Raw genomic sequence first — 227,006 nt, 5'->3', positions numbered from 1 at the left:
GTCATGTCCGAGCTCGGCTGGGTCGGCCAGCTCCAGGCGGTCATCGTCCCGGGCATGGTCACCGCGTTCGGCGTGTTCTGGATGACCCAGTACCTCTCCGAGGCCCTGCCCTACGAGCTCGTCGAGGCCGCCCGCGTGGACGGGTGCTCGATGATCCGCACGTTCTGGCACGTGGCGATGCCCGCCGCCCGGCCCGCCGCGGCGATGCTCGCGCTGTTCACGTTCGTGGGCTCCTGGACGAACTTCTTCTGGCCGTTCATCGTCCTCGGCTCGACCAACCCCACCCTCACGGTGGCCGTGCAGCTGCTGCAGGCCTCCTACTTCAAGGACTACTCGCTCATCATGGCCGGGGTCGTGGCCGCCACGCTGCCCCTGGTCGTCGTCTTCGCCCTCGCCGGCCGCCACCTGGTCACCGGCATCATGCAAGGAGCTGTCAAGGGATGAACCCCACCGCCGCCACCACGGCCGAGGCCGCCACCACGGCCGAGGCCGCCACCACGGCCGAGGCCACCCGCCCTGCGGGCACCGGCCGGGCCATGCCCCCGGGGTTCGTCCTCGGCGCCGCCACGGCCGCCTTCCAGATCGAGGGCGCCGCCCATGAGGACGGGCGCACCGACTCCATCTGGGACACGTTCTGCCGGGTCCCGGGCGCCGTCGTCAACGGTGACGACGGCACGGTCGCCGTCGACCACTACCACCGCTACCGCGAGGACGTCGCCCTCATGGCCGACCTCGGCCTGGACGCCTACCGCTTCTCCACCTCGTGGGCGCGGGTGCGCCCCGACGGCGGCCCGGTCAACCCCGCGGGGCTGGACTTCTACTCCCGCCTCGTCGACGAGCTCCTCGGCGCCGGGATCACCCCCTGGCTCACGCTCTACCACTGGGACCTGCCGCAGGCGCTGCAGGACCGCGGCGGCTGGACCGACCGGGACACCGCCCACCGCTTCGCCGAGTACGCCGTCAGCGTCCACGAGGCGCTCGGCGACCGGGTCCGGCACATCACCACGCTCAACGAGCCCTGGTGCTCCTCGTTCCTGTCCTACGCCGCCGGGGAGCACGCCCCCGGCCACACCGACCCCGCCGAGGCGGTCGCTGCCGCGCACCACCTCCTCCTCGGGCACGGCCTCGCGGTGGGGGCCCTGCGCGAGCGCGACGCCGACCTGCGCCTCGGGATCACGCTCAACCTCACGGTCTCCGACCCCGCCGACCCGGCCGAGCCCGCCGACGTCGACGCCGCCCGGCGGGTGGACGGCGCGTTCAACCGGATCTTCCTCGACCCGGTGCTGCGCGGGGAGTACCCCGACGACGTGCGCCGCGACATGGCCGAGCACTGGCCGGACGGCCTCGTCCGCGACGGGGACCTCGCCAGGATCTCCGCGCCCCTGGACTTCCTCGGCGTCAACTACTACAACGGCGGCGCCACCACCGGCCTCGCCGCGGACGGGCGGCCGGCGGACGCGACGACGCCGCAGGCCACCCTCGGGGGGCGCCAGCGCCGCAGCCCGTTCGTCGGGTCCGAGCACCTGCGGGCGGTGCCCCGGGGCCTGCCGACGACCGCCATGGGCTGGGAGGTCCAGCCCGAGGGCCTCACCCGACTCCTCGTGCGGCTCCAGCAGGAGTACACCGGCCCGGCCGGCATCCCCGTGTACGTCACCGAGAACGGCGCCGCGTTCGACGACGTCCCCGACGCGCAGGGGTTCGTCGACGACGCCGAGCGCCGGGACTACGTCGCCGCCCACCTCGCCGCGGTCACCGACGCGGTGGCCGCCGGCGCGGACGTGCGCGGGTACTTCGTGTGGTCCCTGCTCGACAACTTTGAGTGGGCCTTCGGGTACGGCAAGCGGTTCGGCGTCGTCCGGGTCGACTACGACACCCTCGAGCGCACCCCCAAGACCAGCGCCCTGTGGTACGCCGACCTCACCCACAGCCGGTCCCTGCCGGGCGGCGAGGGCTAGGACCGCCCGGCCGGGGGCGGCGGCCGGGCGGCGCGGGACCCACCCGCCGGGCCCTGCGCGGCCCGGCGGGTGGCAGACTCCACCTGGGGCGACCACGCCCCGCACGGACGAACGGAACGGGGGCGACGATGACCAGGACCGGCTCACCGGCCCCCACCCTCGTCGAGGTCGCCCGGCTCGCAGGGGTCTCCCGGGCGACGGCGTCGCGAGCCGTGCGCGGCGGGGAGCGGGTCAGCCCGGAGGCCAGGGCGGCCGTCGAGGCCGCGGTGCGCGAGATCGGTTACCGCCCCAACCAGGCAGCCCGCAGCCTGGTGACCCGGCGCACCGACTCCATCGCCGTGGTCATCCCGGAGTCCGACTCGACCCTGTTCACCGACCCGTTCTTCGCGACCGTGCTCCACGGCGTGACCACGGCCCTGTCGAGCACCGACCTGCAGATCGTCCTGCTGGTGGGCCAGCCCGGCGAGCGCGCCGCCCGGATGGTCAACTACCTCCGGGCCGGGCACGCCGACGGCGCCATCGTCGTCTCCCACCACCGGATGGACAACGTCGTCGAGGCGCTCGCGGAGTCCGCCGTGCCCGCGGTGCTCATCGGCCGCCCCTGGGACGCGTCCCTGCCGTTGACCTGGGTTGACGTCGACAACGCCGGCGGGGGCCGGCTCGCCGCCGAGCACCTCCTCGCCCGCGGTGCGCGGCGCCCCGCCACGGTGGCCGGGCCCGCCGACATGGCCGCCGGCCGCGACCGTCTCGCCGGCTGGGCCGAGGTGGTCGCCGCGGCGGGCCTGGCCACCGACGCCGTCGAGCACACGGACTGGACCGCCGACGCGGCCGCGGCCGCCACCGGCCGGCTGCTCGACGACCACCCGGACGTCGACGGCCTGTTCGTCGCCTCCGACCTCATGGCCGAGGCCGCGATGGAGGTGCTGCGCGGCCGCGGGATCGCGGTGCCGGACCGGGTCCGGGTCGTCGGCTTCGACGACATGGGCCTCGCCGCCCGCACCCGCCCGCCGCTGACGACCGTCGTCAACCCCGCCCCGGCGATGTCCCGCCGCGCCGTCGAGATGCTCCTGGCCCAGCTCGAGGGCACCGGGGGCACCGAGTCCGTCCAGTTCCCCACGGCCCTGGTCGTTCGCGGCTCGTCCTGACCCGCCGGTCCGTCCGCCGCGGGGACGTGCGGGAGTGACGCTCCTCTCAAACCCCGCCGGGCGGTGCCCGGATGGTGAGACGACCCGGTCCCAGGTCGCCCGTGAGCGGGGTCAGCGGCGAGCCTGGAGACCGCGCCCCGGGCGCCGCCGCACCGGACCACCTCGTGCACCCGCCGACCAGAGAAGGACCACCATGACGCTCCGCCCCCGTCGCGCCGCCGCCCTCGCGGCCGGCGCCGCCCTCGCCCTGACCCTGGCCGCCTGCGGCGGCGGGGAGGCCACCTCGGCCGCCGGCGGCTCCGAGGACGACCCGGTCCGTATCGGCGTCGTCGGCGCCGCGAACCCGGAGTGGACGATCTTCGAGGACCTCGCCGCCGAGGAGGGCATCGCGGTCGAGATCGTCGACTTCAGCGACTACACCCAGCCCAACCCGGCCCTGACCGACGGCGACCTCGACCTCAACCAGTTCCAGCACATCCTCTACCTCGCCCAGTACAACGAGGCGGACGGGCAGGACCTCACCCCGATCGGCGCCACCGCGGTCTACCCGCTGGCCGTGTACTCCCAGGAGTACGACGACGTCGCCGACATCCCCGACGGCGCCGAGATCGCCATCCCCAACGACGTCACCAACCAGGCCCGGGCCCTGTTCGTCCTCGAGGAGGCGGGGCTGCTCACCCTCGCCGACGACGCCGGCACCGTGCCCACGCCGTCGGACATCGACGAGGCCGCCTCCACGGTCACCGTCACCCCCGTCGAGGCCAACCAGACCGTCGTCGCGCTGGACTCGGTGGCCGCCTCGGTCGTCAACAACGACTTCGTCGCCGACGCGGGCCTCACGCCCGAGGACGCGATCTTCGCCGACAGCGCCGAGAGCGAGGGCGCCCGGCCCTACATCAACATCTGGGTGGCCCGTGCCGAGGACGCCGACAACGAGACCTACGCCCGTCTCGTCGAGCTCTACCACGAGCAGGAGGTCCTCGACGCGGTCCAGGAGACCGCGGGCGGCACCGCATCCTTCGCCGACCAGGACGCCGCCGAGCTCCAGGAGATCCTCGCCGAGGTCCAGGCGGGCCTGACCGAGTGAGCGCGCACGTGCCCGGTGCCGCCGGGCGGCGCCGGGCACGGCCCGCGATGATGGCCCCATGAGCTCCCCGATCATCCGGCTCGACGGCGTGCACAAGGTCTTCGGCGACGGCCCGGGGGCGGTGCGCGCCGTCGAGGACGTCACCCTGGAGATCGCCCAGGGCGAGATCTTCGGTGTCATCGGCTACTCGGGCGCCGGGAAGTCCACGCTGGTCCGGCTGGTCAACGGCCTCGAACGGGCGACGGCGGGCACCGTCGTCGTCGACGGCCGGACGGTCTCGGCGATGACGGAGAAGCAGCTGCGGCCGGTCCGTGCCGACATCGGCATGATCTTCCAGCAGTTCAACCTCTTCTCCGCCAAGTCGGTCGCGGAGAACATCGCCTACCCGCTCCGGGTCGCCGGGTGGGACAAGGACCGGCGCCGCGAGCGCGTGGCCGAGCTCCTGCGCTTCGTCGGCCTGGCCGACAAGGCGGCGGCCCGGCCGGCCGAGCTCTCGGGCGGGCAGAAGCAGCGGGTCGGCATCGCCCGCGCGCTGGCCAGCAGCCCCAAGATCCTCCTCGCCGACGAGTCGACGTCGGCGCTGGACCCCGAGACCACCCGGGACGTGCTGTCCCTGCTCCGGCGGGTCAACGCCGAGCTCGGCGTCACCATCGTCGTCATCACCCACGAGATGGACGTCGTGAAGTACCTGTGCGACCGGGTCGCGGTCATGGAGGGCGGCCGCGTGGTCGAGCTGGGCAGCGTCTACGACGTCTTCTCCCACCCCACGCAGGAGGCCACCCGCCGGTTCGTGGGGACCTCGCTGCGCGACCGGCCCACCCCCGACGTCCTGGCCCGGCTCGCGGCGAGCCACCCCGGCACGCTGGTCACGGTGGGGGTGCAGGAGGACCACGGCTCGAGCGCACAGATCATGCGCACCCTCGCCGCGAACGCCGTCGACGGGGCCATCGTCTACGGCGGCATCACCGAGATCGGTGAGCGCCCATTCGGCTCCCTCACCCTGGCCCTGACCGGCGAGCCCGCCGCGATCGAGGCCGCGCTGGCGGAGCTGCGGCACTTCACCACCGTCCAGGAGTACCCCGAGCTGGAGGCCACACGATGAAGTTCGACTGGGCGGCCGACTGGGACCTCTTCCTCGAGGCGTTCTGGCAGACGCTGTACATCGTCGCCCTCGCGATGGGCATCGGCGGCGCGATCGGCCTCGTGCTCGGCCTGGTCCTCTACACCACCCGCCGCGGGGGGCTGCTCGCGAACCGGTACGTCTTCGCTGCGCTCAACGTGCTGGTCAACTTCGTCCGGCCGATCCCGTTCATCATCTTCCTCACGGCGGTCGGCCCGCTCACCCTGGCCCTGGTGGGCTCGCGCATCGGCACCGACGCCTTCATCGTGCCCGCGGCGATCATGGCGGCGTTCGCCACCTCCCGCCTCGTCGAGCAGAACCTCGTGGCCCTCGACCCCGGCGTCATCGAGGCGGCCCGGTCCATGGGCGCCTCTCCCCTGCGGATCATCCTCACGGTGATCATCCCGGAGGCGCTCGCCCCGCTGATCCTGGGCTACACCTTCCTCTTCGTGGCGGTCGTGGACATGTCCGCCCTGGCGGGCATCGTCGGCGGCGGCGGGCTGGGCAACTTCGCCCTCACCTACGGCTACCAGCGCTTCGACTGGGGCGTCACCTACATCACGGTGCTCGTCATCGTCGCCCTCGTCCAGGCGGTCCAGTTCCTGGGCAACCACCTCGCACGCAAGGTCCTGCGCCGATAGCCACGCACCGGCACGGCGAGGCCGCCCGCGAGGTCACCGGCCCGTCGTCCCCCGCACGGGGAGCGCGCACCCCTAGGCTTTCAGCACCAGGCCCCTCCCCCTGCCCCCGGGGCGGGTCGCCCGAGCACCTAGAGGAAGAAGTCGCTCCATGCGCCGTGCCGTGACCGGACTGTCCGCCCTTGCCGTCCTGACCCTCGCGACCGTCCCGGTCGCCCAGGCCGCCGGCCAGGACGTGGGCGTCAACGTCGTGCTGTCCACCGACATCACCCCCGCGATCCTCGCCGAGCTGTCCGCGTACGGCGCGGTCAACGAGCAGTACCCGGAGATCGACGCGCTGACGATGCGCGCACCCGCCTCCGCCGTCGCCAGGATCAGCCGGCTGCCCTACGTCGAGGCGGCGAACAAGGACGTCGAGGTGATCGGCAAGCCGGTGGAGTCCAGCCCGTTCACCTCCACCCTCGATTACGGCGTGGCCACCTGGCACACCGACCAGATCGACGTCCAGGACGTCGCCACCGGCGACCGGGAGGTCCCCGAGACGGGCGCCGGGGTCTACGTGGCCGTCCTCGACACCGGCCTGCACAGCTCGTGGCCGGCGTACTTCGGCGAGGAGCGCATCGCGGAGGAGCTCGGCGTCGCCATCGGCGGCGGCGGCGGGGAGCGGGGCTCGATCTCCTACCAGCCGAACAAGTGGTCCGTGGACCAGAACGGCCACGGCACGCACGTGACCAGCACCATCCTCGGCTACAACATGAACGGCACGGCCATCGCCGGTGTCGCGCCCGAGGCGACGGTCATCCCGGTGAAGGTCCTCAACCAGAACGGCTCCGGCTGGTCCTCCGTCACCGCCGCCGGCATCGACTACGTCACCGACCTCAAGGAGAGCGGCGTCCTCGGGGACGCGCCCGTCGTCATCAACATGTCCCTCGGCGGTCCCACGAACGACGCGCTGAGCATGGCCGCCATCGACCGCGCGATCGAGGCGGGCGTGCTCATCGTCGCCTCGGCCGGCAACTCCGGCGAGGCCGGCATGGGCTACCCCGGCGCGTACGAGCCGGTCATCTCGGTGGCCGCCAACGGCTGGACCGGCGAGTGGCTCGGCGGCCCCACCTGGTGGACGGGCTCGGACGTCACCGAGGGCGACGTGGCCGAGACCGCCTACATCGCCGAGTTCTCCTCCCGCGAGCTCGCCGGCCAGGACCTCGACGTCGCCGCCCCCGGCTCGTGGATCGTCGGGCCGTACCAGCTCAACGCCAAGCAGAGCTACTACTTCCTCGGCGGCACGTCCATGGCGTCACCCCACGTCGCCGGGGCGGTCGCGCTCATGGCCGAGCGCAACCCAGCGCTGACCCAGGCCGACGCCGAGCGCATCCTCGAGGCGACGGCGACCGCGCTGCCCGCCGGCGAGCGGGAGGTCTTCGACCCCAACCTCGGTGGCCTGCGCACCATCGCCTGGGGCGACGACGCGAGCGGGTCGGGCGTCGTCGACGTCCCCGCCGCGCTCGACGCCGCGTTCACGACGGCGACGACGGACACCGCGCCCGAGCCCGCCCGCGGCAAGGGCGGCCCGCGGAGGTAGCCCCACCACGGCCGGCGAGGCCCGCCCGGCCACCACGGCCGGGCGGGCCTCGCCGCACCAGCCTGAGGCGGTGATGACGCCCAGTCGGCGAACGTGGCCTCGCTCTGCGAGCGGCGTCACACCGTCGACGACGGAGCAGATCGGGCTCGCCCCGAAGGCGAGCAGCAGCAGGGTCGCCGCCGGTTCGGCGAGCGCGGTGCGCCCCCCCTGAGACCGACTCCGTCGAGGCCGCGGAGACCACCTGGCTGGGGTGGCCGCTGACGAGGACGTCGCCGCGGTGGTACCGGCTACGCCTTCACGGGTAGCCCACGAGCGAGGGGCCCGGCCCGCAGCGCGGGACGAGGAACCTTCGAGGAGTACACCGCCTGGGACTCGAACCCAGAACCCGCTGATTAAGAGTCAGCTGCTCTGCCAATTGAGCTAGCGGTGCGTGGCGCGGATGAGACATTACCGCACCCCTCGGGAAGCACCCAAGCCGGGGCGGCGTCCCGGTGGGTGAGATGGCGCACAGGTCCGCCATCGCGACGGCTCACCGGCGCCGGAGCCCGAGCACCTCGCTCACGCCGCGCCCGGCGAGGCCGGGAAGTGCCGCGCGGGTGGCGGCGTCGTCGGCGGGCTGCATGACATCCATCGCGAGCGCGGCGCGCATCTGCCGGCCGAGCACCGGTCTGGCCACGCCCACGGTCCGGGCAGCGACGTGCAGCACCGGGCGGGGCACCCGCCGGGGCCGGCCTGCGACACCGCCGCGGCGCATGACCGCCAGCGCGAGCTGGCCGAGGGTGAGCCGTTCGGGACCGCACACGTCGAGCGTGCGACCACGCAGCGAGCCGTCCAGCACGGCCGCCGTCACGACGTCGGCCACGTCCTCGACGTCGACCCAGGCCACCGGGTTGTCGGCCCGGCCGAACACGACCGGCCTGCCGTTCTTCGAGGTCTGCTCGAGCAGGGCGACCCACGCCTGGGTGAAGGCGTCCGAGCGCACGATCGTCCACCGCACCCCCGAGCGCCGGAGGTGCTCCTCAGCGGCCGCTTTGGCACGGCCCAGCTCCAACGGGCTTTCGGGCGAGGCGTTGACCAGGGAGACGAGGACGACATCCGCCCCGGCCGCCCGGGCCGCGTCGACGAGCGCGACGTTGCCGTCCCGGTCGGTGTTCGCAGGGGTGGCCCCGCCCCGGCCGACGAACCCCTGCACCGCAGAGACGACCACCGAGGCGCCGGCGAGGACCGGGGGCAGGCTCGCCGGGTCGCGCACGTCCGCCACGGCCACCTCCACGCGCGGGTCGAGCGCCGGGCGCGGGGTGAGCCCGCGGCTGAACACCCGCACCCGGTGACCGGCCTCGACCAGGCGCCCGGCCACCGCGGTCCCGAGCCGGCCGGTGCCACCGGCGATGACGACCAGCATGTCGCTGCCTCCGCACTCGCCCCCTCGTCCCAGTACAGGCGCCGAACCGACGCGGCGCGAGGGACGCAGGTCCGCCCGCCGCCGGACGGACCGACGGGAGGACCCGGCCGGGCGATGACAGGATGAGCGCATGAGCCGTCTCGAACCCGGAACGACCGCGCCCGACTTCACCCTGCCCGCCGCCGGTGGCGGTCAGGTCTCCCTCGCCGAGCTCCGCCGGAGCAGCGAACGCGGCGTGGTCGTCTACTTCTACCCCCGGGCCGCCACGCCCGGCTGCACCACCGAGGCGTGCGACTTCCGCGACAACCTCGCCGCCCTGCGCGGTGGCGGCTACTCCGTCGTCGGACTCTCGGCCGACCCGCTCGAGGACCTGGAGTCCTTCGCCGCGGCGGAACAGCTGACCTTTCCCCTCGCCTCCGACCGGGACCACGCCGTCGCCGAGGCCTACGGCACCTGGGGACCCGTGACCCGCAACGGCGTCACCCGCGAGGTGGTGCACCGCTCGACCTTCGTGGTCGAGCCCGACGGAACGCTGCGGCTGGCGCAGTACGACGTCGACCCGCACGGCCACGTCGCGGCGCTGCGCGCCGATCTCGGCCTCGACCGCTGACCCCACCCGGCCCTCACCCCACCCGCACAAGGAGCCACACCATGCCCCGTCTCGCCCCCGGCGACACCGCCCCGGACTTCCGCCTCCCCACGGCCGACGGCGGCGAGGTCGCCCTGGCAGAGCTCCGTGCCGGCGCCGAGCGCGGCGTCGTCGTCTACTTCTACCCGGCCGCGGCGACCCCGGGCTGCACCAAGGAGGCCTGCGACTTCCGGGACTCCCTCGCCGCGCTGCGGTCCGCCGGCTACGCGGTGGTGGGGATCTCCCCCGACGGCGTCGCCAAGCTGGCCCGGTTCGCCGAGGCGGAGTCGCTGCCCTTCCCGCTGGCGTCCGACCCCGACCACGAGGTGCTCGAGGCCTACGGCGCCTGGGGCGAGAAGTCGAGCTACGGGCGCACGTCGGTGGGCGTCATCCGGTCGACCGTCGTGGTCGGCCCGGACGGGACGGTCGCCCTCGCCCAGTACAACGTCAAGGCCACCGGCCACGTCGCGCGGCTGCGCAAGGAGCTCGGCGTCGGCTGAGCGTCCCGCCCGCGTAGGCTGTCCGCCGAGCGCGAGTGGCGTAACTGGCAGCCGCGCCAGGTTTAGGTCCTGGTGCCTTCGGGCGTAGGGGTTCGAGTCCCCTCTCGCGCACGGACGACCCTCGGTCGAGGAGTTCAGATGGGTGAATGGCCGGCGGCGCCGTGGTCGCTCACCGCGACCGCGGCGCTCTCGCTCCTCGCCGTCCCGCGGGCGACGGTGCCCCCGGCCGCCCGCCCGGTGACCCCGGCCGGCTGCCGACCGGTGGCCCTCGCTGGGAGGCTCCTCACCGGCGTCGCGCTGGTCCGGTACGGACCTCCCGGCGACCTGACCTACGACGAGCTCGTGGTCGCCGTCCTCGGCCGCTGCGGGCTGCGCCCCGTGGTCACGGTCACCCAGATCTGGGTGGACTCGCCGGCCTCCCGCGACGGCGCCCGCGCCCTGTGGGGCATCCCCAAGGAGCTCGCCGTGTTCAGCCGCGGGGCGCCTGCGGTGCCGGACGCTGCGATCGGGCCCGCGGGGGCCGCCGCCGAGAACGGGCCCGGGAGCGCGGTCGTCCGGGTCCGGACCCGGACGAGGCCCCGGACCCGGCGGTGGCTGCCCGGCCGGGTCCGCCTGACCTTCGCCACGGCGCAGCACCTCGACGGGGCGGACCACCGAGCCGCCCACCTGCTCTCGGCCCGGGTGGGCGGACTGCGCTCGGCGTGGGACTTCGCCCCGGCGGGGCCGCTGGGTCACCTCGCCCACCGCCGGCCGGTGCTGACGCTGCGGCTGGCCGGAACGCTCGTGTTCGGGGCGGTGAACGGCGAGGCGGCGTCGCGCGCGGGCGCCGGGCACGATACAAACGTGGGATGAGTGACATCGCGAGCGGGGACATGGGCCCGTGGCTCTCCCCCGAGGACCTGGACCTGGTGCGCCGGAAGGTGCCGATCCTCTACGTCGACGCGATCCCGGCGCGGGTCGACGCGCACGGGGACCTCGAGGCGGTCGGGCTGCTCCTGCGGGCGACAGACGAGGGGACGATCTCCCGGGCCCTGGTCTCCGGCCGGGTGCTCCTGCACGAGACCATCCGGGAGGCGCTGGAGCGTCACCTCGAGAAGGACCTCGGGCCGATGGCGCTGCCGCGGCTGCCGCTCTCCCTCCACCCGTTCGCGGTCGGGGAGTACTTCCCGACGCCCGGGAGCCCGTTCCACGACCCGCGCCAGCACGCCGTCTCCCTCGCCTACGTGGTCCCGGTCGCCGGCGACTGCCGGCCGAGCCACGACACGCTGGAGCTGACGTGGCTCACCGCCGCCGAGGCGCAGACGCCGGAGATCCTCGGTGACATGATCGAGGGGCATGCGACCCTGCTGCGGCAGGCGCTCGCCCATCTGGGGAGGTTGCGCTGATGGACACCGCACCGGAGCCGGTGGTCCCGGACCAGGTCCACCCCGCGTGGTGGTTCGGGATCGACGCCGCCGCGGTCCTGCTCTTCGCGCTCGTGGGCATGCTCAGCCACGGCTCGGACGGGTACCTCGGCATCGTGTGGCCGTTCCTCGTGGGCCTGGCCGTGGCGTGGTTCGTCCCCGCCGTGCGCGCGCTGCCGCTGCTCATCTGGCCCTCCGGGGTGATGATCTGGGTGTTCACCGCCGGCATCGGCCTGGCGCTGCGCGCCGTCTCGGGCGGCGGCATGTCCGGCGCGTTCCCGTGGGTGACCCTCGGCGTCCTGGGGCTCCTGCTCGTCGGCTGGCGCGTGGTCCCCGAGGTCGTCGAGCGGCGGCGGGAGCGCCGCGCGCGCTACCTCTGATCGCGCGGCCGGGGCCGCCGTCCGGCGTCGTGCGCTCAGCCCAGCAGCGGCACGAGGTGGGGCGCCAGGGCCCGGAAGGCCTTGCCGCGGTGACTGATGGCGTTCTTCTCGGCCGGGCTCAGCTCGGCCGAGGACCGGTCCTCCCCCGCCGGGCGCAGGATCGGGTCGTAGCCGAACCCGCCGGTGCCGCGGGGCGCGGTGAGCAGCGTGCCGGGCATCGTGCCCTCCTCGACCACCTCCAGGCCGCCGGGTGTGACGAGCGCGGCCGCGCACGCGAAGTGCGCCCCGCGGTGCGGCTCGGGCACGTCGGCGAGCTGGGCCAGGAGCAGCTCGAGGTTCGCGCGGTCGTCGCCGTGCCGGCCCGCCCACCGGGCCGAGAAGACCCCCGGCGCCCCGCCGAGGACGTCCACGCACAGGCCCGAGTCGTCCGCGACCGCGGGCAGGCCCGTGGCGGCGGCGAGCGCCCGGGCCTTGAGCAGCGCGTTCTCGGCGAACGTGACGCCGTCCTCGACGGGCGGGTCGGTGCCCACGTCGGCGGCGCCGACCACGTCGTCCTCGTCCAGACCGGGCAGCAGCGGCCGCAGGATCTCCCGGAGCTCGCCGACCTTGTGCGGGTTGTGCGTGGCCAGGACCAGGCGCGGACCGCTCACGCGCGACGCTCGAGGGGCCGCTCCAGCGCCTCGGCCTGGAGGTCGCGCAGCCGGGCCGTCCCCGCGACGGCCAGGTCGAGCAGGGTGTCGAGCTCGGCACGCCTGAAGGGCACGCCCTCGGCGGTGCCCTGGACCTCGACGAAGTCGCCGGAGCCGGTGACGACGACGTTCATGTCGGTCTCCGCGCGCACGTCCTCCACGTAGGGCAGGTCGAGCACCGGCAGGCCGTCGACGATCCCGACGGAGACCGCGGCCACGGAGTCGGTCAGGACCGGCGCGCCCGCCCGCGGACGGACGTGCCCCTCCCGGGTGCCCCACGCGATGGCGTCGGCGAGCGCGACGTACGCGCCGGTGACGGCGGCGGTGCGGGTGCCGCCGTCGGCCTGGAGGACGTCGCAGTCCAGCACCACCGAGTTCTCGCCGAGGGCGGAGAGGTCGACGACGGCGCGCAGCGAGCGGCCGATGAGCCGGGAGATCTCGTGGGTGCGCCCCCCGATCCTGCCCTTGACCGACTCCCGCTGGCTGCGGGTGGAGGTGGCCCGGGGCAGCATGGCGTACTCCGCCGTGACCCAGCCCAGGCCCGAGCCCTGCCGCCACCGCGGCACACCCTCGGTGAAGGAGGCCACGCACAGCACGCGGGTGCGGCCGAACTCCACCAGGACGCTGCCCTCGGCCTCGTCGAGCCAGCCCCGCGTGAGGCGGACCTCGCGCAGCTCGTCGGGGGCGCGGCCGTCGGCGCGCAGGGCGGTGCTGGGGGACGTCGTCATGCCCCCGAGGTTACCGGTGCGGGCCGGGGCGTCCGGACGGCGCCTCGACCCCGGGGCGCCCGGCGGGCGCCCCGGGCGCGGGCCCGGCCGGGGGTCAGCCCGTGTTCTGCAGTCCGGCGGCGACACCCTTGAGGGTGAGCAGCAGCAGGCGCCGCTGGTCGGCGGTCTCGTCCTCGCTCAGCTCGGCCGAGCCGTCCCGCAGCGCCCGCAGGGCCCTGAGCTGCAGGAGTGAGAGGGCGTCGACGTAGGGGTTGCGCAGCTGGACGGCGCGGCCGAGCACCCGGTGGCCCTCGAGCAGGCGGGTGTGCCCGGTGACGGCCAGCACCCACGACGTCGTGAGGTCCAGCTCGGTCATGACCATCTGGGCGAGGTCGTCCCGGTCCCCGAGCTCGAGGTAGCGCCTGGCGATGCGGTGGTCGGTCTTGGCCAGGGACATCTCGACGTTGTCGATCATCGTGGCGAGGAGGGGCCACTCGGCGTACGCCCGGCGCAGGAGGTCCAGGTCGCCGACGGCGTCCAGGGCGGTGCCCAGCCCGAACCAGCCGGTGAGGTTGATCCGCGCCTGGGTCCAGGCGAAGTTCCACGGGATGGCGCGCAGGTCCTCCAGGGACTCCACGCTCAGGCCACGGCGGGCGGGGCGCGAGCCGATGGCGAGCAGCCCGACCTCCTCCATGGGGGTGACCTCGGCGAACCAGGGCGCGAACCCCTCGGCGTGGATGAGGTCGTAGAACCGGGCGCGGGAGACCTCGTCGAGGCGCCCGGCCAGCTCGGCGTAGCGGCCGGCGGCCTCGGCGTTGCGCCGCTCGGTCGAGGGCGCCGACGCCATGAGCGTCGCGGCGGCGACCTGCTCGATGTGCCGCACCGCGATCTCACGGTTGCCGTAGCGCGCCTGGATGACCTCGCCCTGCTCGGTGACCTTGAACCGCAAATCCACCGAGTGGGGCGGCTGCGCCAGGACGGCCCGGTTGGCGGGGCCGCCGCCGCGCCCGAGGGCGCCGCCGCGGCCGTGGAACTGGGTGAGGGTGATGTCGTGCGTGCGGGCCCAGTCGGCGATGCGCTGCTGCGCCTCGTACAGGGCCAGCGTGGCCGAGACCGGTCCGACGTCCTTGGCGGAGTCGGAGTACCCCAGCATGACCTCGATCCGCCGCCCGGTGGCCTCGAGCCGCCGCTGCACGGCGGGGATGGCGAGCATCTCCTCGAGGACGTCGGGCGCGGCCCGCAGGTCGTCGAAGGTCTCGAAGAGCGGGATGACGTCGAGGACGGGTGCGGCCTCGGCGGAGCCCATCGCGGCCTCGGCGAGGGCGTAGACGTCGGCGAGGTTCTGCGCGGACTGGGTGAAGGAGACGATGTAGCGCCGGCACGCCTCGACGCCGTGGCGGGCCTGGACCGCCGCGATGGACCGGAAGGTGTCGAGCACCTCCTCCGGCGGGACCGCCGGTGCGGGCACGGCAGCCGGGTCCGCGAGCCACGCGAGGGTCTGGGCGTGGACCTTGGAGTGCTGGCGCACCTCGAGCTCGGCGAGGTGGAAGCCGAAGGTCCGCACCTGCCACACGAGGGTCTGCAGCTCGCCGTACGCGGCGCGGGCCGCGCCGGTGGCGACCAGGGAGGACTGGACGACGGCGAGGTCGGCCAGGAGCTCCTCGGGCCGGGCGTAGGCGAGGTCGGCGTCGCGCCGGCGGGTGGCGGCGATCCGCTCGGCGACCACCAGGAGGACCTGGCGGTGGGTCTCGCCCGGGGAGTTCTCCGCGGCCTGGCGGGTGACCTCCGGGGAGAGCTGGCGCTGACGCTGCCAGAGCGCGCCGAGCTCGGCGCTGGGCCGGGCGAACCGGTCGTCCAGGGTCAGGCCGAGGCCCACCCGACGGGTCACCTGCTCCAGGGCGGTGAGGATCCGGTCCGCCGACTGCGCGGCGGCCTGGCGCGTGATCGCCGCGGTGACGTTGGGGTTGCCGTCCCGGTCGCCGCCGATCCACGTGCCCAGGCGGACGAACGCCGGGGCGAGGGGCTCGGCCGCGCCGCGGCCCGAGCCGAGGAGCCAGTCGTCCAGGCGCCGGTAGACGGCCGGGAAGACGTCGAAGAGGGAGCTGTCGAAGACGGCGAGGGAGGTGCGCACCTCGTCCAGCGGGGACGGGTTGGCCGGGCGCAGCTGGGCGGTGCGCCAGAGGTTGTCGACCTCGGCGAGCATGCGCCGCTCGTTCTCGTCGCGCGCACCGGGCCCCAGGCGTGGGTCGTCGCGCTCGTCGAGGAGCTCGCCCAGGCGCCGCACGCTGCTCGCGACGGCGTTGCGGCGGGCCTCGGTGGGGTGGGCGGTGAGGACCGGGTGGAACCGGAGTGCCGCCAGCCGACGCCGGGCCTCGTCCTCGCCGACCTCGCCGGCGAGGTGGGCGTAGGCGGCGGCGACGGAATCGGAGGGGCGCTGCTCGGCGAGCGGCACCTCGCCGTCGCGCGCCCGCAGCGTCCGGACGCGGTGCTGCTCCTCGGCGAGGTTGCTCAGGTGGAAGTAGCAGGTGAAGGCCCGGGCCACCTCCTCGGCCCGGCCGGGCGCGAAGGAGGCCACGAGCTCCTCGGCGGCGGCGAGGTCGGCGCCGGGCTGCTCGACCGCGCCGATCGCGAGCTCGCGCAGGCGCTCGACGTCCTCGTAGAGGCCGGGCGAGCCGTACTCGGTCAGTACCCGGCCGAGCATCCCGCCCAGGAGCCGGACGTCGTCGCGCATGACCTCGGGCACCTCGTGGCGGGCCGCCCCGCGGGAGTGCTCGTCGCTGCGTGGGTTCATGGTCCTGAAGGCTACCGAGGGCCGCCGGTGCCGCGCCGTGACCGGAGCGTGAGGTTTCCCTCACCCCGACATGACCATTCCTTGAGACAGCGGCGGGAGCGGCTCGGCACCGCGCCGGGGGAGCCGGGGGTCAGAGCTCCCAGGTCGCCCCGGGCACGGCCACCTCGACCGGGCCGGCGAAGGTGGCCTCGGCCTCGGCCCGCACGACGGCGGGGTCGGTCCAGGGCTGGAGGTGGGTCAGGACCAGGCGGCGGGCGCCCCCCGCGGTGGCCGCGGCGCCCGCCCGGCAGCCGGTCATGTGGACCCCGCGGACGGTGTCCCGGCCCTCCTGGAACGCGGCCTCGGACAGCAGCAGGTCCACGCCCGTGGCCAGCTCGACCACCCCTCGGCACGAGTCGGTGTCACCGGTGTAGGCGACGGAGACCTCCGCGGGACCGTCCGGGACGCTGCCCGGACCGGTCACCCGGATGCCGTAGGCGGGGACGGGGTGCTCGACCGGGAAGGACTCCACCCGCAACGGCCCCACGCGCAGCGGCGTGGCGGGGTCGTGCTCGAGGAAGCGGAACTCCCCGGCGTAGGTCTCGCTCTCGGGGTCCCCGCCGACGCCGCGGACCCGCTCGAGGGCGCCCGAGGGGGCCAGGACGGGCACCGGGGCCAGGACGCCGTCGGGGTGCCAGCGGCGGTAGACCTGCATGCCGATGAGGTCGACCATGTGGTCGGCGTGCAGGTGGGTGATCGCCACGAGGTCGACCTCGGCGGGGTCGACGTGGTTGAGGAGCGCCCCCATCGCGCCGGGGCCGAGGTCGAGGACCACGGACCAGGTGCGGGCGGCGCCGTCGGGCCCGGGGCCGTCCGCCTGGACGAGGTAGCACGACGCCGGGGAGGCCGGTCCGGACATCGAGCCCGAGCTGCCGATGACCGTCAGCCTCACCGGGCACCCTCCAGCTCGGCGGCGCCCTCGACCGCCACGACCTCCGGGCCGAGGAAGCGCCGGGCGAGACGCTGGAAGGAGCCTGTGTCGCCGGTCGCGAGGAACCGGTGCTCGGGTGGGCCGGACGCGGGGTCGCGCTCGAGGTCGTGCGCGACGAGGGTGCGGTAGACGTCCTTGGCGGTCTCCTCGGCCGAGGAGACGAGCGTGACGTCCTCCCCCATGACGTAGGAGATGACGCCGGTGAGCAGCGGGTAGTGGGTGCAGCCCAGGACGAGGGTGTCCACCCCGGCGGCGCGCACGGGCGCGAGGTACTCCTCGGCGGCGGCGAGGACCTCCGGGCCGGAGGTGATGCCGCGCTCGACGAACTCCACGAACCGTGGGGCCGCGGCCATCGTCAGGTCCAGGTGCGGCGCGGCGGCGAAGGCGTCGCGGTAGGCGCCGGAGTCGATGGTCGCTTGCGTGCCGATCACCCCCACGCGCCCGCTGCGGGTGGCAGCGACGGCGCGGCGCACCGCGGGCTGGATGACCTCGACCACCGGCACGCCGGCGTCGACGGTGTAGCGCTCCCGCGCGTCGCGCAGGACGGCCGCCGAGGCGGAGTTGCACGCGATGACGAGCATCTTCACGCCCGAGACGACCAGGCGGTCCATGACGTCCAGGGCGAGCGCCCGGACCTGGGCGATGGGCTTGGGGCCGTACGGGGTGTTGGCGGTGTCGCCGATGTAGACGACGGACTCCCCCGGCAGCTGGTCGAGCACCGCGCGGGCGACGGTCAGTCCGCCCACCCCGGAGTCGAAGATGCCGATGGGTGCGTCGTCCATGGTGGGCGAGCCTACTTCGCGCGCCGGGCCCGCTCCATGGACTCGAGCAGTGACTCCTGCCACCACGTCAGGGCCGCGTACATCGTGGCCAGGGCGTCCGTCACCGGGTCGTGACCGTCGTCACCGTCGTCGCCGCCCGAGCGCGCGGACCGGGCACGGTCGTAGACCTCCTCGGCGTCGTCGTCGTCCTCGATCCCCAGGCGCGAGGCCAGCACGAGACGCACGTCGGTCAGGGCGGCCAGCCACGCCCCCTCCTGCCCCGTGCGCACGACGGCGGCGCCGCCGGGCCGGGCGGGCCCGCGCAGCTCGCGCCAGACCGTCTCGAGCCGGGAGACCTTGGCCGAGCGCAGGCCGCCCTCGGTCAGGGCACGCAGCTCCGCGGCGAGCTCGGGGTCGTCGTGGCTCATCGGCGGCAGCAGCCGGGCGAGGGCCGGGTCGGCGGGGGCGTCGGGGGCCAGGTGCCCGGCCGGGGTGAAGTCCAGGGCGGCGAGGACGGCGTCGTCGGGGGTGAGGCGCGTGCCGCCCGCGGCGGGCAGCTCGCCCGCGCCGGTGGACGTCCCGGCACCCGAGCCGGTCTCTGCCAGGCGGGTGCCGAGGAGCTCGGCGGTGTCGGCCACGAGGCGGGCCAGGACCGTGCGCTCGGTCTCGGCGAGCCTCGAGGCGTGCCCACCGGGCACGGGGACGAAGGCGTGCACTAGGCCTCCTGGTCCAGGGTCGCCCACAGCCCGTAGGAGTGCATGGCCTGCACGTCGACCTCCATCTGCTCGCGGTGGCCGGTGGAGACCACCGCCCGGCCCTGGGTGTGGACCTCCATCATCAGCCGGTGCGCGCGGGGCTCGTCGTAGCCGAAGTAGGTGCGGAAGACGTACGTCACGTAGCTCATGAGGTTGACCGGGTCGTCCCAGACGATGGTCCGCCAGGGCTGGTCGGCCTCGACCTCCTCGGCCTCGGCCGTCTCCTCGGCACGCTGCTCCACGGGCAGGGCGAGGGCCGGGACGGCGGGGGGTGGGCTCACACCCCCACTCTAGGCAGACCGGCGGGCCACTACCGTGTGGCCATGAGGACCACGGCGAGCACGGCGCTGCTCACGGACATGTACGAGCTGACCATGATCGAGGGAGCGGTGCGCTCGGGGACCGCCGAGCGGCACAGCGTCTTCGAGGTCTTCGCCCGACGGCTGCCGGCGGGACGCCGGTACGGCGTCGTCGCCGGGACCGCCCGCATCCTCGACGCGGTCGAGGCGTTCCGGTTCGGCCCGGCCGAGATCGACTACCTCGCGGCCGCGGGCGTCGTGAGCGAGGAGACCCTCGACCGGCTGGCGGGCTACCGCTTCGGCGGGGACATCACCGGCTACGCCGAGGGTGAGGTCTTCTTCCCCGGGTCACCGGTGCTGACGGTCGAGGGCACGTTCGCCGACGCCGTCGTGCTCGAGACGGTGATCCTGTCCATCCTCAACCACGACTGCGCCGTCGCGGCGGCCGCCTCCCGGATGACGGTGGCGGCGCACGGGCGACCCTGCCTGGAGATGGGTGCGCGGCGCACGCACGAGGCCGCCGCGGTGGCCGCCGCGCGCGCCGCCGTCGTGGGCGGGTTCGCGGGCACGTCGGTCCTCGAGGCGGGCCGCTCCTACGGCATCCGCACCATCGGGACGGCCGCTCACTCCTTCACCCTCCTCCACGACGACGAGGAGGCGGCCTTCGCCGCGCAGGTGGCGGCCCTCGGCCCGGGCACGACCCTGCTCGTGGACACCTACGACGTCCCGCGCGGCGTCGAGCGGGCGGTGGCGGCGGCGCGGGCGGGCGGCGGTGAGCTCGGCGCGGTGCGCCTGGACTCCGGGGACCTGGTGGCGCAGGCCTTCACCGTCCGCGAGCAGCTCGACGCGCTCGGGGCGACCTCGACGAGGATCACGGTGACCTCCGACCTGGACGAGCACGCCATCGCCGCCCTCGGTGCCGCACCGGTGGACTCCTACGGTGTGGGCACCAAGCTGGTCACCGGCTCCGGCCACCCGACGGCCGAGCTCGTGTACAAGATCGTCGCCCGGGAGGACGCCGACGGCCGGATGGAGGAGGTCGCCAAGGCGTCGGCCTCGAAGTCCTCGATGGGCGGGCACAAGGTGGCCGGCCGGGTGCTGGACGAGGCCGGCCGGGCCGTCGAGGAGCTCGTGGTCGCCACCTCCGACGTGGCCCGGGCGCGGACGGAGATCGAGCGTGCGGGGGCCCGGGCGCTGCAGGTACCGCTGGTGGTCGGCGGCGAGATCGTCGAGGAGCACCGTGGTCCCGGCGCCCTGGAGGCCGCCGCCCAGCGTCACCTCGACTCCCGGGCCGAGCTGCCGTACCAGGCCTGGCGCCTCAGCGAGGGCGAGCCGGCCATCCCCACCCGGCACGTGGACCTCGACCCGCGCGACGACGAGCGCCGCGCCCGCTGAGACCGCGCCGCGCGGCAGTCCTCGGGCTGCCGGGTCCGGCTCGCTGGATCGCGGCTCGCCGCCCGCTCGGATCGCCGACTCGCCGGTCACTCACCGCCCCGCGCGGGTTCACCAGACCGCAGCTCACCGGTCACCGGGCGCCCTCGCTGGTTCACCGGGGACGATCCGGCGGCTGTCAGCCGTCGGAAGTGACCCGACCCGCCGCATCCTCCCCGCTCGGCTGTCGGCGACGGCCACGCACGCGGCTCGGATCGCTGCGATCGGGAGTACCTCGGGTGCACTCGCTGCCCGACGCTGAGGTCCGCACGGCCCGGGGCGGCGAACCGGCGCCGACCGGTCGGCTGCGGCACGCGACCCGCGCCCGATGGCTCCGCCGGAGACGAGACCCGCGCCCGATGGCTCCGCCGGAGATGGCAGGAGGCCGCCCCCCAGTGGGGGGCGGCCTCCTGCGGGACCGGGCGCTGGGGCCCGGACCGGCTCAGACGCGCGACTTGCCGCGCGAGATCAGCGACATGATCAGCGAGACCACGACGATCGCGATGCCGATCCAGATGAGGATCTGGGCGGCCTCCACGGCGACACCCAGGATGAGCATGACGACGCCGACGATGATGAGAATGAGCCAGAGGGACATGGGGTTCCTCCCGTTTCTGTGAACGACTCCCGCCCCCGGGGTTCGGGGACGAGCCGTGCACCTTCGATGGTCACAGCGTGGCACCGCCGGGTCGGCCCCGCATCCCGAGACCGCACGTCAGCGCGGCGGGACGTCAGCTCCGGCCGACGAACCACTTCCGCAGGAGGGCGATCCGAGCCTCGATCTCCTCGGTGCGGGCGAGGGCCACCTCGGGCCCGCCGCACTTGTTTCGCAGCTCGGTGTGGACGACGCCGTGCGGGGTGCCCGACCGCCGCGACCACGCCGAGACGAGGCCGGAGAGCTCCTTGCGCGCGGCGGCCCGGCGGCGGTGGTCGTCGGCCCCGGCGTTGTGCCGACGGGTGGACTCGGCGGCCGACTGACGCTGCTGCGCCCGGACCTGCTCGGCCTGGCGGGCGCGCAGCAGCGTGGTCACCTGCTCGGGCTCGAGCAGGCCGGGGATCCCCAGGTACTCCTGCTCCTCGACCGAACCGACCTCGGCGCCGGTGCCGAACTCCCCGCCGTCGAAGAGCACCTTGTCGAAGGACGCCTGCGAGCCGAGGGCCTCGAAGCCGGGGAGCATGAGGGAGTCCGACGCCTGCTCGGCCTGGTTCGCCCGGGCGACGAGCGCGTCCTCGGGGTTGTAGAACGTGCCCTTCTCCTCGGCGGTGAGCACCCGGTCCAGGGCGTGGTCCCGCTCGACCTCGAGCTCGCCGGCCAGGCCGAGCAGGTGCGGGACCGAGGGCACGAACACCGACGCCGTCTCGCCCCGGCGCCGGGCGCGGACGAACCGGCCCACGGCCTGGGCGAAGAAGAGCGGCGTCGAGGTGGCGGTGGCGTAGACCCCCACCGCCAGGCGCGGGACGTCCACCCCCTCGGAGACCATCCGCACGGCGACCATCCACCGCTGCTCACCCTCGGAGAAGGCGTCGATGCGGGCCGAGGCCCCGTCGTCGTCGGACAGGACGGTCACCGCGGGCTCGCCCGTGATCTGCTCGAGCATCCGCGCGTAGGCGCGCGCCTTGGTCTGGTCGGTGGCGATGACGAGTCCGCCCGCGTCGGGCACCTGCCGGCGGACCTCGCTCAGCCGCTGGTCCGCCGCCGCGAGCACCGCGGGGACCCACTCCCCCGCCGGGTCCAGCGCCGTGCGCCACGCCTGGGCGGTGAAGTCCTTGGTCAGCGGCTCCCCCAGGGTGGCCGAGACCTCGTCGCCCGCTTTGGTCCGCCAGCGCATCTGCCCCGAGTAGGACAGGAAGATCACCGGCCGCACGACGCCGTCGCGGAGCGCGTCGCCGTAGCCGTAGGAGTAGTCCGGCCGGGAGCGGCGGATGCCGTCGGCGCCGCGCGCGTACTCCACGAACGGGATCGCCGCGGTGTCGGAGCGGAACGGGGTCCCTGTCAGCGCCAGGCGCCGCCGGGCCGGCTCGAACGCCTCGAGGGCGGCGTCGCCCCAGCTCAGCGCGTCGCCGCCGTGGTGGACCTCGTCGAGGATGACCAGCGTCGGCTCGGCGGTGGTGCGGGCCCGGTGCAGCGCGGGGTTGGCGGCCACCTGGGCGTAGGTCAGGGCCACGCCGTCGAAGGAGGCGCCGTGGCGGCCCTGGGCGTTGGTGAACGCGGGATCGAGGTGCACGCCGACCCGGGCCGCCGCGTCGGCCCACTGCGTCTTGAGGTGCTCGGTGGGGCAGACGACGGTCACCCGCCGCACGGTCCCGGCCGCGATGAGCTCGGTGGCGATCCGCAGGGCGAACGTCGTCTTGCCGGCCCCGGGCGTGGCGACGGCGAGGAAGTCCCGCGGCTGACGCTCGAGGTACTGGGCCAGGGCGTCCGCCTGCCAGGCGCGCAGGCGCGAGGCCGTGCCCCAGGCTGCCCGCGCAGGGTAGGCGGGCGAGAGGCTCTCGGCCGCCGCCGTGGAGACGGCGGTCGGTCCGGCGGGGTGGCTCGGCGTCGAGCGGCGCAGGTGCTCGGCGCTCACTCCCCGCTTCCCGAGGAGGCGCCGTCCTTGCGGCCGCGCCCGAAGGGCCAGCCGCGACCCTTGCCGCCCTCGTCGCCGCCGGGGTTCATGCCCTCGAAGATCGCCTTGCAGGTGGGGCACACCGGGTACTTGTTCGGATCGCGTCCCGGCGTCCAGACCTTCCCGCACAGGGCCACCACCGGCTGGCCGGTGACGGCCGCGGCGGTGATCTTGTCCTTGCGGACGTAGTGGGCGTAGCGCTCGTCGTCCCCGGGTGAGACCTGCTCGCGCACCTCCTCGCGCTCGAGCACGCTCGTGCCGCTCGCGGGGGCGCTGGAGGGGGGTGCCGGCTGCTGCGGACCGGTGGGCCGGTCGGGGGTGGAGCTCATGGCACCCAGTCTAAGCACCGCCGCGGGTGGCCCACCCGGGTGCCACACCCGGGTGTCGACGTCGCAAGGGACCCAGGTCCCGACGGCGTCAGAGTCCCTGCCAGGAGGGCTTGCCGGCGAAGACCTCGCGGTAGTAGCCGGCCAGCTGCAGGCGCGACGCCGCGGCGTCGTCGACGAGCACGGTGGCTCGCGGGTGGTGCTGCATGATCGTGGCCGGCCACATCGCGCTGACGGGACCCTCGACCAGGTGGTGCACGGCCTCGGCCTTGCCGGCGCCGGTGGCGACGAGGACGAGGTGTCGGGCGGACATGATCGTCGCCAGACCCTGCGTGAGGCAGTGCCGCGGGACGGCCTCGACGTCGCCGTCGAAGAAGCGGGCGTTGTCCCGCCGGGTCTGGGAGGTCAGGGTCTTGATCCGGGTGCGCGAGGCGAGGGAGGAACCCGGCTCGTTGAAGGCGATGTGGCCGTCGCTGCCGATGCCGAGGAGCTGGAGGTCGACCCCGCCCGCGGCGGCGATGGCCGCCTCGTAGGCGGCGCACGCGGCGGGCAGGTCCTCGGCGTTGCCGTCGGGCCCCTGGACCGCGCCGGCAGGAAGGTCGACCCGCCCGGCGAACTCGCGCTCGATGACGTTCCGGTACCGCTCCGGGTGGTCGTCCGGCAGCCCGACGTACTCGTCGAGCATGAAGGCCCGCACCCGGGCGAGGCTCAGGACGCCCGCCTCGTACCGGCGGACGAGCTCGTCGTACACGGCCAGCGGGCTCGAACCCGTGGCCAGGCCGAGCACCGCGTCGGGGCGGGCCGCGAGGAGGCTCTGGACCTCGTCGGCCACGAGCCGGGCGATGGCCGCCGCGTCGGGCTGGATGACGACTTCCACGTCACTCTCCTGGTGCTCGGGGCGCGGGGCGCCGGGGACGCGGGGCGTCGCCGCCGCGCCGGTGAAGACGAGACGGGCAGGACCGGTGTGGTCCTGCCCGTCCCTCGCGCGTCAGCGCAGGGTCACTTGGCAACGGCCTTCTTCAGGGCCGAGCCGGCGGAGATCTTGACGCCGTAGCCGGCGGGGATCTGGATCTCCTCGCCGGTGCGGGGGTTGCGACCGGTGCGGGCGGCGCGCTCGACGCGCTCCACGCTCAGCAGACCGGTGACCTTGACGGCCTCGCCCTTGCCGAGGGAGTCCACGAGGACGTCCTGCAGCGCGGACAGGGCGGCGTCGGCCTGGGTCTTGGAGAGCGAGGCGCGCTCGGCGACGGCGGCGACGAGCTCGGTGCGGTTGACGGACATAGAAACCCTCTCATCGTTCGGAACGGGCACCCGTATCGGGTGCCGCTGCGCCCGACACTACGCACAGCCGGGCGCCGATGTCGTCCGCACACGCCACTTTTCCGCGTGTCTGCGCCGATCTGGCCGTCTTGAGAGACCGTCGGTCCACCCCACCCGTCACATCTGTCACACAGGCCACACTGGGCGTCGTCTGCGCGCGCCGGGTGCCGCCGTGCCGCCCCGCTCAGCCGCGAGCGCCGCCGGGGCCCATCGCGGAGCGCCGCCACGCCTCCCGCTCGTCCCGCGCCGGTCGCGGGGAGTAGCCGCCCTCACCGCGGTCGGCGAGCTCGGGGTCGTCGCCCTGCTGCCCGCCCACCTCCTCGGTCGTGGTGCGCAGCAGGTTCATCGCCGCGTCGGCCCGCACGATCGACTCGAGCATCAGCTCGGCGCCCTCCACCATGCCAGGGGTCGGTGCGAACACACCACCGTGGAGGTGCGCCTCCACGCACGGCACCATCACCGTCTCCCGCACCGGATGCATCTGCAGGGCGCTGAGGACACCGCGCAGCGCCTCGGCGCCCCGGATACCGGCGGTCATCCCCGACCCGTACGAGACGATGCCGGCGGGCTTGAACGCCCACTCCTGCACGAGGAAGTCGAGGGCGTTCTTCAGCAGGGCCGGGTACCCGCGGTTGTACTCGGGCATGACGAAGACGAAGGCGTCCTGGCTCTCGACCCGCTCCGACCAGCGCAGGGTGTGCGGGTGCATGTAGCGCCGGTAGCGGGGCAGGAACGGCTCGTCGAACAGGGGCAGGGCGACCTGCTGGAGGTCGATCTCGTCCACGTCGAAGGCGCGGCAGTGCCGGGCCCGCTCCGCGACCCACGCGGCGATGGGGCTGCCCGTGCGGTTGGGGCTCGTGGACGCCGAGACGATGGCGAGTCGGATCACGGTTACTCCTCCGCCGTTGGGTCGAACCGGACGTTCCGGCACACTACCGGCGCCTCGCCGCGCCGCCCCGGGACCGGGGTCCCGCCCGCCGCTCCCGGGCGAGCGCTACCCGCCCCGGCCGGGGCCCCTCCGGCACCCGCTCCGCCGCGGCCCGGCACGCACGGGGCGGTGATCGGGGGCAGGATGGACGCCGGACAACGACGAGAGGGGAAGCGGACATGGAGGAACGGGTGCTGGGCGCGACGGGGCGCGAGGTCTCGGTGGTGGGCCTGGGGACATGGCAGCTGGGCGCGGACTGGGGTGAGGTGGACGAGTCCCAGGCGCGCGGTGTGCTCGAGGCGGCCGTCGACGCCGGGGTGACGTTCTTCGACACCGCCGACGTCTACGGCGACGGGCGCAGCGAGTCGATCATCGGTGCCTTCCTGCGCGCGCACGCCGGGCCGGCGGTCACCGTCGCGACGAAGATGGGCCGGCGGGTCGAGCAGGTGCCCGAGAACTACCACCTCGAGGCGTTCCGGGCCTGGACCGACCGGTCCCGGCAGAACCTCGGGGTCGAGCGGCTCGACCTGGTCCAGCTGCACTGCCCGCCCACCGTGGTCCACGGTGACGACGCCGTCTTCGAGGCGCTCGAGACCCTCGTGGACGAGGGCCGGATCGCGGCCTACGGCGTCAGCGTCGAGACCTGCGACGAGGCCCTCGCCGCCATGGAGCACCCGGGCCTGGCGAGCGTGCAGATCATCCTCAACGCCTTCCGCCGCAAGCCCCTCGAGCAGGTGCTGCCCACCGCCGCGGAGAAGGGCGTGGGGATCATCGCGCGGGTGCCGCTGGCCTCGGGGCTGCTGTCCGGGCGCTACACCCACGACACGGTCTTCGCCCCGCGCGACCACCGCACCTACAACCGTCACGGCGAGAGCTTCGACGTCGGGGAGACCTTCTCGGGGGTCGACTACGACACGGGCGTGGACGCCGCGAGGGAGTTCAGCGCCCTCGCCGCCGAGCTCGGGCCGGCGGGCGCCACCCCGGCGCAGGTGGCGCTGCGGTGGATCGTCCAGCAGCCGGGCGTGACCTCCGTGATCCCCGGGGCGCGCAACGCGGAGCAGGCGCGCGCCAACGCCGCCGCGGGTGAGCTGCCCGAGCTCTCCGAGGAGCTGCTCGCCGCGGTCGAGCGCCTCTACGACGAGCGGATCCGGGCGCAGGTCCACCACCGCTGGTAGCGCTCACAGCCACGCCAGCGAGGCGGAGCCGTACTCCTGCGGCGGGGGGTGGTCCCACAGCCGGCCCCCCACCCGCAGGGGGACGGGGACGTACGTGAGCGTGCCACGGTAGGTGACGGCGGTGCGCCGCTCCCCCGTCACCGCCGGATCGCCCGGCGGACCCTCCGGCGGGGCCGGGCTCGCGAGGAGCTCCCCCGCCGTGCGCGCGAGGCTGATCCGCACCCGGCCGCCGCGAGCAGGCGCATGGCGGCCGCGGCCGCCGGGTAGCCGGTGGCGTGGTCGAGGGCCTGGACGGGCAGGGCGCCGGGGCGCCACGCCCCGTCGGGCGCCGTCGTGCCGTACCGCTCGGCGATGCCGGTGGCGGCCTGCACGAGGCTGTCGAAGCCGCGCTCGTGCGCCCACGGCCCCCGGCCCCAGGCGGACAGCTCGACGACGACGAGCCGGGGGTGGCGCAGCGCCAGGGCTGCGCCGTCGAGACCGAGACGGCCCAGGGCTCCGGGCCGGTACCCCGCGACGACGGCGTGGGCGGTGCCCAGGAGCTCCTCGACGCGCGCCGCTGTGGCGTGGTCGCGCAGGTCGGCCACGGCCGAGCGCTTCGCGAAGCCGGTGTCGAGGTGCTGGTCGGGCAGCTCCGGCAGGTGTGGCGGGTCCACCCTGAGGACGTCCGCACCGAGGGCCCCGAGCACCCGGGTGGCCGTGGGACCGGCGATGACCCGGGTGAGGTCGAGGATCCGCACCCCGGCGAGCGGCGCCCCCGGGGGTGGCGTCGCGGGGAGGACCCTGGCCGGGCCGGCGGCGGTCATCGCGACGAGCGGCCCGCCGCCGTGGCCGAGGCCGCGCCACCGACGCTCGCTCCGCACGGCCGCCGCGGCCCCTCCGCGGGCCCGCACGCGCGCCTCGACCTCCGCGGCGGGCAGGCGGGCCACCGCGCGGGCCACCGGGTCCCGACGCTCGTCGCCGTCCGCCGCGCCGCCGTCGAGGTGCAGGGCGTCGAGGTGCAGGGCGTCGAGCAGGGCACGGCGGTGGTGGGGGTAGTTGGCGTGCAGGCGCACCCACCCGTCGGCAGCGGCGAAGAATCCGGACAGGGGCGCCCACGCCTGGAGCGGCCGGCCGTCGAGGCGCAGGTGGCCGAAGGAGTCGAAGGCCGCGGCGACGTCCTGGCTGTCGACGGAGACGGCCAGGTCGGTGCCCCGGGCTGCCGCGAGCTCTGCGGCGGCGCGCGCACACTCCCGCACGGACGCCACGGCGAGCCCCTCGACGTCGAGCGGACCCGCCCACAGGCGTCGAGGTCCGGTGACCGGCACGGGTCCGACGGTCGGCACGGGTCCGACGGTCGGCACGGGTCCGACGGTCGGCACGGGTCGGGTGACCACGTCCGTCACGGCCGGGACGTCGGACCCGTCGGCTGCACCCGGCAGCTCCGGCCAGCCGTGCTCCACCATGGACGGCACCCTAGAGACGCGGGCCCGACGCCGGAAGGTCCCAGGCGCGTCAACCCAGGTGCCGCGCCACCACGGTGACCAGGGCCTCGACGTCCTCCTCGGTGGAGTCGAACGAGGCGACCGCCCGCACGGTCCCCGCGTCCCAGGCGAGGACCGGAGCCTCGGCCACCAGCGCCGGCAGCACGCGCGGGTCGACCGCGAAGAACACGGCGTTGGCCTCGACGGGGTGGCGCAGCGCGACGCCGAGGTCGCCCAGGCGCGCGGCGAGGTGGTCGGCGACGGCGTTGGCGTGGCGGGCCCCGGTCAGCCACAGGTCGTCCGTGAGCAGGGCGAGGAGCTGGGCGGAGACGAATCGCATCTTCGAGGCCAGCTGGGTGGACGCCTTGCGCAGGCGGTCCACCGGCTCGGCGAGCGCGGGGTCCAGGACGAGGACGGCGTCGCCGAACATGGCGCCGTTCTTGGTGGCACCCAGGGAGACGACGTCCGCGCCGGCGCAGGCCTCGGCGAGACCGACGTCGTGGCGGGCGGCGGCGTTGGCCAGCCGCGCGCCGTCGACGTGGACCCGGGCCCCCCGGTCGCGGGCGAACGCGGTGACGGCGGCGAGCTCGGCGCCGGTGTAGACCGTGCCCAGCTCGGTGCTCTGGGCCAGGCTCACGGCCGCCGGCCGGGCGTGGTGGACGGTGCCGTCGTAGGCGTCGAACGCCGGCGCGAGGGTGGCCGGCGTCGCCTTGCCGCCGGCGTGCGCGACGGTGACGATCCGGGTCCCGCCGACCAGCTGTGGCGCCGTGGACTCGTCGGTGACCATGTGGGAGACCTCGGTGGCGACGGCGGCGTCCCACCGCTGGAGCATCGCCTGCAGGGCGACGACGTTCGCGCCGGTGCCGTTGAAGACCGGGAAGATCCGCGCGTCCGGGCCGAAGACCTCGCTCACCCTCTCGCCGAGCGCGGCGGTGGTCCGGTCCCCGCCGTACGAGGGTTCGTGGCCCTCGCCCGCCGCCGCGATGGCGGCCAGGACGGCCGGGTGGACGCCGGAGGCGTTGTCGGAGGTGAAGCCGCGGGAGGTCATGGACCGATTCTCCCGCGGGCGGCGTAACCCACCGGACATCTTCACCCCCTACGTTGCCCGCATGGCAGCGACGACGGCTCGCGGGCCCGTCCCTAGGGTTGGGCCATGAACGCACCGGTGGCCCCCGCACGGGTCGACCCCTTCATCGGCACCGAGGTCACCGACCTGCCCCACCGCACCGGGCTGGCGGCGCGCTGGTGGTCACCCAAGCCGCAGATCGGCAACACCCACCCGGGCGCGACCTACCCGCTCGGGATGGTCTCCGCCTGCGCCTACTCCGGGGCCTACCCCACCGGCTACGGGCGCTACGACCTCAGCACCGAGGGCGTGCCGGCCCCGATGCACGACCGTCAGCTCGCCTCGGGCGTGACCCACTTCCAGCAGTCGGGCACCGGAGCGATCCGCAAGTACTACAACTACTTCCGCGTCACCCCCATGGTCGAGCCCCTGGACGCCCTGGGCACCCTGTGGGAGATCGAGGACGAGGAGGCCGAGCCGGGCTGGTACAGCGCCACGCTGTCCACGGGGATCCGGTGCGAGGTGACGGTGGGGCCCAAGAGCGCCGTGCACCGGTACACGTTCCCGCGCCACCACGACGCCCGGCTCGTGGTCGACCTCTCCCTCGGCGGTCTGGCCATCCCCTTCGGCGCGACCGTGCCGCTGCGGGCGTACCTGCAGAGCGTGGGACCGGGGGTGGCGCAGGGCCAGATCGTCGTCGAGGGCGCGCCCCTGGCCGTGCACCTGGAGTGCGACACCGACTGGCGTCAGCTGCTGTGGTACGACCGGCGGCTCATGCCCGGCGGGACCCGGCTGGACTTCGACGCCATCCGCCCCACCACCCTGCGCTCCTTCGGGCTCATGTGGGCCGGGCCGGCCGAGGCCGGGCAGAGCGTGGAGCTGCGCATGGGCTTCTCGCTGCGGGGGCCCGAGCAGGCGAGGGAGAACCTCTACCTCGACTGCGGCCCGGCCCGCTCGAGCTTCGCCTCCCGCCGGGCGGCCACGGCGAGGACCTGGGCGGAGCACCTCGACCTCGTCGAGGTCGAGACCTCCTCCCCCGAGCGCCGGACCGTCTTCTCCACCGCCCTCTACCACTCTCTCGTCAAGCCCTCCTTCGCCCCGGCCGAGAGCCCCTTCTGGCCCGGGGACGGGCCGTTCGCCTTCGACATCTCCACGATGTGGGACATCTACCGCACCCAGCTGCCGCTGCTGACGACGCTGCTGCCCCGCCGCGCCGTCGAGCTCGCCCGGGCCCTGCTGACCATCTGCGAGGAGGAGGGCAACCTCCCCGTCGGCTACCGCATGGCCCGCGGGGCCGACCGGTTCTCGCGGCAGGGCAGCGCGCTCGCCCACACGTTCCTGGCGGACCTGTGCCAGGCCGGCCTGCCGCTGGACTGGGACTGGGCCCTGGTCCACATGCACAACGACCTTCGCCGCACCTACGGCGAGGAGTACCTCCTGCGCGGGGTGGCCCACCCCATCAGCCACACCCTCGACCTCGCGTTCGGGTACTGGTGCACCGCCAAGGTCGCCGCCCACGTCGGTGACCGGACGCTCGCCGCCCAGTTCGACCGCCTCGCCCGCGGGTGGGCCGCGGCCTACGACCCCGCGACCGGACTGCTGCGCGACTCCACCTTCTACGAGGGCGGACCGTGGAACTACTCCTTCCGACTGCTGCACGACATGGCCGCCCGGATCGACCTCGCCGGGGGCGACGAGGCGTTCGTCGGCATGCTCGACACCTTCTTCGGCTACGGCGCTGCCCCCGTGCGGCTGCCGGGCCTGGCCCCCACGACGGCGGAGCTCGCCGAGGGCTACGCGCTGGGCCGGTTCGAGGGCCTCAACAACGAGCCGGACATGGACGCCCCGTGGGCCTACCACTACGCCGGGCGCCCGGACCGCACCGCCGAGGTCGTCCACGCCGTGGTCAACCAGCAGTTCGGGACCGGCCGGGGCGGCCTGCCGGGCAACGACGACTCCGGCGGGCTGAGCTCGTGGTACGTCTGGGCCTCGCTCGGGCTCTTCCCCGTGGCGGGTCAGCACCTCTTCCTCGTCAACGCCCCGTCCTTCCCCCGCGCGCGCCTGGCGGTCGCCGGCGGGGCCTTCGAGATCACCACGACCGGGTTCGTCGAGCCGGAGCCCGGCGGTCGTGCACAATACGTCCGCGCCGCCACGCTGAACGGCGAGCCCCTGGAGCGCACCTGGCTCGGCGGCGACGAGGTCCACCACGGTGGCCACCTCGCCCTCGAGCTCGGTGACACCCCCACCGGGTGGGGCCACGACGGTCGACCGCCGTCGGCCTCCACCCACCCCATCCCCCGACCGGAGGTTCCATGACCGAGCGACCCGACCGCCGCCTGGTGATCGTCGTGCGCGCCGACCCGGTGATCTGCGGCCACTCCGGCGAGGCGCGCAACCTCGCCGAGGCGGCGCTGACCCGAGGCTTCGACGAGGTCCGGATCCTCACGTGGCCGCTGGAGCGGCTGGAGGCGACCGGCCTGCCCCTCAAGCCCCTCGACGGCGTCCTGCCCTACAGCCCCGGGATCGTCGTCGAGCGCCCGGCCCCGGTCGGGGACTACAAGGTCCCCGACGGGCGCTACCTCGCCGGCCTGACGGGCCGCCTGGTCGAGCTCTTCACCGACGGCGTGCCCACCGTGTGCCTGTCGCTGTACCTCAGCCCGCACACCGTGGCCGTCGCCGACGCCGTCCGGGTCGCCAGGGACACCGGCCTGCCGGTGGAGGTCACGACCATCGCCGAGGCGGTCGGCTCCGACGTCACCAACGTCGTGCGCGCCTGCGTGGCGGAGGACCGGTTCGGGGCCGCCGCCCACGTCCTGTCGTCCTACCTCGCCCAGGACCACTGCGTGGCCGTCTCGGCGTACACCCGCGACCTCATCATCGCCGAGGCCGCCGCGATCGACGCCCGCCACGGTACCGACTACGCGCGGCGGTGCCGCGAACGCATCGGGATCTCCTACCCGGCGATCGACACCAGGGCCTACCTCGACCTGGCGGACGCCGAGGTCGAGGCGGTCCTGGCCCGTCGGGGCCTGCGCGGGGACGGATACGTCCTCTTCCTCTCCCGGCTCAGCCGCGCCAAGGGCGTCGACGACCTCATCGCCGGGTTCGCCGCGAGCGAGGGCGCGACGGGGCTGCGCCTGGTCGTCGCCGGCCGCGGGCCGGAGGCGGAGGAGCTGCGGGCGGTCGCGGCGGCGTCGCCGGCGGCCGGGCGGATCGTCTTCCTCGACGACGTCGACGACGCCGAGAAGCCGGCCCTCATGGCCGGGTGCGCGGCGTACGTCCTGCCGAGCAAACCGCGGCCGGAGTTCGTGGAGACCTTCGGCATCGCCCTGGTGGAGAAGATGCTCGCCGGCGGCGGCCCGGTGGTCACGACGGAGACGGGCGGGATCGGCGAGGCCGTGGGCGACCACGCCCTCATCGTGCCGGTGGACGACCCGGGCGCCATCGCCGCGGCCCTGGACCGGGTGGCGGCGATGCCGGCGGAGGAGCGGGCCCGGCGCGAGCGCGAGGCCCGCGCCCACGCCCTGCAGTTCGACCGCGGCGCGGTCTTCGACGCGCTGTTCGCCCGGCTCGGCCCGCTCTCGGCCGCACCGGCCGCACCAGCCGCGGCGCCGGTGCCCTGACCGGGCCGGTCACCGCACGACGACGAGAGGCCGCCCCGGTGGGGCGGCCTCTCGTTGATGGGGTGATCAGCGACGGCTGCTCGGCAGCCACCGTGGGTGGAGATGGCGGGAATCGAACCCGCGTCCGACGGCGTGGAACCAGGGCTTCTCCGGGTGCAGTCTGCTGACGATTTTCTCGGCCCCAGCGATCTCGCAGACAAGTCGCTGACAGGCCCAGTCATCTCAGTGTTCCCGCAGCCCCGATGACGAGGACTACGAGCAGTGGCTCTCTAGATGACGCCAGGAACCGGGACGAGAGCTAGCCCGGGCTGACGGAGTCGCTACTCGCTCAGGCGGCGAGGGCGAACTCGGTGCGCTTGGAATCGGCACCTATTGGTTTGCAGAGATCGTTGACGAGATGACTCTGCATCCTCGACCCGCTTCTCCTGGAACGACGACCATCGTCGAAACCGATCATCCCCCTGTTGAGTTGTCACCGCCGCGGCCCTGACGGGTCGTGCCGGCGTTCTCCATGCTACGTGGTCAACCACCCGTGCTGCACGTTCATTCCCGGCGACCTGGCCGCCCCAGCTCGGCGTCGACGATCTGCTTGACCTCGCCGAGGAGCTCGACGGCGCGCAGGGACTGCGCCTGCGGGACGCCGGAGAGGTCCATCTGGAAGATCTGGCGGTCGTGACCCAGCGACCGGTGCAGCGTCAGGACGCGTTCGGCCACGCTCGGCGCGGACCCGACGAAGAACGCGCCGTGCCCGCTCGCCTGCGCCTCGTAGGAGATGCGGTTGGGGATGGCGAAGCCGCGCTCGTGGGCGATGGTGGTGGCCGTGCGCAGGTAGTACGGGTAGTAGAAGTCCAGCGCCTCGCGGTCGTCGTCGGCGAGGAAGCCGTGGACGGACACGGCCACGGAGCGGCGCTCCTCGGGGTGGCCGGCCTCGGCGTGCGCCTGGCGGTAGAGGTCGACCAGCGGGGCGAACCGGCGCGGCTCCCCGCCGATGATCGCGTAGTTGACCGGCAGTCCGAGCCGGCCGGTGCGCACCGAGGACGCCGGGGATCCCCCGGTTGCGACGGCGATGCGCAGGTGCTCGCCGAGGCCGGCCTTCGCCGTCGGGCGCGGGAGGATCTGCGCCTGCTGCAGCGGCGGGCGGAACCGGCCCGACCACGTCACCGGGTTGCCCGCGTCGAGGGCGAGAAGGAGGTCGAGCTTCTCGGCGAAGAGCTCGTCGTAGTCCTCCAGGTTCGCCCCGAACAGCGGGAAGGACTCGATGAACGATCCGCGCCCGGCGAGCAGCTCCACCCGGCCGCCCGAGTACTGGTCCATGGTCGCGAACTGCTGGTAGACCCGGACAGGGTCCTCGGTGGACAGCACGGTGACGGCGGAGCCGACGTGGATGCGCTCGGTCTGGGCCAGCGCGGCGGCGATGACGGTGGACGGCGCGGAGATGGCGTAGTCGGGCCGGTGGTGCTCACCGATACCGGCATAGTCCAGGCCGACCTGCTCGGCCAGGCGCACCCGCTCGAGGATGTCGCGCAGGCGCTGCCCGACCGGGGCGGCGTCAGGGCCGGTGCCGAGGTCGCCGAAGGTGTAGAGACCGAGTTCCATGTCCGTGCCAACACCGGGGGCGCCGCACTATTCCGTACCCCGGCGTGTGACGCGTCGATCCGTGGCACGTCCGCCGTTGCGTGGGGTGGGACCCGGGACCGGCGCCGCGCGGTCGTCCTAGTCGTGCCGGCGCAGGCTCATGGCCTTCTGCGCCTCACGCTCGTCCTGCTTCTCCCGCAGGGTCTGGCGCTTGTCCCACTCCTGCTTGCCGCGGGCGAGGGCGATCTCGACCTTGGCGCGGCCCTTGGTGAAGTACAGCTCGAGCGGGACGATCGTGTGCCCCTTCTCCCGGGACTTCACCGCAAGCTTCTCGATCTCCTCCTTGTGCAGGAGCAGCTTGCGCTTTCGCCGCGGACCGTGGTTGGTCCACGAGCCCTGGGCGTACTCGGGGATGTGCACCCCGTGCAGCCAGGCCTCGCCGCGGTCGATCTCGACCCAGCCGTCCACCAGGGACGCCCGGCCCATCCGCAGCGCCTTGACCTCGGTGCCGGTGAGGGACAGCCCCGCCTCGAAGGTGTCGTCGATGTGGTAGTCGTGGCGGGCCTTCTTGTTGCGCGCGACGACCTTCTTCGCGTCCGCGTCGGCCTTGGTCCGCTCCGCCTGGGTCGGCTTCCTCGGTGCCGGGGCCTTCGTGCCAGCCACTGGTCCTACCTCCGTCTGCTCCGGCCGCGGGGCGCGGCCCGGCACCTGGGCGGCGCCGACCTCCCAGCCTAGGTCAGCAGGGCGGGCACGCACGAACCCTTTCCGCCGTCGGCGGTGCGCGCAGGTCCCTCGGCGGGCGCAGGTCCGGACAGGGCCCGCGGTCCGCCGTCACCGAGGGGCGGTCAGAACCCGGGCAGCGACATCGGGTCGATGGTGGCGCCGTTGCGCCACACCTCGAAGTGGACGTGGCAGCCGGTGACGTTGCCGGTGGCACCGGTGCGGCCGATCGCCTGGCCCTGGCTCACCCGCTGGCCGGGGCTCACGGCGAAGGCGGAGAGGTGGTTGTACACCGTGACGTACGAGCTCCCGCCGATGATCCCATGGTTGATGATCACCTGGTTGCCGCTCGTGCCGGTCTGCCACGGCGGCTTGGTCGAGACGACCGTGCCGGCGGCGGCGGAGACCTGGACGTTGCCGCACGCCGAGCGCAGGTCGACGCCGTTGTGCATGAACCAGCCGCCGGTGATCGGGTAGACCCGGTATCCGTAGGGGGACGTGACGTACAGCGGCCGCACGGGCGGGACGAGGGCGGCCGACGGCGCGGCGGGAGCCGGGGCCGGCGCGGGCGCGGGGGCGGGGGCGGGCGCAGGGGCGGGGGCTGGCGCAGGGGCCGGCCGGCCGGCCTCGGTCGCGGCTCGGCGGGCCGCCTCGGCCTGGCGGGCGGCCTCCTGGGCGAGGCGCAGCTGCCGGGCCTCCTCGGCCTTGCGGACCTCCTCGGCCCGGCGCGCCTCCTCGGCCTTGCGGGCCTCCTCCGCCCTTCGGTTCTCCTCGTCGATGCGGGCGATCTCCCGGGCGAGCTCGGCGTTGGACTCCTCGAGCTCGGCGATCTGGCCGGTGTGCTCGACCTTCTTCTCCTCGAGCTGCTCGGCCAGGTCGGCCATCTCGGCCTGGATCTGCTCGATCTCGGCCTTGCGCTCCTCGGCTACCGCCCGGGCCTCGTCGGCGGCGACGACGGCCTCGTCCGCCTCGACCTTGAGCTCGGCGATGCGCTCGGTGACCGCGGCCTGGCGCTGGCGCTGGTTGCGGGTCACGGCGCTGGCCGTCTCGAGCTCGTCGAGGACCTGGGTCTGGGCGCGCACCGCCGTCTCCCGGACGGCGTAGCTCTGGAGGAAGTCCTCGGTGGAGGAGGCGTCGAGGACCACCTCGAGGGAGCTGACGGCGTGGTCGCCGCGGTAGGTGCTGCGAGCCAGCTCGCCCATGGCCGAGCGGGTCGAGTCGATCCGCTCCGCGCTGTCGGCGATCGCCGACTCGATCGTGACGATCTCGGCCTGCGCCAGCTCGAGCCGCCCGGCGACCTGCTCCTGCTTGCGCTCGGCGGCGGCCAGGGCCTCCTGGGCGGCTGCCAGCTCCTCCTGGGCCTCGGGAAGGCGGTTCTTGGCGTCCTCGAGCGCGAGGTAGGTCTCGGCGAGGTTGCTCTCGACGCCCTCGAGGGAGGACTCCAGACGCTCGCGCTCGGCCTCGTTCTGCTCCTGCTCGCGCACGAGGTCGTCGCGGCTGTCGGCCTGCGCGGCGGTGCCGCCGACGGCGAGCGCGACGACGGTCATGAGCGCGGCACCGAGCCGCACGGCCCGGCGGGCGCGCCCGGTTCCCCAGCTGTGCATGAGCCTCTTCCCCTCAGACCTTCGTGTACCGGCCGAGCGTGACGACCGAGCTGATGCCGGCGAGCGCGATCGCCGCCAGGACCAGCAGCGGCGCGATGGCCAGGACGTCCGCCGTGCCGACGAACTGCACCCACGGCGTCGAGCCGGCCAGCCAGTCCTCCACGAGGTAGCGCACACCGAGGAACAGCCCGCCGACGGCGAGGACGGCCCCGACCAGCGCGGCGATGGCGCCCTCGAGCATGAAGGGCAGCTGGATGAACAGGTTCGAGGCGCCGACCAGGCGCATGATGCCCGTCTCGCGCCGGCGGGACATCGCCGAGAGCCGGATCGTGGTGGTGATGAGCAGGACGGCGGTGACGATCATGACGCTCGCCAGGCCCACCGAGAGCAGCGTGGCGCGGTTGAGGACCAGGAAGAGCGGCTCGAGCTGCTCGCGCTGGTCCACCACGACCTCGACGCCGGCCCTGCCCTCGAGCTCGTCGGCGACGATCTGGTACTGCTCGGGGTCCACGAGCTTGACCCGGTAGCTGACCTGCATCTGCTCGACCGTGAGCGACTGCGCCCACACGGTGTCGGCCATCTGCTCCTGGAAGGCCTCGTACGCCTCGTCCTTGGTCTCGAGGTAGACCTCGTCGACGTAGGGGCTCAGCGCCTCCGACTCCAGCAGGGTGCCGATCTCGCCGATCTGGTCCTCGGTGGCCTCCCCCGCCGCGCAGCCCGGCTCCGGCGAGCCGGCCGGGCACATGAACGCCGAGACCTCGACCTTGTCGTACCAGTCGTTCTTGAGGTTGCCCACCTGGGTCTGCAGCAGCGCCGCGGCGCCGACGAACATGAGCGAGACGAACGTGACCAGGGCGACCGAGACGGTCATCGCGAGGTTCCGGGAGAGTCCCTGGAGGGTCTGGGACAGCACGAAGCGCAGTCTCACGGCCCTACCTCCCCGCCCCGTAGACGCCGCGGGACTGGTCGCGCACCATGACGCCGTCGGCGAGCTCGACCACGCGCTTGCGCATCTGGTCGACGATCTCGTCGTCGTGGGTGGCCATGACGATGGTGGTGCCGGTGCGGTTGATGCGGTCGAGCAGGCGCATGATGCCGATCGAGGTGGTGGGGTCGAGGTTGCCGGTGGGCTCGTCGGCGAGGAGCACCTGCGGACGGTTGACCATGGCGCGGGCGATGGCCACGCGCTGCTGCTCACCGCCGGAGAGCTCGTGCGGGAGCCGCTTCTCCTTGCCCGCCAGGCCGACGAGGTCGAGGGTCTCCGGCACGGTGGTGAGGATGTGGTGGCGCGGCTTGCCGATCACCTGCAGGGCGATCGCGACGTTGTCGAAGACGTTCTTGTTCGGCAGCAGGCGGAAGTCCTGGAAGACCGTGCCGATACGGCGGCGCAGGTGCGGGACCTTCCACCGTGAGACCTGGGAGAGGTCACGGCCGAGGGCGTGGATCTGCCCCGACGTCGGGCGCTCCTCGCGCAGGACCAGGCGCAGGAAGGTCGACTTGCCCGAGCCGGAGGACCCGACGAGGAAGACGAACTCACCGCGCTCGACCTCCATGGAGATCTGGTCCAGGGCAGGGCGGGCCCCACGCGCGTAGACCTTGGAGACGTTCTCGAATCTGATCACGACAGCTCGTCGGCCAGTCTCGACAGTGGGGAAGTACAACTCTGGCCGCTACCGAGAGTAGGCAGCGCGGCGCGGGCGCCCGGACCGACACGCCGCACGGGCCGCGCCGGAAAGCCGCCGACGCCTTGGCGGTCAGCCCTGCTCGGCCGCGTTCTGGGTGTTCTTGCGCCAGCGGATCCCGGCGTCGATGAAGTCGTCGATCTCGCCGTCGAAGACGGCGCCGGGGTTGCCCGACTCGTGCTCGGTCCGCAGGTCCTTGACCATCTGGTACGGCTGGAGGACGTAGGAGCGCATCTGGTCGCCCCACGAGGCCTTGACGTCGCCGGCCATGGCCTTCTTCGCGGCGCTCTCCTCCTCCTGGCGGCGCAGGAGCAGCCGGGACTGCAGCACGCGCAGCGCGGCCGCGCGGTTCTGGATCTGGGACTTCTCGTTCTGCATCGACACGACGATGCCGGTCGGGATGTGCGTCATGCGCACCGCGGAGTCCGTGGTGTTGACGGACTGCCCGCCGGGCCCGGAGGAGCGGAAGACGTCGACCTTGATCTCGTTCTCGGGGATCTCGACGCTGTCGGTCTGCTCGATGAGCGGGATGACCTCGACGGCGGCGAAGGAGGTCTGGCGCCGCCCCTGGTTGTCGAACGGGGAGATCCGCACGAGCCGGTGGGTGCCGGCCTCCACGGACAGGGTGCCGAACGCGTAGGGCGCCTTGACCTCGAAGGTGGCGGACTTCAGCCCCGCCTCCTCGGCGTAGGAGGTGTCGAGGACCTGGGTGGGGTAGCCGTGCCGCTCGGCCCAGCGCAGGTACATCCGCAGGAGCATCTCGGCGAAGTCGGCGGCGTCGACGCCGCCGGCGCCGGAGCGGATGGTCACGACTGCCTCGCGCTGGTCGTACTCGCCGGAGAGCAGGGTGCGTGCCTCGAGGTCGGCCAAGGACTTGCGGATGGCGGTGAGCTCGGCCTCGGCGTCCTCCATGAAGGCGTCGGCGTCGGCGCCGCTCTCCTCCTGGCCGAGCTGGACGAGGGCCTCGAGGTCGTCGATGCGCTCGCCCATCTTCTCCACCCGGTCGAGCTCGGCCTGGGTGTGGGAGAGCTGGGAGGTCACGGCCTGGCCGGCCTCGGGGTTGTCCCACAGGTCCGGCGCGGCGGCCTTCTCGGAGAGCTCGGCGATCGAGGCCCGCAAGGCCTCGGGGTCCGTCACGGCGGCGATGGACTCGTAGGTGCTGCGGAGCTGGTTGATCTCGGAGGAGAAGTCGGTGGCCACGATCTTGAAGGTTACGCGATGCCGGGCGCGCGCTCGCCGCGTGGTGACGAGCCCGCCGAGCCCGCGTCCTCGGCAACTCCGTGCCGACTCAGGGCCTTCCGGGTTCACCCAGCGGCTCAGGTGCCGCTGACTCGTCCCGGAACCTACGACCTCACCGTCGGGTGAACAGCACGACCTCGCCACCAGCCCGACACCGGCTCGCACACCGCCGTCGGGCGCACACGACCCCGACGACGACGGCCCCCGCTCCACCTGGCGCCGACGCTCCGACTCACTCAGTCGGCGAGGTGGCGGCGGAACCACGCGGCCGCCGCGGCGCCGGCCCGCTCGAGCGTGCCCGGCTCCTCGAAGAGGTGCGTCGCCCCGGGGACGACGACGAGCTCGCCGGGGCACCCCAGCTGCTCCAGCGCGGCCCGGCTGAGCTCGAGCACCTGGGTGTCGAGCCCGCCCACCACCAGCAGCGTGGGCACCTCGACCTCACCGAGCCGCGGGGCGGCGAGGTCCGGGCGTCCGCCACGGGAGACGACGGCGCGCAGCCGGGCGGGGTGGTCGGCGGCCGCCCACAGGGCCGCGCCGGCGCCGGTGCTCGCGCCGAAGTAGCCCAGCGGCAGGTCGCGCAGGGACATCAGGCCGGCGGTCCAGTCCGTCGCCGTCCGCAGCCGCCCGGCGAGGAACGGGATGTCGAACACGAGCGAGCGGTCCCGGCCCTCCTCCTCGGTGAGCAGGTCCATGAGCACGGTGCTGAGCCCCACCTCGTGGAGCATGGCCGCCACCGCGCGGTTGCGGGGGCTGAGCCGGCTGCTGCCCGAGCCGTGCGCGAACAGGACCACGCCGGCGGCGTCGTCGGCGAGGGTGACGGTGGCGGGCAGCGGACCGGCCTCGGTGGGCACGAGGACCTCGCGCTCCCTGGCCCGGCGGGCCCGCGAGGCCACGAGCAGGGCGCGGACGTCCTCGTCGGGCACCGGCGAGAAGTCCTCGTACCAGGCGCCCACGGCGTGGAGGTCGGCGGGTTCGTTGAGGGCGACGAGGTCGTCGACGGCGCCGCGCAGCTCGGCGGCGACGTCCCGGGCCACCACGGGCACGGCCAGGGCGATGCGGGTGGCGCCGCGTCCGCGCAGCACCGCGACGGCGGCCCGGACGGTGGCGCCGGTGGCGATCCCGTCGTCCACGACGACGACCGTGCGCCCGGCGACCTCGTGCCCGGCGCCGACGCCGCGCCAGGCCCGCACGCGGCGGTCGAGCTCGAGCTGCTCCCGGCGGGTGACCGCGGCGAGGTCGGCCGGGTCGACCCGCGCGGCGACGGCGGGGTTGAGCACGCGCACGCCCTCCTCGCCGATCGCCCCCATGGCCAGCTCGGGCTGCCAGGGCACGCCCAGCTTGCGCACGACGACGACGTCCAGCGGGGCGTCCAGCGCCCGGGCGACCTCGGCCGCCACGGGGACCCCGCCGCGCGGGAGGCCCACGACGAGCGGAGGCCGGTGTCGCGCGCCCCGGACGACGTCGGGCGAGGGCGCCGGTGCCGGGGTGAGGTCGTCGGCCGTGCGCGCCCCCGCGAGTCCGCCCACGGCCGCGAGCCGCTCCCCGAGGAGCTGCCCGGCCTCGATGCGGTCGCGGAAGATGTCCGAGTGCCCGAACCACCCCATGCTCCAGCGTCCCCCGAACCGGTGCCGGGGGGAAGGGACGTTCGGCTGCGACCTTCGCCCCTTCCCTCCGCGCCGGCGGCGTCGCACCCTGGAGGTGGGCGCCGGTCCGCCCGTGTCCTGCGCCCGGAGGGAGGGACCACGATGAGCGTCGACCCCACGAAGGACGCCGAGACCACCACGGACGTCGAGCCCACCAAGGAACCGGAGCAGCGCCCCGCGGGCGCGGTCGGCCCGCTCCACCGCTCCCCGCGCGAGCTGGCGGAGCAGCTCTGGGAGTCCTGGCCGTTCGGGGACTTCCCCTGGCCGTTCCGTGAGACCGGTCGTCCGGCCGGCGTGCCGATCCGCGTCGAGGAGCACCGCGACGGCGACCAGGTGGTCGTCCGCGCGGAGCTGCCGGGCGTCGACCCGGAGAAGGACATCGACGTCACGGTCGAGGACGGGATCCTCACGATCAGCGCCGAGCGCCGCGAGTCCACGGAGAAGAAGGAGGACAAGAGCTACCGCAGCGAGTTCCGGTACGGCAGCTTCGTCCGGCGTCTGCCCGTACCGCGAGGAGTGCGGACCGAGGACGTCTCGGCGAGCTACCGCGACGGTGTCCTCGAGGTGCGGCTGCCTTCTCCGCCGACCGAGGAGGCGCCGCCGAGGAAGGTCCAGGTGCAGCGCGGCTGAGCCGTCCGGTACGCGGCGACCGCGGCGCCCAAGGGCGTGCGGCACCCGCGCTCCCGCGCCGCTCGGCGACGAGGTGATCGTTCGGTCACCCACCGATCCCTCGGTCGCCGAGTGATCCCGGCACACCGCTCTCGCTCGGCGACGAGGTGATCCTTCGCGCAGCCGGGGCCGACGTGTCCGGCGACTACGCGGGCTCGCCCGCGGGGGTCTCGCCGCCCCGGCGGTAGGCCGGGGTGGCCACCACGAGGACGACGAACGCGGCGGCGACAGCACCGAGGATGACGGTGGCCATCGCGACGGCGTCGCCGCCGAGCACGCCCACCATCGGGCTGACGACGCCCGCAACCCCGGCCTGCATCGCCCCGATGAGCGCGGCGGCGGTGCCGGCCCGCTCCCCGTGCCGGGTGAGCGCCAGCGCGGAGGCGTTGGGCGGGACGAGCGCGTTGACGGCGAGCATGAACCACAGCGGGGTCATGAGGGCGACGAGGCCGCCCGCCCCGGTCGCCGCCACCACCACGAGCACCGCCGCGAGGAGCATCGCCAGCGGGATCGCCACCCGGATGATCTTGAGCGGCTCGAAGCGGCGCACGAGCGAGGCGTTGACCTGCGAGCCGAGCACGAGACCGGCGCCGTTGATCGCGAACAGCAGCGCAAAGGCGTTCTCGGAGAGTCCGTAGCCCTCGCGCAGGACGAACGGCGAGCCCGCCACGTAGCTGATGAGCGCCCCGAGCCCGAGGCCCGGGAGGAGGGCGAGAGCCATGAACTGCCGGTCGGCGAGGAGGACGCCGTAGCTGCGGGCCGTCCCGGCGAGGCCCCGGGCCACGCGCCGCTCGGGTGGGTGGGTCTCGGGCAGGGCGCGGGCGACGACGAGCAGGAGGATCAGCCCGAGGATGGCCAGGACGGTGAAGTTGGCCCGCCAGCCCCACAGGTGCGCGATGAGCCCACCCACGGTGGGCGCGAAGAGCGGCGCGACCCCGACCACGAGCATGAGCCGCGACAGGATGACCGACGCCCCGGCACCGGAGTAGCGGTCCCGGATGACCGCCATGGCCGAGACCATCGCGGCGGAGTTGCCCACGCCCTGGATCACCCGCAGGGCCAGCAGCGGGATGATCGAGGGCGCGATCGCGGCCAGCAGCGAGGCGACGATGTGCACCGAGATGCCGATGAGAACGGGAGCGCGTCGGCCGAACCGGTCCGACAGCGGACCGATGAGGATCTGCCCCACAGCACCACCGATGAGGACGCCGGTGATCGTCGCCTGGACGAGTGCCGCCGAGGTCTCCAGGTCGCGGGCGACGTCGGGCAGGGACGGCAGGTACAGGTCGGTCGTGACCGCGGGGAGAGCGGCCATCGCCCCGAGGAGCAGCACGAACGACGCCGGCGGCCGGACGGCGGCGGGGAATGTCACTGCCTCATGCTGGCACGCGCCGGGCCTCCCGCCACCCCCGCGCCGGGCATCGTGACAGGACTCACGCCGCACCGGGTCACAGCGCCTCGAGGGCGCCGGCCACCTGGACCATCTGCTCGAGGACGGCGAGCGTGGCGGCCCGCGGCTCGGTCCGGGTGAGGCGGTGGCGCACGAACAGCCGCCTCGTGCCCAGCCCCGGCAGCGCGACCCACTGCACGTTCTCCGGGAGGTGGCGGCGCAGGGCGAGCGAGGGCAGCAGCGCGATCCCGAGGCCCGCGCCGACCATGGCGAGGCCCACGTCGAAGTCGAGGTAGCGGTGCCGGGTGCGCGGGTCGAACGACAGCTCGGCGGCCAGGCGGTGCAGCGCGCGCTCGGCGGCGCCGCCCGGCTCGGGCCCGAGCCAGGTGCGCTCGGCCAGGTCCATGAGGGTGGCCGGGACCGGCTCCCCCGCGGGCAGCGCCACCACCCACGGCTCGTCGAGGAAGGGGACGTCGCGCGCCCCCTGCGGGGCCGGGCTCGGCGCCGAGACGTCGTGCTCGATGACGAGCAGATCGAGCTCGCCCCGGCGCAGCGCTCGGCGGCCGTGCTCCTCGGGCACCTCGTTGACCACGAGCTGGACGCCGGGGAGGGTCTGCTCGAGCTCGGTGACGAGCGGGACGAGGACGGCGCGGATCGCCGTCTGGAACGCCCCGACGACGACCACGCCGGAGATGTCGCCCTCGAGGGTGAGGAGGGATCGGCGGGCCTCCCCCACCTCGGACTCGATGCGCTCGGCCGTCTCGGCAAGGATCCGCCCGGCCCGCGTGAGGGTGGCGCCGGTGGGCTGGCGGTCGAGCACCCGGACCCCGGTCTCGGCCTCGAGGCGGGCGATCTGCTGGGAGACGGCGGAGGGGCTGACACGCAGCACGTCGGCGGCGGCGAGGACTCCTCCGTACCTGTTGACGGCCAAGAGGAATCCAAGTCTTCGTGGGTCGATCTCCATGAAGCAGAACTGTATGCTCGATGCTCGATCGTTCGATTGATCTTCACCACGCGGGTCGCCACGATGGGCATCATGAACGACTTCGCCGCGCTCGCCGTCTCCATCGTCGGATGGGTGGGCGCCGCCGCGTCCCTGGGGGCCTACGCGATGGTGACCCAGCGCCGGATCGAGCCCGACTCGCTGCTGTTCCAGGGCCTGAACATCGGCGGCGCCACCGCGCTCGCGGTGAGCGCGTCGGTGAACGCGGCGTGGCCCTCGGCCGTGGCGAACGTCGTCTGGGTCGCTATCGGGGTGCAGGGCCTGCTCTCGGTCAAGCGGGCCGTCATCACCCGGCGGGCCCGGGCGGCCGCCTCCCGGCTCGCACGCGACCTGCGCCACCCGGTCGGGCTGCACCGCCCCGTGCGGCGGCCCGCCGGTCCCGAGGGGCCGGCCGCCTCGCGCCGACCTGCCGCCGCACCGCGTTCCGGTCGTTCACGCCGACCGGGCGGCCGCACCACCGTCGGGACGCGCGAGGTGCGCGCCACCGAGACCGGACTGCGGGCCGCGGGCACTCCCGGGCTGACGGAGAAGCTCGTCCGGGTCTGAGTTCCCGCTGCCGAGAGCCGTACGGCTCGTGCAGCGTCGCCCGCCGTGCGAAGGTCAGGCACCAGGCCCGGTCGCGCGTCGTCGACATCACTCCCAGGACGCCGCCGGTGGCAACCGCAGACGATGGCGTCGGAACGGCCGCCCGAGCGTGCCGCCACGTCATGCGGTCAACCAGCGCGGGCGGTGGAGGTCGCCCGCAGGACGATGCCCTCGCTCCATGGCGCGAGCACCCACGGCACGAGCGGCGGACGCACGATCGCGCCGAGGGTGACCTCAGCGGTGACGCCGTCGGGCGACCCCGTCGGCGCGAGCACGCGCAGTCCGGAGAACTCCCCCACGACCGCGGGCGGCGCCGACGCCAGATAGCCGTCGACCGCGGCACGCACCGTCGCGTCCGAGAGCGGCACAGTCGTCGGACCACCCGCGTGCGTCTTGCCCGCCGGGGCGCCGGCTAGGTAGTAGGCGTCGAGGTCGACCGCGTCGGCTGCGTCGGCAGCGACGGAGTCCGCCAGCGCCAGGAGCCGCTTGCGCTCGATGTGGACCGCCGAGGCGCTGACCACGACGAGGACCAGGGCCAGGAGCAGCACCGCGAAGCCGAGGGTCAGCAGCATGATGTGCCCCTCCTCGCCGGTTCGTGCCCCAGCGTTCCTACTGCGCCTCATGGGGCGTCCCGGAAGTCGCCCACCACCGCCAGGTGCGTGGCGCTGACCGGCACCTCGGCCGGCACCACGGAAGTCACCAGATCGGGGAGGAGGGGCAGCTCGACCACCGTGGCGACCTCCACCAGCACCCGTGCGCCGGGCGCCCTGCACCCGCCTGCCTCGCACGAGAAGCTCAACGCCTCGGCGCCGGAGACGTCGAACCCCTGGTCCTCGAACACCAGCTCCACCGCTCCCATGGCGACGACGGGTTCCCCACCCTGAGCCAGGATGCGCCCCGCCTCGCGCGCCGCGCCCTCGGCCGCGAACGCCGCCGCCTGCACCCGCGAGAGCGTCAGGACGAGGTAGACGATCGGGACCAGAAGCAGCACGCTGACGCCGAGGAACTCGACCACCGCGCTGCCCCGGTCGCCGCCGAGTCGTCTCAGGCGCGCCCTCACAGGGGTCGCTCCAGCACCGCGTGCCCGCTGACCTCCACCACACCCGACGGACCGAGCAGGCCGAGCACCGGGAGCGGGGCGCTGACGTCGACCCGCACGAGGGTGGTCCCGGCCCGCTGCACGGTTCCCGCCGAGACCCGGTCGGCGTACCGGGATGACAACGACATCGCGATCAGGCTCCGGGCGCGCTCTGCTCCGGCCGCGGGGCTGGAGCCGACGAGCGCGCCGTGACGGGCGCCCTCCGAGGCGGCGTCGATGAGGGTGTTGCGCACGTGCAGACCCAGGGTGAGCTGGACGACGGCGAGCACGACCGCCACGACCAGCACCGAGACGAGCACGAAGTCGACCACCGCGGACCCGCGCTCCGGGCCGTACGGGCGCCTCGGTCCGCGGTGTCCCGCGTCGTCCCCGGGGCTGTGTCTCCCGCGCCGGGACGTCAGAACGCGAGCACGCGGTTCATCGCCGTCTGGAAGACGTTGCCCAGCGCCGGACCGGCGAGCGCCCAGATCGCCAGGACGAGTCCCGCCGTCATGAGGGTCACGAGCACCCAGCCCGGCACGTCGCCGCGTTCGCGGTCCTCTTGCGGTGGCCACGCGAGGTGCTTCGAGGCGAGCGTGAGCAGGGTGATCCACATGGCGGTCTCCTTCGGGAGGGGTCGGTCCTGCGAACGGGGTCCGGTGCGCCCGGCCGGGCGGCGCCGGACGGGAGGCGGCGGTCACAGCCCCACCTCCAGCACGGCAAGGCCGGGGAAGATCGCGAAGAGGACGGTGACGGGCAGGACCAGGAAGACGACCGGCACCATCATGGCCAGCTCCTTCTTCCCGCCCGTCTCCATGAGCTCGCGGCGCGAGGTCTCCCGGGCGTCCTGCGCCTGGGCGCGGAGCACCTCGGCCAGCGGCGAGCCCCGCTCGAGCGCCACCGCGACGCCGTCGGCGAAGCGCGCGACCGCAGGTACGTCGGTACGTCCGGCCATGCGTTCGAGAGCCTGGCCCAGCGGGACGCCGGAACGCGCCTCGGCGAGGGTGCGGTCGATCTCCCTCGTGAGCTCGCCCCGGGTGGCACGAGCGAGGCGTTCCAGCGCTGCCACGGCTCCCTCGCCCGCACCGACGGCGAGCGCGAGGAGCTCGGCGACGTCGGGCAGCTCGGCGCGCATCCGGTCCTGCCGACGCCGCACCTGCCAGGTGAGCAGCTGGTCGCGTGCGACGGCGGCGCCCACCGCGCTGAGGGTGACCCCGAGGAGCAGCGGCACGACGGCCGCCCCGCGGACCAGGCCCACGGTCAGGGCCAGGAGGAGCCCACCTGCCAGCCCCAGGGCACCCCACAGCAGCTGCTCCATGCGGAACTGGTCGTGGGTGACGGGTGAGCCGGCCAGGACGAGGCGGCGCCGGATGCTCACCGAGGACGAGCCGAGTCGCTCGAGGAGGCGGGCGGCGTCGTGCAGCCCGGGCGCCAGCAGTCGCTCGAGGGTCGGGAAGGGGGTGTGGAGCTGGCTCTCGGCCAGCAGGCGCGAGGTGCGGGGCCGCTCCCGGAGGTAGGGGGCCAGGCGCTGGGCGAGCGTGACTCGACGCGAGCCCAGCCGCCACAGCACGAGGGCGAGCCCGGTCCCGCCGAGCAACCCGGCGAGCGCGCCGGTGAGGGCGGTGCTCATCGCATCACCCGCTGTTCCTCGGGCAGCCGTCCGATGCGCATCATCAGCCAGTAGGCAAGCGCGGAGCTCGCTGCTCCCACCGCGAGCACCACCACCCCGATGGGGCTGTCGTAGGCCTGCGCGGCCTCCGGTCTGGTGGCGAGCAGCAGCAGCACCAACCACGGTGCGGCGACGGCCATGCGCGCCCCGTTGACCGTCCACGTCTGTCGCGCCTCGAGCTCGCCGCGCGTCCGCAGGTCTTCACGGAGCATCTGCGCGAGGGTGCGCAGCAGCCGCCCGAGCTCGGTGCCACCGACCTCGCTGGTCAGGCGCAGCGCCTCGACGATCCGGTCGGCGACCGGGTCGGCCAGGCGCGCCTTGAGGATCTCGAGCGCGTCGTCGAACCGCCCCGTGGCCCGGTAGTCCTCGGCGAAGCGCCGGAACTCCTCCCGCACCTCCTCCGGCCCACGCTCGCCGAGCGAGATGAGCGCCTCCGGCAGGGACCGGCCGGCGCGGATGCCGGACACCAGGTCGTCGACCACCTCTGGCCAGACCGTGCGCAGCTCCGTCCGCCGCCGACGAGCACGCGAGTGCACGAGCGCCCAGGGTGCGCCCGAGGCGATCGCCGCGAAGCACGCCGCGATGGGCGGCGCGGACGTCAGTGCCACGCCGAGGACGAAGACCGTCACCCCGAGCCCGGCGGCGGTGAGGATCAGGGAGGTGGGTGAGACCGACGGGGCACCCGCCTGGACGAGGAGGTCCTGGGTGCGTCGGGACCAGCCGCGGGGAGTGGCGCGGGCCGCCGGTCGCTCGAAGAACGAGAACCAGATGCTGAGCAGACCGGTCCCGAGGAGCAGTCCCGAGATCGCACCCAAGGCCCGCTACCCCCGGTCGCCGGCCGTGAGCAGTGCGGCCAGGTCGTAGCCGGCCTGGGCGAACCGCTCCGGGTGGCTGGGGTACCCGCCGGAGCGTTCGAGCCGGTCGTCGTGCAGGGCGAACAGCTCCGCGGTCTCCACGACACCGTCCTCGACCCGGCCCGTCACCGCGACGATCTCGCGGACCCTCCGGCGCCCGTCCCGGCCGAGCTCCAGGTGCACGACGACGTCGACGGCGCTCGCGACGGTCGGCACCACGAACGACGCCGTGACGTTCTCGCCCGCGAGCAGCGGGAGGGTGCACAGCTTCGTCACCGCCTCCCGGGCGGAGTTCGCGTGGAGGGTGCACATCCCGGGGATCCCGGCATTGAGCGCCACGAGCATGTCGAACGCCTCCGCCTCACGGACCTCGCCGATGATGATCCGGTCGGGGCGCATGCGCAGCGCCTCCTTCACCAGGCGCCGCAGCGGCACCTCCCCGACACCCTCGAGGTTGGGCTGGCGCGTCTGCATGGCGACGGCGTCACGGTTGGCGAGCCGGAGCTCGAAGACCTCCTCGCAGGTGATGATCCGCTGACCGGCGGGGATGGCCCCTGCCAAGGCGGTGACGAGCGTGGTCTTGCCGGCCTGCGTCGCGCCGGACACCAGCACGTTGAGTCCCGCCACCACGGCCGCGTCGAGGAACGCCGCAGCCTGGGGCGTGAGCGACCCGACGGCGACGAGGTCGCTCAGACGCCGCGCCCGGGTGATGAACTTGCGGATGTTCACGGCCCAGGCGGAGCGGGTGATGTCCGGGATGACGACGTGGATGCGCTCGCCGGTGAGCAGCGAGGCGTCGACGAAGGGGGTGGAGAGGTCGAGCCGGCGACCGGATGCCCGCAGCATCCGCTCGACGAGGTCACGGACCTGCTGGTGGGTGAGCATCGTGGTCGTCAGCTCCGACCGACCGGCTCGCGCCACGAAGACCTTGCCCGGCTCGTTGATCCACACCTCCTCGACCTCGGGGTCGTCGAGGTAGCGCTGGAGCGGACCGAGGCCGGCGACGGCGTCGACGACCTCCTTGGCGGCCGCACCGGGGTCCGCGAGGGGCGGGACCAGCCCGGCCAGCGACCGCTCGTCGTAGTCGGCCACGACGGCAGCGACGAGAGAGCGCACACCGTCGGTGTCGCGGGCGGGATCCAGGCCCCGGCGGCGGACCAGCTCGCGCACCTCGGACTCGAGCAGCGCCACACCGTCCTCCACGCCGCACCTCCGCCGCCACCGCTGGAGCGTCCTACCAGGTCAGAGCGCGAACATATTGGACGGACGAGGGTCGTGGGGAGGTTTTCGCGCCCCTGTGGACAGAACTTCCCGCCCCTCACGGTCAAGACGCGTGGCCCCAGCGGTGGTGGCACCGCCGCACCGGCGGCACCTCACCCGGCGCGTGCACCGCGCGACGGCCCCCGGGGCCGCCTACCGTGTTGCCGTGGTCCGATCCGCCCTCGCCCTCGCCGCCCTCGCCACCACGGCCGTCCCCGGCCTGGACGTGGTGGCGACCCGACCACCCCAGCGGGTGACCACCGACTTCCAGACCACCGGCGTCCTGGACGGCGGAGGGCGCAGCTGGGTGGTCGTCGCGCCGCTGCACGCCGCCGCCGGCGCCGCCCTGGAGGGCGAGGTCGCGGTCCTGGCCAACCTCGCCCAGGCCGTCGACGACGGCCGGCTGCCCTTCGACGTCCCGCGCCCCGCCGGCTTCGCCGCCCTGCCCGAGGGCGGGCGCGCGATGGTCCACCGCCAGCTCGTCGGCCGCCCGCTCGACGTCACCAGGCTCGCCGCGGGCCCGGGGCTCTCCGCCGAGGTGGGCCGCGCGATCGCCGCCTTCCACGAGCTCGACGCCGACGTCGTCGCCGAGGCGGGCCTGCCGGTCTACGACGCCGACGCCTACCGCCGCCGCTGCCTCGCCGAGGTCGACGAGGCCGCCCGCACCGGGCACGTGCCGGCGGTCCTGCTCAACCGGTGGGAGCACGCCCTCGAGGACGTCGCGCTGTGGCGGTTCCGGGCGGTGCCGGTGCACGGCGACCTCGCCCCCGACCACGTCCTGGTCCACGAGGGCCGCGTCAGCGCCGTGCTCGCCCTGTCCGAGGCCCACGTCGGGGACCCCGCGGAGGATCTCGCCTGGCTGACGGCGTCCGCGCCGGAGGAGTCCCTCGACGCGATCGAGGAGGCGTACTCCCTCGCCCGCACCGAGAGCACGGACAAGCACCTGCTCGACCGCGCCCTGCTCGTCTCCGAGCTCGCGCTGGCGCGGTGGCTGCTCCACGGCACCCGCACGGGTGAGCAGGCGGTGGTCGACGACGCGGCCGCGATGCTGCGCGAGCTCGCCTCCGACGTCGAGGACGCCCCGCCCATCGGCTCTCGCGAGCCCGTGGTCCTGCCCGACCGTGGCTGGGACGAGGGCGACGACAGCCTCGCCCGTACGGGCGGCGACCAGACGCTCGAGCCCGCCGACGACGAGTCGGAGCCCCGCGACCGGCTCACGCCGGCGGACGACGTCGATGTCGAGGTCGAGGTCGAGGTCGAGGTCGAGGTCGACGACACCCGTGCACACGAGCTCGACCAGCTCGGCGCCGAGGGTCAGGACGACGACGAGCCTGACCCGGTGGACGCGTCCCGCCCCGACCCCGCACGGCGGCAGGACCACGCCGCGGTCACCGAGGAGCTCCACCTCGGCCGCGACCTGCCCGACTTCCTGCGCGAGGACCGCCCGAACGGCTGACCCCGCCGTCCGCGGTCAGCTCACCGGGACCGCCAGCGCTGCGGTGATGCGGTCGACGATCTCGTCCTCGGTGAGGTCGCCGGCCCGGACGGTGGTGTCGGCGCCGACGTAGTAGAACGCCGCTCCCACCCGCTCGAGGGGGGTGCCGGTCGCCCGGGACCAGGCGAGCCGGTACAGCGCGAGCTGCATCTCGCGGCTCTCGAGGTCCTCGGCGTCACGCGGCGGGCGTCCGGTCTTCCAGTCGACCACCTCGACGTCGCCGCCGTCGGCGAAGACGGCGTCGATGCGGCAGCGCACCATCGTCCCGGCGACGGGGGTCTCGAGGTCGACCTCCACCGCGGCGGGCACCCGCGCCGCCCAGGGTGAGGCGGTGAAGGTCCGCTGCAGCGCGGCGAGGTCGCCGTCGGCGAGCGGGCCGGCGCCCTCGTCGCCGCTGCCGGGGACGTCGTCGACGTCGAGCAGGGCGGCGCGGCCGTAGAACCGCTCGACCCACTCGTGGAAGCGGGTGCCGCGCCGTGAGACGACGGTCGGCTCGGCCGGGACCGGGCGGCGCCGGTCCCGGGCGAAGGTCTGGGGGTCGGAGACGAGCTTGACGACGGCCGAGGCGGACAGGTGCCCGGTCAGGTGCACGGTGGCGTCGGGGCTCGCCGCCGCGTCGCGCTCGGCCAGGAGCAGCTCGGCGTCGCGCGCCCAGCCGCGCACCAGGTCGTCCTCGCTCGTGGCGAGCCGGCGCAGGACCGGGAGGTCCTCGTGCCCCGCGGCGGCGGCGAGCCGGCCGGCGGCGTCGAGGACCGCGGCGGCTGCGGCCTCGCGGGCGGGGCGGCGCGACCCGAGGGGATCGGTCGGCCAGGAGCGCTCCAACGCCTGGGCGAGCGCCGGGTTCTCGGTCCCGGCCGCGGGAGCAGGGGCGAAGCCGTCCTCGAGGGCGGTCACGTGCCCGGCGTCGCGCGGCTCGGTGAGGAACCGCGAGGGCGGCAGCGCCGTCTTGCCGGTGCGGAACCAGGACCCGGAGAGCAGGAGGGTGGAGCGGGCCCGGGTGACGGCGACGTACGCCAGGCGCCGCTCCTCGGCCACGCGGTGGGCGCCGGCGTCGACCCGGAAGGTGTCGAGGGCGTCGGCGACGTCACGGTGGGTGGCCGTGCCGGCGAGGGGCAGTCGCGGAAGCGACTCGGAGTCGCCGCGCAGCGGGTACGGCAGCTCGCCCACCGCCGTCAGCCAGGCACCCGCGGTGACGCGCCCGTCGTCCCGCGGCGCGCAGTCGTACCCCGGGAACTGGGTCTCCACCATGCCGGGGACGGCGACGACGTCCCACTCCAGGCCCTTGGCTGCGTGGACGGTGAGGACCTGCACCACCGCGGTGTCCGGCTCCTCCTCCGCCGTGCCGCCGCCGTCGAGCCCGCGCTCGCGCTCCTCCGCGGCGTCGAGCCAGGACAGGAACGCGCCGAGGCTCGGCCGGTCGCTGTCGGCGGCGAACCCGGCGGCGACCTCGACGAAGGCGTCCAGGGCCGACCGGGCGGCCCCGGCACCACCGGCCCCCGCCCGGGTCGCGACCTCGATGTCGAGCTCGAGGAGCTGTTCGGTGGCCACGACGAGCTCGGGCAGGGAGAGGTAGGACAGCGAGCGGACCTGCCGCAGGACGTCGCCGAGGCGCCCCACCCGCGCCGCGGCGGCGTCGGTGAAGACGTGCCCTCGGGGGCTGCACCAGCCGGCCGCGGGCGGCTGCTCGACCGCCTCGACGATGCTGGACTCCTCGCGGGGGTCGAGGCGGCGCCCGGCGTCGTCGGTCGCCGCCGTGGACGCCCGGCGGGCGAGCTCGCGGGCCCAGTCCTGCAGGGCGTGCAGGTCCGCGATGCCCAGGCGCAGGTTGGTGAGCAGCCGCATCATCGCGTCGCCCCGGCCGGCGTCGTGGGCGACCTCGAGCGCGGCGCGCAGGTCCACGACCTCCGGGGTGCTCAGCAGCCCGCCGAGACCCAGGACCCGCACGGGCAGCCCCCGGTCCCGCAGGGCGGCGGCGACGTCGGGGAACTGGCTGCGCTTGCGGCACAGCACCGCCGCGGTCCGGGGGGACTCCGGGGTCCAGCGGTCCGCGACGAACGCCGCGACCTGGCGTGACTCCTCCTCCTGGGTCGGGGCGTACAGGCCCAGCACCTCGCCCGGTCCGGCACCCGGCCGGGCCCGCAGGACGGGGACGTCGACGACGGCGCCCGGTTCGCGCAGCGGGGCGGAGACGGTGTTGGCGGCGTCGAGGACCGCGCGGTCGTTGCGCCAGGAGGTGCTCAGCGCCAGGGTGCGGGTCGCGGGACCGTCGGCGGAGCGGAACATGGCGGGGAAGGTCGCGAGCGACGCCGCGGAGGCTCCCCGCCACCCGTAGATGGCCTGGTTGGGGTCCCCGACCGCGGTGACGGCGTGGCCCGCGCCGAAGAGCGCCGAGAGCAGGCGCAGCTGCGCCACGGAGGTGTCCTGGTACTCGTCCAGGAGCACGACGCGGTACTGGGCCCGCAGCTGGTGGCCCACCTCGGGGACCTCGGCGGCGATCCGGGCGGCGAGGGCGACCTGGTCGCCGAAGTCGATGAGGCCCCGTTCCCGCTTGAGCCGGGTGTAGGCCTCGACGACGTCGAGGAGCGCGATGCGCTCGCCGAGCGTGGCCGCGACCTTCGCGACGGGCGCCAGCGGTCCCTTGGCCCGCGGTCCGGCGGCCTTGTCGACGAGGTCCGCCCGGAGGTCGGCGAGGAGCTCCCGGGCGTCGACCGGGTCGAGGAGGTGCTCGGACAGCGCCCCGGACAGGCTGAGGACGGCCTCGGTCACCGCGCCGGGCGAACGGTCGGTGGCGAGCTCCTCCGCCCAGCCCTGGACGAGGTCGTCGGCGAGCTGCCAGGCGGCGGCCTCGGTGATGAGCCGCGCATCGGGGTCGGCGCCGACGCGAAGGGCGTGGTCCCTGGCGATATTGCCGGCGAAGGAGTTGTAGGTGGCGATGGTGGGCCGGTCCACGTCCAGGACGGCGGCGCCGTCGGCGGGGTCGGCCGCGGTGGTGAGCAGGCCCGCCCCGCGCAGGGCGCGCAGACGCTTGCGGACCCGGTGGCCCAGCTCCGCCGCGGCCTTGCGCGTGAAGGTCAGGCCCAGCACCTCCTCGGCACGCACCATCTCGTTGGCCACGAGGTAGACGACCCGGGCGGACATCGTCTCGGTCTTGCCCGACCCGGCGCCGGCGACGACCAGCAGGGGCGCGAGGGGCGCCTCGATGACCTCCGTCTGCTCCCGCGTGGGCGGGGGCTGGCGCAGCGCGTCGGCGATCTCCGCGGCGGAGTGGTGGGGCGGTGCTGGCGGCGCGGGGTGACGGGCCGGGGCGGCGGCCGCCGTGGGAGGCAGGGCGCTCATCGGGTGACCCGCTCTCCGTCGTCCTGGACCGGGCAGGAACGGCGCACCGGGCAGTGCCGGCAGTGGTCGTTGAGCCGGGCGACGAAACCGGCGCCGGCCATGACCTCGGCGGCCTCGCCGACGAGCGTGGCCGCCCACGCCGGGTCGGCGGCGTCCGCGAGCGCCGGCTGGGGCCGCAGGGTGGCGCCCTTCGCCCCGGCCCCGAGGTAGACCAGCCGCGCGCCCGCCGGCCGCACGGGCCCGAACGCGCCCGCCTCGACGGCCGCCTGGTAGGAGCCGAGCTGCGCGTGCTCGGCGGCCTTGTCCTTGGCCAGCGGGTTGGCGGAGGTCTTGAGGTCGACCACGCGCGCGGCGCCGTCGTCGAGGTGCTCGACCCGGTCCATGCGCCCGGTGAGGTGGGCCCGGCCGACGTCGGCGGTGAAGGCGCGCTCGACGTCCACCTCGCCCGGCACGCCGGCGACGTACGCCGCCAGCCGGTCGACCATGGCCTCGGCGAGGACGCGCTGGCGCCGCCCCACCCACGACTCACCCAGCCCGAGCTCGTGCCAGCGTGCGGCCAGGGCGGTGCGCAGGTCCTCGGCGGTGCCGTGCGGGTGCTCCGCGGCGATCTCGTGGATGAGGGAGCCGACGCTCTGGTCCGCCGACCGCTCCCCGCGCCCGCCGGCCTGCTCCAGGGCCCAGCGGAGCCCGCAGGTGGTGGCGAGCTCGACGCCGGAGGGGCTGACGGGTACCTGCGCCTCGGCCGGTCGCAGGGGGACCTCGGTGCTCGGTGCGGCGAGGCCGGACCAGGTGGTGGGGTCGGCCCCGGCGACCCCGCGGGCGGCGAGGTCGGCGAGGAGATCAGCGGCGGCTCCCGTCCGGTCGGTGCGGTGCTCGACGGCGCCGCGGAGCTCGGCGACGAGGCCGCGCAGGTCAAGCGGGGGCGGCGCGCTGCGGGCGTCGGTCGGGTCGAGGTCGGGTGCGAGGAGGTCGAGGAAGGTCGAGGGCCGCTCGTCCTCGTCGAGGACCGCTGTCACGAGGAGGCGTCGCGCGGCCCGGGACACCGCCACCGCGAGCATCCGGAGCTCGTCGTCGAGGACCTGCCGCCGGGCCGGGCCGTAGGCGCGGCGGCCGTCGGGCGACCGGCCGGACTCGACGTCGGTGAGGGCGCCCGCCCCGAGGAGCGAGTCGCGCAGGCGCAGGTCGGGCCAGACGTCCTCCTGGAGCCCGGCCACGACGACCACCTGCCACTCCTCCCCTGCCGCGGCGGCGGGGGTGAGGACCTGGACGGTCTCCGTGCGCTGGCCCTGGGCCGCGAGGGTGTCCGCGGGCAGGTCCTGGGCACGGACGTGCTCGAGGAACCCGGCGGGGCCGCCGCCGACGGTGCGGTCGGTGTACTGCTCGGCCGCGCGGAACAGGGCCATGACGGCGTCGAGGTCGGCGTCGGCGCGGTCGGACCCCGGACCGCCCGCGAGCGCGCGGCGGCGCCAGGGATCGGCGAGCCCGGCTGCGTCCCACAGGGCCCACAGCACGGTCTCGGCCGTGGCGGCGGACCGCTCCAGGGCGGCCCGGCCCGCGGCGAGGACCGCGGCGACGCGCGCCGGGCCGCGGCGGGCACCGGCCGGCAGGTCCGCAGCGTCGGCGGGGTCGTCGACCGCGGCGACGAGGAGCTCGTCCACGGTGCGTGTGCCCTCGCGGGCCCGCTCCCGCGCCCGCAGCGCCCGACGCAGGGTACGCAGGGCCACGGCGTCCAGGCCGCCGACCGGGGAGGTGAGCAGCTCCACGGCCTGCTCGGCGGTCGTGGTGCCGGCGAGGACGGCGGCGAGCGCGACGAGGAGCGGCCGGACCGCCGGCTCCTCCCGGAGGACACCGGGCCCGGAGCCGCCGGCGACCGGGACCCGCCAGGCCCGCAGCGCCCGCTGCAGGGCGGCGACCTGCCCCGCCGAGCGGGTGACCACGGCCATCTCGGACCACGGGGTGCCGTGGTGCAGACGTTCCGCACGCAGCGACCGGGCGATGAGGGCGCCCTCCTGGGCCCGGGAGCGCAGCACCGTCACGGTCGTGCCGGACGGTGGCCCGCCCGGGCCGCCGGCACCCGCGCCCGGGGCGGCGTCGGGGACGCGGGCGGACCGGTGACGCACGGCGCCCGCGGTCGACACGGCGCCGGTGACCGCCGCCGTCGCCCGGCGCAGCTCCGCGTCGCCCCGGTGGACGGTCTCGAGGACGATGCGCCGCGCCCCGAACCCGCCGATGGCGGCGTGGGTCTCGGCCAGGCCGACCAGGGCCGGGGTACCACCGCGGAACCCCTGGACGCCCGTGTCGGGGTCGCCCAGCAGCACGAGCTGTGAGCCGTCGTCGGCCAGTGCCCGCAGCAGCCGGGCGGCGGCGAGGGTGGAGTCCTGGTGGTCGTCCACGACGACCGTGGACCACCGGGGACGCGGGTGGTCGGGGACCTCGCGCTCCCACGCGCGCAGGGCCGCGGTCGCCTCGTCGACGATCCGCGCGGCGTCCAGGCGGGCCCCGCGATCCGGCGTCATCTCCCCCAGCGCCGTGACCTCCTGGTACTCGCCCAGGAGGACGGCGGCGGCGCCCCACTCCGGTCGGCCGTGGCGCTCGCCCCGCTCGGCGAGGTCCTCGGGGGCCAGGCCGAGCTCGGCGGCACGCATGAACAGGTCGCGCAGCTCGTCCCGGAACGCCGGCAGGGCCAGGGTCTCGGCCGTCACCGACGCGGGCCAGCGCACCGCCGCGCCCAGGCCGAGGCGGTGCCCCTCGAGCAGCTCGCCGAGGATCTGGTCCTGCTCGGGTCCGGTGACCAGGGTGGGGGCCGGCTGGTGCAGGAGCGCGGCGCGCAGCCGCAGGACGGAGTAGGCGAAGGAGGCGGGGGTCCGGACGAGGACCTGCCCGGTGGTGCGCCCCAGCCGGGCCGCGACGGCGTCGCGCACCCGCGCCGCGCCGCGCCGGGTGGGGACGAGCAGCAGCGGCCCCTGCGCACCGGCGACCGTGGCGCCCGCCGGCGGGGCCCCGGCGCGCGCCCGAGCGAGGAACACCTCGAGCGCCGTCGTCGTCTTGCCGGTCCCGGGGGCGCCGACGACCAGGAGGTTGCCCGCGCCGGCGCCCCACCCGACGACCTCGGCCTGGCGGGCGTCGAGGGCCGGCGGGGCGGGTGCCGGTGCGGGCAGCGCGAGCCGCGGGCCGGTGCTGCGGGTCGCCGTCTCCATGCCCACGATGCCATCACACCCCACCGACATCGGCGCGCACCGACGTGGCGCGTCCGACCTCACCCGGCCAGGGCGTCCCAGCCGTTGGGCAGGCAGCCGCCGAGGTCGATGCTCTGCTGGACCATCACCGGCGCGACGGTGCCCGGCGCGGGGCAGGTGACGTGCGGGCGGCCCAGGAGGTGGCCGACCTCGTGGTTGACGAGGTACTCGCGGTAGTCGGTGAGGTCCGCGCCCGCGGCGAGGAAGGACTCCGCCCCGGAGGACCACCGCTCGGCGTTGAGGACGGCTCGTCCGTTGCGCCCGCAGGAGTACTCCCCCATGGTCCGCAGCGGGACGCAGAGCTGGTCGGTGGTGGCCCCGGAGGCGAGGACGACCGAGATCTCCGCCTCGCCGTCGGTGCGGGCGAAGGCGACCGAGCCGTCGTGGCCCCAGCCCCGCTCGTCGTTGAGGACGTCCATGACGAGCTGGGCGAACGCCGTCCCGTCCACCGGGAGGCCCTCCTCGAACTGCACCCGGACCGTGCGGACCCCTTGCGCCGGCCGCGGGGCCTCGGCGGAGCCCGGGACGGTGACGAGGTTCCCGGAGGCGGCCGCGGGGACCTCGTCCGCGGTGAGGCCGGCCCGGGCCCGCTCCGAGCGCTCGGTGCCGGCGGGCGGCCAGGCGGAGATGTCGGGGTCGGGCGTGCGGGCCGAGGCGCTCACGAGAACCGCGGTGGCCACCGGACCCGCCGCCGTGGCCGGCGCGAGGGCGGCGGCCGGCGCGACCAGGCCCGCGAGGGCGAGCAGGGTGGCGACGGTGGCGGGGGCGGGACGCACGGACCCATCCTCTCACCGCCGTGGCGGCCGACGGCTCCGCCGCCGGGTGGCCGGCGCGTGACACGGGCCACGCCAGGTCGTGGCCCGGACCGCCTCCTCCGGCCCGGGCGGGCGCCGTCGGTCTCACCACCTACGATGGGCGACAGCATCGACCCCGCATGAAGGAGGAGCACCGTGGAGATCACCATCGGCGTCCGGAACGTCGCACGCGAGATCAGCCTGGAGTCCACGCAGAGCCCGGACGAGGTGCTCGCGGCCGTGCGGACGTCGCTCAAGGACGCCGCACCCCTGGTCCTGGAGGACGAGAAGGGCCGGCACGTCGTCGTCCCCGCCGAGGCCCTGGGCTTCGTCGAGCTCGGCCCGACCGAGCAGCGCCGAGTGGGCTTCGGCCTCGTCTGAGGTCGGGGACGGGGGCCACGCCGCCCCGGGTGACCACCCTCACGCCGCCCGGTCAGCACGACCGGGCGGCTTCGCGCTACCCTGGGGAAGTAAACGGTTGCCCGGTCGTCTCGTAGAAACCTGAGCCTGAAGCCGCCGACGCGGCACGACATGATCACGATCGGCTGCCACGACATGGTGGAGCCAGCACCCCGGCAGAGCCGGTGCGGTGCCGGCCGTCCGCCTCGAGCGACAAGGCGACAGCTGAACATGACCGAAACCAACGCCTCCGGCGTCCTCGACGTCGTCGAGACCCCCGTGCTGCCCGTGACCGACGAGATCACGCCCGACATCACCGACGACGGGACCGCCACCGCCCACCTCGAGGAGAAGTCCTTCGCGGACTTCGGGGTGAGCGAGCCGATCGTCGGGGCGCTGCGCGACGTCGGCATCACCCACCCGTTCCCCATCCAGGCGCTGACCCTGCCCGTGGCCCTGAGCGGCCACGACATCATCGGCCAGGCCAAGACCGGCACCGGCAAGACCCTCGGGTTCGGCATCCCGCTCCTCGAGCGCGTCTTCGCCCCGGGCGAGGACGGCTGGGACGACCTCGAGGGTGCCGGCGCCCCGCAGGGCCTCGTCATCGTCCCCACCCGCGAGCTGGCCAAGCAGGTCGCCGACGACCTCACCGCCGCCTCGCGCCGGCGCAGCGTCCGGATCGTCCAGGTCTACGGCGGTCGCGCCTACGAGCCGCAGATCGAGGCCCTCGGCCGTGGCGCCGAGGTCGTCGTCGGCACGCCGGGCCGCCTCATCGACCTGCTCAAGCAGCGCATCCTCGACCTCTCCCGGGTGCGGACCGTGGTCCTCGACGAGGCCGACGAGATGCTCGACCTGGGCTTCCTGCCCGACGTCGAGACGCTCCTGTCCAAGACCCCGCCCACGCGGCACACGATGCTCTTCTCCGCGACCATGCCCGGCGCGGTCGTGGCCATGGCCCGGCGGTACATGTCGCGGCCCACGCACATCCGCGCCCAGGACCCCGACGACCAGGGCGCCACGGTGAAGAACACCCGTCAGGTGGTCTACCGCGCGCACGCCCTCAACAAGGTCGAGGTGCTCTCCCGCATCCTCCAGGCCGACGGGCGGGGCCTGACGATCGTCTTCACCCGGACCAAGCGGACCGCGGCCAAGGTGGCCGACGACCTCGCCGAGCGCGGGTTCGCCTCCGCGGCCATCCACGGCGACCTCGGCCAGGGGGCCCGCGAGCAGGCCCTGCGCGCGTTCCGCGCCGGGAAGGTCGACGTGCTGGTCGCGACCGACGTCGCCGCCCGCGGCATCGACGTCGACGACGTCACGCACGTCGTGAACTACCAGTGCCCCGAGGACGAGAAGATCTACCTCCACCGCATCGGCCGGACCGGCCGCGCGGGCAACACCGGCACAGCCGTGACGTTCGTCGACTGGGACGACATGCCGCGCTGGTCGCTCATCAACAAGGCGCTGGGCCTGGGTGCGGCGGAGCCGATCGAGACCTACCACACCTCGCCCCACCTCTACGCCGACCTGTCGATCCCCGAGGCAACGACGGGGCGCCTGCCCCGGTCGGCCCGCACGCGCGCCGGGCTCGCGGCGGAGGAGATCGAGGACCTCGGCGAGACGGGCAAGCGCCACGGCGGCGGCCGCACCGGCGGGGGACGCGGGCGCGAGGGCGACCGGGGCCGCGAGGGCGACCGTGGACGCGACGGCGGACGCGGTCACGACGGCGGCCGGGGCCGGGGCTCGCACGCCGAGCGCCCCGCCGAGAGCGACCCCGAGCGTCCGCGCCGGTCCAGGTCGCGCCGTCGTACGCGCGGCGGCCAGCCGGCCGAGGACACCCAGGGCTGAGGCAAGACGGCGCGCCCCGCCGAGGGGCGCGCCGTGCGGGAACCATTGACCCCTCGGGCCGACCCTCGCGGCTAGCCCCGGGCGTCGAGGAAGGCGAACACCGCGTCGGCCATGAGCTGGACGGCGATCGCCGCCAGCAGGAGACCGGCGAGGCGCGTGACCAGCGTCGTGCCGCCCTCGCCGAGGACCCGGTGGATCACCACCGCGAAGCGCATCGCCAGCCAGAGCACCACGTGGATGGCGACCAGCGCGAGACCGATCGCCACCCGGTCGCCGGTCGAGCCGTCCGACTGCTCGACCGCCAGCATCGCCGCGACGATCGCGCCGGGCCCGGCGAGCAGCGGGGTGCCCAGCGGCACGAGGGCGACGTTGACCCCCGAGGCCGACGGGGTCGGCTCCTCCGCCTGACCCGTCAGCAGCTCCATCGCGACCAGGAGCAGCAGCAGCCCGCCGGAGAGCTGCAGCGCCGGCACGGAGATGTGCAGGAAGCCGAGGATGTACTGGCCGAAGAGGGTGAACGTCAGGATCACGCCGAAGGCCACCAGCGTGGCCTGCCGTGCCGCCGCGCGGCGCTGGGCGCCCGTCATCCGTGAGGTGAGAGCCAGGAAGACGGGCACGGTCCCGGGCGGGTCCATGATGACGAAGAGGGTGAAGAAGGTCGTCGACATCAACGTCAGGTCGATGTAGTCGCTCACGGGCGCACCACCGGCAGGAACCCCTCGCTCTCGATCATCGACAGGACGGCCGGCGCCGTCGTGCGCTCCCCCAGGCGGTTGGGCTTGCCGGCACCGTGGTAGTCGCTCGAGCCGGTCCGGGCCAGGCCCAGCCGTGACGCGAGGGCCTCGAGGTGCTCGACGTCGGCGGCGGTGTGGTCACGGTGGTCGATCTCGAGGGCCGCGAGCCCGGCAGCGGCCATCGCCGCCACGACGGCGTCGGTCACGACCCGCCCGCGGGCAGCGGCACGCGGGTGCGCCATGACCGGCACGCCCCCGGCGGCCCGGACCATCTCGACCGCCTCGACGGTGTCGGGCGCGTGGTAGGGCACGTAGTAGCGCCCCCGTACCGACAGGATGGTCTCGAAGCAGCTGGACCGGTCCGGCGCCAGGCCGGCGGCGACCAGGGCGTCCGCGATGTGCGGCCGGCCCACCGTCGCCCCGTCGCCGACCTGCGCCTCGACGTCGGCCCAGGTGATCGGGTAGTCCCGCGATATCCGCTCGACCATGTCGCGGGCCCGCTCGTCCCGCGAGTGCCGGGCGCGCAGCATCTCCGCCGCGAGCTCGGCGTCGTCGGGGTCGTGGAGATAGCTGAGCAGGTGCACCGAGATCCCGCGGGACTGCGTGGAGAGCTCGGTGCCGCGCACGAGCGCGACCCCCGTGGCGGCGACGGCGTCCTGCGCCTCGACCCAGCCGCCGACGGTGTCGTGGTCGGTCAGGCCGAGTACGTCGATCCCGGCCGCGGCGGCGGCATGCATGAGCTCGGTGGGCGACTCCGTGCCGTCGGAGGTGGCGGTGTGCGCATGGAGGTCGATGCGCATCCCGGACACACGGGCAAGGGTACTGGTGCGGCACCGGTGCCCCGTGCGGCGGCGGAGGCACGCGCGCCCCGGTGCGCACCGTGTCGGCCGCCGGTGCGATCATGGCGCCATGACCGACGAACGACGCGACTCCGCCGCCCCGGACCGGGGCCAGGACGCCCCCGCACCCACCACGGGCCCGGAGGCCCAGCCCCTGTCCGAGCGCGGTGACAACCGTTCCCAGCGGCCCACGAGCCAGGCCTTCCGCGAGTTCATCGCCGACGGCTGGGGTCCGCGGCCGGACCTCCTGCCCGAGCGCTCCGCCGCGGCCGACCACGCCGCCGCCCGCCGCGCCGCCGTCGGCCGTCTCTTCCCGGGTGAGCGGCTCGTCGTGCCCGCCGGCGGTCTCGTCACCCGCAACAACGACAACGACTACCGCTTCCGGCCGCACTCGGCCTTCGCCCACCTCACCGGGCTGGGCACCGACGAGGAGCCGGACGCCGTCCTCGTCCTGCACCCCCTGGACGAGCCGGCCGACGGCGAGCCGGCCGACGGTCAGCCGGCCGACGGCGACGCACCCACCCACGAGGCCGTCCTGTACTTCCGTCCCCGCGCGGGCCGCGACACCGAGGAGTTCTACGCGGACTCCCGCTACGGCGAGCTGTGGGTCGGGGTGCGGCCCTCCCTGGCGGAGGTCTCCGCCCGCACGGGACTGCGCGCCGAGCACATCGACAGCCTGCGCGACGCGCTGGCCAAGGACGCCGGCGCCGGCCAGGTCCAGCTGCGGGTGGTCCCGCAGGCCGACGCCGCCGTCGAGGCCGTCGTGGCCGAGGTCCGCGCCCAGGCCGGGCAGAGCGTCACCGAGGGGACCGACGCCGACCTCGCCGTCGCCCTGTCCGAGCTGCGCCTGCGCAAGGACCCGTACGAGGTCGACCAGCTCCGTGAGGCGGTGGCCGCCACCGCGGAGGGCTTCGACGACATCGTCCGCGCCCTGCCGCGGGCGGTGGCGCACCACCGGGGCGAGCGGGTCATCGAGGGCACCTTCGCCGCCCGCGCCCGCGAGAACGGCAACGGCGTCGGGTACGAGACGATCGCCGCCGCGGGCAACCACGCCAACACACTGCACTGGATCGGCAACGACGGGCCCGTGCGCGCGGGGCAGCTCGTCCTCGTCGACGCCGGCGTGGAGGTCGACTCCCTCTACACCGCGGACATCACCCGCACCCTCCCGGTGGACGGGATCTACACCCCGGCCCAGCGCAAGGTCTACGAGGCGGTCCTCGAGGCGGCCGACGCCTCGTTCGCCCGGGCCGGGCGGCCCGGCGCCCGCTTCCGCGACCTGCACGCCGCCGCGATGGAGGTCCTGGCCGCCCGCCTCGCCGAGTGGGGCATGCTGCCCGGCACGGCCGAGGAGTCGCTGGCGCCGGAGGGCCAGTACCACCGGCGCTGGATGGTGCACGGCACGAGCCACCACCTCGGGCTCGACGTCCACGACTGCGCCCAGGCCCGGCGCGAGATGTACCTCGACGCCGAGCTCGCCCCGGGCATGGTCTTCACCATCGAGCCGGGCCTGTACTTCCGGGAGGACGACCTCAAGGTGCCCGAGGAGCTGCGCGGCATCGCCGTGCGGATCGAGGACGACGTGCTCGTCCGCGAGGACGGCACGGTGGAGAACCTCTCCGCCGCCATCCCCCGCGAGCCCGGGCAGATCGAGGCGTGGATGGCCTCGCTCCGCGGCTGAGCCTCCCTACCCCTCCTCGGGGACCTCGACGAGCGCGGCGACCCGCCGGCTCTCGCCGGTGGCGAGGTGCTCGCGCCCGAAGGCGAGAGACTCCGCCAGGGCCGCCCTGCGGTCCTCCGGCGACATCTTGCGCGTGTTGACCTCCACCACGACGCTGCCGTCGAAGCCCTGGGAGCCGAGCATGTGCAGCACCTCCGCGCAGGGCTGCTCGCCGTGGCCGGGCACGAGGTGCTGGTCCATGAACGTGGGCGTGCCGTCGGCGAGGTGGAGGTGCGCCAGCCTCGGCCCGAGCTCGTCGGCCATGGCGAGGGAGGCGTCGGCGTCCATGCCCGCGGTCGCGGTGTGCGACAGGTCGAGGGTGACGTGGGTGTAGTCGTGCTCGAGGGGGTCCCAGCCCGGCAGGTACGCCTGCATCACCCGCTCGCGCTTCTTGGTCCGCGCCCGCCAGGGGAACATGTTCTCCACCGCCAGGCGCATGTCGTCCAGGCGCTCCCGCTCGGCGATCGCACCGACGAAGTGCTCGGCGTAGGCGCGCTGCCACCGGAACGGCGGGTGGAGGACGACGACGTGGGCGCCGACGTCGTGGGCGAGCTCGGTGGACCGGTCGACCTTGTCCCACGGGTCCTTGCCGTAGACCCCCTGGGTGAGCAGGAGGGTCGGGGCGTGGATGGAGAGGATGGGCAGCTCGTAGGTGTCCATGAGCTCACGGAGCTTGACCTCGTCCTGGCTGTGGGGGTCGCGCAGGACCATGACCTCCACGCCGTCGTAACCGAGCTCCTTGGCCAGGGCGAAGGTCTCGGTGACACCCGCGGGGTAGACCGAGGACGTCGACAGCCCGACGGGGATCCCCATGCTCACTCCCTCCGCTCGCCGCCGGCCTCGTCGCGGTCGGGCCGGGTCTCGGGGTCGCCGGCGCCCTCGAGGTCCTCCAGGCGCAGACCGTAGCGCGGACGCTCGGTCCTCGCGGTCCTGCCGGCGCCGGCGCCGGCCGTCGCGCCGGCGTCGGCCGTCGGGGCGGTGCCCTCGGCGGGCACCGCCGCGGTCCGCTCCGGTGCCGGAGCCGTCGGTCGCTCCGGAGCCGCTCCGCCGGAGCGCCACGGCGTCCCGGGGGCGGCGTAGGGGTTGTCGTGGCTGTCGGGTGCCGGCCGACCGGCGTCCGCCCCGCCCTGACCGGGCGCACCGCCCTGCCCGGGCGCACCCCCCTGCCCGGGCGCACCGCCCTGCCCGAGCACCGGCGCACGCGACCCCGGCGAGGCCGCGACGGAGCGCAGGAGCTGACGGGCCTGCCCCGCGCTCTCGGCCGCGCACAGGATGGAGTACCGCCCGGCCACGACCTGGCTGGCGGAGGTGAAGTCCCGCTTCCCCCCCGTGAACGCGTAGGACACCACCGCGAACAGGATGCCGAACGCCACACCGATGAGGACGCCCGCCACCACGGGAAAGGTGCCCTCGGGGGTGAAGACCCAGTACACCAGCGCGATCATGAGACCGAACCAGGCCCCGCTCATCGCCCCCGCGCCGGCGACGCGGGCGTAGGTGAGGCGCCCGGTGATCCGCTCGACCATGCGCAGATCGGTTCCCACGATCGTCACCGCCCGCACGTCGAAGGCCTCGTCGGAGAGGCGGTCGACGGCCTGCTGGGCCTCGAGATAGCTCGTGAAGGAGGCCACCTCCACGCCGGTGGGCAGCGTGGGGAGCCTGGGGTCGGTCTGCTTGCGCGTGGACGGCATGGGTCGATCTTCCACCCCTGGCGCGGGCGTCGCCACGCGTTCCACCTTCCGGGCCGCCCGCCGGCCGACTCCGACGACGAAGGGCCCGCCCCGAAACGGGACGGACCCTTCTGTCCGGTCGGAGCGCCGGCGAGGTCAGGCGGCGGCGGGGACGGACCGCACAGCCGTCCTGGCACGGGCGACGACCACCAGGGCGGCGAGGACGCCGAGCGCGATCGCGCCGAGGCCCACGACCGGCGAGAGCTGGAGGCCGAGCACGGCGTCGAGGGAGTACGCGCCGGGGCCGGTCAGGGCGACGGTGGCGCCCACGACGGCGAGGACGAGAGGCAGCTCGTAGCCGCCGCCGGTGTTCCACAGGCCGCTGGCGGCGTGGGTGGAGGCGGCGACGACCATCGTGCCGACGATCGCGGCCGAGGCCAGCGGGGTGAGCAGGCCGAGCACGAGCAGGAGGCCGCCGACGAGCTCGGACAGGCCGGCGACGACGGCCATCGCCCGGCCGGGCCGGAAGCCGATGGACTCGAACCAGCCCCCGGTGCCGGCGACGCCGTAGCCACCGAAGGAGCCGAAGAGCTTCTGGGCGCCGTGACCGACGAGGAGGGCGCCGACGACGACGCGGACGAGGAGGAGGCCGATTTCCATGGTGAGCCTTTCGAGCAGAGGTCAGGGGTACGAAGGAGTCAAGTTAGATGAGCCTTCAACCATTCCGCCGTCGAGCGTCGCGTACGTCACACGCCCTCCGCCGCAGTCAGTGACTCCGTCGGCCGTCCCCCTGCCCCACCACCACCCGGTCCGCTCGCCCGACCACCGACCGGGCGCCACGACTAGGCTGACCGGCGTGAGCACGCCCCCCGCCCGCCCGAACCCGCCGAGCCGCGTCTACGTCGCGCGGCTGGCCGGCACGGCCGTCTTCGACCCCCTGGGCGACCAGGTGGGGCGGGTCCACGACGTCGTCGTCCTCATCCGCCTCAAGGGTGCCCCGCGCGCCGTCGGCCTCGTCGTCGAGGTGGCCAGCAAGCGGCGCGTGTTCGTGCCGCTGACCCGGGTGACCAGCATCGACGCCGGGGCCGTCATCACCACCGGCCTGGTCAACATCCGCCGGTTCCAGCGCCGCGCCACCGAGACCCTCGTCGTCGCCGAGCTCCTCGACCGCACCGTGACCCTGCGCGACGGCTCGGGCACCGCCGTCATCGAGGACGTGGCGCTGGAGCAGCGCCGCACCGGTGACTGGATGATCACCAAGCTCTTCGTCCGCCGCCACACGGGCCGCACGGGGCTGCTGCGCCGGGGCGAGGCGTTCGTCGTCGACGTCGAGGAGGTCACCGGCCTCGCCGGCGGCCGGGCCCAGGGCGCGACCGCCCTGCTCGCCACCCTCGAGGGCCTCAAGCCGGCCGACATCGCCGACGTCCTGCGCGACCTGCCCGACGTCCGGCGCCTCGAGGTGGCCAGCGAGCTCGACGACGAGCGGCTCGCCGACGTCCTGGAGGAGCTCGGCGAGGAGGACCGCGTGGCGATCGTCTCGGCCCTCGACGTCGAGCGGGCGGCCGACGTCCTCGACGCGATGGAGCCCGACGACGCCGCCGACCTCGTCTCCGAGCTCCCCTCGGACAAGGCGCGCGACCTCCTGGAGCGGATGGAGCCCGAGGAGGCCGAGGACGTCCGCCGGCTCCTGGCCTACGACGAGCACACCGCCGGTGGCCTCATGACCACCGAGCCGCTGGTCCTGCCGCCCGAGGCCAGCGTGGCCAACGCCCTCGCCCACGCCCGCCGCACCGACGTCACCCCGGCGCTGGCGGCGATGATCTTCGTCGTGCGGCCCCCGCTGGAGACCCCCACGGGCAAGCTGCTCGGCGTCGTGCACCTGCAGCGGGCGCTGCGCGAGCCGCCACACACCATGCTCGGGACGATGCTGGACAAGGACGTCGAGGCGGTGCTCCCCGAGGACCCCATCGGCAAGCTCACCCGGCTGCTCGCCACGTACAACCTCACGGCCCTGCCTGTCGTGGACGCCGGCGGCCGGCTCCTCGGCGCCGTCTCCGTCGACGACGTCCTGGACCACCTGCTCCCCGACGACTGGCGCGACGCGGAGGACGAGGTCACCGACGAGGCGATGACGAGGACCGCCCATGGCTGAGCGCCTCGACACCCCCCTCGAGGCACGCCGGCGGTGGCGCCCGCGCGTGGACCCCGAGTTCTTCGGGCGCACCTCGGAGTCGATCGCCCGGTTCATGGGCACCCCGCGGTTCCTCGTCTACCTCAGCGCGTTCGTCGCGATCTGGCTCGCGTGGAACACCTGGGGACCGGTGCCGCTGCAGTTCGACTCCGCCGCCCTGGGCTTCACCGCCCTGACCCTCATGCTGTCGCTGCAGGCGTCCTACGCCGCCCCGCTGATCCTCCTCGCCCAGAACCGCCAGGACGACCGCGACCGGGTCGCGGCCGAGCAGGACCGGCAGCGCGCCGAGCGCAACCTCGCCGACACCGAGTACCTCGCCCGCGAGATGGCGGCCCTGCGGCTGGCGATGAACGAGGTCGCCACCCGCGACTTCGTGCGCTCGGAGCTGCGGGGGCTGCTCGAGGACATCGTCGAGGAGCGCGAGCTGCGCATCCGCGAGCTCGAGCAGGAGCTCTCCGACATGGAGCGCACCGTCGAGCGCGCGGGCGCCCGCCCGAAGGGCAAGGGCGGCAAGGGCAAGGGCCCCCGCCCGTCGGCCTCGTCCCCGGACGCACCCGGGCCCGGCGCCGCCGGGCCGGCCGGCGTCGGGCCGGGCGGCGACTGAGACCGTCGGCGGGGGCGACCGAGGGCCGACGAGGGTGGGGTCCCGGGCGGCCTACGATGGAGGGCATGAGTGCACCCACCGTCGAGGCCGTTCAGGCCGAGCTCGGGAACGTCCTGGACCCCGAGATCCGCCGCCCGATCACCGAGCTGAACATGGTCCGCTCCGTGGAGGTCGAACCCGGCGGTCTCGTCGTCGTCGGGGTCGACCTCACCACGGCCGGCTGCCCGCTGAAGGACACCATCACCCGCGACGTCACCAACGTCGTCGGCGCCATGGACGGTGTGAGCGCGGTACGCGTCGAGATGGGGGTCATGACCGAGGAGCAGCGCAAGGCCCTGCGCTCCCAGCTCCGCGGCGGTGAGGCCGAGCCGGTCATCCCGTTCGCCCAGCCCGGTTCCCTCACGCGCGTGTACGCCGTCACCTCCGGCAAGGGCGGGGTGGGCAAGTCCTCGGTGACGGCCAACCTCGCGGCGGCGATGGCGGCGGACGGCCTCAAGGTCGGCGTGGTCGACGCCGACATCTACGGCTTCTCGATCCCGCGCATGCTCGGTGTGACGTACCCGCCGACGAAGGTCGACGACATGATCCTGCCGCCGGTCGCGCACGACGTGAAAGTCATCTCCATCGGGATGTTCACCCAGAACGGCCGGCCGGTGGTGTGGCGCGGGCCCATGCTCCACCGCGCGCTGCAGCAGTTCCTGGCCGACGTCTTCTGGGGCGACCTGGACGTGCTGCTCCTCGACCTGCCGCCCGGGACCGGCGACATCGCCATCTCCGTCGCGCAGATGCTCCCGAGCTCCGAGGTGCTCGTGGTCACGACACCGCAGGTGGCCGCCGCGGAGGTGGCCCAGCGTGCCGGGATCATCGCCGAGCAGACGCACCAGCACGTCGTCGGGGTCGTGGAGAACATGTCGTGGCTGGAGCAGCCCGACGGCTCCCGCCTGGAGATCTTCGGCTCCGGCGGCGGCGAGCGCGTCTCGTCCGAGCTCGGCACGGCACTGGGCTACCCGGTCCCGCTGCTCGCGCAGGTCCCGCTCGACCAGGAGCTGCGCGAGGCCGGCGACGACGGTCTGCCCCTGGTCCTGCGTGACGGCACCAGCCCCGCGGCCGAGGCGCTGCGCGGTCTCGCGCGGTCGCTGTCGCACCGCGCCCGCGGCCTGGCGGGCCGCTCGCTGGGGATCAGCCCGCTGGGTCGCTGAGCCCGGCGCGGCGTCGCCGGACCTGGCTCAGGTGGCCTCGTCGTCGAACGGGACGACGTAGGCCGCCGGGTCGGCCCCCTCAGGCACCGCCCCGACGCCGTCGCCGGTCGCCGGACCTTCCGCCGACCCGCTCGCCGGACCGTCCGGGGGCTGGGGCCGGGTGCCCGCCGGCGGGACGACACCGGCCCCGGGTCCCGCGACCGCCCCGGCGCCTGCCCCGACGGCTGCCGCGGCGCCCATCGCACCGGCGACGGCGCCCGCTGCGGCGGTGCCGGTGGAGGGTGTCACGGTCCGGGGGGCGGGCCGACGTCGCGCGGCGGGCGGGCGGGCCGGACGCACCGCCGCAGGCGGTTCGTCCTCCATGAGGGCCTCGCGCACGATCCGGCGCGGGTCGTACTGGCGGGGGTCGAAGACGGCGAGGTCGTCCATCTCGGGACCGAGCTCCTCGCGCACCTTCTCCTTGGCCCCGGTGGCGAGGTGCTTGAGCTCGCGGGTGAGCCGGCCGAGCTGCTGGGCGACCTCGGGCAGCCGCTCGGGCCCGATGAGCAGGAAGGCGAGCACGATGAGGACGATCCACTCGCCTCCGTTGATACCCACGGCGTCAGGATACGGGGCGGGCACCGCCCCGGCGGGCGCCGTCGGTCACGGCCCCTCCCCCAGGACGACGTCGACCTCCCGCTCGTCCGCACCGCGCCTGACCAGGAGCGTCACCGTCTCGCCCGGGGCGCGGGACCGGATGGCCACGATGAGCTCGTCGGGATCGGTGACCGGGCGACCGTCGATGGCGAGGATGACGTCGCCCGGCTCGATACCGGCCACGGCGCCGGGCCCGCCGGAGGTGACGGCCTCGGTGTCGCCGTCGTCGTCGGTCATCACCTGCACGCCCTCACCGGAGTACCGGGTGTCGAGCGCGACGCCGATGATCGGGTAGGTGGCCCGCCCGGTGGCGATGAGCTGCTCGGCGGTGCGCCGGACCTGGTTGGCGGGGATCGCGAAGCCGAGGCCGATGCTCCCGGTGGCCTGCGAAGCCCCCGGGGTCTGGGCAATGGCGCTGTTGATGCCGATGACCTGGCCGGCGGCGTCGACGAGCGGCCCGCCCGAGTTGCCGGGGTTGATGGCGGCGTCGGTCTGGATGGCGTTGATGAAGGTCTGCGCGGTGCTCCCCGCGCGGACGGGCCTGTTGAGCGCGCTGACGATGCCGGTGGTGACCGTGCCCTCCAGGCCGAGGGGCGCGCCGACCGCGATGACGGGGTCCCCCACGGCGATCGAGTCCGAGTCCGCCAGGACCAGCGGGATGAGGCCCGTGCGCTCCACCCGCAGGACGGCGAGGTCGTAGTCGGAGGTTCGACCGACGATCTCGGCCGCCTCCTGCGCCCCGTCGGGGAAGACGACGACGACGCTGCCGCCGTCCGCCGCGACCTCGATGACGTGGTTGTTGGTGACGAGGTAGCCGTCCTCGCGTAGCACCATGCCCGTGCCGGAGCTCGCCTGCCCTCCGCCCTGCGCCTCGATGTAGACGGTCGAGGGCAGGACCTGCTCGGCGATGCCGGCGACCGACTCCGGCGCCCGGTCCGCCCCGGCACCGGAGGAGACGGGCAGCGTGGCGGACGCGCCGGCGGTCCCGACGTCGAGGAAGGACCGGGCCCCCAGCGCGCCGAGCAGCATCCCGGTGACGAGTGCCAGCAGGACGAGGAGCACGACGACCCCGCGGGCGACGCCGCGGCGCTGCCGCTCCGGCTCGGGCTCGGCGGGTCCGTACCGGGCCCAGCCCGCGGCCTCCGGCGATGGCGCGAAGATCGTGGCGACGCCGTCCTGGGGCGGGGCCGCACCGGGCCCGCCGGGCTCGGCCGAGCCAGGTCGTCGCCAGGGACCGGCGTCCTGCGTCGCGGCGGGGCCGCTCGTCCACGGCACGCCCCGGCTCGTGGCCGGCTCACCCTCCGGGCGCCCCCACGGTCCGGCCGGACCGGCGGTGGTGGCGGCGTGCCGGGCCACGTCCAGCGAGGCGCCGCCGCGGCCGGGTGTCTCGTCCAGCGGGCCGCCGGGGTGGCCGAGGGTCCAGCCAGACGTCTCGGCCGGCCGGGTGCCCGGTCCGGCGGCCGGCGCCGGGCCGAACGCCCGGGGCGGCGGGTAGGACGGGGGGCGAACCGGTCCGGCGTCCGACGGCGGCGGGGCGGGCCAGGAGGTGGGCGCGGCGCGGCGCGGCGATCCGTCCTCGCCCGCGTGGGCGCTCGTCCGGCGTCGCCGCCAGCGGGCCCCGAACCGCCGTCCGGCGGCGTCGTCCCGGTCGAGCGCGGGCCCGCCCGGCGCCGCGTCACCGTGGCCCACCCGGTGGTAGGGCTCGGGGCGCGGCGCCGGGGTGGCCTCGTAGTCGTACGGCGACGCGCCCGCGGGTGCCCCGGTATCCCGGCCCGGGGGTTCCTCGTCCATGGGAGTTCCTTCCGTCCCGGCGGGCGGGGTCACGGCGCGTCGACCAGGAGGTCCGTCCAGGCGACGATCGTATGCCAGCCGCGACCGAGTCGGTCCCCCATCCCGGCGCCGGGCTCGGTGGCGGGGAAGGCGGCGGCGACGGCGCGGGCGAGGGCAGGGTCGTCGGGGGCGGAGACCAGGACGGTGACGTCGCCGCTCTGGAGCACCAGGCGGGTACCGGACCCGGGCAGCTCGAAGACGTTCTCGCCGTCGACCACGCTGAGGCCAGTGAGCGAGTCCGGGTCGAGCACCGCCTGCTGCTGCAGCACGTCCACCGGGTGGCCGTCGAGCACGACGCTCAGCTCCAGGACCTCCTCGCCGCTGCGGCCCTCCACGGCGGTGACGGAGGTGATCCTGGCGTCCTCGGGGAGCGCCACGGGCGGCGCCCAGCCGTGCTCGCCGAGCCAGGTCAGCGCCGCCGCGGTGGTGCCGCCGGCGCTGGCGGTGAGGGTGTCGGCGGAGACGACCAGCTCGGTCTCGTGCCGCTCCGGCCCGGCGAAGCGGGCGAGCATCGCGGCCGGGTCCCCCGTGCGCTCGGCGAGCGTCCCCACCACGACGAGGGCGCCGGCGGCCCCCGCGAGGACCGCGGTGGACCGCAGCGCCAGCCGGCGGCGGGTCCGCCCGCTGGCCAGCGGTGCCCACGCCCGGCCGGCGGCGGCCCGCACGCCCTGGGGCGCCTCCGGGACGTCCCGGGCCAGGGCCATGAGCCGGTCGGTGAGCTCGGGGCTGGGGCGCACGTCGCAGGCGGAGGACAGGTGCCGCCGGGAGGCCCGTTCGACGGCGACCTGGGCCGCGCACAGCTCGCAGTTGACGAGGTGGGCCAGGGCCGCCTCGGCACGCTCGTGGGGGAGCTGGCCGTCGACCAGTGCGCTCACGTCGTCACCGAGGTGCGCCATCACGCCCTTCCCGCGCTCACGGGCTGCGGTGCCGTCGCCCCGGCCGGGCGGCGGTGCTCGAGCTGCTCGCGCAGCATGGCGCGGGCACGGTGGATGCGTGAGCGCACGGTCCCCATCTTGATGTCCAGGGTCGCCGCGATCTCCTCGTAGGACAAGCCCTCGATGTCGCACAGCACGACGGCGGCCCGGTACCGCGGCGGCAGCGCGTCCAGGGCGGCCTGGACGTCCAGGTCGAGGTGCGCGTGCTCGAAGCCCCGCTCGGGCTCGTCGGTGTCCCGGGCGGCGGGCAGCCGCTCGGTGGCCTCACCGATCGGGTCCAGGCGCAGCCGCGAGCGCCGACGGGCCTGGTCGAGGAAGAGGTTGGTGGTGATGCGGTGCAGCCAGCCGTCGAAGTTGCCGGGCTGGTAGCTGTGCAGGGACCGGAACACCCGCACGAAGGTCTCCTGGGTGAGGTCCTCGGCGTCGGCGCGGTTGCCCGTGAGGCGGTAGGCGAGCCGGTACACGCGCGGGGAGTGCTCGGTGACGATCTGCTCCCAGCTCGGCGGCGCCCACACCGGCAGCTCGTCAGTGGTGGTGGCACGGTCGTCCGCCCCTGGGTCGCCGGGGCCGGTCACACCGGTGGGCCGGGGCTGCGGCTGACCTGCGGTCAGGCCGGCGTCGGGCATCTCGTCCTCGTCTCGCGTCTGCGTGAACGTCCATGCTAGGGACCGAACCTGGAAGCCGCCTGGGAAGGGCGCGGACGGCGGGACCGCCGAGCTCCCACCTGCGGCGGCGCCGCACCGGTAGCATCGGCACGTCCCACCCGCGGCCACCGGCCGCCGAGCTCCCTGGAGGCCATCATCACCGCCGACAAGGCCCTGTCCTGGGCGTACACCGAGGAGTTCGTGCCCGAGGACGAGCCGGCACGTGAGGCCCGGATGCGCGCCGAGGAGCTCGGCGTCACGCCCGTCCACGCCGGCACCGGTGCGGCGCTGCGGCTGCTGGCCGCGGCCTGCCAGGCCCGCTCGGTCGCCGAGGTGGGCACCGGCACCGGCGTCTCGGGCCTGTGGCTGCTGGCGGGGATGAGCGACGACGGCGTCCTGACGACGATCGACCGGGAGACCGAGCACCAGCGCGCCGCCCGGGAGGCCTTCGCCGCCGCGGGCCACCGGCCCGCCCGCACCCGGCTCATCGCCGGCCGGGCGCTGGAAGTCCTCCCCCGGCTCGCCGACGGCGCCTACGACATGGTCGTCCTCGACGGCGACCCGGCCGAGGCCGCCGAGGACGTCGAGCAGGCCGTCCGGCTCCTGCGGCGCGGCGGGGTGCTCGCCGTCAACGCCGCCCTGTGGCACGACCGGGTCGCCGACCCCGCCCGCCGCGACGAGGCGACCGTCGCCGTGCGCGAGCTCGGCCGCAGGGTGCGCGAGGACGAGCGTCTCGTCCCGGCCCTGCTACCGAGCGGGGACGGGCTGCTCGTCGCCGTGCGCCGCTGAGCCGACCGCCCGCAGGTACTCCACCAGCAGGCGCGCGCCGTACCCGGTGGGCCCGTTGGCCGGGACCTCGCCCTGCTTGCTGCCCGCACGGCCGGCCCCGGCGATGTCCAGGTGCGCCCAGGGCACGTCGGCGGCGAACCGCTGGAGGAACAGGGCCGCGGTGATGGACCCCCCACCCACGTGCGGGTCACGCACCGCGTGGGCGACGTCCGCGACGTCGGAGTCCAGCGCCGGGCGGTAGTCCGCCACGAGCGGCATCCGCCACGCGGGCTCGCCGGCCCGGCCGCCGGCGGCCAGCAGGTCCGCCGCGAGGCCGTCGTCGGTGGCGTAGAGGGCGGCGTGGCCGCGGCCCAGACCCTGGCTGGCGGCACCGGTGAGCGTCGCGACGTCGACGACGACGTCGGGCGCCAGCTGCTCGACGGCCCACGCGAGGGCGTCGGCCAGGACCATCCGGCCCTCGGCGTCGGTGTTGGAGATCTCCACCGTGGTGCCGTCGTAGGTGCGCACGACGTCCCCGGGGCGGTAGGCCGCCCCGCCGACGGCGTTCTCCGCGAGCGGCAGGACCGCGGTCGCCCGCACGGGCAGCGCCAGGCGTGCGGCGCCGAGGACGGCCGCCAGGACCGCAGCCGCGCCGGCCATGTCGGTCTTCATGGGCACCATGGCCTCGCGGGGCTTGATCGAGATGCCGCCGGTGTCGAAGGTGATGCCCTTGCCCACCAGCGCGACGACGGGGGCGTCGTCGGCGGCGGGCTCCCACGTCAGGGTGACCAGCCGCGGCGGGGTGACGGAGGCGGCGCCGACGGCCAGGACGGCGCCGAACCCGTGCCGCTCCAGCCAGTCCTCGTCGCGGACCTGCGCGCTCAGCGTGCCCGTGCCGGCAGGGACCTCGGCGGAGACCGCCGAGGCGAGCTCGAGGACCTGGTCGGCGAGCCAGCCGGGGTTCTTCGTCGACGACGGCGTGGCTGCCAGCACGCGGGTGAGGAGCGTGGCCTCGACCCCCGTGCGCGCACGGGCCAGCGCGTCCGCCGTGGCGCCACCGCGGGTGAGCAGGACCAGCCGGCGCGCGGGTGGCTTGCCGTCGGGCTCGCGCGCGGTGCGGGGCATGCGGAACGAGGCGAGGAGGAAGCCCTCCGCGAGGGCCTGGAGCCGGTCCTCGCCCGCCCCCGGTGGGAGCACGAGCACGACGGTGTCCCGGCCGGTCGCGGCCCGGCCCAGCGCCAACCCCGCCCGCCGGGCGTCGTCGGCGCCGCCGTCGCCCTCGCCGAGCAGGACGACCCGGCCCGGGAGACCCTCCCACGGCGCGGCGCCGCCACCACGCAGGTGGAGAAGGGTCACCACGGCGCTCGCGCCGCCGTCGCCCTCGAGGGAGTCGGCGTCCCTGGCGAGGTCGACCCCGTACAGGTCTGCGGCGTCGTCGACCGTCCCGGAGGTGTCCCGGACGACACCGAGCACCTCTGCGCCCAGGGCACGCCAGGACGCGGCGGGGTCGGAGAGCGACTCGTCCAGGACGACGATCTCGGGCAGGACCGGCTGGATCACGGGGACGTCCTTTCATGGGTGGGCGTGGGTACCGGCGGGATCAGGCCGAGGGACGAGCCTTCGGCCGGGGGTGCAGGGCGGCGGCCCGGGGGTGCAGGGAGGCGGCCGGGGCTGCAGGGGGACGGCCGGGGGTGCAGGGGGGGACGACGACGGCCGGCCAGCAGGGCTGGCCGGCCGTCGCCGGTGCTGCGGTTCTCGGTGCTCAGCCGGCGACGGCGCTCAGCGCCTCGCTCAGCTCGCCCGCCTCGGCCGGGGTGAGCTCGACGACAAGGCGACCTCCACCCTCGAGCGGCACGCGCATGACGATGCCGCGTCCCTCCTTGGTCACCTCGAGCGGGCCGTCTCCGGTCCTCGGCTTCATCGCGGCCATGTGGTGCACCCCTCATTCTCGGTGGATCCTCGACCACCCGGACCGCTCGCGTCGCGCGCAGCGGCCGATGATCGCCGGGGCCCAGTCTAGATCACTCGGCCGCCCAACCTGCCTCGGACGCGGCCGCAGCCTGCGACTGCTGCTCCCTGACCAGCAGCTCGACACCGGACAGCACCGCCTCCACCGCCTCCTCGGCCGTGTCGACGACGGGCAGGAGCTCGAGGTCGGGCGGCGCGATGGTGCCGCGCGTGACCATCGTCGTGCGGATCCAGTCCACGAGGCCACCCCAGTACTCGCGCCCCACCAGGACGATGGGGAACGAGGACACCTTCTGCGTCTGGACGAGGGTGAGGGCCTCGAAGAGCTCGTCCATGGTGCCGAACCCGCCCGGCAGGACGATGAAGCCGTGGGAGTACTTGAGGAACATGGTCTTGCGGGCGAAGAAGTACCGGAAGTTGACCCCCAGGTCGACCCACCGGTTCATGCCCTGCTCGAAGGGCAGCTCGATGCCCAGGCCCACCGAGACCCCGCCGGCCTCGCACGCGCCCTTGTTCGCGGCCTCCATGACGCCCGGGCCGCCGCCGGTGATGACCGCGAAGCCCGCGGCGACGAGCCGCTGACCCACCTCCTCGGCGAGGGCGTACTCGGCCTCGTCGTGCCGGATCCGCGCGGACCCGAAGACGGAGATGGCCGGTCCGAGGTCGGCGAGGGCGCCGAAGCCCTCCACGAACTCGGACTGGATCCGCAGCACCCGCCAGGGGTCGAGGTGGAGCCAGCTGACGTCCTGGTCGGGCTTGAGGAGGCGGGCGTCGGTGGTCTCGCCCGGGATCTGGCCGCCGCGCAGCAGCACCGGGCCCCGGCGGTAGCCGTTGCCTCCGTTCGTGGTCTCGCCCCGCTGGGTGGCGCCACCGGTGGGGGCACCGGTGTCGTCCCCGCCGCGGGCGTGGTGGTTGTGCACCTCTCGCGTCATGTCCCCATTGTCCCGCCGTCGGTGGCCCCCGCGAGCCAGGAGCCCAGGGCGCGCGCGCACGTGCGGATCTGGCCGACCGGGCACCGCTCGTCGTCGGCGTGGGCGAGCATCGGGTCACCGGGGCCGAAGTTCACGGCCGGGACGCCGAGCTCGGCGAACCTCGCCACGTCCGTCCACCCGTACTTGGGCCCGGGCGCACCACCGGTCACGGCGGTGACCGCGGCGACGAACCCGGCCACCAGGGGGTCGTCCAGCCCGGGCCGGGCACCGCGGGCCAGATCGGTGACCTCCACGTCGAAGCCGTCGAACACCTCGCGCACGTGGGCCTCCGCCTCGGCCGGGGTGCGGGATGGCGCGAAGCGGTAGTTGACGGTGACGACGCACTCGTCGGGGATCATGTTCGTCGCAATGCCGCCGCGGATGCCCACCGCGGACAGGCCCTCGCGGTAGACGAGCCCGTCGACCGGGACCTCGGCCGGGGTGTACCGGTTCAGCCGGGCCAGGACCTCCCCGGCGGCGTGGACGGCGTTGACGCCCCGCCAGGCGCGCGCCGAGTGGGCGGTGCGGCCGTGGGTGCGGACCTCCGCGCGGAGGGTGCCGTTGCACCCGCCCTCGATGCCCCCCGCGGTGGGCTCGCCGAGGACCGCGAGGTCGCCGCTGACACAGTCGGGCCGGGTGCGCACGAGCCGTCCCAGACCGTTGAGGTCGGCCTCGACCTCCTCGTGGTCGTAGAAGACCCACGTGACGTCCCAGAGCGGCTCGGTGACGGTCGCCGCGAGGTGGAGGGCGACGGCGACGCCGCCCTTCATGTCGGTCGTGCCCCGGCCCCACAGCTCCTCCTCGCCGTCGTCGCCCCGGCGGCGGCCGGTGGGCAAGTTCTCCTTGACCGGAACGGTGTCGATGTGGCCGGCGACCACCACCCGGCGGTCGCGTCCGAGCCGGGTGCGCGCGACGACCGCGTCGCCGTCGCGCAGCACCTCGAGGTGGGGCCGGTCTCGGAGCGCGGTCTCGATGGCGTCCGCGAGGGCGGTCTCCTCGCCGGAGACCGAGGCGATGTCGCACACCGCGGCGGTGAGGTCGACGACGTCGGTGCTCGCGAGGTCCGGCAGGGTGGGGCGCCCCGCGGGCGAGGCGGCCGGGGCGGTCGCGGCGGTGCCGGGCGGGGCGGGGGTCGGCGAGGCGGACATGGACCGACCCTAACCGCCGTCCGCCGCCGGGGCGTCGGGCGCAGCGGCACGAACGATCCCTCTGTCGCCGAACGATCCCCGCAGACCGCTCTCACTCGACAACAACGCGATCGCTCGGCAACAAGGGGATCGCTCGGCGTCCGGGCCGGACCCGCGCGTCCTCGTCAGGCCCGGTGGAGGGTCCGGGCCGCCTCGGCGATGGAGCCCGTGAGCGAGGGGTAGATCGTGAAGACGTTGGCGAGCTGGTCGACGGTCAGCCGCTCGGTGACGGCGATGGTGATCGGGTAGACCAGCTCCGCCGCGCGCGGGGCGACGACCACGCCGCCGAGCACCGTGCCGGTCGACCGGTCGGAGAACAGCTTGATGAACCCCTCCTTGATGCCGAGCATCTTCGCCCGCGGGTTGCGCGAGAGGGGCAGGCGGGTCACGTCTCCGTCCACCTCGCCGTCCTCGATCTGCTTCTGGGTCACGCCGATGGTGGCGATCTCGGGTGCGGTGAAGATGTTCGCCGCGACGACGCCGAGGTCGAGCGGGGAGACGGCGTCACCGAGGGCGTGCCACATGGCGATCCGGCCCTGCATCGCTGCCACCGACGCCAGCGGCAGGACCCCGGTGCAGTCGCCGGCGGCGTAGACGCGCAGTGCCCGCGTACGCGAGACACGGTCCACCTGGACGTGCCCGGAGGGGCTGAGCTCGACCCCCGCCTCCTCGAGCCCCATGCCTGCGGTCGCCGGCACGCCGCCCACCGCGACCAGGCAGTGCGAGCCCTCGACCACCCGGCCGTCGGTCAGCTCGACCGCGACGCCGTCACCGGTGCGGGTGACCCCGGCCGCCCGCGAGCGCGAGAGCACGGTCATGCCGCGGCGCCGGAACACGGCCTCGATGAGCTCGGCGGCGTTCTCGTCCTCGCCCGGCAGCACCCGCTCCCGGCTCGAGACCAGGGTGACCTGGGCCCCGAGGGCGTTGTAGGCACCGGCGAACTCCGCCCCGGTCACGCCCGAGCCGATGACCACCAGGTGCTCGGGGATCTCGGTGAGGTTGTACATCTGCGCCCAGGTGAGGATCCGCTCGCCGTCGGGCTCGGCGGTCGGCAGGATGCGGGGGGTGGCGCCGGTGGCGACGAGGACGATCTCGGCCTCGTCCCGCAGCTCCTCGCCCTCGCTGGTCGTGATGAGGACGTCCCGCGTCCCCGCAGGGCTGAGGCCGGGCGCGAGCCGGCCGGTGCCGAGGGTGATCTGGACACCCTCGCGCTCGAGGCGGCCGCGGATGTCGCGCGACTGCTTCTGGGCGAGCCGGACCACGCGCCGGTCGACGACGTCCATGTCGGCCCGCAGCGCACCCCCGGCGCCGTCGTCCTCGGCGCCGATGCCCAGCTCGCCCGCCTGCTCGGTGACGGTCATCCACTCGGCGGTGGCGATGAGGGTCTTGGAGGGGACGACGTCGGTGAGGACGGCTGACCCGCCCATCCCCTGCCGCTCGACGACGTGGACGCGCGCGCCGAGCTGGCTCGCGACGAGGGCCGCCTCGTACCCGCCCGGTCCGCCGCCGATGATGACGACGCGCGAGCCCTGGCGCACCGGGGACGCCCCCGCGTGGTGCTCGGCGGCCGGAGCGGCGTGCTCGGCCTGGTCGGGCGGCGGGACGGGTCCGGGTGCGGTGCTCACCCGAGGCATTGTGCCCCCGCCCCACCCCGGGGCGCCCCCGGGGAGACTCGGAGCGGTGCGGGTTCGCGATAACGTCTGGCCCATGAGCGTGCCCGTGCCCGACCTCGACGACCCCCGTACCGACCCGCAGGACGTGGCCCGTGCCGCCGCCGCGCGCCTGGCCGAGGTCACCGGCGTCGAGCGCCACGACGTCGCGCTCGTGCTGGGCTCGGGCTGGGGCGGCGCCGCCGACCTGCTCGGCGACGTCGTCGCCGAGGTGCCGGCGGACGAGGTCCCCGGCTTCACCGCCTCCGCGGTCGTCGGCCACGCCGGCACCCTCTCCTCCGTCCGGGTCGCCGGCACGGACCGCTACGCGCTCGTGCTGGGCGCGCGGACCCACTACTACGAGGGCCGGGGCGTGCGGCGGGTCGCGCACGGCGTCCGCGTCGCCGCGGCGGCGGGCGCGCGGACGCTCATCCTGACGAACGGCTGCGGGGGGCTGGAGCCGGGATGGGCGCCGGGCACCCCGGTGCTCATCAGCGACCACATCAACCTCACGGGCACCTCCCCGCTGGAGGGCGCGACCTTCGTCGACCTCACCGACCTGTACTCGGCGCGCCTGCGGGCCCTCGCCCGGTCGGTGGACCCCGAGCTCCCCGAGGGCGTCTACGTCCAGTTCCGCGGCCCCCACTACGAGACGCCGGCGGAGGTCCAGATGGCCCGCCGCCTGGGCGGGCACCTCGTGGGGATGTCCACGGCGCTCGAGGCCATCGCCGCCCGGCACGTGGGCCTGGAGGTGCTCGGCATCTCGCTGGTGACCAACCCCGCCGCCGGGATCTCCCCCACGCCCCTGTCCCACACCGAGGTCCTGGAGGCCGGCCGGGCTGCGGGTCCGCGGATCTCCCGCCTGCTGGCCGAGATCGTCCGCGCCATCTGAGCAGCCGCGCGGGGCGTGCCCGCGCGCACGAGAGGAGCACCAGCGTGAACGTCACCCCCGAGCAGGTCCGAGCGTGGGTCGAGGCCGACCCGGACCCGGCGACCCGGCGCGAGCTCACGGACCTGCTCGAGCGCGCCACGGGCGGCTCGGCCGAGGCCGCGGCCGACCTGGACGACCGGTTCTCCGGACCGCTGGAGTTCGGCACGGCCGGGCTGCGCGGTGAGATCGGCGCCGGTCCGCACCGGATGAACCGCGCCGTCGTCAGCCGCGCCGCGGCGGGGCTCAGCGCCTACCTGGCCGAGCAGGTCGGCGCAGGCTTCCGGGTGGTCGTGGGCTACGACGCCCGCCACGGCTCGGCCGAGTTCGCCGTCGACACCGCCGCGGTGGTCACCGCCGCCGGGGGCACCGCCCTGCTCCTGCCCGGGCCGCTACCCACGCCGGTGCTCGCGTTCGCGGTGCGCCACCTCGGCACCGACGCCGGGGTCATGGTCACCGCCTCCCACAACCCGCCGCGCGACAACGGCTACAAGGTCTACCTCGGGGGCCGCGCCGCCACCGGTGCCGGGCAGGGCGTCCAGATCGTCCCGCCCGCCGACGGCCAGATCGCCGCCCGCATCGCCGCGGCGCCGCCGGCCCTGGAGGTGCCCCGGGCCGAGAGCGGCTGGGAGGTGCTCGGCCCACAGGTGCACGAGGCCTACCTCGCCCGGGCCGCCTCGCTCGTCCCCGCCGGGCACACCCGCGGCCTGCGCATCGTCCTGACCTCGATGCACGGGGTCGGCTCGCGCACCACCCTCGAGGCGCTCGCCCGCGCCGGGTTCACCGACGTCCACCCCGTACCCGAGCAGGCCGAGCCCGACCCGGACTTCCCCACCGTCGCCTTCCCCAACCCCGAGGAGCCCGGCGCCCTCGACCTCGCCGTCGCCCTGGCCGGGCGGGTCGGGGCCGACGTCGTCCTGGCCACCGACCCCGACGCCGACCGGTGCACGATGGCGGTGCCCGACGACTCGGTCGCGGGCGGGTGGCGCCAGCTCACCGGCGACGAGATCGGCTCCCTCCTGGGCGAGCAGAGCGCGGCGGTCGCCGCGCTGGGCGGTCACGGCGTGCTCGCCAGCTCCGTGGTCTCCTCCCGCCAGCTGGCCCGCATCGCGGCCGCGCACGGCCTCGAGCACCGCACGACCCTGACAGGGTTCAAGTGGATCGCCCGCACCGAAGGCCTGGTGTTCGGCTACGAGGAGGCGATCGGCTTCTGCGTGGACCCGGCCGCCGTGCGCGACAAGGACGGCATCACCGCCGCCGTGCGCCTGGCCTACCTCGTCGCCCAGCTGCGCGACCACGGCGAGGACGTGCCGGGTGCTCTGGACGACCTGGCGCGCCGGCACGGTCTGCACCTGAGCGACCAGCTCTCCTTCCGCGTGGCCGACCTCGGCCTCATCGCCGGCGCCATGGCGAGGCTGCGGGCCGGGGCCCCCGCCGCGCTCGCGGGCTCGCCGGTCGTGACCGCCACCGACCTGGCGGAGGGCTCGGCCGAGCTGCCCGCGACGGACGCGCTGCTCTACCTCACCGCCGCCGGGGACCGGGTGATCGTCCGCCCGTCCGGGACGGAGCCGAAGCTCAAGTGCTACCTCGAGGTGGTGAGCGAGGTGCGCGCCGGGACCGACGTCGTGCTCGCGCGCCGGGACGCGCGGGAGCGGATGGCCCTCCTGCGGGCCGACGTGGCGGCCGCGGTCGGCCTCTGACTCACGGTCGGCCCAGGAGGTACTCGACGGCGCGGGCCGCGCTCCACCCGGACGGCTCGGCCGCGACGAGCGCGGCCGCCCCGTCGAGGTCGGTACCCAGGGTCACCAGGGAGTCCTCCTGGTAGCCGTCGCGGCGGGTCTGGCCGAGGCCGACGTCGGCGAGGAGCGCGTTGCACAGGCACTTGCGCCCGACCGTGTCCTCCGCCGAGCCGCCCTTGCCGACGTAGAGGTCCACCGGCTCGGCCGGGCAGCGGTAGCCGAGGGAGCCGGGCTCGCGCTCGTAGGGCACCCGGAGGTGGCTCACGTCGCACAGACGCGGCCGGGCCTCGTAGACCGTCGGCTCGGACAGCGTGCCGGGCAGCGAGACGACCTTGAACGGGAAGCTCGTGGGCGAGGCGTGCGGGTCGGTACGCACCTCGAGCCGGTCCTCGGCGAGGGCCGCGAGCATCTCCTCGCGGAGCGCGGGCCGCAGCCCGGACTCCGCCGAGAGCGCGAAGATCGAGCCGACCTGGACCCCCGCGGCGCCGGCGGCCCTGGCCCGGGCCACGAGCTCGGGCGAGCTGTAACCCCCGGCGAGCCAGAACGGCAGTCCCACGGCGGCGATCCTGGCCAGGTCCGCATCGTCGCGGGGCCCGAAGACCGGCTGTCCGTCGTCGTCGAGCACGAGCCGCCCCCGCGGCGGGGCGTTGTGGCCGCCCGCACGCGGCCCCTCGACGACGAAGCCGTCGGGTCGCGTCGCGTCCTCCCGCGCCAGGTGGGTGGCGAGCACGTGCGCGGAGATGATCGCCAGGAAACGCGGTCGCCGCAGCGGCTCCAGCCCGCCCCCGGTCAGCGCCTGGGGGTCCAGGCCGACGGAGTACCGCCGGCTGGCGCCCTCGACGTGCAGGGCGATCGACGCGGGCTCGTGCCGCGCCAGGGCATCGAGCAGGCGAGGGATCTCGGTGGGGATCCCCGCCCCCATGAGCACGTAGTCCACGCCCGCGAGCATCGCCCCGTACGCGGCACTCGGCGTGGCCATCCGGATCTTCTCGAGGAAGTTGATGCCGACGACGCCGTCGTGGCCCTCCTTCGCGAGCCACACCTCGGCGAAGTTGGCCGCCACCGACAGCTCGAGGGCACTCGTGCTCGGTCGGGCGCTGACCTTCGGCACCGGGACGTAGGGCCGTCCCGGGGCACGGCCGCCGGGCCGGTAGTGCCTGGCGAGGACCCGCTCGGCGACGTCCGGCACCGGGAGGTGCGCCAGAGCCCGGCGCAGGTGGCCGCCGTCGTCGCCGTCCTGCAGCCGGCGGGCGACCACCACGTCGAGGGCGGTGCCCGAGACCACACCCAGCTGGCCGGTGCGCGAGACCGCGCGGGCCAGCCGCCAGGAGGACACCGCCACCCCCATGCCGCCCTGGATGATCGTGGGCAGGGTGGGGCGGGGCCCATGCGGGGCAGCGCCGTCGTCCGGTTGCACGACCATGAGGGACTCTCCGAAACCTACGGCACCGTAACTTCTGTCCCGGTCAGTGTGCGGGGCGGGAGGTCACCGGCCCCCGGGACCTTGGTCCGGGCAGGAGGAGAACCCCAGGTCAGCGGCGAGGCGTCAGACGCCCATGGCGTGCACGCCGCCGTCGACGTGGACGATCTCCCCCGTGGTCGCCGGGAACCAGTCGGAGAGCAGGGCCGCGACGGCGCGGGCCGTCGGCTCGGCGTCGGCGACGTCCCAGCCCAGCGGGGCGCGCGCGTCCCAGCCGCCCTCGAGGGTCTCGAAGCCGGGGATCGACGTCGCGGCCTTGGTGCGCACGGGCCCGGCGGAGACCAGGTTGACGCGGATGCCGGCCGGGCCGAGGTCCCGGGCGAGGTAGCGGGCGGTGGACTCCAGGGCCGCCTTGGCCACGCCCATCCAGTCGTAGACGGGCCAGGCGACCGTCGCGTCGAGGGTCAGCCCGACGATCGACGAGCCCCGCCCGAGCAGCGGCTGCGCGGCGGCGGCCAGCGCCTTGAGCGAGAAGGCCGAGACCTGGAGCGCCGTCGCCACGTCCGGCCACTGCGCCGCGAGGAAGTTGCCGCCGAGCACCGACTGCGGCGCGAAGCCGATGGAGTGCACGACGCCGTCCAGGTGGTCGGTGTGCTCCCCCGTCCGGGCGGCGAGCGCTGCGAGGTCGGCGTCGGAGGTGACGTCGAGCTCGACCACCGGGGCGGCGGCCGGCAGTCGCCGGGCGATCGCCTGGGTGAGCCGGAGCTGGCGTCCGAAGGACGTCAGGACGACGTCGGCGCCCTGCTCCTGCGCGAGCCGCGCCACGTGGAAGGCGATCGAGCCCTCCGTGAGCACTCCGGTGACGAGCAGGGTCTTGCCGTCCAGCAGGGCCAAGGCAGTTCCGTCCTGTCGGCGCCGAGCCGTCGGCTCGTCGTGGTCCGGGGTGGTCGGGGAGCCGGGCGGGCTCAGTCGGGGAGCCCGTCGAGGACGGCACCGGTCCCGGACAGGCCCAGCCGCGTCGCCCCCGCGGCGATCATCTCCAGCGCCGCCTCGGTGGTGCGGATGCCCCCGGAGGCCTTGACACCCAGGCGTCCGCCCACCGTGCGGGCCATGAGCGCCACCGCGTGCGCGCTGGCGCCGCCGGCGGGGTGGAACCCGGTGGAGGTCTTGACGAAGTCGGCGCCGGCGGCCTCCGCCGCCTCGCACACCGCGACGACCTGGTCGTCGCCCAGCGCCGCGGACTCGATGATGACCTTGAGGACGACCGGAGCGGGCGCGGCGGCACGGACGGCGGCGATCTCGCCGCGCACGTCGTCGTAGCGGCCCGTCGTGGCCAGGGAGAGGTTGACGACCATGTCGATCTCGTCGGCGCCGTCGGCGACCGAGCGGGCGGCCTCCGCGGCCTTGACGTCGGCGTGGTGGGCGCCGGAGGGGAAGCCGCACACGGTCGCGACCTTGACCTCCCCGGTGCCGGTGAGCGGCAGCATGCTGGGCGAGACGCACACCGAGTAGACCCCGAGCTCGCGGGCCTGCGCCACGAGCGCGGCGACGTCCTGCTCCGTGGCCTCGGGCTTGAGCAGGGTGTGGTCGACCATGCGGGCGACCTCGGTGCGGGTGGGGCTCATCGTCTCTCCTTCGGTGCGGGCGCGTGCCCGGTGCTGGCCGGGCCGCCCTCGACTGGCGGCCCGGCGGACCAGCCTAGTCCGGTCAGTACTCGGCGGTCTCCGCGGCGTCGCTCTCCTCGTCCTCATGGACGGGCACCTCGATGAGCTGCTCCGCCACGTCGGCGGGCTCCGCCTCCCGGGTCGGCTCGTCGACCTCGACCTCCGGGGCGTACTCCTCCGGGGCGCGGGCCGGGTCGGTGTCGACGACGTGCTCCTGGCCGTCGATGTCCGGGTCGTGCTCGACGTCGTCGGCGCGCTCGGTGCTCATGACTCCTCCTCGGCTCGGTGGGATCCTGCACGTCCACCCTGGCCCGCGGTGTCGGCGGGCGCAAGGTCGGCGGACCCACCCGCCGCCGCGGCGCCGTCCGTGGTCGGGAGCACCACCCACGAGACGTGCGTCCAGCCGCCGAGGGCACGCGAGGGCTCGGTGCGGCCGAGGAGCTCGGCGACGAGGACCCGGTAGACGCGCGCGCTGGAGGGCTCGTAGAGGTGCAGGACGGGGCGGCCGTGCTCGTCGTGCCCGCGGCCGGGCCCGGGCGGGGGCGGGACGGCCAGGACGACGTGGCGCGGCACCGCGGTCGCCGGCCCGCCGCCCAGGTCTCCCCCGGTGTACAGCGGGACGGGGATCCCGGCCACGGTCGCGGCGTGCGCACGGGCGAGCAGCACGGCCGCCCGCGCCGAGGTGTCGTCCAGGGGGCGGCCGCGGTACCGCACGCCGGGGAAGCGGGCCTCGCGCGCGGCGGTCCACGGCGGTGTGCCGTAGGAGGCGGGCCAGGACAGCTTGCCGAGCGCCCGGGCCGAGGTCCGCTCCTTGATCCGCACCTGGGCGGCGCCGACCCGGCGCGCCGCGGCGCCGGGGCCCAGCGGTCCGGTGAGCAGGGCGGGCGGGATCTCCGGCGGCACCCGGTGCGGGGCGAGCCCGTCCGGCAGCCGGCCGTCCTCGAGCCACGTCGCCAGGGCGGGGTCCCCGGTGGCGGCGAGCATGAGCAGGACGGCCGAGCCGCAGGTCGTCGGGTCGACCTGCCGGACGGGCGCACCGCCGAGGGTGACGGGCACGCCGTCACGGGCCGCCGAGCCGACCGGCGAGCCGGTCGGGCCGGACCCGCCACCGGACCGGGCCGTCGGGCCGGCGGCGCCGAGCCGCGTGGCGGCGCTGATCGCCGTGGCGGCGCCGACGGCCGTGGCGACGCCGGGCGCGCCCACGCCCGTGTCCGCGTCGCCGAACGCCGTCAGCCGCGCCAGGACGGTGCCGAGGGAGAGCCGTCGCCAGCCGGCCGGCATCAGCCGGCCACCCGCCCCAGGACGATGCCGTGCGGGCGCGGGGTCTCCTGGGCGGAGACGGTGACCCCACCCTCGAGCGCCTCCTGCGCGCGGGCGAAGCGCTCGGGGGTGTCGGTGTGCAGCGTCATGAGCGGCTGCCCGGCGCGGACCCGGTCACCGGGCTTGGCGTGCAGCTCGATGCCCGCGCCGGCCTGGACCGGGTCCTCCTTGCGGGCGCGTCCGGCGCCGAGCCGCCACGAGGCGACGCCGACGGCGTACGCGTCGAGCACGGTGACCACGCCGTCGCGGTCGGCGAGGACCTGCTCGGTGTGCCGGGCGACCGGCAGGGCGGCGTCCGGGTCGCCGTCCTGGGCGGCGATCATGCGGCGCCACACGTCCATCGCCCGGCCGTCGGCCAGGGCCGCGGCGGGGTCGGCGTCGCGGCGCCCGGCGGCGTCGAGCATCTCCCGGGCGAGGGCGACGGTGAGCTCGACGACGTCGGCCGGGCCGCCGCCGGCGAGCACCTCCACCGACTCGCGGACCTCGAGGGCGTTGCCGACCGTGAGCCCGAGGGGGGTCGACATGTCGGTGAGCAGAGCGACGGTGCGGACCCCCGCGTCGGTGCCGAGCTCGACCATGGTCTGGGCGAGCTCACCGGCGCGGTGACGGTCCTTCATGAACGCCCCGGTGCCGACCTTGACGTCCAGGACCAGCGAGCCCGTCCCCTCGGCGATCTTCTTGCTCATGATCGACGAGGCGATCAGCGGGATCGACTCGACGGTGGCGCTGGTGTCGCGCAGGGCGTAGAGCTTCTTGTCGGCGGGCGCCAGGCCGGAGCCGGCGGCGCAGATGACCGCGCCGACGTCGCCGAGCTGAGCGAGGATCTCCTCGTTGCTCAGACCCGCGCGCCAGCCGGGGATCGCCTCGAGCTTGTCCAGGGTGCCGCCGGTGTGGCCCAGCCCGCGCCCGGACAGCTGGGGCACCGCGACGCCGAAGACGGCCACGAGCGGTGCCAGCGGCAGGGTGATCTTGTCCCCGACGCCACCGGTGGAGTGCTTGTCCGCGGTGGGGCGGTCGAGGCCGGAGAAGTCCATCCGCTCGCCCGAGCGGATCATCGCCTCGGTCCAGCGGGAGATCTCGGCGCGTTCCATGCCGTTGAGGAAGATGGCCATGGCGAGGGCGCTCATCTGCTCGTCGGCCACGACCCCGCGGGTGTAGGCGTCGACGACCCAGTCGATCTGGGCGGGGCTGAGGCGGGCGCCGTCACGCTTGGCGCGGATGACGTCGACGGCGTCGAAGGCTTCGGTCATGCGTCTCTCCTCGGTCGGGCGCTGGCGGTCGGGGTGGGCACCGCGGGGCGGTGCCTTCGCTCATGGTGCGCGCAGGTCATCGGGGCCGAAGGCCTCGGGCAGCACCTCGGACATCGGCCGGATCCCGCCCGGCAGCTCGACGAGGAGGTCGGGGCCGCCGTGCTCCCAGAGGAGCTGGCGGCACCGCCCGCACGGCGCGAGGGGGCGGCCCTGCGCGCCGACGCACGTGAAGGCCACGAGCCGGCCCCCGCCCGTGCGGACGAGGTCGGAGACGAGCCCGCACTCGGCGCACAGGGTGACCCCGTACCCCGCGTTCTCCACGTTGCAGCCCGAGACGGTCCGGCCGTCGTCGACGAGCGCCGCGGCGCCGACCGGGAAGCCGGAGTAGGGCGCGTAGGCACGGTCCATGGCCTCGCGCGCCAGCTCACGCAGCGACTCCCAGGTCCCCTCGTCCACGCCCATGCCTGCCCCGCTCACTTGATGTAGGGGATGTTCTCGGCGGCCGGTGCGCGCACGCGTCCCACGAGGCCGGCGACGGCGAAGATCGTCACGGCGTAGGGCAGCATGAGGAGGAACTCCGACGGCACGTTCGAGCCGATCGTGGACAGCACGTTCCCCAGGTTCTTGGAGAAGCCGAAGAGCAGCGCCGCGGCCACCGCACCGACGGGGTTCCAGCGGCCCAGGATCATCGCGGCGAGGGCGATGAAGCCCTGGCCGGCGGACATCTCCTTGCCGAAGGCCAGGCCGGAGCCGACCGTGAAGAAGGCGCCGCCGAGACCGGCGATGGCGCCGCCGAGGATCGTGTTGACCACGCGGGTGCGGTTGACCTTGATCCCGACGGTGTCGGCGGCCTTGGGGTGCTCGCCCACCGAGCGCATCCGCAGGCCCCACCGGCTGCGGAAGATGAAGACCTGGAGGACGATCACCGCGGCGTACATGAGGTAGACCAGCAGGGTCTGGCGGAAGAGCACCGGTCCGATGACCGGGATCTCGCTGAGCAGCGGGACGGGCAAGGTGGGCAGGCGCTGCGCGGCGTTCCAGGTGGCCTTGTTCTCGGTGAGCACCGTGGAGAACAGGAAGCTCGTCAGGCCGATGACGAGGACGTTGAGGACCACACCGACGATGATCTGGTCCACCCAGTACTTCACCGCGAAGAACGCCAGGATCGCCCCGACGGCGGCGCCCGCCAGCGGCGCCGCCACGAGGCCGAGGTAGGCGCTGGCGGTGAGCGAGGCGACGACGGCGCCGAGGAAGGCACCGGCGAGGAGCTGTCCCTCGATGGCGATGTTGACGATGCCCGAGCGCTCGCACACCACCCCCGAGAGGGCACCGAAGACCAGCGGGACCGACAGCGCCAGCGCCCCGGAGAGCAGGGTGGTGACGGGGATGACCGTCGCCCGTCCCGCGCCCACCCAGGTGAGGAACGCCAGGACGAACGCGATCCCGAAGACGATCGGCACCCAGGTGGGGATCCTGTGCCGGCCGGCCGTCGCCCGGACCGCGTAGGCGGTCAGCGCGAGCATGACGACGGACAGGACGATGTTCGTGGCCGTGAGCGGGACCGTGAAGTTGGGGATCGTCCACAGGTCTCCCCCGCGGGAGATCTGGTAGTTGGTCTCCCGGCCACCCTCGGGCAGCAGGGTGAAGAAGACCAGGGCGACCAGGGCGAGGACGCCGTAGATCAGCGGCCAGCGCCAGCTGATCGGGGCCAGGACGGTGCGCTGCTGCGCGCCGGCCGGCGCGGTGGCGACGGCGGTCATGCTGCGGCCTCCTTCACGGCCGCCGGGGCGGGCCGGCGGCGGGGGCGGGCGCCCGGTGCGGGCAGGCGGAAGATCGCGCGCACCAGCGGCGGGGCCGCGATGAGCAGGACGATGACGGACTGGACGACGAGGATGATGTCGATCGGCGTCGCGGTGGTCGACTGCATGAGGAAGCCGCCGGCCTTGAGCGCCCCGAACAGCAGCCCGGCGACGAAGGTCCCCACCGGGCGGGAGCGGCCCAGCAGCGCCACGGTGATGGCGTCGAAGCCGTAGCTCGCCGCCACCCCGGCGGTCAGCGCCTTCTCCGTGCCGAGCACGATCGAGGAGCCCGCGAGGCCGGCGAGGACGCCGGAGATGACCATCGTGGTGACGATGACGCGGTTGACCGAGATGCCCGCGGTCCGGGCCGCGGACGGGTTGGCCCCCGCGGCGCGGATCTCGAAGCCGAGCGTGGAGCGCTCGAGGAGCCACCAGACGAAGGCGGTCGCCGCGATCGCCAGCAGGAAGCCGGCGTGGAGGCGGAACGAGGGCCCCAGCAGCAGCGGGAAGGTCGCCGAGTCCGTGGGGATGGGCGGGGACTTCGGGAACGGCGAGCCGGGCAGCTGGAACGCCGTGGTGGTGAGCAGGTACGCGACGAGGTAGACCGCGATGTTGTTGAGCATGATCGTCACGATGACCTCGTTGGCCCCGGTCCGGGCCTTGAGGACGCCGGCGATCGCCGCCCACAGCCCGCCGCCGAGGGCGGCGCCGACGACGGCGAGGGTCACGTGGAGCACGGGGGGCAGGTCGAAGGTGAAGCCGATGAACGATCCGAAGATGGCGCCGAGGATGATCTGACCCTGGGCACCGATGTTGAACAGGCCGGCCCGGAAGCCCACCGCCAGGCCGAGCCCGGCGAGGATGAGCGGGATCGAGAAGACGAGCGTCTCGGTGATGGGCCGGAACATCCGCGCCGCCGTGGTGGCCTCGAAGTCGAAGATCGCCCCGCGGAACATGGCCCGGTAGGCGCCGTAGACGGCGTCCCACGCCGCGCCGATGAAGTCGCCGGGACGGGCGAAGAGGTAGCCGGCGGTCTCCTGGACGCGCGGGTCGGCCAGGGCGATCAGCACCCCACCGATGACGAGGGCGGCTACGACCGCCAGGAGCGAGACGAGCCAGGACCCCGAGAGCAGGTCCTTGACGAAGCTCTGCGTGCGGGTCCGCCCGGCGGCCGGCGCCCCCTCGGGCGCCGGCTTCTGCTCACCCTGGGCGACGACGTCGCCGGGCTGGGCCGGCGGCTGGGGGTGGTCGTGGACCGGGTCGCTCACAGCGTTCCCTCCTGGGTGGTGGCGGCGTCGGCCCCGCCCGTGGTCGTGTGGTGCTCGGCCGCCTGGGCCCGGGCCTCCTCGAGCGGGACCCCGGCCATCATCAGGCCCAGGACGTCCCGGTCGGTGTCGCCGTCGACGATGCCGACGACCCGGCCGCGGTACATCACGGCGATCCGGTCCGCCAGGACGAGGACCTCGTCGAGCTCGGTGGAGACGATGATCACCGGGGTGCCGTTGTCGCGCTCGGTGACGATGCGCTTGTGCATGAACTCGATGGAGCCGACGTCCAGCCCGCGGGTGGGCTGGGAGGCGACGAGCAGCCGCAGGGGCCGGGACATCTCACGGGCGATGACGACCTTCTGCTGGTTCCCGCCGGACAGCGTCGAGATGGGGTCGTCGACGGAGGTCAGCCGGATGTCGAACTCCTGGGAGCGCTGCTCCGCGCTGCTGCGCACACGTGCGGGGTTCATCGCCAGGCCCTTCGCGAAGGGCTCGGTGTCGTAGAGGTCGAGGACGAGGTTCTCCGCCACCGAGAAGCTGGCGATGATGCCGTCGGTGGAGCGGTCCTCGGGGACGAAGCCGATACCGGCGCGCAGACGCTCCTTGACGCCGTCGCCGGCGAGGTCCTGCCCGTCGAGGCTGATGGTCCCGGCGACCGAGGGGTTCAGGCCGAGGATGGTCTCGGTGAGCTCGGTCTGGCCGTTCCCCTGCACGCCGGCGACGGCGAGGATCTCGCCACGGCGCACCCCGAAGGAGATGTCGTCGACCGCGGGCTTGCCCGCCGCGTCGAGCACGGTGAGGCCCTCGACGACGAAGGACTCCTCGCCGGGCGCGGCCACGGCCTTGTCGACGCCGAGGTTGACCGAGCGGCCGACCATCATCGACGCCAGCTCGGTCTCGGTGGAGGTGGGGCTCGCCTCGCCGACGACCTTGCCGCGGCGGATGACGGTGATGCGGTCCGCGACGGCGCGGACCTCGCGGAGCTTGTGGGTGATGAAGACGATCGAGGTGCCGTTCTCCTTGAGCTGGCGCATGATCGCGATGAGCTCGTCGGTCTCCTGCGGGGTGAGCACGGCGGTGGGCTCGTCGAGGATGAGGACCTTGGCGTCGCGCGAGAGCGCCTTGATGATCTCCACGCGCTGCTGGGCGCCGACGGGGAGGTCCTCGATCGTCGCGTCGGGGTCGACGTCGAACCCGAAGCGGTCGGAGATCTCCTTGACGCGGCGGCGCGCCTCGGCGGCGTTGATGAGGCCGGCGGCACCGGTGGGCTCGTACCCGAGCACGACGGACTCAGCGACGGTGAAGACCGGGACGAGCATGAAGTGCTGGTGGACCATGCCGATGCCCGCGGCGACGGCGTCACCCGGTCCGGCGAAGGTCACGGGGGCGTCGTCGAGGAGGATCTGGCCGTCGTCGGGGGTGTACAGGCCGTAGAGCACGTTCATGAGCGTGCTCTTCCCGGCGCCGTTCTCGCCGAGGAGGGCGTGGATCTCCCCGGGCTGGACCACGAGGTCGATGTGGTCGTTGGCCACGAGGGGGCCGAAGACCTTGGTGATGCCGCGGAGCTCAAGCTTCACGTCGGAGGACTCCATCCGTCACGGTGCGCGGGAGGGGACGCGCGATGGGGGGTGCGGCCGGGAGGGACACGCTACCCGCTGGTGACGACTGACGGCCCGGCCCCCGAGGGCCGGGCCGTCAGTCGTCCATCAGGTCACGGGGCGTTGGGCGTCTCCACCGTGAGCTCACCGGAGATGATCTGCTCCTGCAGGGCCGTCACGGCGTCCTTGAGCTCCTGCGGGACCTCGGCGTCGAAGTCGTGGAACGGGGCCAGGCCCACGCCCTCGTTCTCCAGGGTGCCGACGTAGGGCTCGGCCGAGAAGCCGCCGGTCGAGGACTGCTCGACCGTGTCGTAGACGGCCTGACCGATCTGCTTGACGACCGAGGTCAGGGTGATGGCGCCGTACTCGGTCGACTCGTACCAGTCGGAGTCCACACCGACGATCTTCACGCCGTCCGCCGCCTCGGCGGCCGCGGCGGCACCCAGGCCGACCGGGCCGGCGACGGGCATGATGATGTCCGCACCCTGGGCGATGAACTGCTCGGTGAGGGTCTGGCCGGCGGCCTGGTTCTCGAAGTCGCCGGAGAAGGAGCCGGTCTGGCCTTCCTTGTCCCAGCCGAGGAGCTGGACGTCGGTGCCGTTGTCCTCGTTGTACTTCGCGACGCCGTCGGCGAAGCCGTCCATGAAGATCGCGACGGACGGGATCTGCATGCCGCCGAAGGTGGCGACGGTGCCGGTCTCGGTGACGCCGGCCGCGACGTAGCCGGCGAGGTAGGACGCCTCGGCGGTGTTGAAGAGGATCGGCTTGGCGTTCTCGAGCTCGACGGGGGCGAAGTCCGGGCCGGAGAAGGCGGAGTCGATGAGCGCGAAGTTCGCGTCGGGGTTCGCCTCGGCGGCCGCCTGGACCGGGTCCTCGAGGAGGAAGCCGACACCGATGGTGAGGTCGCAGCCCTGCTGGACCATGGAGTCGACGTTCGGGCCGTAGTCGCTGTCGGACTGCGACTCGGCGTCGGCCATCTCGATGCCGAGCTCCTCGACGGCCATCTCCATGCCCTCGAAGGCGGACTGGTTGAAGGACTGGTCGTCCCAGCCACCCTGGTCGGAGACCAGGCAGGCGAGGTAGTCCTCGGCGGCGGCACCCTCGGTGGCCTCGGCGGTCTCCTCGCCGCCCGTGGTCTCGGACCCGGCGGGGGTCTCCTCCTCGGGGGCAGCGCCGCAGGCGGCGAGCGCCAGGGCGGCCGTGGTGGCCAGCGCCGTCGCGTAGATGCTCTTCTTCACGCGTCTTCTCCTGCTGTGAGATGCCGCGGACCTGCTGGGCGGGTGCCGCTGGAGGGTCGGCGTGCCCAGCCAGATCCGTTCTCGGCGGGTATCGCCCCCGAGACTAGCCGCCGGGAGGGGGTGTCCCACGCCACATCGTGAGATGTGCGGCGAAACGTTACCGATCTGTGCTGCGCCGGTAACGCCGGGCACACAGGGCGGTGCCGCCCGGGCCGGTCCGGTTCAGAGCTGCCCGTGCACCCGCGACGGGAGCCCATCCGGCTCGTCCACGGCGGTGGCGCCGGCGAGGACCGCCGCACGGGCCAGGACCTGGGCGCCGAGGCCGAGCGCACGTTCGTCGAAGACGATGTCGCCCCGGTGGAGGTCGAAGGACGGTCCACCGGGGGTGCGGGTGCCCAGCCGCACGAGCGCACCGGGGATGCGGGTGAGGTACCAGGCGAAGTCCTCACCGCCGAGGGACTGCTCCGCGAGCACCACGGCGTCCGGGCCGAGGACGTCCTTGGCGGCCGCGTCGACGGTCCGCACCGCCCGCTCCTCGTTCACCACGGGCGGGATGCCGCGCACGTAGTTGACGTCGACCTCGACGCCGTAGGGTCCCAGGATCTGCGGGATCGCGTCCTGGATGACCTTGGCGGCCCGCTGCCACGCCCGGCCGTCGAGGCAGCGCAGCGTCCCGGTGATCGTGCCGCTGGCCGGGATCGCGTTGGACGCCCGGCCGGCGTGGACGGCGCCCCACGTGAGGTTGACCCCGGCCCGCGGGTCCATCCGCCGGCCGAGGACCGCCGGCAGGGAGGTGATGAGCTCGCCCAGCGCGAAGACGACGTCCCCGGTCAGGTGCGGGCGGGAGGTGTGCCCGCCCTCGGCCTGGACGGTGACGGTGACGGTGTCCGACGCCGCGGTGATGGGACCGATCCGCGAGCCGACGAGGCCGACGTCGAGCTTGGGGTCGCAGTGCAGGGCGTAGATCTGCTCCACCCCGTCGAGCACCCCCTCCCCCATGGCCCGCTCGGCGCCGCCGGGCTGGACCTCCTCCGCCGGCTGGAAGATGCAGCGCACCCCCACCGGCAGCTCGCCGGCGTCGTCGAGCGCCTTGAGCGTCAGCGCCGCACCGAGGAGGGCGACGGTGTGGAGGTCGTGGCCGCAGGCGTGGGCGAAGCCGTCCTTCTCCGACGCGAAGGGCAGCCCGGTGGTCTCCTGCAGCGGCAGGGCGTCGAGGTCGGCCCGCAGTGCGATGCGGCGCCGGCCCCGCCCCCGCGGGTCGGCCCCGATGTTGACCATGAGGCCGGTGCCCTCGAACAGGCGCGGCACCAGCCCGGCTGCGCGGAGGCGCTCGGCCACCAGCGCGGTCGTCTCGTGCTCCATCCACGCCGGCTCGGGGTGGGCGTGGACGCGGCGGCGCAGCGCGACGAGCTCGTCCTCGAGCCCGGCCACGACGGCGGTGATGCGTCGGGCGGTCTCGGAGCGGGCGGTCGCGGTGTGCACGCTCCGACCCTATCGCCGCGTCGGCGCACGGCCTCAGAGGAGCTCGGTGCGGCCCTGCGCGGTGAGCCGGTCGACGACGCCCTTGACCCGTTGGGCGTGCTCCCTGGTGGTGACCAGCAACGCGTCCGGGGTGTCCACCACGACCGCGCCGGGGATGCCGAGGACAGCCACGGTCCGCCCGGCGGGGACCACGAGGGCGCCGTCCGAGGCCTCGGTGATGACCAGCCCGGCGTCACCGAGCACCGCGCCGTCGCCCGCGAGGATCGACGCGAGGGAGGCGAAGTCACCGACGTCGTCCCAGCCCATCGCGGCCGGGACGACGGCGACGCCGCCGCGGGCGGCGACCGGCTCGGCGATGGCGTGGTCGATCGCGATCTTCTCCAGCCCCGGCCAGACCCGCCCGAGGACCTCGGCCCGGGCCGGGCCGTCCCACGCGTCGGCGATCTCGGCCAGACCGGCGGCCAGCTCGGGGCGCTGCTCGGCGAGGTGGTCGAGCAGGACCTGGGCCCGCACGACGAACATGCCCGCGTTCCACCGGTACTCCCCCGTGGCGAGGTAGCGCTCGGCGGTGGCGGCGTCGGGCTTCTCGGTGAAGCCGCGCACCACCCGCGCGGTCGGCGCCGGCGCGCCGCCGAGGTCGACGGGGTCCCCGGCGCGGACGTAGCCGAACGCCGTGGAGGGGTGGTCCGCCTCGATCCCGATGGTGACGAGGTAGCCGGCGCGGGCCACCTCGGCCGCCTCCCGCACGGCCCGCTCGAAGGCGGTCCCGTCCGCGATGACGTGGTCGGCAGCGAACGAGCCCACGACGACGTCGCCGTGCCGGCGCTGCAGGACCGCCGCGGCCAGGCCGATGGCCGCCATGGAGTCGCGGGGGGCCGGCTCGGCCAGGAGGTCGGCCTCGCCCAGGTCGGGCAGCTGGCGGTGGACCTCCTCGGCGTGCACCGCACCGGTGACGACGACGGTGCCGCCCGGGCCGGTGAGCGGGGCGAGGCGGTCGAGGGTCTGCTGGAGCAGGGTGCGGCCGGCGCCGGTGAGGTCCAGAAGGAACTTCGGCGCCGCGCGCCGGGACAGGGGCCACAGCCGGGTACCGGCGCCGCCGGCCGGCACGATCGCGTGGAGGACGGGCTCGGTCATAGCAGGCACCCTAGCGGCGCCAGCGCGTGGTCAGCCGACCCGGTCCGCGGTGGCCGCGTGGACCGACGTGCCCGTCAGCGGCAGCCGCGCGACGGTGCGCCACACCCCGTCCTCGCCGTGCTCGTACAGCCGCATGCTGCCCTGGGCGTAGGTGGCCTCGAAGTCCTCCACGAGCAGGTGCGCCCGGTCGAGGGTGTCCTCGTCGAGGTCGTGGGCCACCGTGACGTGGGGGTGGTAGGGGAAGCGCAGCTCCTGGGCGAGCGGCCCGCTGCGGACGAGGGACTCCAGCGCGGCGCACCGCTCGGCACCGCGGCTCACCTTGACGAAGACCACCGGGCTGACGGGCCGGAAGGTGCCGGCGCCCTCGAGGGCGACGACGAACGGGGCTTCCGCCGCCGCGATCGCGGCGAGGTGGGCGACGACGTCGGGCAGGTGGTCCCGCTCGACCACGGTCGGCGGCAGCAGCGTGATGTGCGGGGGGATGGCGTGGGCGAGGGGGTCGCCCACGCGGGCCCGGACCGCCTGCACGAGGGTGCCGTAGGGGGCCGGGACCTGCAGGGCGACGCCGATGCGCACCTGGTCGCCGGACCGCTCGGGAAGGTGCACGCCTACCGGCTCCCGGGGTGGCGGCCGTGGGCTGCGCGGGACGAGGTGGGCACGTCCCCATCCTGGCACCTCCCCGGACCGCCCGGGAACACGCAGGCCCGATCTGTTCGGCCGTGTTCGTTCGTGTTCGGTCAGGGTATGCTCGCTGTCATGGAACGTGAGGGAACCGCCCCCCTCTTCGCGCGGCAGCGCCAGGAGTTCATCCTCGAGCAGGTCGCCCGGCACGGGGCCGTCCGGGTGGCGGAGGTCGTCGAGGCGCTCGGCGTCTCGGAGATGACCGTGCGCCGCGACATCACCGAGCTCGTCTCGCGCGGCCTGGTCGACCGGGTCCACGGCGGCGCGGTGGCCACGGCGGGCGCCGCGGAGGAGCCGCTCTTCGGCACCAAGGTGGGTCAGCACCCCGGGGAGAAGGCGGCCATCGGGCGCCGCGCCGCCTCGCTGGTCCGCCCGGGCGACTCCGTCGCCCTGACCGGCGGCACGACCACCCTCGCCGTGGCGCAGGCCCTGGCCGCCCTGCCGCACGTGGGGACCCTCACGGTGGTGACGAACTCCCTGCCCGCCGCACAGGTCCTCCACGACGAGGCAGAGCGCGCCCGCGCCGACTCCCGCCCCGCACCCACGGTGCTGCTCACCGGCGGTGAGCGCACCCGCTCCGACGCCCTGGTCGGTCCGCTCGCGGTCGACACGCTGCGACGGATGCGGGTGGAGTGGGCGTTCCTCGGGGCGCACGGGTTCGACCCCGCCACAGGCCTCATGACCCCCAACCTCGCCGAGGGCGCCACCAACGAGGCGATGGTGGGCGCCGCCCGGACCCCCGTCGCCGTGGTCGACGCCTCGAAGTGGGGCGTGATCGGCCTGCGCACCTTCTGCTCCGTGCACGAGCTGGCGGTGCTCGTCACCGACGAGCCCCCCGGGCCCGCGACCGTCACGGCCGCGGAGGAGCACGGCATCGTCCTCGAGATCACCCAGGAGTGAGACCCATGACCGCACCAGACCGCGCCACGGTCCGCCGCACCAGCACCCGCCTGGCCGACGGACGAGAGCTCATCTACTTCGACGACTCCGAGCCCTACGTCTCCGGCGGCGCCACCCGCCGCCTGGACGACCCCCGACCGCTGTCGGACCGGTTCGCGCCGGTCACGGGTGAGGACGGGGTGCCGCGGCCGGTGACCGGACCGGAGATGCGCTACGACGTCCTCACCGGCGAGTGGGTGCCGATGGCGGCGCACCGGATGAACCGCACGCACCTGCCCCCCGCCGACGCCAACCCCCTCGCCCCGGCCCGTCCCGGCGCGGCCTACTCCGACGGGGAGATCCCGGACACCGACTACGACGTCGTCGTGTTCGAGAACCGCTTCCCCTCCCTCATGGCCGTCCCCGGGGTCGAGGACGTCGTCGACCACGTCGACGGCGAGGAGCTGTGGCCCACCCGCCCGGCGGCGGGCCGGTGCGAGGTCATCTGCTTCTCGCCCGACTCCACCGCCTCCCTCGCCGGCGTCGGTCGTCGTCGGATGCGCACGGTCATCGAGGCGTGGGCGGACCGCACCGCGGAGCTCTCCGCCCTGCCCGGGATCGAGCAGGTGTTCTGCTTCGAGAACCGCGGCCGGGAGATCGGCGTGACGCTGCACCACCCCCACGGCCAGATCTACGCCTACCCCTACCTCACCCCGCGCACCGCGACGATGCTGCGCCAGGCCCGGGCCCACCGCGAGCGCACCGGGCGCAACCTCCTGCGCGACGTCCTCGACGCCGAGCTCCACTCCGGACGGCGCGTGGTGGCCGAGTCCGAGCACTGGGCGGCCTACGTCCCCGCGGCGGCGCGCTGGCCCGTCGAGGTCCACCTCGCCCCCCGGCGCGACGTGCCGGACCTGCCGGCCCTCACCGACGCCGAGTGTGACGACCTCGCCGAGATCTACCTGCGCCTGCTCCAGGGCGGGGACCGGTTCTTCGTGGTCCCGCCCGGCGAGGAGGACTCCGGCGGACCCATCCACCTGCCCTACATCGCGGCGTGGCACCAGGCACCGGTCCGCGAGGGCCGCGACGACCTGCGCCTGCACCTGCAGCTCTTCTCGGTCCTGCGCGCCCCCGGCAAGCTCAAGTACCTCGCCGGCTCGGAGTCGGGCATGGGCGCGTGGATCTCCGACACCACCCCCGAGCGCATCGCCGACCGGCTGCGCGAGGTCGTCCCGGCCGGGGCGGGGCCGGCGTGAGCGCGCTGCTGCCGGCGTGGACCGACGCCGAGGGGGCAGCGCGGGTGCGTGCGCTCTTCGCCGACGCGCTCGGCGGGGAGCCGGACGGGGTGTGGGCGGCCCCGGGCCGGGTCAACCTCATCGGGGAGCACACCGACTACAACGACGGGCTGTGCCTGCCGCTCGCGCTGCCGCACCGCACCTTCGTCGCGCTGCGCGCCCGGCCGGACCGCACCGCCCGGCTCGTCAGCGCCCAGGAGGGCGCGGCGTCGGGCGCCGCAGGGGGACGGCGAGCCGTGCGCGAGGTCGACCTCGACGGCGTCGCGCCGGCCGGGTCCGCGGGCGCCGTCGACGGCTGGCCCGCCTACCCCGCCGGGGTGGCCTGGGCCCTGGCGGGCGACGGGCACCCCGTCCCCGGGTTCGACGTCGCCGTCGACTCGTGCGTGCCCTACGGCGCCGGTCTGAGCTCCTCCGCCGCGATCGAGTGCGCCGTCGCGGTCGCGCTGGACGGGGTCGGCGGACTCGGTCTCGCCGGGCCGGACGACGACGCCGGACGGGCCCGGCTCGCCGCGGCCTGCGTCCGCGCGGAGAACGAGGTCGCGGGCGCCCCCACCGGCGGCATGGACCAGGCGGCGTCGCTGCGCTGCCGGTCCGGGCACGCCCTGCTCCTGGACACCTCCGACGGCTCCGTCACACAGATCCCGTTCGACCTGGCGGCGGCCGGGCTCGCCCTGCTCGTGGTGGACACCCGGGCCGAGCACCGGCTCGTGGACGGCCAGTACGCCCGCCGCCGGGAGGTCTGCGAGAGCGCCGCGGCGGCCCTGGGGGTCGCCTCGCTGCGGGTGGTGGCCGACGCGCTGGCGGCGGGCACGACGACCCTGACGGAGGTCCTCGACCGGCTCGCCGACGACGAGCAGCGCCGGCGCGTGCGGCACGTGGTCACCGAGATCGAGCGGGTCCGCGCGCTGGTCGACGTGCTCTCGGCGGCGCCGGGGGCCGCCCTGACGGGGACGGCCCTGGCGGAGGCCGGGGCCCTCCTCGACGGCTCCCACGCCTCCCTGGCCGAGGACTACGAGGTCTCCTGCGACGAGCTCGACCTGGCCGTGACGGCCGCCCGGGCCGCCGGCGCGCACGGGGCCCGGATGACCGGCGGGGGTTTCGGCGGCTCGGCCATCGCCCTGGTGGACGCGGCCTCCGCCGCCGAGGTGGCCGACGCCGTCGAGCGTGCCTTCGCCGCCGCCGGGTTCGCCCGGCCGGAGTTCCTCGTCGCCGAGCCGGCCGGCGCGGCCGCACCCGTGGGCTAGCGCGTGTCGGGGCAGGACGAGGCACGCGAGCGGCTGACGGCGCTGCGGGCGGCGACCACCGCCCGTCTCGCCGCGCTGGACCGGTCCTTCGCCGACGTCGTGGCCGCTGCCGAGGGAGCGAACACCGACGACGAGCACGACCCGGAGGGCACCACCATCGGGTACGAGCGGGCCCAGGTGGTGGCCCTCACCGGGAGCGCGCGGCACACGCTCGGCGAGGTCGACGCCGCGCTGGACCGGCTCGAACACGGCACGTACGGCATCTGCGAGCGCTGCGGGAACCCGGTCGAGCCGGGCCGCCTGGAGGCACGGCCGACGGCGACGCACTGCGTCTCCTGCGCCCGGTCCGCCGCCCGCTGAGGCGCCGGGGCCCGGCGCGGAGGACGGGAACCTCGTGGTGGAGACCTCCACCCCCAGGGCGTCCCCGGCCGTGACCGGTCCGACGACGGGCCGGGCTGCGACCGCAGCCCGCTGGGCGCGCGGCCCTCGACGACGTACGTCCCTCCTGGCTGAGTGCGGCTAGAGGTCGTAGGTGGCGACCACGGGTGCGTGGTCCGAGAACCGCTGGTCGTAGGAGGCGGCCCGGTCGACGCCGGCGTCGACCGCCCGCTCCGCGAGCCCGTGGGTGGCGAGCTGGTAGTCGATGCGCCAGCCTGCGTCGTTGTCGAACGCCTTGCCCCGCCAGGACCACCACGTGTAGGGCCCGGGCACGTCCCCCGCGATCCGTCGCGCGACGTCGACGAGCCCGAGCTCGCCGGTCCACCGGTCGAGGTAGGCGATCTCGGCGTCGAGGGCGCCTGAGGTCTTGTTGTGGTTGCCCTTCCAGTTCTTGATGTCCCGCTCGCCGTGGGCGATGTTGACGTCGCCGGCGACGAGAAGGTCCCGCTCCCCCGCCGCGGCCTGGCCGGAGAGCTCGACGAGGCGGTGGGTCACCTTGTCCAGGTGGGCGAACTTGAGGTCCATCTTCTCCGTGCCGGCGGTGCCGGAGTGGATGTAGGCCGAGACGACGGTGAGGGGCCGCTCGCCGACCTCGAGGTCCATCTCCACCCAGCGGCCGGTGTCGACCTCGGGCTCGGGGGTGCCGTTGCCCAGCCCCACCCGCACCGCGGTGGCCGGGACGCGCGAGGCGACGGCGACCCCGGCCCGGCCCTTGGCGTCGCTCGCCTGGTGCGCGACGTGCCAGCCCTCACCGAGGTGCTCGGCGAGGGTCTGGTCGTCGGCCCGGACCTCCTGGAGGAGCAGGACGTCCGGGTTGCGGGCGGCGAGCCAGGCGGCCATGCCGCGACGGAAGGCGGCGCGGACGCCGTTGACGTTGACGGAGGCGACGGTGAGCACCGGGACATCCTCCCCGATCCCACCGACACCGCCGGACGCCGTCCGCCTCGCGGCGGCCCGACCACGGCCGGGCCGCCCCGGGGCGGCGCTCCGTCGTGCGCGCACGCCGCGCGGGGCTCAGCCCGCGAGTCGCTCCGCGGTGTCGACCACGTTGGCCAGGAGCATCGCCCGGGTCATCGGTCCCACCCCGCCGGGGTTGGGCGAGAGCCAGGCCGCGACGTCGGCGACGGCGGGGTCGACGTCACCGCGCAGGGTCGCCTTCCCGGTGGCCGGGTCCACCACGCGGGAGACCCCGACGTCCAGGACGACCGCGCCGGGCCGGACCATGTCGGCGGTGATGATCCCGGGCTGCCCCGCCGCCGCGACGACGACGTCCGCGGCGCGCACGTGCTGGGCGAGGTCCGCCGTCCCGGTGTGGGTGAGCGTGACGGTCGCGTTGACGTCCTTGCGGGTCAGGAGCAGGCCGATGGACCGGCCCACGGTGGTCCCGCGACCGACCACACACACGTCCTTCCCGGCCAGGTCGATGCCGTGGCGCGCGAGGAGCTCGAGCACCGCCCGCGGGGTGCAGGGCAGCGGGGACGTCACCGGCTCCTTGACCCGCAGCACCAGCCGGCCCAGGTTGGTCGGGTGCAGGCCGTCGGCGTCCTTGCCCGGGTCGATGAGCTCGAGGACGGCGTTGGTGTCCACCGCGGCCGGCAGCGGCAGCTGGACGATGTACCCGGTGCAGGCGGGGTCGGCGTTGAGCCGCGCGACGGCGGCCTCGACGTCGGCCTGGCTCGCCGTCGCCGGCAGGTCCACCCGGATCGAGGCGATCCCGACCTCGGCGCAGTCGCGGTGCTTGCCCGACACGTACGCCCGGGAGCCGGGGTCCTCCCCCACCAGGACGGTGCCGAGCCCGGGGGTGCGCCCGCGGGCGGACAGCGCGGCGACACGCTCGGCGAGCTCGGCCTTGATCGTGGCGGCGGTGGCCCGCCCGTCCAGGACGCGGGCCGTCACTGCTGCAGCCCCGGGTAGAGGGGGAAGGCCTCGGTCAGCGCCCGCACCCGGGCCCGCATCGCCTCGACGTCGGTGCCGGCGCCGCCGACGAGCGTCGTGGCGATGATGTCGGCCACCTCGGTGAACTCCGCCGCGCCGAAGCCGCGGCTGGCGAGCGCCGGGGTGCCGATGCGCAGCCCGGACGTCACCCGCGGCGGACGCGGGTCGAACGGCACGGCGTTGCGGTTGACGGTGATCCCGGCGCCGTGGAGGAGGTCCTCGGCCTGCTGCCCGTCGAGGGCGGAGCTGCGCAGGTCCACCAGGACGAGGTGGACGTCGGTGCCGCCGGTGACGAGGGAGACGCCGGAGTCGCGCACGTCCTGCTGGGTCAGGCGCTCGGCGATGATCCGCGCGCCCTCGAGGGTGCGCTCCTGCCGCTCGCGGAACTCCTCGCCGGCGGCGACCTTGAACGCCACCGCCTTGGCGGCCACGACGTGCATGAGGGGCCCGCCCTGCTGACCCGGGAAGACGGCCGAGTCCAGCTTCTTGCCGAAGGCCTCCTTGTCCCGCGCGAGCAGGAAGCCCGAGCGCGGGCCGCCGAGAGTCTTGTGGACCGTGGAGGAGACGACGTCCGAGTGCGGCACCGGGGAGGGGTGCAGGCCCGCGGCGACCAGCCCGGCGAAGTGCGCCATGTCGGTCCACAGGTAGGCGCCCACCTCGTCGGCGATCTCCCGGAACGCGGCGAAGTCGAGCTGACGGGGGTAGGCCGACCAGCCGGCGATGATGACCTTGGGGCGGGACTCGAGCGCCTTCGCACGCACCGTCTCCATCTCGATGCGGTGGCTCTGCTCGTCGACGCCGTAGGCCGCGACCTTGTAGAGCTTGCCCGAGAAGTTGATCTTCATGCCGTGGGTGAGGTGCCCGCCGTGGGCGAGCGAGAGGCCCAGGATGGTCTCGCCCGGGGTGGCGAGCGCGTGCAGGACGGCTGCGTTCGCCTGGGCGCCGGAGTGCGGCTGGACGTTGGCGTACTCCGCGCCGAAGAGGGCGGTCGCCCGCTCGATGGCGAGGTTCTCGGCGATGTCGACCTGCTCGCAGCCGCCGTAGTACCGGCGCCCGGGGTAGCCCTCGGCGTACTTGTTCGTCAGGACCGACCCCTGGGCCTGGAGGACGGCGCGCGGGACGAAGTTCTCCGACGCGATCATCTCCAGCGTCTCGCGCTGGCGGACGAGCTCACCGTCGAGGACGGCGGCGATCTCGGGGTCGAGCTCGGCGAGGCTCTGGTCGGCCACGGACGTGGCGTCTTGCTGGGTCATCGTTCCTCCGGGGTTCGGTCACGCACACCCGGTGCGCGAGCACTGAAGGTGGTGACCCTCGGCCCAGGCGGACGACCTCGGAGTCGGTGGTGCCGTCGCTCCCCGGTGGTGGACCACCTGTGGCGCCAGTCGCGACGGGGACAGGCTACCAACTCCTCGCCGCTCAGCCGGCGACGGTCTCCTCCTCGTCCTCGTCCCCCCCCTCGCCGAGGATCCGGCGCAGGTAGGCGTAGGTGAGATCGCCGGTGTGCTGGTCGTACTGGTGCTCGTAGCCGTGCTTGGCGTACATGGAGATGTTCTGCTTGGAGTCCTGCCCGGTGAAGACCCAGACCTCCTTGGTCTGCTCGGGCAGGTACTGCAGCACCGCCATGAGCAGCTGCGTGCCGATGCCCTGCCCCTGGAGGTCGGGGACGACGGCGAGGCGGCCCAGCGTGGCTCGCTCGGCCTCCAGCTCGACGCGGATCGAGCCGATGAGCCGGTGCCCCGACCAGGCACCGAGGGTGACGACGTCGGGGCGCTCGATGTCGGCGGCGAGCTCGGTGAGCGACTGCGTCAGCGCGGGGAGGTTGGGGTCGCCGTAGAGCTGGGCCTCGGTGACGAAGGCCGCCCGCCGCACGGTGAGCAGCTCCCCGGCCTCGTCGACGGTGATGAGGTCGATCCTGACGTCGTCCATGGCCACAGTGTGGCATCACCTCGTGCCCGGCCGGGTCCTCATCCACGGACGCCCGGGCCGTGCGGGTGCGCCGGCGGCTACCCTCGCCTCTCGTGACCACCGCCGAGCCGTCCGCGACCGCGAGCGCCGAGCACCTCGTCCTCGCCCTGTCCTGCCCCGACCAGCCCGGGATCGTCCACGCCGTCTCGGGCGCGCTGGCCGAGCACGGGGGGAACATCACCGAGTCGCAGCAGTTCGGCGACCCCTCCACGGGCCTGTTCTTCATGCGGGTGCAGGTGGAGACCGCGGCGCCGCGCGCCGACCTCGAGGCCGCCCTGAGCGCCGTCGCGCGCCGGTTCGGCATGACGTGGAAGCTCGACCGGGTCGGCCGCCCGGTCCGGACCCTCATCATGGCGTCCAAGGACCCCCACTGCCTCGTGGACCTGCTGTTCCGGCAGCGGTTCCAGGGACTGCCGATCGAGGTGGTGGGCGTCGTGGCCAACCACCCCGACCTCGAGCCCATCGCGAGGTCCTACGACGCGCCGTTCCACCACATCCCGGTCACCCGGGAGACCAAGCCCGACGCCGAGCGTGCCCTCCTGGACATCGTCCACGCCGGCGACGTCGAGCTGGTGGTCCTCGCCCGGTACATGCAGATCCTCTCCGACGAGGTGTGCACCGAGCTGGCGGGCAACGTCATCAACATCCACCACTCGTTCCTGCCCAGCTTCAAGGGCGCCCGCCCGTACGCCCAGGCCCACGGGCGGGGCGTGAAGCTCATCGGGGCGACGGCGCACTACGTGACCGCGGACCTCGACGAGGGGCCGATCATCGAGCAGGACGTCGAGCGGGTCACGCACTCCGACGACGTCGGCGAGATGGTCGCCCGCGGCCAGGACGTCGAGCGCCGGGTCCTCGCCCGCGCCGTACGGTGGCACGCCGAGCACCGCGTGCTCGTGGACGGGCGCCGCACGGTCGTCTTCTCGTAGCAGCGGCGGGGCGCGCCGGCGCGGTAGGACGAGGGACCGTCGACGCCGGCGCCGACGGCTGCGACCATGGAGATCCCGACGAGGGAGGAACCATGAGCTCCGAGCAGCCCCGGCCGCGGTCCGACGGTGACCAGCCCCAGCAGGGCGGTCCGCCCTGGCGCGGCGAGCCGCAGCACGGTGAGCAGCCGTCCGCCCAGCCGCAGGACGGCCAGCAGTACCAGCAGCCGTGGCACGGCGGGCAGCAGTACGGACAGCCTGGCCAGCAGTACGGCGGACAGCAGTACGGACAGCCTGGCCAGCAGTACGGCGGGCAGCAGTACGGACAGCCTGGCCAGCAGTACGGCGGGCAGCAGTACGGACAGCCTGGCCAGCAGTACGGCGGGCAGCAGTACGGACAGCCTGGCCAGCAGTACGACCAGACGCAGTACGACCAGACGCAGTACGACCAGACGCAGTACGCCGGGCAGCAGCCGTACGCGCAGAGCCAGTACGGGCAGCAGCCGTACGCGCAGTACGGGCAGCAGCCGTACGGGAAGCAGTACGGCGGCTACGGTCCCCGGAACGGCCTGGGCGTCGGGGCGCTCGTCGTGGGCATCCTCGCCCTGCTCATCGCCTGGGTGCCGTTCGTCGGGCTGCTGGGCGCGCTCGGTGGTCTGGTCGCCGTCATCATGGGGGCGGTCGCCCTCCAGCGCGTAGGACGGCGTGAGGCGACGAACCGCGGCACCTCGGTCGCGGGGATGGCCGTCGGGGTGCTCGCGATCCTGCTCGGCATCGCCTCGACCGTCTTCGGCGCGGCCCTGTTCGCCCGCCTGGGTCCGGACTTCGAGCAGTGCGTCGAGGTCTACCAGGACGACCCGGCCGGACTCCAGCGGTGCCTGGAGGACATCGCCCGCGGCTGACCCGTCGCCGCGACGGCGGCACCGACGAAGGAGGGGCGCCCCGTGCGGGGCGCCCCTCCTTCGCCGTCCGGGCTAGAGCTGCGGTCCGCGGCCGGGCCTGTCGGCCGGCGGCCCGACCGGGGTCTCGGCGGGCTTGCCCGGACCGGTCGGCCGGTCACCGGGCCGGCCGGTGCCCGGGCCGTCGGCCGCGTCCACCAGGACGGCGACCGTACGGGCAGGGACCGTCACCGTGCCGGTGGCGGCGTCCCACGTGGTGGCCCGCACGACGGCGTCGGCCCCGTTCTCCTGGATCCGGGATAGTGCGTACTCGCGCCCGGCGAGCTCGGGCAGGACCTGGGTGACCGGCTCGGGCGAGGCGTTGAACACCGTCAGGACGCCGTCGAGCTTCTTGTCCACGTCCTCACCGACGAGGTCGTCGACGTGCATGACAAGGACGCCCGGCGCCGCGTCCGGGCCGGAGGCCGGGAAGGTCACCTTCTCCTGGATCAGGTCGGCGGAGCCGAGCCGGAACAGGTCGGTGGAGTGGCGCAGCCGCAGCAGGTCCTGCGCCTGGGCGGACGACGCCGCGATGTCCTCCGGCGCCGGACGGAGGTCCGGGTTCGCCAGCAGCGGGGCCATGACGTCCCACTTGTCGCCGTTGTCCGGCTCCGGGGGCAGACCCACACCGAAGTTGTTGGTCTGCATGGTCAGGTCGAGCAGGTTGAAGTGGTCTCCGGAGTTGTAGCTGTTGCGGTCCAGGGACTTGCTGCGCAGCAGCTCCGTGCCCGCGTGCCAGAAGCTGGGTGTCTGGGCCAGGGCCGTGGTGGCGAGCGAGAGCGTGTTCATGCGCACCCGGTCGTCCATCGACGTCTCCACCGGCAGCTTGAGGACGAGGTTGTCGAACAGCGTCTCGTTGTCGTGCGCGTCGACGTAGGTGATGACCTCCTCCGGGGAGGTCGCGTACCCCGCAGGTTGGCCGTTGTAGTCCAGCTCCGCGCCCGACTGCTCCGTCCCCGCCGAGGTGAGGAAGGTGTAGTCGCGCAGGTTCCCGGCCAGCCCGAGGCGGACGAGGTCGGTGGCGTGCGCCAGGCGTGCGGCCTGCTCCTCCGGCGTCCCGGCGGCCACGGCGTTGGGGTCGGTGGCCAGGCCCGAGCCGAAGCCCTGGTGGGTGCGCTGGTCCTCGTCGAACGGACCACCGCCGCGGACGGCGTCGCGCAGCCGGTCGGAGAAGGTGCCGATGCCCGTGCCGTCGAGCTGGCCCTGGGTGGCCTGGTGGAACCGGGCGTTGTTCGCGACCTCGCCGAAGTTCCAGCCCTCGCCGTAGAGGTAGACCTCCTCGCCGTCGATGCCGTGCTCCTCCACGGTCAGGGCGTCCAGGGCCTCCCGGACCGCCACCATGCTGTCCCGGCTGTGGTGGCCCATGAGGTCGAAGCGGAAGCCGTCGACGTGGTAGTCCGCGGCCCAGGTGACGACGGAGTCGACCATGAGCTTCTCGGCCATCTTGTGCTCGGTGGCGACGTTCTGGCAGCAGGTGGACGTCTCGATCGAGCCGGTGCCGCTGAGCCGGTGGTAGTACCCGGGGACGACCCGGTCGAGGACCGACGTCTCCGCCTGCCCGGCGGCTGCGGTGTGGTTGAAGACCTGGTCGAGGACGACCTGCAGCCCGGCGTCGTGCAGCCCACCCACCATCGAGCGGAACTCGGCGACGCGCGCGCCGCCGGTCTGGTTGCCGACCGAGGCGTAGGACCCCTCCGGGGTGGAGAAGTGCAGCGGGTCGTAGCCCCAGTTGAAGCCGTCCGCGTCGCGCACAGCCATGACCGCGGCCTGCTGCTCGGTGGAGTCCGGGGCCGCGCCCTCGGGGATCTCGGGCACCGCCTGTGCGGCGCGCTCCTCCTCGATCGTCGCGATGTCGAACGTCGGCAGCAGGTGGACGGTGTTCATGCCCGCATCGGCGAGCTCGCGCAGGTGGGTCATCCCGTCAGTGCCGTCGAGGGTGAACGCGGCGTACGTGCCGCGCAGCTCCTCCGGGACGGTGCTGTCCGCGATGGAGAAGTCACGGACGTTCAGCTCGTAGATCGTCCGGTCGACCGGGTTGTCGATCTCCGGCGCGGGGGTCTGCGCCCACAGGGCGGGCGCCCACACGTCGTCGTCGAGGTCGACGAGCACCGAGCGGGTCGAGTTCAGGGTCAGGCCGAACGAGTACGGGTCGGTGACGACGTTCGTCTCGACCGCTCCGGTGGTCTGGACGTAGACCTCGACCTCGAAGAGGTACGCGCGGTCCTCCCAGTCCGCCTCGCCCTGGACGGTCCAGGAGCCGTCGGCCTGGCGCTCCATGGCCACGCGCTCCGGCTCACCGGTGCCGGCCGCGTCGGCGTAGAGCAGGAGCTCGACGTCCTTGGCGGTCGGCGCCCACAGGGCCAGGGCGGGGGCGCCGCCGGAGAAGTCGGCGCCGAGGACCCGCTCGGCCGCGGCGTCGGAGTAGAGGTCGTCGAGGACCCCCGGGACCTGGACGCCGGTGAACGCGATGGGTCCGTCGGGGCCGGTGAGGAGGACGGCGAGCTGGCCGGTGAGCAGGGCCTCGACCTGCCCGCGGTCCAGGCCCTCGACGTCGAGGGCGACGTAGCCGGCCAGGTGCGGGAACCTCTCGGCGAGGCCCTCGTCCAGGCCCGTGCCGGCGTAGGTCAGTGCGGTGCTCGTACCGCCGGTGACGGCACCGTCGGTGAGGGCGAGACCGCCCTCCCCCGCGTGGTGGAGGCTCCAGGTGAGGTCGGCCGGGCCGGTGCCGCCGAGCAGGTCGGCGGGCCAGGCGAGGGTGTCGGCGTCGAGCCAGTGGGCGAGCTGCTGTCCCGTCCCGGCCAGCGGCGGGTCGGTCGCCTCGATCGTGAGCAGATGCGTCGCGATGTCGTACGAGAAGGTCACGGCCTTGCCGTCACCGGGGGCCGAGAATGTGTAGTTGGCGCCGCCGGGGGCGCCGCCCGCCCCGTAGTTCTCGTCCCACGAGCGGTTGTGCGCGACCTTGACCTCGTAGCTCCCGGCGGGGATGTCACCGGTGGTGAAGGTGTAGGTGCCGTCGCGCTCGGGGTCGACCATCAGCGAGACCAGGCACTGGGGCTGCCAGTCGTCCGAGCAGCCGAGCTCGCTCTGGAAGCTGCCCGGCAGGGTGACGAACGGACCCTCGGCTGAGCTGGTGACGACGTGGGTGACCGGGTCGTAGACGAACGTGACCGGCCCACCGGTGTGGGTGTAGGCGATGTTGTCACCGCCGGGCACGCCGCCGGCGCCGTAGTTGACGTCCCAGGTGCCGCCGACGGCGACCTTGTACTCGTAGCTGCCGGCGGGCAGGTCGAACGTGCCGACATACCTGCCGGACGCCTCGTCGAGCGTCAGGACCGCGGCGGCGCAGTCCGGCTGCCAGTCGCCGGGGCAGCCCATCTCGGAGTTGTGGCCCCCCGGCACGGTGACGAAGAGCTCCTCGTCCGGCTGCGCGGGCGGGGCTCCGGTGACGTCCACGCCGACGGACCCGACGGTCGAGGCCGCCGCGGTGTTCCCCGCGGCGTCGACCGTGACGGCCCGGTACTCCACGAGCGTGCCGGCGGCGAGGCCGTCCACGTCGTGGAAGACACGGGGGGTGTCGTCCTCGGCGGTGCCGAGGGTCGTCCACGTGGTCTCACCGACGGTGCGGTAGGAGAACGTGGTCTCGGACCAGACGTCGTCCGCGACGTCGGCCGTGATCGGGGCCAGGCCCTCGAGCTTGGCCCCGTGGGCGGGGGTGAGGGTGATCGGCGCCGCCTCGGCCGGGGCGCCGACCGTGGCGTCCGCGACGAGCACGACGGCGGACAGCGCGGGGACGGTGAGCGTCACCGAGCCGCTCGCGTCGGCCGTCACCGCGGTGGTGGTGCCGTGCAGGGGGGTGTAGGTGGCGCCCGGGGTGAGGGTGGTGAAGGTGGCGCTCTGCTCGGTGCCGGTGCTGTTCGTCGCGACGAGGTGCTCGACCTTCTCGTCCCGGTCGACCCGGGCGAAGGCGTAGACGCCGTCGGTGGCGTGCAGCTCGATCTGCGCGCCGCGGTCGAGGGCCGGGCGGGCGTCGCGCAGGGCGGCGAGCCCGGCGATGTGGGTGTACAGCGGCGCGGTGGTGTCGTAGTGGTCCCCGGTGCCGTACGTCCCGTCGAGGGTGGGCTGGCCGAGGTACTCCGCGGTGGCGGAGGCGAACATGTCCTGCCGGGCCGACTTGTCGTTGCCGGCACCGACGAAGCCCTGCTCGTCGCCGTAGTAGACCACCGGCTGGCCGCGGGTGAGGTACATGAGCGAGTGCGCCAGCTCGGAGCGCTCGAGCTCGGAGCCGCTGCCCTGGAGGAGGTAGCCCACCCGGCCCATGTCGTGGTTGCCGAGGAAGGTCGGCAGCGCGTCGGCGCTGGAGTCCGGGGTCGTGTAGTAGTCGTCGGTGGCGAAGAAGCTCGACAGGCCGGCGGGGCCGGCGCCCTTGGCGTAGGAGAGTGCGGCGGACTGGAACGCGAAGTCCAGGACCGAGGACATCTCGGTCTTGCGCACGTACGGAGAGGTCAGGCGCGCGTCGGCGTCGAAGACCTCGCCGAAGGTGAAGAAGTCGGGGTTGACCTCCGCGGCGTAGGCGTCGATGGCCGCGGTCCACTCCTCCCAGAACTCGAAGTTCACGTGCTTGGCGGTGTCGATCCGGAACCCGTCGATGCCCATGTCCATCCACGCGCGGTAGATGTCGATCATCTCGGACACGACCGCGGGGTTCTCGGTCATGAGGTCGTCGAGCCCGATGAAGTCGCCGTAGGTGACGGACTCCCCGGTCCACGTCGAGTCGCCGCGGTTGTGGTAGAGCGTGACGTCGTTCAGCGCGGCGGGGGTGACGTCGCCGCCCGTGCGGACGGGGGTGTAGGGGAAGGACGTGGTGTCCATGGCCGGGAAGTCGCCCGTGCCGGCGTGGTCGGCGGGGTCGAACGGCCGGTCTGCCGTGTCGAGGTAGGGGCTCGCCGACTTCTCGACGTAGTCGTACACGCCCTCCTCGTAGTCGATGAGGTCGGCGGTGTGGTTGGTGATGATGTCGAAGAAGACGTCGATCCCGCGGCCGTGGGCCTCGTCGACGAACGCCTCGAGCTCGGCGTTGGTGCCCAGGTGCGGGTCGATCTGGGTGAAGTCGGTGATCCAGTACCCGTGGTACCCGGCGGACGCGTCCGCGCCCTCGCCCTGGACGGGGTTGTTCTTGAAGGACGGCGTGAGCCAGATCGCGGTGGTGCCGAGGCCCTCGATGTAGTCCAGCTGCTCGCTGAGGCCGGCGATGTCGCCGCCGTGGTAGAAGCCCTTGTCGGCCGGGTCGAAACCGTGGTCGAGCCGGTCGCCGGCGATGCCGCCGGTGTCGTTGGTGGTGTCGCCGTTGGCGAAGCGGTCGGTGAGGACGAAGTAGAAGCTCTCCCCCGCACCCTCGGTGCGCACCGGCGCCGCGACGAGGGCGTCGTCGGCGGCGGTGTAGCCGCCGGCCAGGTCGAGGACCTCAAGGGAGACCTGCTTCGTGGCCTCGTCGAAGGTGAACCGCACCGTGGCCGGCCCGGCGAGGACGAGCGGGCGGTCGGCCGCCGGGTAGGACTCGGCCCACGCGCCGTCGAGAGCGACCTTGTACGCGTAGCTGCCGCCCGGCACCTCGAGCTCGGCGGCGTAGACGCCCTCGGTGGCGGTCGGGGCGAGCACGGTCTCGGGACAGTCCGGCGCCCAGTCGGCGGCGCAGCCGAGCTCGTCCTGGAGGTCCCCGACGAGGGTGACCAGGCGGTCGGCGGCCTGGGCGGGAGGGGCCGCGGCCAGGGCGGCGAGCCCCGTCAGGGCGAGGGTGGCGGTGCTCAGCGACGCGATGGCGGCGCGCAGACGGCGTGGCATGCGGTGGGACTCCTTCGTCGGCTGCGCGCCCTCGCGCAGGTCTCGACGGAGGCTAGCCGCCCTGCAAGCATTTCAGCAAGCCTTGCAACGGCTCGCATGGCGAGACGCGCGAAACGGGGCGAACCCGGTCGAACGTGACCCGTCATCCACGCGACGAGAGCGACGGCTGCCCCAGGGCCAGGTGGCGACCGGCTCACCGTGGGGCGAGAGACGCCGCCGGGCGGCGGCGTGACGCGCGAGAGCGGCGCCCCGGCCGTAGGGCCGGGGCGCCGAGGTTCAGGCTTGGCTCACACGAGGCCGAGCTGCTGGACCGCGTCGCGCTCCTCGACGAGCTCGGCCACCGAGGCGTCGATCTTCGCGCGGGAGAAGTCGTTGACCTCCAGCCCCTGGACGATCTCCCAGCGACCGTCGCGGGCACGGACCGGGAAGGAGGAGATGAGGCCCTCGGGCACGCCGTACGAGCCGTCCGAGACGATGGCGGCGGAGGTCCAGCCCTCCCCCTGGGTGCCCGTGACCCAGTCGTGGACGTGGTCGATCGCCGCGTTGGCGGCGGACGCCGCCGAGGACAGCCCGCGGGCCTCGATGATGGCGGCACCGCGCTTGGCGACCGTGGGGATGAACTCGCTCTCGAGCCAGGCCTCGTCGACGACGTCGGTGGCGGCGCGCCCGCCCACCCGCGCGTGGAAGATGTCCGGGTACTGGGTGGCGGAGTGGTTGCCCCAGATCGTCAGCCGCTCGACCTCGTTCACCGCGACGCCCGCCTTCGTGGCGAGCTGGTGGAGGGCGCGGTTGTGGTCCAGGCGCGTCATGGCGGTGAAGCGCTCGGCGGGGACGTCGGGGGCGTGGCGCTGGGCGATGAGGGCGTTGGTGTTGGCCGGGTTGCCCACGACGAGGACCTTGACGTCGTCCGCGGCGCCGGCGTTGATCGCCTCGCCCTGCGGGCCGAAGATGCCGCCGTTGGCCTCGAGGAGGTCCCCACGCTCCATGCCCTTGCTGCGCGGCCGCGCGCCGACGAGGAGGGCGACGTTGGCGCCGTCGAACCCCTGACGGGCGTCGTCGAAGATGTCGATGCCCGCCAGGAGCGGGAACGCGCAGTCGTCGAGCTCCATCGCGGTGCCCTCGGCCGCCTTGACGCCCTGGGGGATCTCGAGCAGGCGCAGGGAGACCGGGGTGTCCGGACCGAGCAGCTGGCCCGAGGCGATGCGGAAGAGCAGCGCGTAGCCGATCTGTCCGGCCGCTCCGGTCACGGTGACGTTCACCGGGGTCGTGGTCATCGGGGCACTCCTTCGTGTGGGCTCGAAAAGTATCTCGGCATCAAGATTACCCCGGTGGCCAGGGTCACACCCGGGGAGTCCGGGTGGCGGGCACCTCACGCGACGCCGGCCACCGGGCGCGCCGACGCCCGGCCGCCCCGCGGGGGGCGGCCGGGCGTCGGGGCGGTGCTCAGGCCAGTCGGGCCGAGAGGTTCTCGTCCAGGGTGGCGAGGAAGTCCTGGGTGGTCTGCCACTCCTGGTCCTTGCCGACCAGCAGCGCGAGGTCCTTGGTCATCCTGCCCGACTCGACGGTCTTGATGACGACGTCCTCGAGGGTCTCGGCGAAGCCGGTGACCTCGGGGGTGCCGTCGATCTTGCCGCGGTGCTTGAGGCCACCGGTCCAGGCGAAGATCGAGGCGATGGGGTTGGTCGAGGTGGGCTTGCCCTGCTGGTGCTGGCGGTAGTGCCGGGTCACCGTGCCGTGGGCGGCCTCGGCCTCGACCGTCCTGCCGTCCGGGGTCATGAGGACGGAGGTCATGAGCCCGAGCGAGCCGAAGCCCTGGGCGACGGTGTCGGACTGGACGTCGCCGTCGTAGTTCTTGGCCGCCCAGACGTACCCGCCCTCCCACTTCATGGCCGCGGCGACCATGTCGTCGATGAGGCGGTGCTCGTAGATCAGGCCGGCGGCGTCGAACTGCGCCTTGTACTCGGTCTCGAAGACCTCGGCGAAGATGTCCTTGAACGCGCCGTCGTAGGCCTTGAGGATCGTGTTCTTCGTGGACAGGTACACCGGGTACCCGCGCTGGAGGCCGTACGCGAAGGACGCGCGGGCGAAGTCCCGGATGGAGTTGTTGTAGTTGTACATGCCCATCGCCACGCCGCCGTCGTCGCCGTAGTTCGCGACGACGTGCTGGACCGGCTCCGACCCGTCGGTGGGGGTGAAGGTCATCGTCAGCTGCCCGGCGCCCGGCACCTTGAAGTTGGTCGCCTTGTACTGGTCGCCGTGGGCGTGGCGGCCGATGATGATCGGCTTCGTCCAGCCCGGGACCAGGCGCGGGACGTTGGAGATGATGATCGGCTCGCGGAAGACGACGCCGCCGAGGATGTTGCGGATCGTGCCGTTGGGCGAGACCCACATCTTCTTGAGGCCGAACTCCTCGACGCGCGCCTCGTCGGGGGTGATCGTGGCGCACTTGACGCCGACGTTGTGCTCCTTGATCGCGTTCGCGGCGTCGATGGTGACCTGGTCGTCCGTGGCGTCGCGGTTCTGGATGGACAGGTCGTAGTAACGCAGGTCGACGTCGAGGTACGGGTGGATGAGACGGTCCTTGATGAACTGCCAGATGATCCTCGTCATCTCGTCGCCGTCGAGCTCGACGACGGGGCCCGCCACCTTGATCTTCGCCATGTGCCGCTACTCTCCTGACCGCCCGGAGGGCGCTCGACTCCGCGCCGGGGCACCGGCGCCTGGAACAGATTACTCGACGTCAAGATACCGTGCCCGGCCGCCACCCGCTCAGCCCGTGCGGCGGGCGTCGAGGCGGTCGACCCGCCGCCCGTCCATCGCGGTGACGGTCAGGACGAGGTCGTCCCAGGTGACGGTGTCGCCCGGGGCGGGCACGTGGCCCAGCCGCGCCATGACGAAACCGCCGAGGGTGTCGAAGGGCCCCCCGGGCAGCTCCCGCCCGAGCACCTTGGCGACGTCGGCCCGGCCGAGCCGGCCGGCGACGGACTCGGTGGCGCCGGTCGCCACGACCTCCGGGACCTCCCGGTCGTACTCGTCCTGGATCTGCCCGACGAACTCCTCCACGACGTCCTCGAGCGTGGGGATGCCGTCGGTGCCGCCGTACTCGTCGACGACGATCGCGAGGTGCGCGTGGCTGCCCCGCATCTCGGTGAGCGCGGTCAGCACGCGGGTGCCCGTGGGGAAGAACATGACCCGGCGCACGAGGTCGCCGACGGTGCGCACGTGCTCCTCCGGGTGGATGAGGTCCCGGATGTGGATGAACCCCAGGACGTCGTCGGTGTCCTCGCCCCGCACGGGGTAGCGGGAGTGCTCGAGCCCGCGCACGAGCGCCTGGGCGTGCCCGATGGGCAGGGCGGCGTCGAGGAACTCGACCTCGGTGCGCGGGGTCATGACCTCCTGGACGGTGCGGTCGCCGACCGAGAGCAGGTCGACGACCATGTCGCGCTCCTGCGCGCCGAGCGCCCCGTGGCGCGCGACGAGGGAGCGCAGCTCCTCGGTGCCCATCTCCTCGCGGGGGGCGGACGGGTCGCGTCCGAGCAGCCGCATGACGACGTCGACGGAGGCACCCAGCAGCCAGATCACCGGGCGCATGGCCGCGGCGACCCAGTTCAGGGGTGTGGCGACGACGAGCGAGAACCGTTCGGCGCTCTGCATGGCCAGCCGCTTGGGGACCAGCTCGCCCAGGACGAGGGAGAGGTAGGAGACGAGCACGGTCGTCCCGACGAAGGCCAGGCCGTAGGCGGTCCCCTCCGCCAGGCCCCAGCCGCGCAGCAGCGGGGCGATCTGCGGCGCGATCTGGGCGGCCCCGAAGGAGGCGGAGAAGAACCCCGTGAGGGTGACGCCGATCTGGACGGCGGAGAGGAAGCGGTTGGGGTCGGCGGTGAGGCGTGCGACGCGGGCGCCGGCCCCGCCCCGCTCCGCCAGGGACTGGACCTGGCTCTCCCGCAACGAGACCAGGGCCATCTCCGAGGCGGCGAAGATGCCGCCGAGCACGATGAACAGCAGGACGAGGACGATGTCGGGGACGAGGTCGCTCACACGACCATCCTGGCGCACGGCGTCGGCGGCGGCGCCGGCCGGGGGCGTCAGGGCAGCGCGAGCGTCGCGTTGCCCCAGGGGGCGAGGTAGACCAGGGCCCCGGCGAGGGCGAGCAGGAGGACGACGTCGACGGGGCGCGAGCGCGACCCCGGCACGAGCGCCTCGGGCAGGACAACCCGTGCGACCGCGACGGCGGCGAGGAGCCCGGCGAGGACGAGGGCCGCCGTGCGGGCGTCGGACCACACCGCCACGAGCGCCACGAGGGCCACGGCGAGGACGAGGACCGCCAGGAGGGTCAGCCGGGGGCCGCGTGCGGGGGACATGATGCCCGCGAGACTACCGTGGGGCGGGTGCCCGTCCCGATCGTGCCCGCGTCCGCGCCCACCCGCGGCCGGGTCGTCCTGCCGCGCTCGGTCCTCGTGGTCGGCGCCGGGCTGGCCGGGCTGCGGACCGCGGCCGAGCTGCGGGCGCAGGGCTTCGCCGGCCACCTCACCGTCGTGGGCGCCGAGGACCGGGCACCGTACGACCGGCCGCCCCTGTCCAAGGAGCTGTTCACCCGCACCGAGCCGCTCTGGCTCACCGCCGAGGGCTACGGCGACCTCGGCGAGCTCGCCGACCGGGTGCTGCTGGGTCGGCGCGCGCGCCGCCTGGAGGCGGACGGCCCCGGGGCCCGGGTGACCCTGGCGCCGGCCGTCCCGGGGGCGGGCACCGAGGAGACCCTCGAGGCCGACGTCGTCGTGCTCGCCGTCGGGGCCGCCGCCGCCCGGCCGGCCTCCTGGGACCACGCCCTGACCCTCCACGGCGCCGACGACGCGGAGCGGCTCCGCGGCCGGCTCGTCCCGGGCGCCCGCCTCGTCGTCGTGGGCGCCGGTTGGATCGGCGCCGAGGTCGCGGGGCAGGCGGCCCGGCACGGGTGCGAGGTCACGGTCGTCGAGGCCGCCCCCACACCGCTGCACCGACAGGTCGGCGCCGCCGCCGGGGCGCTGACCGTGCCCTGGTACGCGGCGGCGGGCGTGGACCTGCGGTGCGGCCGCGCGGTGACGGCCGTGCGCCCGGACGCGGTCGTCCTCGCGGGGACCGCCCGGGAGCCGGCCGAGGAGGTGACCGCCGACGTCGTCCTGGCGGCCACGGGCGTGCGCCCCGCGACGGCGTGGCTGGCGGGGGCGGTCCCGCTCACCGCGCACGGCGCCCTCCCCGTCGACGCCGCCGGCCGGGTGCGGGGCGGTCCGCCCAGCGTCCGGGCCGTCGGCGACTGCGCCGAGATGACGACGCCGGACTTCGGCGCCGTGCCGGGCGGGCACTGGGACGCGGCCCTGAGCCACCCGGCGGCCCTCGCCGCAGGCCTCCTCGGCCGGCCCGCACCCCCGACGCCCGTTCCCTACGTCTTCTCCACCCAGCTCGGCCACGACCTCACGCTCGTCGGGCAGCCTCCCGCGGACGACGACGTCGAGGTCGTGGTGCGCGGCGACGTCGCCGCCGGGTTCACCGTCCTCTACCTCCGGGCCGGTCACCGCCTCGCGGCGGGCCTGACCGCGGACCGGCCCCGGGACGTCGCCGCACTTCGTCGCCTCCTCGCCGCGGGGTCGCACCCCGCGCTGGACGTCGGGCGGGCGAGCGACCCCGAGGTGCCGCTGCGCCGAGCCGTGCTCTGACACCGACCGGACGCCGGGCGTCCGGCCCGGGCGTCCGGCCCGGGCCGGACACCCGCCCGGGACCTCGTCAGTGGGCGAAGTGGCGCGTCCCGGTGAGGTACATCGTCACCCCGGCGGCCCGGGCGGCCTCGACGACCTCGGCGTCCCGGACGGAGCCGCCGGGGTGGACGACCGCGCGGACCCCGGCGTCGATGAGGACCTGCAGACCGTCGGCGAACGGGAAGAACGCGTCGGAGGCGGCCACCGCGCCCCGGGAGCGCTCGGGGGCACCGGCGCTCGACGTGCTCGGAGCCCCACCCGCACCCACGACGTCGCTGCTGACGCCGACCCCCAGGGTGTTCGCCCGTTCGACGGCCAGGCGGCACGAGTCCACCCGGTTGACCTGGCCCATGCCCACGCCCACCGAGGCCCCGTCGCGGGCGAGGAGGATCGCGTTGGACCGCGCCGCACGGACCGAGCGCCAGGCGAAGACGAGGTCGGCGAGGGTGGCGTCGTCGGCCGGCTCGCCGGCGGCGAGGGTCCACCCGGCCGGGTCGTCGCCGGGGGCGTCGACCCGGTCCACGGACTGCACGAGGAGCCCGCCGCTGACGGGCCGGGTCTCCACACCCGCCGCGGGGGCGCCGTCGACGCGCAGGAGCCGGATGTTCTTCTTCCGGGCGAGGATCTCCACGGCCTCGGGCTCGAAGCCCGGCGCGAGCACGACCTCGGTGAAGACCTCGGCCACCTGCCGGGCCATCTCGGCGGTCACCGGCCGGTTGGCCGCGATGACGCCGCCGTAGGCGGAGACGGGGTCGCAGGCGTGGGCACGGCGGTGCGCCTCGGCGACGTCCCCGCCGACCGCGATCCCGCAGGGGTTGTTGTGCTTGATGATCGCCACGGCCGGCTGGTCGTGGTCGTGCGCGGCGCGCCAGGCGGCGTCGCCGTCGACGTAGTTGTTGTAGCTCATCGCCTTGCCGTGCAGCTGCTCGGCCTGCGCGAGCCCCACGGGGCCGTGAGCGTCGGTGTAGAGCGCGGCCCGCTGGTGGGGGTTCTCGCCGTAGCGCAGCACCGCCCGGCGGTCCCACGTGGCTCCGATCCACCCGGCGAATCCGGTGGCCGTCCCGTCGACCTCGTCGTCGGCGGTGAGGACGTTGCCCATCCACGAGGCGACGGCGACGTCGTAGGTGGCGGTGTGGCGGAAGGCCGCGGCCGCGAGCGCCCGGCGCTCGGCCAGGGTGAACCCGCCCTCCGCGGCGGCGCGGGCGACCTCGCCGTAGCGGGCCGGGTCCACCACGACGGCGACCGAGGGGTGGTTCTTGGCGGCGGCGCGCACCATGGTGGGACCGCCGATGTCGATCTGCTCGACGCACTCGTCGGGACCGCCGCCCGAGGCCACGGTGGCGGTGAACGGGTAGAGGTTGACCACCACGAGGTCGAAGGGGGCGACACCGAGGGCGTCGAGCTGCTCCCGGTGCCCGGCCTTGCGCCGGTCGGCGAGGATCCCGGCGTGGACGCGCGGGTGCAGCGTCTTGACCCGCCCGTCCAGGCACTCCGGGAAGCCGGTGACCTCCTCGACACCGGTGACGGGCACGCCGGCGGCGGCGATGCGGGCGGCCGTGGAGCCGGTGGAGACGATCTCCACCCCCGCGGCGTGCAGGGCGCCGGCGAGGTCCTCCAGACCGGACTTGTCGTAGACCGAGACGAGGGCGCGGCGCAGGGGCACACGGTCGGTCTGGGCGGCGGGCTGCGTGGTCATGGTCACTCCTGGGTCGACGGCGCGAACAGGGTGCACGGGGCACCCGACCCAGGCACCCAGGCGCGCGGTGCTCCAGCAGGGGACTGCGGCCGCTCCCCGGTGGTGGTCTCCACCTGGCTCGCCAGTCACGGCCGGGACCATCCTACCGTGGCCCGCTCGGGGCCGGCGGGCCACCACCGGCCGATCAGCGACCAGGCCGGACCTTGCGGCCCTCGATGTGCCAGCCCTCGCGGGCGAGCCGGCCGACCTGCTCGACGAGCTGCGCCCGTTCGGCGACCTTGATCCTCTCGGTGAGGGTCTCGACGTCGTCGTCGTCGAGGACCGGCACGGCCACCTGCGCCACGATGACCCCGGTGTCCACGCCCTCGTCGACGAAGAACAGCGTCGCGCCGGCGATGCGCACGCCGTACTCGAGGGCGTCGCGCGGTCCGTGGATGCCGGGGAAGGCGGGCAGGAGGGAGTTGTGGGTGTTGACGTAGCGCCCGGCGAAGGCCGCCATGAACCGGGGGCCGCAGAGCTTGAGGAAGCCCGCGGAGATGACGAGGTCGGGCTCGTGCTCGGCCACGGCAGCGGTCAGCGCCGCGTCCCACCGTCCCCGGTCGGCGTGGTCACCCACCCGGCAGACGAAGGTGGCGATGCCGGCCTCGCGCGCCATCGCGACGCCACCGGTGCCGTCACGGTCCGCGCCGACGGCGACGACGGACGCCCCGTACGAGGGGTCGGCGGCGGCGTCGAGCAGGGCGGCGAGGTTCGAGCCGCCGCCGGAGACGAGGACGACCAGCCGGGCCGGCCGTCCGGCGGGCTCGGTGACGTGGGGGGCGCTCACCTGCGCGAGCGTAGTGCCCTCCTGGGCGATGATGGGCGCATGGCCGCCGCACGCCCGCCCGAGCAGACCGACGCGGACCGGGCGCGCGCCATGGGGTGGGTCCGCGCGTTCGGCGCGACCCTGCTCCTCGGTGTCGGCCTGGGGGTGGTCGCCCTCCCCTGGCCCTACCCGTTGCTCTCGGGTGTCATCTGCCTCGCCGCGCTGGTCCTCGGCGTGGTCGCGCTGGCGCGGCTGAGGCGCGCCCGCGCCGGTCGCGCCCTGCGGCCCGCGCTCGTGGCGGCTCTCGTCCTCGCCGGGGTCCTGAGCGCCACCTCGCTCACGCAGGCCGTGTTCTGGGACGAGTACGACCGGTACGGGCGGTGCGTGCGGTCGGCCCTGACCGAGCAGGCGCAGGACCGCTGCCGCGCTCAGCTCGAGAACGCGCTGGGCGACCGGCTCGGTGTGGGGTAGCAGCCGCCCAGGGGAGCTACGGCGTGGCCGACCACTGGCTCAGCCGCGGGCCGGACCAGCGACCGCCGTCCGGGGCCTGCGGCTCCGCTCCGGCGTCGGTCGGGGCCGGGGGCGTGTCGAGCCGGGCCCACACCGGCGGCCGCGGCGCCCCACCGTCCGGACCCGCCGCCGCCTTGACCGACGGGTCGGGGGCCGGCCGGCCGGGGACCGTCGGGCCGTCGTCGGCGCGGCGCGGACCGGCCGGGGCGCGGCTCGGGCCGTCGTCGGCGCGGCGCGGGCCGTCGGGGGTGCGGCTCGGACCGGCGACGGCGGGCACCGCCTCCCGCCGGTCGGTGCGGGCCGCCCGGTGCTCCTCGACCCGCTGCCACGCCGCGCTCCCGCCCGCGCCGAGCGCGGCACGGGTGCGCGGGTGCGCCGCCAGGACCATGAGGAGGGCGGCGCCACCGACCTCGGCGAGGACGGTGGCCGCGAGGAGAACGGGGTCCGGCCCGACCGTGGCCAGCCGTCCCGGGCCCACCGAGCCGGACGCGGCCGCCGCGAGCAGGAGCACCACCGCGGCGGTGCCGGCGCCGGCCAGCAGGGCCGCGGCGGCGGCGTCGCGCAGACCGCGCTCCCGCTCCCTGCGCAGCAGCCACACCCCGGCCGCCAGGCCCACGACGACCGGCAGGACCGCCACCCAGCCCTGGCCGGGCGAGCCGGGTGAGGGCAGGGCCCCCAGGAGCGGGACCGCCGGGAGCGGGGCCGTCTGGACGGAGGCCGCAGCGAAGTGGGTGCCCGCCCCGACGGCGAAGCCGGGCCCGGCGATCCACGCCAGCGCCCAGACGAGCGCGGTGGGCACGTAGACGAGCTGGGCGCCCACGAGCACCACGGTGCTGACGACGTCGGTGCCGTAGGACTGCTGGATCATGACGATCCGGTCCCAGCCCGCCACGACGGCGACGGCCCCCAGGACGACGGACGCCGCGGCCAGCGCGGCGAGGGACCACAGCGCTGCGAGGAGACCGTCGCGCACGGCGCCGTCGACCCGGCCTGAGGCCGGGAGCACGAGGTCGTCGCGGGCGGCCGCGGCGGCGGCCCCGGTGACCGCCACGAGAGCGGCGCCGGCCAGGGCGCCGGCCCGTCCGGCGGGGACCGCGGCGGCGAGGGAGAGCAGCGCGGTCGCCCCGACGTAGCCGACCGGCACGAGGGCGGCGGCGGCCACCGAGGTCAGCCGCATCCGGCGGGTCGAGACGTGCACGAGGGCGAGGGAGAGCAGCGCGACACCGAGCGGCACCAGCGAGACGACCGTCCCGCCGCCGACGTCGAGCCGCCCGCCGTGGCCCAGGAGCCACAGCGAGGTGCCGGTGCGGGCGGCCCCCTGCCAGGACGCCTCCCCCAGCGCGGGGGCGGCCGCGGTGGCGATGTAGGTCGCGACCGCGGGCACGACCACGGTGAGCCAGCTGAGCACGGCGGCCTCGCCGCCGGCGACGAGGCCGCGCAGCCAGCCCTCCGGCAGGGCGCGGACGCGCTGGGGCCCGGGCACGTCGATGACGACCGGCGGGCGTGTGTCGGTGGTGGTCACCTTCCCTATCGTCCGGCCTGCGCGGCACGGGACGGTGGTGCGCGCCCGGCGTGTCGGAACTCGCGGCGGACGGCGGCCGCCCGGAGGGGCGACCGCCGTCGCGGGGGGGCGGGCCTCAGGCGCCGAGCAGCTCACGGGCCAGGCGCGCGGTCTCGGACGGCGTCTTGCCGACCTTGACCCCGGCCGCCTCGAGGGCGACCTTCTTGGCCTCGGCGGTGCCGGAGGATCCCGAGACGATGGCGCCGGCGTGGCCCATCGTCTTGCCCTCCGGTGCCGTGAAGCCGGCGACGTAGCCCACCACCGGCTTGGTCACGTGCTCCTTGATGTAGGCGGCCGCGCGCTCCTCGGCGTCGCCGCCGATCTCGCCGATCATGACGATGAGCTCGGTCTCCGGGTCCGCCTCGAACGCCTCGAGGGCGTCGATGTGGGTGGTGCCGATGATCGGGTCGCCACCGATGCCGATGCACGTGGTGAACCCGATGTCGGAGAGCTCGTACATCATCTGGTAGGTCAGGGTGCCGGACTTCGAGACGAGCCCGATCCGCCCCGGACCGGTGATGTTGGCCGGGGTGATGCCCACGTTCGACTGGCCGGGGGTGATGATGCCCGGGCAGTTCGGGCCGATGAGGCGCACACCCTTGGTGCGGGCGTAGGTGAAGAACTCGGCGGTGTCCTTGACGGGCACGCCCTCGGTGATGATGACCACCAGCGGCACGCCGGCGTCGACGGCCTCGATGACGGCGGCCTTGGTGTGGGCCGGCGGGACGAAGATGACCGAGACGTCGGCGCCGGTGGCCTCGCGGGCCTCGGCGACCGAGCCGAAGACCGGGACCGAGACGGTGCCGGCCTGCCGGGTCTCCGCGCCGGGACCGGTGGGTTGGACGTCGAAGTCGACGGCGGTGCCCGCCTTGCGCGGGTTGACCCCGCCGACGATCCGGGTTCCGGCGTCGAGCATGCGGCTGGTGTGGATCTGGCCCATCGCGCCCGTCATACCCTGGACGAGGACCTTGGAGGAGGAGCTGAGGAGGATCGACATGGGGGTTCCTTACTTCGCGGCGGCGAGCTCGGCGGCCTTGGCCGCGGCGTCGTCCATGGTGGCGACCAGCGTGACGAGGGGGTGGGCGGCGTCGGCGAGGATCTTGCGGCCGGCCTCCACGTTGTTCCCGTCCAGGCGCACCACGAGGGGCTTGTTCTCCTTGTCGCCGAGGATCTCCAGAGCCTTGACGATGCCCGTCGCGACCTCGTCGCACGCGGTGATCCCGCCGAAGACGTTGACGAACACCGACTTCACCTGGGGGTCGCCGAGGATGACGTCGAGGCCGTTGGCCATCACCTGGGCGTTGGCGCCGCCGCCGATGTCGAGGAAGTTGGCGGGCTTGACCCCGTGGGCCTCGCCGGCGTAGGCGACGACGTCGAGGGTGGACATCACCAGCCCGGCGCCGTTGCCGATGATGCCGACCTCGCCGTCGAGCTTGACGTAGTTGAGGTCGAGCTCCTTGGCCCGGGCCTCGAGGGGGTCGGTGGCCGCCCGGTCGACGAGGTCGGCGTGGTCGGGGTGCCGGAACGCCGCGTTCTCGTCCAGGGTGACCTTGCCGTCGAGCGCGATGACCGCGCCGTCCTCGGTGCGTACGAGCGGGTTGACCTCGACGAGGGTGGCGTCCTCCTCGGTGTAGACCGTCCAGAGCTTCTGGAAGACGGCGGCGACCTCGTCGGCGAGCTCGGGCGCGAACCCGGCCTGCGCCGCGATCTCCGCGGCCTTGGCCGCGTCGATCCCCACCGTCGGGTCGACCGCGACGCGCGCGAGCGCCTCCGGGCGCTCGACGGCGAGCTGCTCGATCTCCACGCCGCCCTCGACCGAGGCCATGGCGAGGTAGCGCCGCTCGCTGCGGTCCAGCAGCACGGAGAAGTAGTACTCCTCCGCGATCCGGGCGCCCTCGGCGATCATCACACGGTGGACGGTGTGGCCCTTGATGTCCATGCCGAGGATCTCGGCCGCCCGGGCCTGCGCCTCCTCGGGGCTGTGGGCGAGCTTGACGCCGCCGGCCTTGCCGCGCCCGCCCGTCTTGACCTGCGCCTTGACGACAACCGTGCCGCCGCCCAGCTGCTCCGCCGCGGCGCGCGCCTCGGCCGGTGTCGTCGCGACGACCCCGCGCAGCACGGGGACCCCGTGCTTCTCGAAAACGTCCCGAGCCTGGTACTCGAAGAGATCCACCCGACTGCGTCCTTCCGTTGACATGGCGAGATGCCTCGACGTCAAGACATCTCGGGGAAGACTACCGCGCCGTGGCGCGGGTCTCACCCCGGCGGGGCCACCGTCTCGCCGCCGGCCGCATCGACGGCCTCCGACCCCGGGCTCACGGAGGCCTCCTCCGCAGGGTCGCCCGTCGGCTGCACCGCGGGGGCGTCGCCGGGCTCGCCCGCCAGGGTCACGGGCACGCCGGTGAGCCGCTCGGACAGCTCGGCGAAGGCCTTCTCGACGACCGAGGCGTACAGGTGCGCCCCCTCGATCCCGGGGTGGGTCGCATCGGACTGGAGGAGCTCGGGCCGGGCGGAGATGGCCGCGTGCCAGTCGGCCACGACCGCGTTGGGGTAGCCGGCCACGATCCGGGCGAGGGTGGCGTTCGCCTCCGGCACCCAGGCGCTGCCGCCGTACAGGTTCACCACGACGATCATCCGGTCGGGACCGAGGGAGTCCAGCACACGCCGCACCAGGGCCTCGTCGGTGACACCGGCGTTCGTGCCGTAGTCGAGGAAGACCGCCCGGCGCACCGTCCCCTCGGCGAGGCGGGCCCGCACGGCCCGCTCGCCGTCGGGCCACTGCAGGATCGAGCGCGCGTCCAGCATGATCCCGGGGAAGCGGTGCTCCAGCCCGTCCTTGCTGGTGACCACGATCGAGTCGCCGAACCCGGTGATCTCCTCCCCGGTCGGCATCGAGCGGTCGGCCTCGACCACCTCGACCACCTCGGCCTCCTCCGCCGAGGCGTCCACCTCCGCCTGTGCCGCCTCGATCGCGGCCTGGGTCTGCGAGCGCTCGGGAGCCACGGCGACGGCGGCACCCGAGGCGAGGACGAGGGCCACGCCGGCGCCGGCGCCGGCCCGGGCCAGGACGCGCCGTCCCCGCAGCGGACTCCGCAGGGCGGCGGCCGCGCGGCGCAGGCTGTGGCGGAACCCGTGCTGGCGGACCGGCCCCTCGAGCCACCGGAACGAGGCCGCGGCCAGGACGAGGGTCACGGCGAGGGACAGCCCCCGCACGCCCCAGTGCGCGGCCGAGTCGTGCGCGGTGGGGATCGCCTGGGCCAGGACGAGGATGACCGGCCAGTGCCACAGGTAGATGCCGTAGGAGCGCTGCCCCAGCCACTCCAGCGGCCGGAGCCGCATGAGCCAGCGGTACGGTCCGGTCGGCGCCAGCAGCCCCGCGACGAGGACGGCGGTCAGCAGGCTCGCGAGGAGGATCCCGCCGCGGAAGGTCAGCGGTCCGGACTGGCGCAGGGTCAGCATGAGCGCCACGAGCCCCGCCAGGGCGACCAGGACGGCCGGTCCCGCCCACCGCCGGGCAGCGGCCGGCAACGGGCCGCCGGAGAGGGCGAAGGCGAGGGCCGCGCCGATCATGAGGCCGAACGCGTGGGTGTCGGTGCCGTAGTAGACGCGGGTCGCGTCCGCCCCGGGGGTGTGCAGCAGGGCCATCGCCAGGGCGGACGCCCCCGCCGCGCCGAGGGCGATCCGGGCCCGGGTCCGCGCGGTGGACGTGGCGGCGACGACGAGAGCGAGCAGCAGGGGCCACAGGAGGTAGAACTGCTCCTCCACCGCCAGCGACCAGAAGTTGACGAAGAGCTGCGGCGCGGTGGCCGTGAAGTAGGACGAGCCGGCCGCGATCTCGAGCCAGTTGCTCGAGAAGGTCAGCGCCCCCAGCGCCTGCCGGCCGATCCCGACGAGCAGGTCCGTCCCGGCCAGCCACGCGGCGGGGATGGTCACCACGACGACCGCGACGAGCGCGGGCAGCAGCCGGCGGGCGCGCCGCACCCAGAACCGCGGCAGGTCGATGCGGCCCCGGTCGTCGAGCTCACGCAGCAGCAGGGTGGTGATGAGGAAGCCGGACACGACGAAGAACACGTCGACGCCCAGGTAGCCGCCCGGGAGGGACTCCGGCCGCAGGTGGTAGAGCAGGACCGCCGCGATCGCCAGCGCCCGCAGCCCGTCGAGCCCCTCGATGCGCCCGGCGCCACGGCGGAGCGCACGGTCGGCGGCCCCGGTCGGGCGCGGGCGTCGCTCCTGGACCTGCGTGGCCATGCGCGCCTCCCCGGACTGCCCGACGGGTCCCAGGCTAGGGTCGGCCGTCCGCCCGGCCCGGCAGGCGCGCGGGTGTCGCGCACGAGGCCGGGCGCGCCGCGGCCCGCGCGCTGCTGCCGCCGCCGGCGACGGCGCCGGCGACGTCCCGGTCGGACGGTGACCCGGACCGGGGTCCCGGCGAGAGATCCGCCGGGTAGGCCATGATGGTCCGGTCGCAACGCCGGAGGGGGACCAGTGGACGTCAGCTCGCGCCTGGGCGTGCTCACCAGCGGGGGTGACGCCCAGGGCATGAATGCCGCCGTGCGCGCAGTGGTGCGCACCGGCCTGCACCTCGGGGCGGAGGTCTTCGCCGTCGACGACGGGTGGCAGGGCGCCGTCGACGGTCACATCCGCGCCCTGGCGTGGGACGACGTCGGCAGCATCCTCAACCGCGGCGGCACCGTCATCGGCACCGCCCGCTCGGCGGACTTCCGCACCCGGCCCGGCAGGCTCCGCGCCGCCCGCAACCTCCTCGAGCGCGGCATCGACCGTCTCGTCGTGGTGGGCGGGGACGGCAGCCTCACGGGCACCGAGCTCTTCCGCACCGAGTGGCCCGGCCTGCTCGAGGAGCTGGTGGCCACCGGCGGGCTCGACGCCGCCACCGCGGCCGCGCACCCCGAGCTCTTCGTCGCCGGGCTCGTCGGCTCGATCGACAACGACATGGTCGGCACCGAGATGACCATCGGCGCCGACTCGGCGCTGCACCGCATCGTCGAGGCCCTCGACGCCATCGCCAGCACCGCCGCGAGCCACCAGCGCACCTTCGTCGTGGAGGTGATGGGCCGGCACTGCGGGTACCTCGCGCTCATGGCGGCCGTCGCGGGCGGGAGCGACTACGTCCTCATCCCCGAGTCCCCGCCCGCGCCGGGCTGGGAGGAGGAGATGGTGGACAAGCTCCGGGAGTCCCGCGCCGCCGGACGCCGCGAGTCGATGGTCCTCGTGGCCGAGGGGGCCCGGGACCGGGCGGGCGCGCCCATCACCGCCGCCTACGTGCGCGGGGTCCTGCAGGACCGGCTCTCCGAGGACGCCCGGGTGACGATCCTCGGACACGTCCAGCGCGGCGGGGCGCCCTCCGCGTACGACCGGTGGATGAGCACACTGCTCGGCTACGCCGCCGCGCAGGAGGTCCTCTCCGCCGAGCCGGGCGGGGAGCCCCACGTGGTCGGGGTGCGGCACAACCGCATCACCCTGCTCCCGCTCGTCGAGGCCGTCAGCGCGACCCGCGCCGTCGCCACCGCGGTGGACGCGGGCGACTACGCGGGGGCGATGGCCGCGCGCGGGTCGAGCTTCACGGAGATGGTGCGCACCTACGCCACGATGTCGCGCCCCCCGGTCGCCACGGCGCCGGGCCCGCGCCGGCGGGTGGCGGTCCTGCACGCCGGGGGCCTGGCCCCGGGCATGAACACCGCGGCCCGGGCCGCGGTGCGCCTCGGGCTCGACCGCGGCATGACGGTCCTGGGCGTCAACGGCGGTTTCCCCGGGCTCATCGACGGTGACGTCGTCGAGCTCGCCTGGCACGACGTCGAGGGCTGGGTCGGCGAGGGAGGTGCCGGTCTGGGCACCCGCCGGGCGGTCCCCGAGGTCGAGCAGCTCTACGCCCTCGGCCGCGCCATCGAGCGGCTCGAGCTCGACGGCCTGCTCATCATCGGCGGCTTCAACGCCTATCTCGCGGCCCACCGCATGGTCACCGAACGGGACCGCTACCCCGCGTTCGCGCTGCCGATCGTGTGCGTGCCGGCGAGCATCGACAACAACCTGCCCGGCTCGGAGCTGTCCATCGGGGCCGACACGGCGCTGAACAACATCGTCGAGGCCCTGGACAAGATCAAGCAGTCCGCGAGCGCGGCCAAGCGGTGCTTCGTGGTGGAGACGATGGGGCGGCGCTGCGGCTACCTCGCGCTCATGGCCGGGCTGGCCGCCGGCGCCGAACGGGTCTACCTGCCCGAGGAGGGCATGAGCCTGGCCGAGCTCGCCACGGACACCGAGCGCATGGTGGCCAGCTTCCGGGCCGGGCGCCGGCTGTTCCTGGCCATCCGCAACGAGACCGCGTCCGACCTGTACACCACCGACGTCCTCGCCCGGATCTTCCAAGAGGAGGGGCACGGCCTGTACGACGTGCGCCAGGCGGTGCTCGGGCACCTCCAGCAGGGCGGGAACCCCTCGCCGTTCGACCGCATCCTCGCGACCCGGCTGGTCTCCCACGCCATCGCGGACCTCGCCGGCCAGCTCGAGGCCGGCACCGCCGAGGGCCGCTACCTCGGCCTGGTGGGCAGCGACGTCGTCGCCCACCCGCTGGTGCACATGGACGAGGAGGTCGACCTGTCCGCCCGCCGGCCGCGGCACCAGTGGTGGCTCGGCCTGCGTCCCGCGATCGAGGCGGTCTCGCGCCAGGGCACCCCGGCCGGTGAGGCCCTGCCGGTGCTCCGGGCCTGAGCCGACCGGCCGCGGCTACAGCTTCGTCACCGGCGAGTAGCGCAGGAGCAGACGCTTGACCTGTCCGCCGCCGAAGTCGATCTTCGCCACCGCCGAGCTGCCGGCCCCCTCGAGGCCGACGACGGTCCCGACGCCGTAGCTGTCGTGGGTCACCTTGTCCCCCAGGTCCAGGCCCGGCACGTCTGCGCGGGGGGTGGCGGAGCCGAGCCGCGCGCCCGTCGACTCGAGCTTGCCCGTGCGCACCGGTCCGGACCGCGCCGGGGCCCGCCGGCCGTCGGGCCTGCCCTCGCCGGAGCGGTAGCCCGTCCCGGCCGCGCGGAACCCCGACCCCGCCCGGCCGCGCAGGGTGTCCATCGAGGACTCGGCCCGCCGCCAGTCCAGCAGCGAGCCGGGGATGTCGTCGAGGAACCGGGACGCGGGCAGCTCCTGGGGCATCCCCCAGGCGGTGCGGACCGCGGCCCGGGAGAGGTAGAGCCGCTGCCGGGCGCGGGTGAGCGCGACGTACGCCAGCCGGCGCTCCTCGGAGAGCTGGTCCTCCTCCGTGAGCGAGCGCTGGTGCGGGAAGGTGCCGTCCTCCATCCCGGTGACGAAGACGACCGGGAACTCCAGCCCCTTGGCAGTGTGCACGGTCATGAGCGTGACCTGACCCGCCTCCTGGCCCGCCGCGTCGGGGATCTGGTCGCTGTCGGCCACGAGCGAAACCCGCTCGAGGAAGTCCCCGAGCCCGCCTTCGGCGTCCTGCTCGGAGAACTCCGCGGCGACGGCGTGGAGCTCGGCGAGGTTCTCCACACGGGTCGCGTCCTGCGGGTCTTCGCTCGCCCGCAGCTCGGCGAGGTAGCCCGAGCGGTCCAGCGCGGCGTCGAGGACCTCCGCCGGGCGCGCGCCGGCCGCGTCCATGGCGCGCAGGTCCTCCATGAGCTGGTGGAAGGCGCGGACCTGGGTGCGGGCGCGGGTGGCCAGGCCGAGGACCTCGGGCACGGGCCGGCCCTCGCGGGTGGCGCCAGGCTCGGCCGCGGCGTCGGCGATCGCGGCACCGAAGGAGACCCGCTCCCGCTCGGCGTGGGCGGCGATCATCGCCTCGGCCCGGTCGCCCAGCCCGCGCTTGGGGACGTTGAGGATGCGCCGCAGGTTGACGGCGTCGTCGGGGTTGGCGACGGCACGCAGGTACGCGACGGCGTCCTTGATCTCCTTTCGCTCGTAGAAGCGGGTCCCGCCGACCACCTTGTACGGGATGCCGGTCCGGACCATCACCTCCTCCAGCGCCCGCGACTGGGCGTTGGTGCGGTAGAAGACGGCGACGTCACCCGGCCTGGTGCCGTCCGCCGCGGCGAGGCGGTCGATCTCCTCGGCGATGAACCTGGCCTCCTCGTGCTCGGAGTCGGCGACGTAGCCGACGACGAGCGGCCCCTCGCCCGAGTCGGTCCACAGGTTCTTCGCGCGCCGGCCAGGGTTGCGCGAGATGACGGCGTTGGCCGCGGAGAGGATGTTCTGGGTGGAGCGGTAGTTCTGCTCGAGCAGGATCGTCGTCGCGCTCGGGTAGTCCTCCTCGAACTCGAGGATGTTGCGGATGGTGGCCCCGCGGAAGGCGTAGATGGACTGGTCGGCGTCGCCGACCACCGTCAGCTCAGCCGGTGGCAGGCCGTCACGGTCGCCGGCGCCGTCGGCGTCCCGGTCGACCCCGGCGAGCTCACGAACGAGCACGTACTGGGCGTGGTTGGTGTCCTGGTACTCGTCGACGAGGACGTGACGGAACCGTCGGCGGTAGTGCTCGGCGACCGCGGGGAAGGCCTGGAGCATGTTGACGGTGACCATGATGAGGTCGTCGAAGTCGAGCGCGTGGGCCTGGCGCAGGCGCTGGTTGTACAGGGTGTAGGCCTGGGCGAGGGCGGAGTCGAAGGAGTTGGCCGAGCTGACCGTGGCGGCGTAGTCCTCGGGGTCGACGAGCTCGTTCTTGAGGTCGGAGACCTTCCGCGAGAACGTCTTGGGCGGGTACTTCTTGGGGTCGAGGTCGAGCTGGCGGCACACCAGGGTCATGAGCCGCTGGGAGTCGGCGGCGTCGTAGATGGAGAAGCTCGAGCGCAGCCCGAGGGTGGCGTGCTCCTTGCGCAGGATGCGCACGCACGCGGAGTGGAAGGTCGAGACCCACATCCGCCGGGCGTCCGGGCCGACGAGGTGCTCGACCCGCTCACGCATCTCGGCGGCGGCCTTGTTGGTGAAGGTGATCGCGAGGATCTCCCCCGGCCGCGCCCGGCCGGTGGCGAGCAGGTGCGCGATGCGGTTCGTCAGGACCCGGGTCTTGCCCGAGCCGGCGCCGGCGACGATGAGCAGCGGGCCGCCGGTGTGGACGACGGCCGCGCGCTGCTGGGGGTTGAGCCCCTCGAGCAGGGCTGCCTCGTCCGGCCGGCCACTGCCGCCGGCGGACAGCCCGGCGCGCCGGCGGGCCCGCTCCACGGGGTCCGTGACGTCGTCCCGGGCGGTCCCGAGCGGGTCACCTGCGGGGCGCCCGGTGGACAGGTCGTCGCGCGGAGGGACGGCGGAGGGTAGCCGGTCGGTGGTGGACAGGCCGGGCAGCGGGAGGTTGTCGAACAAGGTGTTCATCTCACCCCAAGGGTAAGCGGCTGCACCGACACCGCTGCACGCGGCCCACAGGCTCAGGTGAGCAGCAGCCCCACGACCCACGCCCCGGTGGCGACCAGGGCACCGGCGAGCTCGATGAGGATGGTCAGGCCGGTCGCCTTCATGGCCGCGACGGTCGAGCGCCACGCGTCGGCGTGGTTGCGTCGCCGGCCGGTCTCGGCGAGGTAGACGCCGAGGACGAACCCCAGCGGCAGGCCCACCACGGGCACGACGAAGAACCCGACGACGCCGAGCGCGGCACCCACGACCATGGTGCGGCCCGGGACGCCCGCCCCGGTGAGGTAGCGACCCGCGAGCAGGTACTTCGCGACCCCGGCGAGCACCACGGCGAGCGTGGCGACGACGACGACGGTCCAGCCCACCGCCCCGCCGGTGACGACGCCCCAGACCGCGACCGCAGCGAGGACGATGATGCTGCCGGGGTAGAGCTGGATGATCGCGCCGACGATGCCGATCGCGACGGCGACACCGACGAGCAGCTCACCGAACGGGTCCATGCGGGCCTCCTGGGGGACGGGTCGGGTGGACGCTCAGCGCCAGAGGACCGCGACGGCGATGTTGAGGACCGTCAGCCCTGCGACGGAGCCGACGAGGGCGGCGGTGGCCTTCTCCTCGCGGCGGGCGCCGTAGATCGCGAGCGCGGTGACGGCCAGGGCGACCACGAGCTTGACGGCGATCTTGACGTTGTCGACGTCCCGGTCCCCCATCTCCGCCACGCCCACGAGGAGGATCCCCGCCACGAGGGCGGTGAGCGCGCCGTGCGTGACGCCCTTGACGATCCGCGGCGGGCGCAGGTTGGTCACGGTGGCGCCGAGCACGATGGCCCAGCCGATCATGTGGACGACGAGGAGGACGCCGGAGAGGGTTGACATGCTCGTCACCCTAAGGGGCGTCGCCGACGCCCCGGCGCCACGCCGGCGCCGGCCGGGCGGAGAGGCTCCTCACAGCGCACGCCTCACAGGAGCCGGCGGGCCGCGGCCCACCGGGTGAGCTCGTGGCGCGAGGACAGCTGGAGCTTGCGCAGCACCGCCGAGACGTGGGTCTCGACCGTCTTGACCGAGATGAACAGCTCGGCGGCGACCTCCTTGTAGGTGTAGCCGCGGGCGATGAGGCGCATGACCTCCTGCTCCCGGGCCGAGAGCCGGTCGAGCTCGTCGTCGTGCACGGCGACGTCCGCGGCCCCGGTGCCGAAAGCGTCGAGGACGAACCCGGCGAGACGGGGGCTGAAGGCGGCGTCGCCGGCGGCCACGCGCCGGATCGCCTCGGCCAGCTCGGTGGCGGTGATCGCCTTGGTGACGTAGCCGCGTGCGCCGGCGCGGATGACGGCGACGACGTCCTCCGAGGCGTCCGAGACCGACAGGGCGAGGAACCGCGTGGTGGCGAGGCGGTCGGCGCACCGGGTGACCACCTCGGCCCCGCCGCCGCCCTGCCCGCCGGGGAGGTGGACGTCGAGCAGGACCACCTCCGGTGCGAGGGCGTGCACGGCCGCGACGGCACCCTCGACGTCCTCGGCCTCGCCGACGACGTCGACGTCCGGGGCGTGGCGGCCCAGCTCGGCCCGGACACCGGTACGCACCAGCGCGTGGTCGTCGACGATGAGGACGCGGATCCCCGGCTGCTCGCTCATGACTGTTCCTTCCTCGGCATGACCAGGTGGACCTCGGTGCCCGTCGCGCGTGACCGGACCACGGCCCGGCCCCCGTGCCGGGCCATCCGACCGACGATGGACTCGCGCACGCCGTGCCGGTCGGCGGGGACGGCCGACGGGTCGAAGCCGTCGCCCCGGTCGCGCACGAAGACCTCGACCGCCTCGGGACCCACCTCGACGTAGAGGCTGACCGGCGGCCGGCCGTGGGCCACCGCGTTCGCGAGGGCCTCCCGCGCGGCGGCGGCGAGGACGGCCGTCTCCGGGCCCGGCTCGGCGTCACCGGCGGTGACCACCTCGATCGGCACCCCGCGCAGGTCCTCGACCTCGGCGGCCACCTGGCGCACCACGGCCGCGGTGGAGGTCCCAGGTTCGGGCCGGTCGGTGTAGAGCCAGTCGCGCAGCTCGCGCTCCTGGGCGCGGGCCAGGCGCGCCACCTCCTCGTTGTCCCCGGCGCGCGCACGGATCATCGACAGGGTCTGGAGCACCGAGTCGTGCAGGTGCGCGGCGATGTCGGCCCGCTCGGCCTCCCGGGCGCGGGCGACCCGTTCGGCGCCCAGCTCCCGGACCAGGCGCAGGAGCAGGGGGGCGAGGACGACGGCGACGCCGAAGACGATGGCCAGCCCCGCGGCGGCGCCGCTGAGCAGGACCCAGGGGTTCTCGCCCCGGCCGACGAGCAGCAACGCGCCCACGACGGCGAGCGCCACGCCGGCACCGACCCGCGCCACCACCGCGCCCCGGCGGGTCGGGCTCGCGCCGGCCCGGGCGACCTCGGCCAGCTGGCTCCAGGCGAGCGCCGCACCGGCAGCGACGACCAGCGCGGGCACCACCCACGAGGCGCTGGGCGCGAGGTCGGCGCGCCACAGGAGCAGCATGCCGGCGGTGGCGAGGAGCACCACCGCGATGGCGACGTCCCGTGCGGGGCCGGAGAGCGTCCCGAGGCGCAGCCTCGGGGCGAGGCGCTGCCCGGCTGCCCCGGAGCCGTCGGTGGCCGGCACGGTCACCCACAGCCACAGGTACATCGCGACCCCGGCGCCCGCGACGAAGGAGGCGAGGACGAAGATCCAGCGCGTCGTCGTCACCGGCAGTCCGAGGTGGGCGGCCACCCCCGCGCACACGCCCGCCACCGCGCGGCCGTCGCGCGGACGGCGCAGCGGCACACGGACGGACGGGACGGCGGCGCTCACGTCCTCATCCTCACACGCTCTCCCTGACGGCGAGGCCCGCCCGGGGTGGATCCAGGGTCGCCTCGCCCGAGGATCAGGGTCCGACCAGGGTGGTCCCCGATGGTCCCGGGACCACCCGGCGCGGTTGGCTGGGAGCATGAACACGAACGCACCCCGCACCGGCCCCACCGCCGGCCCCTCGCCGGACGAGGGATTCCCGTCCGCACACCGGACGCCACCTGTCGACCCGCCCTGGGCCGGCCACCAGAACCCGCCCGCCGGCGCGGCGGAGTCGTCCTTCTTCACCTCCCTGCGCCGGACAGGTGTCTGGCGCGGCCAGGACCGCTGGATCGGCGGTGTCGCCGCAGGGGTCGCCCGGCGGCTGGACATCGACCCACTGCTCGTCCGCGGGGTCCTCGTGGTCCTCACGCTCTTCGGGGGCCTCGGCATGCTCCTGTACGGCCTCGCCTGGGCGTTGCTCCCGGAGGAGTCGGACGGCCGGATCCACCTGCAGGAGGCGCTGCGCGGCAACGTCGACGCCGCCCTGGCCGGCGCGCTGGCCTTCGTCATCCTCGGCCTTGCCCGGCCCGGCGCATGGTGGGCCGGCTGGGACGAGCGCGGCGGTGTGTTCTGGCCGCTGTTCGGTCTGGGGCTCCTCGCCCTCATCGTCCTGGGCGTCGTGGCCCTCGCCCGCCGCGGCTCCCGCCGCCCGGCCGTGGGCACACCCGGCGGTGCGGCGGCTCCGCCGCCCTACGCGGCAGGCGGCGCACCTGCGGCCTCCGCGTACCCGGGCACCTCGGGCGTGCCGTACCCGGCCCCGGGCGCATCCCGGCCGGGCAGCCCCACAGCCTGGCAGTCCACCACCGTCGGAGCCCCAGGTCGTCCGGGACCGGCGTCACCCGAGCACCCCGGCGGACGCCCCGGGCCGGCCTGGGGACCGCCGCCGCCCGCCGCCACGACGGCGTACGCGGCCGCCTCCTACGGCCAGGTCCCACCGGGGTCCTCCGGCCAGGTCGCACCCGCGCCCTACCGTCCGCCGGCGCCGCCGGTGCCGCCGCGACCTCGGACCCCCGGTCCGGGCTCCGGCCTCGTGGCCGTCGTCATCGCGCTCGCGCTCCTGGCCTCCGCAGGGCTGCTCCTGGTCGACCGGATGGAGCCCGTGGGCTGGCTCCTGCCCCTCGTCCTCGGCGGCATCGTGCTCGCCCTTCTCGGCCTGGGCGCCCTGCTTGCCGGTGTCACCGGCCGACGCGGCGGGGCGCTGTCGATCCTCGGCGTCCTGCTCGCGCTGCTGGTCGTCCCGGCCACGCTCGCGGTCTCGGCCTCTCCCGTCGCGCTCAACCTGGAGTCCTCGGCGACGTTCGGCGACCTCGACGCCGCCCCCGTCTCGGTGGACGAGGCACGGCAGGGCTACGACCTCGGCGCCGGTGACCTCCGTCTCGACCTCACCGGCCTGGACCTGAGCGGGGCCGACCCCACCGACGCCACCGTGACAGTGCCCGTCAACGTCGGCGCCGGTGACGTCACCGTCGTCCTGCCCGAGGCCTCGGCCACGGTGGTCCGGGTCGACGTCGGAGCGGGCAACCTCGCCAGCATCACCGGCCCCGGGTGGACCGACGACGACGGCGTGAGCCCCTTCGCCGAGTCCGCCGACGAGTCCGAGCGCCGCCGCACCACCTGGGCGTCGGGCGTGAACATCTCCCACGAGCTGATCTCGCCCGCCGCGGGCGAGGACGGCGCGGACCTCGTCGTCGTCATCACCGCCGGCGCGTCCGACATCCTGATCGAGGAGCAACGATGAGCGACACCACCCGCCCGGGCGACGACACCACCACGGACGTCCCCCGGACCACCACCCCCGACGGCGCGACCACCCGCCCCGTCACCACCACCCCCGACGGCGCGACCACCCGCCCCGTCACCACCACCCCCGACGGCGCGACCACCCGCCCCGTCACCACCACCCCCGACGGCGGGCAGCCGACCGGTCCGGCCGACACACCGTGGACACCGATGCCGACCGGCCAGGTGTGGTCCGCGGCGACCGCACCGCCGGAGGTGCGACCCGGCGGGGCGCGCACCGGCACGGTCGTGCTCGGGCTCGTGCTCGCGATCTGCGGCGCCACCGCGGTCGCGGTCGGCCTCGGCTACACCATCGACCTGCAGCTGGCCTTCATCGGGCTGCTGGTGGTGGCGGCCCTGGCGCTGCTGCTCGTGCCCGTCCTCCAGCGCAACCGGCGCCGGCGGGACGGGGCCGGCTGACCCCGGGCGCACAGGAGGGCGGGTGCCGAGATCACGGCACCCGCCCTCCTCGTCGCGGGGTCAGGCGTTGACGCGCCGGTCCGTGGCGGAGGCCGGGACGGTGGACCTGCCGAGGGAGGTCAGCGCCCACGCGACGAGGACCCACAGCACGCCGAGGCCGACGACCAGGGCGGCGACGCCGTAGGAGACGACCGAGGTGAACAGGGACGCCCTCAGGAACGAGGCGTTCGTGACCGTCGTGCGCTGGCCCTGGAGCTCCTCCGCCAGCGCGGTGTCACCGGCCTCCTCGGCGGCGCGGACCTCGCCACCGAGCTCGGCGTAGGTCTTGCCGCCGGTGGCGTCGAGGGCGTGCTCGTTGATGATCTGAGCCTCGGCGAACGCCGAGAAGGGCCCGTTGACGTCGTCACCGGCCAGCATGGGCGAGTCGTCGGCGACCGTGATGTTCTGGTCGGCGAGGTTGGACGTGATGAGCGCCCACGTCGCCGCTCCGGCGACGATGAAGACGATCCCGGCGATGATCGAGATGATCCCGGCGATCCTGGCGGCGGAACTCCTCATGGCTGTGTCCTTTCCGGACGGTTCTGTGCCGCCTCACCGCGAGCCGGCCAGCTCCTGCGGTCCGGGTGTGGACCCCGTCCCGCTCTCGGGACCGACGTAGGCCGGGCACAACAGGTGCAAATGAGACAAACATCCTGATGGCAGGCATCGCGGCACACTCCGCGCAGAACGTCACGGATCGCCGGCGACCGCCCCGTCGGACGCCTGCGCGTAGGCCGCCTCGCAGGCGGCCAGCACGTCGGCCCAGTCCGCTGCCGGGGCCGTCGCGCGGTTGTGGGCGAGGATCCCACCGAGCAGCCCGGGCTCGGCCGCGAGACGGACCAGGGCGCCGGCGAGCGCGGCGTCCGCGGCCTCGTCGTCGAGCCCGTCGGAGCGGTCGGGGGCGAGCAGACCGTCCACGCCGTCGGTGACGAACTCCCCGACGCCCGTCCCCCGGCCCGCGACCACCGCGAGCCCGGCGGCGCGGGCCTCGAGGGCGGCGATGCCGAACGCCTCCAGGCGCGCCGGTGCGACGAAGACGTGCTCGCCGGCGTACCGCTCGCGCAGGCTCGGGCGCGGCACCCGGCCCACCAGCTCGACGGTCCCGGCCAGGTCGAGGCGGGCGATCTCCGCGCGCACGGCCTGCTCCGCGGGACCGGAGCCGATGAGGTTCAGGTGCACGCGCGGGCCGACGGCCTCTCGCACCCGCGCCATGATGCGCACCAGAGGGACGGCCCGCTTGCGCGGGGCGAGGCGCTGGGTGGCCACGACCCGCAGCGGTCCCTCGGGTGGCAGCGCCGGGGGGCCACCCACCGGCGCCCAGGCCGCGACGTCGAGGCCGTTGGGCACGACCGCGACCGGCCGGCCACCGACCACCTCGGCGACCCTGGCGCCGGCGACGGCGGAGACCGCGGTGAAGGCGGCCGCCGCCTCGTCCCACCCGGTCAGGCGTGCACCGACCCGGTACGCGGGCACGGCGCCGTCGAGCATGCAGTGCCAGGTGATGACGAGCGGCAGACCCAGGGCGCGGGCCGCACGGGCGCCGTCGTAGGCGAAGGGCGAGACGACCCCGGCGTGGACGTGCACGACGTCGGGCCGCAGGTCGGCCAGGGCGCGCCGCAGGAGCGGACGCTCGAGGGGGTGGACGGGGACCCCGAGGGCCAGCCGGGTCGCGATGCGGTGGACACGGGGCTCGGCGCGACCCTCCGTGCCGGCGTCCCGGCCGGGACCGGGTCGCTCGCCGGGCCCGGGCTCCTCGCCGGGCGTGGCGGTGAGGACGTGGACGTCGTCGCCGGCCGCCGCCTGCCGGTGGGCCAGGTCGCGGACCTGGGTCTCGATGCCCCCGACCCGCGGCGGGTAGCAGTCGGAGACGTGGACGACGCGGCGCATCACTCCCACTCGATGGTGCCCGGCGGCTTGCTCGTGACGTCCAGCACGACCCGGTTCACCTCCGGGACGGAGTTGGTGATCCGCGTGGAGATGCGGGCCAGGACGTCGTAGGGCACCCGCGACCAGTCCGCGGTCATGGCGTCCTCGGAGGAGACCGGCCGCAGGACCACGGGGTGGCCGTACGTGCGCCCGTCACCCTGCACGCCGACGGAGCGGACGTCGGCGAGGAGCACCACCGGGCACTGCCAGATCTCCCGGTCGAGCCCGGCCGCACTCAGCTCCTCGCGGGCGATGGCGTCGGCGGCGCGCAGGATCTCCAGCCGCTCGCCGGTGACCTCACCGATGATGCGGATGCCCAGGCCGGGGCCGGGGAAGGGCTGGCGCCACACGATCGCCTCGGGCACGCCGAGCTCGAGACCGACGGCGCGCACCTCGTCCTTGAACAGGGTCCGCAGGGGCTCGACGAGCTCGAAGCGCATGTCCTCGGGCAGCCCGCCGACGTTGTGGTGGGACTTGATGTTGGCCGCCCCCTCGCCCCCGCCGGACTCCACGACGTCGGGGTAGAGGGTGCCCTGGACGAGGAACCTGACCTCCTCGCCGTGTGCACCGGCCTCGGCGACGACGTCGCGGGCGGCCTGCTCGAAGACGCGGATGAACTCGCGGCCGATGATCTTGCGCTTCGTCTCGGGGTCCGTCACCCCGGCGAGGGCGTCGAGGAACCGCTGGGCGGCGTCGACGACGACGAGCCGGATCCCGGTCGCGGCGACGAAGTCCTGCTCGACCTGCTCGGCCTCGCCGGCGCGCAGCAGCCCGTGGTCGACGAAGACGCAGGTGAGCTGGTCCCCCACCGCCTCCTGGACGAGCGCGGCGGCCACGGAGGAGTCCACGCCGCCGGACAGGCCGCAGATGACCCGGGCGTCGCCGACCTGGGCGCGGATGGCCTGGACCTGCTCGGCGATGACGTTGCCGGGGGTCCAGGTGGGCTCCAGCCCGGCGCCGTCGTAGAGGAACCGCTCCAGCGCCTCCTGGCCGAGGACCGAGTGCTTGACCTCGGGGTGCCACTGCATGCCGTACAGGTGCCGCTCGCGGTCCTCGAACGCCGCGACGGGCGAGCCGTCGGAGGTGGCGAGCACGTCGAACCCGGCCGGGGCGGCGTGGACGGCGTCGCCGTGGGACATCCACACCGTCTGCTGGACCGGGGAGCCGGCGAGGAGCTCGCCGGTGCCGGCGACGCGGACCACGGTGGAGCCGTACTCGCGGGCGCCGGTGTTGGCGACCGTCCCACCCAGGGCCCGGGCCATGGACTGGAAGCCGTAGCAGATGCCCAGCACGGGGACCCCCGCGTCGAAGAGCGCGGGGTCGGTCGCCGGGGCGTCCTCGGCGTAGACCGAGGCGGGGCCGCCGGAGAGGATGATAGCGGCGGGCTCCTTCGCGAGCATGTCCGCCACCGCCATGGTGTGCGGGACGATCTCGGAGTACACGTTGGCCTCGCGCACCCGCCGGGCGATCAGCTGGGCGTACTGGGCGCCGTAGTCGACGACGAGGACGGGCCGCGGGGTCGAGGCGGTGGGCGTCGGGGCGGGGGCCGACCCGCCCTGCGCGAGGTGCTCGGGTGTGCTCACCGCGTCAGGATAGACGGCGGTGCAGCGGGTCAGCGGGCCCGGTCCGCCGTGCGGGCGAGGAGGGCGGGCAGGTCGGCCTCGAACCATCCGTGGGCCCGGCGCTCCATGACGAAGGACAGGACCGGGACGACGCCGCCGGCCACGAGGGCGACGATGCGGCCGAAGTCCCACCGCATGAGCGACCACAGGTTGAAGACGGTGACGATGTAGACGACGTAGATCCAGCCGTGCACGATCGCGACCCAGGTGCCGATCACCGGCGTGCCGCCGTTGAAGACGTACTTCAGCACCATCTCCAGGGTGAGGACGAGGAGCATCGCGCCGGTGACGAACGCCATGGCGCGGTAGTAGGCGAAGGCGGAGCGGGCCTTGCGCCCGGCCTGGGCGACCGGCTCGACGGCGCGGGACGTGGACATGACAGCCTCTCGACGGGGGGACGGGGCCAGTCTCTCACCGCACGCGGCGGGTCCACGGCACCCTCGTGCGGTGCGGCCGCTCACCCACGGCAGGCCCGCGTGGCCCACGGCTTCACCTGCCGGCCGTGCGCCGCCCCGCACCGCGCCCCGCGCCGGAAATGACGTGGAGAGGCGGGCCCGCAGGGCCGTAACCTCAGCAGGTGCTCCGTTCCCCCCAGGGTCATCCTGGACACCCCCCGCTGACCTCGCCGCTGGCGCTGCTCGGCTGGATCGCCGGCCGTCAGCGCGGCGTCCTCACCGGCGCCGTCGTGCTCGCCACCGTCAACGCCCTCGCCTACGCCGCGATCCCCTTCGTCCTCGGTGCCGCCCTCGACGCCGGCCTCGAGGGCGGTCTGACCCGCGGCCTGGTCACCGCGTGCGTGCTGCTCCTGGCCATCGGCGTGGTCCAGGCGCTCGCCGACGCGCTCGGCCACATCGGGGAGATCTGGGGGTGGCTCGGCAGCGCCTTCCGCGTCTCGCGCCTGGTCGGGCACCACGTCACCCGCACCGGCAGCGCCGTCGCGTCGGACATGCCCACGGGCGAGGTGGTCTCCACGGTCGCCTCCGACGCCTTCCACGTCGGCAACACCGCCGAGCTCCTCCCCCGGTTCGTCGGGTCGGTGATCGCCTTCCTCGCGGTCGCGGTCGTCCTCCTGCAGTACTCGGCGACCCTGGGGCTCGCCGTCCTCGTCGGGCTACCGGTGACGATGGCCGTCCTCGCCCTCCTCGTGAAGCCCCTGCACGCCCGCCAGGCCGCCCACCGGGAGGCCACGGGGCGGCTCACGACCCTGGGCTCCGACACCGTCTCCGGCCTGCGCGTCCTGCGCGGCATCGGCGGCGAGGACGTCTTCGCCGCCCGGTACGCCGCCCAGTCCCAGGTGGTGCGCGCGGCCGGGGTCCGGGTCGCCGCGGTCTCCTCCCTGCTCGAGGCGCTCCAGATCCTGCTGCCCGGGCTCTTCGTCGCCGGCGTCGTCTGGCTCGGTGCCCGCCTCGCCCTGACCGGTGAGGTCACCGCCGGTCAGCTGGTGGCCTTCTACGGCGCCACCGCCCTGCTCGCCCAGCCCCTGCGCGCCGCCACGCAGTTCATCACCATGTTCACCCGCGCCCGGGTGGGGGCCCGGAAGATCGTCAAGGTCCTCGCCGTCGCCCCGGCGGCGGGCACCCTGGCCGAGTCCGAGGCCGCCGACGCCGGCGCGACGCCCGCGGTGCCGGTCGGCGACGGCCTGCTCGTGGACACCACCAGCGGCGTCCGGGTCCGCCCCGGCCGGCTCACGGCCCTGGTCTCCGCCCGCCCGGACGAGGCCGCCGAGCTGGCCCGCCGGCTCGGGCGTCTCGACGACGCCGCACCGGAGGTCACGGTGGACGGCGTGCCCCTGCGCGACCTGCCGGTCGCGCGGGTGCGCGAGCGGATCGTCGTCGCCGACGCCACGCCCCAGCTCTTCACCGGCACCCTGCGCGAGGAGCTGGACGTGCGCGACCGCGGCGACGAGGACGCCCTGTACGAGGCCCTCGCCGTGGCGGACGCCGCCGACGTGCTCGACTCCATGCCCGAGCGCCTCGACGGGGAGATCACCGAGAAGGGCCGCTCCCTCTCGGGCGGCCAGCGCCAGCGGGTCGCCCTCGCGCGGGCGCTGCTCACCGGCGCCGAGACGCTGGTCCTCGTCGAGCCCACCAGCGCGGTCGACGCCCACACCGAGGCCCGCATCGCCGCCAGGCTCCGGGCGGCCCGGCACGGCCGCACGACCGTGGTCGTCACCGCCTCGCCGCTCGTCCTCGAGCACGCCGACGACGTCGTGCTGCTCGTCGGCGGCGCCGAGCGCACCCGCGGCCGTCACCGTGACCTGCTCGCCCGGGCCGCCGCCGGCGACCCGGACGCGCGGGCCTACCGCGACGTCGTCGCCCGCGCCGGCGGTGACGGCGAGAACCCCGCCGAGCTCGTCCACGCCGAGGAGGCCCGCTGATGCAGCTGCCCGTCGCGGACGCACGCACCGTCCGCTCCCTGTCGATGGCGCTGCTGCGCCGCTACCGCCGACGGCTCGTGGTCGTCGTCACCCTCCAGGCCCTCGCCGCCGTCGCGGCGCTGGCCGTGCCGTGGCTGCTCGGCGACCTCGTCGACGCCGTCGCGCAGGGCACGACCCTCGCCCACGTCAACTCGGTCGGCCTGACGATCGTCGGGGTCGTCGTCGTCCAGGCGGTCATCACCCGCTTCGCCCAGCGCGGGGCCATGATCCTCGGTGAGGAGGTCTTCGCGCGCCTGCGTGAGGACTTCCTCCTGGCCGTGACGCACCTGCCGCTGTCCACCGTCGAGCGCGCCGGCACCGGCGACCTCCTGGGCCGCACCACCAACGACATCGACCGCGTGCAGTGGACCGTGCGGTTCGGCGTGCCCCGGCTGCTCGTGACGACGGCGACGATCCTGCTGACCCTGGCGGCCGCCGTGATCGCCTCACCGCTGGTGGCGCTGGCCCTGCTGGTCGCGGTGCCCCTCATCACGGTCGCCACCCGCCGCTACCTGCGCACCGCCACCCCGGCGTACCTGGTCAACTCCGAGGCCTACGCCCGGCTCAACGGGGTGCTCACCGAGTCCGTCGAGCAGGCCGCCACGGTCGACGCCCTCGGTCTGGGCCGGCGCCGGCGTGCCCGGACCGATGCCGCCGTCGCGCGCGCCTGGGACACCGAGGTGGTCACCCTGCGGATGCGGGTCGTCCTCTTCTTCTGGCTGGGCCTGTCCTTCACGCTGCCGATCGTCGCGACCCTGCTGTGGGGCGCCTGGCTCCTCGACGCCGGACTCGTCACCCTCGGCGCGGTCACCACCGTGGCGCTGTACGCCATGCAGGTCCGCAGCCCCGTCGACGAGCTGCTCTTCTGGATCGACGAGCTCCAGGTCGCCAACGCCAGCCTCGCCCGGCTCTTCGGCGTCACCCTCGTCGAACCGGACCGCCGCCCCTCGGGCGCCGTCCCGGCCGACGACCACGTGGTCGCCACCGGGGTGCGCTACGCCTACCGGGAGGGCCAGGACGTCCTGCACGGGGTCGACCTGGACCTCGTGCCCGGCGAGCGGCTCGCGGTGGTGGGGCCCTCGGGCGCGGGCAAGTCCACGCTGGGTCGCATGCTCGCCGGGATCCACCCGCCCGGCGGCGGCAGCGTCACGGTCGGCGGGGTGCCCCTGGTGGACCTGCCCGAGGAGGAGCTGCGCTCCCACGTCGCCCTCGTCACCCAGGAGCACCACGTCTTCGTCGGGACGGTCGAGGACAACCTGCGCCTGGCCCGGGCGGCGGCGAGCGAGGAGGAGATGCGCGCCGCGCTGGCCGCCGTCGACGCCCTCGAGTGGGTGGACCGGCTGCCCGAGGGGTCGCGCACCGAGGTCGGCTCCGGCGGGACCGACCTGACCCCGGCCCAGGCCCAGCAGCTGGCCCTGGCCCGTCTGGTCCTGCTCGACCCGCACACCCTGGTGCTGGACGAGGCGACCTCCCTGCTCGACCCGCGGGCGGCCCGGCACCTCGAGCGCTCCCTCTCGGCCGTCCTCTCCGGGCGCACGGTCGTCGCGATCGCCCACCGGCTGCACACCGCGCACGACGCCGACCGGGTCGCCGTCGTCGAGGGCGGCCGGATCGTGGAGCTGGGCAGCCACGACGAGCTCGTCTCCCGGGGCGGGGAGTACGCCGCCCTGTGGCACTCCTGGCAGCAGGAGTGAGACGGGGCGCGCGGTCCCGCGAGTCAGGACCGTTCGGGCCGGCTCGGCACCGCGCGGGATGAGGTCGGACCCCCGGAGGTGCTGAGCCGGCGCGGAGCCGCTGACTCGTCGAGCGGGGTGTCGGGCGCGTCGGGCGCCTCGTCGAGCGGGGCGTCCCGACCGTCGCGCCGACCGGCGTCCTCCCGGCGGGCCACGGCGTCCTCGCGGCGGTAGACCACCTCGTCGCGGACCATGCGGCCCCACAGGAACAGGGCGAACCCGCCGAAGATCACCCACTCGACGGCGTAGGCGAGGTTCTGCAGGTTCAGCCCGGTCTCCTGCGCCATCGACGGCGGCGGGGCGTGGGCCAGGCCCTCAGCCGAGACGCCCGCCCGCCCGCCGCCCGCCTCCTCGGTGAGCTGGACGAGGTAGCCGCCGTAGGTGGGCCCGCCCCAGAGCCCGGCGAGCTCGGCCGAGCTGACGGCGGCGACCATGCCCGCGGGCAGGTCGGCGCTCACCCCTGCCTCCGAGCCGCCGAGGTACCCGGTCACCCGCTGCTCACCGGCCGGGACGGCGAGCGCCGCCGCGACCGAGGCGTCGCGGGGCCGCCAGCCGTCGTCGCCGACGACGACGTCACCGGCCGGCACCCACCCGCGCAGGACGGGGATCATCGCCCCGGTGTCCGGTCCCTGCGTCACCCGCAGGGCGGTGACGACGAGGACGGCGTCCTGCCCGGCCACCGACCGCCCCGGGACGAGCACCTGGTGGTCGTCCTCGAGCTCGCCCGTGACGGCCACCGGCCGGGCGAGGTGCTCGGCGGTGAAGCTGGTCTGGGCGCGCAGCACCTCCTCGAGCGGCACGGGGTCGGCGGCCAGGACCGCGGCGTGCGCGGCCTCGGCCTCCGCGGCGCCGCGCACCGACGCACGGTCGAGCTGCCAGGCACCCAGACGGACGGACACGACGGCGGCGGCGAGGAGCAGGACGAATATCCCGATCATCCGGGGTGTCAGCGCGGCGGCGCGGTAGTCGCGCCAGGTCCACGAGACCGCCGGCCGCCCCGCGCCGACGTCCGGCGTGGCGCTCACCACAGCGCGGGAGGGGGCGGTTGGGTCCACGGACCTAGGCTACGTCGCCGGCGGTGTGCCCCCGGTCTGTGTTCTCGGGCACACCGCACCTCCCGGGCACGAACCCGGCCGCGACACCAGCGGCGCCGGAGGGGGGAAACGGGCAGACTGGGCGTGTCCGAACCTCGACCGGTCCGCGGTCCGCCCCTCGCGGCCACCGGGCGCGCCCTTCTCACCGAGGAGTCCCAGGATGACCACCACCCCCGCCGCCCCCGCCGCGTGGCAGCGCCGCTCGGACGCGACGACCGCCCCCCTGGACGCCGAGACCCTGGAGCGGGTCGACGCCTGGTGGCGGGCGGCGAACTACCTCTCCGTCGGTCAGATCTACCTCCACGACAACCCCCTGCTGCGCGAGCCGCTCGACCGCGACCACGTCAAGCCGCGCCTGCTCGGCCACTGGGGCACGACGCCGGGGCTGAACTTCCTCTACGCGCACATGAACCGGGCCATCGCCGAGCGCGACCTCTCCGCCATGTACGTCACCGGCCCCGGGCACGGCGGGCCGGGCCTGGTGGCGAACACCTACCTCGAGGGCACCTACAGCGAGACCTACCCGGACATCACCCAGGACGCCGAGGGCCTGCGCCGTCTCTTCCGTCAGTTCTCCTTCCCCGGCGGCATCCCCTCCCACGTGGCCCCCGAGACCCCCGGCTCGATCCACGAGGGCGGCGAGCTCGGCTACGCCCTCTCCCACGCCTACGGCGCCGCGTTCGACAACCCCGACCTGCTCGTCCTCGCCGTCGTCGGTGACGGCGAGGCCGAGACCGGCCCCCTGGCCACGTCCTGGCACTCCAACAAGTTCGTCAACCCGGCCAAGGACGGTGTCGTCCTGCCGGTGCTGCACCTCAACGGCTACAAGATCGCCAACCCCACCGTCCTCGCCCGGATCCCCGAGGAGGAGCTGGCCGACCTCATGCGGGGCTACGGCCACAAGCCCCACTTCTTCACCGGCGGCTTCGACGGCGAGGACCCCGCCGCGGTCCACCGCCGCTTCGCCGAGCTCCTCGACGTCGTCCTGGACGAGATCGCCGAGATCAAGGCCCGCGCCGTCGACGAGCCGGACATGGACCGGCCGGCGTGGCCGATGATCGTCTTCCGCAGCCCCAAGGGCTGGACCGGTCCGAAGGAGATCGACGGCAAGCGCACCGAGGACTCCTGGCGCTCGCACCAGGTGCCGCTGGCCAGCGCCCGGGACACCGACGAGCACCTCGCCGACCTCGAGGCCTGGCTGCGCAGCTACCGCGCGGAGGAGCTCTTCGACGACGAGGGCCGGCTCGACCCGGCCGTCGCCTCGCTCGCCCCCGCGGGGCACCTGCGGATGAGCGCCAACCCGCACACCAACGGCGGCCTGGTCCTGCGGGACCTGCGCCTGCCCGACTGGCGCGACTTCGGCGTCGAGGTCGACGTCCCCGGTGCACCGATGACCGAGGCCACCCGGGTGCTGGGGAAGTTCCTCACCGAGGTGGTGCGCCTCAACCCCGACAACTTCCGGATCTTCGGTCCGGACGAGACCGCCTCGAACCGGCTCCAGGACGTCTACGACGTCACCGACAAGCAGTGGAACGCCGGCTACCTGCCCACCGACGCCGACGACCACCTCGCCCGCGCCGGGCGGGTCATGGAGGTGCTCTCGGAGCACCAGTGCCAGGGCTGGCTCGAGGGGTACCTGCTCACCGGCCGGCACGGGATGATGAGCTCCTACGAGGCGTTCATCCACATCGTCGACTCGATGTTCAACCAGCACGCGAAGTGGCTCAAGGTCACCAACCACATCCCGTGGCGCCGGCCCATCGCCTCGCTCAACTACCTGCTGTCCTCCCACGTGTGGCGCCAGGACCACAACGGCTTCTCCCACCAGGACCCGGGCTTCATCGACCACGTGGTCAACAAGAAGGCCGACATCATCCGGGTGTACCTGCCGCCGGACACCAACACCCTGCTGTCGACGTACGCGCACGTGCTGGGCTCCAAGCAGTACGTCAACGTCGTCGTCGCCGGCAAGCAGCCCGCGCCGAACTTCCTCGGCGTCGACGACGCCGACCGGCACTGCGCACGCGGCCTGGGCATCTGGGAGTGGGCGGGCACCGAGGTCGAGGGCACGCCGCCCGACGTCGTCCTCGGCTGCGCCGGGGATGTGCCTACCCTCGAGACCCTCGCCGCGGCGGACATCCTCCGCCGGAACATCCCCGACCTGAAGGTGCGGGTCGTCAACGTCGTCGACCTCATGCGCCTGCAGGACGAGAAGGAGCACCCGCACGGGCTGAGCGACCGCGCCTTCGACACGATCTTCACCACCGACCGGCCGATCGTGTTCGCGTACCACGGCTACCCGTGGCTCATCCACCGGCTGACCTACCGCCGGACCGGGCACAAGAACCTCCACGTGCGCGGGTTCAAGGAGGAGGGCACGACGACGACGCCGTTCGACATGGTCATGCTCAACGACCTCGACCGGTACCACCTCGTCATGGACGTCATCGACCGCGTGCCCGGCCTCGCCGCCCGGCACGGCCTCCTGCGCCAGCGGATGATCGACGCCCGGCACGAGGCCCGGGCCTACACCCGGGAGCACGGCGAGGACATCCCGGCCGTGGCGGACTGGGTGTGGCCCGACGTCGGCGACACCGGGACCGAGCGCGGCGGGCCGACGGCGTCGTCCGCCACGGGCGGGGACAACGAGTAGTGGCACCGACGAGGAAGGACGGCCCGATGGCGCGCTCCAGCATCTACATCGCCTCACCGGAGGGGTACACGGGCAAGTCCATCGTGGCCCTGGGCCTGCTGGACCTCATGGCCCGGCGGGTGGGCCGGGTCGGGATCTTCCGGCCGGTGACCCGCTCGGCCAGCGGGGACGACGTCATCGTCAACCTCCTCCTCGAGCACGACGGCGTCGACCTCTCCTACGACGACGTCGTGGGCGTGACCTACGACGCCGTCCACGCCGACCCCGAGGCGGCCCTGGCCACGGTGGTCGACCGCTACCAGCGCGTGGCGCGCCAGTGCGAGGCCGTCCTCATCGTCGGCTCGGACTACACCGACGTCGCCGGCCCGACCGAGCTGGCCTTCAACGCCCGGGTGGCGGCCAACCTCGGCGCCCCGGTGCTGCTGGTCGTCTCGGCGCTGGACCGCTCCCCCGAGGACATCCACAGCCTCGTCGAGATCGCCGTCGGGGAGATCGACCAGGCCCACGCCGCGACCGTCGGTGTCGTGGCCAACCGCTGCGGCGCGGACCAGCTCGACGTCGTCCGTGACCGGCTCGCCGACCTCGGCGTGCCGGTGTGGGCGCTGCCGGAGATCCCGCTGCTGTCCGCCCCCATCGTGCGCGACGTCATGACCGCCCTGGAGGGCGAGCTCATCCTGGGCGACGCCGAGCTCCTCGGCCGCGAGGCCGAGCACATGCTCATCTCCGGCATGAACACCGAGCACGTCCTGGAGCGGCTGCGCGAGGGCCAGCTGTGCATCGCGGCCAGCGACCGGCCCGAGGTCCTCATCACCCTCGCCACGGCGCACGCCGCCGAGGGCTTCCCGTCCCTGGCCGGCGTCGTCCTCAACGGTGGCTACGCCCCCTCCGCCCAGGTGCTGCGCCTGGTCGAGGGCCTCGGGAACCGGCTCCCCGTGATCGTCACCCGCCACGACACGTTCGAGGCGGCGCGGATCGTGGCCGGGACCCGCGGGCTCCTCGCGCGCGGGACCCAGCGCAAGATCGACTCCGCCCTGGGCGTCTTCGAGCAGAACATCGAGCCCGAGTCGCTCATGCGGGTCCTGGACGTGCCGCGCAGCGAGGTCGTCACGCCGCTGATGTTCGAGTCCGCGCTCCTGGAGCGGGCGCGGTCGGACCGCCAGCACATCGTGCTGCCCGAGGGCGGGGACGACCGGATCCTGCGCGCCGCCTCGACCCTGCTGTCCCGCCAGGTCGCGGACCTGACGATCCTCGGGGACGAGTCGCGGGTCCGGGCCCGCGCGGCCGAGCTCGGCCTGGACATCGAGGCCGCCACGGTCCTGGACCCGGCCTGCTCGCCGCTGCTGCAGGACTTCGCCGAGGAGTACACCCGGCTGCGCGCCCACAAGGGCATGACGATCGACCGGGCCCGCGAGATCGTCCGGGGCGTGTCGTACTTCGGCACGATGATGGTCCACCTCGGCCTCGCCGACGGGATGGTCTCCGGCGCCGCGCACACCACGGCGCACACGATCAAGCCGTCCTTCGAGATCATCAAGACCAAGCCGGGCACCTCGATCGTGTCGTCGGTGTTCTTCATGTGCCTGGCCGACCGGGTCCTCGTCTACGGCGACTGCGCGGTCAACCCCGACCCGACCTCCGAGGAGCTCGCGGACATCGCCATCTCGTCCTCCGCGACCGCAGCCCAGTTCGGTGTGGACCCGCGGGTCGCGATGCTCTCGTACTCCACCGGCGAGTCCGGCTCGGGCGCCGACGTGGAGAAGGTCCGCACGGCCACCGAGATCGTCCGGGAGCGCCGTCCCGACCTCTTCGTCGAGGGCCCGATCCAGTACGACGCCGCGGTGGACGCCTCCGTTGCGCGGTCGAAGCTGCCCGACTCCGACGTCGCGGGTCGCGCGACGGTCTTCATCTTCCCGGACCTCAACACCGGCAACAACACCTACAAGGCGGTCCAGCGCTCGGCCGGCGCCGTCGCCGTCGGGCCGGTCCTGCAGGGCCTCAACAAGCCCGTCAACGACCTCTCCCGCGGCGCCCTGGTCCAGGACATCGTCAACACGGTCGCGATCACGGCCGTCCAGGCCCAGGCCGAGAAGGCCGCCGCCGCGGCCGCCGCCGACGCCGCACCCGACACCACCACCCCCGTACCCGCCCCCCAGGAGGCCTCCGCATGACCGACACCGTCCTCGTCATCAACTCGGGGTCGTCCTCGATCAAGTACCAGCTGGTCGACCCCGCGGCCGGGACGGCGCTCGCCTCGGGCCTGGTCGAGCGCATCGGCGAACCGGCGGGCCGGGTCGTGCACAAGCAGGGCGCGCAGACCACCGAGCGCGAGACGGCCGTGGCCGACCACGGCGAGGGCCTGCGCATCGTCACGAGCCTCTTCGACGAGGTCGGTCCCTCCCTCGCCGAGGCGAACGTCGTCGCCGTCGGCCACCGGGTGGTCATGGGCGGGCGGTACTACGACGGTCCCGTGCGCGTCGACGAGGACGTGCTCGCCACGATCGAGCGGCTCTCGCCGCTCGCCCCGCTGCACAACCCCGCGAACCTCACCGGCATCCGGGTGGCGCGCGAGCTCTTCCCCGACGTCCCGCACGTCGCCGTGTTCGACACCGCCTTCTTCCGCAACCTGCCCGACGACGCCGCCACGTACGCCCTCGACCGTGAGGTCGCCGAGCAGTACTCGGTGCGCCGGTACGGCGCCCACGGCACCTCTCACCAGTATGTCTCGACCCGGGCGGCGGAGATCCTCGGCCGCGACCTGGCCGAGCTGCGCACCGTCGTCCTGCACCTGGGCAACGGGGCGTCGGCGTCGGCGGTCAAGGGCGGGCACGCCGTGGACACCTCCATGGGGCTGACGCCGCTCGAGGGGCTGGTCATGGGCACCCGGACCGGGGACATCGACCCCGCCGTGGTGTTCCACCTCGCACGCAACGCGGGCATGAGCATCGACGAGATCGACGACCTGTTCAACAAGCGGTCCGGCCTCAAGGGCCTCACCGGCGTCAACGACCTGCGCGAGCTCCACGACCTCGTCGCCGCCGGTGACAGCGCCGCGCGGGTGGGCCTGGACGTCTACACCCACCGGCTGCGCAAGTACATCGGCGCCTACGCCGCCGTCATGGGTGGCCTGGACGTCCTGGCCTTCACCGCGGGGGTCGGGGAGAACGACGACGTCGTGCGCGCCGACGCCGTGCGCGGCCTGGAGTTCCTCGGCGTGCAGATCGACCCCGAGCTCAACGCCGGCCGCATGAAGGAGGCCAAGGTCATCTCCCCCGCCGGCGCCCGCGTCGCCGTCCTCGTGGTGCCCACCAACGAGGAGCTGGCCATCGCCCGGCAGGCGCTCGCCCAGCTCTGATATGGAGGCCGGTGCCGGGGGACGCCCGGCACCGGCTCACTCGGCAGGGACGCGACGACTCAGCAGGTCGCGGCCACGCCCGCGCCCGCCAGCCCCGACTCACTCAGCAGGAACGCGACGACTCAGCAGGGTTGCGGCCGAGTCGGCATGAAAGTTCATGCTAACTCGGCGCGAACCGGCTGAGTCGGCGTCGCCGACCTCCGCCGCAGACCGCCAGCCGGGTCCGCGCCGCCCCGCGGCCCCGCCGGCGCAGGACCAGCGGGGCTCAGGCCTGGCGCGGCGCGGTCATGGACCGGACGTCGAGCGCCTCGTCGAGCTGCGCGGGGGTGATCTCACCGCGCTCGACGTAGCCGAGGTCCTCCACCGCCGCGCGGACGGTGATCCCCTTCTTCACGGAGTGCTTCGCGATCCTCGCGGCCGCCTCGTACCCGATCACCCGGTTGAGCGGGGTGACGATCGACGGCGAGGACTCCGCCAGCTCCAGGCAGCGCTCGACGTTCGCGACGAGCCCGTCGACGGTCTTGGTCGCCAGGACCCGCGAGACGTTGCCGACCAGGGTGATGGACTCGAGCAGGTTGCGTGCCATGACCGGCAGCATGACCAGCAGGTCGAAGTTGCCCTGGGCGCCGGCGAAGGCGATGGCGGCGTCGTTGCCGATGACCTGCGCGGCGACCATGACGGTCGCCTCGGGGACGACCGGGTTGACCTTGCCGGGCATGATCGACGAGCCCGGCTGCAGGTCGGGCAGGGCGAGCTCGCCCAGGCCCGTCCGGGGCCCGGAGCCCATCCACCGCAGGTCGTTCGCGATCTTGGTCAGTGACACCGCGATGGTCCGCAGCGCCCCCGAGGTCTCCACGAGGGAGTCCTGGGCGGCCTGGGCCTCGAAGTGGTTCCGGGCCTCCACGAGCGGCAGACCCGTGTTCTCGGCGATGAGCTCGATGACGCGCGCGGAGAAGCCGGGCGGGGTGTTGATGCCGGTGCCGACGGCGGTGCCGCCGAGCGGGAGCTCGGCGAGACGCGGCAGGGTCGCCTCGACCCGGGCGATGCCGTACCGGATCTGGGTGGCGTAGCCGGAGAACTCCTGGCCGAGCGTGATCGGTGTGGCGTCCATGAGGTGCGTGCGCCCGGACTTCACGACGTCGGCGAACTCCTCCGCCTTGCGCTCGAGGGACGCCGCGAGGACCTCCAGCCCCGGCAGCAGCTCCTCCGTGACCGCCTGCATCGCCGCGATGTGGATCGAGGAGGGGAAGACGTCGTTGGAGGACTGGGAGGCGTTGACGTGGTCGTTGGGGTGGACGGGTCGGCCCAGGATCGTGCCGGCGAGGTTGGCGACCACCTCGTTGGCGTTCATGTTCGATGACGTCCCGGAGCCGGTCTGGAAGACGTCGATCGGGAAGTGGCGGTCGTGCATGCCGGCGATGACCTCGTCGGCGGCCGTGGCGACGGCCTGGGCGACGTCCTCGGGCAGGACCCCCAGCTCGGCGTTGGCCAGCGCCGCGGCGCGCTTGACCTGCCCGAGCGCCGCGATGTGGTGCGCGGACAGGCCCCGCCCGGAGATCGGGAAGTTCTCGACCGCGCGCTGGGTCTGGGCGGAGTAGAGCGCGTCCCGCGGGACCTTCACCTCCCCCATCGTGTCGTGCTCGATGCGGAAGTCGTGGTCGCTGTGCGTCACTGCTGCTCCATCCCTGGTTCGCGACGGCGCGCCCGCGCGCCGTTGTCGCTGCCATCCTGGCCCATCGGTCGCGCCCGGTTCCACCTCGTGCGCGGGCTCGTCCACCCCGGGGCGGGCCCCGGGTCGGCGTCCGCGCAGCTCGCACCGACGCGGTGCCGCGAGGTCAGCCGCTGTACGGGGACACGACAACCTCGACCCGCTGGAACTCCTTGATGTCGGAGTACCCGGTGGTCGCCATGGTCCGGCGCAGCGCGCCGATGAGGTTGACCGTCCCGTCCGCCTGCGTCGAGGGACCGTGGAGGATCTCCGCGAGGGAGCCCACCGTGCCCACGTGCACACGCTCGCCGCGGGGCAGGACGGGGTGGTGCGCCTCGGACCCCCAGTGCCACCCGCGCCCGGGCGCCTCGCTCGCTCGCGCCAGGGCAGCACCCAGCATGACGGCGTCCGCACCGCAGGCGATGGCCTTGACGAGGTCCCCGGAACGGCCCACGCTGCCGTCGGCGATGACGTGGACGTAGCGGCCCCCCGACTCGTCGAGGTAGTCCCGCCGGGCGGCGGCCACGTCCGCCACCGCCGTCGCCATGGGGACGTGGATGCCCAGTGAGCGCCGCGTGGTGTGCGCCGCCCCGCCGCCGAAGCCGACGAGGACCCCCGCGGCGCCGGTGCGCATGAGGTGCAGGGCCGCGGTGTAGGTGGCCGCACCGCCGACGACGACGGGCACGTCCAGCTCGTAGATGAACCGCTTGAGGTTCAGCGGTTCGGCGCGGGAGGAGACGTGCTCGGCCGAGACGGTCGTGCCGCGGATGACGAACAGGTCGACGCCAGCCTCGACGACCGTGCGCCAGTGCTCCTGGGTGCGCTGCGGCGACAAGGACCCTGCCACCGTGACGCCGCCGGCGCGGACCTGCTTGAGGCGGGCCGTGATGAGCTCGGGCTTGACCGGCTCGGCGTAGAGCTCCTGCATCCGCACCACCGAGCGCTCCTCGGAGAGCTCGGCGATCTCGGCGAGGATGGGCTCGGGGTCCTCGTACCGGGTCCACAGACCCTCGAGGTCCAGGACGCCGATGCCGCCGAGCCGGCCGAGCTCGATCGCGGTGGCCGGGCTCATGACGGAGTCCATCGGCGCGGCGAGGACCGGCAGGTCCACGTGGTACGCGTCGATCTGCCAGCTCACCGAGACGTCCTCGGGGTCGCGGGTGCGCCGGGAGGGGACGACGGCGACGTCGTCGAAGCTGTACGCGCGTCGTGCGCGCTTGGCCCGGCCGATCTCGATCTCGTTGCTCACGCCCCGAGGCTACCGCTGCGGCGCGCGCTCACCACGTGGCGTCCGCGGGCGGGACGGCGAGGCCGCGGGCGGCGTCGTAGCCGAAGACCACCTCACGGGAGGTGTCCCAGGGGAGCGTCCAGCCGAGCTCGGCGAAGAGGTGGTCGAGGAGGTTGCCGGTGAAGCCCCACACCCAGCCGCTCCTCGTGCGGAAGCCGGCGCTGCGGAAGACGGCGCCCGAGGGGGCGGCGATCCGCACCGTCGCCCGGGCTGCCGGGTCGAGGAGGTCGCCCACCGGGACCCGCAGGGTGTGGAGCACCTCCCCCGGCTCGACGACGGTGACGACGTCGGTGTGCTCCGTCCAGCCCAGCACCGGGGTGACGGCGTACCGGCTCACCGGGACCAGGACCGGGGGGAGCGGACCGAGAACCTCGACCCGCCCCGGGTCCAGGCCGGTCTCCTCCTGCGTCTCGCGCAGGGCCGCCCCCACCTCCCCCGCGTCGTCCGGCTCCACCCGCCCGCCGGGCAGAGCGATCTGGCCGGGGTGGTGGCGCAGGTGGTCGGCACGGCGGACGAGGAAGACCTCGGTGCCGGCCACGGTCGGGGTGAACAGCGCGAGGACGGCAGCGGCGCGGTAGTCGACGGCGGTGGCGGCGTCGTAGGTGTGCAGGCCGCCCAGGGGCGTCATGGTCCCGGTCCGCCCGCGCTCGGCCAGCGCCGCCAGGTCCGCCCGCGCGCGCCCGGGCGTGGCGCCGGCTGCGGGGTGGCTGTCCACCGGCCCAGCGTAGGTCCGGTGGGTCCCCGCGGGGTTACCCCTGCGTGGGTGGTCGGTGCCAGGGTGGGGGCAGTGAAGGAGACCACCATGACCAGCTGGCCGGACGGGCCGTTCCTCGGGTTCGACACCGAGACCACCGGCGTCGACGTCGACCGCGACCGGATCGTGACGGCCGCCCTGGTGCGCCGCGACGCCACGGGGACGTCGGTGCGCACGTGGATGATCGACCCCGGCGTGGAGATCCCGGCGCCCGCTGCCGCCATCCACGGCGTGAGCACGGGGCGGGCCCGGGCCGAGGGCGCCCCACCCGCCCGCGCCCTGGAGGAGATCGCCGAGGAGATCACGCGGGCCCAGCGCGAGGGCGTGCCGCTCGTCGCCTACAACGCCGCGTTCGACCTCGCGCTCCTCGAGCGGGAGCTGCGCCGCCACGGCCTGGTCCCGCTCGCCGAGCGGCTGGGCCGCGACTGCATGCCGGTCATCGACCCGCTGGTCCTGGACCGCGCGCTCGACCCCGAGCGGCAGGGGCGGCGCACACTGGGCGACCTCTGCCTGCACTACGCGGTGGCCGACGGGGCCGACCTGCACACCGCCGAGGTCGACGTCGTCGCCACTCTCGACGTCCTCGGGCGCATCGCCGCCCGGTACCCCGACCTCGCGGGCCGCACCCTCGCCGAGCTGCACGACTGGCAGGTGGTGCGCCACCGCAGCTGGGCCGAGGGCGTGCGCACGGCGAGGGCGGAGCGTGGTGCGAGCGGTCCCGGACCCGACACCGGATGGCCGATGCCTGTCGGGCCGGCGGCCCCGGGCCGGCCCGTGGTCGCCGGGTGGTCCCGGCTCCGCGGGTGGCTCCGGCGCGCCGGGTGGTTCCGGCTCCCCGGGCGGCTCCGGCGCCGGTGACCTCGCTCAGCGCCCGCCGGCGTAGTTGGGGGCCTCCACGGTCATCTGGATGTCGTGGGGGTGGGACTCCTTCAGTCCCGCCGAGGTGATCCGCACGAACCGACCTCGCTGCTGCAGCTCGGGGATCGTGCGCGCGCCGACGTAGAACATCGACTGGTGCAGCCCGCCGGTGAGCTGGTACGCCACGGCGGAGAGCGGGCCCCGGTAGGGCACGCGACCCTCGACGCCCTCCGGGACGATCTTGTCGTCGGTGTCGACGTCGGCCTGGAAGTAGCGGTCCTTGGAGTACGAGACCCGTCCCCGCGAGGCCATCGCCCCGAGGGAGCCCATCCCGCGGTAGTGCTTGTACTGCTTGCCGTTGACGAAGATGAGCTCACCGGGCGACTCCTCGCACCCGGCGAGCAGCGAGCCGAGCATGACCGTGTCCGCCCCGGCGACGAGCGCCTTGGCGATGTCGCCGGAGTACTGCAGCCCGCCGTCGGCGATGACCGGCACGCCGGCCGGCTTGGCCGCCTGGGCGGCGAGGTGGACCGCCGTGACCTGCGGGACGCCGACGCCGGCGACGACCCGGGTGGTGCAGATCGACCCGGGGCCCACCCCGACCTTGACGGCGTCGACCCCGGCGTCCACGAGCGCCTGCGCCCCCTCGCGGGTGGCGACGTTGCCGCCGATGATCTGCAGCGACGCGAAGGCCTTGTCCTTCTTCATCCGGGCGATCATCTCCAGCAGGAGCCGCGCCTCGCCGTTGGCGGTGTCGGCGACGAGGACGTCGGCGCCGGCCTCGGCCAGGGCCGCGGCCCGGTCCCACGCGTCGCCCCAGTAGCCGATGGCGGCGCCGACCATGAGCCGGCCGTCGTCGTCCTTCGTGGCACGGGGGTACTGCTCGGACTTGACGAAGTCCTTGACCGTGATGAGCCCGCGCAGGCGCCCGGCGTCGTCGACGAGGGGCAGCTTCTCGATCTTGTGCTTCGCCAGCAGCGCGGCGGCGTCGGCCGACGCGATGCCGACCGGCGCGGTCACGAGCGGCATGGGGGTCATCGCGGATCGGACGGCGCGGGTGGCGAACTCCGCCGGCGGGATGAACCGCAGGTCGCGGTTGGTGATGATGCCCAGCAGCACGCCCTCGCGGTCGACGACCGGCAACCCGGAGACGCGGTACCGCCCGCAGAGGGCGTCGAGCTCGGCCAGGGTGGCGTCCGGCCGGATGGTCACCGGGTCGCTCACCATGCCCGACTCGGAGCGCTTGACCACGCGCACCTGCTGGGCCTGCTCCTCGATGGAGAGGTTGCGGTGCAGGATGCCCAGGCCGCCCTGCCGGGCCATCGCGATGGCCATCCGGGCCTCGGTGACGGTGTCCATCGCCGCGGACACGAGCGGGACCCGCAGGGTGATCCCGCGGGTCAGCCGGCTCGAGGTGTCGACCTCGGAGGGGATGACGTCGGTCGCCCCGGGCAGGAGGAGGACGTCGTCGTAGGTCAGCCCCACGAGGCCGAACGGGTCTGCGGGTGCGGTCGTCTCGCTCACCCCGTGATAGTACGTGCGCGCAGCGCGCGCCCGCCGTGGCGTCCCGCTCCGCGCGGGGCCCGGGTGCTCAGTCCTCCAGGATCCCGGCGATCTCCTCGACCGCCGCGGAGGGCGTGCGCACCCGCCGGACGCGGGGCAGCCAGACGTCGGGCGGGTGCTCGCCGAGGAGGAACACCTCGATGTCCCCTCGCTCGGCCACCGCGCGGACGAGCTCCTCGGCCCCCGGCGGGTGGCCCAGGACGGCCAGGACCCGCGCGCCGCGGCTGTCCAGGGCGGCGAGGAGGTCGGCGGCACCGCCGGCGTTCTCGGCGCGCAGCACCCGCGCGCTCACGCCGCGCTCGGCCAGGGCACCGCCGATGACGTGGGCGCGCAGCCGGTGGTCGTGCCCGGCGCACAGCAGGACCGTGCGCCGGGGCTCGGCGCCGGTCCGGGCGTGGTGGCCGCGTTCCGCCTGTGCGGTGACGTGGCGCACCGCGGTGAGCACCGCGGCCTGGACCATCTCCTCGGGGTCCACGCCGGGACGGTCCGAGCGGTCGCGCTTGCCGAGCATCGACAGCGCGGGCCGGGCCAGCGACGTCCACGCGCGCACGATGCCCTTCTCACGGACCTCCTGGGCGAGCATGCGCTGCACGCGCGGCTGGTCGGGCTCCATCGCGGCGGCGGCCAGGGAGAGCGGGTCCACGAGCAGCGGCTCGTGCGGGACGGACGGCCCGGGCGCGCCGTCGAGGGACGGGGCCTGCTGGAGGTCCTCGGGGTCGGCGCTCATCGCCGCGCGGGCGGCGTCGGCGGGGGCGACGCCCTGGAGGGTGAAGTGGCGCATCCGCTCGAGCCGGGCCACGTCGTCGGGCGAGTAGCGCCGGTGCGCGCCGGCCTCGTGCGCCGTGGGGCCGAGGCCGTAGCGCCGGTCCCAGGTGCGCAGGGTGGACGCCGCCACGCCTAGGCGGGCCGCCACCGCAGCCACGGTCAGGGGGACGCCCTCCTGGGCCTGGATGGCGCTGTCGTCTCGGCCGTCGCCGGCGTCGGGGGTCGCCGTCATCGCCTCGGCTCCACCCTCTGCGACATGGTCATGAAGCGATCTTGACGCGATCCATGCCCGCGTGCCACTCGACCCGGTCGCACCGCCGACGAAACGTTTCGTGAATCAGTTCCGAAAGGGGCTTGAACAAGTTGCGCATCGGTTGGTAGGTTGAGCGCGGCAACATCGATTCGCCGAGTGGTCGGCGTGACGGAAGGACGAACGACATGGCTGAGCTGTCAAGGCTTCCCGGCCCGGTGATGGACCTCTGGGAGTGGCAGTACGAGGGCGCGTGCCGCGATGCCGACCCGGACCTGTTCTTCCACCCGGAGGGTGAGCGTGGGGGTACCCGCCGCCGGCGCGACGAGGCAGCGAAGGCCGTCTGCGCCACCTGCCCGGTGATCAACGAGTGCCGGGAGCACGCGCTCAAGGTCCGTGAGCCGTACGGCGTCTGGGGCGGCCTCAGCGAGGACGACCGCCTGTCCATCCTCTCCGGCACCACCGAGCGCCGCGCCTCCTGACCGCTGCGGGCGGCCTGGGCCTGCAGGGGAGCCCCGGCGGCTCGGCGCCGACACTCCGCACGCCCGGCGCGTGACCACTCGACCAGCACGACGAGGCCCCGGTCTCCTTCGGGAGGCCGGGGCCTCGTCGCGCTGTCAGCCGCTTCGTCGCGCCGTCAGGCGCGGTTCACGTCTCGTCCACCGTGACCGCGCTCGCCCCGGGCCTGGTGACCACTCGAGATGACGAAGCCCCGGTCTGCTCCAAGAGACGAGGCCCCGGTCTGCCCCAGTTGACGAAGCCCCGGTCTCCACCAGGAGGCCGGGGCTTCGTCGCGCTGTCAGGCGCGGGTCACTTCTCGACGATCGCGAGGATGTCGCGCGCGGAGAGGATGAGGTAGTCCTCGCCGGCGTACTTCACCTCGGTGCCGCCGTACTTGCTGTAGATGACGACGTCGCCGACGGCGACGTCGAGCGGGACGCGGTTGCCGTTGTCGTCGACACGGCCCGGACCGACAGCCAGGACGGTGCCTTCCTGGGGCTTCTCCTTGGCGGTGTCCGGGATGACCAGACCGGACGCCGTGGTCTGCTCGGCCTCGAGGGTCTGGACGACGATACGGTCCTCGAGCGGCTTGATGGAGACCGACACTGCGGACCTCCCCTTCGCATGTGATTGGACGGATCAGGGATGACGCCACCATCACCGTGGACGCCCGCCGTCGCGGGGGTCGGGCGCGTCAGGTTCCGGAGGCGCTGCCGCGGCCAGCGGCCGCGTCTGGTGCCAATCTAGGCGTGAGTTAGCACTCGGTCAAGGTGAGTGCCAACGTGTCCCCGCCGGCCGGTCGGTGGCACGATCGACGGGTGGACCCCTCCGCCGTCGCCGCACTGCTCAGCCCCGAGGGCCGGGCCCTCCTGGAGGGTCTGCCCCCTTACGCCGAGGTGGACGCGCTGCGTCTGGGCACGGCCCTGCGCGCGCGGGGGACGGACCCTGCCATCGTGGCAGCGGCCCTGACCCAGGCCCGGCTGCGCCAGCGCGCCCGGGCGAAGTTCGGCGACGCCGCGGCGACGATGTACCTCACCCCGGCCGGCCTGGAGCAGGCCACCCGCCGGGAGGTGGCGGCGCACCACGCCCGGCGCTACGCCGCCGCGGGCGCCGGCCTGGTCGCGGACCTCGGCTGCGGCCTGGGCGGGGACGCCATGGCCCTCGCCAACGCCGGCGTCCGCGTCCTGGCCGTCGAGGCCGACGCGGCGACGGCGGCCCTGGCCGCCGCCAACCTCGCTCGCTTCCCCGGGGTGGAGGTCCGCCACGGCGACGCCCTGGCGGTCTCCCTCGACGGGGTCGACGCCGTCTTCGCCGACCCGGCCCGCCGCACCGGCGGTGGCCGGCGCGTCTTCGACCCGGCGGCGTACTCCCCGCCGCTGGGGGCCCTGCTGGACCTGCGGACCCGGGTGCCGGACCTCGGCCTCAAGGTCGCGCCCGGCATCCCCCACGCCGCCCTGCCCGCCGACGCGCACGCGCAGTGGGTCAGCGTCGACGGTGACGTCGTCGAGGCGGGCCTGTGGTTCGCCGGCCTCGCCCCCGAGGGCCCGGGCCGCTCGGCCCTCGTCCTCGGGCCGCGCGGCACGGCCGTGCTCGCCGAGCCCGCCCCCGTCCCGGCGGACGCACCGGTGCGCGCCGGGCAGGTACGCCCGCTGGCGGCGTTCCTCCACGAGCCCGACGGTGCGGTCATCCGCGCGGGTCTCGTGGCCCGGCTGGCCGAGGACATCGGCGCCGGACTGGTGAACGAGGACATCGCCTACCTCACCGGTGACGCCCCGGCCGCGAGCCCGTTCGCCACCTCCTACCGGGTGCTCGACCTGTTCGACTTCGGTCTCAAGCGGCTGCGCGAGTACCTCCGGACCCGGGACGTGGGCGCCCTGACCATCAAGAAGCGGGGCACCGCCGTCGAGCCGGAGCAGCTCCGTCGGCGGCTGGGACTCGCCGGGCGGGCGAGCGCGACGGTGGTCCTGACCCGCCTCGCCGGACGCCAGGTCGTGATCGTCGTCGAGCCGGTGTGACAGCGCCCGGGCCGGCCAAGGCCACGGCGCGCCGCACGCGCGAGGGCGCGCCGCGGAGCACTCCGCGGCGCGCCTGGGCGGATCAGCCAGAGATGACCACCTTGAGCGCCTTCGTCTCGGCGGCGCGGCCGAAGGTGTCGTAGGCCTCGAGCATCTGGTCGAAGGTGAAGCGGTGGGTCGCGAACTTCTCGGCCGGCAGCTTCTTCTGGGCGACGAGCTTGAGGAGCATCGACGTCGTCGACGTGCTCACCAGGCCCATGGTGATCGCGATGTCCTGGATCCACAGGTCCTGCAGCGGGAGCTCGACGGCCTTGCCGTGGACGCCGACGTTGGCGACCGAGCCACCGGGCCGGACGAGCTTGAGGCACGTGTCGAAGGTCGCCGGGATGCCGACGGCCTCGATCGCGACGTCGACACCGAGACCGTCCGTCATGGCCTTGACCGTCTCGACGAAGTCCGGCGACCCGCTGTTGACGCCGTCGGTGGCGCCGAAGGCCTTGGCCATCTCGAGCCGGTTGTCGTCGAGGTCGATGGCGATGACGCGCGCCGCGCCGTAGAGGCCCGCGGTCATGATGGCGGCCAGACCGACCGGCCCGGCACCCACGACGGCGACGACGTCGCCCGGCTCCACCTTGCCGTACCGCACGCCGATCTCGAACCCGGTGGGCAGGATGTCGGAGAGCATGACGGCGGCGTCGTCGGAGACGCCCTCGGGCACCTTGTACAGGGAGTTGTCGGCGAAGGGCACGCGGACGTACTCCGCCTGGGTGCCGTCGATGAGGTGGCCGAAGATCCAGCCGATCCCGCTCGCACCCTCGTCCGCGAGGCAGTGCGCGTACAGGCCCTGGTGGCAGTACGAGCAGGAGCCGCACGCGCTGATGCACGAGATGATGACCCGGTCACCGACCTTGAGGGTGGTCACCGCGGCGCCGACCTCGGTGATCGTGCCGACACCCTCGTGGCCGAGGATGCGTCCGTCGGTGACGGCGGGGACGTCGCCCTTGAGGATGTGCAGGTCGGTCCCGCAGATGGTGGTGGTCTCCACCTTCACGACGACGTCGGTGGGGTCGATGATCGTGGGGTCCGGGACGTCCTCCCAGGCCTTGTTGCCGGGTCCGTGGTAGACGAGTGCCTTCATGGTTCCTCCGAGCCGGTGCCCTGCAGCATCGGTCGGTGCTGTGACACAGGACACGCTCGTCCCAGCGTCCTCGTCCCGCTATGTCCGGGAACGGGCCCTTGGTCCCGAGCACGGTCCGGCCGCCCGCGCTCGTGGGCCACCCCGGCCCGGGCGTGCTTCGCGGCCGGGCGCCACGCACGGCACACTGGCCCCGTGGACCTGCCCTTCGCCCCCTCGCGGCGCTCGACGGTCGGTCTGGAGTGGGAGCTCCAGCTCGTCGACGCCGACTCTGGCGACCTGCGCCAGGCCGCCACCGCCGTCCTCGACGGCGTCGCCCTCCCCGGCGGCCGCGGTCACCCCAACGTCCACCCCGAGCTGCTGCTCAACACCGTCGAGGTCGTCTCCGGCGTCAGCGAGAGCGTCGGCCAGGCGGGCGCCGACCTCGCGCGCGCGGTGACGGACCTGCGCGCGGTGACCGACCCGCTGCGCATCGAGCTGGTCGGCGCCGGCACGCACCCGTTCGCGCGGCCGGCCTTCCAGAAGGTCACCAACCAGGACCGCTACGCCACCCTCATGGACCGGACCCGCTGGTGGGGCCGGCAGATGCTGCTCTACGGCGTGCACGTCCACGTCGGCATCGAGGACCGCGCCAAGGTGCTGCCGATCATCGGCGCGCTGCTCACCCGGTTCGCCCACCTGCAGGCGCTCGCCTCGTCCTCGCCCTTCTGGGCCGGTGAGGACACCGGCTACGCCTCGAACCGGGCGATGATGTTCCAGCAGCTGCCGACGGCCGGCATCCCGTACCAGTTCGGGCGCTGGGCGGATCTCGAGCACTTCGTCGGGGACATGACCCGCACGGGCGTGATCGACTCCTTCGACGAGCTGCGCTGGGACATCCGTCCGTCGCCGCGGCTGGGCACGATCGAGGTGCGGGTCTGCGACGCCTCACCCACCCTGCGCGAGACGGTGGCGCTCTCCGCGCTGACCCACTGCCTGGTCGAGCACTACTCGACGATGCTCGACCGCGGGCTGGAGCTGCCCACCGTCCCACGGTGGTTCGCGGTGGAGAACAAGTGGCGCGCCGCCCGGTACGGGATGGAGGCCATCCTCATCCTCGACGACGCGGGCGAGGAGGAGCTGGTCGGCGAGACGGTCAGCCGCATGCTCACCGAGCTCGCGCCCGTCGCCGAGCGCCTCGGCTGCGTCGAGGAGCTCGCGGACGTCGCCGCGATCGTCGACGGCGGAGCCTCGTACCAGCGCCAGCTCGCCGTCGCGGGAGGGTCTGGTCTCGACGGGGTCGTGGAGTCCCTGGTCCGGGAGATGCGCGCGGGCCACCCGCTCTGAGTCCCGGCGCGCTCGTGGCCGCTCCTCCGCATCGACAGGTACTTGTCATCACCCAGTAGTCGGCGATACCGTCGCAGCGTGGCCCCTGCTCCCCCGCGCGACCCCCAGCTGCTCAAGGGCGTCCTGCCGATGCTCGTCCTGGCGGTCCTGCGCCAGCGCGACTCCTACGGCTACGACCTCGTCGTGCGCCTGCAGGAGACGGGGCTGACCGACATCTCCGCCGGGTCGGTCTACCCGGTGCTGGCACGTCTCGAGCGCGAGGGCCACCTGCGCTCCTACCTCGTGCCGTCCGCGTCCGGGCCCGCCCGCAAGTACTACGCGCCCACCGCGGCCGGCCTGACCCACCTGGCCGAGCAGCGCCGTGCCTGGCAGCAGCTGGGCAACGTCGTCCGCATGGCCCTGACCCCGCCGCCACGAACCGAGGAGTCCCCATGACCACACCGCCCGCCGCGAGGCCTACCTCGCCGGCCTGGCCCTGTGGATGGACGAGCACCCCGGTCACGAGCGACGGGCGGTGCGGGCCCAGCTGCGCACCCACCTCGACGAGGCCGCCGCCCACTCCTCGATGCGTGAGGCCGTGGCCTCGCTCGGCAGTGCCCGGGCCCTCGCCCAGGAGTACATCGCCGCACTGCCCCCGGGCCGGGTCCGGTGGGCCCTCGGCCTGAGCTGGGCGACCGGCTGGCTCCTCCTGTGCCTCGTCGCACTGGCCGTCTTCGCCTCCGCGCTGGCACAGGTCGCGCCCGACCTGCCCGGCGGCGCGAGCGCCCGGCTGCTGTGGACGGAGGTCACGGTCGTCCGCTCCGCGGACGCGGCCTCCCTCGAGGTGACGAGCACGGTCCCGTGGGGCCTCGTCGGGGCGGCCGCGCTCTTCGTGACGACGTCGCGGCTGTGGCGGGTCCTGCCCGGACGGCGCCGGGAACCGGTGGGGGCCTGACCGCTCGATGCCTGACGGGACGCCGCCGGGACCGGTCGACGCCCGACGCGACGGCGGCTGACGGGAGCGCGGGCGGGCGCCGGTGGAACCCGCGGGCACCACCGGGAGCCTCAGACCCGGATGGTCTCCAGCGGCATGCCCGAGTCGGTGGGTAGCTCCAGCGACGAGGGTGCGGCCCCGGCCCGGACGAGCGCCGCGCCGAGCGCCGCGATCATCGCCCCGTTGTCGGTGCAGTACCGGATGGGCGGGATCCGCAGGGTGATGCCGCGCTCGGCCGCCCGCTCGGCCGCGAGCTCGCGCAGGCGCGAGTTGGCCGAGAAGCCGCCGCCGATGACCAGGGTGTCGATCCCGTCCACGGCGCACGCGTCGAGCGCCTTGCGGGTGAGGACGTCGGCCACCGCCTCCGAGAAGCCCGCGGCGACGTCGGCCGCGGGGACCTCCTCGCCGCGGTCCTGACAGCCCTCGACGTACCGGGCCACGGCCGTCTTGAGGCCGGAGAAGGAGAAGTCGTAGGCGTGGCGCACCTTGTCCTTGCCGGCCGAGAGTCCGCGGGGGAAGCGGATCGCCTCCGGGTCGCCGGTGCGGGCGAGCCGGTCGACGTGCGGGCCGCCCGGGTAGGGCAGCCCCAGGAGGCGGCCAACCTTGTCGAAGGCCTCCCCGGCCGCGTCGTCGAGGGTCTGCCCGAGCTCGACGACGTCGGTGGCGATGTCACCGACGCGCAGGAGCGAGGTGTGGCCGCCGGAGACCACGAGCGCGATGAAGCGCTCGGGGAAGGGGCCGTGGACGAGCTCGTCGACCGCGGCGTGACCGATGACGTGGTTGACCCCGTACAGGGGCTTGCCGGTGGCCAGCGCCAGCGCCTTGGCCCCGGCCGACCCGACCGTGAGCGAGCCGACGAGGCCGGGCCCGGCGGTCACCGCGACCACGTCGACGTCGGCCAGGTCCAGCGAGGCCGCGGCGAGTGCGGCGTCGACCGTGGGGAGGAACGCCTCGAGGTGGGCGCGGGAGGCGACCTCGGGGACGATGCCGCCGAACCGGGCGTGCTCGTCCATGGAGGAGGCGGTGACGTCGGCCAACAGCTCGCGCCCGCGCACCAGTGCCACGCCGGTCTCGTCGCAGGAGGTCTCGATGCCGAGGACGATGGGATCGCTCACCGGACCAGGGTAGTCGCCCGGGCGGGGCCCCGTCGGCGCATATCGACGGTCGGCTGCGTGACCGGTCAGGCTGGGGCCGGGCCGGTCACGGGAGCGGTCCCGGTGACAGCCGCGGAACGGCGGCGAGGAGCCGCTGCGTGTACGGCTGGCGTGGCCGGTCGAGAACCTCACGTGTGGCCCCGCGCTCGACGAGACGGCCGTCCTTGAGCACGACGATGCGCTCGCACAGGGCCGCGACGGCGCTGACGTCGTGCGAGACCATCACCACGGTCAGGCCCTTCTCCTGCTTGAGGCGTTCGAGGAGGGCGATGACGCCCAGGCGCGTGCTCAGGTCCAGCGCGCTGACCGGTTCGTCGGCCAGCAGCACCGACGGCCCGGTGACGAGGGCCCGCGCGATGGCGATCCGCTGTCGTTGACCACCGGAGAACTCGTGCGGGTAGCGGCGGGCGGCGTCACCGTCGAGGTCGACGTCGGCGAGGGCCTTCGCAACCGCTGACCGCAGCGCCACGCGTCCGCGGCTCAGCCCGAGCGAGACCAGCGGCTCCGACACGATCCGGTCCACGCGCTGGCGCGGGTCCAGCGAGGAGTACGGGTCCTGGTAGACCACCTGCACCCGGCGGCGGAACTCGCGGCGCCGTCGACGGTCCGCGAGGTTCAGGGCCTCGCCGTCGACGACGACGCGACCCGCCGTCGGGCGCACCAGCCCGAGCAGCAGCGACAGCGCGGTGGACTTTCCCGAGCCCGACTCCCCCACGATCCCCAGGCTGACGCCGCGCTCGACCGTCAGGGTCACACCATCGAGGGCGTCCGCCGTGGCACCGCGGTACCGGTAGGAGACGCCCTCGAGCCCGAGGAGCGGCGTCATGGCGTCGCCCCCGCCGTCGTCCCCCCGGCGGCGGGCGCGCGGCCGGCCAGCGCCGCGTCGAGGGCCCGGGCGCTGTCGACCAGACGTCTCGTGTAGGGGTGCCTGGGTGTGGCGATGACGTCGGCGACGTCGCCCTCCTCCACGACGGCACCATCGCGCATCACGACCACGCGCTCGGTCACCTCCGAGATGACGGCCATGTCGTGCGAGACGAACACCAGCGCGGTGCCGTGCTCGCGCACCACCCGCAGGAGCAGCTCGAGGATCTCCGCCTGCACGGTCACGTCCAGGGCGGTCGTGGGTTCGTCCGCGATCAGCACGGCCGGCTCGCACGCCAAGGCCATCGCGATCGCGACCCGCTGACGCTGCCCGCCGGACATCTCGTGCGGGAAGGACCGCACCAGCCGCTCCGGGTCGGGCAGGGCGACCTCGCGCATGAGACGGAGCACCCCCTCGTGCAGCTCGGCCCCGCGCAGGCCACGGTGCCGGCGCAGCGGCCCGGCAACCTGCCGGCCCACCCGCATCAGGGGGTCGAGCGCCGTCAAGGGTTCCTGGAACACCAGGGACACCACCGAGCCACGAACCCGGTTCAGGGTCGCCTCGTTCGCGCCGATCACCTCCGTGCCCGCCAGGCGCACCGACCCCGCCGCGCTGAGCCCCGGACCCAGGAGGCCGGCGACGGCGAGCGCGGTGAGGGACTTGCCGGAACCCGACTCACCGATCACGCCCAGCCGCTGCCCGCTCCGCACGGTGAAGGACACGCCGTCGACGAGCCGGCGTCCGCCGTCGGCCAGGACCGTGAGCCGGTCCACGGCGAGCTCCGGCACCCCCGGATCGGCCGGAGCGCTCATCGGCTCCTCCCACGGGTCGGGTCGAAACGGTCGCGGAGCCCGTCGGCGAGGAAGTTGGCGCCGAGCACCATGGCCACGATGACGAGTCCGGGCGCCACGGCGGCCCACGGGGCGGTCACCACGGTGCCCTGCGCCTCCTGCAGCAGCCGGCCGAGCGAGGCGTTGGGCGGGGGCACGCCCAGGCCGAGGTACGACAGGCTCGCCTCTGCCAGCACCGCCACCCCGAACAGCACCGCGACGTTGACCACCAGGCTCGGCCAGATGTTCGGCAGCACGTGCCGGACGACGATCCCCGGCACCCCGGTGCCGGACGTGCGGGCGGCGGTGACGTACTGCTGCGAGAGCACGCGCCGGCTCAGGATGCGGGTGAAGCGTGCCACGACGGCCGAGGCGCCGACGCCGATAGCCAGCAGGACGGTCCACAGGCTCGAGCCCTGCGCCGCCACGATGAGCATGGCGAGCAGCAGCGTCGGGAAGGCGATGAGGATGTCCAGGGCCGAGGCGACGGTGTCGTCGAGCCAGGGCGGGGTCAGGGCGGCGAGGATGCCGACGACCACCCCGGCGACGACGGCCACCGCCGTCGCGCCCAGCCCCACCGTCAGCGCGATGCGGGTGCCGACCATGGTCTGGCTGAGGAGGTCGCGCCCGAGCGTGTCGGTGCCCAGCCAGTGGTCGGGGCCGGGAGGCTCGAGCCGGCCGCCGGAGGTGTCGGAGAGCTCGTAGGGCAGCCACACCAGGGACAACGCCGCCACCGCCGCAACGACAGCGAGCAGCACGACGCCCACCACCAGGGTCGGCGAGGGCCGGCGACGCCGGGCGCGCGGCGCGACCGGGACGTCGACGGGCTCGAGACCGGGCGTCGTCGTCATGCGGCCGTCCCCGTGGTCCTGCGGCGCAGCCGCGGGTCGACGACGCGCTGGAGCAGGTCGGCAGCGAAGCCGATCACCAGCACGAGGAAGGTGGTGACGAGCAGGACCCCTTGGATGCTCGGGTAGTCGTGCTGGGCGATGGCCCGCACGAGCATGCTGCCCAGCCCCGGCAGGGAGAACACGCTCTCGACGACGACGGCGCCCAGCAGGGTCGTGGCCAGCTCCACGCCCAGGATCGCGATCACCGGCACGGATGCGTTGCGCAGGCCGTGCCGCCAGAACGCGTGCGGCAGGCTGGACCCGAGGGAGCGGGCGGTGCGCAGGTAGTCGCTGCCCAGCACGTCCTGGGTGGCGGAGCGCACGTAGCGCGCGAGCGAGGCGGTCATGACGGTCACGACGGTCGCCACCGGAAGCGTCAGGTAGCGCAGCGCCTCCGCGGGCTCGGCCCACCCCGCGCGGGGGTAACCTCCGGACGGGAACAGGCCCAGGTCGAGCGCGAGGATCCACACCAGCACCATGCCCACCCAGAAGACCGGCACCGCGATGCCGAGCTGCGCCAGCCCGGACAGGACGACGCCGTACCAGCGGTTCGCGCGGTACGCGGCGACGAACCCGACCACGCTCGCCAGCGACGCGGCGAGGACGAACGCGAACAGCGTCAGTGGGATGGTCACCCCGAGGCGGTCGACGACGTCCGGCAGCACCTCGCGACCGCTGACGAACGACGTGCCCAGGTCACCGGCGAGCACCTGCCCGACCCAGGTGGTGAGCTGGGCGAGAACGGGCTCGTCGGCGCCCACCTGTTCCCGTGCCGCCGCGATCTGCTCGGGCGTCGCGTTGACCGAGAGCAGGGCGTTCGCCGGGTCCCCGGGGAGCAACCTGAGCAGCGCGAAGATCACCACCATCGCGACGGCGAGCGACAGGAGAAGGAACAGCGTCCGTCGCGCGACGTAGCGTGCCACGGCGTTCATCCTCCTCTCGTGCGCGCGACGGCGCCCTCCGGCCGGGTCTCGGGGGTGCGGGGTGCTCACCCGGGCCGGATCCCCGCCCGGCCGGGCGGGGATCCGGTGCCCGGCTGCGGTCCGCGTCAGCCCTTGGTGATGTCGTAGACGAAGAACTGCGAGTTCAGGCCGTTGACCGGGTAGCCGGAGACGTCGCTCGAGGAGACCACGATCTGCGGGTGGAGGTACAGCCAGGCGCTGGCCGCGTCCTCCGCGATCTGTCGGTTCACCAGGCGCAGCTTCTCCGTCTGCTCCTCCGGGGTGGCGGCCTGCTCCGCCTCCTGGACCCAGGCGGTGACCTGGGGGTTGTCGTAGCCCCAGTAGAAGTCGGGGTCGCCGTACCAGACGACGTCGCGGTCGTTGACGTGCTCCTGGAGCGTGGCCTCGAAGTCTCGCTCCTGGAAAACCTTGGTGTACCACTCGTCGGCGGAGATCGGGTTGATCTCCACCGTCACGCCCACCTTGGCCAGCTCGCTCTGCACGAACTCGGCCACGGTCGGGTGCGGGTCGTAGGTCGGCGTGTCCAGCGTGAACGAGAACCCGTCCGGGAGCCCGGCCTCGGCGAGGAGCTCCTCCGCGAGCGCGGGGTCGTAGGGGTTGACGTCCGTGAGGTCCTCGTACCAGGGGTCGGTCGGCGGGACCATCGAGCCGATGAGCGTCCCGTAGTCGCCCCAGATCGAGCTCAGCAGCTTCTCCCGGTCGATGGCCGAGTAGACCGCCTTGCGGACCTGGACGTCGTCGAAGGGCGCCATCTGGTCGTTGAACGCGAGGAGCTCCTTGGTGGTCGAGGTGCCCTCCGCGATCGTGTAGTCGGGGTTGCCCTCGAACTGCGCCAGGGCGTCGGGGCTCTGGACCGAGGTGAGGATGTCCACCTCGTTGGTCAGCAGGGCGTTGCCCATGGCGCTGGCGTCCGTGAAGTACTGGAAGACCACCTCGGCGTTGGCCGCCGGCTCGCCCCAGTACTCGTCCCACCGGGCCAGCGACAGGCTGGACCCGCGGGTCCAGTCGCCCACGGTGTAGGGCCCGGTCCCGTCCTCCTCCGTCTTGAGGTCCCCGGCGTCGGTGTTGACGATCCACACGTAGGAGAGGTTGTAGGGGAAGGAGATCGACGGAGTCGCGAGCGTGAAGACCACCGTCCGCTCGTCCGGCGTCTCGATGGAGGCCAGCGGCTCGAACGAGGACTTCCGCGCCGACTGCGAGGACTCCGCCGTGACCCGCTCGACGCTGCTCCTCACGTCCTCGGACGTCACCGGCTTGCCGGAGTGGAACGCGACACCCTCGCGCAGCGTGACGGTGTACGTCAGGCCGTCGGGGCTGACCGAGTAGTCCTCGGCGAGGAGGTTCTCGAGCTCGCCGTCGTCCGTCAGCTTGAACAGGCTCTCGTAGACGTTACCGTTCAGCGCCTCCGTCACGCCCTGGCCGCCGCCGTCGACGTTGCTGAGGTTCTGCGGCTCGTAGAGGGAGCCGACGTGGATGACCGCGGCCTCCTCGTTGCCGGCGGCTCGTTCGTCGTCGCCGGACGACCCGCACCCGGCGACCACGGCGACGGAGAGGATCAGACCGACAGCGGCTCGGACGGTGTGGAATCTTGTCATGAACGGGAACTCTCATCTCTGGACCGAGGCGGACCCCCCGCCCTCCCTCAACCTAGCTCCGGCGGCCGGGCGGTGCCCCGCGGAACGCCGAAGGACCAGGGACCGAGACGGCGAGGCCTCCGGTGCCGGTACGGGACGGCCCCGGGCGTCGTCGCACGCGTCTCAGCGGCCGGCGCGCATCGCCATGCCGAGGTCGGCGTTGAGGGTGCCGATGACGTCGAGCGGGATCTCCTTGGGGCACACGGCGGCGCACTCACCGATGTTCGTGCACCCACCGAAGCCCTCGGCGTCGTGCTGGTGGAGCATGCTGACCACCCGCGCCTCCCGCTCGGGCTGGCCCTGGGGCAGCAGGCCGAGGTGCGTGACCTTGGCCGCGGTGAAGAGCATCGCCGAGGCGTTGGGGCAGGCCGCCACGCAGGCGCCGCACCCGATGCAGGCGGCCGCCTCGAAGGCCCGGTCGGCGGCGGCCTTGGGCACCGGGACCGCGTGGGCGTCCGGCGCCGCGCCGGTGTTGACCGAGATGTAGCCGCCGGCCTGGACGATCCGGTCGAAGGCGGTGCGGTCCACGACGAGGTCCTTGATCACCGGGAACGCGCTGGCGCGCCACGGCTCCAGGGTGATGGAGTCGCCGTCCTTGAACGAGCGCATGTGGAGCTGGCACGTGGTGGTCCGCTCGGGCCCGTGGGCGACGCCGTTGATGACGATGCCGCACATGCCGCAGATGCCCTCGCGGCAGTCGGAGTCGAACGCCACGGGGTCCTCGCCGCGCTGGGTGAGCTCCTCGTTGAGGACGTCGAGCATCTCGAGGAAAGACATGTCCTCGGAGATCCCCACGAGCTCGTAGGCGACCAGGCGGGGCTCGGCGGCCGCGGAGGCCTGGCGCATGACGTTGAGGGTGATCTTCACTTGTAGCTCCGCTGCTTCATCTCGACGTACTCGTAGTTGAGGTCTTCCTTGTGCAGGACCGGGACGCCGTCGCCGCCCCACTCCCACGCGGCGACGTAGGCGAAGTGCTCGTCGTCGCGCAGCGCCTCCCCGTCCGGGGTCTGCGACTCCGCCCGGAAGTGCCCGCCGCAGGACTCGCGCCGGTGGAGCGCGTCGATGCACATGAGCTCGCCGAGGTCGATGAAGTCGGCCACCCGGTTGGCCCGCTCGAGCGCCTGGTTGAGCTCCTCGTTGGTGCCCAGCACGCGCACGTCGCGCCAGAACTCCTCGCGCAGCTCACGGATGCGCCCGATGGCCAGGCGCAGGCCCTCCTCGGTGCGTTCCATCCCGCAGTACTCCCACATGATGTGGCCGAGCTCCTTGTGGAAGGAGTCGACGGACCGTGTGCCGCGGGCGCCGAGGAGGCGCGCGATGCGCGACCGGACGGACTCGACGGCCTCGACGACGGCGGGGTGGTCGGCGGGGACCTTCTCGAAGGGGCCGTCCGCGAGGTAGTCGTTGATGGTGTTCGGCAGGACGAAGTACCCGTCCGACAGGCCCTGCATGAGCGCGGAGGCGCCCAGGCGGTTGGCGCCGTGGTCGGAGAAGTTCGCCTCGCCGGCGACGAAGAGCCCCGGCACGGAGGACTGGAGGTCGTAGTCCACCCAGAGCCCGCCCATCGTGTAGTGCACGGCCGGGTAGATGCGCATGGGGACCTCGTAGGGGTCCTCGCCCGTGATGCGCTGGTACATGTCGAAGAGGTTGCCGTACTTCGCCGCGACGGACGCCTTGCCCAGGCGGGCGATGGCGTCGGCGAAGTCGAGGTAGACCCCGCGCCGGACGCCGCCGACCTCCGGTCCCACCCCGCGCCCCTCGTCGCAGACGTACTTCGCCGCGCGTGAGGCGATGTCGCGGGGCACGAGGTTGCCGAAGGCGGGGTAGATCCGCTCGAGGTAGTAGTCCCGCTCGGCCTCGGGGATCTCCCGCGGGTCGCGGGTGTCGTCCGGCGCCTTGGGCACCCAGATGCGCCCGTCGTTGCGCAGCGACTCGCTCATGAGGGTGAGCTTGGACTGGTAGTCGCCCGACACCGGGATGCACGTGGGGTGGATCTGGGTGTAGCAGGGGTTGGCGAAGTGGGCGCCCTTGCGGTGCGCGCGCCAGGTCGCGGTGACGTTGGAGCCCATCGCGTTGGTGGAGAGGTAGAAGACGTTGCCGTAGCCGCCCGTGGCCAGGACGACGACGTCGGCCAGGTGGGTCTCGATGGCACCGGTGACCATGTCGCGCACGATGATGCCGCGTGCGCGCCCGTCGACGACGACGAGCTCGAGCATCTCGTGCCGGGAGAACGTGGTCACGGTGCCGGCCGCCACCTGGCGCTCGAGCGCCTGGTAGGCGCCGATGAGCAGCTGCTGGCCGGTCTGCCCACGGGCGTAGAAGGTGCGCGAGACCTGCACGCCGCCGAACGAGCGGTTGTCCAGCAGGCCGCCGTACTCACGGGCGAACGGCACGCCCTGGGCCACGGCCTGGTCGATGATGCTCGCGCTGACCTCGGCGAGGCGGTACACGTTGGACTCCCGCGCCCGGAAGTCCCCGCCCTTGACCGTGTCGTAGAACAGCCGGTAGACGGAGTCGTTGTCGTTCTTGTAGTTCTTCGCGGCGTTGATCCCACCCTGGGCGGCGATGGAGTGCGCGCGCCGCGGGGAGTCCTGGTAGAAGAACGAGCTGACCTGGTAGCCGGCCTCGCCGAGCGTGGCGGCGGCGGACGCCCCGGCCAGGCCCGTGCCGACGATGATCACGTGGAGCTTGCGGCGGTTGGCGGGGTTGACCAGGCGGGCGGAGAACTTGCGCGTGGACCACCGCTCGGCGAGCGGGCCGGCGGGCTCCTTGCTGTCGACGAGCGCCTCGCCCTCGCTGTACAGGCCGGCGACGAGCGTGTCAGTCGTTGTCATCTTCTCGTTCCTCAGTTGACGAAGTCGAGCAGGACGGCGGTCGGGGGGGCCATGAACCCGACCAGCAGCGCCGCGGCGACGAGGTAGGCGGTGGCGTTGATCGCGCCCTGGCGACGGCGGTTGGACGCACCGAGGGTCTGCAGCGCGCTCCACACCCCGTGCCGCACGTGCATGGTCAGCATGACGATCGCGACGAGGTAGACGAGGTAGAGCCACCAGTGTTCGAAGGCGGCGACGAACCGCTCGTACGGGCTGTCGAAGGTGCCGCCGACGTTGATGGTCAGCGTCGTGAACTGCAGGATGTGGAAGACGATGAACGCGAGCAGGATCAGCCCGCCCCACCGCACCGTGCGCGCCGAGTACGTCTGGGCGAGGCGCTTGTGCATCACGTAGCGGTCCCGGCGCGCCTCGCGCGCCCGGCGCCAGAGCGTCACGGCGGCGACGACGTGCACCGCGAGCGCCACGAGCAGGCCGATGCGCTGGATCCACAGGAAGCCCATGCGCGGCAGGTACGGGTAGAGCAGGTCCCGCAGCGACTCGGCGTAGGAGTCGAACGCCTCCTGGCCCGAGAACATCTTGAGGTTGCCGTACATATGGAGCAGGACGAACAGGACGAAGACGATTCCCGAGACCGCCATCGCCCACTTCAGGGCGACGGTGGTGCCGTTGGCGCGTCGCGGCTTCGTCGGCGCAGTGGCAGTGACCATGGTCCTGCATGGTAGCGAGTTCTCTGTCACATCCGGGACCACGCCCATCCCGTGAGCGCACGACTGTGCGCCTGGCGGACCAATCTTGCGGGTAATCGTCGCGCAGCGACAGAGGAGGCGGTTGCCAGCGCACGGCGGTGTGCCTGCTGGTCACTCCCGGTGCCGGGGTTCAGGCGCCGGTGACGACGTCGCGCGCCGGGTCCGACGACCACTGGGAGAACGAGCCCGGGTAGAGCGTCGCGGGCACACCGAGGCTCGTCAGGGCGGCGATCTCGTGGGCCGCGGTCACTCCCGAGCCGCAGTACACGGCCACCGCGGCGCCGGTGGCGCCGCCGGCCCCGAGGGCCCCGAGGGCCTCGAAGCGGGCCCGCAGGTCCGTCGCGGGCAGGAAGGTGCCGGCGGCGGTGAGGTTCGCCGTCGTCGGGGCGCTGACGGCGCCGGGGATGTGGCCGGCCCGGGGGTCCACGGGCTCGTGCTCGCCGCGGTAGCGCTCCCCCGCACGGGCGTCGAGCAGCGTCCCGTCCGAGACGGCGACGCCGTCGGCGTCGGTGGTCGGCATCGCGGCCGGGCCGCCGGCGGCGAGCGGCAGGGCGACGTCGCCCGGGTCGGGCACGACCTCCCCGGTCTCCAGCGACCCGCCGGCGGCGAGCCATGCGCCGAGGCCGCCGTCGAGGAGGCGCACGTCGCCCAGCCCGGCCCAGCGCAGCAGCCACCAGACGCGGGCGGCGGAGGTCGCCCCGACGGCGTCGTAGGCGACCACGCCGCGGTCGCGGCGCAGGCCCCAGCGGCGGGCGGCGGCCTGCAGGTCGGCCGGCGAGGGCAGGGGGTGGCGGCCGGCGGTCGGGCTCGGCGGGGCGGCGAGCTCGCGCTCGAGGTCGACGAAGACCGCCCCTGGCAGGTGCCCGGCCCGGTGCGCGGGCCGCCCGTCCGGCTCGGCGAGGGACCACCGCACGTCGAGCAGGACCGGTGGCCGAGGGCCGGCGAGCTCGGCGGCCAGCTCCCCGGCGGTGACGAGGACCTGCTCGCGCGGGCCGCTCACGGCTCGCTCCCCACCGGGCCGGGCGAGGCCGTGAGCCGGGCACGCATGACCACGGCGTCCTCGCCCTCGGCCGCGTAGTAGCCGCGTCGCAGCCCGATGCGGGTGAAGCCCGCTCCCTCGTACAGCCGCTGCGCGCCGGCGTCCGAGGCGCGCACCTCCAGCACGACGGTGCGCGAGCCGGCCGCGCGGGCGGCGGACAGGAGCGCCTCGAGGAGCTGGCGGGCGATGCCACGACGGCGGTAGGGCGCGGCGACGCCCACGGTCATCACCTGCGCCTCCTCCCCGGCCGCGAGGCCGGCGTAGCCGACGACGGTCCCGTCGACCACGGCTGCGAGGTAGGTCCGCCCGGGGGTCGCGAGCTCGTCGAGGTAGACCCCGCGGCTCCAGGCGCCGGGGCCGAAGAGCTCCTCCTCGAGCTCGACGACGCGGCCGAGGTCGGCGTTCACGAGCGGGCGGAGGCGGGCCGGGGAGGTCACGGCGCGGGGGCGGTCGCCCGCTTGGGAGTGCCGGCCGGGTGGACGTCGGGGCGCCGGAGGTACAGCGGCTCCGTCCCGAGCTCGACCTCCGCGCCGGCGACCCGCCGGGCGAGGCGGGCCCGCACGACGCGGGCGAGCACCGCCGGGTCGACGCTCGCGGGGGTGCCGGGCGCGGCGACGAGCAGCTCGGGGTAGCGGGCGGCGCCCGGGCCCAGGACGGTGGCCCCGGCGGGGTCGAGGGTGGCAGGGGCGGCGACCGCCGGCCCCGCGAGCCGCCGGACGTCGTCGGGGCCGTCCGCGACGTACCGGCCCCAGTAGACCTCCTTGCGCCGCGCGTCGGTGACGACGAGGACCTCCTCGCCGGCCGGCAGACCGTCCAGGCCCTGGCGCGCCAGGACGTCGAGGGTGGAGACGCCGTGGACGGGCACCCCCCGGCCGCGGGCGAGAACCTGGGCGGTGACGAGGCCGACCCGCAGACCGGTGAAGGGGGCGGGCCCGGTGCCCACGGCGACAGCGTCGAACGTCCCGCCGCCGAGGACCTCGGCCACGAGCGGGCTCAGGCTCTCCGCGTGGCGTCGGGGGTCCTCGCCCGACGCTGCCGACAGCACGGTCGTGCCGCCCTCCTCGGGGACGTCCACGAGCGCCACGGCGCTCCCGCCGGAGGTGTCGATGCACAGGATCCGCACGGGCCCCAGGGTAGTGCGCGAGCCGGTCACCGGCGCACCCGCGGGTCGCGGGGGTGCCGGGCCGGGTCCGGGGCGGGCTCGCCGGCGGCGGGGTCGGGGCGGCGCAGCCAGACGACGAGGGCCGCCCACGCCAGGACGAGGACGAGGACCGCGGCGACGACGGCCACCGGTCCCCACCCGCCGCCCTCCACCGGCGGCGCGTGGTCCTGGGCGGGGTCGTCCCCCGCCGCGTACCGCTCGGCCAGGAACGGCTGGTAGGTCTCCAGGGCGACCGCCCCGGCGAGCACCTCGCCGGCGGCCTCGCCCACGGGCCGGACGACGGCGTCGCTGACCGCGAACCAGGCGTCGAGGGGCGCGTCGTACACCAGCGAGGCCGCCGGGTCGAGCTCCGCGAGGGCCGCGGCGAGGTCGGCCGCGGCGTCGATGTGGTCCAGGACCGGGCCGGCGCCGTCGGGGTCGGCCGCGACGAAGAGGCTACCCACCGGCTCCTCGCCCAGCAGGAGCGGCGCGACCCACTGCCGGGTCGCGAGCGCGGGCGGCTCGAGGTCGGTGCCGTCGAGCACGCCAGGGGCCCAGCCCATCACCGGCCGGACGGTGCCGGGGACCACCCGGCCGCGCTCCTCGGCGGTGAGCTCGTCGAGCTCGCCGGCACCCTCCGTGGCCAGGACCGGGCCGGTCTGCGTGGTGAACCACTCCACGACGTCGGCCGGCACGCCGTCGTCCACGGCCACCGGCGTGGGCGACGGCGAGGCCGTGCCCTCCGGTGCGCGGGTCGCGCCCGCGAGGGGGGCGAGCGCCGCGGCGAGGATGAGCACGACGAGCGTGAGGGCCAGCGCGACCGCCGCGGTGACGTGCGCGGAGCGCGGGCCGGCGGGGGTGCGGCCGGGGGTGGTGCGGCCGACCGGGCCGCGGCTCACCCGGCCTCCGCGAGCGCGGCGAGGTCCACCCCGGCCCACCGCTCGCCGACCCCGCGCAGGACCACCTCGCGCGGCGCCGGGGCGGCGAGGTCGTCCATGGACGTGGCGGCACCCCCGCGGGGGCGGCGGACCTCCACCTCGAGCCGGTCCGCCGCGAGCGCCTCGACCTTGCCCTCGCCCCACTCCACGACCGTGACCGAGTCCTCGAGGGAGGTGTCGAGGTCGAGGGCGTCGACCTCGTCGAGGGAGCTGAGCCGGTAGGCGTCGACGTGGACGAGGTCGGGCCCGCCGGAGAGGGCGGGGTGGACGCGGGCGATGATGAAGGTCGGCGAGGCCACCTGGCCGCGCACGTCCAGACCGGTGCCGATCCCCTGGGTCAGGGTCGTCTTCCCGGCCCCGAGGCCGCCGGAGAGGAGGACGAGGTCCCCTGCCCGGAGCAGCCCGGCGAGGCGCCGCCCGAGCTCGCGGGTGGCCTCGGCGTCGGCGACGTGGACGGTGGTGGTCATGCGTGCTCCCCGGGGAGGTAGTGCCGGGGCACGCGGGCCCCGAGCCTGGTGACGATCTCGTAGCTGATGGTGCCGCAGACCCGCGCCCAGTCGTCCGCGGTGGGCTCCCCCGCCCGGCCGTCGCCGAACAGCACGGCCACGTCCCCCTCGGCCCCGCCGTCCGGGCCGAGGTCGAGGACCACCTGGTCCATGCACACCCGGCCGGTCACGCGCAGGCGGCGGCCGGCCACCTGGACCGGGCCGACGGACGAGGCCGCCCGGGGGATCCCGTCGCCGTAACCGAGCGGGACGACGCCGAGGTGGGTGTCGGCGCTGGTGCTCTCGGTGTGGCCGTAGGACACCGGGGTGCCCGCCGGGGCCGGCTTGACCAGGGTCAGGCGCGCCTCGAGCCGCATCGCCGGGCGCAGCCCGAGGGCCTCGGCGCCGGCGACCTCCGGGGCCGGGCTCAGGCCGTAGACCGCGATCCCCGGGCGCACCAGGTCGAAGTGCGTGGCGGGATGGAACAGCGTCCCGGACGACGCGGCGAGGTGGCGGACCTGCGGCCGCAGCCCGGCGGCCTCCGCGGTGGCCACGGCGGCGGCGAAGACCTCGGTCTGCGCGGCGGTGACGGGGCTGTCCACCTCGTCGGCGCACGCCAGGTGCGACCAGATGCCGACCACCTCGACGGTGCCCTCGGCCTCGGCGCGGCGCGCCGCGTCGACGAGGTCACCGAACGCCTCGGGCCGGGCGCCGCCGCGACCCATGCCGGTGTCGACCTTGAGGTGCACCCGGGCCGTCCGCCCGGTGGCGCGGGCGGCGGCCGCCACCTCGCCCACCGCCCAGGGCGCCGACGCGGAGAGGTCGAGGTCGGCCGTGAGCGCCAGGTGCAGCGGCGCGCCGGGGGCGTAGAGCCACGTGAGGATGCGCGGGCCGGGCAGGCCCGCCCGCAGGACCAGCGCCTCGTCGAGCTGCGCGACGCCGAGCCAGGTCGCGCCGGCCGCGACCGCCGTGCGGGCGACCGGGAGGAGCCCGTGGCCGTACGCGTCGGCCTTGACCACCGCCATGACCTCCGCGGTCGGGGCCGCACCGCGGAGCGCGGCCACGTTGCCCGCGACGGCACCGAGGTCGACGACGGCCCGGGCGGGGTGGGCGGGGGCGCCGTCGTGCTCGCCGTCCGGGGTGCTCACGGCGCCCAGTCTCCCACCCATCGCGGCTCAGCCCAGCAGCGCACGCAGCGCGGCCGGGACCGCGGCGGCGACGTCCATGGCGGTGACGGGCGCCCCGGCACCGCCGGCGGTGGCCTCGCCGGTCAGGCCCGCGGCGGTCCGGGCGGCGCGGCCGTGCACCAGGGCGGCGGCCGCGGCCAGCCGCGCGGGCAGGCCCGCACCGTCGGAGGGCAGGGCGCCGTGCAGCTCACCGGAGAGGAGGTCGCCGTAGCCCGCCAGCAGCGCCCCGACCATCCCCGCCAGGACGTCCCCGGCACCGGCGGTGGCGAGCCAGCCGGTGGCCTCGGCCTGGGCGTAGAGCGGGCCGTCCGGGGCGGCCACCACCGTGGTGGCGCCCTTGAGCAGGACGGTCGCGCCGGTGATCTCGGCCGCGAGGCGGGCGTGACGGGCGGGCGCGTCCTCGACGTCCTCGCGGCTGGTCTCCTCCCCGCGCGCGGTGAGCAGCGCGGCGAGCTCGCCGGCGTGCGGGGTCAGCACGACGGTGGCGGGCAGGTCGGTGAAGGTCTCGCCCAGCAGGGCGAGCGCCCCGGCGTCGAGCACCACCGGCCGGTGCGCCGCCAGGGCGGCGGCGAGGGCCTCGCCGACCTCCTCCGACCGCACCGAGGGCTCCGGCCCCACCCCGGGGCCGAGCACCCAGGCCTGCACCCGGCCGGGGACGGCGACCACCTCGGGGAAGCGCTGGTGGACCAGCGCGGTGGGGACCTCCGGGCCGAGGTAGCGAACCATGCCCAGGCCCGTGCGCAGGGCCCCGGCGGCGGCCAGGACGGCTGCGCCGGGATAGGTCTGGGAGCCGGCCACGAGCCCCAGGACCCCGCGGGTGTACTTGTGGTCGCCGGGGCCGGGCACGGGCCACAGCGCGGTGACGTCGTCGCCGGTGAGACGGCACACGGCCGGGACGGCGTCGTCGAGCGCGTCGAGCCCGACGTCGGCGACCTCCACCCGGCCGGCGAGGTCGGCGGCGGGCGGCAGGAGCAGGCCGGGCTTGGGCGCCCCCATGGTGACGGTGACGTCGGCCGGGAGCACGGGCCCGGGCAGGGTGCCGTCGTCGACCCCGATGCCGGAGGGGACGTCGACGGCGACGACGATCGCGCCGCCGGGGTTCTCGGCCCGCTCCTCGGCGAGCGCCTCGACCACCCTCGCCAGCGGCTCGCGCAGGGCCCCGCGCGCGCCGATGCCGACGAGGGCGTCGACCCACACCCCGGACCAGCCCGCGAGCTCCAGGACGGCGCCGGCGGGGTCGTCGTCCTCGGTGAGGTCGTGCACCTGGACCCCGGCGGCCGTGGCCGCGGCCAGGCCGCCCGCGTGGGCCCGGCCGAGCAGCGCGGCGTGGACGAGGCAGCCGCGGCGCGCCAGGTGCGCCCCGGCGAACAGGGCGTCGCCGCCGTTGTTGCCGCCGCCGACCAGGAGCAGCACGATCGAACCGCTCACCCGGTAGCCCTCGCGCCGCAGCGCGGCGGCGACGCGGGTGGCCAGGGCGAAGGCGGCGGTGGCCATGAGGGGGCGGCGGGCGGCCAGGAGGGGCTCTTCCGCCGCGCGGACCGCGGCGGCGCTGTGGGCGCTGATCATGCCCCCATCGTGCCCCGCCGGGCGCCGCCGCACCGGCCGACGGGCCGGGCGCTCAGGACTCGGCGACGACCATCGCCGAGGCGATGCCCGCGTCGTGGGAGATCGACAGGTGCCAACGGGTGATGCCGAGCTCGGCGGCCCGGGCGGCCACCGTGCCGCGGATCTCCACCACGGGCGGGCCGCCGACGACGCGGTGCACCGTGCAGTCGTGCCAGCGCATGCCCGCCGGCGCGCCCAGGGCCTTGGCGATCGCCTCCTTGGCCGCGAAGCGGGCGGCGAGGGAGGCGTCGGGCAGGTCCCGCTCGTCGGGGGTGAAGATCTTCTCCCGCAGGCGCGGGACGCGCTCGACCTCGGCCACGAAGCGGGCGACGTCGACGACGTCGATGCCCACCGAGACGATCACGGTCTCCCCCCGCCGGCCGGCCGGCTCACTCCACGGTCACGGACTTGGCGAGGTTGCGGGGCTGGTCGACGTCCAGGCCCTTGGCGGTGGCGAGCTCGGCGGCGAAGATCTGCAGCGGGACCACCGTGACCAGCGGCATCATGAGGGTCGGGGTGCGCGGGACCCGGAAGACGACGTCGGCGTAGGGCGTGACCGCCTCGTCCCCCTCCTCCGCGATGACCAGGGTCCGGGCGCCACGGGCACGGATCTCCTGGATGTTGGACACGACCTTGCTGTGCAGGGTGGGCCGGCGCGGGGTCGGGACGACGACGAAGACGGGCTGCCCCTCCTCGATGAGGGCGATGGGGCCGTGCTTGAGCTCCCCGGCGGCGAAGCCCTCGGCGTGGATGTAGGCGAGCTCCTTGAGCTTGAGCGCGCCCTCCAGGGCCACGGGGAAGCCGACGTGGCGCCCGAGGAAGAGCACCGAGGTGGTGTCCTTCATGGCGCGGGCCACCTCGCGCACCTCCTCCGCGTGGTCGAGGACCTCCTGGATCTTCGCCGGCAGCAGGGCGAGCTCGGCGAGGTAGCCGGCCACCTCGTCGGCGTACTTCGTGCCGCGCAGCTGGGCGAGGTAGAGGCCCAGGAGGTAGGTGGCGGTGATCTGGGCGAGGAAGGCCTTGGTGGAGGCCACCGCGACCTCCGGGCCGGCGTGGGTGTACAGCACGGCGTCGGCCTCGCGGGCGATGGTCGAGCCGTGGGTGTTGACCACGGCGAGGACCTTCGAGCCCTGCTCACGGGCGTGGCGCAGCGCCATGAGGGTGTCCATGGTCTCCCCGGACTGGGAGACCGCGACGACGAGGGTCTTCTCGTTGACGACCGGGTCGCGGTAGCGGAACTCGTGGGCGAGCTCGACCTCGACGGGGATGCGCACCCAGTGCTCGATGGCGTACTTGGCCACGTGCCCGGCGTAGGCGGCGGTCCCGCAGGCGATGACGATGATCTTGTCGACGCTGCGCAGGACGGCCTCGTCGATGCGCAGCTCGTCCAGGATGAGGTTGCCCACCTCGTCCGTGCGTCCCAGGAGCGTGTCAGCCACCGCCTTGGGCTGGTCGTGGATCTCCTTGTCCATGAACGTGGCGAAGCCGCCCTTGACGGCGGCGTCGGCGTCCCAGTCCACGGTGTACCGGCGGCCCTCGGCCGGGTTGCCGTCGCCGTCGACGACCGTGACGGAGTCGGCGGTGATGGTCACGACCTGGTCCTGGCCCAGCTCGAGGGCCTCCTTGGTGTGGGCGATGAACGCCGAGACGTCCGAGCCGAGGAAGTTCTCCCCCTCGCCCAGGCCGACGACGAGGGGGGAGTTCAGGCGGGCGCCGACGACGGTGCCGGGCTCGTCGGCGTGCACGGCGAGGAGGGTGAACGCGCCCTCGAGACGCCGGGTGACGGCGAGCATGGCGGCGGTGAGGTCGCGGGCCTCGTCGTAGGCGCGGGCGAGCAGGTGGGCGACGACCTCGGTGTCGGTCTCGGAGGCGAAGGTCACCCCCGCCTGGCGCAGCTCGGTGCGCAGGGGCGCGAAGTTCTCGATGATGCCGTTGTGGATGACGGCGAGCCGGCCGTCCTCGCTCAGGTGCGGGTGGGCGTTGGCGTCCGTGGGGGCGCCGTGGGTGGCCCACCGGGTGTGCCCGATCGCGGCGGTGGCGTCGGGCAGCGGGTTCGCGGCCAGGGCCTCGCGCAGGTTGGCGAGCCGGCCGGCCTTCTTCGCCGCGGCGAGGCCGTCCGGCGTGACGAGGGCCACGCCGGCGGAGTCGTACCCCCGGTACTCCAGCCGTGCCAGGCCGCCGAGGGCGACCTCGAGGGGACGGGAGCTGGGCTGGGCGGGGCCCACGTAGCCGACGATTCCACACATGCGGGCCAGGATATCCGGCGTCGCCGGCCCGGCCCGACCGGCGGGCCGCGCCCGGCGCGGCCCGCACCGCCCGCCGGTAGGACACACTGGGGCCCGTGTCCCTCTCGCGACCGGCGTCCAAGGAGCCCGCCTCCCCGTTCGTGGAGTTCGACCGGGCCGCGTGGAGCCGCCTGGCGGCCTCGACCCCGCTGCCCCTGACCGCGCAGGACGTGGTCAACCTCCGCGGCCTGGGCGACCCCCTCGACCTGGCCGAGGTCGACGCCGTCTACCGGCCGCTGTCGGGGCTGCTGCAGCTCTACGCCGCCGCCACCCGGGCCCTGCACCAGGCGACCTCGACGTTCCTCGGTGAGCGGTCCACCCGCACCCCCTACGTCATCGGGGTGGCCGGCTCCGTGGCGGTCGGCAAGTCCTCCACGGCCCGTCTGCTGCGCGAGCTGCTGCGCCGCTGGCCCCAGACGCCCCGGGTCGAGCTCGTCACCACCGACGGGTTCCTCTACCCCAACGCCGAGCTGCGCCGGCGGGGCCTGCTCGAGCGCAAGGGTTTCCCCGAGTCCTACGACCGGCGCGCGCTGCTGCGCTTCGTCGCCGACGTCAAGGGTGGGGCGCCGGAGGTCTCCGCGCCCCTGTACGACCACGTCACCTACGACATCGTCCCCGGGCGCAGGCAGGTGGTGCACTCCCCCGACGTGCTCGTCGTCGAGGGCCTCAACGTGCTCCAGCCCGCCCGGGCGACGGCGAACGGCACGTCGTCCCTGGCGGTGAGCGACTTCTTCGACTTCTCCATCTACGTCGACGCCCGCTCCGCCGACGTGCGGCGGTGGTACGTCGAGCGCTTCCTCAAGCTCCGGCGGACGGCGTTCTCCCAGCCGGACTCCTACTTCCGGGTCTACGCCGACCTCGACGACGCCGCGGCCACCGCCCGCGCCGAGGAGATCTGGGAGACGATCAACGCCCCGAACCTCGCCGAGAACATCCTCCCTACCCGCGGCCGGGCGACCCTGGTGCTCACCAAGACCGCGGACCACCGGATGCACCGCATGCGCCTGCGCAAGCTCTGAGCCCCTCAGTCCGGGGCGGGGCCCTCACCCTCGAGCATCTCCCCCGTCGTCGGCAGGCCGGGCAGGAGCCGGGCGTGGACCCAGGTGAGGAGCCGGTCCACCACCACGCCCAGGACCACCCCGCCGACGACGCCGACGGCGACCGCCGCGAGCGGGTGGTCCTGCAGGAACACCCCCGCCCCGACCCCCAGGGCGGTGGTGTACCCGGCCCACACGATCGCGGCGATCGCGGCGATGAGGACGAACCGGCGGCGGGGGAAGTCCACCGCACCGGCGCTCATGTTCACCGCGACCCGCCCGATGGGGACGAACCGGGCCGAGAGGATGAGCACGGTCCCCCGGGTGGCGAGGATGTACCGGGCCCGGTCGAAGGTGCGCCGGGCCCGCCGGCCCTGCATCACGCGCAGCCGTTCGACCGGCACCAGCCGGCCGATGGTGTAGGCCACGAGGTCGCCGCAGAACGCGCCGACCGCTGCCGCGAGCACGAGCGGCGCCAGCGGCGGGCCCCCCTCGGCGGCCGTCAGGGCGGCGACGGCGATGACCACGGACTCGCTCGGCACCGGCGGGAAGAACCCGTCGACGGTGACCAGGACGACGACGACGAGGAGGAGCCACGGCGAGCCGGCGAGCGACAGGACGAGGTCCTCGACCGCCCTCGCCGTCTCGAGCACGCCGGCCTACAGGGCCAGACGCTCGGCGACGACGTCGGCGAGGCCGTAGGCGACCACCTCGGCCTGGTCCTCGGTGGCCGCCTCGACCATCACCCGCACGAGCGGCTCGGTCCCCGAGGGGCGCAGGAGCACCCGGCCGGTCTCGCCGAGGCTGGCCTCGGCGGCCCGGACCGCCTCCGCGACGCCCTCGTCGGTCGCCGCGCGGGCCTTGTCGACGTCCTTGACGTTGACCAGCCGCTGCGGGAGCCGGGTGACGACGGCCGCGAGGTCGGCCAGGCTCCGGCCGGAGGAGACCACCCGGGAGGCGAGGAGGAGGGAGGTGAGGATGCCGTCGCCGGTGGTGGCGTGGTGGGAGTTGATGATGTGCCCGGACTGCTCCCCGCCCAGGGTGAAGCCGCCGGCGCGCATGGCCTCCAGGACGTACCGGTCCCCCACCCCGGTCTGGACGGTCTCGATCCCGGCCTCGCGCATGGCGAGGATGAGGCCGAGGTTGCTCATGACGGTGACCACCAGGGTGTCCCGGGCGAGGGTGCCGTCCTCCTTCATCGCGGTCGCGAGGAGGCCCATGATCTGGTCGCCGTCGATGAGCGCCCCGGTGTGGTCCACCGCCAGGCACCGGTCGGCGTCGCCGTCGTAGGCCACGCCGAACGCCGCCTGGGCCGCGACGGTCACGGCCTGGAGCTGCTCGGGGTGGGTCGAGCCGCAGTTGCGGTTGATGTTGCGCCCGTCCGGGGAGGCGTTGACGACGACGACGTCGGCGCCGGCCTCCCGCAGCGCCAGCGGCGCGACGTCGCTGGCCGCGCCGTTGGCGCAGTCCACGGCGATCCGCAGACCCTTCAACGGCGCGGCGGCGGCGACGAGGTGGTCGATGTAGCTGCGGTCCGCCAGCGCGGTCTCGGTGGAGATCGAGCCGACGCCGTCGCCGGTGGGCCGGGCCCAGGCCTGGCCGAGCCTGGCCTCGATGGCGTCCTCGACGACGTCGTCGAGCTTGTACCCGCCGCGGGCGAAGAACTTGATGCCGTTGTCGGGCATCGCGTTGTGGGACGCCGAGACGACGACGCCGAGGTCGACGTCGGTGCTGGCGGTGAGGTGCGCCACCCCGGGGGTGGGCAGCACGCCGACGTCGGTGACGTCCACCCCGGCGCTGGCCAGCCCGGCACCGAGCGCGGAGGAGAGGAACTCCCCGGAGATGCGGGTGTCCCGGCCGATGACCGCCCGGGGACGGCGCTCGGCGAAGTCGCCCGAGGCGGTCAGGACCTGGGCGGCGGCGGCCCCGAGGCCCAGCGCGAGCTCAGCGGTGACGTCGCGGTTGGCGAGCCCCCGTACGCCGTCGGTGCCGAAGAGCCGTGCCATGTGCTACCTCCGTGAGCGTTCGCTGGCGCGCACGCCCGGGCGCCGCGCCGCGGGCCGGGCGTGCGCCGGTACCGCGGACCATGGTGCCACGGGCGGGGGCCGCCCGGACGCGCCGCGGCCCCGCACCGTCGACGGTGCGGGGCCGCGGGCCAGGCGCTGGGATCAGCGCTTGGAGTACTGCGGGGCCTTGCGGGCCTTCTTCAGACCGGCCTTCTTGCGCTCGACCGTGCGGTCGTCGCGCGTGAGGAAGCCGGCCTTCTTCAGCGATGCGCGGTTGGAGTCGCGGTCGATCTCGTTCAGCGCGCGGGCGATGCCCATGCGCAGGGCGCCGGCCTGGCCGGAGATCCCGCCGCCGTGGATGCGGGCCACGACGTCGAACCGGCCCTCGATGTCCAGCAGCGTGAACGGCGAGCGGACGAGCTGCTGGTGCAGCTTGTTGGGGAAGTAGTCCTCGAGCGAGCGCCCGTTGATCTTCCACTCCCCGGTGCCCGGGATGAGGCGCACGCGGGCGACGGCCTCCTTGCGGCGCCCGAGCGCCTGGCCCGGCGCGGTCAGGGACTGGCCCTGCCCGGCCTGACCGGCCTCGCTCTCGGTGGTGTAGCTGGCGGGGACGTTCTCGTCCTCCAGCTCGTACTCGGCGGTGGTCTCAGCCACAGTTCTCCTCGGTCCTTGTCTCTGCGGTGCCGCGAGCGCTCACGCGCTTACTGGGCGACCTGGGTGATCTGGAAGGTCTGCGGCTGCTGCGCGGCGTGCGGGTGCTCCGCACCGGCGTAGACCTTCAGCTTGCCGATCTGGGCCCGGCCCAGGCTGTTCTTCGGGAGCATGCCGCGGACGGCCTTCTCCACGGCGCGGTCGGGCCGCTTCTCGAGCAGCTCGGCGTAGGTGGTGGCCTTCAGCCCGCCCGGGTAGCCGGAGTGGCGGTAGGCAAGCTTCTTCTCGCGCTTGCTCCCGGTCAGGGCGACCTTGTCAGCGTTGATGACGATGACGAAGTCGCCGTTGTCCACGTGCGGGGCGAAGGTCGGCTTGTGCTTCCCACGGAGCAGAGCGGCGACCTGGGTCGCCAGACGGCCGAGGACGACGTCGGTAGCGTCGATGACGTACCAGTTCTTCGTGACGTCGCCGGGCTTCGGTGTGTACGTGCGCACGGGCGTAGCCTTCGTTTCTTCAGCGTTCTCTCGATCGGGTGCGGCTATGGCGTGGCCGCGACCCATGGACATGGTGCTCGCTGCGCGCATCCGCGCCGCTGCCGGCGAGTGGGAGACACCGGAGAGCGCATGGGGATGCACAACGACATCCCAGACTACCGCCCCGCGCCCGGGAGGGTCAAAACCACCGGCTCCGGTGACCACGGTGAGACGCGACACGTGACGCACCGGCCCGCTCGGCTCAGCGCACCCGAACGCCGTCGTCGTCCCACACCGGCACCGGGGTCTCCTCGACGCTGCCGTCGGCGCCGACGTGGAGGAAGCGGTCGAAGCCGCGGGTGAACCACCGGTCGTGGGTCACCGCGACCACGGTCCCCTCGAACGCGGCGAGACCCGCCTCGAGCGCCTCGGCCGAGTGCAGGTCGAGGTTGTCGGTCGGTTCGTCCAGCAGCAGGAGGGTGGCTCCGGACAGCTCGAGGAGGAGGATCTGGAACCGGGCGGCCTGGCCGCCCGAGAGGGTCTCGACGCGCTGCTCGGCGGCGCGGGCGAGCTCGTACCGGTCCAGGACGCGAGCGGCGTGCTCGCGTGCCATGCCCCCGCGGTCGCCCTCGCCGCGGCCGAGGACCTCGAGGAGGGTCCGGCCGCGCAGGTCTGCCCGCACGTGGCCCTGCGCGAACCAGCCGGGCCGCACGCGCGCGCCCAGCCGGGCGACCCCGGTGTGCGCGACCGGCTCGACCGCCCGGCCGTCGGCGGGGCTGTGCTCGGGGCCGGGGTCCGTGCCGCCCGCGGCGAGCAGGCGCAGCAGGTGGGACTTGCCCGTGCCGTTGGCGCCGAGGACCGCGAGGCGTTCGCCGTACCAGACCTCGAGGTCGAACCGCTCGGTGAGCCCGGCCAGGGCCAGGCCCTCGCACACCACCGCCCGCTTGCCCGTGCGGCCGCCCCGCAGCCGCATGGTCACCCGCTGCTCGCCCGCGACCACCTCGGGCGGGCCGGCCTCCTCGAAGCGGGCGAGCCGGGTGCGGGCGGCCTGGAGCCGGGAGGCCATGTCCGCGTTGTAGGCGGCCTTCTGCTTGTACATGACCACGAGCTCGCGGAGCTTGGCGTGCTCCTCGTCCCAGCGCCGGCGCAGCTCCTCGAGCCGGCTCATCCGCTCGGCCCGGGCGGCGGGGAAGGTGGCGAAGGAGCCGCCGTGGACCCAGAGCCCCGCGCCCGCGGGCCCCGGCTCGAGCGCCGCGACGTGGGTGGCCGTGCGGGCGAGGAGCTCCCGGTCGTGGCTGACGAAGAGCACCCCCTTGGCGCTGGCGCGCAGCTGCTCCTCCAGCCACCGCTTGGTGGGGACGTCGAGGGAGTTGTCGGGCTCGTCCAGGACGAGCAGGTCGGCGGGCCCGCGCAGCAGCGCGGTGAGCACGAGCCGCTTGGCCTCCCCGCCGGAGAGCGTGCCGACGGAGCGCCACTGGGCCCGGTCGAACGGCTGCGCGAGGACCTCGGCGGTGATCTCGTCCCACTCGGCCTCCGCGGCGTAGCCGCCCGCGTCGGCCCAGTCCACGAGCGCCTGGGCGTAGGCGAGCTGGGCGGGCTCGTCGTCGACCGTCATCATGGCCAGCTCGGCGTCCGCCAGGGCCCGGGCGGCGTCGCGCAGCCGCGGCGGCGCGTGCTCGGCGAGGAGGTCGCGGACGGTCCTGCCGTCGTCGTCGATCCCGATGAGCTGGCCCATGACGGCCAGCGAGCCGGACCGCGAGACGGTGCCGCGGTGCGGGTCGGTGGCGCCGGTCGCGATGCGCACGAGGGTCGTCTTGCCCGCACCGTTGGGGCCGACGAGCGCCACCCGCTCACCCGCGCCGACCCGCAGGGAGACGTCGGCGAGGAGCCCGCGCCCGTCGGGCAGGTCGTAGCCGATGCCGGCGAGGTCGAGGTGGGCCACGGTCTCAAGCATCCCCCGTGGACCGCGCCGCGGTCCACGTCATATCCGGTGCCGGCGGCGCGCTGGACCTGCGCCGCCCGCGGATCCGTGCCGGCGCCACCGGGCAAGTGACCAAAGGTCGCTGTGCTCCGCCGCGGGCGGTGGCACGCTGGGGGCATGAGCATCCCACTGGGCACCCCCGGGCGGGACCAGTTCCTCGACGACGAGTCCTGGCAGCCCGACAAGGAGGACGGCCTGCTGCAGACCGACAGCGAGGACGTCCTCGACGAGGGCCTCACCGCCCCCGACGACGACCCGCTCGCCGGGCTGGACCTCAGTCCCCGCGGGCAGGTCGAGGGCGAGGCCCTGCGCGACCGGCTCGCCCGCGAGGAGCCCGACCGGTGGGACGACGACGGCGACGAGGACCCGGCCGTCGAGGAGGAGGACGACCCCGACCTCGCCGACGACGAGGCCGACCCCCCGGTGGGGCGCCTGGTCGCCCTGCCCGACGACGACGACGACACCGACGAGCCGGGCGAGTGGCAGGACGTCCTCGCCGAGGACGTCGGCGTCGGCGACCTCACCGCCGAGGAGGCGGCCATGCACCTCGTCCGCGACGGCGACGGCGGCCTGACCGACGCGCCGGACCCGTGGGGCCCCGTCTGGGACGAGCGCCGCTGAGTCCCGGCGTGCGCACCCCGCGGGGCCGGTGGCACGCTGGCGGCATGAGCACACCCAGCCTTCCCACCGGCAGCCCCGGTGACGACCAGTTCCTCTCCGACGAGTCCTGGCAGCCCGGCGAGGAGGACATGCTCCTCGACAGCCCCTCGGGCGACGTCCTCGACGAGGGCCTCACCGCACCCGACGACGACCCCCTCGCGGGCCTGGACCTCACCGAGTCCGGCCAGCGCGAGGGTGAGGACCTCGACGACCGCCTCGCGCGCGAGGAGCCCGAGGTCTGGGAGGACCAGCCCGGGGCCGACGCCTCCCCCCTGGCGGGACCCGGGCTGAGCGGTGAGACGGCTCCCGACGGAGCCACCGACACCACCGTGGGACGCCTCGTCGCCGAGCCGGACGACGACGGCCCCGAGGACCTGCCCGGGGAGACCCAGGACGTCCTGGCCGAGGACGTCGGTGTCGACGGCGCCCGCTTCATGCCCGAGGAGGCCGCCATGCACCTGGAGGACGAGGGCGCCGTCGACGAGGGCGGGACGATCGACCCCGACCGGCCGTGAGCCGCCGCGGGAGCCGTGAACGGCCCTGACCGCCGCCGAGCCGCCCCGTGCGCGTCAGCGGGGCAGCATCAGGCGGCGCACGTTCCGCGCCTCCGCCACCCGGGCCGCCAGCCCGGCGTCGGGCGGGTAGGCGACCTCCTCCAGCGTGAGGCCGTGCGCGGCGGCGACGGTGACGCCGGGGTCGCGGCGACCGGCCGCGAGGACCTCGGCCGGCCAGCCCGGGTCGCGCCGTCCCTCCCCCACCGCCAGGCACGCCCCCACGAGGGCGCGCACCATCGAGTGGCAGAACGCGTCGGCGCGCACGGTGGCGACGACGAGGTCCTCGTCCGGCCCGCCCCCCTCGCGCACCCGGCCCTCGGCGCCCCCGGCGCCGACCCGGTGGAACCCGAACGCCTGCAGGGTGCGGATGGTCGTCGCCCCCTCCCGGGGCCGGCAGTACGCCGCGAAGTCGTGCTCGCCGACCAGCCGGCCGGCGGCCTCGTCCATCGCCGCTGCGTCGAGCGGGCGGGGGTGCCAGAGCACCTCGGCCCGCCGCAGGGGGTCCCGGCCCGCCACGCCGTCCGCGATGCGGTAGGCGTAGCGGCGCCAGAGCGCACCGAAGCGGGCGTCGAACCCGGCGGGGGCGAGGCTCGCGCGGCGCACGACGACGTCGGCGGCGCCGCGCGGCGTCCCGCCGCGCCCGAGGACGCCCGCGAGGCGCGCCACGAGGGCCTCGCCCGGCGGGCGGTCACCCCGGCCGGGCAGTGCCTGCCAGGCCGCCGGCGGGACGTCGACGTGGGCCACCTGCCCCCGGGCGTGCACCCCGGCGTCGGTGCGGCCGGCAACGGTGAGCCGCGCCGGGCGGTCCAGACGCAGGACGGTGGTGAGGGCCTCCTCGAGCACGCCCTGGACGGTCCGCAGGCCCGGCTGGGTGGCCCAGCCCGCGAAGGCCGTGCCGTCGTAGGCGAGGTCGAGACGCACCCGGACGGTGCCCCCCTCCCGGGCGGCTCGCTCGCCGTCGCCCCGCTCCCCGACGTCGGCCCTGGCGGGCTCCGGGCCCGGCTCTCCATCCACGGCCCGAGGTTACCGACCCGCGCCCGGCCCGCTAGCCTCCACGCAGGACCGTCGGAGGGAGCAGCGTGCGGGTGACGAGGCTGCACCCCGTCGAGCGGCTGGGCGCGGACGGCTCGCGCCGGCGCCGCGCGGACACGGTGGCCGGCGAGGAGCCGCTGGAGATCCGGGTGGGCGGCTCGCCGTACGCGGTGACGATGCGCACGCCCGGTGCGGACTTCGACCTGGTCGCGGGCTTCCTCGTCTCCGAGGGGGTGGTCGGGCGCCGGGAGGACCTCGCCTCGATCGCCTACGGTCCCGGCGTGGACGCCGACGGCCGGGCGAGCTACAACGTCGTCGACGTGACCCTGGCCGCCGGGGTCACGGCGCCCGACCCCTCCCTCGAGCGGCACGTGTACACCTCGAGCTCGTGCGGGATCTGCGGCACGTCGTCGATCGAGGCGGTCTCGCGCACGTCGCGGTTCGACGTCGCCGCCGACGGCCTGCGGGTCGGCCTCGCCGAGCTGCTCGCCCTGCCCGACCGGCTGCGCGAGGGGCAGCGGGTCTTCGCCCGTACCGGTGGCGTCCACGCGGCGGGCCTCTTCGTCCTCGGGTCCGACGGCGTCGCCCGGCTGGTCTGCCTGCGCGAGGACGTGGGCCGCCACAACGCCGTGGACAAGGTCCTCGGCTGGGCCCTGCGGGAGGGTCGGCTGCCGCTCACCGGGCACCTGCTGCAGGTCTCCGGCCGCGCCTCGTTCGAGCTGGTGCAGAAGGCGTGCATGGCGGGGGTGCCGCTCCTGGCCGCGGTGAGCGCGCCGTCCACGCTGGCCGTCGAGCTCGCGGTGGAGGCCGGGCTGACCCTCGTCGCCTTCAGCCGCGGGGACAGCGCCAACGTCTACGCCCGCGGCGACCGGGTCGCGGCCTGAGCCAGGCGCCGCCGCTGCGGGACGACGGTGTAGCGCGGGTCGCGGGCCGAGGCCAGGCCCGCCTCGACGACGCCGAAACGGGTGCACGCCGACCCGGCCAGGAGAGCCGCACCCGCGAGCGCGGCGACCGGCCGGCGGCGGCCGGCGAGGAGGGTCAGGGCGGCGCCGGCCGCCGTGAGCAGCTTGGCGGCCCGCATGAGGCGACCTGCCCCGCCCTGGTGCAGCGGCTCGGCGGTCATCCCCATGGAACGCTCCATCCGTGCCTCCGCGAGCAGCTCGGCGAGGGCTCCGCCGACCGCCAGCCGCCGCGCGGGCCCGGCCTGGGCCGCCGGGACGGCGAGCAGCGCGGCCCCGCCCGCGGCGGCGGCGGCGGAGGAGACGAAGACGAACGGGAGCTCACGGTAGGCCTCGTGCCAGGACGGCGTGGCGGTGTCCGAGAGCAGAACCGCCGTGTACGCGGCGACCGGCGGGGCCAGCAGCCCGGCGGCGAGCCCGGCCGGGCGGCCGAGCGCTCCCAGGACACGGCCGAGCCGGCGGGGCACGCCGGGCACGCCGGCGAGCTCGGCGACGGCGGCCAGGCCGGCGGGCGGGCCGTACAGGGCGAGGATCCACGTGCCCACAGACATCGGCGACGTGAGCTTGACGGTGCGCATCATGTTGAGGAACCGGGACGGGCGGCCGAGGTCGTGCACGAGGGCCGCCGCGCTGAAGCCGAGGGCGGCCAGGGCGGTGACCCGGCCGCTGCGGCGCAGCGCGGGCCGGCTTGTGAGGTCGGCCCCGGCGGCGAGGAGGGAGGACCCGGCCGCGAGACCACCGGCGAACATGTAGGCGGGGATGTCCGCCGCCCACGGCGCCGGCTTGACCACCGGCCGGCCGTAGTAGGACGTGAACTCGGCGTCGGGGACCACGGCGGGCTCACCGCCGCCGCGCGGGCTCACCGGCGCCCCAGGAAGGACAGCGCCGCCCCGGCGAGGAGGGCGACGGCCGCGGCGGAGGCGCGGTTGAACATGTGTGGCAGGTCCTTGGTGGTCACCACCGGGTCCGGGGGCAGGCCGTACACCTCGGGCTCGTCCAGGAGGAGGAAGAAGGCTCCCGTCCCGCCGACGCCGTCGTCGGGCTCTGCGCCGTAGAGCCGGGCCTCGTCCTGCCCGGCGGCCCGCAGCACGTCGAGGCGGGCCGCGGCGCGCTCGCGCAGCTCCTCCACGTCGCCGAACTGGATGGAGTCGGTCGGGCAGGCCTTGGCGCACGCCGGCTCGGCGCCCGAGCGCAGCCGGTCGTAGCAGAGCGTGCACTTCTGGGCGATGCCCGCCAGGGGGTCCCCTGCCGGTCCGGGACGCCGTTCGATGACGCCGTACGGGCAGGCCGGCACGCAGTAGCCGCAGCCGTTGCACACGTCGGGCTGGACGACGACGGTGCCGAACTCGGTGCGGAAGAGCGAGCCGGTCGGGCACACGTCCAGGCACGCCGCGTGGGTGCAGTGCTTGCACACGTCGGAGGACATGAGCCAGCGGAAGTCCGGCCGCTCCGCCGGCGCAGCGCTCACCGGCGGCTCGCTCCCCGGTGGTGCGCCCGCCACCGCTCCCGCACCCGGTGCGGGAGCGGCGGGTGCGGGAGCGGGCGGCCCCAGGCCGGGCATCCCCAGGTCCACGCTCGCCCGTCCGCCCTGCTCGACGAACGCGACGTGCCGCCAGGTGGTGGACCCGAGCGCGCCGGTGTTGTCGTAGGAGGAGCCGAGCAGCTCGAAGCCGTCGTCGGGCAGGAGGTTCCACTCCTTGCAGGCGACCTCGCAGGCCTTGCAGCCGATGCACACGCTCGTGTCGGTGAAGAAGCCCTTGCGCGGCGGCGGGTCCACCCAGCCGGCGTCGGCCGCCGGGTCGATCGGCCCGAACAAGGAGTGCCTACCGGCCATCGTCGCCTCCGTCGGTGTCGTCCGGCTCGCCGGTCCCGCCCACCCCGTGCGACCGCGTCACCGCGGACGGGGACGCGGTGACGATCGGCCGGTCGACGTCGGTACCGGCGCGTCGCCGGTAGTCGTCCACGAGCTGGAGGAGGGCGCGCCCGCGGGGACGCCGGCCCGCCCGGACGTCGCACGTGCCGGCCTTGGTCTCCTGGATGAGCACGTTGGGGTCCAGGGTGATGCCGAAGAGGTCGTTCGCCGCGTCCCCCGTCACCAGCCCCCCGCTGCCCCAGTGGTAGGGCAGCCAGACCTGGTGCACGGTCCTGCCCTCGATGCGCAGCGGGCGCAGCCGCTCGGTGACGAGCACCCTGCCCTCCACGGCGGCGCGGGCGGTGACCACGTGGCACCACCCCAGGTGCGCGAGGCCGCGCTCGGCGGCCAGCTGCGGCGAGACCTCGACGAACATCTCCGGCTGGAGCTCGGAGAGGTACTCCAGGAACCGGCTCATCCCGCCGGCGGTGTGGTGCTCGGTGAGCCGGCTCGTGGTGAACACGTACGGGAAGACGGCGTCGTCCAGCGGGTGCATGGGGTTGTCCGGGCGCCGGTACTGCACCCGTGTGGGGTTGGACTGCTGGCCGTACAGCGCGTTGCGGACGACGGACTCCACCGGCTCGTAGTGCGTGGGCAGCGGGCCGTCGACGAGACCGGACGGGACGAAGAGCGCGCCCTTGCCGTCGCCCTGCATGATGAACGCGTCGTCGCCGGCGATGGCCTCGACGCCGGTGGCGCCCGGCGGCGGGCGGTAGCCCGGCGGCTTGGCCGCCTCGAAGTCGGGCACGTCGTGCCCGGTCCACCGCCCGGCGTCCTCGTCCCACCACACGTACGCCTTGCGCTCGCTCCACGGCCGGCCCTGCGGGTCGGCGGAGGCGCGGTTGTACAGGATCCGGCGGTTCGCCGGCCAGGCCCAGCCCCACTCCGGCGCGACCCAGGACTGCTCCGAGCCGGGCCGGCGGCGGGCGGCCTGGTTGACGCCGTCGGCGAGGACGCCGGTGTAGATCCAGCACCCGCCCACGGTCGTGCCGTCGTCGCGCAGCTCGGTGAACGTCGACAGGGGCCGTCCGGTGGCGACCTCGTACCCGTTGATCTCCCGGAGCACCGCCTCGGCGGAGGGCTCGTCGCCGTGGGTGGGGTAGTCCCAGGCGAGGTCGAGCACGGGTCGGTCGCGGTCCTCGGTGGAGCCTGCCAGCCGCTCGCGGACGAGCCGGCCGAGGTGGTAGAAGAACCACAGCTCGGAGCGCCGGTCCCCCTCCGGGTCGACCGCCTTCTCCCGCCACTGCAGCAGGCGCTGGGTCTGGGTGAAGGTGCCCTCCTTCTCCACGTGCGAGGCGGCGGGCATGAGGAAGACCTCGGTGCGGCACTGCTCGGGGACGATCTCCCCGGTCTCGATCTCCGGGGAGTCGCGCCAGAACGTCGCGCTCTCGATCTCGTAGAGGTCGCGCACCACGAGCCAGTCGAGGTTGGCCATGCCCAGGCGCTGGGCCTTGCCGTGCGCGGAGCCGACGGCGGGGTTCTGCCCGAGCAGGAAGTAGCCCTTGACCTTGCCGTCGATCATGTCCAGGACCGTGCGGTAGGTCCCGTGGTCGCCCGTCAGGCGTGGCAGGTAGTCGTAGGCGAAGTCGTTCTCCGCGGTCGCGGCCGGACCCCAGTACGCCTTGAGGAGACTGATCGCGTAGGCGCGGGACATGCTCCAGAAGCCCTTGGCGGTGGCGGGCCGCATCTCGCCCACCCAGGACTGGAGGTCGGGGTGGTCCTGCGCGCGCGGCATCGGCAGGTAGCCCGGGAGGAGGTTGAACAAGGTCGGGATGTCGGTCGAGCCCTGGATGGAGGCGTGCCCGCGCAGCGCGAGGATGCCGCCGCCGGGCCGGCCCATGTTCCCCAGGAGCAGCTGGAGGATGGCCCCGGTGCGGATGTACTGCGCGCCCACGCTGTGCTGGGTCCACCCGACGCTGTAGACCAGCGCGGTGGTGCGCTCGCGGCCCGAGCTCGCCGCCCACGCGTTCGCGACGTCGAGGAACTGCTCGCGGGAGATGCCGCAGACCTCCTCGACGACCTCGGGGGTGTACCGGGCGAAGTGCCGCCGGAGGATCTGGTAGACGGTCCGCGGGTGCTGGAGGGTCTCGTCGCGCTGGACCTCGGCGGGGACCTGCATCCCGTGGGTCTCGTGCTCCATGCCCCGGGCGGTGGCCCGGTCACGGGCCTCCTCGCCCTCCCCGTCGCCGGCCCCCTCGCTCCCGGCGTACTGCCAGCTCGCGGAGTCGTACGTGCGGGTGTCCGGGTCGAACCCGGAGAACAGCCCGTCGAGGTCCTCGGTGTCGAGGTAGTCCTCGGAGACGATCGTCGCGGCGTTGGTGTAGGCCAGGACGTACTCGCGGAAGTCCAGCCCGTTGCTCAGCACGTGGTTGACGATCGCGCCGAGGAAGACGATGTCCGAGCCCACCCGGATGGGCACGTACGTGTCGGCGAGCGCGCTCGTGCGCGTGAACCGGGGGTCGACGTGGATGACGCGAGCGCCGCGGGCCTTCGCCTCGACCACCCACTGGAAGCCCACCGGGTGGGCCTCGGCCATGTTCGAGCCCTGGATGATGATGCAGTCCGCGTTGACCAGGTCCTGCTGGAAGCCGGTGGCGCCGCCGCGACCGAAGCTGGTCCCCAGACCGGGGACCGTCGCGGAGTGTCAAATACGGGCCTGGTTCTCGATCTGCAGGGCGCCGAGCGCCGTGAACAGCTTCTTGATGAGGTAGTTCTCCTCGTTGTCCAGGGTGGCCCCGCCCAGGCTCGCGATCCCCAGGGTCCGGTGGACGTACCGGCCCTCCTCGTCGCGGTCCTGCCACGTCCGGCGTCGCGCGTCGACCACCCGGTCGGCGATCATGCCCATCGCGACGTCGAGGTCGAGGTCCTCCCACTGGGTGCCGTAGGGCCGGCGGTAGCGGACCTTGGTCAGCCGCAGCGGCGAGGTGACGAGGTTCTTGCTGGCCGAGCCCTTGGGGCACAGCCGGCCGCGGGAGATGGGGCTGTCGGGGTCGCCCTCGATCTGCACGACCTTGTCGTCCTTGACGTAGACCCGCTGCCCGCACCCCACCGCGCAGTAGGGGCACACGCTGCGGGCCACGCGGTCGGCGGTCTCGGTGCGGGCGGTGAGGCGCTCGGTCCGGGCGGACCGGACGGCCGGGCCGCGGCCGAGCGGGTCGGTGCCGGTCAGCTGGCGCAGCACGGGCCAGGACAGGAACACCTTGCTGGTCTCCATCGGCCCGCCTCCTCCCGTCCTCACCGTAGCGAAACCCTCGGCGTCGCGCGCCCCGTCAGCGCACCGTGATGGCGTGCTCGCCCGCCGCCACGAGCTCACCGACGACCGGGTGGCCCGGGACCTCCCCGGCCACGAGGAGCCCCCCGGAGGTCTGCGCGTCGGCGAGGAGGAGCAGCTCGTCGTCGTCGACGTCCGACGTCAGGTACGGACGCACCCAGGTGAGGTTGCGGCGCGAGCCGCCCGGGACGAACCCCTCGGCCAGGGACCGCCGCGCGCCGTCGAGGTAGGGCACGGCCGAGGCGTCGACGACGGCGGAGACCCCGCTGGCGCGCACGAGCTTGAGGAGGTGGCCGAGCAGGCCGAACCCGGTGACGTCGGTCGCGCACCGGGCGCCCCCGGCCAGCGCGGCGTGGGCGGCGTCACGGTTGAGGGTGGTCATGACCGACACCGCCTCGTCGAACCGCTCCCCGGTGGCCTTGTGGCGGTTGTTGAGCACTCCCAGGCCGAGGGGCTTGGTGAGGGTCAGCGGCGTGCCGGCGAGCCCGGCGTCGTTGCGCAGGAGCTTGTCGGCGTCGGCCAGACCGGTGACGGCCTGGCCGTACTTCGGCTCGGGGTCGTCGATGCTGTGCCCCCCGCCGAGGTAGGTGCCGGCGGCGGCGCACACGTCGGAGCCGCCCCGCAGGACCTCGGCGGCGACCTCGAGGGGGATCCTGCCGCGTGGCCAGGAGAGCAGGTTCACCGCCACCAGGGGTGTCCCGCCCATGGCGTAGACGTCGGACAGCGCGTTCGTCGCGGCGATGCGGCCCCAGTCGTACGGGTCGTCGACGACGGGGGTGAAGAAGTCGGCCGTGGCGATGATCGCCCGTCCGCCCTCGATGCGGACCACGGCGGCGTCGTCACCGTGCTCCGGTCCCACCATGAGCTCGGGCAGTGCGCCGTCCGGGCCGGCGGCGCCGCGGCGGCCCTGACCGTTGACGAGTCCGCCGAGGAGTGCCTCGAGCTCGCCCGGGGGCACCTTGCACGCGCACCCGCCCCCGGCGGCGTGCTGCGTCAGACGCAGCGGGGCTCCGGCGCTCACCCGTCGGACTCTAGGCACACCCGGGCCCGGTGTCCACGGCACCGCCGCCGCCACGGCTGGCGATGGCACAGCACTCTCGGACTAGGGTGTGCCGCGGAGGCGTACCTCGTCTGGTGACGGGCGCGGTCCTCAAAACCGTAGTGACCGGGGATCCCGGTCAGGCGGGTTCGATTCCCGTCCGCCTCCGCCGGACGATGGAGGTGCGCGTGAGTGACCCACGGCGCGCCGTGCCGCGCACCGACGCCGTGCTCGCCGACCCGCGCCTGGCCCGCGCCGGGGCGGAGCTCGGCCGCACCACGGTCAAGGAGGTGGTGACCGACACCCTGGAGCGGTGCCGGCGCGGCGAGCTGGCCCCCGGTGACGTCGTCGACGCCGTCGTCGACGCCCTGCCCGTGGCGGCCACGTCGCTGCGGCCGGTCATCAACGCGACCGGGGTCCTGGTCCACACCAACCTCGGCCGTGCACCGCTGTCCGCCGCCGCGGTCCGGGCGCTGGCCGTCGCGGCCGGGCCCACCGACGTCGAGCTGGACCTGGCCACGGGCCGGCGCGGACCGCGCGGCCGCGGCGCCCTGACCGCGCTCGCCGCCGCGGTGCCCGACGCCGGCGGGGTGCACGTCGTCAACAACGGCGCGGCGGCCCTGGCCCTGGTCGCGCTCGCCCTGGCGGCCGGGCGCACCGTGGTCGTGGCCCGGGGGGAGATGGTCGAGATCGGCGACGGCTTCCGCATCCCCGAGCTGCTCGAGTCCGTCGGGGCGCAGCTGCGCGAGGTGGGCACCACCAACCGGGTGCGCACGCAGGACTACGCCGACGCCGTCGACGACCGGACCGCCTTCGTCCTGAAGGTCCACCCGTCCAACTTCGTCGTGTCGGGCTTCACCTCCTCGGTCGCCGTGGCCGACCTCGCGGGCCTGCCCGTCCCGGTGGTCGCCGACATCGGTTCGGGGCTCCTGTCCCCCCACCCCCGGCTGCCGGCCGAGCCGGACGCCGCCACGGCCCTGCGCGCGGGCGCCGCCGTGGTCACGGCGTCGGGGGACAAGCTGCTCGGCGGCCCGCAGTGCGGCCTGCTCCTGGGCCGCGCCGACCTCGTCCACCGCCTGCGCCGGCACCCCTTCGCCCGCGCGGTGCGGGCCGACAAGCTCACCCTCGCCGCGCTGGAGGCGACCCTGACCGGCCCGCCGCCCCCGGTGGCGCTCGCCCTGGCCGCCGACGCGGACGCGCTGCTCGCCCGGGCCCGGTCGGTGGCCGCGGCCCTCGCCGGCGTCGTCGCGGCCACGGCGGCCCGCTCGGTCGCGGCGGTCGGCGGCGGGGGCGCGCCCGGGGTGGAGCTGGCCAGCGCGGCCGTCACGCTGCCCGTGGCGCTCGCCGGGCCGCTGCGCGCGGGGGTGCGCCCCGTCGTCGGGCACGTCGAGCGCGGCGCCCTGCTCCTGGACCTCCTCGCCGTCCCGCCGGAGGACGACCCCGCCCTCGTCGAGGCGGTGCGGGCGGCGGCGGGGGGCCGCTGATGCACGTCGTCGCCACCGCCGGGCACGTCGACCATGGCAAGTCCGCGCTCGTCCGGGCGCTGACCGGGACCGACCCGGACCGGCTCGCGGAGGAGCGGCGCCGCGGCCTGACCATCGAGCTCGGGCACGCGTGGACCACCCTCCCGGGGGCCGGGGAGGTCGCGTTCGTCGACGTGCCCGGCCACGAGCGGTTCCTCACGACGACGCTCGCCGGGGTCGGCCCCGTCCCGGCGGTGCTCCTCGTGGTGGCCGCAGACGACCCGTGGATGCCCCAGGCGGCCGAGCACCTCGCCGCCCTCGACGCCCTGGGCGTGCGCCACGGCGTCGTGGCGGTCACCCGCGCGGACCTGGCCGACCCGGCCCCGGCGCGGCAACGCGCCCTGACGGCCCTCGCGCGCACCGGCCTCGCCGGCGCGCCCGCCGTGGCGGTGAGCTCGCGCACCGGTGCCGGTCTGGATGTGCTGCGGGCCGCGCTCGCCGCGGTGCTCGCAGACCTGCCCGTGCCCGACGCCGACGCCGACGTCCGGCTGTGGGTCGACCGTCGCTTCACGGTCGCGGGCGCGGGCACCGTCGTCACCGGGACCCTGCCGGCCGGGACGGTCCGGGTCGGGCAGACCCTCACCACCGGTGCGGACGTGAGCCTGCGCGTACGTGCGCTGCAGTCGCTGGGCCGCGCCGTCGAGGCCGTCCCCGGCACCGCCCGCGTGGCGCTCAACCTCGCCGGGGGTCCGGTCCCGGGCCGCGGCGGGGTGCTCCTCACGCCCGGCGCGTTCCACCACACCACGGTCGTCGACGTCCGTCTCACGGCCGCCGCCGGCACTCGCGAGCGCCCGCCCGAGCGTCCCGTCCTGCACGTGGGGGCGGCGGACCTCGCCGTCCACCACCGCCCCCTCGGCGCGGGCCTCGCCCGGCTCACCCTCGACCGCGCCCTGCCGCTGCGGGTCGGCGACCGGGCCGTCCTGCGCGACCCCGGCAGCCGCGAGCTGTGGGGCGTCGTGGTCCTCGACCCGGCCCCGCCCGCCCTCGCGCGGCGCGGCGACGCCGGCCGGCGGGCCGAGACCCTCGCCGCGGCGACCGGGCGCCCCGACGCCACGGCCGAGGTCCGACGCCGCGGGCTGGTGGAGCGTGAGCTCCTCCGCCGCATCGGGGTTCCCGGCGAGGCGGGCGTCCCGGCGGACGGGTGGCTGATGTCCGCCGAGCGGGCGGCCGCGGCGGGCTCGGCGGCCAGGTCCGTGGTCGCCGAGCACGACCGGGCCCACCCGCTCGACCCCGGGATGGCGCTGCCCGCCCTCGCGGAGCGGCTCGGGCTGCCCTCGCCCGAGGTGGCCCGCGCCGTGGTCGGGCCGCCGCTCGTCCTCGCCGCCGGCCGGGTCACCCTCGGCGCGGGGCTGCCCGCCGCGGTCGCGGAGGCGGTCGGCCGGGTCCGGGAGGACCTGCGGGTCGAGCCGTTCGCGGCGCCCACCGCCGACCGGCTGAGGGAGCTCGGCCTGGACGACCGGGCCCTCGCCGCGGCTGCCCGCGCCGGCCTCCTCCTGCGGCCCGCGCCGGGCCTCGTCCTGCTCCCCGACGCGGCGGCCACCGCCGCGGGGCGGCTGGCAAGCCTGCCCCAGCCGTTCACCGCGGCGCAGGCGCGGGAGGCGCTGGGCACGACCCGCCGCGTCGCACTCCCCCTGCTCGAGCACCTGGACCGGCTCGGCATCACCCGGCGGCTCCCCGACGACCGGCGCGAGGTCCGCTCCGGTACGGTCACCTCGTGGAGCCCTCTCTGACCACCCTGGCGGTGGACTGCGGCGGCGGCGGCATCAAGGCCTCCGTCCTGGACGCCGCGGGGACCATGCACGCCCAGCCCGTCCGGGCGAGCACGCCGTACCCGTTGCCGCCCTCCCGTCTGGTCTCGGTCATCTCCTCCCTCGCCGAGCAGCTGCCGGCCGCCGACAGGGTGACCGTGGGGATGCCCGGGATGCTGCGCCACGGCGTCGTGGTGGCGACGCCGCACTACGTCACCAAGGCGGGGCCGCGCACACGGGTGCTGCCCGAGCTCGTCCTCCACTGGTCCGGGTTCGACATGCGCTCGGCCGTGGAGGAGGCACTCGGGCTGCCGACGCTCGTCCTCAACGACGCCGAGGTCCACGGGGCGGGGGTCGTGGCCGGCGCCGGTCTGGAGATGATCCTCACGCTGGGCACCGGGCTCGGGAACGCCGTCTTCGACGGGGGCGCGCTGGCCCCCCACGTCGAGCTCAGCCAGGGCCCGGTGAAGTGGGGCCTGACCTACGACGACTACATCGGCGAGCACGAGCGCCTGCGGCTCGGCGACGCGATGTGGTCGCGGCGGGTCCGCAACGTCATCGAGGCGCTCCGCCCGATGTACCTGTGGGACCGGCTCTACGTCGGCGGGGGCAACTCCCGGCGCATCTCCGCCGCCGTGCTGGGCCGGCTCGGCGACGACGTCGTCGTCGTGCCCAACAGCGCCGGGATCGTCGGCGGGGTGCGCGCGTGGGAGCTCCAGCTCCCCCGTGCCGGCGCCCCCCGCCCCCTCGAGGGCTAGCGGGTCGCCTCGCTGCCCGCCCGGGCGTCGGCGACGGCCGCGGCCTCGAGGAGCACCCGGGTGAACGGCACGGGGTCGGTGAGGGCGACCAGGTGGGTGGCACCGGGGACGTGCACGAGCCGGCCGTCGCGGCACGCGCGCAGGTAGCGCCGCTCGTGGAGCCGGAAGTGGTCGAGGCGTCCGTTGACGATCCACACCGGTGCGGTGATCGCGGCGAGCTCGGCGAGCGGGTCCAGCCCGGCGACCCCGGCCAGGGCGGCGTCCATGACCTCCAGGGCGATCCCGCCCGCGCCGACGTCCGTCACGGCCTCCGGCGGCAGGAACCGTCGGGCCATCGCGTCGCCGAGGCCCGCCCCGCGGTCCGGCAGCCGGGCCACGAGACGGGCCAGGGCCCGGTACCCCGTGAGGCCCGGCCCGCGCGGCACGGTGCTGCACGATGCCGCGACGACCCCGTCCGGGGGTCGCTCCGCCGTCGCCGCCCAGTGGATCGCGAGGTAGCCCCCGAGGGACAGGCCCGCCACCACGAGCGGGCCGGGGACCTGCGCCGCGGCGGTGAGGGTCGCCATCGCGCCGGCGACGGTGAACTCCTCCTCCCGGCGCGTGCCGTGTCCGGGCAGGTCGGGGGCCAGCGCCTGCACCCCGGCCGCCTCGAGGGCGCCCACCTGACGCCGCCACATCGTCGCGGACGTGCGGATGCCGTGGACGAGGAGGACGGTCGTCATCGTCCCAGCCTGCCACGCACGAAGGCCCGGCCCCCGAGGGGACCGGACCTTCGTCGATGGTGCGTCGTGCGTCAGGCGCGCGGGTCGGCCGAGCCCTCGGCCGCGCCGGCCTGGGCGTCGGTGGCCTCGTCCGTGGCCTGGGCGGCCGCGGTCTCGGCGCCGGCCTGCTCGGCCTCGACGGTGGTCGAGCCCTCGACGCCCTCGGTGGCGGAGCCCTGCTCGCCGGGTGCCTCGGCCTCGACGGCGGCCGCGGTGGTCTCCTCGACCTCGGCGGTCTCGGGAGCCGGGGCGGCGGCCGCGCGGGCGGTGGCCTTCTCGGCCTCGCGGACCGTGGCCTGCTTGGGGCTCACGGGCTCGAGGACGAGCTCGATCACGGCCATGGGGGCGTTGTCGCCCTTGCGGGGCGCCACCTGCGTGATGCGGGTGTAGCCGCCGTTGCGCTCGGCGAACTTCGGGGCGGTAGTCTCGAAGAGCTCGGCCACGATGTCCTTGCGGCGCACGGTGGTCATGACCTTGCGGCGGGCGTGGAGGTCACCGCGCTTGGCCAGCGTGATGAGCTTCTCCGCCACGGGCTGCAGACGCTTGGCCCGGTGCGCCGTGGTCGTGATCTTCTTGTGCTCGAACAGCGCGGTGGCCAGGTTGGCCAGCATGAGCCGCTCGTGCGCCGCGCTGCCACCCAGACGGGGACCCTTGGAGGGGGTAGGCATGTCTAACTCCTAGTGATGGTGTCGGGTGAGCAGGTCAGCTGGGCTGCTCGTCGCTGAACTGGATGTCGCCGTAGACGTCGTCGTCCTCGTCCTCGTCGCCCGCGTGGGCGGCCAGGTCGAAGTCGGCGGGGCTGTCCTTGAGGGTCAGGCCCAGTCCGGTGAGCTTCTCCTTGATCTCGCCGATCGACTTCGCGCCGAAGTTGCGGATGTCGAGGAGGTCGGCCTCGCTGCGGGCCACGAGCTCACCCACGGTGTGGATGCCCTCACGCTTGAGGCAGTTGTAGGACCGGGACAGCAGTCCGAGGTCCTCGATCGGCAGGGCGAGGTCCTGGGCGAGCGCGGCGTCCGTCGGCGACGGGCCGATCTCGATGCCCTCGGCCTCGACGTTGAGCTCGCGGGCCAGCCCGAAGAGCTCGACGAGGGTCTTGCCCGCCGAGGCGAGCGCGTCGCGCGGGGCGATCGCGTTCTTGGTCTCGACGTCGACGACGAGCTTGTCGAAGTCGGTGCGCTGCTCGACGCGGGTGGCCTCGACCTTGTAGGTCACCTTCAGCACCGGGGAGTAGATCGAGTCCACCGGGATGCGCCCGATCTCGGAGTCGGCGCTCTTGTTCTGCACGGCGGAGACGTAGCCGCGCCCGCGCTCGACGGTCAGCTCGATCTCGAGCTTGCCCTTGCCGTTGATCGTCGCGACGTGCAGGTCGGGGTTGTGGACCTCGACGCCGGCCGGCGGGGTGATGTCACCGGCGGTGACGACGCCCGGCCCCTGCTTGCGCAGGTACATCACGACGGGCTCGTCGTTCTCCGAGGAGACGACGATGTTCTTGATGTTGAGGATGATCTCGGTGACGTCCTCCTTGACCCCCGGCACGGTGGAGAACTCGTGCAGGACGCCGTCGATCCGGATCGACGTCACGGCGGCACCAGGGATGGAGGAGAGCAGGGTGCGGCGCAGGGAGTTGCCGAGGGTGTAGCCGAAGCCCGGCTCGAGCGGCTCGATGACGAAGCGCGAGCGGTAGTCGGAGACGACCTCTTCGGTCAGGGCGGGGCGCTGTGCGATGAGCACTGGTGGGTTTCCTTTCGATCGGCGTCCGCTATATGACGCCTGATTACCGGCCAGGTCCGGCCGGCGGTCGTGCCGTTGCGTGCAGAGGCGGGGTGCGCGCGCCGAGCGGCGTGCGCACCCCGCGGGGTCGCGTCAGACGCGGCGGCGCTTGGGCGGGCGGCAGCCGTTGTGCGCCTGCGGGGTGACGTCCTGGATCGAGCCGACCTCGAGGCCGGTGGCCTGGAGGGAGCGGATCGCGGTCTCGCGGCCGGAGCCGGGTCCCTTGACGAAGACGTCGACCTTCTTCATCCCGTGCTCCTGCGCGCGGCGGGCCGCGGCCTCGGCGGCGAGCTGGGCGGCGAAGGGCGTCGACTTGCGCGAGCCCTTGAAGCCGACCTGGCCCGACGACGCCCAGGCGATGACGGCGCCGGTCGGGTCGGTGATGGAGACGATCGTGTTGTTGAACGTGCTCTTGATGTAGGCGTGGCCGTGGGAGACGTTCTTGCGCTCCTTGCGGCGCGGCTTGCGGGCCGCGGTCGCCGTACGGGTCTTGGGGGGCATGAGGTGCTTTCTCTCCTGGGGTGAGGTCGTCGGACCGGTCCGCGGGCGCCGGTGGGCGCCGGACGCGGACGGCTGCTACTTCTTGCCGGCCTTCTTCTTGCCGGCGACGGTGCGCTTGGGGCCCTTGCGGGTGCGCGCGTTGGTCTTGGTGCGCTGCCCGTGCACGGGCAGGCCACGACGGTGGCGCAGGCCCTGGTAGCAGCCGATCTCCACCTTGCGGCGGATGTCCGCGGCGACCTCGCGGCGGAGGTCACCCTCGACCTTGAAGTTGCCCTCGATGTGGTCACGGAGAGCGACGAGGTCGGTGTCGGTCAGGTCCTTGACGCGCAGGTCAGGGCTGATCCCGGTGGCCTCGAGGGTCTCCTTGGCGCGGGTCCTGCCCACGCCGTAGATGTAGGTGAGCGCGATCTCGAGCCGCTTCTCGCGGGGGAGGTCGACGCCGGAGAGACGTGCCAACTTTGACTCCTGTTGTGGGTCGGAGGTCTGCCTCACCACCCTCGCCGCCGTTGCGGGCCCCGGCCTCCGAGCCGGGGGTGGCACCCGTGGGTGCTGGTGGTGCGGTTGCCGGGAGGACCCCGGCGGTCAGGGACTCAGCCCTGGCGCTGCTTGTGACGCAGGTTCTCGCAGATGACCATGACGCGGCCGTGGCGACGGATGACCTTGCACTTGTCGCAGATCGGCTTGACGCTGGGCTTGACCTTCATGATTCTTCCTCCGCCGCCGCGCATGCCGGGGCCCCGCAGGGGCCGTCACGGCGGCGATGTGCTCGTGGTGGTTACTTGTAGCGGTAGACGATGCGACCCCGGGTGAGGTCGTACGGGCTCAGCTCCACGACGACCCGGTCCTCGGGGAGGATCCGGATGTAGTGCTGGCGCATCTTGCCCGAGATGTGCGCGAGCACCTTGTGCCCGTTGCTCAGCTCCACCCGGAACATCGCATTCGGCAGTGCCTCGACGACACTGCCCTCGATCTCGATGACGCCGTCCTTCTTCGCCATGAACTCCCGCTAACGTTGGTGTGCTCGAAAGGTGGCCGTGGCGACCCGCACGCACGCGTGCAGGGCGAGCCCACGCCCAGCGGACCATCCTACGGCATCGCCGGCGCCGGTGGAACCGCGGCCCGGGTGAGGCGGACCACCCCGGCTCGCGTGCTGCCGGACCACCCGCGGCGGTCAGTCCTCGGGCGGCAGAACCCCCAGGAGCTGACCCCGCGCGACGGCGTCGGTGCGGGTGTGGACCCCGAGCTTGCGGTAGATGCTGCGCACCTGGGTCTTGACCGTGCTCTCGGAGACGTACAGGCGCCGGGCGATGACGGCCACCGGCCGGCCGGCCGCGAGCTCGCGCAGGACCTTGAGCTCCCGCCCGCTCAACGGCTCGGAACGGACCGGCTCGGGGAACGGGCCGCTCCCCGCGGCGAGCACCGAGCTGTCGAGGAGCTCGCCGCCACCGGGCAGGGTGGCGGCGACCGACTCGAGGTCGCCCCGCGGGACGAGGAGGAACGGGCGCAGCAGCCCGGTGCGCTCGGCGATCCGGGTGGCCAGGTCCAGCGCTCCGGTGGCGGTGCCTCGCTCCCCCAGACGGTAGGCGGCCACCGCGTGCACCAGCAGACCCTCCAGCGCCGGCCGGCAGAGCAGCGGCACCACACCGCCCGGGGTGCGGCTGAGGTCGAGCGCGCCGCGGTCGTCCCCGGTGTACAGGGCGACCTTGGCCCGTGCGACGTCGGCCCAGAGCGGGTCGGCCCCCCGGACGTCGGTCAGGAGGGTCCGGGCGCGGGTGAGGTTGTCCGTCGCCAGGCACAGGTCCACCAGGGCGGTGAGCAGGAGGGTCTCGGTGAGGCGCTCCACCCGGACACCCCGCTGCTCGCGGTAGCGCTCGAGGTCGGCCAGGTGCTCCTCGGCGCCCGGCCCGTGGAGGGACCGGCCGGCCCAGGCGTAGAGCAGCACCGCCTCGAGCCACCGCTCACCCTCGCCCAGCACCGGTGGGCTGCCCGGCGGCGACGCGGGGTGCAGGGCGTCGAGATCGTGGATCGCTGGGACGGCGGTCGCGGCCACCCGCTCCAGCGGCCCGTCCGTCCCGACAGGGTCTCGCCGGCCCCACGCGAGCCAGCGCACGGCGGTGCGCGGGTGCCCCATGAGAGCCAGGGTCAGCGCGAGGCCCGAGGCGGCCTCGCGCCGGGTCGCCCCGGGCGACGCGCGGCGGGCGGCCTCGTAGAAGGCGTGGGCCGCGCGGAGCAGGTCGGCCCCGCGCAGCTCGGCCGAGGCCAGGTCGGTGATCGCGGCGGGGAGCCCGGGCGGGTCGGACGTGGCGGCGAGCGGCAGGCCCTCCCCACCGGGCTCGACGAGGGGCAGACCGCTCTGGAGCGCCTCGGCGAACCACCGCGGGACGCTCGCGGGGAGCACGAGCTCGCGCAGCGCCCGGACCCGGGGACCGTCGTCGGGGAGGCGGGTCAGGGCCTCGCGCAGGAGGTCCCGATGCCCGTCGAGCACCTCCGCCCACGTCGTCTCGACGGTGTCACGCAGGAGATCGGTGTCCTGGGCGTCGACGGCGTGCCCCAGGGCCGCGGGCGCGTCCCCGGCCGTCGTCGCGAGGCGGGCGCTCGTGGCGCTGAGGGCACGGAACCGGGCGGGGTCGTCCTCGACGAGGATCTGTCGCCCGCCCGCGCGCAGCAGCGGCGGGTAGCGCAGCTCGCCGGCAGCGCCGGGAAGGAGGAGCCCGGCCCGGGCCATCCGCGCGAGCACCGTCTCGACGTGAGGCGCCTCGGTGGGGCCCAGGAGGGCGGCCGTGGCGTCCCTGGTGACGGCGCCGGGCACCGCCAGGGCGGTCAGCGCCCCGGCGGCCCCGTCCCCGTCGAGGTCCGCCAGGACCACCCGGAGGTAGGCGGCGATGCCGGAGACGTCGGGGAGCGGGTCGCCCTCCTCGTCGGGGGTGGAGGTGAGCAGGGCCACGCGCAGCAGTCCTGGCCACCCGCCGGCCCCGGCGCAGAGCTCGGCGGCGGCGTCCGGGCTGACGGTCACACCCAGCGACCTCCCCAGCAGCGCGGCCCGCCGGGGGTCCAGCGTGAGGTCCTCGGCGCGCAGGACGACCGCGTCACCGCTCGCCCCGGCGAGCGCCACCGCCGGCCGGGGCGCACGCATGATCAGGACGAGGTGGAGCTGCTCGTGCTCGTGCGCGAGCTCGACGAGCTCGGCGTCGACCGACTCGTCGGGCTGGCGGTCGTAGGCGTCGACGACGATGACGAGGTCACGCCGGCGGGCGCCGGCGGTGCGGGCGAGCCGTTCCCAGCCGTCCTCGCCCTCGCCGGGGTTCTCGTGGCCCGCGAGGACGACCGCGTCGTGGAGGGCTGCCCAGAACTCGGCACGGCTCGTCACCGAGGGCGGCACCGACGCCCACACGAGGTCGTGCTGGGGCAGGTCGCGCCGGCGCAGCCACGCCGAGACGGTCGCCGTCTTGCCGTAGCCGCGCGGCGCCTGCACCACGACGAGCGCGGGCAGCCCGCTCAGGCGGGACCAGGCGGCGTCGGCGGGGAAGAACGCCTCGGGAACGCGTGGCAGGCCCCGTCCGTCACCGTCGCGGCGCGACGGTGGCATCACTCGTCGCTTCCGCCGGCGACCGTCGCCGGCTGCGCGGAGCGGTCGAGCTCCTCGGCCCGGCGCAGAGCCTCGGCACGGTTCGTGACCCGCATCTTGTGGTAGATGCTGCGGAGGTGGGACTTGGCGGTGTTGACCGACAGGCCGAGCTCCCGGGCGACCGCCACGGCGCCGGCGTGGACGTGCAGGGCCTGGAGGACCTCGAGCTCGCGCGGGGTGAGGATCTCGGTGAGCTCCTCCCCGCCGACGGCCACCGCGTCGTGCGCGGGCGCGAGCCCTGCGGGCCACATCGCCAGGACCTGCGGGTCGGCGCCCGCGAGGGCGGTGAAGACCCCGCGCGGGATGACGAGGAACGGCCGGCGCAGCCCGGAGGACTCGCCCGCACGGACGGCGTGGGCGAAGGCCGCCCGGGCGGGCACCCGCTCGCCCAGGGCGTGGTGGGCCGCCGCGACGACGAGCCAGCACTCCATGACCGAGCGCTGCGTGAGACCGGGCATCTCGAGCGCGGCCCGGGCGCGGGCCATGGCCCGGCGGTGGTCGCCGGCCGCGAGGGTGAGGCGCGCGTGGGTGGCGACGCTGACCACCGACACCGGCAGGTCCTCGGCGGCCTTGCGCGCCGCGGCGTCCAGACCGCCGGCCAGGAGGACCTCGACCTCGGAGGTGCGCACGAGCACCTCCGTGAGGCCCCCGCGCGGCAGGTAGTGCCGGGCCGCGCGCAGGTTCGCCGCCCACCGCGCGACGTCGGCCGGGCCGCCGTCGAGGGAGGCGTGCAGGGCCGAGACCAGGACCGACAACGCCCACACCTCGTCGCGCCGGTGCCGCTGCGGCAGCGCGGCGACGCGCTCCGCGAGGTCCTCGTCGAGCCGGTCCAGCGCGACGAGGGCGGCGGCCTGGGCGAGCCAGGGGCCCACCAGCGCGTGGTCCTCGTGGTCCGGGCGGTCCGCCCCCGCCAGGACGGGGTCGGCGAGCCAGCGGGCGGCGATGTCGGCGTCGGCGTAGATGGCGTGGGTCAGGGCCAGGCCCACGGTGGCCAGCCGGGCCGAGGTGGGGTTGCCACCGGGCTCCTGCGCCCGGGACCGGGCCCGCCCGAACGCGTAGAGGGCGGCGGACTCGTCACCGGCGAGGACGGCCGCGACCCCCCACTGCAGCAGGGCGACCGAGGTGGGATCGACCCGTCCGTGGGTGCGCTGGGGCGCGAACTCGGCGGTGATCCCGCGGATGTCGCCCGTGCGCCACGGCGGCGCCGGCGGTCGGTCACCGCCCGGCGGGAGGGACCCCGTCACGTCCTCGCGGGCCACCCGGAACCGCGGGTGCGCCGCGACCACCTCCGGCGGGATGAGCTGGGCGGCGGCCACGAGCACCACCGGCTCCTCCGTGACGATGTGGTGCCACTGCTGCTCCAGGACGCGTTCGGCCGTCTCCCAGGCGCCGGCGTGGATGGCGTGGACGAGCACCCGCAGGTGGTCGTCCGCCCGGGCGTGGTGGTCCATGAGGATGCGGTGGACCTCGCGCAGCTCGTCGGGGCGGGACTCGGCCAGCATCCGCACGAGGGCCTGCCGCACGATCGGGGCGAAGGAGTAGGTCCGCCGGCCGTCGCGGATCTCCTCGCGGAGCAGCCCGGCGGCGCGGACGTTGCGCAGGATCTGGGGCGTCGTGTCCTGCGGTGCGAGGAGCTGGGCGACCTCCGCGTCGAACTCCTCCGGGACGGCGGCCCGCAGGAGGAAGCTCCGCACCGCCTCGTGGCGGAGGTCCCGGACCATCGAGGCGATGTACTCGTCGGCGAGGGCGAGGTTGACCTGCCCGCCCTCGCTGCGCGAGCGCACCAGGACGTCGCGCACGGCGGCGGGCCAGCCGCCGAACCCCTCGGCGAGCCGGCCGGCGTCGCGCCCGGAGACCGGCACGCCGAGCCGGCGGGCAAGGGCCGCGACGGCGACGGCGTCGAGCCGCAGGTTCTGCGGCGAGATGATCGTGGCGTCGACGGACAGGGACCCGGAGGTCTCCAGCAGGCGCATGGTGCGGGTGGCGACGACGAGGTAGAGCTGGTCGTTCTGGCGCACCAGCTCGACGAGGTCGTCGTCGATCTCCGCCGCCGCCTCCCGCCGTCCGGCGTGGTGATAGCTGTCCAGGACGAGCGTCAGCGGGGTGCGCCGGCCGCCGAGCGCGCCGAGGACGCGCAGCCGGTCCGTGTCCCCGGCCGGTGCGGGCGCGGCGTCGGCCCGCTCCCGCTGGAGCACGCCCGCCGCCTCGAGCGCGCCGGCCACCCCGGCCCAGAACTCCGCGGCGTCGTTGGCCTCGCGGGTCAGCGCGAGGGAGACGACCGGGTGCCCCGGTCCGCCGCCGCTCAGCCAGGCACCGAGCAGGGTGGACTTGCCGTAGCCGCGTGGTCCGCGCACGACCGTGAGCGGGGCGCGGGCGTCGAGCATGGCGATCAGCGCCGGGTCGACCTCGACCTCGCGGGCCGTGCGCGGCCGGAGCTCGAGGACGGCGGGGAGCGACGCGACCACGCCACCCCCTTCCCCCGCACGTCCGGTCCCGGACGCGGGCGCCGCCGTACGGTGCCCTTGCCATTGTGGGGCTCGGGACGCCGTTGTGGAACGGTTCGGTGGCAATATCCCCCGAACATGGGGTTTCGTGCCCGGAGAGATCGGGGCAGCGGGGCGGGTCAGCCGGGTGCGACCTCGACGCCGAGCTCGGCGAGCCGCGCGGCCCCGCCGTCGGGCGCGGTGAGGACCCAGATGCCGTGCTCACCCAGCGCCACCGTGTGCTCCCAGTGCGCCGCGCGGGCGCCGTCGAGGGTGACCACGGTCCAGTCGTCGGCGAGGACCTCGCTCGCGGGCGACCCGGCAGTGAGCATCGGCTCGACCGCCAGCGCCATCCCCGGGCGCAGGCGCGGGCCCTTGTCCTTGGTGCGGTAGTTCAGCACCTCGGGCGGCTGGTGCATCGCCGAGCCGATGCCGTGCCCGACGTACTCCTCCACGATCCCCAGGCGGACCCCGGTCTCGACGGCGCGTCGCTCGACCACGCCCTCGACGGCGTCCCCGACCGCGCCGAGGTGGGTGCCGGTGGCCAGAGCCGCGATCCCGGCCCACATCGCCTCCTCGGTGATGTCGACGAGGAGGCGGTCCTCCTCGTCGGCCGGGTCGCCGACGATCGTCGTGAAGGCGGCGTCACCGTGCCACCCCTCGACCACGGCGCCGCAGTCGAAGGAGACGACGTCGCCCTCCTCGATCACCCGGTCGCCGGGGATGCCGTGGACGATCACCTCGTTGACCGAGATGCACACCGTCGCGGGGTAGCCGTGGTAGCCCAGGAAGTTCGACGTGGCTCCCGCCCGTGCCAGGACGTCGGCGGCGACGGCGTCGAGCTCGCTCGTGGTCGTCCGCGGTGCGACGGCGGCGCGCAGCGCCGCGTGGATGTCGGCGACCACCAGGCCGGCCCGCCGCATGACCGCGATCTGCTCCGGGGTCTTGTACTCGATCCGCTCGCGCCCGAACACGGTCCGCCTCAGCCGAGGCGCGGCGCGAGGGCGGCCATGATGCGCTCGGTGACCTCGTCGATCGCGCCGATGCCGTCGACCTGCACGAGCAGGCCCCGGCCGGCGTAGACGTCGGCCAGCGGCTGGGTCTGCTCGGCGTAGACCTCGAGCCGGCGACGGATGACCACCTCGGTGTCGTCCGCCCGCCCCTGCTCCTGGGCCCGCCCGAGCAGGCGGGTGACCACCTCGTCGGTGTCCGCCGTGAGCTCGACGACGGCGTCGAGCCCCTGCCCGGCGTCGGCGAGCATGGCGTCGAGCTCGGCGACCTGGTCGTCGGTGCGCGGGTAGCCGTCCAGGAGGAAGCCGCCGGCGGCGTCGGACTGCGCGAGCCGGTCGCGCACCATGGCGTTGGTGACCTCGTCGGGCACGTACTCCCCGGCGTCCATGTAGCGCTGGGCTCGCCGCCCGAGCTCGGTCTGGCCGGCGACGTTGGCCCGGAAGATGTCCCCGGTGGACACCGCCGGGACGCCCAGCCGCTCGGAGATCCGAGCGGCCTGGGTCCCCTTGCCGGCACCGGGAGGGCCGAGGAGGACGAGACGTGCGCTCATCGGAGGAACCCTTCGTAGTGACGCTGCTGGAGCTGGGAGTCGATCTCCTTGACCGTCTGCAGACCCACGCCGACGACGATGAGGATCGAGGTGCCGCCGAAGGCGATCTGCGTGATGTTCATCTGCGCGAACACGATCGTCGGGATGAGGGCGACCAGGGTCAGGTAGATCGCGCCGGCCGTCGTGATGCGGATGATGACGTACTGCAGGTACTCGGCGGTGGGCCGGCCCGCACGGATGCCGGGGATGAACCCGCCGTACCGCTTCATGTTGTCCGCGACCTCGTCGGGGTCGAACGTGATCGAGGTGTAGAAGAACGCGAAGAACAGGATGAGCACCGCGTACAGCGCGATGTACAGGGGCGAGGCCGGGTTCGCGACGTTGGCGATGACCCACTGCACCCACGGCTCGGTCTGGTCGCCGAACTGCGCCACGAGGGTCGGCAGGGCCAGGAGCGAGGAGGCGAAGATGACCGGGATGACGCCGGGCATGTTGATCTTGATCGGGATGTAGGTCGAGGAGCCGCCGTACATGCGCCGCCCGACCATCCGCTTGGCGTACTGGACCGGGATCCGGCGCTGGGACTGCTCGACGAACACGACGAGCAGGGTGATGAGCAGGATGAGCCCCACGACGATCGCGAGGCGGCCGGCGCCGTCGGCGCCGCCCGCGATCGACCACAGCGCCGAGGGGAACGAGGCGGCGATGGAGGTGAAGATCAGCAGCGACATGCCGTTGCCGACGCCGCGCTCGGTGATGAGCTCGCCCAGCCACATGATCAGCCCGGTGCCGGCGGTCATCGCGGTGATGGTCAGCAGGAGCGACAGCGGGGAGTCGTCCGGGATCGGCGGGGTGGGACAGCCCGGGAACAGGGCGCTGTTGGCCACCGTGACGATCACGGAGGACTGCAGGATCGCGAGGAAGATCGTGAGGTAGCGGGTGTACTGCGTGAGCTTGGACTGCCCCGCCTGGCCCTCCTTGTGCAGCTCCTCGAACCGCGGGATGACCACCCGCATGAGCTGGACGATGATGCTCGCCGTGATGTACGGCATGATCCCCAGCGCGAACACGCTCAGCTGGAGGAGGGCACCGCCGCTGAAGAGGTTGACCATGCCGAGGAGGTCGCTCGTGCCCTGCAGCGACAGGCACTGCTGGACGTTGACGTAGGAGACCCCCGGTGCCGGGATGAACGTGCCCAGCCGGAAGATCGCCATGATCCCCAGCGTGAACAGCAGCTTGCGCCGTAGGTCAGGCGTGCGGAACGCCTGGGCGAATGCGCTGAGCAAACTTCCTCCTGCATGGTGGTGGCGGGCCACGTCGGCCCGCTGCGGGGTGCGGCCGGGTCACGGCGCGGGCCGCGCGTCAGACTATCGCGGATGCGCGCCGGCGCGGGCCGCGGGGGCCCCGGACGCACGAGGGCGGCCCGGCACGTGTGCCGGGCCGCCCTCGTCGTGGCTCACGCGGCGGAGATGGTCCCGCCGGCGGCCTCGATCTTGTCCTTGGCCGAGGCCGACCACGCGTCGACGGCGATCTCGAGCCTCACGCCGAGCTCACCGGTGCCGAGGACCTTGACCGGCTTGCCGGAGCGCACCGCGCCCTTGGCGACCAGGTCCTCGACGGTGACGGAGCCACCCTCGGGGTAGAGCGCGCCGAGCTTGTCCAGGTTGACCACCTGGTACTCGGTGCGGAACGGGTTCTTGAAGCCCCGGAGCTTGGGCAGCCGCATGTGCAGCGGCATCTGCCCGCCCTCGAAGCGCTCGGGCACCTGGTAGCGGGCCTTGGTGCCCTTGGTGCCGCGACCGGCGGTCTTGCCGCGCTTGCCACCCTCACCACGGCCGACGCGGACCTTGGCGGTCCGGGCGCCGGGCGCGGGGCGGAGGTGGTGGACGCGCAGCGCGGGGCCGACGGTCTCGTTCTTCTCGTTCTCAGCCATGGTCAGTCGACCTCCTCGACGGAGACGAGGTGCGCCACCGTCTGGATCATGCCGCGGACCTCGGGCTTGTCCTCCCGCACGACCGACTGGCCGATGCGGCGGAGCCCCAGGGTGCGCAGGGTGTCCTTCTGGTTCTGCTTGCCGCCGATGACGGACTTGGTCTGGGTCACCTTGAGCTCGGCCATCACGCACCCGCCCCGGCGGTCGCCTGGTCGCCGGACTTCTCGGCGCGGTCCTTGGCCTCGCCCGCGGCGCGCTGGCGCAGCATCGCGGCCGGGGCCACGTGCTCCAGCGGCAGACCACGACGCGCGGCGACGGCCTCGGGCTGCTCGAGCCCCTTGAGCGCCGCCACGGTGGCGTGGACGATGTTGATCGCGTTGGAGGAGCCGAGCGACTTGCTCAGGATGTCGTGGATGCCCGCGCAGTCGAGGACGGCGCGGACGGGACCGCCGGCGATGACACCGGTACCCGGCGACGCCGGCCGGAGGAAGACGACGCCGGCCGCGGCCTCACCCTGCACGACGTGCGGGATGGTCTTGGCGATGCGGGGGACGCGGAAGAAGTTCTTCTTCGCCTCCTCCACGCCCTTGGCGATCGCCGCGGGCACCTCCTTGGCCTTGCCGTAGCCGACACCCACGGTGCCGTCGCCGTCGCCGACGACGACCAGCGCCGTGAAGCTGAAGCGACGACCGCCCTTGACGACCTTGGCGACACGGTTGATCGTGACGACGCGCTCGATGTACTGGCTCTTCTCCTCGGCGCCACGCCGGTTGTCCCGGCGGTCGCCGCCGCCGCGACGGCCGTCGCGCCGGTTGGTGCTCTCGCCCTCGCGGTTCTCCCCCGCGCCGGTAGCGGAGCCGGTCCTGCTTCGCTGCGGTGCAGCCATCAGATGTTCCTCTGCTCTCGTACGGTCTGCGTGGTCACAGGGCCAGACCACCCTCGCGGGCGCCGTCGGCCACGGCCGCGACCCGCCCGTGGTACTTGTTGCCCCCGCGGTCGAACACGGCGGCCTCGATGCCGGCGGCCTTGGCCCGCTCGGCCACGAGCTCGCCGACCTTGCGCGCCTTGGCGACCTTCTCACCCTCCGCGGACCGCAGGTCCGCCTCGAGCGTGGAGGCCGAGGCCAGCGTGCGGCCGGTGGAGTCGTCCACGAGCTGGGCGACCATGTGCCGGGCAGAGCGGGTGACGACCAGGCGGGGACGCTCGGCCGTGCCCGTGATGCGCTTGCGCACCCGGAGGTGGCGGCGCTGACGGGCGACGTACTTGCCCTTGCCCTTGATGGAGATAGCCATGGCTTACTTACCAGCCTTTCCGACCTTGCGGCGGACCTGCTCGCCGGCGTAGCGCACGCCCTTGCCCTTGTACGGCTCGGGCTTGCGGATCTTGCGGATGTTCGCGGCGACCTCGCCGACGAGCTGCTTGTCGATGCCGGAGACCGAGAACTTCGTCGGGCCCGTCACCGTGAACGTGATGCCCTCGGGGGCGCTCACGGACACCGGGTGGGAGAACCCGAGCGCGAACTCGAGGTCCGAGCCCTTGGCCTGGACGCGGTAACCGGTACCGACGATCTCGAGGTCCTTGGTGTAGCCCTGGGTCACCCCGGTGACGAGGTTGGCCAGGAGCGTGCGGGTCAGGCCGTGGCGCGAGCGCGCCTCGCGCTCGTCGTTGGGCCGGGTCACCACGATGGCGCCGTCCTCGTCGCGTGCGACGGAGATGGGCTCGACCACCGTGTGCGCCAGGGTGCCCTTGGGGCCCTTGACCGTGACGGTGGAGCCGTCGATGGTGACGTCGACGCCAGCGGGGACCGGGACGGGGAGCCTACCGATTCGGGACATGCTCTTATTCCTTCCGGGTCACCAGACGTAGGCGAGGACTTCCCCGCCCACACCCTTGTTCTGCGCCTCGCGGTCCGTCAGCAGGCCGGAGGAGGTGGACAGGATCGCCACACCGAGGCCGCCGAGGACCCTGGGCAGGTTCGTCGACTTGGCGTAGACCCGGAGACCGGGCTTGGACACACGGCGCACCCCCGCGAGCGAGCGCTCACGGTTGGGGCCGAACTTCAGGTCGAGGGTCAGCTTCTTGCCGACCTCGGCGTCCTCGACGGTCCAGGCGGCGATGTAGCCCTCCGCCTTGAGGATCTCGGCGATGTTCGCCTTGAGCTTCGAGTACGGCATGGTCACCGACTCGTGGTACGCCGAGTTGGCGTTACGCAGACGCGTGAGCATGTCCGCGATGGGGTCTGTCATAGTCATCGGGCCTCGGCCCTTCCTCGTCGTGGTTTCCTCGCGGGACCTGCGACGTCAGTGTTACCAGCTGGACTTGGTGATACCGGGCAGCTCGCCGCGCAGCGCCATCTCGCGCAGGCAGACACGGCACAGTCCGAACTTGCGGTAGACCGCGCGCGGACGCCCGCAGCGCTGGCACCGGCTGTAGCCGCGGACGCCGAACTTCGGCTTCCGGTTGGCCTTCTGGATCAGAGCGGTCTTCGCCATCTCAGTCCTCCTTGAAAGGGAATCCGAGGCGACGCAGCAGCGAGCGACCCTCGTCGTCGGTGGTGGCCGAGGTGACGACCGTGATGTCCATGCCGCGCACGCGGTCGATCTTGTCCTGGTCGATCTCGTGGAACATCGACTGCTCGGTCAGACCGAAGGTGTAGTTCCCGTGGCCGTCGAACTGCTTCGGGCTCAGCCCGCGGAAGTCGCGGATACGGGGCAGCGCCAGGGACAGCAGCCGGTCGAGGAACTCCCACATGCGGTCCCCGCGAAGGGTGACGTGGGCGCCGATGGGCTGGCCCTCGCGCAGCTTGAACTGGGCGATGGACTTGCGGGCCTTGGTCACCTGCGGCTTCTGACCGGTGATCTGGGCCAGGTCGCGGATCGCGCCCTCGATGAGCTTGGAGTCGCGCGCGGCGTCCCCCACGCCCATGTTGACCACGATCTTGGTCAGGCCGGCGACCTCGTTGACGTTGGCGTGCTGGAACTCCTCGCGCAGCCCGGCGACGATCTCGTCGCGGTAGCGCTGCTTGAGGCGCGGCAGTGCGGTGGTGGTGGTCTCGCTCATGCTCAGATGTCCTTACCGGAGCGCTTCGCGACACGGACCCGCACGCTGCGGTCGCGGCCGTCACGCTCGACCTGCTCGGTGCGGTAGCCCACCCGGGTGCCCTTCTTGGTCTCCGGGTCGACCAGCATCACGTTGCTGACGTGGATGGGGGCCTCGACGGTCTCGATGCCGCCGGTGCGCGCACCGCGGCTGGACTGGCCCACCTTGGTGTGCTTCTTCACGCGCTGGACGCCCTCGACGACGACGCGGTCGGCGTCGCGCTGGACCTCCAGCACCCGGCCCTGCTTGCCCTTGTCGCGGCCGGCGATGACGACGACGAGGTCGCCCTTCTTGATCTTCGCCATGGTCAGAGCACCTCCGGCGCCAGAGAAATGATGCGCATGAACTTCTTGTCTCGCAGCTCGCGCCCCACGGGCCCGAAGATGCGGGTACCGCGCGGGTCGCCGTCGTTCTTGAGGATGACGGCCGCGTTCTCGTCGAACTTGATGTACGAGCCGTCGGGACGACGGCGCTCCTTGGTGGTGCGGACCACGACCGCCTTGACGACGTCGCCCTTCTTGACGTTGCCGCCGGGGATGGCGTCCTTGACGGTGGCGACGATGACGTCGCCGATGCCGGCATAGCGCCGGCCGGAGCCGCCGAGCACACGGATGCAGAGGATCTCCTTCGCACCGGTGTTGTCGGCGACCTTCAGCCGCGACTCCTGCTGGATCATGAGGTGTACTCCTGTCGTCGTGCCGGTTCTCGCACGCGGCGAGCCTTGCCGAACGGATGGTGGGCTTCGACCTGGTGGTCGTGGCTTACTTGGCCTTCTCGAGGATCTCGACGAGGCGGAAGCGCTTGGTGGCGGACAGCGGCCGGGTCTCCATGATCCGGACGAGGTCGCCGACGTGGGCCTCGCCGTTCTCGTCGTGGGCCTTGACCCGACGGGTGCGGCGGATGACCTTGCCGTAGAGGGCGTGCTTGACGCGGTCCTCGACCTCGACCACCACGGTCTTGTCCATCTTGTCGCTGACCACGTAGCCCCGGGCCGTCTTGCGGTCGGTGCTGCGCGTGGTGTCGCCCTCGGCGGGCGCGGTGTTCTCGCTCACGGGTCCCTCGTTCACTTCTCGGTGCTCGGCGCGGTGCGGATACCGAGCTCGCGCTCACGCACGATCGTGTAGATGCGGGCGATGTCGCGGCGCACGGCCTTGAGACGGCCGTGGTCCTCGAGCTGCCCGGTCGCGGCGGAGAACCGCAGGTTGAACAGCTCGGCCTTGGCCTTCTCCAGCTCCTGGGCCAGCTTCTCGTCGTCCATCTGGTCCAGGTCGGCCGGGGCCATGCCCTTGGTTCCGATGGCCATCAGCTCTCACCACCCTCACGACTCACGAAGCGAGTCTTCATCGGGAGCTTGTGCTGCGCGCGGCTCATGGCCTCGCGGGCGAGCTCCTCATCCACGCCGGCCAGCTCGAACATGATGCGGCCGGGCTTGACGTTGGCGATCCACCACTCCGGCGAGCCCTTGCCGGAGCCCATGCGGGTCTCGGCGGGCTTCTTCGTCAGCGGGCGGTCGGGGAAGATGTTGATCCACACCTTTCCACCACGCTTGATGTGACGCGTCATGGCGATACGGGCGGCCTCGATCTGCCGGTTGGTGACGTAGGCGGGCTCGAGGGCCTGGATGCCGAAGTCGCCGAACGAGATCTCGGTGCCACCCTTGGCCACGCCGCGACGCGTGGGGTGGTGCTGCTTGCGGTGCTTGGTCCGCCGGGGGATGAGCACGGCTCAGGCCTCCGTTCCGGTCGACGCCGCGCCGGACTCGGAGGCGGGGGCCTCCTGGGCCGGGGCGGCCTGGGTGCGGGCGTCGCGGGGAGCGCCCTCGCGGGGGGCGCCGTCGCGGCGCGGGGCGCCACGACGCTCGCCACCACGGCCACGCGGGGCTCCGCGGGAGCCGCCCTCGGCCTGCTCGCGGGCGTAGTCCTTCTCGGTCATGTCGCCCTTGTAGATCCACACCTTCACGCCGATGCGGCCGAAGGTGGTGCGGGCCTCGAAGAAGCCGTAGTCGATGTTCGCGCGCAGGGTGTGCAGCGGCACGCGGCCCTCGCGGTAGAACTCCGAGCGCGACATCTCCGCGCCGCCGAGGCGACCGGCGCACTGCACCCGGATGCCCTTGGCGCCGGCGCGCTGGGCGGACTGCATGCCCTTGCGCATGGCGCGGCGGAACGACACGCGGGAGGCGAGCTGCTCGGCGATGCCCTGGGCGACCAGCTGGGCGTCCATCTCGGGGTTCTTGACCTCGAGGATGTTCAGCTGGACCTGCTTGCCCGTGAGCTTCTCGAGCTCGCCGCGCAGCCGGTCGGCCTCCGCACCGCGGCGCCCGATGACGATGCCCGGGCGGGCGGTGTGCAGGTCGACGCGGACCCGGTCGCGGGTGCGCTCGATGTCGACCTTGGCGATGCCGGCGCGCTCCATGCCGGCGGACATGAGGCGACGGATCGCCACGTCCTCGCGCACGTAGTCGCGGTAGCGCTGGCCGACCTTGGTCGAGTCCGCGAACCAGCGCGAACGGTGGTCTGTGGTGATGCCGAGTCGGAACCCGGTCGGGTTGACCTTCTGACCCACTATCGGGTCCTCCCCTTCGTGCCAGCGGCCTTCTTGGCCGCGCCGGTGGTCTCAGCCTCGCCGACGATGACGGTGATGTGGCTGGTGCGCTTGAGGATGCGGCTGGCCCGGCCCTGGGCCCGCGGACGGAACCGCTTGAGGGTCGGACCCTCGTCCACGTAGGCCTCGACGACGACGAGCCTGGACTCGTCGAACGCCTCGCCGGCCTGGTCGGCCTTCACTCGGGCGTTGGCGATCGCACTCTCGACGACCTTGCGCACGGTCTCCGCCGCCGCCTGCGGGGCGAACCGCAGAACGCTCACGGCCTCCTCGGCGCGCTTGCCGCGGACGACGTCCACGACCCTGCGCGCCTTCTGAGGCGTGACGCGGACGAATCGCGCCTGCGCCTTGGCTTCCATGTTCCTGCCTTACTTGTCGGTTCGGTGTGCTCGGGAGGTCCGCGGCCGCGTCAGCGGCGGCGGGCCTTGCGGTCGTCCTTCTCGTGCCCGCGGAAGGTGCGGGTCGGGGCGAACTCCCCGAGCTTGTGGCCGACCATCGACTCGGTGACGAAGACCGGGACGTGCTTGCGGCCGTCGTGCACCGCAAAGGTGTGACCCAGGAAGTCGGGCGTGATGACCGACCGGCGGGACCAGGTCTTGATGACGTTCTTGGTGCCCTTCTCGTTCTGGACGTCCACCTTCTTCTGGAGGTGGTCGTCGACGAAGGGGCCCTTCTTCAGACTGCGCGGCATGTCGTCGTCTCCCTATCAGCGCTTCTTGCCGGTACGGCGACGGCGCACGATGAGCTTGTCGCTCGGCTTGTTCGGACGGCGGGTGCGGCCCTCGGGCTGGCCCCACGGGCTGACCGGGTGACGGCCACCGGAGGTCTTGCCCTCGCCACCACCGTGCGGGTGGTCCACCGGGTTCATGACGACGCCGCGGACGGTGGGGCGCTTGCCCTTCCACCGCATGCGGCCGGCCTTGCCCCAGTTGATGTTCGACTGCTCGGCGTTGCCCACCTCGCCGACGGAGGCGCGGCAGCGCACGTCGACGTTGCGGATCTCGCCGGAGGGCATGCGCAGCTGCGCGAAGCGGCCCTCCTTGGCGACGAGCTGGACCGACGCACCGGCCGAGCGGGCGATCTTCGCGCCGCCACCGGGCTTGAGCTCGATGGCGTGGATGACCGTACCGACCGGGATGTTGCGCAGCGGCAGGTTGTTGCCGGGCTTGATGTCCGCGCCCGCGCCGTTCTCGATGCGGTCGCCCTGCTGCAGCTTGTTCGGGGCGAGGATGTAGCGCTTCTCGCCGTCGGCGTAGTGCAGCAGTGCGATGCGCGCGGTGCGGTTGGGGTCGTACTCGATGTGGGCGACCTTCGCCGGCACGCCGTCCTTGTCGTGACGGCGGAAGTCGATGACGCGGTACGCACGCTTGTGGCCGCCACCCTTGTGCCGGGTGGTGATCCGGCCGGTGGAGTTGCGCCCACCGGTCTTGGTCAGCGGACGGACCAGCGACTTCTCCGGCTCGGACCGGGTGATCTCGACGAAGTCGGCCACGCTCGAACCGCGGCGGCCCGGCGTCGTCGGCTTGTACTTACGGATTCCCATGGATCAGATCCTCAATCTCTCCGGCAGACCGGCCTCAGCCGGCCACCTCGCCAAAGATGTCGATGGTTCCCTCGCGCAGCGTGACGATCGCGCGCTTGGTGTCCTTGCGCTTACCGAGGCCGAACTTCGTCCGGCGGGTCTTGCCGGGACGGTTCAGGGTGTTCACCGAGGCGACCTTGACGTCGAAGATCTTCTCGACGGCGTTCTTGATCTCGGTCTTGTTCGAGCGGGGGTCCACCTCGAAGGTGTACTTGCCCTCGTCGATCAGGTTGTAGCTCTTCTCCGACACGATCGGCTTGACGATGATGTCGCGGGGGTTCTTGCTCGCCTCGAGGCTCACTTGGTCTCCTCCTCGGCCTTCGGGCCGCCGAGGAAGGTCTCGAGCGCACCGGAGGTGAACACGACGTCGTCGTTGACCAGGACGTCGTAGGTGTTGAGCTGGTCGACCCACAGCAGGTGCACGGTGGGCACGTTGCGCAGCGCGAGGACGGTGTGCTCGTCGCTGCGCTCGACCACCACGAGGGCGGTCCGGTCGGCGACGATGGTGCGCAGGGCGCTGACCGCGGTGCGGGTCAGGCGCTCGGCGCCGGCGTCGACGAGGCCGGAGACGACGTGCACGCGGCCGGCGCGGGCCCGGTCCGACAGGGCCCCGCGCAGGGCGGCGGCCTTCATCTTCTTGGGGGTGCGCTGGCTGTAGTCGCGCGGCTGCGGGCCGTGGACGACGCCACCGCCGGCGAACTGCGGGGCGCGGGTCGAGCCCTGCCGAGCGCGGCCGGTGCCCTTCTGCTTGTAGGGCTTGCGGCCACCGCCGCGGACCTCGCCGCGGGTCTTGGTGGAATGCGTGCCCTGGCGCGCGGCGGCGAGCTGCGCGACGACGACCTGGTGGATCAGCGGCACGTTCGTCTGGACGTCGAACACCTCGGCGGGGAGCTCGGCCGAGCCGGCCTTCTCGCCCGCGGCGTCGAGCACGTCGACGGTCTGCGTGGTAGCCATGCGGCTCACGCCCCCTTCGCGGCGGTACGGACCAGGACGACGCCACCCTTGGGGCCGGGAACGGCGCCCGCGACGAGCAGGAGACCCTTCTCGGCGACGACGGCGTGGATCGTGAGGTTCTGGGTGGTGTGACGGTCGTGGCCCATGCGGCCGGCCATCTTCAGGCCCTTGAACACGCGCGACGGCGTCGAGGCGCCACCGATCGAGCCGGGCTTGCGGTGATTGCGGTGCGCACCGTGGGAGGCGCCGACACCGTGGAAGCCGTGCCGCTTCATGACACCCGCGGTGCCCTTGCCCTTGGTGGTGCCCACGACGTCGACCTTCGCGCCGGCCTCGAAGGCCTCGGCGGTGATCTCCTGCCCGAGCGAGTACTCGGCGGCGTCGGTGGTGCGGATCTCGGCCACGTGGCGGCGGGGGGTGACCCCGGCCTTGCCGAAGTGGCCCTTGAGGGGCTGGGTGACCTTGCGGGGGTCGATCTGGCCGAAGGCGAGCTGGACGGCGCTGTAGCCGTCGGTCTCGGGGGTGCGCACCTGCGTCACGACGTTGGTGCCCACCTGGACGACCGTGACCGGCACGAGGCGGCCGGCCTCGTCCCAGACCTGGGTCATGCCGAGCTTCGTGCCGAGCAGCGCCGTGACGGCGCGGCCGGCAGCCTGCTGGGAAAGGGTAGTCATGGCAGATGTCCTCAGAGCTTGATCTCGATGTTGACGTCCGCGGGCAGGTCGAGACGCATGAGCGAGTCGACGGCCTTCGGCGTCGGGTCGACGATGTCGATGAGCCGCTTGTGCGTGCGCATCTCGAAGTGCTCGCGGCTGTCCTTGTACTTGTGGGGCGAACGGATGACGACGAAGACGTTCTTCTCCGTCGGCAGCGGCACCGGGCCCACGACCGTCGCACCAGCGCGAGTCACCGTGTCGACGATCTTGCGCGCCGAGCTGTCGATGACCTCGTGGTCGTAGGACTTGAGCCGGATGCGGATCTTCTGTCCCGCCATGGCGTCGTCTAACCTCTCTCGTACCGCAACTTGCACCGACCCCCGCGCTCGGGCGTGTCGCGGTTGGTGACACGCTCGACCGGTTCTCCCCTCGCGGGGGGTGGTCGCTGTGATGCTTGGTCGGACCTGGGCGGGGCCGCCCGATCCTGCAGTCTTGGCGCCTCGGGCCAGGCCCCAGGCAACCTGAACAGTCTGCCAGACGGACAGGCGCTTTGCCTAATCCGGAAGGCTCCTCCGGATGAGGGGCCGGTCACGTCCGGCGCCGCGCTCGCGCGCGATCCGGCGCACCCACGCTACCAGCCGGCCGGCGTGACGGCGAGGCCCCGTCGGCGCACCGGCTGTGAGGATGCGCACGGGGCCGCGCTGGTGCTGCGTCCGGGACCACCCGCGGGGCCGCTGGGGACGGCCCCGCGCCGCCTCAGGGGACGGCCGATGCTGCGTCCGGGACGGCCCGGGCGCGGCCGGTCCCGCGCACCGCGGCGCCCGGTGACGACGAGGGGCCCGGCAGCGCCGTGAGGCGGCTGCCGGGCCCTCGGGGGTCCTGCGGGTGCCGGCCGGGGCCGGCTGCCGGGGTCAGGCCCGGCGGGGCGTCACTTGAGGATCTTGGTGACGCGGCCCGAGCCGACGGTCCGGCCACCCTCACGGATGGCGAAGCCGAGGCCCTCCTCCATGGCGATGGGCTGGATGAGCTCCACCGTCATGTCGGTGTTGTCGCCGGGCATGACCATCTCGGTGCCCTCGGGCAGCGTGATGACGCCGGTGACGTCGGTGGTGCGGAAGTAGAACTGCGGGCGGTAGTTTGAGTAGAACGGGTTGTGACGCCCACCCTCGTCCTTGGCCAGGATGTAGACCTGGCCCTCGAAGTTGGTGTGCGGGGTGATCGAACCCGGCTTGCAG

At 74.4% G+C, this 227,006-nt stretch carries 214 protein-coding genes, 3 tRNA genes, 1 other RNA gene, 1 pseudogene and 2 riboswitches (2 of these 221 running past the window's edge); of the genes and pseudogenes, 59 read left to right on the top strand and 160 right to left on the bottom strand.

The window, feature by feature from the left end; translation table 11 throughout:
- The 7 genes from EDD32_RS10980 to EDD32_RS10950 form a co-directional block, all read left to right on the top strand.
- Positions 1-444: the 3' end of a carbohydrate ABC transporter permease gene (locus tag EDD32_RS10980; protein WP_123917451.1), read on the top strand. Its footprint begins 462 nt before the window's first position; only the last 444 of its 906 coding nucleotides appear in the window; its start codon lies beyond the left edge, outside the window; the stop codon is at positions 442-444.
- Entirely contained in the window at positions 441-1,955 is a 1,515-nt protein-coding gene (locus EDD32_RS10975; protein WP_123917449.1) for a glycoside hydrolase family 1 protein, read from the top strand. The genes EDD32_RS10980 and EDD32_RS10975 overlap by 4 nt, the downstream gene beginning before the upstream one ends.
- Positions 1,956-2,083: 128 nt before the next feature.
- Positions 2,084-3,100, top strand: coding sequence for a LacI family DNA-binding transcriptional regulator (locus EDD32_RS10970; protein WP_123917447.1), 1,017 nt, complete (start codon positions 2,084-2,086; stop codon positions 3,098-3,100).
- Between the two features lie 193 nt (positions 3,101-3,293).
- Positions 3,294-4,187, top strand: a complete 894-nt coding sequence (locus EDD32_RS10965) for a MetQ/NlpA family ABC transporter substrate-binding protein (protein WP_123917445.1) — start codon at positions 3,294-3,296, stop codon at positions 4,185-4,187.
- A gap of 58 nt (positions 4,188-4,245) precedes the next feature.
- On the top strand, positions 4,246-5,289 hold the full coding sequence (locus EDD32_RS10960) for a methionine ABC transporter ATP-binding protein (RefSeq protein WP_123917443.1): 1,044 nt from the start codon (positions 4,246-4,248) through the stop codon (positions 5,287-5,289).
- On the top strand, positions 5,286-5,948 hold the full coding sequence (locus tag EDD32_RS10955; protein WP_123917441.1) for a methionine ABC transporter permease: 663 nt from the start codon (positions 5,286-5,288) through the stop codon (positions 5,946-5,948). The genes EDD32_RS10960 and EDD32_RS10955 overlap by 4 nt, the downstream gene beginning before the upstream one ends.
- 148 nt (positions 5,949-6,096) lie before the next feature.
- Positions 6,097-7,527 carry a S8 family peptidase gene (locus EDD32_RS10950; protein WP_123917439.1) on the top strand — a complete coding sequence of 477 codons (1,431 nt, stop codon included), beginning with the start codon at positions 6,097-6,099 and terminating at the stop codon, positions 7,525-7,527.
- Between the two features lie 357 nt (positions 7,528-7,884).
- On the opposite strand, the gene EDD32_RS10945 is transcribed toward EDD32_RS10950, so the two are convergent.
- Positions 7,885-7,957, bottom strand: a tRNA-Lys gene (locus EDD32_RS10945).
- Positions 7,958-8,056: 99 nt separating this feature from the next.
- The gene (locus EDD32_RS10940) at positions 8,057-8,929 is read right to left on the bottom strand and encodes an SDR family oxidoreductase (protein ID WP_170175267.1); all 873 of its coding nucleotides are present in this window, start codon (positions 8,927-8,929) and stop codon (positions 8,057-8,059) included.
- A gap of 130 nt (positions 8,930-9,059) precedes the next feature.
- Here EDD32_RS10940 and EDD32_RS10935 point away from each other — a divergent pair, with 130 nt between their 5' ends.
- The 6 genes from EDD32_RS10935 (at position 9,060) to EDD32_RS10910 (ending at position 11,840) form a co-directional block, all read left to right on the top strand.
- Positions 9,060-9,539 carry a peroxiredoxin gene (locus EDD32_RS10935; RefSeq protein ID WP_123917435.1) on the top strand — a complete coding sequence of 160 codons (480 nt, stop codon included), beginning with the start codon at positions 9,060-9,062 and terminating at the stop codon, positions 9,537-9,539.
- 41 nt (positions 9,540-9,580) lie between these two features.
- Complete coding sequence (locus EDD32_RS10930; RefSeq protein ID WP_123917433.1) at positions 9,581-10,057, top strand: peroxiredoxin; 477 nt, start codon at positions 9,581-9,583, stop codon at positions 10,055-10,057.
- 29 nt (positions 10,058-10,086) lie between these two features.
- Positions 10,087-10,168, top strand: a tRNA-Leu gene (locus EDD32_RS10925).
- A 27-nt stretch (positions 10,169-10,195) separates the two neighbouring features.
- Complete coding sequence (locus tag EDD32_RS10920) at positions 10,196-10,909, top strand: acetoacetate decarboxylase (protein WP_123917431.1); 714 nt, start codon at positions 10,196-10,198, stop codon at positions 10,907-10,909.
- Positions 10,906-11,442 carry an NUDIX hydrolase family protein gene (locus tag EDD32_RS10915; protein WP_123917429.1) on the top strand — a complete coding sequence of 179 codons (537 nt, stop codon included), beginning with the start codon at positions 10,906-10,908 and terminating at the stop codon, positions 11,440-11,442. Before EDD32_RS10920 ends, EDD32_RS10915 begins: the two co-directional genes overlap by 4 nt.
- Positions 11,442-11,840 carry a DUF3054 domain-containing protein gene (locus EDD32_RS10910; RefSeq protein ID WP_123917427.1) on the top strand — a complete coding sequence of 133 codons (399 nt, stop codon included), beginning with the start codon at positions 11,442-11,444 and terminating at the stop codon, positions 11,838-11,840. Before EDD32_RS10915 ends, EDD32_RS10910 begins: the two co-directional genes overlap by 1 nt.
- Positions 11,841-11,875: 35 nt before the next feature.
- Here EDD32_RS10910 and rdgB read toward each other — a convergent pair whose 3' ends face one another.
- From rdgB to clpS, 7 genes are all read right to left on the bottom strand, one after another.
- Entirely contained in the window at positions 11,876-12,490 is a 615-nt protein-coding gene (gene rdgB, locus EDD32_RS10905) for an RdgB/HAM1 family non-canonical purine NTP pyrophosphatase (protein ID WP_123917425.1), read from the bottom strand.
- Positions 12,487-13,257, bottom strand: coding sequence for a ribonuclease PH (gene rph, locus EDD32_RS10900; protein WP_123917423.1), 771 nt, complete (start codon positions 13,255-13,257; stop codon positions 12,487-12,489). Before rph ends, rdgB begins: the two co-directional genes overlap by 4 nt.
- A 94-nt stretch (positions 13,258-13,351) precedes the next feature.
- Positions 13,352-16,027, bottom strand: coding sequence for a phosphoenolpyruvate carboxylase (locus tag EDD32_RS10895; RefSeq protein ID WP_123917421.1), 2,676 nt, complete (start codon positions 16,025-16,027; stop codon positions 13,352-13,354).
- Positions 16,028-16,157: 130 nt separating this feature from the next.
- A complete protein-coding gene (locus tag EDD32_RS10890; protein WP_123917419.1) occupies positions 16,158-16,958 on the bottom strand; it encodes an MBL fold metallo-hydrolase in 801 nt (266 codons plus the stop codon).
- On the bottom strand, positions 16,955-17,779 hold the full coding sequence (gene murI / locus EDD32_RS10885) for a glutamate racemase (protein WP_123917417.1): 825 nt from the start codon (positions 17,777-17,779) through the stop codon (positions 16,955-16,957). The genes EDD32_RS10890 and murI overlap by 4 nt, the downstream gene beginning before the upstream one ends.
- Positions 17,780-17,790: 11 nt before the next feature.
- Positions 17,791-18,474, bottom strand: a complete 684-nt coding sequence (locus tag EDD32_RS10880; protein WP_170175266.1) for a DUF2017 family protein — start codon at positions 18,472-18,474, stop codon at positions 17,791-17,793.
- The gene (clpS, locus tag EDD32_RS10875; protein WP_123917413.1) at positions 18,474-18,794 is read right to left on the bottom strand and encodes an ATP-dependent Clp protease adapter ClpS; all 321 of its coding nucleotides are present in this window, start codon (positions 18,792-18,794) and stop codon (positions 18,474-18,476) included. Before clpS ends, EDD32_RS10880 begins: the two co-directional genes overlap by 1 nt.
- A 42-nt stretch (positions 18,795-18,836) precedes the next feature.
- Between clpS and EDD32_RS10870 the strand changes: the two genes are divergently transcribed.
- Entirely contained in the window at positions 18,837-20,207 is a 1,371-nt protein-coding gene (locus EDD32_RS10870; RefSeq protein ID WP_123917411.1) for a nicotinate phosphoribosyltransferase, read from the top strand.
- 478 nt (positions 20,208-20,685) lie between these two features.
- Here the strand turns inward: EDD32_RS10870 and EDD32_RS10865 are convergent, their stop codons facing one another.
- From EDD32_RS10865 to EDD32_RS10840, 6 genes are all read right to left on the bottom strand, one after another.
- Positions 20,686-20,841: a hypothetical protein gene (locus tag EDD32_RS10865; protein WP_123917409.1), complete on the bottom strand. Its 156-nt coding sequence runs from the start codon at positions 20,839-20,841 to the stop codon at positions 20,686-20,688.
- Between the two features lie 133 nt (positions 20,842-20,974).
- Complete coding sequence (locus tag EDD32_RS10860; protein WP_246006091.1) at positions 20,975-22,810, bottom strand: DEAD/DEAH box helicase; 1,836 nt, start codon at positions 22,808-22,810, stop codon at positions 20,975-20,977.
- Positions 22,807-23,178 (bottom strand): DUF3039 domain-containing protein, encoded by a 372-nt coding sequence (locus EDD32_RS10855; RefSeq protein WP_123917407.1) that lies wholly within the window; start codon positions 23,176-23,178, stop codon positions 22,807-22,809. The genes EDD32_RS10860 and EDD32_RS10855 overlap by 4 nt, the downstream gene beginning before the upstream one ends.
- 88 nt (positions 23,179-23,266) lie before the next feature.
- Positions 23,267-24,052 (bottom strand): glucosamine-6-phosphate deaminase, encoded by a 786-nt coding sequence (gene nagB / locus EDD32_RS10850; protein ID WP_123917405.1) that lies wholly within the window; start codon positions 24,050-24,052, stop codon positions 23,267-23,269.
- A gap of 122 nt (positions 24,053-24,174) precedes the next feature.
- Positions 24,175-24,456 (bottom strand): HU family DNA-binding protein, encoded by a 282-nt coding sequence (locus EDD32_RS10845; protein ID WP_123917403.1) that lies wholly within the window; start codon positions 24,454-24,456, stop codon positions 24,175-24,177.
- 223 nt (positions 24,457-24,679) lie between these two features.
- The gene (locus tag EDD32_RS10840) at positions 24,680-25,384 is read right to left on the bottom strand and encodes an NADPH-dependent FMN reductase (protein WP_123917401.1); all 705 of its coding nucleotides are present in this window, start codon (positions 25,382-25,384) and stop codon (positions 24,680-24,682) included.
- Positions 25,385-25,602: 218 nt separating this feature from the next.
- Here EDD32_RS10840 and EDD32_RS10835 point away from each other — a divergent pair, with 218 nt between their 5' ends.
- Entirely contained in the window at positions 25,603-26,598 is a 996-nt protein-coding gene (locus EDD32_RS10835; RefSeq protein WP_123917400.1) for an aldo/keto reductase, read from the top strand.
- Positions 26,599-26,601: 3 nt separating this feature from the next.
- On the opposite strand, the gene EDD32_RS19505 is transcribed toward EDD32_RS10835, so the two are convergent.
- From EDD32_RS19505 to EDD32_RS10825, 3 genes are read right to left on the bottom strand one after another with little or no spacing between them, the layout of a single operon-like run.
- Positions 26,602-26,739, bottom strand: coding sequence for a hypothetical protein (locus EDD32_RS19505; RefSeq protein ID WP_246006090.1), 138 nt, complete (start codon positions 26,737-26,739; stop codon positions 26,602-26,604).
- Positions 26,736-28,040 (bottom strand): CoA transferase, encoded by a 1,305-nt coding sequence (locus tag EDD32_RS10830; protein ID WP_246006089.1) that lies wholly within the window; start codon positions 28,038-28,040, stop codon positions 26,736-26,738. Before EDD32_RS10830 ends, EDD32_RS19505 begins: the two co-directional genes overlap by 4 nt.
- A 49-nt stretch (positions 28,041-28,089) precedes the next feature.
- Entirely contained in the window at positions 28,090-29,106 is a 1,017-nt protein-coding gene (locus EDD32_RS10825) for a threonine aldolase family protein (protein ID WP_211338801.1), read from the bottom strand.
- A gap of 105 nt (positions 29,107-29,211) precedes the next feature.
- Here EDD32_RS10825 and EDD32_RS10820 point away from each other — a divergent pair, with 105 nt between their 5' ends.
- Positions 29,212-31,440: a glycoside hydrolase domain-containing protein gene (locus EDD32_RS10820; RefSeq protein WP_123917396.1), complete on the top strand. Its 2,229-nt coding sequence runs from the start codon at positions 29,212-29,214 to the stop codon at positions 31,438-31,440.
- Positions 31,437-32,747 (top strand): glycosyltransferase, encoded by a 1,311-nt coding sequence (locus tag EDD32_RS10815; RefSeq protein ID WP_123917394.1) that lies wholly within the window; start codon positions 31,437-31,439, stop codon positions 32,745-32,747. The genes EDD32_RS10820 and EDD32_RS10815 overlap by 4 nt, the downstream gene beginning before the upstream one ends.
- A 94-nt stretch (positions 32,748-32,841) precedes the next feature.
- Here EDD32_RS10815 and ssrA read toward each other — a convergent pair.
- The 8 genes from ssrA to EDD32_RS19500 form a co-directional block, all read right to left on the bottom strand.
- Positions 32,842-33,208, bottom strand: a transfer-messenger RNA (tmRNA) gene (gene ssrA, locus EDD32_RS10810).
- An 82-nt stretch (positions 33,209-33,290) separates the two neighbouring features.
- On the bottom strand, positions 33,291-34,343 hold the full coding sequence (locus EDD32_RS10805) for an LLM class flavin-dependent oxidoreductase (RefSeq protein WP_123917392.1): 1,053 nt from the start codon (positions 34,341-34,343) through the stop codon (positions 33,291-33,293).
- Between the two features lie 117 nt (positions 34,344-34,460).
- Positions 34,461-34,985 (bottom strand): SsrA-binding protein SmpB, encoded by a 525-nt coding sequence (gene smpB, locus EDD32_RS10800; RefSeq protein WP_123917390.1) that lies wholly within the window; start codon positions 34,983-34,985, stop codon positions 34,461-34,463.
- Positions 34,986-35,167: 182 nt separating this feature from the next.
- A complete protein-coding gene (locus tag EDD32_RS10795) occupies positions 35,168-36,646 on the bottom strand; it encodes a M23 family metallopeptidase (protein ID WP_211338800.1) in 1,479 nt (492 codons plus the stop codon).
- Positions 36,647-36,659: 13 nt separating this feature from the next.
- On the bottom strand, positions 36,660-37,574 hold the full coding sequence (gene ftsX / locus EDD32_RS10790) for a permease-like cell division protein FtsX (protein WP_123917388.1): 915 nt from the start codon (positions 37,572-37,574) through the stop codon (positions 36,660-36,662).
- 4 nt (positions 37,575-37,578) lie between these two features.
- Complete coding sequence (ftsE, locus tag EDD32_RS10785; RefSeq protein ID WP_123917386.1) at positions 37,579-38,268, bottom strand: cell division ATP-binding protein FtsE; 690 nt, start codon at positions 38,266-38,268, stop codon at positions 37,579-37,581.
- Positions 38,269-38,400: 132 nt separating this feature from the next.
- On the bottom strand, positions 38,401-39,528 hold the full coding sequence (gene prfB, locus EDD32_RS10780; protein WP_123917384.1) for a peptide chain release factor 2: 1,128 nt from the start codon (positions 39,526-39,528) through the stop codon (positions 38,401-38,403).
- A gap of 275 nt (positions 39,529-39,803) precedes the next feature.
- Positions 39,804-41,171 carry a phosphoribosyltransferase family protein gene (locus EDD32_RS19500; protein ID WP_123917382.1) on the bottom strand — a complete coding sequence of 456 codons (1,368 nt, stop codon included), beginning with the start codon at positions 41,169-41,171 and terminating at the stop codon, positions 39,804-39,806.
- Between the two features lie 141 nt (positions 41,172-41,312).
- Here EDD32_RS19500 and EDD32_RS10770 point away from each other — a divergent pair, with 141 nt between their 5' ends.
- Positions 41,313-41,840, top strand: coding sequence for an Hsp20/alpha crystallin family protein (locus EDD32_RS10770; protein WP_123917380.1), 528 nt, complete (start codon positions 41,313-41,315; stop codon positions 41,838-41,840).
- A 184-nt stretch (positions 41,841-42,024) separates the two neighbouring features.
- On the opposite strand, the gene EDD32_RS10765 is transcribed toward EDD32_RS10770, so the two are convergent.
- Both EDD32_RS10765 and EDD32_RS10760 read right to left on the bottom strand, forming a co-directional pair.
- Positions 42,025-43,251, bottom strand: coding sequence for a multidrug effflux MFS transporter (locus tag EDD32_RS10765; protein WP_246006088.1), 1,227 nt, complete (start codon positions 43,249-43,251; stop codon positions 42,025-42,027).
- A 76-nt stretch (positions 43,252-43,327) separates the two neighbouring features.
- Positions 43,328-44,233 (bottom strand): LysR family transcriptional regulator, encoded by a 906-nt coding sequence (locus tag EDD32_RS10760; protein WP_123917378.1) that lies wholly within the window; start codon positions 44,231-44,233, stop codon positions 43,328-43,330.
- Between the two features lie 72 nt (positions 44,234-44,305).
- On the opposite strand from EDD32_RS10760, the gene EDD32_RS19160 reads away from it, so the two are divergent.
- Positions 44,306-44,818 carry a CBU_0592 family membrane protein gene (locus tag EDD32_RS19160; RefSeq protein WP_211338799.1) on the top strand — a complete coding sequence of 171 codons (513 nt, stop codon included), beginning with the start codon at positions 44,306-44,308 and terminating at the stop codon, positions 44,816-44,818.
- A gap of 167 nt (positions 44,819-44,985) precedes the next feature.
- On the opposite strand, the gene EDD32_RS10750 is transcribed toward EDD32_RS19160, so the two are convergent.
- The 7 genes from EDD32_RS10750 to EDD32_RS10720 all read right to left on the bottom strand — a co-directional run bounded on the left by EDD32_RS10750 (position 44,986) and on the right by EDD32_RS10720 (position 49,661).
- Complete coding sequence (locus tag EDD32_RS10750) at positions 44,986-45,429, bottom strand: hypothetical protein (RefSeq protein WP_123917376.1); 444 nt, start codon at positions 45,427-45,429, stop codon at positions 44,986-44,988.
- A 47-nt stretch (positions 45,430-45,476) separates the two neighbouring features.
- Positions 45,477-45,917, bottom strand: a complete 441-nt coding sequence (locus EDD32_RS10745) for a pilus assembly protein (RefSeq protein WP_246006087.1) — start codon at positions 45,915-45,917, stop codon at positions 45,477-45,479.
- Positions 45,914-46,267 carry a TadE/TadG family type IV pilus assembly protein gene (locus tag EDD32_RS10740; RefSeq protein ID WP_246006086.1) on the bottom strand — a complete coding sequence of 118 codons (354 nt, stop codon included), beginning with the start codon at positions 46,265-46,267 and terminating at the stop codon, positions 45,914-45,916. Before EDD32_RS10740 ends, EDD32_RS10745 begins: the two co-directional genes overlap by 4 nt.
- Before the next feature lie 86 nt (positions 46,268-46,353).
- On the bottom strand, positions 46,354-46,551 hold the full coding sequence (locus tag EDD32_RS10735) for a hypothetical protein (protein WP_123917374.1): 198 nt from the start codon (positions 46,549-46,551) through the stop codon (positions 46,354-46,356).
- A gap of 81 nt (positions 46,552-46,632) precedes the next feature.
- The gene (locus tag EDD32_RS10730) at positions 46,633-47,565 is read right to left on the bottom strand and encodes a type II secretion system F family protein (RefSeq protein ID WP_123917372.1); all 933 of its coding nucleotides are present in this window, start codon (positions 47,563-47,565) and stop codon (positions 46,633-46,635) included.
- On the bottom strand, positions 47,562-48,419 hold the full coding sequence (locus tag EDD32_RS10725; RefSeq protein WP_123917370.1) for a type II secretion system F family protein: 858 nt from the start codon (positions 48,417-48,419) through the stop codon (positions 47,562-47,564). Before EDD32_RS10725 ends, EDD32_RS10730 begins: the two co-directional genes overlap by 4 nt.
- Positions 48,420-48,425: 6 nt before the next feature.
- Positions 48,426-49,661: a TadA family conjugal transfer-associated ATPase gene (locus EDD32_RS10720; protein ID WP_123917368.1), complete on the bottom strand. Its 1,236-nt coding sequence runs from the start codon at positions 49,659-49,661 to the stop codon at positions 48,426-48,428.
- Positions 49,662-49,884: 223 nt separating this feature from the next.
- Between EDD32_RS10720 and EDD32_RS10715 the strand changes: the two genes are divergently transcribed.
- Positions 49,885-51,174, top strand: a complete 1,290-nt coding sequence (locus EDD32_RS10715; protein ID WP_246006085.1) for a phosphotransferase — start codon at positions 49,885-49,887, stop codon at positions 51,172-51,174.
- Between the two features lie 15 nt (positions 51,175-51,189).
- Here EDD32_RS10715 and EDD32_RS10710 read toward each other — a convergent pair whose 3' ends face one another.
- The 3 genes from EDD32_RS10710 to EDD32_RS10700 are packed head-to-tail and all read right to left on the bottom strand — an operon-like array spanning position 51,190 to position 58,561.
- Entirely contained in the window at positions 51,190-54,549 is a 3,360-nt protein-coding gene (locus tag EDD32_RS10710; protein WP_123917366.1) for an ATP-dependent helicase, read from the bottom strand.
- Positions 54,546-57,746 (bottom strand): UrvD/REP family ATP-dependent DNA helicase, encoded by a 3,201-nt coding sequence (locus tag EDD32_RS10705; RefSeq protein ID WP_123917364.1) that lies wholly within the window; start codon positions 57,744-57,746, stop codon positions 54,546-54,548. The genes EDD32_RS10710 and EDD32_RS10705 overlap by 4 nt, the downstream gene beginning before the upstream one ends.
- A gap of 59 nt (positions 57,747-57,805) precedes the next feature.
- Positions 57,806-58,561: a DUF3152 domain-containing protein gene (locus tag EDD32_RS10700; RefSeq protein ID WP_123917362.1), complete on the bottom strand. Its 756-nt coding sequence runs from the start codon at positions 58,559-58,561 to the stop codon at positions 57,806-57,808.
- Between the two features lie 174 nt (positions 58,562-58,735).
- Here EDD32_RS10700 and EDD32_RS10695 point away from each other — a divergent pair, with 174 nt between their 5' ends.
- On the top strand, positions 58,736-58,960 hold the full coding sequence (locus EDD32_RS10695) for a DUF3107 domain-containing protein (RefSeq protein WP_123917360.1): 225 nt from the start codon (positions 58,736-58,738) through the stop codon (positions 58,958-58,960).
- Between the two features lie 249 nt (positions 58,961-59,209).
- On the top strand, positions 59,210-60,823 hold the full coding sequence (locus EDD32_RS10690) for a DEAD/DEAH box helicase (protein WP_123917358.1): 1,614 nt from the start codon (positions 59,210-59,212) through the stop codon (positions 60,821-60,823).
- Positions 60,824-60,894: 71 nt separating this feature from the next.
- Here EDD32_RS10690 and EDD32_RS10685 read toward each other — a convergent pair whose 3' ends face one another.
- Together EDD32_RS10685 and EDD32_RS10680 are read right to left on the bottom strand one after the other, a co-directional pair.
- Positions 60,895-61,518 (bottom strand): MarC family protein, encoded by a 624-nt coding sequence (locus tag EDD32_RS10685; RefSeq protein ID WP_123917356.1) that lies wholly within the window; start codon positions 61,516-61,518, stop codon positions 60,895-60,897.
- The gene (locus EDD32_RS10680; RefSeq protein ID WP_123920466.1) at positions 61,515-62,357 is read right to left on the bottom strand and encodes a PHP domain-containing protein; all 843 of its coding nucleotides are present in this window, start codon (positions 62,355-62,357) and stop codon (positions 61,515-61,517) included. Before EDD32_RS10680 ends, EDD32_RS10685 begins: the two co-directional genes overlap by 4 nt.
- Positions 62,358-62,466: 109 nt before the next feature.
- On the opposite strand from EDD32_RS10680, the gene EDD32_RS10675 reads away from it, so the two are divergent.
- The gene (locus EDD32_RS10675) at positions 62,467-64,077 is read left to right on the top strand and encodes an aminopeptidase P family protein (protein ID WP_123917354.1); all 1,611 of its coding nucleotides are present in this window, start codon (positions 62,467-62,469) and stop codon (positions 64,075-64,077) included.
- Between the two features lie 6 nt (positions 64,078-64,083).
- On the opposite strand, the gene EDD32_RS10670 is transcribed toward EDD32_RS10675, so the two are convergent.
- The 3 genes and pseudogenes from EDD32_RS10670 to EDD32_RS10660 all read right to left on the bottom strand — a co-directional run.
- Positions 64,084-64,929, bottom strand: a complete 846-nt coding sequence (locus tag EDD32_RS10670; protein WP_123917352.1) for a sugar phosphate isomerase/epimerase family protein — start codon at positions 64,927-64,929, stop codon at positions 64,084-64,086.
- A 2-nt stretch (positions 64,930-64,931) separates the two neighbouring features.
- The gene (locus EDD32_RS10665; RefSeq protein WP_211338798.1) at positions 64,932-65,807 is read right to left on the bottom strand and encodes a YflT domain-containing protein; all 876 of its coding nucleotides are present in this window, start codon (positions 65,805-65,807) and stop codon (positions 64,932-64,934) included.
- Positions 65,808-66,059: 252 nt separating this feature from the next.
- Positions 66,060-66,446: pseudogene (locus EDD32_RS10660) on the bottom strand (DoxX family protein); the annotation flags it as partial.
- Positions 66,447-66,642: 196 nt separating this feature from the next.
- On the opposite strand from EDD32_RS10660, the gene EDD32_RS10655 reads away from it, so the two are divergent.
- From EDD32_RS10655 to EDD32_RS10645, 3 genes are all read left to right on the top strand, one after another.
- Positions 66,643-67,938 (top strand): magnesium transporter MgtE N-terminal domain-containing protein, encoded by a 1,296-nt coding sequence (locus EDD32_RS10655; RefSeq protein ID WP_246006084.1) that lies wholly within the window; start codon positions 66,643-66,645, stop codon positions 67,936-67,938.
- The gene (locus EDD32_RS10650) at positions 67,931-68,581 is read left to right on the top strand and encodes a DUF1003 domain-containing protein (protein WP_123917346.1); all 651 of its coding nucleotides are present in this window, start codon (positions 67,931-67,933) and stop codon (positions 68,579-68,581) included. The genes EDD32_RS10655 and EDD32_RS10650 overlap by 8 nt, the downstream gene beginning before the upstream one ends.
- A 65-nt stretch (positions 68,582-68,646) precedes the next feature.
- Positions 68,647-69,780 carry an Mrp/NBP35 family ATP-binding protein gene (locus tag EDD32_RS10645; RefSeq protein WP_425459482.1) on the top strand — a complete coding sequence of 378 codons (1,134 nt, stop codon included), beginning with the start codon at positions 68,647-68,649 and terminating at the stop codon, positions 69,778-69,780.
- 27 nt (positions 69,781-69,807) lie between these two features.
- Here the strand turns inward: EDD32_RS10645 and EDD32_RS19495 are convergent, their stop codons facing one another.
- Genes EDD32_RS19495 through sigE form a run of 4 tightly spaced genes read right to left on the bottom strand, consistent with a single transcriptional unit; the run spans position 69,808 to position 73,807 of the window.
- Positions 69,808-70,377: a twin-arginine translocase TatA/TatE family subunit gene (locus EDD32_RS19495; protein WP_246006083.1), complete on the bottom strand. Its 570-nt coding sequence runs from the start codon at positions 70,375-70,377 to the stop codon at positions 69,808-69,810.
- Positions 70,378-70,422: 45 nt separating this feature from the next.
- On the bottom strand, positions 70,423-72,207 hold the full coding sequence (locus tag EDD32_RS10635) for a trypsin-like peptidase domain-containing protein (protein ID WP_123917342.1): 1,785 nt from the start codon (positions 72,205-72,207) through the stop codon (positions 70,423-70,425).
- Between the two features lie 29 nt (positions 72,208-72,236).
- Entirely contained in the window at positions 72,237-73,142 is a 906-nt protein-coding gene (locus tag EDD32_RS10630) for an anti-sigma factor family protein (protein ID WP_123917340.1), read from the bottom strand.
- A complete protein-coding gene (sigE, locus tag EDD32_RS10625) occupies positions 73,142-73,807 on the bottom strand; it encodes an RNA polymerase sigma factor SigE (protein WP_123917338.1) in 666 nt (221 codons plus the stop codon). Before sigE ends, EDD32_RS10630 begins: the two co-directional genes overlap by 1 nt.
- Before the next feature lie 174 nt (positions 73,808-73,981).
- Between sigE and EDD32_RS10620 the strand changes: the two genes are divergently transcribed.
- Positions 73,982-74,614, top strand: coding sequence for an O-methyltransferase (locus EDD32_RS10620; protein ID WP_123917336.1), 633 nt, complete (start codon positions 73,982-73,984; stop codon positions 74,612-74,614).
- Here EDD32_RS10620 and EDD32_RS10615 read toward each other — a convergent pair.
- The 5 genes from EDD32_RS10615 to EDD32_RS10595 form a co-directional block, all read right to left on the bottom strand.
- The gene (locus tag EDD32_RS10615; protein WP_211338797.1) at positions 74,573-76,153 is read right to left on the bottom strand and encodes a leucyl aminopeptidase family protein; all 1,581 of its coding nucleotides are present in this window, start codon (positions 76,151-76,153) and stop codon (positions 74,573-74,575) included. The genes EDD32_RS10620 and EDD32_RS10615 overlap by 42 nt on opposite strands.
- Positions 76,154-76,355: 202 nt before the next feature.
- The gene (locus EDD32_RS10610; RefSeq protein ID WP_123917334.1) at positions 76,356-76,523 is read right to left on the bottom strand and encodes a DUF3117 domain-containing protein; all 168 of its coding nucleotides are present in this window, start codon (positions 76,521-76,523) and stop codon (positions 76,356-76,358) included.
- A 91-nt stretch (positions 76,524-76,614) separates the two neighbouring features.
- Positions 76,615-77,493, bottom strand: a complete 879-nt coding sequence (locus EDD32_RS10605) for an LOG family protein (RefSeq protein ID WP_123917332.1) — start codon at positions 77,491-77,493, stop codon at positions 76,615-76,617.
- A complete protein-coding gene (gene dapE / locus EDD32_RS10600; RefSeq protein ID WP_123917330.1) occupies positions 77,490-78,680 on the bottom strand; it encodes a succinyl-diaminopimelate desuccinylase in 1,191 nt (396 codons plus the stop codon). The genes EDD32_RS10605 and dapE overlap by 4 nt, the downstream gene beginning before the upstream one ends.
- A 164-nt stretch (positions 78,681-78,844) precedes the next feature.
- Positions 78,845-80,353 (bottom strand): NAD(P)H-quinone dehydrogenase, encoded by a 1,509-nt coding sequence (locus tag EDD32_RS10595; RefSeq protein ID WP_123917328.1) that lies wholly within the window; start codon positions 80,351-80,353, stop codon positions 78,845-78,847.
- Positions 80,354-80,426: 73 nt separating this feature from the next.
- On the opposite strand from EDD32_RS10595, the gene EDD32_RS10590 reads away from it, so the two are divergent.
- Together EDD32_RS10590 and EDD32_RS10585 are read left to right on the top strand one after the other, a co-directional pair.
- Positions 80,427-81,260, top strand: coding sequence for a purine-nucleoside phosphorylase (locus EDD32_RS10590; protein ID WP_123917326.1), 834 nt, complete (start codon positions 80,427-80,429; stop codon positions 81,258-81,260).
- A 44-nt stretch (positions 81,261-81,304) separates the two neighbouring features.
- Complete coding sequence (locus EDD32_RS10585) at positions 81,305-82,996, top strand: phospho-sugar mutase (protein ID WP_123917324.1); 1,692 nt, start codon at positions 81,305-81,307, stop codon at positions 82,994-82,996.
- 1 nt (position 82,997) lies between these two features.
- On the opposite strand, the gene EDD32_RS10580 is transcribed toward EDD32_RS10585, so the two are convergent.
- The 14 genes from EDD32_RS10580 to EDD32_RS10510 form a co-directional block, all read right to left on the bottom strand.
- Positions 82,998-84,458, bottom strand: coding sequence for a nitronate monooxygenase (locus EDD32_RS10580; RefSeq protein ID WP_246006082.1), 1,461 nt, complete (start codon positions 84,456-84,458; stop codon positions 82,998-83,000).
- Positions 84,459-84,581: 123 nt separating this feature from the next.
- Positions 84,582-85,349 (bottom strand): enoyl-ACP reductase FabI, encoded by a 768-nt coding sequence (gene fabI / locus EDD32_RS10575; protein WP_123917322.1) that lies wholly within the window; start codon positions 85,347-85,349, stop codon positions 84,582-84,584.
- A 71-nt stretch (positions 85,350-85,420) separates the two neighbouring features.
- Positions 85,421-86,080, bottom strand: coding sequence for a deoxyribose-phosphate aldolase (deoC, locus tag EDD32_RS10570; RefSeq protein ID WP_123917320.1), 660 nt, complete (start codon positions 86,078-86,080; stop codon positions 85,421-85,423).
- An 82-nt stretch (positions 86,081-86,162) separates the two neighbouring features.
- Positions 86,163-86,387: a hypothetical protein gene (locus EDD32_RS10565; RefSeq protein WP_123917318.1), complete on the bottom strand. Its 225-nt coding sequence runs from the start codon at positions 86,385-86,387 to the stop codon at positions 86,163-86,165.
- The gene (locus EDD32_RS10560) at positions 86,384-87,400 is read right to left on the bottom strand and encodes a hypothetical protein (protein WP_170175265.1); all 1,017 of its coding nucleotides are present in this window, start codon (positions 87,398-87,400) and stop codon (positions 86,384-86,386) included. The genes EDD32_RS10565 and EDD32_RS10560 overlap by 4 nt, the downstream gene beginning before the upstream one ends.
- On the bottom strand, positions 87,400-88,689 hold the full coding sequence (locus EDD32_RS10550; protein ID WP_123917312.1) for a thymidine phosphorylase: 1,290 nt from the start codon (positions 88,687-88,689) through the stop codon (positions 87,400-87,402). Before EDD32_RS10550 ends, EDD32_RS10560 begins: the two co-directional genes overlap by 1 nt.
- A gap of 60 nt (positions 88,690-88,749) precedes the next feature.
- Positions 88,750-89,151 carry a cytidine deaminase gene (locus EDD32_RS10545; RefSeq protein ID WP_123920460.1) on the bottom strand — a complete coding sequence of 134 codons (402 nt, stop codon included), beginning with the start codon at positions 89,149-89,151 and terminating at the stop codon, positions 88,750-88,752.
- 11 nt (positions 89,152-89,162) lie between these two features.
- The gene (locus tag EDD32_RS10540; protein ID WP_123917310.1) at positions 89,163-90,449 is read right to left on the bottom strand and encodes an ABC transporter permease; all 1,287 of its coding nucleotides are present in this window, start codon (positions 90,447-90,449) and stop codon (positions 89,163-89,165) included.
- Positions 90,446-91,756 (bottom strand): ABC transporter permease, encoded by a 1,311-nt coding sequence (locus EDD32_RS10535; protein WP_123917308.1) that lies wholly within the window; start codon positions 91,754-91,756, stop codon positions 90,446-90,448. The genes EDD32_RS10540 and EDD32_RS10535 overlap by 4 nt, the downstream gene beginning before the upstream one ends.
- Positions 91,753-93,333 (bottom strand): ABC transporter ATP-binding protein, encoded by a 1,581-nt coding sequence (locus tag EDD32_RS10530; protein WP_123917306.1) that lies wholly within the window; start codon positions 93,331-93,333, stop codon positions 91,753-91,755. Before EDD32_RS10530 ends, EDD32_RS10535 begins: the two co-directional genes overlap by 4 nt.
- A 134-nt stretch (positions 93,334-93,467) precedes the next feature.
- Positions 93,468-94,592, bottom strand: coding sequence for a BMP family lipoprotein (locus EDD32_RS10525; RefSeq protein WP_123917304.1), 1,125 nt, complete (start codon positions 94,590-94,592; stop codon positions 93,468-93,470).
- A 222-nt stretch (positions 94,593-94,814) separates the two neighbouring features.
- Positions 94,815-96,074 (bottom strand): amidohydrolase, encoded by a 1,260-nt coding sequence (locus EDD32_RS10520; RefSeq protein WP_123917302.1) that lies wholly within the window; start codon positions 96,072-96,074, stop codon positions 94,815-94,817.
- Between the two features lie 33 nt (positions 96,075-96,107).
- Positions 96,108-97,208 carry a mannose-1-phosphate guanylyltransferase gene (locus tag EDD32_RS10515; RefSeq protein ID WP_123917300.1) on the bottom strand — a complete coding sequence of 367 codons (1,101 nt, stop codon included), beginning with the start codon at positions 97,206-97,208 and terminating at the stop codon, positions 96,108-96,110.
- Positions 97,209-97,238: 30 nt separating this feature from the next.
- Entirely contained in the window at positions 97,239-97,814 is a 576-nt protein-coding gene (locus EDD32_RS10510) for a 2'-5' RNA ligase family protein (protein ID WP_123917298.1), read from the bottom strand.
- Between the two features lie 150 nt (positions 97,815-97,964).
- Here EDD32_RS10510 and EDD32_RS10505 point away from each other — a divergent pair, with 150 nt between their 5' ends.
- From EDD32_RS10505 to EDD32_RS10490, 4 genes are read left to right on the top strand one after another with little or no spacing between them, the layout of a single operon-like run.
- Positions 97,965-98,789, top strand: coding sequence for a DeoR/GlpR family DNA-binding transcription regulator (locus EDD32_RS10505; RefSeq protein WP_123917296.1), 825 nt, complete (start codon positions 97,965-97,967; stop codon positions 98,787-98,789).
- A gap of 5 nt (positions 98,790-98,794) precedes the next feature.
- The gene (gene galT, locus EDD32_RS10500) at positions 98,795-100,024 is read left to right on the top strand and encodes a galactose-1-phosphate uridylyltransferase (RefSeq protein WP_123917294.1); all 1,230 of its coding nucleotides are present in this window, start codon (positions 98,795-98,797) and stop codon (positions 100,022-100,024) included.
- On the top strand, positions 100,021-101,307 hold the full coding sequence (galK, locus tag EDD32_RS10495; RefSeq protein WP_123917292.1) for a galactokinase: 1,287 nt from the start codon (positions 100,021-100,023) through the stop codon (positions 101,305-101,307). The genes galT and galK overlap by 4 nt, the downstream gene beginning before the upstream one ends.
- 3 nt (positions 101,308-101,310) lie before the next feature.
- Complete coding sequence (locus EDD32_RS10490; protein WP_211338796.1) at positions 101,311-101,667, top strand: TraR/DksA family transcriptional regulator; 357 nt, start codon at positions 101,311-101,313, stop codon at positions 101,665-101,667.
- Positions 101,668-101,826: 159 nt separating this feature from the next.
- Here the strand turns inward: EDD32_RS10490 and EDD32_RS10485 are convergent, their stop codons facing one another.
- The 4 genes from EDD32_RS10485 to EDD32_RS10470 form a co-directional block, all read right to left on the bottom strand.
- The gene (locus EDD32_RS10485) at positions 101,827-102,642 is read right to left on the bottom strand and encodes an exodeoxyribonuclease III (protein WP_123917290.1); all 816 of its coding nucleotides are present in this window, start codon (positions 102,640-102,642) and stop codon (positions 101,827-101,829) included.
- Positions 102,643-102,759: 117 nt separating this feature from the next.
- Positions 102,760-103,641 carry a bifunctional methylenetetrahydrofolate dehydrogenase/methenyltetrahydrofolate cyclohydrolase gene (locus EDD32_RS10480; RefSeq protein WP_123917288.1) on the bottom strand — a complete coding sequence of 294 codons (882 nt, stop codon included), beginning with the start codon at positions 103,639-103,641 and terminating at the stop codon, positions 102,760-102,762.
- Positions 103,638-104,933, bottom strand: a complete 1,296-nt coding sequence (gene glyA, locus EDD32_RS10475; RefSeq protein ID WP_123917286.1) for a serine hydroxymethyltransferase — start codon at positions 104,931-104,933, stop codon at positions 103,638-103,640. The genes EDD32_RS10480 and glyA overlap by 4 nt, the downstream gene beginning before the upstream one ends.
- 54 nt (positions 104,934-104,987) lie before the next feature.
- A riboswitch (ZMP/ZTP riboswitch) is annotated at positions 104,988-105,076 on the bottom strand.
- Positions 105,077-105,096: 20 nt separating this feature from the next.
- A complete protein-coding gene (locus EDD32_RS10470) occupies positions 105,097-105,606 on the bottom strand; it encodes a GNAT family N-acetyltransferase (protein ID WP_123917284.1) in 510 nt (169 codons plus the stop codon).
- Positions 105,607-105,698: 92 nt separating this feature from the next.
- On the opposite strand from EDD32_RS10470, the gene purU reads away from it, so the two are divergent.
- Positions 105,699-106,574: a formyltetrahydrofolate deformylase gene (gene purU, locus EDD32_RS10465; protein WP_123917282.1), complete on the top strand. Its 876-nt coding sequence runs from the start codon at positions 105,699-105,701 to the stop codon at positions 106,572-106,574.
- A gap of 92 nt (positions 106,575-106,666) precedes the next feature.
- Positions 106,667-107,473, top strand: a complete 807-nt coding sequence (locus tag EDD32_RS19155; RefSeq protein ID WP_211338795.1) for a DUF4190 domain-containing protein — start codon at positions 106,667-106,669, stop codon at positions 107,471-107,473.
- A gap of 72 nt (positions 107,474-107,545) precedes the next feature.
- Here the strand turns inward: EDD32_RS19155 and pulA are convergent, their stop codons facing one another.
- The 5 genes from pulA to EDD32_RS10435 all read right to left on the bottom strand — a co-directional run bounded on the left by pulA (position 107,546) and on the right by EDD32_RS10435 (position 117,708).
- Complete coding sequence (pulA, locus tag EDD32_RS10455; protein WP_123917280.1) at positions 107,546-113,347, bottom strand: pullulanase-type alpha-1,6-glucosidase; 5,802 nt, start codon at positions 113,345-113,347, stop codon at positions 107,546-107,548.
- Positions 113,348-113,634: 287 nt separating this feature from the next.
- Positions 113,635-114,621: a malate dehydrogenase gene (locus EDD32_RS10450; protein ID WP_123917278.1), complete on the bottom strand. Its 987-nt coding sequence runs from the start codon at positions 114,619-114,621 to the stop codon at positions 113,635-113,637.
- Between the two features lie 169 nt (positions 114,622-114,790).
- Positions 114,791-116,008 carry an NADP-dependent isocitrate dehydrogenase gene (locus EDD32_RS10445; RefSeq protein WP_123917276.1) on the bottom strand — a complete coding sequence of 406 codons (1,218 nt, stop codon included), beginning with the start codon at positions 116,006-116,008 and terminating at the stop codon, positions 114,791-114,793.
- A gap of 108 nt (positions 116,009-116,116) precedes the next feature.
- The gene (locus EDD32_RS10440) at positions 116,117-117,385 is read right to left on the bottom strand and encodes a hemolysin family protein (protein WP_123917274.1); all 1,269 of its coding nucleotides are present in this window, start codon (positions 117,383-117,385) and stop codon (positions 116,117-116,119) included.
- Positions 117,386-117,432: 47 nt separating this feature from the next.
- The gene (locus tag EDD32_RS10435; protein WP_123917272.1) at positions 117,433-117,708 is read right to left on the bottom strand and encodes a DUF3017 domain-containing protein; all 276 of its coding nucleotides are present in this window, start codon (positions 117,706-117,708) and stop codon (positions 117,433-117,435) included.
- 27 nt (positions 117,709-117,735) lie between these two features.
- On the opposite strand from EDD32_RS10435, the gene EDD32_RS10430 reads away from it, so the two are divergent.
- The gene (locus tag EDD32_RS10430) at positions 117,736-119,037 is read left to right on the top strand and encodes an NAD(P)/FAD-dependent oxidoreductase (RefSeq protein WP_246006081.1); all 1,302 of its coding nucleotides are present in this window, start codon (positions 117,736-117,738) and stop codon (positions 119,035-119,037) included.
- A gap of 67 nt (positions 119,038-119,104) precedes the next feature.
- Here the strand turns inward: EDD32_RS10430 and purH are convergent, their stop codons facing one another.
- The gene (purH, locus tag EDD32_RS10425; RefSeq protein ID WP_123917271.1) at positions 119,105-120,772 is read right to left on the bottom strand and encodes a bifunctional phosphoribosylaminoimidazolecarboxamide formyltransferase/IMP cyclohydrolase; all 1,668 of its coding nucleotides are present in this window, start codon (positions 120,770-120,772) and stop codon (positions 119,105-119,107) included.
- Between the two features lie 47 nt (positions 120,773-120,819).
- Positions 120,820-120,911, bottom strand: a riboswitch (ZMP/ZTP riboswitch).
- 45 nt (positions 120,912-120,956) lie between these two features.
- A complete protein-coding gene (purN, locus tag EDD32_RS10420) occupies positions 120,957-121,598 on the bottom strand; it encodes a phosphoribosylglycinamide formyltransferase (protein ID WP_123917269.1) in 642 nt (213 codons plus the stop codon).
- 39 nt (positions 121,599-121,637) lie between these two features.
- Between purN and EDD32_RS10415 the strand changes: the two genes are divergently transcribed.
- A complete protein-coding gene (locus EDD32_RS10415) occupies positions 121,638-122,048 on the top strand; it encodes a hypothetical protein (protein ID WP_123917267.1) in 411 nt (136 codons plus the stop codon).
- Positions 122,049-122,064: 16 nt separating this feature from the next.
- Here the strand turns inward: EDD32_RS10415 and EDD32_RS10410 are convergent, their stop codons facing one another.
- The 4 genes from EDD32_RS10410 to EDD32_RS10395 all read right to left on the bottom strand — a co-directional run bounded on the left by EDD32_RS10410 (position 122,065) and on the right by EDD32_RS10395 (position 127,896).
- Positions 122,065-123,609, bottom strand: a complete 1,545-nt coding sequence (locus tag EDD32_RS10410; RefSeq protein ID WP_123917265.1) for a cell division protein PerM — start codon at positions 123,607-123,609, stop codon at positions 122,065-122,067.
- Positions 123,610-123,724: 115 nt separating this feature from the next.
- Entirely contained in the window at positions 123,725-124,645 is a 921-nt protein-coding gene (sucD, locus tag EDD32_RS10405) for a succinate--CoA ligase subunit alpha (RefSeq protein ID WP_123917263.1), read from the bottom strand.
- A 9-nt stretch (positions 124,646-124,654) separates the two neighbouring features.
- The gene (gene sucC / locus EDD32_RS10400; RefSeq protein WP_123917261.1) at positions 124,655-125,821 is read right to left on the bottom strand and encodes an ADP-forming succinate--CoA ligase subunit beta; all 1,167 of its coding nucleotides are present in this window, start codon (positions 125,819-125,821) and stop codon (positions 124,655-124,657) included.
- An 83-nt stretch (positions 125,822-125,904) separates the two neighbouring features.
- On the bottom strand, positions 125,905-127,896 hold the full coding sequence (locus EDD32_RS10395; RefSeq protein WP_123917259.1) for an acyltransferase family protein: 1,992 nt from the start codon (positions 127,894-127,896) through the stop codon (positions 125,905-125,907).
- 234 nt (positions 127,897-128,130) lie between these two features.
- On the opposite strand from EDD32_RS10395, the gene EDD32_RS10390 reads away from it, so the two are divergent.
- Positions 128,131-130,368 (top strand): 6-phosphofructokinase, encoded by a 2,238-nt coding sequence (locus EDD32_RS10390; protein ID WP_123917257.1) that lies wholly within the window; start codon positions 128,131-128,133, stop codon positions 130,366-130,368.
- A 15-nt stretch (positions 130,369-130,383) separates the two neighbouring features.
- On the opposite strand, the gene pcrA is transcribed toward EDD32_RS10390, so the two are convergent.
- The 5 genes from pcrA to EDD32_RS10365 form a co-directional block, all read right to left on the bottom strand.
- A complete protein-coding gene (gene pcrA, locus EDD32_RS10385) occupies positions 130,384-132,966 on the bottom strand; it encodes a DNA helicase PcrA (RefSeq protein WP_123917255.1) in 2,583 nt (860 codons plus the stop codon).
- Positions 132,967-133,019: 53 nt separating this feature from the next.
- Complete coding sequence (locus EDD32_RS10380) at positions 133,020-133,502, bottom strand: DUF456 domain-containing protein (RefSeq protein WP_211338794.1); 483 nt, start codon at positions 133,500-133,502, stop codon at positions 133,020-133,022.
- A 33-nt stretch (positions 133,503-133,535) separates the two neighbouring features.
- Positions 133,536-133,877: a hypothetical protein gene (locus tag EDD32_RS10375; RefSeq protein ID WP_123917253.1), complete on the bottom strand. Its 342-nt coding sequence runs from the start codon at positions 133,875-133,877 to the stop codon at positions 133,536-133,538.
- Positions 133,878-133,960: 83 nt separating this feature from the next.
- Positions 133,961-134,632 carry a LuxR C-terminal-related transcriptional regulator gene (locus EDD32_RS10370; RefSeq protein WP_123917251.1) on the bottom strand — a complete coding sequence of 224 codons (672 nt, stop codon included), beginning with the start codon at positions 134,630-134,632 and terminating at the stop codon, positions 133,961-133,963.
- Positions 134,629-135,837, bottom strand: coding sequence for an ATP-binding protein (locus EDD32_RS10365; RefSeq protein WP_246006080.1), 1,209 nt, complete (start codon positions 135,835-135,837; stop codon positions 134,629-134,631). Before EDD32_RS10365 ends, EDD32_RS10370 begins: the two co-directional genes overlap by 4 nt.
- Before the next feature lie 136 nt (positions 135,838-135,973).
- Here EDD32_RS10365 and EDD32_RS10360 point away from each other — a divergent pair, with 136 nt between their 5' ends.
- Positions 135,974-137,614: a PspC domain-containing protein gene (locus tag EDD32_RS10360; protein WP_123917249.1), complete on the top strand. Its 1,641-nt coding sequence runs from the start codon at positions 135,974-135,976 to the stop codon at positions 137,612-137,614.
- Positions 137,611-138,075: a hypothetical protein gene (locus tag EDD32_RS10355; protein ID WP_123917247.1), complete on the top strand. Its 465-nt coding sequence runs from the start codon at positions 137,611-137,613 to the stop codon at positions 138,073-138,075. Before EDD32_RS10360 ends, EDD32_RS10355 begins: the two co-directional genes overlap by 4 nt.
- Positions 138,076-138,135: 60 nt before the next feature.
- Here EDD32_RS10355 and EDD32_RS10350 read toward each other — a convergent pair whose 3' ends face one another.
- The 4 genes from EDD32_RS10350 to EDD32_RS10335 all read right to left on the bottom strand — a co-directional run bounded on the left by EDD32_RS10350 (position 138,136) and on the right by EDD32_RS10335 (position 142,039).
- Positions 138,136-138,633, bottom strand: coding sequence for an aromatic ring-opening dioxygenase LigA (locus tag EDD32_RS10350; protein WP_123917245.1), 498 nt, complete (start codon positions 138,631-138,633; stop codon positions 138,136-138,138).
- 171 nt (positions 138,634-138,804) lie between these two features.
- Positions 138,805-140,001 carry a glycosyltransferase family 4 protein gene (locus EDD32_RS10345; protein WP_123917243.1) on the bottom strand — a complete coding sequence of 399 codons (1,197 nt, stop codon included), beginning with the start codon at positions 139,999-140,001 and terminating at the stop codon, positions 138,805-138,807.
- The gene (gene guaA / locus EDD32_RS10340; RefSeq protein ID WP_281274872.1) at positions 140,001-141,623 is read right to left on the bottom strand and encodes a glutamine-hydrolyzing GMP synthase; all 1,623 of its coding nucleotides are present in this window, start codon (positions 141,621-141,623) and stop codon (positions 140,001-140,003) included. The genes EDD32_RS10345 and guaA overlap by 1 nt, the downstream gene beginning before the upstream one ends.
- Before the next feature lie 29 nt (positions 141,624-141,652).
- Positions 141,653-142,039: a DUF3817 domain-containing protein gene (locus EDD32_RS10335; RefSeq protein WP_123917239.1), complete on the bottom strand. Its 387-nt coding sequence runs from the start codon at positions 142,037-142,039 to the stop codon at positions 141,653-141,655.
- Positions 142,040-142,239: 200 nt separating this feature from the next.
- Between EDD32_RS10335 and EDD32_RS10330 the strand changes: the two genes are divergently transcribed.
- Complete coding sequence (locus EDD32_RS10330) at positions 142,240-144,039, top strand: ABC transporter transmembrane domain-containing protein (RefSeq protein WP_123917237.1); 1,800 nt, start codon at positions 142,240-142,242, stop codon at positions 144,037-144,039.
- Entirely contained in the window at positions 144,039-145,772 is a 1,734-nt protein-coding gene (locus tag EDD32_RS10325) for an ABC transporter ATP-binding protein (protein WP_123917235.1), read from the top strand. Before EDD32_RS10330 ends, EDD32_RS10325 begins: the two co-directional genes overlap by 1 nt.
- Positions 145,773-145,795: 23 nt before the next feature.
- On the opposite strand, the gene EDD32_RS10320 is transcribed toward EDD32_RS10325, so the two are convergent.
- Entirely contained in the window at positions 145,796-146,866 is a 1,071-nt protein-coding gene (locus EDD32_RS10320) for an SURF1 family protein (RefSeq protein ID WP_123917233.1), read from the bottom strand.
- Between the two features lie 199 nt (positions 146,867-147,065).
- Here EDD32_RS10320 and EDD32_RS10315 point away from each other — a divergent pair, with 199 nt between their 5' ends.
- The 3 genes from EDD32_RS10315 to EDD32_RS10305 are packed head-to-tail and all read left to right on the top strand — an operon-like array spanning position 147,066 to position 152,910.
- Positions 147,066-149,558, top strand: coding sequence for a phosphoketolase family protein (locus EDD32_RS10315; RefSeq protein WP_123917231.1), 2,493 nt, complete (start codon positions 147,066-147,068; stop codon positions 149,556-149,558).
- Between the two features lie 26 nt (positions 149,559-149,584).
- Entirely contained in the window at positions 149,585-151,726 is a 2,142-nt protein-coding gene (gene pta / locus EDD32_RS10310; RefSeq protein WP_123917229.1) for a phosphate acetyltransferase, read from the top strand.
- The gene (locus EDD32_RS10305) at positions 151,723-152,910 is read left to right on the top strand and encodes an acetate/propionate family kinase (protein ID WP_123917227.1); all 1,188 of its coding nucleotides are present in this window, start codon (positions 151,723-151,725) and stop codon (positions 152,908-152,910) included. The genes pta and EDD32_RS10305 overlap by 4 nt, the downstream gene beginning before the upstream one ends.
- A gap of 265 nt (positions 152,911-153,175) precedes the next feature.
- Here the strand turns inward: EDD32_RS10305 and EDD32_RS10300 are convergent, their stop codons facing one another.
- The 3 genes from EDD32_RS10300 to EDD32_RS10290 form a co-directional block, all read right to left on the bottom strand.
- Positions 153,176-154,582, bottom strand: coding sequence for a class II fumarate hydratase (locus tag EDD32_RS10300; RefSeq protein WP_123917225.1), 1,407 nt, complete (start codon positions 154,580-154,582; stop codon positions 153,176-153,178).
- A 163-nt stretch (positions 154,583-154,745) separates the two neighbouring features.
- On the bottom strand, positions 154,746-155,867 hold the full coding sequence (locus EDD32_RS10295) for a GuaB3 family IMP dehydrogenase-related protein (protein WP_123917223.1): 1,122 nt from the start codon (positions 155,865-155,867) through the stop codon (positions 154,746-154,748).
- Positions 155,868-155,895: 28 nt separating this feature from the next.
- Positions 155,896-156,621 (bottom strand): NUDIX hydrolase, encoded by a 726-nt coding sequence (locus tag EDD32_RS10290; protein WP_246006079.1) that lies wholly within the window; start codon positions 156,619-156,621, stop codon positions 155,896-155,898.
- Positions 156,622-156,708: 87 nt separating this feature from the next.
- Between EDD32_RS10290 and EDD32_RS10285 the strand changes: the two genes are divergently transcribed.
- Complete coding sequence (locus tag EDD32_RS10285; RefSeq protein WP_123917221.1) at positions 156,709-157,518, top strand: exonuclease domain-containing protein; 810 nt, start codon at positions 156,709-156,711, stop codon at positions 157,516-157,518.
- A gap of 6 nt (positions 157,519-157,524) precedes the next feature.
- Here the strand turns inward: EDD32_RS10285 and guaB are convergent, their stop codons facing one another.
- Positions 157,525-159,042, bottom strand: a complete 1,518-nt coding sequence (gene guaB, locus EDD32_RS10280; protein ID WP_123917219.1) for an IMP dehydrogenase — start codon at positions 159,040-159,042, stop codon at positions 157,525-157,527.
- Between the two features lie 67 nt (positions 159,043-159,109).
- On the bottom strand, positions 159,110-160,078 hold the full coding sequence (locus tag EDD32_RS10275; protein ID WP_123917217.1) for a MerR family transcriptional regulator: 969 nt from the start codon (positions 160,076-160,078) through the stop codon (positions 159,110-159,112).
- 206 nt (positions 160,079-160,284) lie between these two features.
- Between EDD32_RS10275 and EDD32_RS10270 the strand changes: the two genes are divergently transcribed.
- Positions 160,285-160,578, top strand: a complete 294-nt coding sequence (locus tag EDD32_RS10270) for a WhiB family transcriptional regulator (protein ID WP_123917215.1) — start codon at positions 160,285-160,287, stop codon at positions 160,576-160,578.
- Between the two features lie 328 nt (positions 160,579-160,906).
- Here the strand turns inward: EDD32_RS10270 and groES are convergent, their stop codons facing one another.
- Complete coding sequence (gene groES / locus EDD32_RS10265) at positions 160,907-161,203, bottom strand: co-chaperone GroES (RefSeq protein WP_123917213.1); 297 nt, start codon at positions 161,201-161,203, stop codon at positions 160,907-160,909.
- A 212-nt stretch (positions 161,204-161,415) separates the two neighbouring features.
- Here groES and EDD32_RS10260 point away from each other — a divergent pair, with 212 nt between their 5' ends.
- Positions 161,416-162,612: a THUMP-like domain-containing protein gene (locus EDD32_RS10260; protein WP_123917211.1), complete on the top strand. Its 1,197-nt coding sequence runs from the start codon at positions 161,416-161,418 to the stop codon at positions 162,610-162,612.
- Positions 162,613-162,694: 82 nt separating this feature from the next.
- Here the strand turns inward: EDD32_RS10260 and EDD32_RS10255 are convergent, their stop codons facing one another.
- Positions 162,695-163,750, bottom strand: coding sequence for a zinc-dependent alcohol dehydrogenase family protein (locus tag EDD32_RS10255; protein ID WP_123917209.1), 1,056 nt, complete (start codon positions 163,748-163,750; stop codon positions 162,695-162,697).
- Positions 163,751-163,942: 192 nt separating this feature from the next.
- Between EDD32_RS10255 and EDD32_RS10250 the strand changes: the two genes are divergently transcribed.
- From EDD32_RS10250 to EDD32_RS10240, 3 genes are all read left to right on the top strand, one after another.
- Positions 163,943-165,073: a glutamate--cysteine ligase gene (locus EDD32_RS10250; protein WP_123917207.1), complete on the top strand. Its 1,131-nt coding sequence runs from the start codon at positions 163,943-163,945 to the stop codon at positions 165,071-165,073.
- Positions 165,074-165,151: 78 nt separating this feature from the next.
- Positions 165,152-165,508 carry a PadR family transcriptional regulator gene (locus EDD32_RS10245; RefSeq protein WP_246006078.1) on the top strand — a complete coding sequence of 119 codons (357 nt, stop codon included), beginning with the start codon at positions 165,152-165,154 and terminating at the stop codon, positions 165,506-165,508.
- Positions 165,509-165,554: 46 nt separating this feature from the next.
- Positions 165,555-166,007, top strand: a complete 453-nt coding sequence (locus EDD32_RS10240) for an HAAS signaling domain-containing protein (protein WP_123917205.1) — start codon at positions 165,555-165,557, stop codon at positions 166,005-166,007.
- Positions 166,008-166,117: 110 nt separating this feature from the next.
- Here the strand turns inward: EDD32_RS10240 and tsaD are convergent, their stop codons facing one another.
- The 18 genes from tsaD to glmS all read right to left on the bottom strand — a co-directional run bounded on the left by tsaD (position 166,118) and on the right by glmS (position 184,602).
- Positions 166,118-167,161: a tRNA (adenosine(37)-N6)-threonylcarbamoyltransferase complex transferase subunit TsaD gene (gene tsaD, locus EDD32_RS10235; protein WP_123917203.1), complete on the bottom strand. Its 1,044-nt coding sequence runs from the start codon at positions 167,159-167,161 to the stop codon at positions 166,118-166,120.
- An 85-nt stretch (positions 167,162-167,246) separates the two neighbouring features.
- Complete coding sequence (locus EDD32_RS10230) at positions 167,247-168,026, bottom strand: ABC transporter ATP-binding protein (protein WP_123917201.1); 780 nt, start codon at positions 168,024-168,026, stop codon at positions 167,247-167,249.
- Entirely contained in the window at positions 168,023-168,877 is an 855-nt protein-coding gene (locus EDD32_RS10225; RefSeq protein ID WP_123917199.1) for an ATP-binding cassette domain-containing protein, read from the bottom strand. Before EDD32_RS10225 ends, EDD32_RS10230 begins: the two co-directional genes overlap by 4 nt.
- Entirely contained in the window at positions 168,874-169,746 is an 873-nt protein-coding gene (locus EDD32_RS10220) for an ABC transporter permease (protein WP_123917197.1), read from the bottom strand. The genes EDD32_RS10225 and EDD32_RS10220 overlap by 4 nt, the downstream gene beginning before the upstream one ends.
- Positions 169,743-170,708: an ABC transporter permease gene (locus EDD32_RS10215; protein ID WP_123917195.1), complete on the bottom strand. Its 966-nt coding sequence runs from the start codon at positions 170,706-170,708 to the stop codon at positions 169,743-169,745. Before EDD32_RS10215 ends, EDD32_RS10220 begins: the two co-directional genes overlap by 4 nt.
- Positions 170,709-170,833: 125 nt before the next feature.
- Entirely contained in the window at positions 170,834-172,342 is a 1,509-nt protein-coding gene (locus tag EDD32_RS10210; protein WP_123917193.1) for an ABC transporter substrate-binding protein, read from the bottom strand.
- A 162-nt stretch (positions 172,343-172,504) separates the two neighbouring features.
- Complete coding sequence (locus EDD32_RS10205) at positions 172,505-173,248, bottom strand: succinate dehydrogenase/fumarate reductase iron-sulfur subunit (protein ID WP_123917191.1); 744 nt, start codon at positions 173,246-173,248, stop codon at positions 172,505-172,507.
- A complete protein-coding gene (locus EDD32_RS10200; RefSeq protein WP_123917189.1) occupies positions 173,245-175,215 on the bottom strand; it encodes a fumarate reductase/succinate dehydrogenase flavoprotein subunit in 1,971 nt (656 codons plus the stop codon). The genes EDD32_RS10205 and EDD32_RS10200 overlap by 4 nt, the downstream gene beginning before the upstream one ends.
- Positions 175,216-175,226: 11 nt before the next feature.
- Positions 175,227-175,922, bottom strand: a complete 696-nt coding sequence (locus EDD32_RS10195; protein WP_123917187.1) for a succinate dehydrogenase cytochrome b subunit — start codon at positions 175,920-175,922, stop codon at positions 175,227-175,229.
- Positions 175,923-176,091: 169 nt separating this feature from the next.
- Complete coding sequence (locus EDD32_RS10190) at positions 176,092-176,961, bottom strand: sulfurtransferase (RefSeq protein WP_123917185.1); 870 nt, start codon at positions 176,959-176,961, stop codon at positions 176,092-176,094.
- Positions 176,958-177,407: a ribosomal protein S18-alanine N-acetyltransferase gene (rimI, locus tag EDD32_RS10185; protein ID WP_246006077.1), complete on the bottom strand. Its 450-nt coding sequence runs from the start codon at positions 177,405-177,407 to the stop codon at positions 176,958-176,960. The genes EDD32_RS10190 and rimI overlap by 4 nt, the downstream gene beginning before the upstream one ends.
- Positions 177,408-177,433: 26 nt before the next feature.
- Entirely contained in the window at positions 177,434-178,123 is a 690-nt protein-coding gene (gene tsaB, locus EDD32_RS10180) for a tRNA (adenosine(37)-N6)-threonylcarbamoyltransferase complex dimerization subunit type 1 TsaB (protein ID WP_123917181.1), read from the bottom strand.
- Between the two features lie 26 nt (positions 178,124-178,149).
- Positions 178,150-179,040, bottom strand: coding sequence for a hypothetical protein (locus EDD32_RS10175; RefSeq protein ID WP_123917179.1), 891 nt, complete (start codon positions 179,038-179,040; stop codon positions 178,150-178,152).
- Positions 179,037-179,546 carry a tRNA (adenosine(37)-N6)-threonylcarbamoyltransferase complex ATPase subunit type 1 TsaE gene (tsaE, locus tag EDD32_RS10170; RefSeq protein WP_123917177.1) on the bottom strand — a complete coding sequence of 170 codons (510 nt, stop codon included), beginning with the start codon at positions 179,544-179,546 and terminating at the stop codon, positions 179,037-179,039. Before tsaE ends, EDD32_RS10175 begins: the two co-directional genes overlap by 4 nt.
- Complete coding sequence (alr, locus tag EDD32_RS10165; protein WP_123917175.1) at positions 179,543-180,733, bottom strand: alanine racemase; 1,191 nt, start codon at positions 180,731-180,733, stop codon at positions 179,543-179,545. Before alr ends, tsaE begins: the two co-directional genes overlap by 4 nt.
- Positions 180,734-180,739: 6 nt before the next feature.
- Positions 180,740-182,317 (bottom strand): NAD(P)H-hydrate epimerase, encoded by a 1,578-nt coding sequence (locus tag EDD32_RS10160; protein ID WP_123917173.1) that lies wholly within the window; start codon positions 182,315-182,317, stop codon positions 180,740-180,742.
- Positions 182,318-182,369: 52 nt separating this feature from the next.
- Entirely contained in the window at positions 182,370-182,720 is a 351-nt protein-coding gene (locus EDD32_RS10155; RefSeq protein WP_123917171.1) for a holo-ACP synthase, read from the bottom strand.
- 25 nt (positions 182,721-182,745) lie between these two features.
- Positions 182,746-184,602 (bottom strand): glutamine--fructose-6-phosphate transaminase (isomerizing), encoded by a 1,857-nt coding sequence (gene glmS / locus EDD32_RS10150; RefSeq protein WP_123917169.1) that lies wholly within the window; start codon positions 184,600-184,602, stop codon positions 182,746-182,748.
- A gap of 95 nt (positions 184,603-184,697) precedes the next feature.
- Here glmS and coaA point away from each other — a divergent pair, with 95 nt between their 5' ends.
- A complete protein-coding gene (gene coaA, locus EDD32_RS10145; protein ID WP_123917167.1) occupies positions 184,698-185,660 on the top strand; it encodes a type I pantothenate kinase in 963 nt (320 codons plus the stop codon).
- A gap of 5 nt (positions 185,661-185,665) precedes the next feature.
- On the opposite strand, the gene EDD32_RS10140 is transcribed toward coaA, so the two are convergent.
- The 5 genes from EDD32_RS10140 to EDD32_RS10120 form a co-directional block, all read right to left on the bottom strand.
- Complete coding sequence (locus EDD32_RS10140) at positions 185,666-186,331, bottom strand: DedA family protein (RefSeq protein ID WP_123917165.1); 666 nt, start codon at positions 186,329-186,331, stop codon at positions 185,666-185,668.
- Between the two features lie 6 nt (positions 186,332-186,337).
- Positions 186,338-187,684: a phosphoglucosamine mutase gene (gene glmM / locus EDD32_RS10135; RefSeq protein WP_123917163.1), complete on the bottom strand. Its 1,347-nt coding sequence runs from the start codon at positions 187,682-187,684 to the stop codon at positions 186,338-186,340.
- A 162-nt stretch (positions 187,685-187,846) separates the two neighbouring features.
- Complete coding sequence (gene rpsI, locus EDD32_RS10130; protein ID WP_123917161.1) at positions 187,847-188,338, bottom strand: 30S ribosomal protein S9; 492 nt, start codon at positions 188,336-188,338, stop codon at positions 187,847-187,849.
- 47 nt (positions 188,339-188,385) lie between these two features.
- Entirely contained in the window at positions 188,386-188,829 is a 444-nt protein-coding gene (gene rplM, locus EDD32_RS10125) for a 50S ribosomal protein L13 (RefSeq protein ID WP_123917159.1), read from the bottom strand.
- A 241-nt stretch (positions 188,830-189,070) separates the two neighbouring features.
- Positions 189,071-190,750: an ATP-binding cassette domain-containing protein gene (locus EDD32_RS10120; RefSeq protein ID WP_123917157.1), complete on the bottom strand. Its 1,680-nt coding sequence runs from the start codon at positions 190,748-190,750 to the stop codon at positions 189,071-189,073.
- Positions 190,751-190,906: 156 nt separating this feature from the next.
- Between EDD32_RS10120 and EDD32_RS10115 the strand changes: the two genes are divergently transcribed.
- Together EDD32_RS10115 and EDD32_RS10110 are read left to right on the top strand one after the other, a co-directional pair.
- Positions 190,907-191,410, top strand: coding sequence for a DUF5709 domain-containing protein (locus EDD32_RS10115; RefSeq protein ID WP_123917155.1), 504 nt, complete (start codon positions 190,907-190,909; stop codon positions 191,408-191,410).
- A gap of 44 nt (positions 191,411-191,454) precedes the next feature.
- Positions 191,455-191,964, top strand: a complete 510-nt coding sequence (locus EDD32_RS10110; protein WP_123917153.1) for a DUF5709 domain-containing protein — start codon at positions 191,455-191,457, stop codon at positions 191,962-191,964.
- A gap of 54 nt (positions 191,965-192,018) precedes the next feature.
- On the opposite strand, the gene EDD32_RS10105 is transcribed toward EDD32_RS10110, so the two are convergent.
- Positions 192,019-193,017, bottom strand: coding sequence for a tRNA pseudouridine synthase A (locus tag EDD32_RS10105; RefSeq protein WP_123917151.1), 999 nt, complete (start codon positions 193,015-193,017; stop codon positions 192,019-192,021).
- Between the two features lie 65 nt (positions 193,018-193,082).
- Between EDD32_RS10105 and fdhD the strand changes: the two genes are divergently transcribed.
- Positions 193,083-193,919: a formate dehydrogenase accessory sulfurtransferase FdhD gene (gene fdhD, locus EDD32_RS10100; RefSeq protein WP_123917149.1), complete on the top strand. Its 837-nt coding sequence runs from the start codon at positions 193,083-193,085 to the stop codon at positions 193,917-193,919.
- Here the strand turns inward: fdhD and nrfD are convergent.
- Genes nrfD through selD form a run of 4 tightly spaced genes read right to left on the bottom strand, consistent with a single transcriptional unit; the run spans position 193,889 to position 200,198 of the window.
- A complete protein-coding gene (gene nrfD, locus EDD32_RS10095) occupies positions 193,889-194,857 on the bottom strand; it encodes an NrfD/PsrC family molybdoenzyme membrane anchor subunit (RefSeq protein WP_211338793.1) in 969 nt (322 codons plus the stop codon). The genes fdhD and nrfD overlap by 31 nt on opposite strands.
- A complete protein-coding gene (locus tag EDD32_RS10090; RefSeq protein ID WP_123917147.1) occupies positions 194,854-195,828 on the bottom strand; it encodes a 4Fe-4S dicluster domain-containing protein in 975 nt (324 codons plus the stop codon). Before EDD32_RS10090 ends, nrfD begins: the two co-directional genes overlap by 4 nt.
- The gene (gene fdh / locus EDD32_RS10085; protein ID WP_246006074.1) at positions 195,818-199,120 is read right to left on the bottom strand and encodes a formate dehydrogenase; all 3,303 of its coding nucleotides are present in this window, start codon (positions 199,118-199,120) and stop codon (positions 195,818-195,820) included. The genes EDD32_RS10090 and fdh overlap by 11 nt, the downstream gene beginning before the upstream one ends.
- 55 nt (positions 199,121-199,175) lie before the next feature.
- Positions 199,176-200,198, bottom strand: a complete 1,023-nt coding sequence (gene selD, locus EDD32_RS10075) for a selenide, water dikinase SelD (RefSeq protein WP_123917141.1) — start codon at positions 200,196-200,198, stop codon at positions 199,176-199,178.
- Positions 200,199-200,293: 95 nt separating this feature from the next.
- Here selD and EDD32_RS18815 point away from each other — a divergent pair.
- The 4 genes from EDD32_RS18815 to EDD32_RS10060 all read left to right on the top strand — a co-directional run bounded on the left by EDD32_RS18815 (position 200,294) and on the right by EDD32_RS10060 (position 204,245).
- Positions 200,294-200,385, top strand: a tRNA-Sec gene (locus EDD32_RS18815).
- A 19-nt stretch (positions 200,386-200,404) separates the two neighbouring features.
- Positions 200,405-201,700: an L-seryl-tRNA(Sec) selenium transferase gene (gene selA / locus EDD32_RS10070; protein ID WP_123917139.1), complete on the top strand. Its 1,296-nt coding sequence runs from the start codon at positions 200,405-200,407 to the stop codon at positions 201,698-201,700.
- Entirely contained in the window at positions 201,700-203,469 is a 1,770-nt protein-coding gene (locus tag EDD32_RS10065; RefSeq protein WP_123917137.1) for a SelB domain-containing protein, read from the top strand. Before selA ends, EDD32_RS10065 begins: the two co-directional genes overlap by 1 nt.
- Positions 203,454-204,245 carry an ROK family protein gene (locus EDD32_RS10060; RefSeq protein ID WP_211338790.1) on the top strand — a complete coding sequence of 264 codons (792 nt, stop codon included), beginning with the start codon at positions 203,454-203,456 and terminating at the stop codon, positions 204,243-204,245. The genes EDD32_RS10065 and EDD32_RS10060 overlap by 16 nt, the downstream gene beginning before the upstream one ends.
- Here EDD32_RS10060 and EDD32_RS10055 read toward each other — a convergent pair.
- The 34 genes from EDD32_RS10055 to tuf all read right to left on the bottom strand — a co-directional run.
- On the bottom strand, positions 204,242-204,967 hold the full coding sequence (locus tag EDD32_RS10055) for an alpha/beta fold hydrolase (protein ID WP_123917135.1): 726 nt from the start codon (positions 204,965-204,967) through the stop codon (positions 204,242-204,244). The genes EDD32_RS10060 and EDD32_RS10055 overlap by 4 nt on opposite strands.
- 71 nt (positions 204,968-205,038) lie before the next feature.
- Complete coding sequence (gene rplQ / locus EDD32_RS10050) at positions 205,039-205,674, bottom strand: 50S ribosomal protein L17 (protein WP_123917133.1); 636 nt, start codon at positions 205,672-205,674, stop codon at positions 205,039-205,041.
- Between the two features lie 34 nt (positions 205,675-205,708).
- Positions 205,709-206,737: a DNA-directed RNA polymerase subunit alpha gene (locus tag EDD32_RS10045; RefSeq protein WP_123917131.1), complete on the bottom strand. Its 1,029-nt coding sequence runs from the start codon at positions 206,735-206,737 to the stop codon at positions 205,709-205,711.
- Positions 206,738-206,869: 132 nt separating this feature from the next.
- Positions 206,870-207,277: a 30S ribosomal protein S11 gene (rpsK, locus tag EDD32_RS10040; protein ID WP_123917129.1), complete on the bottom strand. Its 408-nt coding sequence runs from the start codon at positions 207,275-207,277 to the stop codon at positions 206,870-206,872.
- Between the two features lie 75 nt (positions 207,278-207,352).
- The gene (rpsM, locus tag EDD32_RS10035) at positions 207,353-207,733 is read right to left on the bottom strand and encodes a 30S ribosomal protein S13 (RefSeq protein ID WP_123917127.1); all 381 of its coding nucleotides are present in this window, start codon (positions 207,731-207,733) and stop codon (positions 207,353-207,355) included.
- Between the two features lie 134 nt (positions 207,734-207,867).
- Positions 207,868-207,981: a 50S ribosomal protein L36 gene (gene rpmJ / locus EDD32_RS10030; RefSeq protein ID WP_015883600.1), complete on the bottom strand. Its 114-nt coding sequence runs from the start codon at positions 207,979-207,981 to the stop codon at positions 207,868-207,870.
- A gap of 71 nt (positions 207,982-208,052) precedes the next feature.
- Positions 208,053-208,274 carry a translation initiation factor IF-1 gene (infA, locus tag EDD32_RS10025; RefSeq protein ID WP_043501486.1) on the bottom strand — a complete coding sequence of 74 codons (222 nt, stop codon included), beginning with the start codon at positions 208,272-208,274 and terminating at the stop codon, positions 208,053-208,055.
- Positions 208,275-208,448: 174 nt separating this feature from the next.
- Entirely contained in the window at positions 208,449-210,863 is a 2,415-nt protein-coding gene (locus EDD32_RS10020; RefSeq protein ID WP_123917125.1) for a LuxR C-terminal-related transcriptional regulator, read from the bottom strand.
- On the bottom strand, positions 210,863-213,367 hold the full coding sequence (locus EDD32_RS10015) for a LuxR C-terminal-related transcriptional regulator (RefSeq protein ID WP_123917123.1): 2,505 nt from the start codon (positions 213,365-213,367) through the stop codon (positions 210,863-210,865). Before EDD32_RS10015 ends, EDD32_RS10020 begins: the two co-directional genes overlap by 1 nt.
- Before the next feature lie 158 nt (positions 213,368-213,525).
- Entirely contained in the window at positions 213,526-214,359 is an 834-nt protein-coding gene (gene map / locus EDD32_RS10010) for a type I methionyl aminopeptidase (protein WP_123917121.1), read from the bottom strand.
- An 8-nt stretch (positions 214,360-214,367) separates the two neighbouring features.
- Entirely contained in the window at positions 214,368-214,946 is a 579-nt protein-coding gene (locus EDD32_RS10005; RefSeq protein WP_123917119.1) for an adenylate kinase, read from the bottom strand.
- On the bottom strand, positions 214,943-216,232 hold the full coding sequence (secY, locus tag EDD32_RS10000) for a preprotein translocase subunit SecY (protein WP_123917117.1): 1,290 nt from the start codon (positions 216,230-216,232) through the stop codon (positions 214,943-214,945). Before secY ends, EDD32_RS10005 begins: the two co-directional genes overlap by 4 nt.
- A gap of 170 nt (positions 216,233-216,402) precedes the next feature.
- The gene (gene rplO / locus EDD32_RS09995) at positions 216,403-216,879 is read right to left on the bottom strand and encodes a 50S ribosomal protein L15 (RefSeq protein WP_123917115.1); all 477 of its coding nucleotides are present in this window, start codon (positions 216,877-216,879) and stop codon (positions 216,403-216,405) included.
- 2 nt (positions 216,880-216,881) lie between these two features.
- Positions 216,882-217,064 (bottom strand): 50S ribosomal protein L30, encoded by a 183-nt coding sequence (gene rpmD / locus EDD32_RS09990; protein ID WP_123917113.1) that lies wholly within the window; start codon positions 217,062-217,064, stop codon positions 216,882-216,884.
- Entirely contained in the window at positions 217,064-217,765 is a 702-nt protein-coding gene (rpsE, locus tag EDD32_RS09985; protein ID WP_123917111.1) for a 30S ribosomal protein S5, read from the bottom strand. Before rpsE ends, rpmD begins: the two co-directional genes overlap by 1 nt.
- A 34-nt stretch (positions 217,766-217,799) precedes the next feature.
- Positions 217,800-218,171 carry a 50S ribosomal protein L18 gene (gene rplR, locus EDD32_RS09980; RefSeq protein WP_123917109.1) on the bottom strand — a complete coding sequence of 124 codons (372 nt, stop codon included), beginning with the start codon at positions 218,169-218,171 and terminating at the stop codon, positions 217,800-217,802.
- A gap of 3 nt (positions 218,172-218,174) precedes the next feature.
- A complete protein-coding gene (rplF, locus tag EDD32_RS09975; protein ID WP_123917107.1) occupies positions 218,175-218,714 on the bottom strand; it encodes a 50S ribosomal protein L6 in 540 nt (179 codons plus the stop codon).
- A gap of 18 nt (positions 218,715-218,732) precedes the next feature.
- Positions 218,733-219,131, bottom strand: a complete 399-nt coding sequence (gene rpsH / locus EDD32_RS09970) for a 30S ribosomal protein S8 (protein ID WP_123917105.1) — start codon at positions 219,129-219,131, stop codon at positions 218,733-218,735.
- A gap of 54 nt (positions 219,132-219,185) precedes the next feature.
- The gene (locus EDD32_RS09965) at positions 219,186-219,371 is read right to left on the bottom strand and encodes a type Z 30S ribosomal protein S14 (protein ID WP_123917103.1); all 186 of its coding nucleotides are present in this window, start codon (positions 219,369-219,371) and stop codon (positions 219,186-219,188) included.
- Position 219,372: 1 nt separating this feature from the next.
- Positions 219,373-219,939, bottom strand: a complete 567-nt coding sequence (rplE, locus tag EDD32_RS09960) for a 50S ribosomal protein L5 (protein WP_123917101.1) — start codon at positions 219,937-219,939, stop codon at positions 219,373-219,375.
- A gap of 2 nt (positions 219,940-219,941) precedes the next feature.
- Positions 219,942-220,283, bottom strand: coding sequence for a 50S ribosomal protein L24 (rplX, locus tag EDD32_RS09955; RefSeq protein ID WP_123917099.1), 342 nt, complete (start codon positions 220,281-220,283; stop codon positions 219,942-219,944).
- A gap of 2 nt (positions 220,284-220,285) precedes the next feature.
- Positions 220,286-220,654: a 50S ribosomal protein L14 gene (rplN, locus tag EDD32_RS09950; RefSeq protein WP_123917097.1), complete on the bottom strand. Its 369-nt coding sequence runs from the start codon at positions 220,652-220,654 to the stop codon at positions 220,286-220,288.
- An 85-nt stretch (positions 220,655-220,739) separates the two neighbouring features.
- Positions 220,740-221,030 carry a 30S ribosomal protein S17 gene (gene rpsQ / locus EDD32_RS09945; RefSeq protein ID WP_281274870.1) on the bottom strand — a complete coding sequence of 97 codons (291 nt, stop codon included), beginning with the start codon at positions 221,028-221,030 and terminating at the stop codon, positions 220,740-220,742.
- 11 nt (positions 221,031-221,041) lie between these two features.
- A complete protein-coding gene (gene rpmC, locus EDD32_RS09940) occupies positions 221,042-221,281 on the bottom strand; it encodes a 50S ribosomal protein L29 (protein WP_123917095.1) in 240 nt (79 codons plus the stop codon).
- Positions 221,281-221,700, bottom strand: a complete 420-nt coding sequence (rplP, locus tag EDD32_RS09935) for a 50S ribosomal protein L16 (RefSeq protein ID WP_123917093.1) — start codon at positions 221,698-221,700, stop codon at positions 221,281-221,283. Before rplP ends, rpmC begins: the two co-directional genes overlap by 1 nt.
- Positions 221,701-221,703: 3 nt before the next feature.
- Positions 221,704-222,540, bottom strand: a complete 837-nt coding sequence (gene rpsC / locus EDD32_RS09930; protein WP_123917091.1) for a 30S ribosomal protein S3 — start codon at positions 222,538-222,540, stop codon at positions 221,704-221,706.
- Positions 222,540-222,938, bottom strand: coding sequence for a 50S ribosomal protein L22 (gene rplV, locus EDD32_RS09925; RefSeq protein WP_123917089.1), 399 nt, complete (start codon positions 222,936-222,938; stop codon positions 222,540-222,542). The genes rpsC and rplV overlap by 1 nt, the downstream gene beginning before the upstream one ends.
- A gap of 50 nt (positions 222,939-222,988) precedes the next feature.
- Positions 222,989-223,270, bottom strand: coding sequence for a 30S ribosomal protein S19 (rpsS, locus tag EDD32_RS09920; RefSeq protein ID WP_123917087.1), 282 nt, complete (start codon positions 223,268-223,270; stop codon positions 222,989-222,991).
- A 15-nt stretch (positions 223,271-223,285) separates the two neighbouring features.
- Positions 223,286-224,122: a 50S ribosomal protein L2 gene (rplB, locus tag EDD32_RS09915; RefSeq protein WP_123917085.1), complete on the bottom strand. Its 837-nt coding sequence runs from the start codon at positions 224,120-224,122 to the stop codon at positions 223,286-223,288.
- A gap of 34 nt (positions 224,123-224,156) precedes the next feature.
- Entirely contained in the window at positions 224,157-224,462 is a 306-nt protein-coding gene (gene rplW, locus EDD32_RS09910) for a 50S ribosomal protein L23 (protein WP_123917083.1), read from the bottom strand.
- Positions 224,459-225,115 carry a 50S ribosomal protein L4 gene (gene rplD, locus EDD32_RS09905; RefSeq protein ID WP_123917081.1) on the bottom strand — a complete coding sequence of 219 codons (657 nt, stop codon included), beginning with the start codon at positions 225,113-225,115 and terminating at the stop codon, positions 224,459-224,461. The genes rplW and rplD overlap by 4 nt, the downstream gene beginning before the upstream one ends.
- A gap of 5 nt (positions 225,116-225,120) precedes the next feature.
- Positions 225,121-225,789 carry a 50S ribosomal protein L3 gene (gene rplC / locus EDD32_RS09900; RefSeq protein WP_123917079.1) on the bottom strand — a complete coding sequence of 223 codons (669 nt, stop codon included), beginning with the start codon at positions 225,787-225,789 and terminating at the stop codon, positions 225,121-225,123.
- 11 nt (positions 225,790-225,800) lie between these two features.
- The gene (rpsJ, locus tag EDD32_RS09895; RefSeq protein WP_006502853.1) at positions 225,801-226,109 is read right to left on the bottom strand and encodes a 30S ribosomal protein S10; all 309 of its coding nucleotides are present in this window, start codon (positions 226,107-226,109) and stop codon (positions 225,801-225,803) included.
- Positions 226,110-226,699: 590 nt separating this feature from the next.
- On the bottom strand, positions 226,700-227,006 hold the final stretch of the coding sequence (tuf, locus tag EDD32_RS09890) for an elongation factor Tu (RefSeq protein ID WP_123917077.1). The gene runs 887 nt beyond the window's last position; 307 of the gene's 1,194 nt are visible here — the last part of the coding sequence; the start codon falls outside the window, past its right edge — the gene reads right to left on this strand; its stop codon occupies positions 226,700-226,702.

The organism is Georgenia muralis (assembly GCF_003814705.1).
GTDB lineage: Bacteria > Actinomycetota > Actinomycetes > Actinomycetales > Actinomycetaceae > Georgenia > Georgenia muralis.
This window is presented reverse-complemented; position numbering and strand designations above follow the sequence as displayed.

Bases quoted from the DNA above. Each gene is read 5' to 3' on its own strand.
- pcrA (WP_123917255.1), bottom strand. From the start codon at position 132,966: ATGAACACCTTGTTCGACAACCTCCCGCTGCCCGGCCTGTCCACCACC.
- EDD32_RS10315 (WP_123917231.1), top strand. From the start codon at position 147,066: ATGACCACCACCCCCGCCGCCCCCGCCGCGTGGCAGCGCCGCTCGGAC.
- EDD32_RS10220 (WP_123917197.1), bottom strand. From the start codon at position 169,746: ATGACGACGACGCCCGGTCTCGAGCCCGTCGACGTCCCGGTCGCGCCG.
- EDD32_RS10450 (WP_123917278.1), bottom strand. From the start codon at position 114,621: ATGACCACGACCCCGGTGAACGTCACCGTGACCGGAGCGGCCGGACAG.
- EDD32_RS10370 (WP_123917251.1), bottom strand. From the start codon at position 134,632: ATGAGCGAGCAGCCGGGGATCCGCGTCCTCATCGTCGACGACCACGCG.
- rplD (WP_123917081.1), bottom strand. From the start codon at position 225,115: ATGGCTACCACGCAGACCGTCGACGTGCTCGACGCCGCGGGCGAGAAG.
- EDD32_RS10275 (WP_123917217.1), bottom strand. From the start codon at position 160,078: ATGACGGCGACCCCCGACGCCGGCGACGGCCGAGACGACAGCGCCATC.
- EDD32_RS10560 (WP_170175265.1), bottom strand. From the start codon at position 87,400: ATGCCGGCCGGCTGGCGACGGCTCTCCCTCGGCACCGTCCTGGCGCGG.
- alr (WP_123917175.1), bottom strand. From the start codon at position 180,733: ATGGGTGGGAGACTGGGCGCCGTGAGCACCCCGGACGGCGAGCACGAC.
- rpsS (WP_123917087.1), bottom strand. From the start codon at position 223,270: ATGCCGCGCAGTCTGAAGAAGGGCCCCTTCGTCGACGACCACCTCCAG.
- EDD32_RS10710 (WP_123917366.1), bottom strand. From the start codon at position 54,549: ATGAGCGCCCTGCCTCCCACGGCGGCCGCCGCCCCGGCCCGTCACCCC.
- EDD32_RS10540 (WP_123917310.1), bottom strand. From the start codon at position 90,449: ATGACCGCCGTCGCCACCGCGCCGGCCGGCGCGCAGCAGCGCACCGTC.
- rpsJ (WP_006502853.1), bottom strand. From the start codon at position 226,109: ATGGCGGGACAGAAGATCCGCATCCGGCTCAAGTCCTACGACCACGAG.
- EDD32_RS10090 (WP_123917147.1), bottom strand. From the start codon at position 195,828: ATGGCCGGTAGGCACTCCTTGTTCGGGCCGATCGACCCGGCGGCCGAC.
- EDD32_RS10970 (WP_123917447.1), top strand. From the start codon at position 2,084: ATGACCAGGACCGGCTCACCGGCCCCCACCCTCGTCGAGGTCGCCCGG.
- EDD32_RS10350 (WP_123917245.1), bottom strand. From the start codon at position 138,633: ATGAGGAGTTCCGCCGCCAGGATCGCCGGGATCATCTCGATCATCGCC.
- EDD32_RS19160 (WP_211338799.1), top strand. From the start codon at position 44,306: ATGAACGACTTCGCCGCGCTCGCCGTCTCCATCGTCGGATGGGTGGGC.
- murI (WP_123917417.1), bottom strand. From the start codon at position 17,779: ATGGACGACGCACCCATCGGCATCTTCGACTCCGGGGTGGGCGGACTG.
- EDD32_RS10735 (WP_123917374.1), bottom strand. From the start codon at position 46,551: ATGTGGATCACCCTGCTCACGCTCGCCTCGAAGCACCTCGCGTGGCCA.
- EDD32_RS10415 (WP_123917267.1), top strand. From the start codon at position 121,638: ATGGCCGCCGCACGCCCGCCCGAGCAGACCGACGCGGACCGGGCGCGC.
- EDD32_RS10825 (WP_211338801.1), bottom strand. From the start codon at position 29,106: ATGACCTCCCGCGGCTTCACCTCCGACAACGCCTCCGGCGTCCACCCG.
- EDD32_RS10335 (WP_123917239.1), bottom strand. From the start codon at position 142,039: ATGTCCACGTCCCGCGCCGTCGAGCCGGTCGCCCAGGCCGGGCGCAAG.
- EDD32_RS10065 (WP_123917137.1), top strand. From the start codon at position 201,700: ATGCACGTCGTCGCCACCGCCGGGCACGTCGACCATGGCAAGTCCGCG.
- EDD32_RS10770 (WP_123917380.1), top strand. From the start codon at position 41,313: ATGAGCGTCGACCCCACGAAGGACGCCGAGACCACCACGGACGTCGAG.
- EDD32_RS10240 (WP_123917205.1), top strand. From the start codon at position 165,555: ATGGACGAGCACCCCGGTCACGAGCGACGGGCGGTGCGGGCCCAGCTG.
- EDD32_RS10115 (WP_123917155.1), top strand. From the start codon at position 190,907: ATGAGCATCCCACTGGGCACCCCCGGGCGGGACCAGTTCCTCGACGAC.
- rpsH (WP_123917105.1), bottom strand. From the start codon at position 219,131: ATGACTATGACAGACCCCATCGCGGACATGCTCACGCGTCTGCGTAAC.
- EDD32_RS19500 (WP_123917382.1), bottom strand. From the start codon at position 41,171: ATGGGGTGGTTCGGGCACTCGGACATCTTCCGCGACCGCATCGAGGCC.
- EDD32_RS10255 (WP_123917209.1), bottom strand. From the start codon at position 163,750: ATGAAGGCACTCGTCTACCACGGACCCGGCAACAAGGCCTGGGAGGAC.
- EDD32_RS10795 (WP_211338800.1), bottom strand. From the start codon at position 36,646: ATGCACAGCTGGGGAACCGGGCGCGCCCGCCGGGCCGTGCGGCTCGGT.
- EDD32_RS10355 (WP_123917247.1), top strand. From the start codon at position 137,611: ATGAGCGACACCACCCGCCCGGGCGACGACACCACCACGGACGTCCCC.
- EDD32_RS10020 (WP_123917125.1), bottom strand. From the start codon at position 210,863: ATGCCACCGTCGCGCCGCGACGGTGACGGACGGGGCCTGCCACGCGTT.
- rplF (WP_123917107.1), bottom strand. From the start codon at position 218,714: ATGTCCCGAATCGGTAGGCTCCCCGTCCCGGTCCCCGCTGGCGTCGAC.
- EDD32_RS10360 (WP_123917249.1), top strand. From the start codon at position 135,974: ATGAACACGAACGCACCCCGCACCGGCCCCACCGCCGGCCCCTCGCCG.
- EDD32_RS19155 (WP_211338795.1), top strand. From the start codon at position 106,667: ATGAGCTCCGAGCAGCCCCGGCCGCGGTCCGACGGTGACCAGCCCCAG.
- EDD32_RS10730 (WP_123917372.1), bottom strand. From the start codon at position 47,565: ATGAGCACCGCCCTCACCGGCGCGCTCGCCGGGTTGCTCGGCGGGACC.
- EDD32_RS10610 (WP_123917334.1), bottom strand. From the start codon at position 76,523: ATGGCCGCGATGAAGCCGAGGACCGGAGACGGCCCGCTCGAGGTGACC.
- EDD32_RS10270 (WP_123917215.1), top strand. From the start codon at position 160,285: ATGGCTGAGCTGTCAAGGCTTCCCGGCCCGGTGATGGACCTCTGGGAG.
- EDD32_RS10230 (WP_123917201.1), bottom strand. From the start codon at position 168,026: ATGACGCCGCTCCTCGGGCTCGAGGGCGTCTCCTACCGGTACCGCGGT.
- EDD32_RS10550 (WP_123917312.1), bottom strand. From the start codon at position 88,689: ATGACCGAAGCCTTCGACGCCGTCGACGTCATCCGCGCCAAGCGTGAC.
- EDD32_RS10210 (WP_123917193.1), bottom strand. From the start codon at position 172,342: ATGACAAGATTCCACACCGTCCGAGCCGCTGTCGGTCTGATCCTCTCC.
- EDD32_RS10225 (WP_123917199.1), bottom strand. From the start codon at position 168,877: ATGAGCGCTCCGGCCGATCCGGGGGTGCCGGAGCTCGCCGTGGACCGG.
- EDD32_RS10305 (WP_123917227.1), top strand. From the start codon at position 151,723: ATGACCGACACCGTCCTCGTCATCAACTCGGGGTCGTCCTCGATCAAG.
- EDD32_RS10750 (WP_123917376.1), bottom strand. From the start codon at position 45,429: ATGCTGCTGACCCTCGGCTTCGCGGTGCTGCTCCTGGCCCTGGTCCTC.
- EDD32_RS10955 (WP_123917441.1), top strand. From the start codon at position 5,286: ATGAAGTTCGACTGGGCGGCCGACTGGGACCTCTTCCTCGAGGCGTTC.
- EDD32_RS10910 (WP_123917427.1), top strand. From the start codon at position 11,442: ATGGACACCGCACCGGAGCCGGTGGTCCCGGACCAGGTCCACCCCGCG.
- EDD32_RS10650 (WP_123917346.1), top strand. From the start codon at position 67,931: ATGGCTGAGCGCCTCGACACCCCCCTCGAGGCACGCCGGCGGTGGCGC.
- EDD32_RS10845 (WP_123917403.1), bottom strand. From the start codon at position 24,456: ATGTCCGTCAACCGCACCGAGCTCGTCGCCGCCGTCGCCGAGCGCGCC.
- sigE (WP_123917338.1), bottom strand. From the start codon at position 73,807: ATGCCCGACGCCGGCCTGACCGCAGGTCAGCCGCAGCCCCGGCCCACC.
- EDD32_RS10325 (WP_123917235.1), top strand. From the start codon at position 144,039: ATGCAGCTGCCCGTCGCGGACGCACGCACCGTCCGCTCCCTGTCGATG.
- EDD32_RS10935 (WP_123917435.1), top strand. From the start codon at position 9,060: ATGAGCCGTCTCGAACCCGGAACGACCGCGCCCGACTTCACCCTGCCC.
- EDD32_RS10930 (WP_123917433.1), top strand. From the start codon at position 9,581: ATGCCCCGTCTCGCCCCCGGCGACACCGCCCCGGACTTCCGCCTCCCC.
- EDD32_RS10855 (WP_123917407.1), bottom strand. From the start codon at position 23,178: ATGAGCTCCACCCCCGACCGGCCCACCGGTCCGCAGCAGCCGGCACCC.
- EDD32_RS10345 (WP_123917243.1), bottom strand. From the start codon at position 140,001: ATGCGCCGCGTCGTCCACGTCTCCGACTGCTACCCGCCGCGGGTCGGG.
- EDD32_RS10580 (WP_246006082.1), bottom strand. From the start codon at position 84,458: ATGGTCGTGCAACCGGACGACGGCGCTGCCCCGCATGGGCCCCGCCCC.
- deoC (WP_123917320.1), bottom strand. From the start codon at position 86,080: ATGAGCCCCACCCGCACCGAGGTCGCCCGCATGGTCGACCACACCCTG.
- purH (WP_123917271.1), bottom strand. From the start codon at position 120,772: ATGACCACGCAGCCCGCCGCCCAGACCGACCGTGTGCCCCTGCGCCGC.
- glmM (WP_123917163.1), bottom strand. From the start codon at position 187,684: ATGGCACGGCTCTTCGGCACCGACGGCGTACGGGGGCTCGCCAACCGC.
- rplO (WP_123917115.1), bottom strand. From the start codon at position 216,879: ATGGCTGAGAACGAGAAGAACGAGACCGTCGGCCCCGCGCTGCGCGTC.
- rpmC (WP_123917095.1), bottom strand. From the start codon at position 221,281: ATGGCCATCGGAACCAAGGGCATGGCCCCGGCCGACCTGGACCAGATG.
- EDD32_RS10545 (WP_123920460.1), bottom strand. From the start codon at position 89,151: ATGGGCGTGGACGAGGGGACCTGGGAGTCGCTGCGTGAGCTGGCGCGC.
- EDD32_RS10055 (WP_123917135.1), bottom strand. From the start codon at position 204,967: ATGACGACCGTCCTCCTCGTCCACGGCATCCGCACGTCCGCGACGATG.
- EDD32_RS10815 (WP_123917394.1), top strand. From the start codon at position 31,437: ATGACCGAGCGACCCGACCGCCGCCTGGTGATCGTCGTGCGCGCCGAC.
- EDD32_RS10605 (WP_123917332.1), bottom strand. From the start codon at position 77,493: ATGACGCGAGAGGTGCACAACCACCACGCCCGCGGCGGGGACGACACC.
- rpmJ (WP_015883600.1), bottom strand. From the start codon at position 207,981: ATGAAGGTCAAGCCCAGCGTCAAGCCGATCTGCGACAAGTGCAAGGTC.
- EDD32_RS10285 (WP_123917221.1), top strand. From the start codon at position 156,709: ATGACCAGCTGGCCGGACGGGCCGTTCCTCGGGTTCGACACCGAGACC.
- infA (WP_043501486.1), bottom strand. From the start codon at position 208,274: ATGGCGAAGAAGGACGGCGTCATCGAGATCGAGGGCAGTGTCGTCGAG.
- EDD32_RS10965 (WP_123917445.1), top strand. From the start codon at position 3,294: ATGACGCTCCGCCCCCGTCGCGCCGCCGCCCTCGCGGCCGGCGCCGCC.
- rpmD (WP_123917113.1), bottom strand. From the start codon at position 217,064: ATGGCCGAGCTCAAGGTGACCCAGACCAAGTCCGTCATCGGCGGCAAG.
- EDD32_RS10435 (WP_123917272.1), bottom strand. From the start codon at position 117,708: ATGTCCCCCGCACGCGGCCCCCGGCTGACCCTCCTGGCGGTCCTCGTC.
- EDD32_RS10830 (WP_246006089.1), bottom strand. From the start codon at position 28,040: ATGGTGGAGCACGGCTGGCCGGAGCTGCCGGGTGCAGCCGACGGGTCC.
- EDD32_RS10595 (WP_123917328.1), bottom strand. From the start codon at position 80,353: ATGCCTCGGGTGAGCACCGCACCCGGACCCGTCCCGCCGCCCGACCAG.
- rplV (WP_123917089.1), bottom strand. From the start codon at position 222,938: ATGGAAGCCAAGGCGCAGGCGCGATTCGTCCGCGTCACGCCTCAGAAG.
- EDD32_RS10505 (WP_123917296.1), top strand. From the start codon at position 97,965: ATGGAACGTGAGGGAACCGCCCCCCTCTTCGCGCGGCAGCGCCAGGAG.
- pta (WP_123917229.1), top strand. From the start codon at position 149,585: ATGGCGCGCTCCAGCATCTACATCGCCTCACCGGAGGGGTACACGGGC.
- EDD32_RS10375 (WP_123917253.1), bottom strand. From the start codon at position 133,877: ATGTCAACCCTCTCCGGCGTCCTCCTCGTCGTCCACATGATCGGCTGG.
- EDD32_RS10515 (WP_123917300.1), bottom strand. From the start codon at position 97,208: ATGACCGAGCCCGTCCTCCACGCGATCGTGCCGGCCGGCGGCGCCGGT.
- EDD32_RS10975 (WP_123917449.1), top strand. From the start codon at position 441: ATGAACCCCACCGCCGCCACCACGGCCGAGGCCGCCACCACGGCCGAG.
- EDD32_RS10200 (WP_123917189.1), bottom strand. From the start codon at position 175,215: ATGACAACGACTGACACGCTCGTCGCCGGCCTGTACAGCGAGGGCGAG.
- EDD32_RS10630 (WP_123917340.1), bottom strand. From the start codon at position 73,142: ATGGCGCACCTCGGTGACGACGTGAGCGCACTGGTCGACGGCCAGCTC.
- rplX (WP_123917099.1), bottom strand. From the start codon at position 220,283: ATGGCGAAGATCAAGAAGGGCGACCTCGTCGTCGTCATCGCCGGCCGC.
- EDD32_RS10940 (WP_170175267.1), bottom strand. From the start codon at position 8,929: ATGCTGGTCGTCATCGCCGGTGGCACCGGCCGGCTCGGGACCGCGGTG.
- EDD32_RS10805 (WP_123917392.1), bottom strand. From the start codon at position 34,343: ATGGAACTCGGTCTCTACACCTTCGGCGACCTCGGCACCGGCCCTGAC.
- EDD32_RS10835 (WP_123917400.1), top strand. From the start codon at position 25,603: ATGGAGGAACGGGTGCTGGGCGCGACGGGGCGCGAGGTCTCGGTGGTG.
- EDD32_RS10950 (WP_123917439.1), top strand. From the start codon at position 6,097: ATGCGCCGTGCCGTGACCGGACTGTCCGCCCTTGCCGTCCTGACCCTC.
- rph (WP_123917423.1), bottom strand. From the start codon at position 13,257: ATGACGACGTCCCCCAGCACCGCCCTGCGCGCCGACGGCCGCGCCCCC.
- EDD32_RS10675 (WP_123917354.1), top strand. From the start codon at position 62,467: ATGACCGACGAACGACGCGACTCCGCCGCCCCGGACCGGGGCCAGGAC.
- galT (WP_123917294.1), top strand. From the start codon at position 98,795: ATGACCGCACCAGACCGCGCCACGGTCCGCCGCACCAGCACCCGCCTG.
- EDD32_RS10920 (WP_123917431.1), top strand. From the start codon at position 10,196: ATGGGTGAATGGCCGGCGGCGCCGTGGTCGCTCACCGCGACCGCGGCG.
- EDD32_RS10665 (WP_211338798.1), bottom strand. From the start codon at position 65,807: ATGCCGTCCACGCGCAAGCAGACCGACCCCAGGCTCCCCACGCTGCCC.
- EDD32_RS10470 (WP_123917284.1), bottom strand. From the start codon at position 105,606: ATGGACGACGTCAGGATCGACCTCATCACCGTCGACGAGGCCGGGGAG.
- rplR (WP_123917109.1), bottom strand. From the start codon at position 218,171: ATGGCTATCTCCATCAAGGGCAAGGGCAAGTACGTCGCCCGTCAGCGC.
- rpsK (WP_123917129.1), bottom strand. From the start codon at position 207,277: ATGCCCCCCAAGACCCGTACGGCGACCGCGGCCCGCAAGCCGCGCCGC.
- EDD32_RS10565 (WP_123917318.1), bottom strand. From the start codon at position 86,387: ATGAGCACCGAGCGCGCCGACGACGTCGAGCACGACCCGGACATCGAC.
- EDD32_RS10705 (WP_123917364.1), bottom strand. From the start codon at position 57,746: ATGGAGACGGCGACCCGCAGCACCGGCCCGCGGCTCGCGCTGCCCGCA.
- sucD (WP_123917263.1), bottom strand. From the start codon at position 124,645: ATGTCGATCCTCCTCAGCTCCTCCTCCAAGGTCCTCGTCCAGGGTATG.
- EDD32_RS10690 (WP_123917358.1), top strand. From the start codon at position 59,210: ATGACCGAAACCAACGCCTCCGGCGTCCTCGACGTCGTCGAGACCCCC.
- EDD32_RS10670 (WP_123917352.1), bottom strand. From the start codon at position 64,929: ATGGGGATCCCCGTCGGGCTGTCGACGTCCTCGGTCTACCCCGCGGGT.
- dapE (WP_123917330.1), bottom strand. From the start codon at position 78,680: ATGTCCGCCTCGCCGACCCCCGCCCCGCCCGGCACCGCCGCGACCGCC.
- EDD32_RS10110 (WP_123917153.1), top strand. From the start codon at position 191,455: ATGAGCACACCCAGCCTTCCCACCGGCAGCCCCGGTGACGACCAGTTC.
- rpsE (WP_123917111.1), bottom strand. From the start codon at position 217,765: ATGGCTGCACCGCAGCGAAGCAGGACCGGCTCCGCTACCGGCGCGGGG.
- EDD32_RS10160 (WP_123917173.1), bottom strand. From the start codon at position 182,317: ATGATCAGCGCCCACAGCGCCGCCGCGGTCCGCGCGGCGGAAGAGCCC.
- EDD32_RS10380 (WP_211338794.1), bottom strand. From the start codon at position 133,502: ATGGACCCGTTCGGTGAGCTGCTCGTCGGTGTCGCCGTCGCGATCGGC.
- EDD32_RS10760 (WP_123917378.1), bottom strand. From the start codon at position 44,233: ATGGAGATCGACCCACGAAGACTTGGATTCCTCTTGGCCGTCAACAGG.
- glmS (WP_123917169.1), bottom strand. From the start codon at position 184,602: ATGTGTGGAATCGTCGGCTACGTGGGCCCCGCCCAGCCCAGCTCCCGT.
- EDD32_RS10870 (WP_123917411.1), top strand. From the start codon at position 18,837: ATGAGGACCACGGCGAGCACGGCGCTGCTCACGGACATGTACGAGCTG.
- EDD32_RS10395 (WP_123917259.1), bottom strand. From the start codon at position 127,896: ATGGCCACGCAGGTCCAGGAGCGACGCCCGCGCCCGACCGGGGCCGCC.
- EDD32_RS10865 (WP_123917409.1), bottom strand. From the start codon at position 20,841: ATGTCCCTCTGGCTCATTCTCATCATCGTCGGCGTCGTCATGCTCATC.
- EDD32_RS10635 (WP_123917342.1), bottom strand. From the start codon at position 72,207: ATGGACGAGGAACCCCCGGGCCGGGATACCGGGGCACCCGCGGGCGCG.
- EDD32_RS10590 (WP_123917326.1), top strand. From the start codon at position 80,427: ATGAGCGTGCCCGTGCCCGACCTCGACGACCCCCGTACCGACCCGCAG.
- EDD32_RS10645 (WP_425459482.1), top strand. From the start codon at position 68,647: ATGAGTGCACCCACCGTCGAGGCCGTTCAGGCCGAGCTCGGGAACGTC.
- EDD32_RS10915 (WP_123917429.1), top strand. From the start codon at position 10,906: ATGAGTGACATCGCGAGCGGGGACATGGGCCCGTGGCTCTCCCCCGAG.
- EDD32_RS10960 (WP_123917443.1), top strand. From the start codon at position 4,246: ATGAGCTCCCCGATCATCCGGCTCGACGGCGTGCACAAGGTCTTCGGC.
- rplC (WP_123917079.1), bottom strand. From the start codon at position 225,789: ATGACTACCCTTTCCCAGCAGGCTGCCGGCCGCGCCGTCACGGCGCTG.
- EDD32_RS10445 (WP_123917276.1), bottom strand. From the start codon at position 116,008: ATGGCGAAGATCAAGGTGGCGGGCCCCGTCGTCGAGCTCGACGGCGAC.
- rplB (WP_123917085.1), bottom strand. From the start codon at position 224,122: ATGGGAATCCGTAAGTACAAGCCGACGACGCCGGGCCGCCGCGGTTCG.
- pulA (WP_123917280.1), bottom strand. From the start codon at position 113,347: ATGCCACGCCGTCTGCGCGCCGCCATCGCGTCGCTGAGCACCGCCACC.
- rplE (WP_123917101.1), bottom strand. From the start codon at position 219,939: ATGAGCGAGACCACCACCACCGCACTGCCGCGCCTCAAGCAGCGCTAC.
- glyA (WP_123917286.1), bottom strand. From the start codon at position 104,933: ATGACCCAGCAAGACGCCACGTCCGTGGCCGACCAGAGCCTCGCCGAG.
- EDD32_RS10820 (WP_123917396.1), top strand. From the start codon at position 29,212: ATGAACGCACCGGTGGCCCCCGCACGGGTCGACCCCTTCATCGGCACC.
- tsaE (WP_123917177.1), bottom strand. From the start codon at position 179,546: ATGACCACCACCGTCCACGTCGCCGACGCCGAGGCCACCCGCGAGCTC.
- EDD32_RS10195 (WP_123917187.1), bottom strand. From the start codon at position 175,922: ATGGTCACTGCCACTGCGCCGACGAAGCCGCGACGCGCCAACGGCACC.
- EDD32_RS10895 (WP_123917421.1), bottom strand. From the start codon at position 16,027: ATGAACCCACGCAGCGACGAGCACTCCCGCGGGGCGGCCCGCCACGAG.
- EDD32_RS09965 (WP_123917103.1), bottom strand. From the start codon at position 219,371: ATGGCGAAGACCGCTCTGATCCAGAAGGCCAACCGGAAGCCGAAGTTC.
- EDD32_RS10005 (WP_123917119.1), bottom strand. From the start codon at position 214,946: ATGAGCGCACGTCTCGTCCTCCTCGGCCCTCCCGGTGCCGGCAAGGGG.
- rplQ (WP_123917133.1), bottom strand. From the start codon at position 205,674: ATGCCTACCCCCTCCAAGGGTCCCCGTCTGGGTGGCAGCGCGGCGCAC.
- rplN (WP_123917097.1), bottom strand. From the start codon at position 220,654: ATGATCCAGCAGGAGTCGCGGCTGAAGGTCGCCGACAACACCGGTGCG.
- EDD32_RS10680 (WP_123920466.1), bottom strand. From the start codon at position 62,357: ATGCGCATCGACCTCCATGCGCACACCGCCACCTCCGACGGCACGGAG.